At 60.7% G+C, this 230686-nt stretch carries 195 protein-coding genes, 9 tRNA genes, 3 rRNA genes and 7 pseudogenes (2 of these 214 cut by a window edge); 103 read left to right on the top strand and 111 right to left on the bottom strand.

The window, feature by feature from the left end:
• Nucleotides 1-1840, top strand: partial view of a pilus assembly protein TadG-related protein gene (locus C4J93_RS03225; RefSeq protein WP_124428572.1) — the 3' portion only. It extends 143 nt beyond the left edge of the window; only the last 1840 of its 1983 coding nucleotides appear in the window; its start codon lies off the left edge, out of view; it ends in the stop codon at nt 1838-1840.
• Here the strand turns inward: C4J93_RS03225 and C4J93_RS03230 are convergent.
• Together C4J93_RS03230 and C4J93_RS03235 are read right to left on the bottom strand one after the other, a co-directional pair.
• A complete protein-coding gene (locus C4J93_RS03230; protein WP_124428573.1) occupies nt 1837-4569 on the bottom strand; it encodes an ATP-binding protein in 2733 nt (910 codons plus the stop codon). The genes C4J93_RS03225 and C4J93_RS03230 overlap by 4 nt on opposite strands.
• Nucleotides 4566-5006, bottom strand: a complete 441-nt coding sequence (locus C4J93_RS03235) for a TadE/TadG family type IV pilus assembly protein (RefSeq protein ID WP_124428574.1) — start codon at nt 5004-5006, stop codon at nt 4566-4568. Before C4J93_RS03235 ends, C4J93_RS03230 begins: the two co-directional genes overlap by 4 nt.
• Nucleotides 5007-5081: 75 nt before the next feature.
• Between C4J93_RS03235 and C4J93_RS03240 the strand changes: the two genes are divergently transcribed.
• Together C4J93_RS03240 and C4J93_RS03245 are read left to right on the top strand one after the other, a co-directional pair.
• Entirely contained in the window at nt 5082-5552 is a 471-nt protein-coding gene (locus C4J93_RS03240; protein ID WP_177412765.1) for a prepilin peptidase, read from the top strand.
• Nucleotides 5553-5677: 125 nt separating this feature from the next.
• Nucleotides 5678-6451: a response regulator transcription factor gene (locus tag C4J93_RS03245; protein WP_124361114.1), complete on the top strand. Its 774-nt coding sequence runs from the start codon at nt 5678-5680 to the stop codon at nt 6449-6451.
• Between the two features lie 127 nt (nt 6452-6578).
• Here the strand turns inward: C4J93_RS03245 and C4J93_RS03250 are convergent, their stop codons facing one another.
• The 8 genes and pseudogenes from C4J93_RS03250 to cpaB all read right to left on the bottom strand — a co-directional run bounded on the left by C4J93_RS03250 (nt 6579) and on the right by cpaB (nt 13993).
• Nucleotides 6579-6848 carry a DUF3613 domain-containing protein gene (locus tag C4J93_RS03250; protein ID WP_124413746.1) on the bottom strand — a complete coding sequence of 90 codons (270 nt, stop codon included), beginning with the start codon at nt 6846-6848 and terminating at the stop codon, nt 6579-6581.
• Nucleotides 6849-6850: 2 nt separating this feature from the next.
• Nucleotides 6851-7573, bottom strand: a complete 723-nt coding sequence (locus tag C4J93_RS03255; protein WP_124428576.1) for a tetratricopeptide repeat protein — start codon at nt 7571-7573, stop codon at nt 6851-6853.
• A gap of 10 nt (nt 7574-7583) precedes the next feature.
• Nucleotides 7584-8476, bottom strand: a pseudogene (locus C4J93_RS03260) (type II secretion system F family protein).
• Nucleotide 8477: 1 nt separating this feature from the next.
• Complete coding sequence (locus C4J93_RS03265) at nt 8478-9359, bottom strand: type II secretion system F family protein (RefSeq protein WP_124428577.1); 882 nt, start codon at nt 9357-9359, stop codon at nt 8478-8480.
• A gap of 19 nt (nt 9360-9378) precedes the next feature.
• On the bottom strand, nt 9379-10641 hold the full coding sequence (locus C4J93_RS03270) for a CpaF family protein (RefSeq protein WP_124402969.1): 1263 nt from the start codon (nt 10639-10641) through the stop codon (nt 9379-9381).
• Nucleotides 10638-11834: a pilus assembly protein gene (locus C4J93_RS03275; RefSeq protein ID WP_124428578.1), complete on the bottom strand. Its 1197-nt coding sequence runs from the start codon at nt 11832-11834 to the stop codon at nt 10638-10640. The genes C4J93_RS03270 and C4J93_RS03275 overlap by 4 nt, the downstream gene beginning before the upstream one ends.
• Complete coding sequence (locus C4J93_RS03280; protein WP_124428579.1) at nt 11831-13051, bottom strand: type II and III secretion system protein family protein; 1221 nt, start codon at nt 13049-13051, stop codon at nt 11831-11833. Before C4J93_RS03280 ends, C4J93_RS03275 begins: the two co-directional genes overlap by 4 nt.
• Nucleotides 13052-13066: 15 nt before the next feature.
• Complete coding sequence (cpaB, locus tag C4J93_RS03285; protein ID WP_124428580.1) at nt 13067-13993, bottom strand: Flp pilus assembly protein CpaB; 927 nt, start codon at nt 13991-13993, stop codon at nt 13067-13069.
• Between the two features lie 325 nt (nt 13994-14318).
• Between cpaB and C4J93_RS03290 the strand changes: the two genes are divergently transcribed.
• On the top strand, nt 14319-14510 hold the full coding sequence (locus C4J93_RS03290) for a Flp family type IVb pilin (RefSeq protein ID WP_124361123.1): 192 nt from the start codon (nt 14319-14321) through the stop codon (nt 14508-14510).
• 31 nt (nt 14511-14541) lie between these two features.
• On the top strand, nt 14542-14946 hold the full coding sequence (locus C4J93_RS03295) for a response regulator (RefSeq protein WP_124428581.1): 405 nt from the start codon (nt 14542-14544) through the stop codon (nt 14944-14946).
• Between the two features lie 105 nt (nt 14947-15051).
• Here C4J93_RS03295 and C4J93_RS03300 read toward each other — a convergent pair whose 3' ends face one another.
• The 4 genes from C4J93_RS03300 to C4J93_RS03315 all read right to left on the bottom strand — a co-directional run bounded on the left by C4J93_RS03300 (nt 15052) and on the right by C4J93_RS03315 (nt 21203).
• Complete coding sequence (locus C4J93_RS03300) at nt 15052-16734, bottom strand: ShlB/FhaC/HecB family hemolysin secretion/activation protein (RefSeq protein ID WP_124428582.1); 1683 nt, start codon at nt 16732-16734, stop codon at nt 15052-15054.
• A 187-nt stretch (nt 16735-16921) separates the two neighbouring features.
• Nucleotides 16922-18700, bottom strand: coding sequence for a collagen-like triple helix repeat-containing protein (locus tag C4J93_RS03305; RefSeq protein WP_124428583.1), 1779 nt, complete (start codon nt 18698-18700; stop codon nt 16922-16924).
• A gap of 299 nt (nt 18701-18999) precedes the next feature.
• Nucleotides 19000-19848 carry a MaoC/PaaZ C-terminal domain-containing protein gene (locus C4J93_RS03310; RefSeq protein WP_124428584.1) on the bottom strand — a complete coding sequence of 283 codons (849 nt, stop codon included), beginning with the start codon at nt 19846-19848 and terminating at the stop codon, nt 19000-19002.
• Between the two features lie 2 nt (nt 19849-19850).
• Complete coding sequence (locus C4J93_RS03315; RefSeq protein ID WP_124428585.1) at nt 19851-21203, bottom strand: 3-oxoacyl-ACP reductase; 1353 nt, start codon at nt 21201-21203, stop codon at nt 19851-19853.
• Between the two features lie 105 nt (nt 21204-21308).
• Between C4J93_RS03315 and C4J93_RS03320 the strand changes: the two genes are divergently transcribed.
• Together C4J93_RS03320 and C4J93_RS03325 are read left to right on the top strand one after the other, a co-directional pair.
• Nucleotides 21309-22586 (top strand): acetyl-CoA C-acetyltransferase, encoded by a 1278-nt coding sequence (locus tag C4J93_RS03320; protein WP_124428586.1) that lies wholly within the window; start codon nt 21309-21311, stop codon nt 22584-22586.
• 135 nt (nt 22587-22721) lie between these two features.
• On the top strand, nt 22722-23618 hold the full coding sequence (locus C4J93_RS03325; RefSeq protein ID WP_124361130.1) for a PA4780 family RIO1-like protein kinase: 897 nt from the start codon (nt 22722-22724) through the stop codon (nt 23616-23618).
• Between the two features lie 505 nt (nt 23619-24123).
• On the opposite strand, the gene cueR is transcribed toward C4J93_RS03325, so the two are convergent.
• The 3 genes from cueR to C4J93_RS03345 form a co-directional block, all read right to left on the bottom strand.
• Entirely contained in the window at nt 24124-24525 is a 402-nt protein-coding gene (cueR, locus tag C4J93_RS03330) for a Cu(I)-responsive transcriptional regulator (protein WP_124428587.1), read from the bottom strand.
• Nucleotides 24522-26714: a cation-translocating P-type ATPase gene (locus C4J93_RS03335; RefSeq protein ID WP_124428588.1), complete on the bottom strand. Its 2193-nt coding sequence runs from the start codon at nt 26712-26714 to the stop codon at nt 24522-24524. Before C4J93_RS03335 ends, cueR begins: the two co-directional genes overlap by 4 nt.
• 202 nt (nt 26715-26916) lie before the next feature.
• A complete protein-coding gene (locus tag C4J93_RS03345; protein WP_124361134.1) occupies nt 26917-27288 on the bottom strand; it encodes a hypothetical protein in 372 nt (123 codons plus the stop codon).
• 147 nt (nt 27289-27435) lie between these two features.
• On the opposite strand from C4J93_RS03345, the gene C4J93_RS03350 reads away from it, so the two are divergent.
• Both C4J93_RS03350 and C4J93_RS03355 read left to right on the top strand, forming a co-directional pair.
• Nucleotides 27436-27627, top strand: coding sequence for a heavy-metal-associated domain-containing protein (locus tag C4J93_RS03350; RefSeq protein WP_124361135.1), 192 nt, complete (start codon nt 27436-27438; stop codon nt 27625-27627).
• An 85-nt stretch (nt 27628-27712) separates the two neighbouring features.
• Nucleotides 27713-28906, top strand: a complete 1194-nt coding sequence (locus tag C4J93_RS03355) for a multidrug effflux MFS transporter (RefSeq protein ID WP_124369472.1) — start codon at nt 27713-27715, stop codon at nt 28904-28906.
• 13 nt (nt 28907-28919) lie between these two features.
• Here the strand turns inward: C4J93_RS03355 and C4J93_RS27070 are convergent, their stop codons facing one another.
• The 3 genes from C4J93_RS27070 to C4J93_RS03365 all read right to left on the bottom strand — a co-directional run bounded on the left by C4J93_RS27070 (nt 28920) and on the right by C4J93_RS03365 (nt 30572).
• Complete coding sequence (locus C4J93_RS27070; protein ID WP_164484509.1) at nt 28920-29093, bottom strand: hypothetical protein; 174 nt, start codon at nt 29091-29093, stop codon at nt 28920-28922.
• Between the two features lie 145 nt (nt 29094-29238).
• Nucleotides 29239-30252, bottom strand: coding sequence for a zinc-binding alcohol dehydrogenase family protein (locus tag C4J93_RS03360; RefSeq protein WP_124428590.1), 1014 nt, complete (start codon nt 30250-30252; stop codon nt 29239-29241).
• A gap of 26 nt (nt 30253-30278) precedes the next feature.
• Nucleotides 30279-30572, bottom strand: coding sequence for a putative quinol monooxygenase (locus C4J93_RS03365; RefSeq protein ID WP_124365704.1), 294 nt, complete (start codon nt 30570-30572; stop codon nt 30279-30281).
• A 118-nt stretch (nt 30573-30690) separates the two neighbouring features.
• Here C4J93_RS03365 and C4J93_RS03370 point away from each other — a divergent pair, with 118 nt between their 5' ends.
• The 3 genes from C4J93_RS03370 to C4J93_RS03380 all read left to right on the top strand — a co-directional run bounded on the left by C4J93_RS03370 (nt 30691) and on the right by C4J93_RS03380 (nt 33911).
• The gene (locus tag C4J93_RS03370) at nt 30691-31617 is read left to right on the top strand and encodes a LysR family transcriptional regulator (protein ID WP_124428591.1); all 927 of its coding nucleotides are present in this window, start codon (nt 30691-30693) and stop codon (nt 31615-31617) included.
• Between the two features lie 137 nt (nt 31618-31754).
• Nucleotides 31755-32441 (top strand): helix-turn-helix transcriptional regulator, encoded by a 687-nt coding sequence (locus C4J93_RS03375; RefSeq protein ID WP_124428592.1) that lies wholly within the window; start codon nt 31755-31757, stop codon nt 32439-32441.
• Nucleotides 32442-32540: 99 nt separating this feature from the next.
• On the top strand, nt 32541-33911 hold the full coding sequence (locus C4J93_RS03380) for an MFS transporter (protein ID WP_124428593.1): 1371 nt from the start codon (nt 32541-32543) through the stop codon (nt 33909-33911).
• Between the two features lie 128 nt (nt 33912-34039).
• Here C4J93_RS03380 and C4J93_RS03385 read toward each other — a convergent pair whose 3' ends face one another.
• Entirely contained in the window at nt 34040-34993 is a 954-nt protein-coding gene (locus C4J93_RS03385; RefSeq protein ID WP_043051475.1) for an adenosine deaminase, read from the bottom strand.
• Nucleotides 34994-35187: 194 nt separating this feature from the next.
• Between C4J93_RS03385 and C4J93_RS03390 the strand changes: the two genes are divergently transcribed.
• Complete coding sequence (locus tag C4J93_RS03390) at nt 35188-36279, top strand: calcium:proton antiporter (protein ID WP_124361142.1); 1092 nt, start codon at nt 35188-35190, stop codon at nt 36277-36279.
• 135 nt (nt 36280-36414) lie between these two features.
• On the opposite strand, the gene C4J93_RS03395 is transcribed toward C4J93_RS03390, so the two are convergent.
• The 6 genes from C4J93_RS03395 to C4J93_RS03420 all read right to left on the bottom strand — a co-directional run bounded on the left by C4J93_RS03395 (nt 36415) and on the right by C4J93_RS03420 (nt 42496).
• On the bottom strand, nt 36415-37773 hold the full coding sequence (locus C4J93_RS03395; RefSeq protein WP_124428594.1) for an 8-oxoguanine deaminase: 1359 nt from the start codon (nt 37771-37773) through the stop codon (nt 36415-36417).
• A 238-nt stretch (nt 37774-38011) separates the two neighbouring features.
• The gene (locus C4J93_RS03400; protein ID WP_124428595.1) at nt 38012-38698 is read right to left on the bottom strand and encodes an SDR family oxidoreductase; all 687 of its coding nucleotides are present in this window, start codon (nt 38696-38698) and stop codon (nt 38012-38014) included.
• Between the two features lie 58 nt (nt 38699-38756).
• A complete protein-coding gene (locus tag C4J93_RS03405) occupies nt 38757-39338 on the bottom strand; it encodes a YigZ family protein (RefSeq protein ID WP_124428596.1) in 582 nt (193 codons plus the stop codon).
• Nucleotides 39339-39350: 12 nt separating this feature from the next.
• Nucleotides 39351-40010, bottom strand: coding sequence for a TetR/AcrR family transcriptional regulator (locus C4J93_RS03410; RefSeq protein WP_124361147.1), 660 nt, complete (start codon nt 40008-40010; stop codon nt 39351-39353).
• An 87-nt stretch (nt 40011-40097) separates the two neighbouring features.
• On the bottom strand, nt 40098-41492 hold the full coding sequence (locus C4J93_RS03415; RefSeq protein WP_124428597.1) for a uracil-xanthine permease family protein: 1395 nt from the start codon (nt 41490-41492) through the stop codon (nt 40098-40100).
• A gap of 86 nt (nt 41493-41578) precedes the next feature.
• Nucleotides 41579-42496 (bottom strand): LysR family transcriptional regulator, encoded by a 918-nt coding sequence (locus tag C4J93_RS03420; protein ID WP_124428598.1) that lies wholly within the window; start codon nt 42494-42496, stop codon nt 41579-41581.
• Between the two features lie 126 nt (nt 42497-42622).
• Between C4J93_RS03420 and C4J93_RS03425 the strand changes: the two genes are divergently transcribed.
• From C4J93_RS03425 to C4J93_RS03475, 10 genes are all read left to right on the top strand, one after another.
• Nucleotides 42623-43972, top strand: coding sequence for an aspartate aminotransferase family protein (locus tag C4J93_RS03425; RefSeq protein WP_124361150.1), 1350 nt, complete (start codon nt 42623-42625; stop codon nt 43970-43972).
• Nucleotides 43973-44011: 39 nt separating this feature from the next.
• Nucleotides 44012-45505, top strand: coding sequence for a CoA-acylating methylmalonate-semialdehyde dehydrogenase (locus C4J93_RS03430; RefSeq protein ID WP_124369482.1), 1494 nt, complete (start codon nt 44012-44014; stop codon nt 45503-45505).
• A gap of 571 nt (nt 45506-46076) precedes the next feature.
• Nucleotides 46077-47613: ribosomal RNA gene (locus C4J93_RS03440) — 16S ribosomal RNA — on the top strand.
• 82 nt (nt 47614-47695) lie between these two features.
• Nucleotides 47696-47772, top strand: a tRNA-Ile gene (locus C4J93_RS03445).
• Between the two features lie 30 nt (nt 47773-47802).
• A tRNA-Ala gene (locus C4J93_RS03450) sits at nt 47803-47878 on the top strand.
• A gap of 249 nt (nt 47879-48127) precedes the next feature.
• A 23S ribosomal RNA gene (locus C4J93_RS03455) occupies nt 48128-51019 on the top strand.
• 165 nt (nt 51020-51184) lie between these two features.
• Nucleotides 51185-51300 (top strand): 5S ribosomal RNA (gene rrf, locus C4J93_RS03460).
• The 16S, 23S and 5S rRNA genes sit together here with 2 tRNA genes alongside, the layout of an rRNA operon.
• Before the next feature lie 161 nt (nt 51301-51461).
• Nucleotides 51462-52121, top strand: coding sequence for a paraquat-inducible protein A (locus C4J93_RS03465; protein ID WP_124369483.1), 660 nt, complete (start codon nt 51462-51464; stop codon nt 52119-52121).
• Nucleotides 52108-52731, top strand: a complete 624-nt coding sequence (locus tag C4J93_RS03470; protein WP_124361153.1) for a paraquat-inducible protein A — start codon at nt 52108-52110, stop codon at nt 52729-52731. The genes C4J93_RS03465 and C4J93_RS03470 overlap by 14 nt, the downstream gene beginning before the upstream one ends.
• On the top strand, nt 52724-55027 hold the full coding sequence (locus C4J93_RS03475; RefSeq protein ID WP_124428599.1) for a PqiB family protein: 2304 nt from the start codon (nt 52724-52726) through the stop codon (nt 55025-55027). Before C4J93_RS03470 ends, C4J93_RS03475 begins: the two co-directional genes overlap by 8 nt.
• Before the next feature lie 169 nt (nt 55028-55196).
• On the opposite strand, the gene mksF is transcribed toward C4J93_RS03475, so the two are convergent.
• The 3 genes from mksF to mksB are packed head-to-tail and all read right to left on the bottom strand — an operon-like array spanning nt 55197 to nt 60008.
• Nucleotides 55197-58037 carry an Mks condensin complex protein MksF gene (gene mksF, locus C4J93_RS03480; RefSeq protein ID WP_124428600.1) on the bottom strand — a complete coding sequence of 947 codons (2841 nt, stop codon included), beginning with the start codon at nt 58035-58037 and terminating at the stop codon, nt 55197-55199.
• Entirely contained in the window at nt 58034-58741 is a 708-nt protein-coding gene (mksE, locus tag C4J93_RS03485) for an Mks condensin complex protein MksE (RefSeq protein WP_124365719.1), read from the bottom strand. The genes mksF and mksE overlap by 4 nt, the downstream gene beginning before the upstream one ends.
• Nucleotides 58731-60008 carry an Mks condensin complex protein MksB gene (gene mksB, locus C4J93_RS03490; RefSeq protein WP_124369486.1) on the bottom strand — a complete coding sequence of 426 codons (1278 nt, stop codon included), beginning with the start codon at nt 60006-60008 and terminating at the stop codon, nt 58731-58733. Before mksB ends, mksE begins: the two co-directional genes overlap by 11 nt.
• A gap of 187 nt (nt 60009-60195) precedes the next feature.
• Here mksB and C4J93_RS03495 point away from each other — a divergent pair, with 187 nt between their 5' ends.
• Together C4J93_RS03495 and rimI are read left to right on the top strand one after the other, a co-directional pair.
• Nucleotides 60196-60939, top strand: coding sequence for an energy transducer TonB (locus C4J93_RS03495; RefSeq protein WP_124430835.1), 744 nt, complete (start codon nt 60196-60198; stop codon nt 60937-60939).
• Nucleotides 60932-61384, top strand: coding sequence for a ribosomal protein S18-alanine N-acetyltransferase (gene rimI, locus C4J93_RS03500; RefSeq protein WP_003188286.1), 453 nt, complete (start codon nt 60932-60934; stop codon nt 61382-61384). The genes C4J93_RS03495 and rimI overlap by 8 nt, the downstream gene beginning before the upstream one ends.
• A 119-nt stretch (nt 61385-61503) precedes the next feature.
• Here rimI and C4J93_RS03505 read toward each other — a convergent pair whose 3' ends face one another.
• The gene (locus tag C4J93_RS03505; RefSeq protein ID WP_124428601.1) at nt 61504-61908 is read right to left on the bottom strand and encodes a serine kinase/phosphatase; all 405 of its coding nucleotides are present in this window, start codon (nt 61906-61908) and stop codon (nt 61504-61506) included.
• 139 nt (nt 61909-62047) lie between these two features.
• Between C4J93_RS03505 and can the strand changes: the two genes are divergently transcribed.
• Nucleotides 62048-62692, top strand: coding sequence for a carbonate dehydratase (gene can / locus C4J93_RS03510; RefSeq protein ID WP_124428602.1), 645 nt, complete (start codon nt 62048-62050; stop codon nt 62690-62692).
• 98 nt (nt 62693-62790) lie between these two features.
• On the opposite strand, the gene C4J93_RS03515 is transcribed toward can, so the two are convergent.
• Both C4J93_RS03515 and acpA read right to left on the bottom strand, forming a co-directional pair.
• Nucleotides 62791-63960, bottom strand: coding sequence for a hypothetical protein (locus C4J93_RS03515; protein WP_124428603.1), 1170 nt, complete (start codon nt 63958-63960; stop codon nt 62791-62793).
• A 122-nt stretch (nt 63961-64082) separates the two neighbouring features.
• Nucleotides 64083-65783: an acid phosphatase gene (gene acpA / locus C4J93_RS03520; protein WP_124428604.1), complete on the bottom strand. Its 1701-nt coding sequence runs from the start codon at nt 65781-65783 to the stop codon at nt 64083-64085.
• Between the two features lie 155 nt (nt 65784-65938).
• On the opposite strand from acpA, the gene C4J93_RS03525 reads away from it, so the two are divergent.
• Both C4J93_RS03525 and C4J93_RS03530 read left to right on the top strand, forming a co-directional pair.
• Nucleotides 65939-66229, top strand: a complete 291-nt coding sequence (locus C4J93_RS03525; protein WP_124361163.1) for a nucleotidyltransferase family protein — start codon at nt 65939-65941, stop codon at nt 66227-66229.
• Nucleotides 66226-66567, top strand: coding sequence for a DUF86 domain-containing protein (locus C4J93_RS03530; RefSeq protein WP_124369490.1), 342 nt, complete (start codon nt 66226-66228; stop codon nt 66565-66567). The genes C4J93_RS03525 and C4J93_RS03530 overlap by 4 nt, the downstream gene beginning before the upstream one ends.
• Nucleotides 66568-66605: 38 nt before the next feature.
• Here the strand turns inward: C4J93_RS03530 and C4J93_RS03535 are convergent, their stop codons facing one another.
• Complete coding sequence (locus tag C4J93_RS03535; protein WP_124361165.1) at nt 66606-68024, bottom strand: short-chain fatty acid transporter; 1419 nt, start codon at nt 68022-68024, stop codon at nt 66606-66608.
• 185 nt (nt 68025-68209) lie between these two features.
• Between C4J93_RS03535 and C4J93_RS03540 the strand changes: the two genes are divergently transcribed.
• A complete protein-coding gene (locus C4J93_RS03540; RefSeq protein ID WP_124428605.1) occupies nt 68210-69499 on the top strand; it encodes an MFS transporter in 1290 nt (429 codons plus the stop codon).
• Nucleotides 69500-69502: 3 nt separating this feature from the next.
• Here the strand turns inward: C4J93_RS03540 and C4J93_RS03545 are convergent.
• Nucleotides 69503-70872: pseudogene (locus tag C4J93_RS03545) on the bottom strand (gluconate:H+ symporter).
• A gap of 217 nt (nt 70873-71089) precedes the next feature.
• Here C4J93_RS03545 and C4J93_RS03550 point away from each other — a divergent pair.
• From C4J93_RS03550 to C4J93_RS03565, 4 genes and pseudogenes are all read left to right on the top strand, one after another.
• Nucleotides 71090-71995, top strand: a pseudogene (locus C4J93_RS03550) (cation diffusion facilitator family transporter).
• Between the two features lie 109 nt (nt 71996-72104).
• On the top strand, nt 72105-73331 hold the full coding sequence (locus C4J93_RS03555) for a TolC family protein (protein WP_124428606.1): 1227 nt from the start codon (nt 72105-72107) through the stop codon (nt 73329-73331).
• A gap of 19 nt (nt 73332-73350) precedes the next feature.
• Nucleotides 73351-74457 carry an efflux RND transporter periplasmic adaptor subunit gene (locus C4J93_RS03560; RefSeq protein ID WP_098949645.1) on the top strand — a complete coding sequence of 369 codons (1107 nt, stop codon included), beginning with the start codon at nt 73351-73353 and terminating at the stop codon, nt 74455-74457.
• A 17-nt stretch (nt 74458-74474) separates the two neighbouring features.
• Entirely contained in the window at nt 74475-77618 is a 3144-nt protein-coding gene (locus tag C4J93_RS03565; RefSeq protein ID WP_124428607.1) for a CusA/CzcA family heavy metal efflux RND transporter, read from the top strand.
• A 59-nt stretch (nt 77619-77677) separates the two neighbouring features.
• Here C4J93_RS03565 and C4J93_RS03570 read toward each other — a convergent pair whose 3' ends face one another.
• The 3 genes from C4J93_RS03570 to C4J93_RS03580 all read right to left on the bottom strand — a co-directional run bounded on the left by C4J93_RS03570 (nt 77678) and on the right by C4J93_RS03580 (nt 81466).
• Nucleotides 77678-79138, bottom strand: a complete 1461-nt coding sequence (locus C4J93_RS03570; RefSeq protein ID WP_124428608.1) for a heavy metal sensor histidine kinase — start codon at nt 79136-79138, stop codon at nt 77678-77680.
• Nucleotides 79135-79809 carry a heavy metal response regulator transcription factor gene (locus C4J93_RS03575; protein WP_124428609.1) on the bottom strand — a complete coding sequence of 225 codons (675 nt, stop codon included), beginning with the start codon at nt 79807-79809 and terminating at the stop codon, nt 79135-79137. The genes C4J93_RS03570 and C4J93_RS03575 overlap by 4 nt, the downstream gene beginning before the upstream one ends.
• A gap of 337 nt (nt 79810-80146) precedes the next feature.
• On the bottom strand, nt 80147-81466 hold the full coding sequence (locus C4J93_RS03580) for an OprD family porin (RefSeq protein ID WP_124428610.1): 1320 nt from the start codon (nt 81464-81466) through the stop codon (nt 80147-80149).
• 226 nt (nt 81467-81692) lie between these two features.
• Here C4J93_RS03580 and C4J93_RS03585 point away from each other — a divergent pair, with 226 nt between their 5' ends.
• Both C4J93_RS03585 and C4J93_RS03590 read left to right on the top strand, forming a co-directional pair.
• Entirely contained in the window at nt 81693-82025 is a 333-nt protein-coding gene (locus C4J93_RS03585) for a DUF2790 domain-containing protein (protein ID WP_124428611.1), read from the top strand.
• A 96-nt stretch (nt 82026-82121) separates the two neighbouring features.
• Nucleotides 82122-83438, top strand: coding sequence for a PAS domain-containing methyl-accepting chemotaxis protein (locus C4J93_RS03590; RefSeq protein ID WP_124369492.1), 1317 nt, complete (start codon nt 82122-82124; stop codon nt 83436-83438).
• Between the two features lie 182 nt (nt 83439-83620).
• Here C4J93_RS03590 and C4J93_RS03595 read toward each other — a convergent pair whose 3' ends face one another.
• Entirely contained in the window at nt 83621-84430 is an 810-nt protein-coding gene (locus C4J93_RS03595; RefSeq protein ID WP_124365728.1) for an AraC family transcriptional regulator, read from the bottom strand.
• 141 nt (nt 84431-84571) lie between these two features.
• A complete protein-coding gene (gene ggt, locus C4J93_RS03600) occupies nt 84572-86383 on the bottom strand; it encodes a gamma-glutamyltransferase (RefSeq protein ID WP_372238159.1) in 1812 nt (603 codons plus the stop codon).
• Between the two features lie 197 nt (nt 86384-86580).
• On the opposite strand from ggt, the gene C4J93_RS03605 reads away from it, so the two are divergent.
• A complete protein-coding gene (locus C4J93_RS03605; protein ID WP_124428613.1) occupies nt 86581-90897 on the top strand; it encodes an AvrE-family type 3 secretion system effector in 4317 nt (1438 codons plus the stop codon).
• Between the two features lie 58 nt (nt 90898-90955).
• Here the strand turns inward: C4J93_RS03605 and C4J93_RS03610 are convergent.
• Together C4J93_RS03610 and C4J93_RS03615 are read right to left on the bottom strand one after the other, a co-directional pair.
• A tRNA-Met gene (locus C4J93_RS03610) sits at nt 90956-91032 on the bottom strand.
• A gap of 212 nt (nt 91033-91244) precedes the next feature.
• Entirely contained in the window at nt 91245-91793 is a 549-nt protein-coding gene (locus C4J93_RS03615) for an RNA polymerase sigma factor (protein ID WP_124361172.1), read from the bottom strand.
• Between the two features lie 264 nt (nt 91794-92057).
• Between C4J93_RS03615 and C4J93_RS03620 the strand changes: the two genes are divergently transcribed.
• From C4J93_RS03620 to sctU, 11 genes are all read left to right on the top strand, one after another.
• The gene (locus C4J93_RS03620; protein WP_124428614.1) at nt 92058-93122 is read left to right on the top strand and encodes an HrpJ domain-containing protein; all 1065 of its coding nucleotides are present in this window, start codon (nt 92058-92060) and stop codon (nt 93120-93122) included.
• Complete coding sequence (sctV, locus tag C4J93_RS03625; protein WP_124428615.1) at nt 93119-95212, top strand: type III secretion system export apparatus subunit SctV; 2094 nt, start codon at nt 93119-93121, stop codon at nt 95210-95212. Before C4J93_RS03620 ends, sctV begins: the two co-directional genes overlap by 4 nt.
• A 37-nt stretch (nt 95213-95249) precedes the next feature.
• Complete coding sequence (locus C4J93_RS03630) at nt 95250-96149, top strand: FHA domain-containing protein (RefSeq protein WP_164485280.1); 900 nt, start codon at nt 95250-95252, stop codon at nt 96147-96149.
• A complete protein-coding gene (locus tag C4J93_RS03635; RefSeq protein ID WP_124428617.1) occupies nt 96146-97504 on the top strand; it encodes a FliI/YscN family ATPase in 1359 nt (452 codons plus the stop codon). The genes C4J93_RS03630 and C4J93_RS03635 overlap by 4 nt, the downstream gene beginning before the upstream one ends.
• On the top strand, nt 97491-97919 hold the full coding sequence (locus tag C4J93_RS03640) for a YscO family type III secretion system apparatus protein (protein ID WP_124428618.1): 429 nt from the start codon (nt 97491-97493) through the stop codon (nt 97917-97919). Before C4J93_RS03635 ends, C4J93_RS03640 begins: the two co-directional genes overlap by 14 nt.
• 188 nt (nt 97920-98107) lie before the next feature.
• Nucleotides 98108-98374 carry a type III secretion system HrpP C-terminal domain-containing protein gene (locus C4J93_RS27285; RefSeq protein WP_256660133.1) on the top strand — a complete coding sequence of 89 codons (267 nt, stop codon included), beginning with the start codon at nt 98108-98110 and terminating at the stop codon, nt 98372-98374.
• Entirely contained in the window at nt 98371-99384 is a 1014-nt protein-coding gene (locus C4J93_RS03650; protein WP_124428620.1) for a FliM/FliN family flagellar motor switch protein, read from the top strand. The genes C4J93_RS27285 and C4J93_RS03650 overlap by 4 nt, the downstream gene beginning before the upstream one ends.
• The gene (gene sctR, locus C4J93_RS03655) at nt 99381-100034 is read left to right on the top strand and encodes a type III secretion system export apparatus subunit SctR (protein ID WP_124428621.1); all 654 of its coding nucleotides are present in this window, start codon (nt 99381-99383) and stop codon (nt 100032-100034) included. Before C4J93_RS03650 ends, sctR begins: the two co-directional genes overlap by 4 nt.
• A 7-nt stretch (nt 100035-100041) precedes the next feature.
• Entirely contained in the window at nt 100042-100305 is a 264-nt protein-coding gene (gene sctS, locus C4J93_RS03660) for a type III secretion system export apparatus subunit SctS (protein ID WP_124428622.1), read from the top strand.
• A 10-nt stretch (nt 100306-100315) separates the two neighbouring features.
• Nucleotides 100316-101104, top strand: coding sequence for a type III secretion system export apparatus subunit SctT (gene sctT / locus C4J93_RS03665; RefSeq protein ID WP_124428623.1), 789 nt, complete (start codon nt 100316-100318; stop codon nt 101102-101104).
• Complete coding sequence (gene sctU, locus C4J93_RS03670; RefSeq protein WP_124369503.1) at nt 101101-102198, top strand: type III secretion system export apparatus subunit SctU; 1098 nt, start codon at nt 101101-101103, stop codon at nt 102196-102198. Before sctT ends, sctU begins: the two co-directional genes overlap by 4 nt.
• Here sctU and C4J93_RS03675 read toward each other — a convergent pair whose 3' ends face one another.
• From C4J93_RS03675 to C4J93_RS03760, 18 genes are all read right to left on the bottom strand, one after another.
• Nucleotides 102199-102528, bottom strand: a complete 330-nt coding sequence (locus C4J93_RS03675; RefSeq protein WP_256660134.1) for a transcriptional regulator — start codon at nt 102526-102528, stop codon at nt 102199-102201.
• Nucleotides 102529-102560: 32 nt separating this feature from the next.
• Nucleotides 102561-102764, bottom strand: coding sequence for an HrpT family type III secretion system protein (gene hrpT / locus C4J93_RS03680; RefSeq protein WP_124403016.1), 204 nt, complete (start codon nt 102762-102764; stop codon nt 102561-102563).
• Complete coding sequence (sctC, locus tag C4J93_RS03685; RefSeq protein ID WP_124428625.1) at nt 102761-104899, bottom strand: type III secretion system outer membrane ring subunit SctC; 2139 nt, start codon at nt 104897-104899, stop codon at nt 102761-102763. The genes hrpT and sctC overlap by 4 nt, the downstream gene beginning before the upstream one ends.
• A gap of 14 nt (nt 104900-104913) precedes the next feature.
• Nucleotides 104914-105306: a type III secretion protein gene (locus tag C4J93_RS03690; RefSeq protein ID WP_124428626.1), complete on the bottom strand. Its 393-nt coding sequence runs from the start codon at nt 105304-105306 to the stop codon at nt 104914-104916.
• Nucleotides 105307-105594: 288 nt separating this feature from the next.
• A complete protein-coding gene (sctL, locus tag C4J93_RS03695; RefSeq protein WP_124428627.1) occupies nt 105595-106212 on the bottom strand; it encodes a type III secretion system stator protein SctL in 618 nt (205 codons plus the stop codon).
• A gap of 2 nt (nt 106213-106214) precedes the next feature.
• Nucleotides 106215-106619, bottom strand: coding sequence for a type III secretion protein (locus C4J93_RS03700; protein ID WP_256660135.1), 405 nt, complete (start codon nt 106617-106619; stop codon nt 106215-106217).
• Nucleotides 106620-106770: 151 nt separating this feature from the next.
• Entirely contained in the window at nt 106771-107592 is an 822-nt protein-coding gene (gene sctJ, locus C4J93_RS03705) for a type III secretion system inner membrane ring lipoprotein SctJ (protein WP_124369510.1), read from the bottom strand.
• 6 nt (nt 107593-107598) lie between these two features.
• Nucleotides 107599-107961 (bottom strand): EscI/YscI/HrpB family type III secretion system inner rod protein, encoded by a 363-nt coding sequence (locus C4J93_RS03710; protein WP_256660136.1) that lies wholly within the window; start codon nt 107959-107961, stop codon nt 107599-107601.
• A gap of 113 nt (nt 107962-108074) precedes the next feature.
• On the bottom strand, nt 108075-108281 hold the full coding sequence (locus C4J93_RS03715; protein WP_124369511.1) for a hypothetical protein: 207 nt from the start codon (nt 108279-108281) through the stop codon (nt 108075-108077).
• 180 nt (nt 108282-108461) lie between these two features.
• A complete protein-coding gene (locus tag C4J93_RS03720) occupies nt 108462-109388 on the bottom strand; it encodes a sigma 54-interacting transcriptional regulator (protein ID WP_124428629.1) in 927 nt (308 codons plus the stop codon).
• A gap of 410 nt (nt 109389-109798) precedes the next feature.
• Nucleotides 109799-110899: a redox-regulated ATPase YchF gene (gene ychF, locus C4J93_RS03725; protein WP_057725888.1), complete on the bottom strand. Its 1101-nt coding sequence runs from the start codon at nt 110897-110899 to the stop codon at nt 109799-109801.
• A 21-nt stretch (nt 110900-110920) separates the two neighbouring features.
• On the bottom strand, nt 110921-111505 hold the full coding sequence (pth, locus tag C4J93_RS03730) for an aminoacyl-tRNA hydrolase (RefSeq protein WP_003188350.1): 585 nt from the start codon (nt 111503-111505) through the stop codon (nt 110921-110923).
• Between the two features lie 168 nt (nt 111506-111673).
• On the bottom strand, nt 111674-112279 hold the full coding sequence (locus tag C4J93_RS03735) for a 50S ribosomal protein L25/general stress protein Ctc (protein WP_124361194.1): 606 nt from the start codon (nt 112277-112279) through the stop codon (nt 111674-111676).
• A 138-nt stretch (nt 112280-112417) separates the two neighbouring features.
• The gene (locus C4J93_RS03740; protein WP_003208392.1) at nt 112418-113359 is read right to left on the bottom strand and encodes a ribose-phosphate pyrophosphokinase; all 942 of its coding nucleotides are present in this window, start codon (nt 113357-113359) and stop codon (nt 112418-112420) included.
• Nucleotides 113360-113405: 46 nt separating this feature from the next.
• A tRNA-Gln gene (locus C4J93_RS03745) sits at nt 113406-113480 on the bottom strand.
• Between the two features lie 37 nt (nt 113481-113517).
• A complete protein-coding gene (ispE, locus tag C4J93_RS03750; RefSeq protein WP_256660182.1) occupies nt 113518-114321 on the bottom strand; it encodes a 4-(cytidine 5'-diphospho)-2-C-methyl-D-erythritol kinase in 804 nt (267 codons plus the stop codon).
• Nucleotides 114322-114370: 49 nt separating this feature from the next.
• A complete protein-coding gene (gene lolB, locus C4J93_RS03755) occupies nt 114371-114988 on the bottom strand; it encodes a lipoprotein insertase outer membrane protein LolB (RefSeq protein ID WP_124428630.1) in 618 nt (205 codons plus the stop codon).
• Between the two features lie 4 nt (nt 114989-114992).
• On the bottom strand, nt 114993-116717 hold the full coding sequence (locus C4J93_RS03760) for a tetratricopeptide repeat protein (protein ID WP_124361197.1): 1725 nt from the start codon (nt 116715-116717) through the stop codon (nt 114993-114995).
• Between the two features lie 182 nt (nt 116718-116899).
• On the opposite strand from C4J93_RS03760, the gene hemA reads away from it, so the two are divergent.
• The 6 genes and pseudogenes from hemA to C4J93_RS03790 all read left to right on the top strand — a co-directional run bounded on the left by hemA (nt 116900) and on the right by C4J93_RS03790 (nt 122264).
• On the top strand, nt 116900-118189 hold the full coding sequence (hemA, locus tag C4J93_RS03765) for a glutamyl-tRNA reductase (protein ID WP_124361198.1): 1290 nt from the start codon (nt 116900-116902) through the stop codon (nt 118187-118189).
• Nucleotides 118186-119268: a peptide chain release factor 1 gene (gene prfA / locus C4J93_RS03770; RefSeq protein ID WP_124428631.1), complete on the top strand. Its 1083-nt coding sequence runs from the start codon at nt 118186-118188 to the stop codon at nt 119266-119268. The genes hemA and prfA overlap by 4 nt, the downstream gene beginning before the upstream one ends.
• The gene (gene prmC, locus C4J93_RS03775; protein ID WP_124428632.1) at nt 119269-120099 is read left to right on the top strand and encodes a peptide chain release factor N(5)-glutamine methyltransferase; all 831 of its coding nucleotides are present in this window, start codon (nt 119269-119271) and stop codon (nt 120097-120099) included.
• Nucleotides 120093-120848: a molybdopterin-synthase adenylyltransferase MoeB gene (locus C4J93_RS03780; protein ID WP_124403024.1), complete on the top strand. Its 756-nt coding sequence runs from the start codon at nt 120093-120095 to the stop codon at nt 120846-120848. Before prmC ends, C4J93_RS03780 begins: the two co-directional genes overlap by 7 nt.
• A pseudogene (gene murI, locus C4J93_RS03785) lies at nt 120841-121646 on the top strand (glutamate racemase). The gene C4J93_RS03780 and the pseudogene murI overlap by 8 nt, the downstream one beginning before the upstream one ends.
• Nucleotides 121647-121745: 99 nt before the next feature.
• Nucleotides 121746-122264 carry an acyloxyacyl hydrolase gene (locus C4J93_RS03790; RefSeq protein ID WP_065891717.1) on the top strand — a complete coding sequence of 173 codons (519 nt, stop codon included), beginning with the start codon at nt 121746-121748 and terminating at the stop codon, nt 122262-122264.
• A 129-nt stretch (nt 122265-122393) separates the two neighbouring features.
• Here the strand turns inward: C4J93_RS03790 and C4J93_RS03795 are convergent, their stop codons facing one another.
• From C4J93_RS03795 to C4J93_RS03845, 11 genes and pseudogenes are all read right to left on the bottom strand, one after another.
• Nucleotides 122394-122699: a YkgJ family cysteine cluster protein gene (locus C4J93_RS03795; RefSeq protein WP_124428633.1), complete on the bottom strand. Its 306-nt coding sequence runs from the start codon at nt 122697-122699 to the stop codon at nt 122394-122396.
• 53 nt (nt 122700-122752) lie between these two features.
• Nucleotides 122753-123232, bottom strand: coding sequence for a DUF2878 domain-containing protein (locus tag C4J93_RS03800; RefSeq protein WP_124361205.1), 480 nt, complete (start codon nt 123230-123232; stop codon nt 122753-122755).
• Nucleotides 123225-124496, bottom strand: coding sequence for a cyclopropane-fatty-acyl-phospholipid synthase family protein (locus C4J93_RS03805; RefSeq protein WP_124428634.1), 1272 nt, complete (start codon nt 124494-124496; stop codon nt 123225-123227). The genes C4J93_RS03800 and C4J93_RS03805 overlap by 8 nt, the downstream gene beginning before the upstream one ends.
• A pseudogene (locus C4J93_RS03810) lies at nt 124483-125291 on the bottom strand (DUF1365 domain-containing protein). The gene C4J93_RS03805 and the pseudogene C4J93_RS03810 overlap by 14 nt, the downstream one beginning before the upstream one ends.
• Nucleotides 125288-126535, bottom strand: coding sequence for an NAD(P)/FAD-dependent oxidoreductase (locus C4J93_RS03815; RefSeq protein ID WP_124428635.1), 1248 nt, complete (start codon nt 126533-126535; stop codon nt 125288-125290). Before C4J93_RS03815 ends, C4J93_RS03810 begins: the two are co-directional and overlap by 4 nt.
• Complete coding sequence (locus C4J93_RS03820; protein WP_124428636.1) at nt 126532-127314, bottom strand: SDR family oxidoreductase; 783 nt, start codon at nt 127312-127314, stop codon at nt 126532-126534. Before C4J93_RS03820 ends, C4J93_RS03815 begins: the two co-directional genes overlap by 4 nt.
• A complete protein-coding gene (gene phrB / locus C4J93_RS03825; protein ID WP_124428637.1) occupies nt 127311-128750 on the bottom strand; it encodes a deoxyribodipyrimidine photo-lyase in 1440 nt (479 codons plus the stop codon). Before phrB ends, C4J93_RS03820 begins: the two co-directional genes overlap by 4 nt.
• Nucleotides 128751-129680: a MerR family transcriptional regulator gene (locus C4J93_RS03830; protein ID WP_124428638.1), complete on the bottom strand. Its 930-nt coding sequence runs from the start codon at nt 129678-129680 to the stop codon at nt 128751-128753. It lies immediately after the preceding gene.
• Between the two features lie 3 nt (nt 129681-129683).
• Entirely contained in the window at nt 129684-130643 is a 960-nt protein-coding gene (locus C4J93_RS03835; RefSeq protein ID WP_124428639.1) for a DUF523 and DUF1722 domain-containing protein, read from the bottom strand.
• Between the two features lie 111 nt (nt 130644-130754).
• On the bottom strand, nt 130755-130970 hold the full coding sequence (locus tag C4J93_RS03840) for a TIGR02450 family Trp-rich protein (RefSeq protein ID WP_124428640.1): 216 nt from the start codon (nt 130968-130970) through the stop codon (nt 130755-130757).
• The gene (locus C4J93_RS03845; protein WP_124428641.1) at nt 130967-131953 is read right to left on the bottom strand and encodes an NAD(P)/FAD-dependent oxidoreductase; all 987 of its coding nucleotides are present in this window, start codon (nt 131951-131953) and stop codon (nt 130967-130969) included. Before C4J93_RS03845 ends, C4J93_RS03840 begins: the two co-directional genes overlap by 4 nt.
• A gap of 212 nt (nt 131954-132165) precedes the next feature.
• On the opposite strand from C4J93_RS03845, the gene C4J93_RS03850 reads away from it, so the two are divergent.
• Both C4J93_RS03850 and hemH read left to right on the top strand, forming a co-directional pair.
• Nucleotides 132166-133065, top strand: a complete 900-nt coding sequence (locus tag C4J93_RS03850; protein ID WP_124428642.1) for a TIGR01777 family oxidoreductase — start codon at nt 132166-132168, stop codon at nt 133063-133065.
• 14 nt (nt 133066-133079) lie between these two features.
• Nucleotides 133080-134105 carry a ferrochelatase gene (gene hemH / locus C4J93_RS03855; RefSeq protein WP_124428643.1) on the top strand — a complete coding sequence of 342 codons (1026 nt, stop codon included), beginning with the start codon at nt 133080-133082 and terminating at the stop codon, nt 134103-134105.
• A 127-nt stretch (nt 134106-134232) separates the two neighbouring features.
• On the opposite strand, the gene C4J93_RS03860 is transcribed toward hemH, so the two are convergent.
• Both C4J93_RS03860 and algW read right to left on the bottom strand, forming a co-directional pair.
• Nucleotides 134233-136326 (bottom strand): TonB-dependent siderophore receptor, encoded by a 2094-nt coding sequence (locus C4J93_RS03860; RefSeq protein ID WP_124428644.1) that lies wholly within the window; start codon nt 136324-136326, stop codon nt 134233-134235.
• Nucleotides 136327-136437: 111 nt separating this feature from the next.
• A complete protein-coding gene (gene algW, locus C4J93_RS03865) occupies nt 136438-137598 on the bottom strand; it encodes a Do family serine endopeptidase AlgW (RefSeq protein WP_124361218.1) in 1161 nt (386 codons plus the stop codon).
• A 101-nt stretch (nt 137599-137699) separates the two neighbouring features.
• Between algW and C4J93_RS03870 the strand changes: the two genes are divergently transcribed.
• From C4J93_RS03870 to cysN, 3 genes are all read left to right on the top strand, one after another.
• A complete protein-coding gene (locus C4J93_RS03870) occupies nt 137700-138458 on the top strand; it encodes a Nif3-like dinuclear metal center hexameric protein (RefSeq protein ID WP_124365767.1) in 759 nt (252 codons plus the stop codon).
• A 258-nt stretch (nt 138459-138716) separates the two neighbouring features.
• Nucleotides 138717-139634: a sulfate adenylyltransferase subunit CysD gene (gene cysD, locus C4J93_RS03875; protein ID WP_003171640.1), complete on the top strand. Its 918-nt coding sequence runs from the start codon at nt 138717-138719 to the stop codon at nt 139632-139634.
• A gap of 9 nt (nt 139635-139643) precedes the next feature.
• A complete protein-coding gene (gene cysN, locus C4J93_RS03880; protein ID WP_124428645.1) occupies nt 139644-141542 on the top strand; it encodes a sulfate adenylyltransferase subunit CysN in 1899 nt (632 codons plus the stop codon).
• Nucleotides 141543-141708: 166 nt separating this feature from the next.
• On the opposite strand, the gene C4J93_RS03885 is transcribed toward cysN, so the two are convergent.
• The 3 genes from C4J93_RS03885 to C4J93_RS03895 form a co-directional block, all read right to left on the bottom strand.
• A complete protein-coding gene (locus tag C4J93_RS03885) occupies nt 141709-142608 on the bottom strand; it encodes an acyltransferase (protein WP_124428646.1) in 900 nt (299 codons plus the stop codon).
• Nucleotides 142609-144708 carry a phosphate acetyltransferase gene (gene pta / locus C4J93_RS03890; RefSeq protein ID WP_124428647.1) on the bottom strand — a complete coding sequence of 700 codons (2100 nt, stop codon included), beginning with the start codon at nt 144706-144708 and terminating at the stop codon, nt 142609-142611.
• Between the two features lie 79 nt (nt 144709-144787).
• On the bottom strand, nt 144788-145078 hold the full coding sequence (locus C4J93_RS03895) for a DUF3565 domain-containing protein (protein WP_164485281.1): 291 nt from the start codon (nt 145076-145078) through the stop codon (nt 144788-144790).
• On the opposite strand from C4J93_RS03895, the gene C4J93_RS03900 reads away from it, so the two are divergent.
• A complete protein-coding gene (locus tag C4J93_RS03900; protein WP_003171645.1) occupies nt 145077-145562 on the top strand; it encodes a peptidylprolyl isomerase in 486 nt (161 codons plus the stop codon). The two genes, C4J93_RS03895 and C4J93_RS03900, sit on opposite strands and share 2 nt — an antisense overlap.
• 278 nt (nt 145563-145840) lie before the next feature.
• On the opposite strand, the gene rpsT is transcribed toward C4J93_RS03900, so the two are convergent.
• Complete coding sequence (rpsT, locus tag C4J93_RS03905) at nt 145841-146119, bottom strand: 30S ribosomal protein S20 (RefSeq protein WP_003188401.1); 279 nt, start codon at nt 146117-146119, stop codon at nt 145841-145843.
• Nucleotides 146120-146372: 253 nt separating this feature from the next.
• Here rpsT and murJ point away from each other — a divergent pair.
• From murJ to ispH, 6 genes and pseudogenes are all read left to right on the top strand, one after another.
• Nucleotides 146373-147910 (top strand): annotated as a pseudogene (gene murJ, locus C4J93_RS03910) (murein biosynthesis integral membrane protein MurJ).
• Nucleotides 147911-148029: 119 nt separating this feature from the next.
• A complete protein-coding gene (gene ribF, locus C4J93_RS03915; RefSeq protein WP_164485228.1) occupies nt 148030-148968 on the top strand; it encodes a bifunctional riboflavin kinase/FAD synthetase in 939 nt (312 codons plus the stop codon).
• 14 nt (nt 148969-148982) lie between these two features.
• On the top strand, nt 148983-151814 hold the full coding sequence (ileS, locus tag C4J93_RS03920) for an isoleucine--tRNA ligase (protein WP_124361225.1): 2832 nt from the start codon (nt 148983-148985) through the stop codon (nt 151812-151814).
• A 7-nt stretch (nt 151815-151821) separates the two neighbouring features.
• Nucleotides 151822-152331 (top strand): signal peptidase II, encoded by a 510-nt coding sequence (gene lspA / locus C4J93_RS03925; protein ID WP_124365100.1) that lies wholly within the window; start codon nt 151822-151824, stop codon nt 152329-152331.
• A 7-nt stretch (nt 152332-152338) separates the two neighbouring features.
• Nucleotides 152339-152779, top strand: a complete 441-nt coding sequence (locus C4J93_RS03930; protein WP_177412767.1) for a peptidylprolyl isomerase — start codon at nt 152339-152341, stop codon at nt 152777-152779.
• Nucleotides 152780-153044: 265 nt separating this feature from the next.
• Nucleotides 153045-153992, top strand: a complete 948-nt coding sequence (gene ispH / locus C4J93_RS03935; protein WP_124365777.1) for a 4-hydroxy-3-methylbut-2-enyl diphosphate reductase — start codon at nt 153045-153047, stop codon at nt 153990-153992.
• A gap of 19 nt (nt 153993-154011) precedes the next feature.
• Here ispH and C4J93_RS03940 read toward each other — a convergent pair.
• Nucleotides 154012-154527: pseudogene (locus C4J93_RS03940) on the bottom strand (GspH/FimT family pseudopilin); the annotation flags it as partial.
• A gap of 204 nt (nt 154528-154731) precedes the next feature.
• On the opposite strand from C4J93_RS03940, the gene pilV reads away from it, so the two are divergent.
• From pilV to thiO, 5 genes are all read left to right on the top strand, one after another.
• A complete protein-coding gene (gene pilV / locus C4J93_RS03945; RefSeq protein ID WP_124408586.1) occupies nt 154732-155199 on the top strand; it encodes a type IV pilus modification protein PilV in 468 nt (155 codons plus the stop codon).
• Complete coding sequence (locus C4J93_RS03950; protein WP_124428650.1) at nt 155196-155903, top strand: prepilin-type N-terminal cleavage/methylation domain-containing protein; 708 nt, start codon at nt 155196-155198, stop codon at nt 155901-155903. Before pilV ends, C4J93_RS03950 begins: the two co-directional genes overlap by 4 nt.
• 10 nt (nt 155904-155913) lie before the next feature.
• Complete coding sequence (locus C4J93_RS03955) at nt 155914-156438, top strand: PilX N-terminal domain-containing pilus assembly protein (RefSeq protein WP_372238160.1); 525 nt, start codon at nt 155914-155916, stop codon at nt 156436-156438.
• Between the two features lie 11 nt (nt 156439-156449).
• Nucleotides 156450-156851, top strand: a complete 402-nt coding sequence (locus C4J93_RS03960) for a type IV pilin protein (RefSeq protein WP_124365780.1) — start codon at nt 156450-156452, stop codon at nt 156849-156851.
• A 62-nt stretch (nt 156852-156913) separates the two neighbouring features.
• Nucleotides 156914-158023: a glycine oxidase ThiO gene (gene thiO / locus C4J93_RS03965; RefSeq protein WP_124428651.1), complete on the top strand. Its 1110-nt coding sequence runs from the start codon at nt 156914-156916 to the stop codon at nt 158021-158023.
• On the opposite strand, the gene C4J93_RS03970 is transcribed toward thiO, so the two are convergent.
• Both C4J93_RS03970 and C4J93_RS03975 read right to left on the bottom strand, forming a co-directional pair.
• A complete protein-coding gene (locus C4J93_RS03970; RefSeq protein WP_124428652.1) occupies nt 158010-158243 on the bottom strand; it encodes a PP0621 family protein in 234 nt (77 codons plus the stop codon). The genes thiO and C4J93_RS03970 overlap by 14 nt on opposite strands.
• A 126-nt stretch (nt 158244-158369) precedes the next feature.
• The gene (locus C4J93_RS03975) at nt 158370-159395 is read right to left on the bottom strand and encodes an outer membrane protein assembly factor BamD (protein WP_124369542.1); all 1026 of its coding nucleotides are present in this window, start codon (nt 159393-159395) and stop codon (nt 158370-158372) included.
• 149 nt (nt 159396-159544) lie between these two features.
• Here C4J93_RS03975 and rluD point away from each other — a divergent pair, with 149 nt between their 5' ends.
• From rluD to C4J93_RS04010, 7 genes are all read left to right on the top strand, one after another.
• Complete coding sequence (rluD, locus tag C4J93_RS03980) at nt 159545-160507, top strand: 23S rRNA pseudouridine(1911/1915/1917) synthase RluD (RefSeq protein WP_016976299.1); 963 nt, start codon at nt 159545-159547, stop codon at nt 160505-160507.
• A complete protein-coding gene (gene pgeF / locus C4J93_RS03985; RefSeq protein ID WP_124428653.1) occupies nt 160504-161229 on the top strand; it encodes a peptidoglycan editing factor PgeF in 726 nt (241 codons plus the stop codon). The genes rluD and pgeF overlap by 4 nt, the downstream gene beginning before the upstream one ends.
• Before the next feature lie 131 nt (nt 161230-161360).
• On the top strand, nt 161361-163925 hold the full coding sequence (gene clpB, locus C4J93_RS03990) for an ATP-dependent chaperone ClpB (RefSeq protein WP_124361235.1): 2565 nt from the start codon (nt 161361-161363) through the stop codon (nt 163923-163925).
• 303 nt (nt 163926-164228) lie between these two features.
• Nucleotides 164229-164304: transfer RNA gene (locus C4J93_RS03995), tRNA-Asn, on the top strand.
• A 9-nt stretch (nt 164305-164313) separates the two neighbouring features.
• Nucleotides 164314-164390 (top strand) — tRNA-Pro (locus tag C4J93_RS04000).
• A 5-nt stretch (nt 164391-164395) separates the two neighbouring features.
• Nucleotides 164396-164471 (top strand) — tRNA-Lys (locus C4J93_RS04005).
• A gap of 94 nt (nt 164472-164565) precedes the next feature.
• Nucleotides 164566-164642: transfer RNA gene (locus C4J93_RS04010), tRNA-Pro, on the top strand.
• A gap of 167 nt (nt 164643-164809) precedes the next feature.
• Here C4J93_RS04010 and C4J93_RS04015 read toward each other — a convergent pair.
• Genes C4J93_RS04015 through C4J93_RS04025 form a run of 3 tightly spaced genes read right to left on the bottom strand, consistent with a single transcriptional unit; the run spans nt 164810 to nt 167025 of the window.
• Nucleotides 164810-166108 (bottom strand): NAD(P)/FAD-dependent oxidoreductase, encoded by a 1299-nt coding sequence (locus tag C4J93_RS04015; RefSeq protein ID WP_124361239.1) that lies wholly within the window; start codon nt 166106-166108, stop codon nt 164810-164812.
• 60 nt (nt 166109-166168) lie between these two features.
• Nucleotides 166169-166342 (bottom strand): DUF3094 family protein, encoded by a 174-nt coding sequence (locus C4J93_RS04020; RefSeq protein WP_124361240.1) that lies wholly within the window; start codon nt 166340-166342, stop codon nt 166169-166171.
• A 53-nt stretch (nt 166343-166395) separates the two neighbouring features.
• Nucleotides 166396-167025: a DUF1780 domain-containing protein gene (locus C4J93_RS04025; protein ID WP_083360208.1), complete on the bottom strand. Its 630-nt coding sequence runs from the start codon at nt 167023-167025 to the stop codon at nt 166396-166398.
• 200 nt (nt 167026-167225) lie between these two features.
• On the opposite strand from C4J93_RS04025, the gene C4J93_RS04030 reads away from it, so the two are divergent.
• Both C4J93_RS04030 and C4J93_RS04035 read left to right on the top strand, forming a co-directional pair.
• Nucleotides 167226-167915 carry an energy-coupling factor ABC transporter permease gene (locus C4J93_RS04030; RefSeq protein WP_124428654.1) on the top strand — a complete coding sequence of 230 codons (690 nt, stop codon included), beginning with the start codon at nt 167226-167228 and terminating at the stop codon, nt 167913-167915.
• 63 nt (nt 167916-167978) lie between these two features.
• Nucleotides 167979-168194, top strand: coding sequence for a hypothetical protein (locus C4J93_RS04035; protein ID WP_124361242.1), 216 nt, complete (start codon nt 167979-167981; stop codon nt 168192-168194).
• Here the strand turns inward: C4J93_RS04035 and yacG are convergent.
• From yacG to C4J93_RS04055, 4 genes are read right to left on the bottom strand one after another with little or no spacing between them, the layout of a single operon-like run.
• Entirely contained in the window at nt 168191-168391 is a 201-nt protein-coding gene (gene yacG / locus C4J93_RS04040) for a DNA gyrase inhibitor YacG (RefSeq protein ID WP_065887991.1), read from the bottom strand. The genes C4J93_RS04035 and yacG overlap by 4 nt on opposite strands.
• Nucleotides 168388-169011: a dephospho-CoA kinase gene (gene coaE / locus C4J93_RS04045; RefSeq protein ID WP_124409022.1), complete on the bottom strand. Its 624-nt coding sequence runs from the start codon at nt 169009-169011 to the stop codon at nt 168388-168390. Before coaE ends, yacG begins: the two co-directional genes overlap by 4 nt.
• Nucleotides 169008-169874, bottom strand: coding sequence for an A24 family peptidase (locus tag C4J93_RS04050; RefSeq protein ID WP_124428655.1), 867 nt, complete (start codon nt 169872-169874; stop codon nt 169008-169010). Before C4J93_RS04050 ends, coaE begins: the two co-directional genes overlap by 4 nt.
• On the bottom strand, nt 169871-171079 hold the full coding sequence (locus C4J93_RS04055; RefSeq protein WP_124428656.1) for a type II secretion system F family protein: 1209 nt from the start codon (nt 171077-171079) through the stop codon (nt 169871-169873). Before C4J93_RS04055 ends, C4J93_RS04050 begins: the two co-directional genes overlap by 4 nt.
• Nucleotides 171080-171278: 199 nt before the next feature.
• On the opposite strand from C4J93_RS04055, the gene C4J93_RS04060 reads away from it, so the two are divergent.
• The 3 genes from C4J93_RS04060 to C4J93_RS04070 all read left to right on the top strand — a co-directional run bounded on the left by C4J93_RS04060 (nt 171279) and on the right by C4J93_RS04070 (nt 172285).
• Nucleotides 171279-171692 (top strand): pilin, encoded by a 414-nt coding sequence (locus C4J93_RS04060; RefSeq protein ID WP_124430837.1) that lies wholly within the window; start codon nt 171279-171281, stop codon nt 171690-171692.
• 64 nt (nt 171693-171756) lie between these two features.
• Nucleotides 171757-171832 (top strand) — tRNA-Thr (locus tag C4J93_RS04065).
• 147 nt (nt 171833-171979) lie between these two features.
• Nucleotides 171980-172285 carry a DUF6388 family protein gene (locus C4J93_RS04070; protein WP_124361246.1) on the top strand — a complete coding sequence of 102 codons (306 nt, stop codon included), beginning with the start codon at nt 171980-171982 and terminating at the stop codon, nt 172283-172285.
• A gap of 119 nt (nt 172286-172404) precedes the next feature.
• Here the strand turns inward: C4J93_RS04070 and nadC are convergent, their stop codons facing one another.
• Nucleotides 172405-173253 (bottom strand): carboxylating nicotinate-nucleotide diphosphorylase, encoded by an 849-nt coding sequence (gene nadC, locus C4J93_RS04075; RefSeq protein WP_124428657.1) that lies wholly within the window; start codon nt 173251-173253, stop codon nt 172405-172407.
• A 248-nt stretch (nt 173254-173501) separates the two neighbouring features.
• Between nadC and C4J93_RS04080 the strand changes: the two genes are divergently transcribed.
• From C4J93_RS04080 to C4J93_RS04100, 5 genes are all read left to right on the top strand, one after another.
• Nucleotides 173502-175658: a DUF1631 domain-containing protein gene (locus C4J93_RS04080; RefSeq protein WP_124428658.1), complete on the top strand. Its 2157-nt coding sequence runs from the start codon at nt 173502-173504 to the stop codon at nt 175656-175658.
• A gap of 61 nt (nt 175659-175719) precedes the next feature.
• On the top strand, nt 175720-176283 hold the full coding sequence (ampD, locus tag C4J93_RS04085; RefSeq protein WP_124428659.1) for a 1,6-anhydro-N-acetylmuramyl-L-alanine amidase AmpD: 564 nt from the start codon (nt 175720-175722) through the stop codon (nt 176281-176283).
• Nucleotides 176280-177116 (top strand): regulatory signaling modulator protein AmpE, encoded by an 837-nt coding sequence (gene ampE, locus C4J93_RS04090; protein WP_124428660.1) that lies wholly within the window; start codon nt 176280-176282, stop codon nt 177114-177116. Before ampD ends, ampE begins: the two co-directional genes overlap by 4 nt.
• Before the next feature lie 145 nt (nt 177117-177261).
• Nucleotides 177262-179292: a methyl-accepting chemotaxis protein gene (locus C4J93_RS04095; protein ID WP_124428661.1), complete on the top strand. Its 2031-nt coding sequence runs from the start codon at nt 177262-177264 to the stop codon at nt 179290-179292.
• Between the two features lie 22 nt (nt 179293-179314).
• Nucleotides 179315-179671, top strand: a complete 357-nt coding sequence (locus C4J93_RS04100; RefSeq protein WP_124428662.1) for a hypothetical protein — start codon at nt 179315-179317, stop codon at nt 179669-179671.
• Here the strand turns inward: C4J93_RS04100 and C4J93_RS04105 are convergent.
• Nucleotides 179618-180394: a TatD family hydrolase gene (locus C4J93_RS04105; protein ID WP_124428663.1), complete on the bottom strand. Its 777-nt coding sequence runs from the start codon at nt 180392-180394 to the stop codon at nt 179618-179620. The genes C4J93_RS04100 and C4J93_RS04105 overlap by 54 nt on opposite strands.
• Nucleotides 180395-180396: 2 nt before the next feature.
• Nucleotides 180397-181392, bottom strand: coding sequence for a catabolite repressor/activator (cra, locus tag C4J93_RS04110; RefSeq protein WP_124361254.1), 996 nt, complete (start codon nt 181390-181392; stop codon nt 180397-180399).
• Nucleotides 181393-181686: 294 nt separating this feature from the next.
• Between cra and ptsP the strand changes: the two genes are divergently transcribed.
• The 4 genes from ptsP to C4J93_RS04130 all read left to right on the top strand — a co-directional run bounded on the left by ptsP (nt 181687) and on the right by C4J93_RS04130 (nt 188924).
• The gene (ptsP, locus tag C4J93_RS04115) at nt 181687-184545 is read left to right on the top strand and encodes a phosphoenolpyruvate--protein phosphotransferase (RefSeq protein ID WP_124428664.1); all 2859 of its coding nucleotides are present in this window, start codon (nt 181687-181689) and stop codon (nt 184543-184545) included.
• Entirely contained in the window at nt 184546-185466 is a 921-nt protein-coding gene (gene pfkB / locus C4J93_RS04120) for a 1-phosphofructokinase (RefSeq protein ID WP_124428665.1), read from the top strand. It begins immediately after the preceding gene.
• Nucleotides 185467-185477: 11 nt separating this feature from the next.
• Nucleotides 185478-187190 (top strand): PTS fructose-like transporter subunit IIB, encoded by a 1713-nt coding sequence (locus tag C4J93_RS04125; RefSeq protein WP_124428666.1) that lies wholly within the window; start codon nt 185478-185480, stop codon nt 187188-187190.
• A gap of 192 nt (nt 187191-187382) precedes the next feature.
• A complete protein-coding gene (locus C4J93_RS04130; protein WP_124428667.1) occupies nt 187383-188924 on the top strand; it encodes an alkaline phosphatase in 1542 nt (513 codons plus the stop codon).
• Between the two features lie 180 nt (nt 188925-189104).
• Here the strand turns inward: C4J93_RS04130 and C4J93_RS04135 are convergent, their stop codons facing one another.
• Both C4J93_RS04135 and C4J93_RS04140 read right to left on the bottom strand, forming a co-directional pair.
• Complete coding sequence (locus C4J93_RS04135) at nt 189105-191642, bottom strand: sulfite reductase flavoprotein subunit alpha (protein ID WP_124428668.1); 2538 nt, start codon at nt 191640-191642, stop codon at nt 189105-189107.
• 135 nt (nt 191643-191777) lie between these two features.
• Nucleotides 191778-194063 carry a TonB-dependent siderophore receptor gene (locus C4J93_RS04140; protein WP_124428669.1) on the bottom strand — a complete coding sequence of 762 codons (2286 nt, stop codon included), beginning with the start codon at nt 194061-194063 and terminating at the stop codon, nt 191778-191780.
• A gap of 205 nt (nt 194064-194268) precedes the next feature.
• Between C4J93_RS04140 and C4J93_RS04145 the strand changes: the two genes are divergently transcribed.
• From C4J93_RS04145 to C4J93_RS04160, 3 genes are all read left to right on the top strand, one after another.
• On the top strand, nt 194269-194949 hold the full coding sequence (locus C4J93_RS04145) for a Fe2+-dependent dioxygenase (RefSeq protein ID WP_124369632.1): 681 nt from the start codon (nt 194269-194271) through the stop codon (nt 194947-194949).
• A gap of 1 nt (nt 194950) precedes the next feature.
• Nucleotides 194951-195700 (top strand): tetratricopeptide repeat protein, encoded by a 750-nt coding sequence (locus C4J93_RS04150; protein ID WP_124428670.1) that lies wholly within the window; start codon nt 194951-194953, stop codon nt 195698-195700.
• 129 nt (nt 195701-195829) lie between these two features.
• Entirely contained in the window at nt 195830-196231 is a 402-nt protein-coding gene (locus C4J93_RS04160) for a type II toxin-antitoxin system HicB family antitoxin (protein WP_124403066.1), read from the top strand.
• A 75-nt stretch (nt 196232-196306) separates the two neighbouring features.
• On the opposite strand, the gene C4J93_RS04165 is transcribed toward C4J93_RS04160, so the two are convergent.
• The 5 genes from C4J93_RS04165 to C4J93_RS04185 all read right to left on the bottom strand — a co-directional run bounded on the left by C4J93_RS04165 (nt 196307) and on the right by C4J93_RS04185 (nt 201390).
• A complete protein-coding gene (locus C4J93_RS04165; RefSeq protein ID WP_124361263.1) occupies nt 196307-197470 on the bottom strand; it encodes a type III PLP-dependent enzyme in 1164 nt (387 codons plus the stop codon).
• Nucleotides 197471-197937: 467 nt separating this feature from the next.
• A complete protein-coding gene (locus C4J93_RS04170; RefSeq protein WP_003171711.1) occupies nt 197938-199095 on the bottom strand; it encodes a betaine/proline/choline family ABC transporter ATP-binding protein in 1158 nt (385 codons plus the stop codon).
• Nucleotides 199092-199745, bottom strand: coding sequence for an ABC transporter permease (locus C4J93_RS04175; RefSeq protein WP_124361264.1), 654 nt, complete (start codon nt 199743-199745; stop codon nt 199092-199094). The genes C4J93_RS04170 and C4J93_RS04175 overlap by 4 nt, the downstream gene beginning before the upstream one ends.
• 11 nt (nt 199746-199756) lie before the next feature.
• The gene (locus tag C4J93_RS04180; protein ID WP_124428671.1) at nt 199757-200653 is read right to left on the bottom strand and encodes a glycine betaine ABC transporter substrate-binding protein; all 897 of its coding nucleotides are present in this window, start codon (nt 200651-200653) and stop codon (nt 199757-199759) included.
• Between the two features lie 20 nt (nt 200654-200673).
• Nucleotides 200674-201390 (bottom strand): ABC transporter permease, encoded by a 717-nt coding sequence (locus tag C4J93_RS04185; protein ID WP_124428672.1) that lies wholly within the window; start codon nt 201388-201390, stop codon nt 200674-200676.
• 332 nt (nt 201391-201722) lie between these two features.
• Here C4J93_RS04185 and C4J93_RS04190 point away from each other — a divergent pair, with 332 nt between their 5' ends.
• On the top strand, nt 201723-203306 hold the full coding sequence (locus C4J93_RS04190) for a peptide chain release factor 3 (protein ID WP_049710031.1): 1584 nt from the start codon (nt 201723-201725) through the stop codon (nt 203304-203306).
• Nucleotides 203307-203602: 296 nt separating this feature from the next.
• Nucleotides 203603-203848, top strand: coding sequence for a hypothetical protein (locus C4J93_RS04195; RefSeq protein WP_124369638.1), 246 nt, complete (start codon nt 203603-203605; stop codon nt 203846-203848).
• Between the two features lie 95 nt (nt 203849-203943).
• Here C4J93_RS04195 and C4J93_RS04200 read toward each other — a convergent pair whose 3' ends face one another.
• From C4J93_RS04200 to C4J93_RS04255, 12 genes are all read right to left on the bottom strand, one after another.
• Nucleotides 203944-204219 carry a hypothetical protein gene (locus C4J93_RS04200; RefSeq protein WP_256660140.1) on the bottom strand — a complete coding sequence of 92 codons (276 nt, stop codon included), beginning with the start codon at nt 204217-204219 and terminating at the stop codon, nt 203944-203946.
• A 405-nt stretch (nt 204220-204624) separates the two neighbouring features.
• A complete protein-coding gene (locus C4J93_RS04205; RefSeq protein WP_124361269.1) occupies nt 204625-205596 on the bottom strand; it encodes a peptide ABC transporter ATP-binding protein in 972 nt (323 codons plus the stop codon).
• Nucleotides 205596-206564, bottom strand: coding sequence for an ABC transporter ATP-binding protein (locus C4J93_RS04210; protein ID WP_124361270.1), 969 nt, complete (start codon nt 206562-206564; stop codon nt 205596-205598). The genes C4J93_RS04205 and C4J93_RS04210 overlap by 1 nt, the downstream gene beginning before the upstream one ends.
• Before the next feature lie 10 nt (nt 206565-206574).
• Nucleotides 206575-207486 carry an ABC transporter permease subunit gene (locus tag C4J93_RS04215; protein WP_057724524.1) on the bottom strand — a complete coding sequence of 304 codons (912 nt, stop codon included), beginning with the start codon at nt 207484-207486 and terminating at the stop codon, nt 206575-206577.
• A gap of 10 nt (nt 207487-207496) precedes the next feature.
• Nucleotides 207497-208507, bottom strand: coding sequence for an ABC transporter permease subunit (locus C4J93_RS04220; RefSeq protein ID WP_124361271.1), 1011 nt, complete (start codon nt 208505-208507; stop codon nt 207497-207499).
• A gap of 76 nt (nt 208508-208583) precedes the next feature.
• Complete coding sequence (locus C4J93_RS04225; protein ID WP_124403069.1) at nt 208584-210182, bottom strand: ABC transporter substrate-binding protein; 1599 nt, start codon at nt 210180-210182, stop codon at nt 208584-208586.
• An 80-nt stretch (nt 210183-210262) separates the two neighbouring features.
• Complete coding sequence (locus C4J93_RS04230; RefSeq protein ID WP_124428674.1) at nt 210263-211657, bottom strand: OprD family outer membrane porin; 1395 nt, start codon at nt 211655-211657, stop codon at nt 210263-210265.
• A gap of 170 nt (nt 211658-211827) precedes the next feature.
• Complete coding sequence (locus C4J93_RS04235; protein ID WP_124369641.1) at nt 211828-213432, bottom strand: ABC transporter substrate-binding protein; 1605 nt, start codon at nt 213430-213432, stop codon at nt 211828-211830.
• Between the two features lie 304 nt (nt 213433-213736).
• A complete protein-coding gene (locus tag C4J93_RS04240) occupies nt 213737-215365 on the bottom strand; it encodes an ABC transporter substrate-binding protein (RefSeq protein WP_124365814.1) in 1629 nt (542 codons plus the stop codon).
• 258 nt (nt 215366-215623) lie between these two features.
• On the bottom strand, nt 215624-217225 hold the full coding sequence (locus C4J93_RS04245) for an ABC transporter substrate-binding protein (protein ID WP_124428675.1): 1602 nt from the start codon (nt 217223-217225) through the stop codon (nt 215624-215626).
• Nucleotides 217226-217443: 218 nt separating this feature from the next.
• Nucleotides 217444-219369 (bottom strand): hypothetical protein, encoded by a 1926-nt coding sequence (locus tag C4J93_RS04250; protein WP_305955623.1) that lies wholly within the window; start codon nt 219367-219369, stop codon nt 217444-217446.
• 818 nt (nt 219370-220187) lie between these two features.
• Nucleotides 220188-220898, bottom strand: coding sequence for an SIMPL domain-containing protein (locus C4J93_RS04255; RefSeq protein WP_124428676.1), 711 nt, complete (start codon nt 220896-220898; stop codon nt 220188-220190).
• Between the two features lie 204 nt (nt 220899-221102).
• Here C4J93_RS04255 and C4J93_RS04260 point away from each other — a divergent pair, with 204 nt between their 5' ends.
• The 3 genes from C4J93_RS04260 to C4J93_RS04270 all read left to right on the top strand — a co-directional run bounded on the left by C4J93_RS04260 (nt 221103) and on the right by C4J93_RS04270 (nt 224742).
• Complete coding sequence (locus C4J93_RS04260) at nt 221103-222365, top strand: ATP-binding protein (protein WP_057724530.1); 1263 nt, start codon at nt 221103-221105, stop codon at nt 222363-222365.
• Entirely contained in the window at nt 222358-222918 is a 561-nt protein-coding gene (locus C4J93_RS04265; RefSeq protein WP_010565532.1) for a response regulator transcription factor, read from the top strand. Before C4J93_RS04260 ends, C4J93_RS04265 begins: the two co-directional genes overlap by 8 nt.
• 99 nt (nt 222919-223017) lie before the next feature.
• Entirely contained in the window at nt 223018-224742 is a 1725-nt protein-coding gene (locus tag C4J93_RS04270; protein ID WP_124428677.1) for an ABC transporter ATP-binding protein/permease, read from the top strand.
• A 193-nt stretch (nt 224743-224935) separates the two neighbouring features.
• On the opposite strand, the gene C4J93_RS04275 is transcribed toward C4J93_RS04270, so the two are convergent.
• Entirely contained in the window at nt 224936-225373 is a 438-nt protein-coding gene (locus C4J93_RS04275; protein ID WP_057724532.1) for a YhcB family protein, read from the bottom strand.
• A 146-nt stretch (nt 225374-225519) separates the two neighbouring features.
• Between C4J93_RS04275 and C4J93_RS04280 the strand changes: the two genes are divergently transcribed.
• From C4J93_RS04280 to zapE, 3 genes are all read left to right on the top strand, one after another.
• On the top strand, nt 225520-226149 hold the full coding sequence (locus C4J93_RS04280) for an alpha/beta hydrolase (protein WP_124428678.1): 630 nt from the start codon (nt 225520-225522) through the stop codon (nt 226147-226149).
• 24 nt (nt 226150-226173) lie between these two features.
• A complete protein-coding gene (locus C4J93_RS04285; RefSeq protein WP_124428679.1) occupies nt 226174-227529 on the top strand; it encodes a tryptophan--tRNA ligase in 1356 nt (451 codons plus the stop codon).
• Nucleotides 227530-227608: 79 nt separating this feature from the next.
• Complete coding sequence (zapE, locus tag C4J93_RS04290; RefSeq protein WP_124403074.1) at nt 227609-228703, top strand: cell division protein ZapE; 1095 nt, start codon at nt 227609-227611, stop codon at nt 228701-228703.
• 126 nt (nt 228704-228829) lie between these two features.
• Here zapE and C4J93_RS04295 read toward each other — a convergent pair whose 3' ends face one another.
• Nucleotides 228830-229750 (bottom strand): GlxA family transcriptional regulator, encoded by a 921-nt coding sequence (locus C4J93_RS04295; RefSeq protein WP_177412769.1) that lies wholly within the window; start codon nt 229748-229750, stop codon nt 228830-228832.
• A 220-nt stretch (nt 229751-229970) separates the two neighbouring features.
• Between C4J93_RS04295 and C4J93_RS04300 the strand changes: the two genes are divergently transcribed.
• Nucleotides 229971-230686, top strand: the 5' portion of a protein-coding gene (locus C4J93_RS04300) for an acyl-CoA dehydrogenase family protein (RefSeq protein ID WP_124428680.1). The gene runs 421 nt beyond the window's last position; the window shows 716 of its 1137 coding nt (coding positions 1-716); it begins with the start codon at nt 229971-229973; its stop codon lies beyond the right edge, outside the window.

The raw sequence follows: 230686 nt of genomic DNA on the forward strand, positions 1-230686 counted from the left end.
GGACACGGCAGCGCTGGAAGCTGTCAGCCGCGACGGCACTTGCGCGGCCGGCCTGAGCGCAGCGGCGTATGCGGCGCAAAGCGTGGCTCGTAATCAATTCGTGGTGGGTAACGGCAATACCTTGGTCACCCGTTGTGGCGCCGTGACCACCGGCGCGTCCGGCCAACGCGTGTTCGCGGCCAACCCCGCAGTGGCGGCGGCGATCGAAGTGGTGGTCAGCAAAACCGTCACCACCAGTGTTGCCGGTGGCGTGTGGTCGTTGTTCTCCGGTACCCCGGTCAGTCTCAATACCCAATTGACCGCGAAGGCCGTGGCGGCGAAGCCCACGCCACCGATGGCCCAGTTGAGCATCAAAAGCACCCTGACCAACGTCGATACCGCCAGCGCCAGCTGGTTGAACGCATTGTTCAGCGGGCTGCTTGGCGGCGCGGTCAATGTGTCGGTGCTGGGCTGGAATGGCTTGCTTAACAGCGACATCAATATGCTCAGCTACCTCGACCAGTTGGCCCTCGACCTGCACGTGACCGCCGGTGACTACACCCAGTTGCTCAACACCACGGTGACCGCCTCGCAGTTGCTCCAAGCCGCCATCAGCGTGCTGGGTAACAACCCGTTGACGGCAAATGCCGTGAGTGCGCTGGGCATTATCAAGGTCGCGGCGACCAACCCGGTGCCGCTGACCGTCGGCACAATCCTGCAGGTGCAGACCGGCACCACCGCTGCTGCGCTGAACGCCAACCTGCAGGTGTTCCAACTGGTCCAGGGCGTGGTGCAGCTGGCCGGCAGCCAGAGCGGGGCGGCGGCGACCTTGCCCATCAACGTGTTAGGGCTGGCCAATGTCACCACGCAGGTCAAAGTGATCGAGCCGCCGCAGCTGTCGGCCATTGGCAATCCGATGCTCGCGGCGGCCAACCCATTGGGCCCGAACAGGATTTTTGTGCGCACTGCGCAACTGCGCACGCAGATAACGGTGAGCTTGCCGGTGCTCAACAGCGTGGCCGGCTTGACCACGGCGGTGAATGACCTGGTGGGGCCGCTGACGCCGGTGCTCAACGGCCTGCTGAGCCTGAACCTGGTGACCACGATCAACTCGGCATTTTGCCTGCTGGGCGCCGGTTGCCAACAACTGGACATCATTGCGGTGCCGGGTAACGTGCCGCTCAAGATCGTGCTGGATGCCGGCGGCGCCAGCACTTATGTCACCGGCTACACCTGCCCGACGGGCAGCGCGGGCACCAAGAGCCTGACCGCCCACACCACCGGCTCGATCGCGTCGCTGAATGTCGGCAACATCAACAACGCATTTTCGTCCACCCAGCCGATGAGCGTGGCGCCGCTGCCGCTGGTCGATATCGGCATCAAGACCTGCCACAAGATCCTTGGCATCGGCAGTTGTGACCCGCGTGTGGCGTTTGCCGGCGGCGGCGTAGCGATCCATGTACAGAACACTGTGGCGGGGAGCAACAGTGAGCAGAACCTGGTGTTTTCCAGCACTACGCCGTTCGCCACACCGCCTGATATGGGGCTTGCGCCCAGTTATCAGTCGGCTGTGCCGGCTGCAAATTTGGTGAGTGGCCTTTCCGCCGCGCTCAATGGTGTCGGCATCACGGCTTATCGACCCGTGGGGAGCAACCCTTTGGGAAGCGTGATCGCAAGCACGGTGTCGCTGCTCAGCGGCGTCTCCACCCTTGTGACGCCCGTGTTGAATAACGCCCTGGGCCCATTGCTCAACCCAATCCTCAATAACCTGTTGAACAGCCTGGGCATCAGCCTGGCAAGCGTGACCGTGGGCGCCAACCTGAGCTGCGGCCAGGCCGGCGAAGCTTACCTGGTGATTTAAACGTCGCTGGCCCTGGGCAGTTCCACGCAAAACCGCGCGCCGTGCTCGCCGTTGCTGACGCTGAGGCGTCCGCCCATGTTTTCGACGATGCCGTAGCTCACCGACAAGCCCAGCCCGGTGCCCACGCCAATCGGCTTGGTGGTGAAGAACGGCTCGAAGATGCGTTCCAGCAAACGCGGGTCAATGCCACCGCCGTTATCTTCGACCCAGATGCGTACGTGGCGGCTGTCGTGTTCGGTGTGCACGGCGATCCAGGGGCGCAGGTCCGGGTGCTTTTGCTTCAGGCTCAACAGCGCATCGCGGGCATTGACCATCAGGTTGATCAGCACTTGTTCCAGCTGGTCGGCGTAACCTGTGACCTGCACCGAACTGTCCGCCTGGGTCAGTTTGACCTCCACGCCTTTGCCGCGCAGGCCTTCGCTGAGCAGCGACAGGGTGCCTTCCACCGCGTGCGCCGGGTCGAAGGGTTGCTGTTCGACTTCCGAGCGGCGGCCGAACACGCGCATATGGTCCACCACCCGCGCCGCGCGTTGTACCTGCGCGTCAATGCGCTGGAGTTTTTCCGTCAGGTAGTCGACCTGCACGTCGCCATTGCCCAGGCGCTTGAGCACGTTGACGACGGCCATGCGCATCACGTTCAGCGGCTGGTTGATCTCATGGGCCAGGCCGGTGGCCATTTCGCCGAGGGTGGCCATTTTCGCGCTTTGCGTCAGCTGCTGCTGGGAGCGTCGCACTTCGGTGTTGTCGCGGCCCACGGCCTGCACTTCGACCAGATGGCCGTGCTCATCGAACACGCCACGGTCCGACCACACCCACCAGGCATGCTCGCGCCCCGGCAGTTGCAGGCTGATTTCCGCCGTGCTCACGGGAAATTCCGGGGTCAGCTGCTGGATGCGCAGCACAAAGGCTGCGTGTTGCTCGGCCGACAGCCAGTGCCCCAGGTTCAGTCCCGGCAATTGCCCGGCTCGGCATTCCAGGTAATTGGCCAGGGGCGTGTTGCCAAAGGTCAGGGTCAGGTCCGGGCGGTAGCGGCAGATCATCGCCGGGGAGTCTTCCACCAGGATGCGGTAGCGCTCTTCGCTGGCCTTGACCTGTTGCGCGGCCAACGTGGCTTCGGTGACGTCCAGCCACAGCCCGACCGCCTCCACCGGCAGGCCGAGGTCGTCGCGCAGCAGCTTGGCCTCGTCGAGCAGCCAGTGGTAGTCGCCCTGTTTATCCTGGACCCGATAGCGACTGCGCACGCTGCCTTCGCGCAATAGTTGGCGCGTGCGCTTAAAATACAGGTCACGGTCTTGCGGGTGGACCCATTGCACCAGGCTGTCGTGGCTGCATTCGGCGAGGGTGCGGCCCAGCAGCGGCAGCAGGCTGTCGCTGAAAAACACCGGCTGCAAGGCACCGTTCACGTAGCGCTGCACGTAGATCACCGCCGGCGAACTGGCGATCAGGTTGTCCAGGCGCGCATGGGCGGCGTCGGCTTGCAGTTGCTGGTTTTTGATGTCGCTGATGTCGAGCATGAAGCCGATCCAGCGGCGCTGCTCACCCACGCCCAGCACCTGGCCCTGCACGCGGTACCAGGTGGGCGGCTGGTCGCTGTCGCCACGGTTGAGGCGTACGCTGGCGAGCAAGGGTTTGCCGAGGGCTTGCAGGTCACGCAGGCGGCTGTGCAATTCCTCGCGATCAGCGGGGTGGATGAGGTTGAGCCAGGTTTCCAGGGCTTGCCGGGTCGGGCCGTCTTCGGGGCCCAGGTTGCGCAACAATTTCGGCGCCAGCTGTATCTCGTCGCTGGCGGGCAGCAACTCCCACCAGCCGGTGCCCAGCAAGCCCTGCAGGGCTTCCTGGCGCTCCAGTTGCAGATGATGACGGTGTTCGCGCAGGCGGCTGAGCAGCGGGGCGGCGAGGGCGGCGGCGAGGTTCAGCCAGTCACGCTCGCGGGTGTCGGGTTCACCGCTGTAGGCCCCGCACAGCAACCACGCGGCGACGCCCTGGCTATCGCGGTAAGGCACGAGGAACCCATCGGCATTGCCAAACACGCTGTGCAAGCGTGGGTGTTCACCGCGCCCGTAAAGGGCCTGCAGGCTCAATGGGGTGGTGCCGTTGAGGCTGTCCAGGCAGGTCCCGAGGCGTTGGCCGGGGTGCCAGAACAGCGGCGCGTCATGCTGGGCGTATTGGCTGTAGATCATCCAGCCCTGGTCCTCTTGATCAAGCAGCGCCAGGGCGATACAGGGGATCTTCCAGCGCTGCGCCACACTGCACAGTTGTTCGTTGAACACATCGGGCAGGCGGCTGAGGCTGCACACGCGCAGTTGCTCGCTGACCTGGCTGGCCAATTGCTGATTCTGTTCGCGCTGCTCGGCCAGTTGCCGCCCGTCAAGCAAATCGCCGATATCCACCGCATGCAGGCGCCAGCCCTGGTCGTCAGGCTCAAGGGTGCCACGGGTGTGCAGCACCTGCCCGGCGCTGCCCTGGAAATCCAGGTCAAGGCTATGGCGCTGCCAGTCAGCGGGAACGCCCTCCACCGCCAGGGCGCTATGGGCCCACAGCAAGGCGTGCAACGGCGTCCCTGCGGCAAAGGGCGCCAGGTGTGAGCGCAGTGTGCCGCTGATATCGAGCACTCGACCTTGGGCATCCAACAGCACCTGCAAACCGGCCGAGGGCGCCGCCGCAGGCGCGATCGCCAGCGCGCCGCCCCGGCCGAGCAGGCGCCCGAACAGTTTGTCCCCGGAGGTCAAAATTGCAGGCTCGACTGGGCCTGCAGCGTCACCGGCAACTGCGGCACGCTGCCAATGCCGGGCAGCACAATGAACGGCATCACCGCCTGCAGATTGGCCGAGGGGTAGTTGATCTGCACCTTCAGCAGACCACCTACGAAGGTGGTGCTGACCTGCGTCGCCGCGTTGAAGTTATAGGCGTTGGGGATCCAGCGCAGGCGTTCGCTGATCGCGCTCTTGGCGGTGCTTTGTACCGCAGCGCTGTAGCCCGGCATGGCCGGGTCCAGCCCCACGCTCAGGCGCACGGCCTCAGCGGTGGCCTGGTTGAACGACTGCAATAACAACAGCGGCAGGCTGTAGCTGACCATGCCATAGAACACGGCGAAGAACATCACGAACACCGCGACGAACTCAATCGCGGCCGTGCCTTTCTGTTTGTTGGGGAGGCTAGTTTTCATCACCGCGTCTACCCTGACGGCTACTACTTGATATCAGCATAGAATCAATCGGCGAAAAGGGATGTTTTTTAGGTGATCCAGGGTGCGGTGGTGCTGTTGTGGTTGGGGCTTTGCGCGGTGCAGGACACGCGGCAGCGCTTGCTCGCCAATCGCCTGACGCTGGGCGTTGCGGCGTTGGCGGGGATCTACCTGTTCTGGACCGGCAGCACCTGGCTCGGTGCCCCCGTCGGCCAAGGTCTGTGGGCGTTTATTCTGGCGCTGCTGTTGACCTTGCCGGGGTACGCCTTGGGCCGTCTTGGCGCTGGGGATGTGAAGCTGCTCGCGGCCTTGGCCCTGGCGTCGGATGCCGAGTATTTGTTGGGCGCGTTTATCGGCGCAGCCGTGGCGAGCGGGCTGTGGCTGTTGCTGGCGCCAAGGCTCTGGCCGCTTATGAGTCAACGGCTTGCGGCTTGCCTGGGGCACCTTGCGCCCGCACCGTCAAAAAAACTGCCATTTGCGCCGTTTTTGCTGGTGGGATTTGCGCTTGTCTGGTTTTGGATCCATTGAACGTCGGAAGGGATTAACGCTATGTACATAGTTGGAAAGTACGTCTACGTTTAATCAAGCGTTGTATAGGAATATTCGTGGTTAAGGATGGGTCAATCTTTTGGCTGCCAGGCATGGAGTAGCGTGTGGACAAGCTTAATTCTGCGGTAAAAGTGCTTGTGGTCGACGATCAGCCGTTGATCGTGGAAGAGCTTTGCGAATTTCTTGAAAGCAGCGGGTTGCGTTGTGTGCCGTGTGAGTCCAGCCAGCAAGCCTTGACACGTTTCAGCGAAGACACCGAGATCGGCCTGGTGCTGTGTGACCTGCATATGCCGGAGATGGATGGCATCGAACTGGTCCAGGCCCTGCAAAAAGTGGCCGGCCGGCAGCGGGTCTTCGAGGCGATCATGCTGACCGGGCGCGCCGACAAACAGGACGTGATCAAGGCCCTGCGCGCCGGGATCGCGGACTACTATCAGAAGCCGATCAATCTGGACGAGTTGCTCGAAGGTTTGCAGCGCCAGCTAGCCGCTTTGCAAGAGCGCAAGAACGACCTGCAACTGGGGAACCTGAACCAGAAGCTGCAATTTCTATCCGAGTCGATCAACGACCTGTACCAGGACCTTGATAAAGTGCGCCGCAATCCTAAGGGTGAAGAGGCCACGACAGAAGAAACCGGGCCGGTGGAAATTCCGGCGATCTTCAACCAGCTGTCACCGCGTCAGCTGGATGTAGCCAGGCTGGTTGGCAAAGGGCAGACCAACTATCAGATAGCCTGCGAGCTGGGCATCACGGAGAACACCGTCAAGCTGTATGTGTCGCAGGTGCTGCGGCTGACCCATATGCATAACCGTACACAGTTGGCGTTGGCGTTATCGCCGAGTAATTCGACGCTGCGCCAGCGGGTGACGGCTCACTGAGTGACGGTTCCCATGCTCTGCGTGGGAATGCCTCCTGCGACGCTCCGCGTCGCGCCCACCGCGGTAATGCGCACAGCTGACGCAGAGCGTCACGGGCTACACGCGGGAGCGTGGGCACGCTCACCGCTCAGTTGTCCCCTTGGGTTTTGCCGCCGATCTTCTGCTCGAAAAACTCTGGAATCTCATGCTTGAAACTGTCCACCCAGCGCTGGGCGGCCACGTCGCGTTCGGTGGCGGATGCTGACTGTGGCGTCGCTGACGCGGCTGTCCCGCTGACCTGCAACGCCAGCCAGTTCTCCGTGGCGGCCTGCTGCGGCGAAGAGGGGCCGGGCTCGATGGCCATGACACCGAGCGGCAAGGCCAGCACGGCCAGGCTTGCGAGATAAGGCAGTTTCATCATCAATTCCTCGGGTTGCTGTTGGCGTCGCTGACTCTGGCGATCTGGTCCTTGGCCTTGGCGGCGGTCGCGCTTGAAGCCTTGAGTTTTTCGGCGCGGGCCTGGGCTTCGGTGACTTGTTCGGGCCCCAGGCCCATCTGGCTGACCACCTGCGCGGCCTGCTTCCAGTTGTCTTGATAGATCAGCAGCGTCACCAGGTTGATCGCGGCCAGTGGGTCGCTTTGCTTGAGTTCCATGGCGGTCATGAATTCAAACCGCGCGTCGTCCAGGCGCAGTTGGTTGAGGTACACCACGCCCAGGTCATTGCGGATTTTCTCGTCGGTGGGCGCCAGCCGCGCCGCGCGCTGCAAGTGGGCCATGGCCTGGGCGTTGTCGCCTTTGGCCGAAGCCAGTTGCCCCAGGCCGTGCTCACCTTCGGCAGCCATGCAGGTGCCGAGCAGGCTGCGGTACAGCGGCTCCGCCTCGTTGCGCCCGAGCAAGCGATAAGCCTTGGCCTGGCGCAGACGAACCTGGGGCAGACCGGCCGGCAAACTCTGCAGGTTGGCCAGGCTGGCGTGCAGTTTGCCGTCGTTGGCCATTTCATCGGCCAGGCTCAACGACAACTCGTGTTCGGCGCCAGGCTTGGGGCAACTGCCGGGGGCGGTCAGGGCGGCCCATGGGGTTTGGCCATTGGTGGCGCACCCTCCCAGTAGCAACAGGCTCAAAGCGGCTATCAAGGCTTTCATCGGGCGCTCCTCATAGGTTACTCAATGCCCGGGTGATACCGATGAAGGCCGGCCCCCGAGCACGATCAGCAAGGCGGGAAACAAAAACACCATCATCACCACCGACATTTTCGCCGACATCTTCGATACGAATTCCTGGATGCGTGTCAGGCGTCGGTCGTCGAGCAATTGCTTGAGCGCCAGCAATGACTTCATCGCACCGCCGCCTTGCTGGATCAGTTGCTGGAGGATGATGCAGGTGTCGGTGAACTCATCCACGGCCAGCAGCCTCGCGGTCGTGCCCAGTTCTTCACTGAGTTCCAGCCCGGAGTCGACCCGGTTCAGAATCAGCCGCAGTTCATGGGTCAGCGCCGGCAGCAGGTGCTGCGCTTCGAGGCTCAACACGCGCAACGCCTGTTCGACCGCCATGCCCGATTCGAACAGGATCCGCAGTAGCGGAATGAAGGTCGAGACTTCCTGGGAGATCCGCAGCTGACGCGCCTTGGCCACGCTGGCCAGGATGCGCTTGGGCAACAGGTAGCCGACGCCCAGCGCAATCAGGGGCAGCAGCCACGGCGAGCCAGTTTTAGGAAACAGCAACGGCTGAGCGATCAGGGCCACGACCAACAGCAGCACCGGCGTGCCGATCTGGAAGGCGGCGAACATCGAGCGCTGGCTGGCGGTGCGCCAACCTATACGGTTGAGCAGCGTCTGGGTTTCGTTGTCGAGGCTGACCGAACGTTGCGCGAGGGGGCTGTTGCCCAGCTGGCGCATCATCGCCCCGAGGCGGTGTTCGCGGCCCAACTGGCCCTGCAGGCGTTGCGCAACCAAACGCTGACCACGCCGATGTTTGACCAGATTGGCCAGGACCAGCGCCAGGGCGGCCAGCAATAACACGGCGCTGATCAGCAGCGAAATAGCCATCTCATACGCTCCGCAACATGCGCCACAGGGCGAAGCAGCCGAGCACCTGCATACCCAGGGCCACGAATAACAGCATGCGGCCGGTGCCGTCGTTCCACATGGTCATCAGGTAGGCTGGGTTGACCGCCAGGAAATAGCCCACCATGGAAATGGGCAGCGCGGTGAGCACGTAGGCGGTCACCCGGGTTTCGCCGGTCAGGGCGCGCAACTGGCGCGCGGCTTGCTCACGCTCGCGGATCATCTTGATCAGGTTTTCCAACAGCTCGCTGGCATTGCCGCCGTAACGGTGATTGACCTTCAAGCCCAGGGCGAACAAGCGCAACTCGTCGCGCTCATAGAATTCGGCGAAGTCGTGGGCGGACTCCGGCAGGCTGACCCCCAGTTGCACGTTGCGCTGGATCCGGCCCATGGCGTTTTTCAGCGGGTCTTCGGCCACGTCGATTCCGCCCAGCACCGCATCGGCCAGGGTGCGTCCGGCCTTGAGGCTGCGCACGGTGTGGTCGAGCAATTGCGGCAGCTGTTCGATCATGCGCGTGATGCGGCGTTGATAACGCCAGGCGATGTACAGGCGCAACAGCACCGGCGGCAGCACCAGCATCACCAGCAGGCCGACCCAGCTGACGACGATCAACCCGAGCACCGCGCCCAGGCCCCACACCGTCAGCCACAGCCCCAGGCTGTCGCTGGGTTTGCCCAGGCCTGCGCGCAGGAACATGCGTTCCACGCGATTCCACGAGTCGTTTTCTTCGGCGAGCTGCGGCTGGCCTTCGGCGAGGCGGCCCAGCACGCGTTCGGTCTGGGCACGGCGCAAGCCATGCTGGAACGAGCGGATCGACAGGCCGATCAGGATCAGGCAGATGAGTAGCAGGATGGCCCCGGTCATGCTTGATTCCCCCTCAAGGCTATACCGGTTCGCGGCGCAGTTTGTCGCCGGCCGGGTGGAGCGCTTCACGCACGAAGCCGAAGCCGGTGCGCCGGTCATGGCGAAACAGGGTGTTGGTCACGTACACGTCTTCGCGGATGCCCACCACCTCGACCACTTCGCTGACGCAACGACGTCCGTCCGGCAGGCGGGTCAGTTGGACCACCACATCCAGCGCCGCGCAGATCATTTGCCGCAGGGTCTTTTCTGCGATCATGCGGCCGGTCAGGCCCACCAGGGTTTCCAGGCGCAGTAGGGCGTCGGCGGCATTGTTGGCGTGCACGGTACTCATGGAACCGTCATGGCCGGTGTTCATGGCGGTTAGTACATCGAGCACTTCCACCCCGCGAATCTCGCCGAGAATGATGCGGTCGGGGCGCATCCGCAAGGCGTTGCGGATCAGGTCGCTGGCCTTGACCTCGCCGTGCCCTTCGGCATTCGGCGGGCGGGTTTCCAGGCGCACCACATGGGGATGGCCCAATTGCAATTCGGCTACGTCTTCGATGGTGACCAGGCGTTCATGGGGGTTGATCAACTGGCTGAGGATGTTCAGCAGTGTGGTTTTACCGGTGCCGGTCCCGCCGCTGATGAGAATATTGCAGCGCTTGCCTACCGCTTCCTGGAAGAAGTCGAAGATGTTCTGGTCGATGGTCTGCATGGCCACCAGATCGCTGCTTTTGAGCATATCCTTGCGAAACTTTCGGATCGACAGACACGGCCCGTCCAGGGCAATCGGCGGGATGATCGCATTGACCCGGCTGCCATCGGGCAAGCGCGCATCGACCATCGGCGACGACTCATCCAGGCGCCGCCCCAGCGGTGCGAGAATGCGTTGCATGACGCGCTCCACATGGTGGGCGTCGATAAAGCGCAGGTCGCTCTGATGCAGCAAGCCGTCACGTTCGATAAACACCCGGTGCGGGCCATTGACCAGGATTTCGGTGACGGACGCATCGCGCAGCAACACCTCCAGCGGGCCGAAGCCGGTCAGTTCGTCGACGATTTCTTCGGCCAGGCGCTCCATCTCGTAGCGTGAAATCGCCAGGTGCATGCGGTTGATGTACTCGGCCACTTTGTCGATGACAAATTGCGCCAGGGACTGGCGTGAGCCTTCCAGCAGGTTCAGCCCCGATTCTTCGATGGCATCGATGATGTAGCGATGCAGCACCAGCTTCAAACCGTCGTGATCGGTGTTGCCAGCCACGCCGCGTGCGGGTGCGCCGAAGAGTTTTTCACTGCTCATTTAGCGGCTCCCAGCAAACGCTCCAGCCAACGGCTGGGCGGTTTTCCGGTGGGGTCCTGCGAGCGTTTCGCCAGGCGCTCGCCGAGGGTTTTGAGCCCTTGCGTCAGGGCTTCGCGCGGCGCCAGCGCAAACAGGGTTTGCCCTTGGTTCTTGGCGTTCAGCCGTAGCTCCGCGCTCAGTGGCAACACCGCAATCACTTCCAGGCCGAAGCTTTTGCCGAGCGCTTCGGCGTCAGGCGCGCAGCCTTTGAGGTAGCCATCGATCAAGAGCTTGGCGTGTTCGAGCTTCATGCCTTTTTCGCGCCAATGGTTCAGCACCGCCAGGTTGCGCCGGCAGTCCAGCACGTTCTGGTCGGTGCACCACAGCAGCTTGTCGCAATGGCTGACAAAGGTGCGCAGGGCGTCGCTGTCCGGCTGGCCGACCAGGTTCACCACAATGTGCTGGAAGTGCTGGCGCAGTGCGCTGAGCAACATGTACAGCTCGGCGGCGCTGGTGTGCTCCAGCAACTCATCGTTGGGAGCGTAGGCAAGCATGCGCAGGCCGTCTTCGGCTGAGGTAAAGGCGCTGTTGATCAGGGTCGCGTCCAGCCGCCTCAGGTGGCGCAGGGCATCGCCGAAGTTGAACGAGCTTTCCAGGCCCAGCAGCGCCAGGCTGTCACCGCGTGGCAGGCCGAGGTCGAGCAACAGCGTCTGCTGGCCGCTCTTTTGCACCACCAGCGCCAGATGGCTGCTGAGCAGCGCGCCGTCGGAAGTGCCCTGGGTGCCGTACAGCACCGAGAGGCCGCCCAGATGGGTGTGAGTGGTGACCGCAGGCAGGCGCTTGCTCAGGCGGCGCACCAGCCCGGCGACTTCGCTGGAGCGCGAACCGTAGGCGACGAAGTCCCGCGCCCCGGCACGCATCGCATTGAGCACCAACTGGTTGTCCATGCCGTCGCCGAGGGCGACGATCGCCAGCATCGGCTTGGCTTCCAGTGCGCCTTCGATCAGCGCGCTCTGGGCCACCAGGTGCTCGCGGTTGAGGCCGATGAACACCAGGTTGGCGAAGGTCACATCGACCAGGGCCAGCAGCTCATCGAGGGTGCCGCTGCCGGCGCTGACCACTTGGCCGAGGGGCGCCAACGCGCCCTGCAACCATTCCAGGTCGGTGGTATTACGGGTGATTGCCAGGAAGGTCTGGCTCAGGTGATCGCTCATTGGGACAACCCGTTGAGGCGGTCAAAATTACCGTTTTCGAGGAAGAACAGGCGATACCAGTTCGGATCGTAGTTGCGCATTTTCTCACCGGGCAGCGCCGGCAGTCGGGCATTGGCCGCCAGCGGTTGCACCAGGTGCGGCGTGACGATCATCAGCAGTTCCTTGTCCTCGCGCTGGACCGACGAGTCGCGAAAGAACGCCCCCAGGATCGGGATGTCACCCAGGCCTGGGAACTTGGCGATGCTGGTGGTGGTGTTGCTGCTGATCAGGCCGCTGATCACAAAGCTTTCGCCATCGGCCAGGGACACGCTGGTATCGGTGCGGCGAATGGTCAGGGCCGGCACGCGGATGTTTTCGATGACCACCGCGTTGGTGTAATCCAGCTCACTGACCTCCGGCGCCACCTTGAGGGAAATGCGGTTGCGGTCGATCACGGTCGGGGTGAGGGTCAGGCGAATGCCGAATTCCTTGTATTCGATCGAGATGGTATCGCTCCCGCTGCTCGGCACCGGCACCGGTATTTCGCCGCCGGCGAGGAAGGTTGCGCTTTGCCCGCTCATGGCCACCAGGCTTGGCCGCGCGAGGGTGTAGGCAAAGCCGCTGCTTTCCAGGGCGTTGATCATCGCCGAGACGCGGCCGCCGCCAAAACCGATGTTGAAGTTGTCGGTGCTCACCGGCAGCTTGAACGTGCCGGGCGTGGGGGACAGCAAGTTGGGGCTGCCGAGGAAGAAATTGTTGCCGATGCCCAGGATCTTGGTGCTGGCCTCCTTGAGTTTGGTGCGGCTGACTTCGACGAAGCGGATATCGGTCTGTACCTGGCTGGGCAACAAAGGATCATCGGCGGGCGACAGCGAAAGACTGGTCAGGGCGGTATTGGCCTTGCCCTTGACGAACACCATGCTCTGGCGCGGGGTGGTCGAACAGGCGGTCCACACCATCAGGCTGGTGGTGCCGGGGCCGACCCCGGTCAGCAGGAAACCCCGGTCGCCATTGAGATGAACGTCGGCGATTTTCGGATCGCCAATGGCCAGGCGCGTGATCGCCACCGACGATTGCAGTTCCTGTTGCAGGCCCTCGCCCACCGACAACGCGGCGGGCAGTTGAGCCAGGTTCGCGCAATTGCTCGCAGCCGCCATGGCCAGCCCGATGGACAGGTGCGACAGCAGCAACGCACAGGTAATTCTCAGCGTGAACACCGGTATGAAACGTCGGTTCATGCACAGCATCCTTGTTCAGTCGGGGGTTTGTTGAGTTGCTTGATTGCCGCGTATCACCTCGACGCCAGCACGGCGCGGGACGCTGCTCTGGGCCACTTTCCTGGGGGCTTGGGCAAAGGCCAGCTGGGTGAACTGATAGAGGTCGCGGTTGGCGTTCTGCAGATTGCCCGGCGCGTCGCCTGCGCCGGCCCAGTAGTGGCTCAACAGGTGTTCGTCGGCGCTGCGCACGGCCAGGCGCAAGGTGCCGGCCTGGGTGGCGAGCATCAGCCGGCTCAGCAATTGCTCGGGCACGGCCAGCACCACCGTGCGCGAGGGCGCATGGCGTTGGGCTTTCTCTTCGGCGGTGAGCGCGGGAGGGGAGGCGGGATTGCCGTCGTTGGTCAGGCCCATCTGGTCGCCGACGCTGAGCAGGCGCATGGCGGGGACGACCACTTGGGCCGATTGTTCAAGGTTGGCTGCGTCCTGGCGCAGGTACAGCAGCACGTCCACATAGTCGCCAGGGCTCAACTGGCCGGCGGCGCCAATCACTTCATCGACGGCGACGGCCAGGGCGCGTTCATCGGCGCGGATCATCCGCGCCAGCGGCCCGCCAGGTGTGAAGCTTTCCTCGTTCAGCCAGGTGCCCGCGCCGAGCGCCCGCCACGGGGTACGGCCAACCGCCTGGTCGATACGGCTCATGCTGCCGGCCGGTGCCGTGTGCAGTTTTTCGACGCTCAGATCAGCGGCATTCAAGGCAACGAAGGGCGGCACATCGTGGGCCAGCACGACCACCGATTGGCGGGTCTGTTCTTCCACCACGGCAACGGCTTTTTCGACAGGAGCAGCCTGGGGTGGCGGTGGCGCTGGAGCCGGCTCACGGCTGAGGACCAACCCCCAATAACCGGCAAACAGCGCACCGACCAACAACACAGCGGCCAGTACCATGCTTAGACGCGTGTTCATGACGGCTCCCCTTTTCCCGTTGCACCACCGCCCGTCTGTCCAACAGGCTACTTCCGCAACCCGGCTGAACGGTGACTAACTATTTCGCTATTTGACGGTAGTTGAGCTAGGACAAAATGCCATTACTGAGAGAAAGTTTTCTTCAGGGAGCAGAACGTGTCCTTTAAAAACACACATTTACGGCGTCAGAAGTGCAACTACTACTTTAGGACTAATCAGTTCTTACAGTTGTAAGGCTGGGCTTTGTTGTCAATGCTTTGGATGGCACATCGCAATCACTGTGCGGTATTGGGATACGGCGCTTGGTCGCCTGAGGAGAAGTGTTATGGTCCTTGCTCTGCTGATGAAGCTTCACGTTCAACTCCAATTGCTGTTTCATCGTAAAGACGGTGCGACAGCCATCGAGTACCTCATACTGGTGGCGATTGTCGCGCTGGTGGTACTCGCCGCCGGAACGACGCTGGGGCCTCAGATTACGGCCTTCTTTACCCGGATCGGTACTGCCATTTCCCCATGAGTTGCCGTTGTTGATTGATCAGGTCGTGCTCATGAATGCTGCTGTCTCTCCCCGCCAACAAATCCTGTTGGTGGACGACGAAGAAGATGCCCTCGTTGAACTGGCGGAGTCGCTGGAGCACGAGGGCTTCGTTTGCTTTACCGCCACCTCCGTGACGTTCGCGCTGCAGGAACTCACCTTGCACCCCGATATTGCCCTGGTCATCACCGACCTGCGCATGCCTGAGGAAAGCGGTATCTCCTTGATCAAGCGTCTGCGCGAACACACCTCCCGCTCGCACCTGCCCGTGATCGTCATGTCGGGGCATGCGGAAATGGATGACGTCAGCGACATGCTGCGCCTGCAGGTGCTTGACCTGTTTCGCAAGCCCATCTACCTCGCGCGGCTGCTCGATACGTTGAACAGTTTGTTTCCCAAAACCATTCGCCAACTGTAGGAGCGAGCTTGCTCGCGAAGAACGTTAACGATGACGCGGGCATCCTGGCGCCCCGCGTCGCCTTGGCGTTCTTCGCGAGCAAGCTCGCTGCTACAGGGATGGGCTTCAGAGCTGATAACTGAAACTCAACGTATACCGCGGCCGCCGGTTGAAGCTGTCCAGGGCGATGTCCGACATCGGCTTGGCGGCTTCCAGGGCGATGTTGTAGTACTTGTTATCGCCAAAGCGCAGACCCACCGCCGCCGAGGACATGTCGCTGGCCTTGACCGGCAGTTCGTTGAACCAGGCCTTGGCGCGGTCCAGTACCACGTAGGGTTGCAGCACCTTCACCCAATCGCCGGCCCGGTTGAAACTGTAGTTGACCTCATACGCCACGCCCCAGCCCTTGTCGCCCGAGCCTTGGTCATCGGGGTAGCCACGGCCGAAGTTCTGCCCGCCAAACGTGGCCCGCTCGCTGTCGGGCAGGGTGTTGTTGCTCCAGTAGAGCGCGCTTGAGAGCACGCCTTGCCAGTTGTCGAAGAACTTGTCGCTCTGCACGCCGGACAGGCGCAGGCGGAAGAAATCGAGATCGGGTCTGGCCACGTCCAGGTCGCTGCGGGCCTTGGCGCCCAGACCGTCGATACCTTGATACAAGCCGCCGCTGAGGATGCGTAACTGCCTGGCGTCGGCCTTGCGCCAGTCACCCTCGAAGGCCAGGGCGCGCAGGTTGGATTCGATATCGAAGCGCAGCGGGTAGCCCACCAGTTTATAGCGGGTGGTCTGGTCCACCGCGTACAGACGCGTGCCCAGGGTGAGCGACTCGGTGGGTGAGGCAATGAAGGGGTGGCTCAGGCCGATGGAGTAGCGATCGATCGACTGGTGTGGCTTGAGTTCGAAGCCGCCGTCCAATTGCACGCTGCTGCTGGGGTCGGCGCGATAACGCTCGGCGGCGAGTGCCAGTTGGGTGCCCTCGGTATTGATGAACTGGTTGTAGTCCACGCGGTAGTAGTGCTCTTTGTCCTCGCCGGGTGGGAACAGGCCGCTGAGGCTGAGCTGTTCGCCCATTGAAGTTTGAGCGTTACTGGTTGCGCTGAGTAACGCCTGGGTGCCGCCACGGCTTTTCTGCGCCAGGCTCATGCTGGTGGTGAAGGGTTTGCGGCTGGCCTGGATCTGCATGTGCGTGGCGCCATCGGTGGTGCCCGGCGGCGGCACTTGTGCCTGTACGGTGAGGCCGGGGATGCGGCTCATCAGCGTGGTGTAGCGTTCGAAGGTCTTGCGCGTGAGCGGGCGTTCGGCCAGGAGTTTTTGCGCGAGTTTGTCGACGTAGGCCGACACCGAACCGATGTCGCCGGTTTGTTGATAGTCCTTGATGTAGCCTTCTACCAGCACCACGCGGACCAAGCCGTTTTCGAAGGTCTGCTGCGGCAGAAACGCGTAGGACAACAGGTAGCCGTCCTGCTGGTAGCGACGGGTGATGCCACGGGTGGCCTCGATCAGCTGCGCGAGGTTGGTCTCATGGCCAATCAACGGCGCGTAGACCTGGGCCGTCTCGGTGAGCGGGTAGACCGTGCCGCCTTCGATCTGCAGCTTGCCAATGGTGACCTTGGTGTCCATCAACAACGGCTGGCCCGCAGTGGGTGGCGTTTCTGGCACCTGGGTTTGCGGCGTGGCCGGTCGATAGGCGTCGGCGGGCAGGTTGGGGACCGGCAGGGTGCGGATGGTGTCGTTGCTGTTGAGGAAGCTGGGAAGGGCCTCGGCCTGGGCATAGGTGCTGAGGGTAAGCAATAACAACGGGGTCAACACGCGCATAGGACACTCCATGGTCAATTGCAGCAGCGTTTGGGGCCCGCCGCGCTCTGGGGCGCGGTTCGGGAGGGCGCTGAGTGTCTACATCCAGCAGCAGCCCATAAAAAAGACGAGAGACTTAGTCAGGGTCTCCCGTCTCAACCAAGCGTAGGCGCTGTAGGGGAGGCCGTCTAATCGGCCAGGTGCATTTCTATTTGCCGCTCAGGCCGTTCAGCAAGCCGCCCAGACCTCCCGTTGTTGCCGTGCCGCCAGTGGTGGGTGCGGTGCCTGTGGCGGGGGCTGTGGCGCCAATATTCAGACCGCCGAGCAGGCCACCGCTGGTACCGCCGGTGCCGCCTGTGACCAGCCCACCGACCGAGCTGACAGTATTGCCGACGGCGGTTACCGTAGTGCCCAGGGTCGTGGTGACCGGGTTGGCGTTGGCGGTGGTGAGGTTAGTGCCCAGGCTGCTGACGGCGCCGCCGACTTGGGTCACCAGGCCGTTGACCGGAGTACCGACGCCGGTGGTGGTGCCGATGTTTTGCGTCAGTGCGGTGACGCCCGATGTTACTGGGTTCAGCGCAGCGCCTACGTTGGCTGCAACCGTTGCGACCGGTGCACTGGCGGCCGTGTTGGCGACACCCGTGCCACCGAGCACGGTACCCACGGAGGCAACGGTGTTGCCCAATGCGCCGCCGGTCACACCGGCTGCACTGACCGTGCCGTTGGTGTTGCCGACGTTCAGGCCGGTCCCGACGTTGCTCACCAGGCCGCCGACCAGTTCCGGTATGCCGGGTGCTGCGGTACCGCCGGTTGGCGCGACGTAGCCGCCGGACTTGTCGAGTGTGCCGCCTACGCCTGTCAGCACGCTGCCGACAATCGTGGTCACAGGGTTGCCTGCGCCGCCGGTGCTGGCGACTTGAGTGCCGAGGCCGGTGACGGTGGCGCCCAGTTTATCCACCAGGCCGCTGACGGGCGCACCCAGGCCGGTTGCGTTGCCCAGGTTGCCGGTGGTGTTTTCTACCAGTGACACCACCGGCACCAGCACTTTGCCGCCCAGGGTGCCGGTCAGGGAACCCAATGGGCCGGTGGTGCTGGCCGTGCTGAGGGTATCGCCGAGCATGGTCACCGTGGTGCCCACTTTATCCACTACGCCACCGACTGCACCGCCCACGCCGCCGGTCAAGCCGCCGACGACGGGAACCCCGCCGAGCGTAGTCGACAGCGATCTGCCGGTGGTCGACAGGCCGCCGCCCAAGTCAGCGACGCCAGTGCCAACGCCCGCGACCGTGATGCCCAGGGAGTTGCTGTTGGTGCCCAGGGAGCCCAGGCCCGCCGTCACGCCAGTGCCGATGCTGGTCACGGCGGTGCCGGCCGAAGTGACCAGGCCGCCAGCGGTTGTGCCGACGATTGGGACACCGTTCAAGGTCGAACCGAGGTCACCCACCGCTGCGCCTACATTGCCCACGGTGGTGCCGAGGGTGCCGGCGATCTGGCCAGTGACGAGTGGGGTGGTTGTCGAACCGGTGCCGCCGCCGGTGCCTCCGCCGGTACCGCCGCCGGTTCCGCCACCAGTGCCCCCGCCGGTTCCGCCACCAGTGCCGCCACCAGTGCCGCCGCCGGTTCCGCCACCAGTGCCGCCGCCAGTGCCACCGCCGGTTCCGCCACCAGTGCCCCCACCGGTGCCATCGCCGGTACCGCCGCCAGTGCCGCCACCGGTGCCATCGCCGGTACCGCCGCCAGTGCCGCCACCAGTGCCCCCGCCAGTTCCACCGCCGGTTCCGCCACCGGTGCCATCGCCAGTGCCACCGCCAGTACCGCCACCCGTTCCACCACCCGTGCCGCCACCAGCACCTGCACCAGCATCCGGCGAAGACGCCGCCACGTTTGATTTATGCCCGCCACCACCGCTGCTGCAGCCGCCGAGGCTCATGGCCAGAATCAACGCCAGCGCGGTACTTGCTTTCCAAAACACTACTTGAGTTTTCATGATTGAGTTCCTTGCACCTGGTACAACCTTGGTTGTTTCAAACTTTCGCTATTTCTTTGGCTAGCGATACGTTTGTCCGTGTGGTTATCACAGACCCGGGCCGGTTTTCTCGCAATCTCAACTTGGTATTAACGATTTATATACATAAGGTCTTGTTCGTCTTAAGCACTAATACGAACGTTATAAATTCAGATAATGCTGGCTGCCTGTTGCTTGTAAATCAAAGGGTTGAATGCAGTAGCGGACCCGGTCGGGTCCGCTATAACTTAAGGTGTATATATACAATTAATCAGTGTCTCTCAGGCAATCGGTCGCCACGTCCCGAGCATATGCTGGATATCTCCCGCGCCGTTCAACACTAACTCGCCAGTTGAACCGGCTTCGCTGGTCATCACGATCACCTCGCTGGGCAGGCGTACGGGTTTCTTGAATTCAACGGCGATTTCGACATTGGCCACCGGCAGTTGCGCGCCCATGGCCGCCAATGTGCGGGCCTTGTTCCACAACCCGTGGGCAATCCCCTGGGGAAAGCCGAATAGCTTGGCCGTCACTGCGCTGAGATGAATCGGATTGTAATCGCCGGACACGCGGGCATAACGGCGACCGATATCGGCAGGGGCTTTCCAGCGCGTGAGCTCGGTGAGGGCAGGGTCAATCACCAACGTGCGTTCCTCGGCCTCGCCCTCAAGCTTTACGCCCCGGCATAGCATCGTGCTTTCAGCTTCCCAGAGCAGCCCAAGGGCATCCTCGACCACGGTCACCACATCGAAGGTCGCGCCTTTGGCATGGGGCTTGAGGTCGCACGCATACACCCCGACCGTCAGCTCACTCACACTGCCCAGGGGCCGATGCAGGCGGATACGGTTGCTCAGGTGGATCAACCCCAGCAACGGAAACGGGAACGCTTTGTCGGTCAACAGCTGCATCTGCAGGCCGAACGCGAGGATATGCGGATAGGTCGCCGGCAGCATCGGGCTGTCAGCGAAGCCGCAAACCTTGCGGTACGCCGCCACAGCCCTGGGGTCGACGCGAACCTGGCAGCGCAGGCCGTGCTCGGGCAGTGCGCTGCCGGTGATCTTGCGCTTGAGCGCCGCACGCCAGTACAGCGGCGGTAGATACGGCGTGCTGTCCAGTGTCTGCCATTGCATATTCACGCTCCCAGAAGACTTTGCCCACACACCCGCAGCGCCTGGCCGCTGACGGCGCCCGAACCCGGCTGGCTCAGCCAGGCGACGGCTTCGGCCACGTCCTGCGGCACACCGCCCTGGCCCAGGGAACTCATGCGTCGTCCGGCCTCACGCAGGGCAAACGGAATATGCGCGGTCATCTGGGTTTCGATAAAACCGGGAGCGACCGCATTGATGCTGATCCCGCGCGTTTGCAGCAGCGGTGCCCATGCCTGGGCCAAACCGATCAGCCCGGCCTTGCTCGCCGCATAGTTGGTTTGCCCGCGATTGCCGGCAATGCCGCTGATGGAAGCCAGCAGCACCACGCGGGCATTGTCGCGCAGGGTGCCGCTGTCGAGCAGCGCCTTGGTCAGCACCTGCGGCGCATTGAGATTGACCGCCAGCACCGCGTCCCAATATTCCGGGGTCATGTTGGCCAGGGTTTTGTCGCGGGTGATGCCGGCGTTGTGCACCAGAATATCGAGGCCATCGGGCAGGTGTTCGATCAACTGGCCGGCGGCGTCTTCGGCGCAGATATCCAGGGTGAGCGTGCGTGCGCTCAAGCGTGCGGCCAGGGCGTCGAGGTCGGCCTTGGCTTGGGGCACATCCAGCAGGATCACCTCGGCGCCATCGCGGGCCAGGGTTTCGGCGATAGATGCTCCAATACCACGCGCAGCGCCGGTCACCAGGGCTTTGCGCCCGGCCAACGGGCGTGTCCAGTCTTCGACCGGCGTGGCGCAGGCCTGCAGGCGAATCACCTGCCCGGAGATATAGGCGCTTTTGGGCGACAGGAAAAACCGTAGTGCGCCTTCCAACTGGTCTTCGGCACCCTCGTCCACCTGCAGCAACTGCAGCACGCCGCCGCTGCGCAGTTCCTTGGCCAGGGAACGGCTGAACCCTTCCAGGGCGCGCTGGGCGCTGGCGGCGAACGGGTCACTGAGGCTTTCCGGCGCGCGGCCAAGGATCACCAGGTGGGCGCTGTGAGCGAGGTTTTTCAGCAGTGGCTGGAAAAATTCACGTAGCTGCTTGAGTTGATCGGTGTGCTGCAAGGCGCTGGCGTCGAAGACCACGGCCTTGAGCTTGGGACCGTGGCCTGGAATCCACGCCGGCGCATCCAGCGCTTCGGCACCGTAGCTGTAGACGGCATCGGTGAGTTTGTTGGCAAACGGCAACACTTTAGTCACCAGCGCGCCACCGCCCAGCAGCAGTGCACCTTCCACCGGGCGCAGGCGCCCGGCTTGCCAGCGTTCCAGGCGTACCGGCGACGGCAGGCCAAGGGCGGCGACCAGGCGATGGCCGAGGCTGGAGTTGGCGAAGTCGATATAACGGTCTGACATGGAACGCTCTCCGAAGACTGGGGTTCAAAAGGTTGACCATCCCAGGGTAGCAGTCGTTCGACTAGGCTCACTGATCACGCCCATAGCAGACAGAGGGAGCTTTCCATGACTCAATTGCGCCGTGTGGCGATCATTGGCGGTAATCGCATTCCTTTCGCCCGCTCCAACGGCCCTTACGCCACGGCAAGTAACCAGGCGATGCTTACCGCTGCCCTGGAAGGCCTGATCGAACGTTTCAACCTGCACGGCCTGCGCCTCGGCGAGGTGGCCGCTGGCGCGGTGCTCAAGCATTCCCGCGATTTCAACCTCACCCGCGAATGCGTGCTCGGCTCGCGCCTGTCACCGCAAACCCCGGCCTACGACGTGCAGCAGGCCTGCGGCACCGGCTTGGAGGCGGCATTGCTGGTGGCCAACAAGATTGCCCTGGGCCAGATCGAATGCGGTATTGCCGGCGGGGTGGACACCACCTCCGATGCGCCGATCGGCGTCAATGAAGGCCTGCGCAAGATTTTGCTGCAGGCCAACCGCAGCAAGTCCATGGTGGATAAGCTAAAAGTTTTGTTACAACTTCGTCCGCAGCACCTCAAGCCGGAACTGCCGCGCAACGGTGAGCCGCGCACCGGCTTGTCCATGGGCCAGCACTGCGAGCTGATGGCGCAGACCTGGCAGATCCCCCGCGCCGAGCAGGACCAACTTGCCCTGGAGAGCCACCAGAAAATGGCCGCCGCCTACGCCGAGGGCTGGCACAACGATTTGCTGACGCCGTTTCTGGGGCTGACCCGCGACAACAACCTGCGTCCTGACCTGACCCTGGAAAAACTCGCCGCGCTCAAGCCTGCTTTCGAGCGCAGTGAAAAGGGCACGCTCACCGCCGGCAACTCGACGCCGCTGACAGACGGCGCCTCGCTGGTGCTGCTGGGCAGTGAAGCCTGGGCCAAGGAGCGCGGCTTGCCGATCCTTGCGTACCTGCGCGATGGCGAAGCGGCGGCGGTGGATTTCGTCCACGGTGCCGAAGGCCTGCTGATGGCGCCGGTATACGCCGTACCGCGTTTGTTGGCCAGGAACGGTCTGACGCTGCAGGACTTCGATTACTACGAGATCCACGAAGCATTCGCCGCCCAGGTGTTGTGCACGCTCAACGCCTGGGAAGATGCCGACTATTGCCGCACGTGCCTGGGCCTGGATGCGCCGCTGGGCGCCATCGACCGCAGCCGTCTGAACGTCAAGGGCAGCTCACTGGCCGCCGGGCACCCGTTTGCCGCGACCGGCGGGCGCATCGTCGCCAACCTGGCCAAGTTGTTGGATGCAGCAGGGAAAGGGCGTGGGCTGATTTCGATCTGTGCGGCGGGGGGGCAGGGTGTGACGGCGATTATCGAACGTTGATTGCCGGGCAAAATTGGCATATTGAATGCATTCTTCGTGGGCCAGAGGTCGGTAGCCTCTCCCACCGGCGCGCCGATTGCCGTATAACGAGTGCCACACGCGTGTTTGGTAATACAGGACCCACAATAAAAGCTGATGAAGACTCCTAAACGCATTGAACCCCTGATCGAAGACGGTCTGGTCGACGAAGTGCTGCGCCCACTGATGAGTGGTAAAGAAGCAGCTGTTTATGTGGTGCGCTGCGGCAACGAATTGCGTTGCGCCAAGGTTTACAAGGAGGCGAATAAACGAAGCTTTCGTCAGGCGTCCGAATACCAGGAAGGCCGTAAGGTCCGTAACAGCCGCCAGGCCCGGGCCATGGCCAAGGGCTCCAAGTTCGGTAAGAAAGAAACCGAAGATGCCTGGCAGAACGCCGAAGTAGCGGCGTTGTTCCGCCTGGCCGGTGCGGGCGTTCGCGTGCCCAAGCCGTACGACTTTCTTGAAGGCGTGCTGTTGATGGAACTGGTCGCCGACGAGTATGGCGATGCGGCGCCACGCCTGAACGACGTGACCTTGGAGCCGGACCAGGCGCGTGAATACCACGCCTTCCTGATTTCCCAGATCGTGCTGATGCTGTGTACCGGGCTGGTGCACGGTGACCTGTCCGAGTTCAACGTACTGCTCACGCCAACGGGCCCGGTGATCATCGACCTGCCCCAGGCGGTGGATGCGGCGGGCAACAACCACGCATTCAGCATGCTGGAGCGGGATGTGGGCAACATGGCTTCCTACTTCGGGCGCTTTGCCCCGGAGCTGAAGAAGACCAAGTACGCCAAGGAAATGTGGGCGCTGTATGAAGCCGGTATCCTGCACCCAGCCAGCATCTTGACCGGTGAGTTCGACGAGCCGGAAGAACTGGCGGACGTAGGTGGGGTGATCCGCGAGATCGAAGCGGCGCGGCTGGATGAAGAGCGCAAGCAAGCGAATCGCGCGGCAGATGATGCCCCACCCACCAAGACCGCCGAAGAACCGCCGCCGCCTTGGATGCAGTGATCTCCCGGCACATGGAGATCGAAGTGTGGGAGGGGGCTTGCTCCCGATAGCGGTGGTTCAGTCAATATTTACAGTGACTGATGCACCGCCATCGGGAGCAAGCCCCCTCCCACATTTGGTTGTGTGTTGAGTCAGTTGGAGCATCAGGTGCGGCGGCTTCCGGACGTCTTGGACGCGGTGATCTCCCGGCGCATGGAGATCGAAGTGTGGGAGGGGGCTTGCCCCCGATAGCGGTGGTTCAGTCAACATTTACAGTGACTGATGCACCGCCATCGGGAGCAAGCCCCCTCCCACATTTGGTTGTGTGTTGAGTCAGTTGGAGAATCAGGTGCGGCGGCTTCCGGACGTCTTGGGCGCGGTGATCTCCCGGCGCATGGAGATCTAAGTGTGGGAGGGGGCTTGCTCCCGATAGCGGTGGTTCAGTCAATATTTACAGTGACTGATACACCGCCATCGGGGGCAAGCCCCCTCCCACATTTGGTTGTGTGTTGAGTCAGTTGGAACATCAGTTGCAGCAACTGCCGGAGGCCAATTCCTTGAGGATCGGGCAATCCGGTCGGTGGTCGCCTTGGCAGTGCTCCACCAGGTCTTGCAACGTGTCGCGCAGTTGCGCCAACTCGCGGATTTTTTGATTCAGCTCATCGATATGCTGACGCGCCAGGGCTTTCACGTCGGCGCTGGCCCGTTGTCGGTCCTGCCACAAGGTCAGCAGTTTGCCGACCTCTTCCAGTGAAAACCCCAGGTCGCGCGAGCGTTTGATGAACGCCAGGGTGTGCAGGTCGTCGGCGCCATAGATGCGATAACCGCTGTCGGTGCGGTGGGCTGCCTTGAGCAGACCGATGGATTCGTAGTAGCGAATCATCTTCGCGCTCAGCCCGCTCTGGCGAGCGGCTTGGCCGATATTCATGGGCGTTGATCCTCCAAGTCCTTGGGTTTCCAGGTTTTCAACAGCAACGCATTGCTCACCACACTGACGCTGGACAACGCCATCGCCGCACCTGCCAGCACCGGGTTGAGCAGGCCGAAGGCGGCCAGGGGAATGCCGATCACGTTATACACAAAGGCCCAGAACAGGTTCTGGCGGATTTTCGCGTAGGTCTTGCGGATGATCTCCAGAGCGGCCGGCACCAGGCGCGGGTCGCCGCGCATCAGCGTGATGCCGGCGGCGTGCATGGCCACGTCGGTGCCGCCGCCCATGGCGATGCCGATATCGGCGGCGGCCAGGGCCGGTGCGTCGTTGATGCCGTCGCCGACCATGGCCACCACGCCGGTTTTTTTCAGTGCGGTCACGGTGGCGGCTTTGTCGGCGGGCAGCACTTCGGCGTGTACATCGTCGATACCCAGCGCCTCTGCAACCACCCGCGCGCTGCCGCGATTGTCGCCGGTAAGCAGGTGGCTGCTGATGTGCTGCGCCTTGAGTTGCTGCACGGCCTGCAGCGCGCCGGGCTTGAGCGTGTCGCCGAATGCGAACAGCCCCAGCACGCGAGGGCTTGCGCCTTGCTCGATCAGCCAGGACAAGGTACGCCCCTCGGCTTCCCATGCCGTCGCGCGCTGACTCAACTGGCCCGCGCTGAGGCCGGCCTCTTCCAACAGACGCCGATTGCCCAGGGCCAATGGCCGGCCATCAAGGGTTCCGGCGATGCCGCGCCCAGTCAGGGACTGGCTGGCGCTGACATCGGCCACGCTCAGCCGCCGTTCGTCACAAGCGTCCAGCACGGCCTTGGCCAGCGGGTGCTCGCTGCCGCGCTGCAAGGCCCCCGCCTGTTGCAGCAGTAACGATTCGTTGCCATCCAGCGCCGCCAAATGGGTGATTTTCGGCGTGCCCGAAGTGAGGGTGCCGGTTTTATCGAAGACTACGGCGCTCACCCCATGGGCATGCTCCAGGACTTCGGCATCCTTGATCAGAATGCCATGGCGCGCGGCGACGCCGGTGCCGGCCATGATCGCCGTCGGCGTCGCCAGGCCGAGGGCACAAGGGCAGGCGATCACCAGTACCGCCACCGCATTGATGATTGCGCTCTCCAGTGGGGCACCGTACAGCCACCAGCCCGCCAGGGTGAGCAATGCCAGTACCAGCACGGCCGGAACGAATACCTGGCTGACTTTATCCACCAGTTTCTGGATCGGTGCCTTGGCGGCCTGGGCGTCTTCGACCAGGCGGATGATCCGTGCCAGCACGCTTTCCGCGCCCAGGGCCCGGGTACGCACCAACAGGCGGCCTTCACCGTTGATCGCGCCGCCAGTAACCGTATCGCCGGGCCGCTTCGGCACCGGCAGGCTTTCGCCGCTGATCAGTGCTTCGTCGGCATGGCTTTGGCCGTTGACCACTTCGCCATCCACCGGAAAACGTTCGCCTGGCTTGACCAGCACCAGGTCACCGAGCGTAAGCGTGTTGATGGCGACCTCTTCCTCGCGCCCCTCCAGCACGCGGACCGCCCGCTCGGGGCGCAAGGCTTCGAGGGCGCGTATGGCGCTGGCGGTTTGGCGCTTGGCGCGGCTCTCCAGGTATTTGCCCAGCAGCACCAGGGCGATCACCACGGCCGAGGCTTCGAAGTACAAGTGCGGAGCGGGTTGGGTGAGCCATTGATAGACGCTCAAGCCGTAACCGGCGCTGGTGCCGATCGCCACCAACAGGTCCATATTGCCCGCACCGGCGCGCACGGCTTTCCACGCCGCACTGTAGAAACGCGCACCGAGGATCAATTGCACCGGCGTCGCCAGCGCGAACTGAACCCAGGCGGGGAGCATCCAGTGCAGGCCGAAGGGTTCCACCAGCATCGGCAGTATCAGGGGCAACGCCAGCACGATCGCGAGCATCAGCGACCAGCGTTCGCGTTGCAGGCGCTGGGCTTGACTGGCCTGGGTGGCGGTTGCGCTCTGGGGCAGGGTCGCGCCGTAGCCGGCTTTTTCCACCGCGGCGATCAGTACGTCGGGGGCCATCTGGCCGAGTACTTCAATGTGGGCGCGTTCGTTGGCCAGGTTGACGCTGACCCGTTGCACCCCCGGCACCTTGCCCAGCGCACGCTCCACACGGCCGGCGCAACTGGCGCAGGTCATACCGCTGATGGGCAGGTCAAACGTGGTGGGTCCATTCATGGGGCAGTCCTCCAGAAGACGATGCTCCTAGGATCAACCTTGACCTGTGGGGAAGGTCAAGCGCGATCGTTCCCACGCTCTGCGTGGGAATGCATCCCCATGACGCTCCGCGTCACCCTTGCGCCGAATCAAAGGCTTGTACGCGGGACGCGCAGCGTCCCATGAGGCGTTCCCACGCGGAGCGTGGGGACGATCTGCGGCTTCAGTATTCCAGCGTGGCGGCTTTGAGGTACATACCGTCCGGGCCTTGGGCGATACGCAGTTTGCGTACATCGCCGGCCTTGAGTGTGATGTTCTGTGCCGGCGGTGCCAGCATGCCCGGCAAGCAGCCCGGTGTCTGGCCCGGCAGCAGCTTGAGGCGCAATGACACATCGCCCGGCGGCAAATTGAAGGAGGTGGCTTGTTCCTGGAACAGGCGCCCGGCCAGTTGGTCCTGAATGTAGAGGCCGATCTCACAGTTGGTCGGCACTTCCAGGCGCTCGCGGGAAATGATCAGCACCGCATAGTCTTCAGCGGCGGGCGCAACGGCAGAAAAACTCATCAGGCCGGCAAGGGCAAAAATCGACCAGCGCATGGCGAATGCTCCGTGGTTCACTTCTATTGAAGGTGAAGCTTGGCCGACGTCGCCACCGAATACCAGCCCGGCCGAGTTTTCTGAAACTTGACCTTGCCATCATGGCAAGGTCGAGACTGCGTTCAACCTCATCAAAGGAGACATGTCATGCAAGTATTCAAGGTGCAAGGAATGACCTGCGGCCATTGCGTTCGTGCGGTGACCCAGGCGGTGCGCAGCCAGGATGCAGATGCCGAGGTCACGGTGGACCTTGCGGCCAAGCAAGTCAGTGTCCAAAGCAAACTGGACCGTGAAGCGATCGCGGGCCTGATCAAGGAAGAAGGCTACACAGTCGTCTGATTCTCGATAGTTAGCGAGCTATCTTAATGTTCAAGACGCCCAAGCGCGGCTAGACTGTCGGGCTGCCGACTCACTTGGGTGTCTGATGAACCTCCGCATAATTCTGATCCTGGGCGCCTTGAGCGCCTTCGCGCCGTTGGCGATCGATTTTTACCTGCCGGGTTTCCCGGCGATGGCAGCCGCTTTTGCAACCGATGAAAAACACATCCAGTTGACCCTGGCGGTGTATTTCGGTGGGCTGGCCATCGGCCAATTGATCTACGGCCCCTTGGCCGACCGCTTTGGCCGGCGCGTGCCGCTGCTCAGCGGCGTCACGCTGTTTACCCTTGCGTCCTTCGCCTGTGCGTACGCGCCCTCCCTGGAATGGCTGATCGGCGCGCGCTTCGTGCAGGCCCTCGGCGGTTGCGCGGGCATGGTGATCTCACGGGCGGTGGTGAGTGACAAATGCGATGCCGTGGGCTCGGCCAAGGTGTATTCGCAACTGATGTTGGTGACCGGCCTGGCGCCGATTCTCGCACCGCTGGCGGGCGGGATAATGGTAGGCGTGTGGGGCTGGCAGTCGATTTTCCTGGCGCTGTCGCTGTTCAGCGTGATGGCGGCGGTTGCGGTGGCGGTGGGCTTGCCGGAAACGTTTCCGGCGCATCAGCCGCGCCAGCCGTTGTCCGGCTCGCTGCGCCGCTACGGCGCGCTGTTGTCAGACCGGGTTTACCTCGGCTACGCCTTGACCGGCGGCATCTCGATTGCCGGGATGTTTGCCTACATTGCCGGTTCGCCGTTTGTGTTCATCAAGCTGTATGGCGTACCCGCCGAGCATTACGGCTGGCTGTTTGGCTCCAACGCCGCCGGGTTTATCCTGGTGGCGCAGTTGAATGCGCGGCTACTGGCCAAGCGCGGCCCGGCGTTTTTGCTCTCGCGTACGGTGTGGGTTTATGTAGCGGCGGCGTTGGCCCTGCTGGGCATTGCAGCGCTGCGCACCGAAGCCCTGTGGCCGTTGCTGGTGCCGCTGTTCATCTGCATCGCCAGCCTGGGCTGCATTTTGCCTAACACCTCGGCGTGCGCCATGAACGGGCAAGGCGCCCGTGCCGGCAGCGCGTCGGCATTGCTCGGTTGCATTCAGTTCGGCGTGGCGGCGGGGGCGGCATCGTTAGTTGGCGCGTTGCATGACGGCACGGCGATGCCGATGGCGATGGTGATCAGCCTGTGCGGTGTGCTGGCGGTGACGATAGCGATGTCGACCCAGCGCCTGCAACGGGCCAGGGCCGCGCAGGCGCAGGTCTGATCTGAAGAGCCGATCAGCCAGCGGCGGCGCGTTGCTGGCTGAGTGGGAAACGGTGGGGAGCCTGGATGCGGGCTTGCAAGGTGTCGGCGAAAGCACGGGCCTCGGCTTCGGTGTGGAAAATAATCGACTTCTGGTCCAGGCGGACCTCCCACTGCGATTTTGCTAACGCTTTTATCAGGATCTTCATTGCTGACTTCCTCACGTAAAAGAATCGTGGCAAAGGCGGCCAATATAAACCCGTATGCGCGCACAAATATGACAAACGTCAACTCTCGGACTAATGGTGTCGTCCATTACCTACATCAGTGACAGACGACACTGATAGCCGTTTTCTAGAACCCTTCTAAAACGATCTTGCCCTTGGCCTTGCCGCTTTCCAGCAGCGCGTGGGCGCGCCGCAGGTTCGCCGCATTGATCACGCCGAAGTGCTCGCCTACAGTGGTTTTCAGGGTGCCGGCGTCGATCAGCGTGGCCACGCGGTTGAGCAGGTGATGCTGCTCGATCATGTCCGGTGTCTCGAACATCGAGCGGGTGTACATGAACTCCCAATGCAGCGACAGGCTCTTGCGCTTGAGCTTGCTGACGTCCAGCGCCTTGGGGTCATCGATCAGCGCCAGCTTGCCTTGGGGCTGCAGGGCTTCCACCAGTTGGTCGAGGTGATGGTCGGTCTGGGTCAGGCTGGCGACGTGGGTCACGTGCGGGTGGCCGGCGTGTTTCAGCGCTTCGCTCAGCGGCTGGCTATGGTCGATCACCAGGTCGGCGCCGAGGGCCTTGGCCCATTCTTGAGTCTCCGGGCGCGAGGCGGTGCCGATGACCTTCAGTGCAGTGAGCTGTCTGGCCAACTGGGTCAGGATCGAACCCACGCCGCCCGCTGCGCCGACGATCAGCAGGCTCTGGCCCAGGTCCGCCTTGCCCTCGGGGACTTGCAGGCGTTCGAACAGCAGCTCCCAGGCCGTGATGGCGGTCAACGGCAGCGCGGCGGCTTCGGCAAAACCCAGGGTCTGTGGCATATGGCCGACGATGCGTTCATCCACGGTGTGCAATTGGCTGTTGCCGCCTGGGCGCACCAGGGAGCCGGCGTAGAACACCTTGTCACCGGCCTTGAACAACGTGACTTCGCTGCCGACCGCCTTGACCACACCGGCCACGTCCCAGCCGAGCACCTTGGCGGCGCCGTGTTCCGGGGCGACGTTCTGGCGCACCTTGGTGTCCACCGGGTTGACCGAGATGGCTTTGACTTCCACCAACAGTTCGCGCGGCCCGGCCACGGGTTCGGGCAGTTCGATGTCTTGCAGGGCGTTCGTGTCGCTGATGGGCAGGCAGCTGTAGTAGGCGATGGCTTTCATGTTTTCTCCGGGTAAAGGGTTGGTGGTCAGGCGAGAAACTTCAGGCGCTTGAGGTCGAAGTGTTCAATCACCTCGGCGGCCTGGGCCCGGAAGCTCTGGATATGCGCGCTCTGATCGTGGTCGGCCAGGGCCGCCTCATCGCTCCAGCGCTCGAGCATGTAGAACGTCTCGGGATGTTGCAGATCCTGATGCAGGTCGTACTGCTCACAGCCAGGTTCCAGGCGGGTCGGTTCGAGCAGGCCGCGTAGCAGGGTTTCCAGAGTGGCTTGTTGGCCAGGCTTGGCGATCAGCGTGGCGATGACGTTAAAAGCAGTGGACATACTCAACTCCTGGTCGAAAAGGAACGGCGTGTCCAGATGATTGGCTATTTCCAATGCAGATAAAAGCCGATAAAACAGCGTTCTGTTTCAATAAAAAATTGATAATTGGCGGGAATGCATGCTTCGCTTTGATGATTTGCAGTTGTTTGTGCGGGCGGCGGACCTGGGCAGTTTGTCCGCAGCCGCGCGGGTGATGGACCTGTCCCCGGCAGTGGCCAGCGCCGCGTTGAAGCGTATAGAGCAGCAACTGGGCACGCGCTTGCTGGCACGCTCCACTCGCAGCCTGCGCTTGACCGCCGAGGGCGAAGGTTTTCTCACCTACGCCCGCGCCGCGTTGAGTCCACTGGATGAAGGGCGGCGCTTGTTGGCCAGTGGGCAGGACCATGTGAGCGGCCTGCTGCAACTGTCGGCGCCTTCGGATTTCGGGCGCAATCAGCTGTTGCCCTGGCTGGATGATTTCCAGCGTGAATACCCGCAACTGAGCGTGCGCCTGTTGCTGGGTGATCGCATAGCCGACCTGTTCCGGCAACCGGTAGACATCGCTTTGCGCTATGGCGAACCCGAGGATTCAAGCCTGGTGGCGCTGCCCATCGCCCCGGAAAATGTGCGGGTGCTGTGCGCAGCACCCAGTTATCTGGCCCGCCATGGCGAGCCGCGACACCTTGAACAACTGGCCCAGCATAATTGCTTGCTCTATATGCTCGCCGGTCGTGTGCATGACCACTGGCGTTTTTTTGATGGCAAGCGCGAGGTCGGCCTGACCGTCTCAGGGGATCGGGTCAGTGACGACGCCGACGTGGTGCGCCGCTGGGCGGTGGCGGGTGTAGGCATTGCCTATAAATCCTGGCTGGATGTGAGTACCGACGTCGTGGCTGGGCGTTTGCGCTTGATCCTGCCGGAGCTGCGCGGTGAGCGCACGCCGCTTAACCTGCTGTGCGCGCATCGAGCGCAGTTGAGCAAACCCGTCAACCTGCTGCGGGAGATGCTCGTATCCCGTTGTGCGACATTGACGGCGCAACGGTCGGAGCGATTCGCGGCTAAGTAATGGCCGGCAGAAAAGCAGGAACTTTCGCTCAAGTGCTGTCCCTGTCCAGGCTGTAAGACGCCATGGAACCGGCTGTTTTGGCCCCTATACTTTGGCGCCAACCGCAGCAGAAAAACGCGTCAACAGGGAGTCGAGAGATGGAACAGGCACCATGCATCAGTCATATCGCCAGCTTGCTTGCCGAGCCCAAGCGCACCGCAATGCTGTGGGCATTGATGGACGGTTCGGCAAAATCTTCAGAGGAGTTGGCGACGTGCGCCGGTTTGTCGGCGGCGTCGGCCAATGCCCATTTGGCGCGGTTGACCGGCAGCGGCTTGCTGCGGGTCGAAGCGCGACGGGGCAAGCGTCTGTTTCGTGTGGCGGCTGCGGACGTCAGCGCCGCCATCGATGCCCTGGCGACGACCACCATGGCCAGCGTAGGGCGCAGCACGCCGGATACTCAGCCAGCGGCGTTGCGGGTACCGCCGCTGTTGCGTCGCGCCCGTGTGTGCCAGGACCACCTCGGCGGTGAACTGGCGGCCGGCCTGTACCAGCGGATGATGGAGGCAGGGTGGATCCAGCGCTACGAACAACGTACCGAAGTCACGGTCAAGGGCACCCAGCATTTGGCGAGCCTGGGTATTTTTGTCCAGGCCTTCTCGTCGCCGTTGGTGTGTGACTGTTTCGACTGGAGCCAACAGCAACCGCATGTGGGCGGTGCGCTCGGCGCGGGGTTGTTGCAACTGTTCCTGCAGTCGAACTGGGTCAGTGCGATCGATGAATCCCGGGCCTTGGCGGTCAGCGACGCCGGGCTTGCGGAGATCAACCGGCTGGCCACAGCGTAGGCGCGTCGCTCCTGGTTTCGGTCAGGTCGCATCCAGCAAACGCTAGGGCAGACGATGCCGCACACTCTTTGGGGGACTTTTCAGACAGGGGGCGGCGGCATGGGTACGCAAGGCTATAGCGCAGCAGAGCGGCTGGAACGGTTGCCCATCAGTGGTTACCACCGAATCATTTTCATCATCATTGCCCTGGCGTTTTTCTTCGACTCCATGGACCTGGCAATGATGACGTTTCTATTGGGCTCGATCAAAGCCGAGTTTGGCCTGAGTACGGCCCAAGCCGGGTTACTCGCCAGTTCGAGCTTTTTCGGCATGGTGATCGGTGCGTCGCTCTCGGGGATGCTCGCGGACCGCTTCGGGCGCAAGCCGGTGTTTCAGTGGAGCATCGTGTTGTGGGGCGTCGCCAGCTACCTGTGCTCCACGGCGCAGACGGTCGAGACGCTGACGCTGTTTCGCATCTTGCTGGGCATAGGCATGGGCATGGAATTTCCCATTGCACAATCGATGTTGTCGGAGCTGATTCCGGCAAAGCGACGCGGGCGGTATATCGCGTTGATGGATGGTTTCTGGCCGCTGGGGTTTGTCGCCGCCGGGGTGCTGTCATATTTCCTGCTGCCGGTGGTGGGCTGGCGCGACATCTTTCTGGTGTTGGCGGTGCCGGCGGTATTTGTGCTGGCCATCCGGTTTTTCATTCCGGAATCGCCGCGTTGGCTGGAACAGGCCGGGCGCCATGAGGCGGCGGACAAGGTATTGCTTGGCATCGAGCAAAAGGTGCGCGACTCCCTCGGGCGCGCCGACTTACCTGAGCCGGTGGCCCTGCCGCGAGTGGCGAGTACCCCAGGCACGTTCTTCTCGGCCTTCCAGCAATTGTGGTCGGCGCAGTACCGTCAACGCACTTTGATGATCTGGAGCGTGTGGTTCTTTGCCCTGCTCGGCTTCTACGGACTCACCTCGTGGTTGAGTGCGTTGTTGCAGCAGTCAGGCTTTGCCGTGACGCAATCGGTGTATTACACGGTGATCATTTCCCTGGGCGGAATTCCGGGCTTCCTCATGGCCGCGTGGCTGGTCGAGCGTTGGGGGCGTAAACCGGTGTGCGTGGTGACGTTGCTCGGTGGCGGGGTGATGGCATTTTTGTATGGGCAGAGTGCGGTGTTTGGCGGCAACGTCGGGCTGCTGATTACGTCCGGCTTGTTGATGCAGTTCTTTCTATTTGGCATGTGGGCGGTGTTGTACACCTATACGCCCGAGCTATATCCCACCTCGGCGCGTGCGACCGGGTCCGGCTTCGCTTCGGCGATTGGGCGGGTGGGGTCGTTGCTGGGGCCACTGGTGACCGGGCTGGTGTTTCCGATTACCGGGCAGGGCGGGGTATTCGCCTTGGGCGCGCTGTGTTTCGCGGTGGCGGCGCTGGTGGTGTGGGTGTTCGGGATGGAGACCAAGGGCAAGACGTTGGAAGAACTCACCGAAATCTAGGGTTACCGCAAAAACCATGTGGGAGGGGGCTTGCCCCCGATGGCGGTGGGTCAGCTACAAATAAGCTGGCTGACATACCGCAATCGGGGGCAAGCCCCCTCCCACATGTCTGGACTGCGTTTATTCAGTTATGGCTTTACCAGTCGCGCATCCAGGCTGTTCTGCGCCAGGCGCTTGGCCTGGTCCTGGGTCATGCCCAGGGAGGTGTACAGCGCGTGGAAGTTCTCGGTGACATAACCGCCGAAGTAGGCCGGATCGTCCGAGTTCACGGTGACCTTCACGCCACGCTCGAGCATGTCGAGGATGTTGTGCTGAGCCATGTCGTCGAATACGCACAGCTTGGTGTTGGACAGTGGGCACACGGTCAGCGGGATCTGCTCGTCGATGATGCGCTGCATCAGGCGCTCGTCTTCGATGGCGCGCACGCCATGGTCGATACGCTGGATTTTCAGCAGGTCGATGGCTTCCCAGATGTACTCGGGCGGGCCTTCTTCGCCGGCGTGGGCCACGGTGAGGAAGCCTTCGTGACGGGCGCGGTCGAACACACGCTGGAACTTGCTCGGCGGGTGACCCATTTCTGAACTGTCCAGGCCCACTGCGACGAACGCGTCACGGAAGGGCAGCGCCTGGTCGAGGGTTTTCTCGGCTTCGGCTTCGCTCAGGTGGCGCAGGAAGCTTAAGATCAGGCCGCTGGTGATACCCAGTTGCTGCTCGCCGTCTTTGAGGGCGGCAGCGATGCCGTTGAGCACCACTTCGAACGGCACGCCACGGTCGGTGTGGGTTTGCGGGTCGAAGAAGGGTTCGGTGTGGATCACGTTCTGGGCTTTGCAGCGCAGCAGGTAGGCCCAGGTCAGGTCGTAGAAATCCTGGGACGTGCGCAGCACATCGGCGCCTTTGTAGTACAGGTCGAGAAACTCTTGCAGGTTATTGAACGCGTAAGCCTTGCGCAGGGTTTCGACGTCGTTCCACGGCAGTGCAATCTTGTTGCGTTCGGCCAGGGCGAACAGCAGCTCGGGCTCCAGCGAGCCTTCCAGGTGCAGGTGCAGTTCAGCCTTGGGCAGGGCGTTGAGCCAATCGTACATGTCTAAAAATCTCATCAGGTGCAATGGCGGCATTCTACAGGCCATGGCCGAAATAATCGGCAAAACCTGACCAGCAGGAGAGTATTCGATTTTTTCGCGCAAGAGCGGCGTGAACTAAGGTGTAACGAAACGTTAGCGGCTGGGCGCAGTCTGTACCCCAACGATGACTGATCTGCTGCACATAAAGGCCTCCCATGCTCACTTCCCTCAAGCAAGAAAAATTCATGCTGCTGGCGCTGATTGCCGCCATTGCCGCCTACCCGCTGGAACACTGGATGCTCCACAGCGGGCAGATTGTGGCGTTGCTCGCGGGCCTCGGGTTGATCGCGTTTATCGTGATGGCATCGATGCGTGTGGCCCATCATGCCGAACAACTGGCGGAAAAGGTCGGCGACCCTTACGGCACCATGATCCTGACCTTGGCGGCCGTGCTGGTGGAGGTGGTGATCCTGGCCATCATGATGAGCAACGAGCCTTCACCCACACTGGTGCGCGACACCATCTATTCGGCGGTGATGCTCGATATCAACGGCATCCTCGGCCTGGCCGCGCTGATGGGCGGCATCAAGCATGGCGAGCAGTCCTACAACGATGATTCTGCGCGCACCTACAGCGTGATGATCCTCACCGCCATGGGCGTGTCGATGGTCGTGCCGGAATTTATCCCCGAGGCCGACTGGAAAATTTACTCGGCCTTCACCATCGGCGCGATGGTGGTGCTCTACACCTTGTTCCTGAGAATGCAGGTCGGCCCCCACAGTTATTTCTTCAGCTACAGCTACCCGGAAAAACGCCGCAAGAAATTGCCGGAAGACGAGCAAGCGCCGCCCGTGAACCTCGCGTTCTCGATCGGCACCCTGGTGTTTGGCGTGATTGTGATTGGCGCGTTGGCCGAGGTCATGTCCAAGACCCTCGACCTGGGCCTGGAAGGCACGGGCGCCCCACCGGTGATCACCGCGATTGTAGTGGCGGCTATTTCCGCCGCGCCGGAAATCCTCACCGCATTGCGCGCTGCCTTGGCCAACCGCATGCAGTCGGTGGTGAACATCGCACTGGGTGCCTCGTTGTCGACGGTGATTCTGACGGTGCCGGTCATGGAAGCGATGGCGCTCTACAGCGGCCAGCCGTTCCAGATGGCAATGACGCCGGTACAGACGGTGATGGTGTTTATTACGCTGATCGTCAGCGCGATCAACCTCAATGATGGTGAAACCAATGCCATTGAAGGGATGACGCATTTTGTGTTGTTTGCGACGTTTATCATGTTGTCGTTGCTGGGACTGTAGCCGGCTTCAAGAACACCATAGAGCCAAATGTGGGAGGGGGCTTGCCCCCGATGACGGAGTGTCGGTCAATACATGTATTGGCTGACCCACCGCTATCGGGGCAAGCCCCCTCCCACATGTTGAACTTCGTTTGGCTTAGTTTCCGGCGATCAGCTGGCGCGCCGCCTGGCTGTGATCGGCGATCAGGCCTTTCAGGTCCAGGCCTTCCACCTGCCCATCAATGACCCGCCACTTGCCGCCGATCATCACCCGGTCCGCCCGATCTGCGCCGCACAGCAGCAGTGCGGAAATCGGATCATGGCTGCCGGAGAAGCGCAGCTCATCGAGTTTGAACAGCGCCAAGTCAGCCTGTTTGCCTACGGCCAGTTCACCAATATCTGTACGCCCCAGTAGCTGCGCCGAGCCTTTGGTCGCCCAGCCCAATACACCTTCGGGCGTGATTTTTTCTGCCCCGTAACGCAGACGCTGGATGTACAAGGCCTGGCGGGTTTCGAGGATCATGTTCGAGGCGTCGTTGGAGGCGGAGCCGTCCACGCCCAGGCCGATGGGCGCACCGGCGGCGAGCAGGTCAAGGGTCGGGCAGATACCGGAGGCCAGGCGCATATTCGAGCTTGGGCAGTGGCAGATGCCCGTGCCGGCAGCGCCCAGGCGGGCGATTTCATCCGGATTGAAATGAATGCCATGGGCCAGCCAGGTGCGCGGGCCAAGCCAGCCGACGCTGTCCAGATAATCCACAGTACGCAGGCCGAAACGCTGCAGGCAGAAGTCTTCCTCGTCGAGGGTTTCCGCCAGGTGCGTGTGCAGGCGCACGTCGAGGCTGTGGGCCAGTTCGGCGCTGGCTTGCATGATCTCCGGGGTGACGGAAAACGGCGAGCAGGGTGCGAGGGCAATCTGGATCTGCGCACCGTCGCCGCGCTCGTGGTATTGGCGGATCAGGCGCTGGCTGTCGTCGAGGATCACTTGGCCTTGTTGCACGGTCTGCTGCGGCGGCAGGCCACCCTCGGCTTCGCCCAGGCTCATGGAACCGCGGGTGAGCATGGCGCGCATGCCCAGTTCACGCACGCTGTCGACCTGCACATCGATGGCGTTTTCCAAACCGTCGGGGAACAGGTAGTGGTGGTCTGCCGCTGTGGTGCAGCCGGAGAGCAGCAGTTCGGCGAGTGCCACCTTCGACGCCAGGGCGAGTTTTTCCGGCGTCAGTCGGGCCCAGACCGGATACAGGGTTTTCAGCCAGGGAAACAGCGGCTGGTTGACCACCGGCGCCCAGGCGCGGGTCAGGGTTTGATAGAAGTGATGGTGGGTGTTGATCAGCCCGGGCAGAACCACGTGCTCGCGGGCATCGAACACCTGCGCACAGGGTTGCGCGGGTTCTTGCCCCTGGGCCAGCACTTCGGTGATGACACCGTCTTGCAGCACCAGGCCGCCACGGGCATCGAGGCCATTGGCAGTGAAAATAGCGAGGGGGGTTTTTAACCAGATACGGGTCGCAGGCATTGGCCGGCTCCTCTGAATGATGGGTTCAGGTTTGCCAGCTCAGTGTTGCCCTGTCTGCTGATCCAGGGTCGCCGGGGAGGGCGAGGTGGCTAGATTACGTGTTGGTCCACATGCAGGCAAGCGGACGCGGTCAGTGTGGGAGGGGGCTTGCTCCCGATAGCGGTGGATCAGCCAACTTATATATGACTGAAATACCGCTATCGGGAGCAAGCCCCCTCCCACAGGTTAATCGGTGTATCTACCAGGCGATGGTATCGCCCTTGTAGTCCACGAAATGATGACCGCCTTTGCCGGTGTAGGCGTTCACCTGGTCCACCAGGCCGCGCACGCTGGTTTCGACGTCGATGTGTGCATTTTCGCCGCCCATGTCGGTTTTCACCCAGCCTGGGTGCAGCGATAACACCGTCGGCTTGTGTTCGCCCAGTTGGGTGACAAAGCTGTTGGTCATGGAGTTGAGCGCCGCCTTGCTGGCTTTGTACAACGCCATGTCCGAACCATCAGGAATGGTGACGCTGCCGAGCACCGAACTCATGAAGGCCAGCACGCCGGTGTCCTTGCGGATCTGCCCGATAAAACGCTGGGCCAGGTTGATCGGGGCCACGGCGTTAGTGAAAAACAGTTGGCCGACTTCCGCCAGGGTCGCGTGGCCAGGTTCCTGGTTCGCCGGGCCCTTGACGCCGGCGTTGACGAACAGCAGGTCGAAGGTGCGGTCTTTCAGGCGCTGGGCCAGGGCGATCACGGCTTGCTGATCGTCCATGTCGAGTTTCTCGATCTGCACCGGGCCCACGGCTTTCAGGGCGTCAGCCTTGTTCGGGTCGCGCACGGTGGCGGTCACGTCCCAGCCGTCCTGGAGCAGTTGCTTGACCAGGCCAAGGCCCAGCCCGCGCGAGGCGCCGATGATCAGTGCGGTTTTTGGCGTAGGCATGAAAAGCTTCCTTTTAGAGTCGCGGTTCAGGGAGTTCAGCAAATAACAGTAACAGCTTTCAGCGTTGCAGCAGGATACGTCCACGGCTCAGGTCGGCCAGTTGGGCCTGCAGGGTATCGACCTGCTCTTCGCCTAAGGCCAGTTGCAGTTCGACACCGTTGGCGGTGAAGGTTTCCTCCACCACCAATCCACCAAGGTCGGCAACGCGCAGTTTTACCAGGTTCAGCTCGGCGAATGCACAGGCGCAGCGCAAGGGTATGCGGCTGATCAGCTCGATGCGCTCGGCATTCTGCAGGCACTTGTTGGCGCCACCGCCATAGGCCCGGGCCAGCCCGCCGGTGCCTAGTTGAATGCCGCCGTACCAGCGAATCACCAGCACCGCGACCTGATCGAAACCCTGGGCTTCGATGGCCGCGAGGATTGGCCGCCCGGCGGTGCCACCGGGTTCGCCGTCGTCGTTGCTGCGGTATTGGTCGGCCAGTTTCCAGGCCCAGCAGTTGTGTGTTGCGTTTAGGTCGCTGTGCTGCTCGAAAAACGCCTGGGCGTCTTGCGGGCTGGTAATGGGCGCCGCCAGGGTGATAAAGCGGCTTTTGCGGATTTCTTCACGAAATTCGCTAAGGCCTGTCAGCGTGAATGGCATAAGTCGCTTCGTTTATTGGGCCGGCTTGATGCCACAGCCTTTGAGAATGATGTGGATCAGGTTGGTGCCGGCGTCTTCCATATCCTGCTTGGTCAGCTTGGTGCGCCCCGTGACGCGGCAGATCTGGGTGGCGAAGTCGGCGTAGTGCTGGGTGCTGCCCCACAGCAGGAAGATCAGGTGTACCGGGTCGATGGGGTCCATCTTGCCGGCATCGATCCAGGCCTGGAACACAGCCGCACGGCCACTGAACCAGGCGCGGTAGTCCTGGCTGAAATATTCGGTAAGGCATTCGCCGCCGCTGATGATCTCCATGGCGAAGATTCGCGAGGCCTGTGGCTGGCGTCGTGAGAATTCCATCTTGGTGCGGATGTAACGGGAAAGGGCTACGGCCGGGTCGTCCTCGGCGGTCAGCGCGTTGAACGTGCTGTCCCACAATTCGAGAATATTGCTGAGCACCGCAATGTACAGGCCAAGCTTGTTGGTGAAGTAATAATGCAAGTTGGCTTTGGGCAGCCCGGCACTGGCAGCGATGGTGTTCATGCTGGTGCCCTTGTAGCCGTGGCGCGCGAACTCATCTTCAGCAGCCTGGAGAATCGCTTGTTCGTTCTTTTGCCGAATGCGGCTGGCGGGTTTACCGGCGTGGTTGCTGTGGGCAGGAACTTCGAGGCTCATGGAGGTTTCCGTGCTGATCGATAGAGGCGACGTGTGCACAGATAACCCACCCTCAAGCCTCAGACAAGTGTTGATGCAATAAAACCGTCAAAGCGATTCCAGGGAGTCACTCTCGGGCGTGTGGTTTGCGACGGCACCGGTGGTTTTGGCCTCGGGCAATAGCAGGCACAACACAATGGCGGTCAGGCCGCCGCTGGTGATGGCGGAGTCGAACAGGTTCTGCACCAGGGTTGGCATCAAGTGCAGCAAGTTGGGTTGGGCGGCGATACCCAAGCCGACCCCGAACGAGGTGGCGATGATCAGCATGCTGCGTCTATCCAGCGGCGCCTGCGCAAGAATTCGCACACCGGCCGCAGCGACGCTGCCGAACATCACCAGGGTCGCGCCGCCCAGCACCGGTTTGGGGATTTGCTGCAATACCGCGCCGATCATGGGAAACAACCCGAGACAAATCAACACGGCGCCGATGTACAAGCCGACGTAACGGCTGGCCACGCCGGTGAGTTGGATCACCCCGTTGTTTTGCGCAAAGGTGGTATTGGGGAAGGCGCTGAACGTCGCGGCGATCATGCAACTGACCCCATCACCCAGCACGCCGCCTTTGAGTCGGCTTATATAAGATGCACCGCTGATGGGCTGGCGGGCGATCATGCAGTTGGCCGTAAGGTCACCAACGGTTTCGATACTGCTGATCAGATAAATCAGCGCGATTGGCAGGAAGGCGCTCCAGTCGAAGTTGAAACCAAAGCGAAACGGCGTAGGCAGGCTGATCAGAGGCAAGTCGGGCAAGGCGTGGGGCACCAGCTTGCCGCTGAACCAGGCGGCCAGGCTGCCGAGGGCCAGGCCGATGATGATGGCCGAGAGGCGTACCCAGGGCGTGTTCGAGCGGTTGAGCAGGATGATCGTCAATACCACGAACAGGCCCAGGGCCAGGTTGGTGGGGGCGCCGAAGTCGGGAGCGTTGAAGCCGCCGCCGAGATCGGTGATGCCGACTTTTATCAGGCTGATACCGATCAGTGTAATCACGATCCCGGTCACCAGGGGCGTGATGACCCGGCGCAGTTGGCCGATACAGCGGCTCAGCACGATTTGCACCAAGGCGCCGAAAAAGCACACGCCGAAGATCATCGCCAGGATGTCCTCAGGGCTGCCGCCGCGTTGCTTGACCAGAAAACCGGCGGACAACACCGCACCCAGGAAGGCAAAGCTGGTGCCTTGCAGGCAAATCATCCCGGCGCCGATACCGAACGGCCTGCGCGCCTGGATGAACGTGCCGACGCCGGAGACCATCAGCGCCATGCTGATCAAGTAGGGCAGGTGCGCGGTGAGGCCCAGGGTGGAACCGATGATCAGTGGCGGGGTGATGATGCCGACAAACGCGGCCAGCACATGTTGCAGGGCAGCCAGCAGGGCGGGCAGTGGTTTCGGACGGTCATCGAGGCCGTAGATCAGGTCGTTGGGGCTGGAGGATTCTGGTGGCATGGCGAGTCAACTCGGGCGGACGGTTCAAGGTCCTTGTGCCTTGCAAAAAACTGTCCACCTGCTCAGCTTTTTGGGTGGGGCCCGAATCAGCGCGTTGCGGCCAGGCTTTCCAGGAAGCTTTCCAGCACCAAATGGGGGCGACGGCCCTTGCGCGTGACCGATGCCAGGCTTAAATCGTAAAATCGTGTAGCCGATTTCAACGCGCGGAGTCGGCCTTGTTGTACCCACAGGCTGGCGTAGTGATCGGGCAGGTAGCCTATATAGCGGCCGGTGAGGATCAGGAATGCCATGCCTTCGCGATCCGAAGCACTGGCCGTGCAATTGAGCGCCTGGTAGTGGGCCTGGATCTCGGCGGGCAGGCGGAAGGTCGGGGCGATGGCGTCCTGGCCGTCGAGGCGCGCGTCGTCCAGTTGCTTGTCGTCGGCGTAAAACAGCGGATGGCCGACCGCGCAATAGAGCAGCGAGCGCTCGCTGTACAGCGGTTGGTACTCCAGGCCGGACAACGCGCTGGCCTGGGGCACCACGCCAACGTGCAGACGGCCGTCAAGCACACCTTGCTCCACCTCATTGGGGGCGATCATGCGGATCTGGATCTGCACGTCCGGGCCGCGCTCCTTCAACTGCGCCAAGGCGTGGGTAATGCGCATATGGGGCAGGGTGACGAGGTTGTCGGTGAGGCCGATGATCAGCTCCCCGCGCAAGTGCTGGTGCAGGCCGTTGACCTCGGTGCGAAAACTTTCCAGGGCACTCAACAGTTGCAGGGCCGACTGATAAACCTCACGGCCTTCTTCAGTCAATGAGAATCCGGCGCGGCCGCGTTGACAGAGCCTCAGCCCGAGGCGCTGTTCCAAGTCGCTCATTTGCTGGCTGATGGCCGAGCGACCAATCCCCAGTACGGTTTCCGCCGCCGAAAAGCCGCCGCATTCCACCACGCTGCGAAAGATGCGCAGCAGGCGGATATCAAAGTCGCTGACCTGGGCCAGGGGGTCGGGACGACGGCTCATAGTTTAGTGAAGTCCTGACTGAAGGTTAGAAGAGTTGAATTTCACCGACTTTATCCCCGTGTCAATTTAGCTGCAACAACGCTTTTTCAATCCCGACGCTGCCTTTTGCCTTGCGAGGTTTTGCTGATGAACATGCCGGAAAACGCCCCATCGTCCCTGGCCAGCCAACTCAAGCTGGATGCTCACTGGATGCCTTATACCGCCAACCGTAACTTTCAGCGCGATCCGCGCCTGATCGTGGCCGCCGAAGGCAGCTGGTTGACCGATGACAAGGGGCGCAAGGTCTACGACTCGCTGTCGGGCCTTTGGACGTGCGGCGCCGGGCATACGCGCAAGGAAATCCAGGAAGCGGTGGCCCGGCAGTTGGGCACCCTGGACTACTCTCCGGGCTTCCAATACGGTCATCCGCTGTCCTTTCAACTGGCGGAAAAGATTACCGACCTGACCCCTGGCAACCTCAACCATGTGTTCTTCACCGACTCCGGCTCCGAGTGCGCCGATACCGCCGTGAAGATGGTGCGTGCCTACTGGCGCCTGAAGGGCCAGGCCACCAAGACCAAAATGATCGGCCGCGCCCGTGGGTACCACGGGGTGAACATTGCCGGCACCAGCCTTGGCGGCGTCAACGGTAACCGTAAGCTGTTTGGCCAGGCGATGATGGACGTTGACCATCTGCCGCATACCTTGCTGGCGAGCAATGCGTTCTCCCGTGGCATGCCGGAGCTGGGCGGTATCGCGTTGGCCGATGAGTTGCTCAAGCTGATCGAGCTGCATGATGCTTCGAACATTGCTGCGGTGTTCGTCGAGCCAATGGCCGGTTCTGCAGGCGTGCTGGTGCCGCCACAGGGTTATCTCAAGCGCCTGCGTGAAATCTGCGATCAGCACAACATCCTGTTGGTGTTCGACGAAGTGATCACCGGTTTCGGCCGTACCGGTTCGATGTTCGGCGCCGACAGTTTTGGCGTGACCCCGGACCTGATGTGCATCGCCAAGCAAGTCACCAACGGCGCGATTCCCATGGGCGCGGTGATTGCCAGCAGCGAGATCTATCAGACCTTCATGAACCAGGCGACGCCCGAGTACGCGGTGGAATTCCCCCACGGCTACACCTATTCGGCGCACCCGGTGGCCTGCGCGGCCGGCCTCGCGGCACTCGACCTGCTGCAGAAGGAAAACCTCGTGCAGAGCGTAGCCGAAGTCGCACCGCATTTTGAGAATGCGCTGCATGGCTTGAAGGGCAGCAAGAATGTGGTTGATATCCGTAACTACGGCCTGGCCGGAGCCATCCAGATTGCCCCGCGTGACGGCGATGCGATCGTGCGCCCGTTCGAGGCCGGCATGGCGCTGTGGAAAGCCGGTTTCTATGTGCGCTTCGGTGGTGACACCCTGCAGTTCGGGCCAACCTTCAACAGCAAGCCGCAGGACTTGGATCGCCTGTTCGATGCGGTCGGTGAAGTGTTGAACAAGATCGACTGATTTCTCCTTCTATATAGAACAACTTTTCAGGAGCCCTGCATGAGCCTTATCCAGCATTTGATCAACGGTGAATTGGTCAACGACAGCGGTCGCAGTGCCGACGTGTACAACCCGTCTACTGGCCAGGTGATTCACCAAGTGCCGTTGGCCAGTCGCGAAACCATTCAACAGGCGATCGACGCGGCCAAGGCGGCGTTCCCGGCCTGGCGTAATACGCCGCCGGCCAAACGGGCGCAGGTGATGTTTCGTTTCAAGCAGTTGCTGGAGCAGAACGAAGCGCGTATTTCGCAGTTGATCAGCGAAGAGCACGGCAAGACGTTGGAGGATGCCGCCGGTGAGTTGAAGCGTGGCATCGAGAATGTGGAGTACGCGTGCTCGGCGCCGGAAATTCTCAAGGGTGAATACAGCCGCAACGTGGGGCCGAACATTGATGCCTGGTCGGATTTTCAGCCGCTGGGCGTGGTGGCGGGGATTACGCCGTTCAACTTCCCGGCGATGGTGCCGTTGTGGATGTATCCGCTGGCGATTGTGTGCGGTAACTGTTTCATTCTCAAACCGTCGGAGCGTGACCCGAGTTCAACGTTGTTGATCGCGCAATTGTTGCAGGAAGCGGGTCTGCCTAAAGGTGTGCTGAGCGTGGTGCACGGTGACAAGGGGGCAGTGGACGCTTTGATCGAAGCGCCCGAGGTAAAGGCGCTTAGCTTTGTAGGATCGACGCCGATTGCCGAATACATCTATGCCGAAGCGACCAAACGCGGTAAGCGCGTGCAGGCACTGGGCGGGGCGAAGAACCACGCGGTGCTGATGCCGGACGCGGATCTGGATAACGCCGTCAGCGCCTTGATGGGCGCGGCATATGGTTCCTGCGGCGAGCGTTGCATGGCGATCTCGGTGGCGGTGTGTGTGGGTGACCAGGTGGCGGATGCGTTGATCGCCAAGCTGGTGCCGCAGGTCAAGGCGTTGAAGATCGGCGCGGGCACCACCTGTGGCTTGGATATGGGGCCACTGGTGACGGGGCAGGCGCGGGACAAGGTCAGCGGCTATATAGAGGACGGTGTGTCGGCGGGGGCCGAGTTGGTCGTCGATGGTCGCGGCTTGAGCGTTGCCGGGCATGAACATGGGTTCTTCCTCGGTGGCAGCCTGTTTGATCGCGTGACCCCCGAGATGCGTATCTATAAAGAAGAGATCTTCGGGCCGGTGTTGTGCGTGGTGCGGGTGGACAGCCTGGAAGCGGCGATGCAATTGATCAACGATCATGAATACGGCAACGGCACCTGCATCTTCACCCGTGACGGTGAGGCGGCGCGTCTGTTCTGTGATGAAATTGAAGTGGGCATGGTGGGGGTTAACGTTCCGCTGCCGGTGCCGGTGGCTTATCACAGCTTCGGTGGCTGGAAGCGTTCGCTGTTTGGCGACTTGCACGCCTATGGGCCGGATGGGGTGCGGTTCTATACCCGCCGCAAGGCGATCACTCAGCGTTGGCCGCAGCGGGCCAGCCATGAGGCATCGCAGTTCGCTTTTCCGAGCCTGTAAGGTGGGTGAATAGAAGGCCGGCCCCTTGGGGCCGACCTTTGCGTTTTCTGGGCTTTTTGACCTATATGACAGAAATGTGAAAAAGAAGGTTGACGGCAGATTCTGTGCGCCTATAATTCGCCCCACTTCCGGCGCAGTCGAAACGGAAAACTCCTTGGTAAACAACTAGTTAAGTAGTTTTCGGCAGCAGGTTGCTTCAGTCCATCGAAGCCAAAAGGAAGTTGAAAAAGAGGTGTTGACAGCAGCGTGTAACGCTGTAGAATTCGCCTCCCGCTTACGAGAGATCGCAAGCGCAAGTGGTTGAAGTTGTTGAAGAAATCTTCGAAAACTTCTGAAAATAACCGCTTGACAGCAAATGAGGCTGCTGTAGAATGCGCGCCTCGGTTGAGACGAATAGCTCTTAACCAACCGCTCTTTAACAACTGAATCAAGCAATTCGTGTGGGTGCTTGTGGAGTCAGACTGATAGTCAACAAGATTATCAGCATCACAAGTTACTCCGCGAGAAATCAAAGATGTAACCAACGATTGCTGAGCCAAGTTTAGGGTTTCTTAAAAACCCAAAGATGTTTGAACTGAAGAGTTTGATCATGGCTCAGATTGAACGCTGGCGGCAGGCCTAACACATGCAAGTCGAGCGGTAGAGAGAAGCTTGCTTCTCTTGAGAGCGGCGGACGGGTGAGTAATGCCTAGGAATCTGCCTGGTAGTGGGGGATAACGTTCGGAAACGGACGCTAATACCGCATACGTCCTACGGGAGAAAGCAGGGGACCTTCGGGCCTTGCGCTATCAGATGAGCCTAGGTCGGATTAGCTAGTTGGTGAGGTAATGGCTCACCAAGGCGACGATCCGTAACTGGTCTGAGAGGATGATCAGTCACACTGGAACTGAGACACGGTCCAGACTCCTACGGGAGGCAGCAGTGGGGAATATTGGACAATGGGCGAAAGCCTGATCCAGCCATGCCGCGTGTGTGAAGAAGGTCTTCGGATTGTAAAGCACTTTAAGTTGGGAGGAAGGGCAGTTACCTAATACGTGATTGTTTTGACGTTACCGACAGAATAAGCACCGGCTAACTCTGTGCCAGCAGCCGCGGTAATACAGAGGGTGCAAGCGTTAATCGGAATTACTGGGCGTAAAGCGCGCGTAGGTGGTTTGTTAAGTTGGATGTGAAATCCCCGGGCTCAACCTGGGAACTGCATTCAAAACTGACTGACTAGAGTGTGGTAGAGGGTGGTGGAATTTCCTGTGTAGCGGTGAAATGCGTAGATATAGGAAGGAACACCAGTGGCGAAGGCGACCACCTGGACCAACACTGACACTGAGGTGCGAAAGCGTGGGGAGCAAACAGGATTAGATACCCTGGTAGTCCACGCCGTAAACGATGTCAACTAGCCGTTGGGAGCCTTGAGCTCTTAGTGGCGCAGCTAACGCATTAAGTTGACCGCCTGGGGAGTACGGCCGCAAGGTTAAAACTCAAATGAATTGACGGGGGCCCGCACAAGCGGTGGAGCATGTGGTTTAATTCGAAGCAACGCGAAGAACCTTACCAGGCCTTGACATCCAATGAACTTTCCAGAGATGGATTGGTGCCTTCGGGAACATTGAGACAGGTGCTGCATGGCTGTCGTCAGCTCGTGTCGTGAGATGTTGGGTTAAGTCCCGTAACGAGCGCAACCCTTGTCCTTAGTTACCAGCACGTTATGGTGGGCACTCTAAGGAGACTGCCGGTGACAAACCGGAGGAAGGTGGGGATGACGTCAAGTCATCATGGCCCTTACGGCCTGGGCTACACACGTGCTACAATGGTCGGTACAGAGGGTTGCCAAGCCGCGAGGTGGAGCTAATCCCAGAAAACCGATCGTAGTCCGGATCGCAGTCTGCAACTCGACTGCGTGAAGTCGGAATCGCTAGTAATCGCGAATCAGAATGTCGCGGTGAATACGTTCCCGGGCCTTGTACACACCGCCCGTCACACCATGGGAGTGGGTTGCACCAGAAGTAGCTAGTCTAACCTTCGGGAGGACGGTTACCACGGTGTGATTCATGACTGGGGTGAAGTCGTAACAAGGTAGCCGTAGGGGAACCTGCGGCTGGATCACCTCCTTAATCGACGACATCAGCTGCTCCATAAGTTCCCACACGAATTGCTTGATTCATTGAAGAAGACGAAAAGAAGCAGCCCGAAATTGGGTCTGTAGCTCAGTTGGTTAGAGCGCACCCCTGATAAGGGTGAGGTCGGCAGTTCGAATCTGCCCAGACCCACCAATTTTGTGTGGGAAACGCCTGTAGAAATACGGGGCCATAGCTCAGCTGGGAGAGCGCCTGCCTTGCACGCAGGAGGTCAACGGTTCGATCCCGTTTGGCTCCACCACTACTGCTTCTGTTTGTAGAAAGCTTAGAAATGAGCATTCCATTGTTGTGATGGTGAATGTTGATTTCTAGTCTTTGACTAGTTCGTTCTTTAAAAATTTGGGTATGTGATAGAAAGATAGACTGAACGTTACTTTCACTGGTAACGGCTCAGGCTAAGGTAAAATTTGTGAGTCGCTCTTAATTGAGTATGATCGAATTTTCGGCGAATGTTGTCTTCACAGTATAACCAGATTGCTTGGGGTTATATGGTCAAGTGAAGAAGCGCATACGGTGGATGCCTTGGCAGTCAGAGGCGATGAAAGACGTGGTAGCCTGCGAAAAGCTTCGGGGAGTCGGCAAACAGACTTTGATCCGGAGATGTCTGAATGGGGGAACCCAGCCATCATAAGATGGTTACCTTACACTGAATACATAGGTGTATGGAGCGAACCAGGGGAACTGAAACATCTAAGTACCCTGAGGAAAAGAAATCAACCGAGATTCCCTTAGTAGTGGCGAGCGAACGGGGACTAGCCCTTAAGTGGCTTTGAGATTAGCGGAACGCTCTGGAAAGTGCGGCCATAGTGGGTGATAGCCCTGTACGCGAAAATCTCTTAGTCATGAAATCGAGTAGGACGGAGCACGAGAAACTTTGTCTGAATATGGGGGGACCATCCTCCAAGGCTAAATACTACTGACTGACCGATAGTGAACTAGTACCGTGAGGGAAAGGCGAAAAGAACCCCGGAGAGGGGAGTGAAATAGATCCTGAAACCGTATGCGTACAAGCAGTGGGAGCCTACTTTGTTAGGTGACTGCGTACCTTTTGTATAATGGGTCAGCGACTTATTTTCAGTGGCGAGCTTAACCGAATAGGGGAGGCGTAGCGAAAGCGAGTCTTAATAGGGCGTCTAGTCGCTGGGAATAGACCCGAAACCGGGCGATCTATCCATGGGCAGGTTGAAGGTTGGGTAACACTAACTGGAGGACCGAACCGACTACCGTTGAAAAGTTAGCGGATGACCTGTGGATCGGAGTGAAAGGCTAATCAAGCTCGGAGATAGCTGGTTCTCCTCGAAAGCTATTTAGGTAGCGCCTCATGTATCACTGTAGGGGGTAGAGCACTGTTTCGGCTAGGGGGTCATCCCGACTTACCAAACCGATGCAAACTCCGAATACCTACAAGTGCCGAGCATGGGAGACACACGGCGGGTGCTAACGTCCGTCGTGAAAAGGGAAACAACCCAGACCGTCAGCTAAGGTCCCAAAGTTATGGTTAAGTGGGAAACGATGTGGGAAGGCTTAGACAGCTAGGAGGTTGGCTTAGAAGCAGCCACCCTTTAAAGAAAGCGTAATAGCTCACTAGTCGAGTCGGCCTGCGCGGAAGATGTAACGGGGCTCAAACCATACACCGAAGCTACGGGTATCACGTAAGTGATGCGGTAGAGGAGCGTTCTGTAAGCCTGTGAAGGTGAGTTGAGAAGCTTGCTGGAGGTATCAGAAGTGCGAATGCTGACATGAGTAACGACAATGGGTGTGAAAAACACCCACGCCGAAAGACCAAGGTTTCCTGCGCAACGTTAATCGACGCAGGGTTAGTCGGTCCCTAAGGCGAGGCTGAAAAGCGTAGTCGATGGAAAACAGGTTAATATTCCTGTACTTCTGGTTATTGCGATGGAGGGACGGAGAAGGCTAGGCCAGCTTGGCGTTGGTTGTCCAAGTTTAAGGTGGTAGGCTGAGATCTTAGGTAAATCCGGGATCTTAAGGCCGAGAGCTGATGACGAGTTGTCTTTTAGACGACGAAGTGGTTGATGCCATGCTTCCAAGAAAAGCTTCTAAGCTTCAGGTAACCAGGAACCGTACCCCAAACCGACACAGGTGGTTGGGTAGAGAATACCAAGGCGCTTGAGAGAACTCGGGTGAAGGAACTAGGCAAAATGGCACCGTAACTTCGGGAGAAGGTGCGCCGGTGAGGGTGAAGGACTTGCTCCGTAAGCTCATGCCGGTCGAAGATACCAGGCCGCTGCGACTGTTTATTAAAAACACAGCACTCTGCAAACACGAAAGTGGACGTATAGGGTGTGACGCCTGCCCGGTGCCGGAAGGTTAATTGATGGGGTTAGCTAACGCGAAGCTCTTGATCGAAGCCCCGGTAAACGGCGGCCGTAACTATAACGGTCCTAAGGTAGCGAAATTCCTTGTCGGGTAAGTTCCGACCTGCACGAATGGCGTAACGATGGCGGCGCTGTCTCCACCCGAGACTCAGTGAAATTGAAATCGCTGTGAAGATGCAGTGTATCCGCGGCTAGACGGAAAGACCCCGTGAACCTTTACTATAGCTTTGCACTGGACTTTGAATTTGCTTGTGTAGGATAGGTGGGAGGCTTTGAAGCGTGGACGCCAGTTCGCGTGGAGCCAACCTTGAAATACCACCCTGGCAACTTTGAGGTTCTAACTCAGGTCCGTTATCCGGATCGAGGACAGTGTATGGTGGGTAGTTTGACTGGGGCGGTCTCCTCCTAAAGAGTAACGGAGGAGTACGAAGGTGCGCTCAGACCGGTCGGAAATCGGTCGTAGAGTATAAAGGCAAAAGCGCGCTTGACTGCGAGACAGACACGTCGAGCAGGTACGAAAGTAGGTCTTAGTGATCCGGTGGTTCTGTATGGAAGGGCCATCGCTCAACGGATAAAAGGTACTCCGGGGATAACAGGCTGATACCGCCCAAGAGTTCATATCGACGGCGGTGTTTGGCACCTCGATGTCGGCTCATCACATCCTGGGGCTGAAGCCGGTCCCAAGGGTATGGCTGTTCGCCATTTAAAGTGGTACGCGAGCTGGGTTTAGAACGTCGTGAGACAGTTCGGTCCCTATCTGCCGTGGACGTTTGAGATTTGAGAGGGGCTGCTCCTAGTACGAGAGGACCGGAGTGGACGAACCTCTGGTGTTCCGGTTGTCACGCCAGTGGCATTGCCGGGTAGCTATGTTCGGAATAGATAACCGCTGAAAGCATCTAAGCGGGAAACTAGCCTCAAGATGAGATCTCACTGGGACCTTGAGTCCCCTGAAGGGCCGTCGAAGACTACGACGTTGATAGGTTGGGTGTGTAAGCGCTGTGAGGCGTTGAGCTAACCAATACTAATTGCCCGTGAGGCTTGACCATATAACACCCAAGCAATTTGCGTCGGCTCTTTAATCCAGAGCAACCAGATTGCGGTGTGTGAAGACGCAATGAACCGAAAGTTCGAGGCTCGCAAAACACCGAAACCTATCGCATACCCAATTTGCTGAAGCGAGGCCACATGGCCACGACTCAGTACCCGAATTTCTTGACGACCATAGAGCATTGGAACCACCTGATCCCATCCCGAACTCAGTAGTGAAACGATGCATCGCCGATGGTAGTGTGGGGTTTCCCCATGTGAGAGTAGGTCATCGTCAAGATTAAATTCCGAAACCCCATTTGCGAAAGCAGATGGGGTTTTGTTTTGGGCGGTCGAAAAGTGCCAACACTCCCTCACCACCTCCGACAAATTTGCACAGTTATTTCTGAACCAGACCACTAGAATAGGCACCTAACCTTTTTTAGAGCCCGAGCCCTATTTATGCCCGATCCGGTTGATGCCCTTGAGGTGTCGGACTTACCCCTGGACGACTTGGTGGCATGCCATGAGTGCGACCTGCTGATGCGCAAACCCTCGCTCGCCCTCGGTGAGAAGGCTGAATGCCCACGTTGCGGTTACGAGCTCTACGCTCACCGTCACAATGTCGTCGAGCGCAGCCTTGCCTTGGTGCTGGCAGCACTGCTGCTGTATATCCCCGCGAATTTTTTACCCATCATGCAGCTCAATCTACTCGGGCAGTCCTCGGAGGACACCGTGTGGACCGGCGTAGTCGGCCTGTTCAACACCGGAATGCAAGGCGTTGCCGTCGTGGTTTTCCTGTGCAGCATGGGCATCCCCCTGCTCAAGTTGGTGTGCCAGCTGGCTGTGCTGCTCAGCATCCGCTGGAACATCGGTCGCAGTTATGGACTGCTGTTCTACCGCATCTACCACCATATGAAAGATTGGGGAATGCTGGAGGTCTACTTGATGGGCGTGCTGGTGGCACTTGTGAAGCTGGCTGACATGGCCTCCATTACGCTTGGCTTGGGTCTGGTTTGCTTTGTAAGTCTGTTAATGGTTCAGATTCTGCTCGAGGTGGTGATGTCACCCCACCAGATCTGGCAAGCGCTGTCAGGAGAGGATGACCATGCGGGCAATTGATGCAGGCATTCTGATTTGTACCGAATGCCATGAGTTGAACAAGCAGCAAGCCGATGCCGATGAGCAACTCTGCACCCGTTGCGGTGCGCTGATCCACCCGCGTCGTCCCAATAGCCTCATACGCACCTGGGCACTGCTGGTGACTGCGGCGATCCTGTACATCCCGGCCAACCTGCTGCCGATCATGACCGTCAACTCTCTCGGCCAAGGCGACCCGAGCACCATCATGTCCGGCGTGATCCAGCTGGTACAGCACGGCATGTTTCCGATTGCCGCCGTGGTGTTCATCGCCAGTATCCTGGTGCCGACGTTCAAGCTTGTGGGTATCGGCCTGCTGCTGTTTTCGGTGCAGCGCCGGCAACCGCTGTCTGCGCAACAACGCATTATCATGTACCGCTTTATCGAATTCATCGGTCGCTGGTCCATGCTGGATATCTTCGTGATCGCCATTCTGGTGGCGGTCGTAAACTTTGGGCGACTTGCCAGTGTCGAAGCCAATCTCGGCGCTGCAGCGTTTGCCAGTGTGGTGATCTTGACGATGTTTGCCGCAGTAACCTTCGATCCCCGACTGATTTGGGATAACACGGAGTCGGATGACGACCATGAGTGATTTGCCTAAAGCTAAAACCCGCCCTGCGTCTAACTGGTCGGCCATCTGGGTGTTGCCCCTGATCGCCCTGATCATCGGTGGCTGGCTGGGGTGGCGTGCCTACTCCCAGCAAGGTATCGAGATTCAGGTCCGCTTTGAAAGCGGCGAAGGCATTCAAGTCAACAAGACCGAAGTGGTCTACAAAGGCATGACGGTGGGCAAGGTCAAGGCCTTGGCGCTGGATGACGAAGGCAGCAATCGCGGGGTGATTGCCACCATCGAGATGAACAAGGACGTCGAACAATACCTCAAGACCAACACCCGCTTCTGGCTGGTCAAGCCCAGCGTCAGCCTCGCCGGCATCACCGGCCTGGAAACCCTGGTCTCGGGCAACTACATCGCCGCAAGCCCGGGGGATGGTGAGCCCACCCGCAAATTCAAGGCGCTTTCCGAGGAGCCGCCGTTATCCGACGCCAAGCCCGGCCTGCACCTGACCCTCAAGGCTGATCGCTTGGGTTCGCTGAACCGTGGCAGCCCGGTGTTCTACAAGCAGATCCAGGTGGGTCAGGTCAAAAGTTACTTGTTGTCTGAAGACCAGAGCACTGTCGAGATCAAGGTTTATATCGAACCGACCTACGCCAACCTGGTGCGCAAACACACGCGTTTCTGGAATGCCAGCGGCATCAGCATCGACGCCAATCTGTCCGGTGTGAAGGTGCGCAGTGAATCCCTCTCCAGTATCGTCGCCGGTGGTATTGCCTTCGCCACCCCGGAAAACCGCAAAGACAGCCCGCCAACCGACCCGAGCCTGCCTTTTCGCTTGTACGAGGATTTCGACGCCGCCGCCGCGGGCATCAAGGTCAAGGTCAAACTCACCGATTTCGAAGGCCTGCAGGCTGGTCGCACTCCTGTGATGTACAAAGGTATCCAGGTCGGCAGCCTGAAAACCCTGAAGATCGACCCGGACCTGACCAGCGCCAGCGCTGAATTGACCCTTGACCCATTGGCCGAAGACTACCTGGTTCAGGACACGCAATTCTGGGTGGTCAAGCCGTCCATCTCCCTGGCCGGCATTACCGGGCTGGAGGCCTTGGTCAAAGGTAACTACATCGCCATCCGCCCCGGCGACAAAGGCACCCCGCCACAACGTGAATACGTGGCGCGCGCCAAGGCGCCACCGTTGGATCTGCGCTCCCCAGGCCTGCACATGGTGTTGCTCACCGACAACCTCGGCTCGCTGGATGTCGGCAGCCCGATTCTGTACAAGCAGGTCAAAGTCGGTTCGGTACAGAGCTACCAGTTTTCACACAAGAAAAAGCAATTGGTGATCGGCGTTCATATCGAGAAAGAGTATGAAAGCCTGGTCAACGGTTCGACACGTTTCTGGAATGCCAGCGGTGTCACCCTCACCGGCGGGCTTACCGGTGGTATCCAGGTGAAAAGTGAATCCCTGGCCAGTCTGATGGCCGGCGGCATCGCCTTCGAAACGCCGGAACCGAATGTGCCGCTGAAACGACGCATCCCCCGTTTCCGCTTGTTTGCCGATCGTGAGGCTGCCAATCAACATGGCACCCTGGTCACCATCAAGGTCGATCGCGCCGACGGCTTGAGCCCAGGCACGCCGGTGCGCTTCAAAGGCCTGGAAGTGGGCAAGCTCGAGAGCGTGGACCTGAGTGCCGACATGCAATCGGTGCTGCTCAAGGCGCGTATCACCCAGGTTGCGGACCGTATTGCGCGGGTTGGCAGCCAGTTCTGGGTGGTCAAGCCGGAGTTGGGCCTGATGAAGACAGCAAATCTGGAAACCCTGGTCACCGGTCAATACATCGAAGTGCAACCGGCCGCGAAAAACGCCGGCGCGCAGAAGAGCTTTGTCGCCCTTGCCCAACCGCCTGAAACCGCCCGTCAGCAGGCCGGCCTGAGCCTGACACTCAGCGCCGCACGCCGTGGTTCGCTCAAGGAAGGCGTGCCCGTCACCTACCGTGAAGTCACCGTGGGCAAAGTTACCGGCTATGAGCTGGGACAGACCGCCGACCGTGTCCTGGTGCACATCCTGATCGAGCCCAAATACGCGCCGTTGGTACGCAGTGGCAGTCGCTTCTGGAACGCCAGCGGCTTCGGGCTCGACTTCGGCTTGTTCAAGGGCGCGACGGTGCGTACCGAGTCCCTGGAGACGTTGGTTGCCGGCGGTATCGCCTTTGCCACGCCTGAAGGCGAACGCATGGGTAACCCGGCACGGCCGCAGCAGACCTTTGCACTGTTCGACAAGTTTGAGGATGAGTGGCTGACCTGGGCGCCGAAGATTCCACTCGGCAAGTAGACCGAGGCGCGGCTATCGGGAGCAAGCCCCCTCCCACGTTCCGATGTGTGAATACATTCAAGTGTGGGAGGGGGCTTGCCCCCGATGAGGCCTTAAAAATCACTGCAAAACCCACAAAAAAGGCCGCGATCCAAACGATCGCGGCCTTTTTGCCTTTCAGCGCTACACGTCAGACGGCATCCAGCTCCGGCTCGTCCGCCTGCACGTTCAGCGTGGCCTTCACCGCATCGTGACGACGGATATATTTCCAGTCCGCCTCATCAATGTAGATCCCGTTCGGCCCGCTGCCGCCTTCCAGGTCGATCGCTACCTGGGCAGACACCTGCGGCTTCACGCTGGCCAGGATCGGCACGAAGCCCAACTGCAGGCTGGTTTCCAGCAACGCTGCCTGGTTCTTCTCATCGATATCCGCCGCCTCGTCGAGGTAGTACGGCAGGCGCACGCGACCGGCCTGGTCGCGGTCCATCAAGTGCAGCAACAAGTACATGTTGGTCAGCGCCTTGATGGTCATGGTGGTGCCGTTGGACGCGGCGCCGTCGATGTCGGTATGAATTACCGGCTGGCCGTTTACCTTGGTGATCTCGAACGCCAGCTCGAACAGGTCCTTGAGGCCCAGTTGGTTATGGTTGGCCGCCACGAGGCGGGCCAGGTATTCCTTGGCTTCTTCGTTCTTGTTGTCCTGCTCGGCGCTCTGGCTGAGGTCGAACACCGACAACGTTTCGCCTTCCTCATACTGACCGGCACTGTGGATGATCTGGTCGATATGCTTGAGGGCTTCCTTGTTCGGCGCCAGCACGATGCGAAAGCTCTGCAGGTTGGAGACCTGGCGCTTGTTGATTTCGCGGTTGAACAACGCCAGTTGGTGCTCCAGGCTGTCGTAGTCGCTACGGATATTGCGCAAGGTCCGCGCAATATCGGTGACGGCCGCGCGGCGCGCCTTGCCCAGGGTCAACGCCTCATCGGTACGGTGCGCATAGGCGTTGATCAGCAGTTGCAGACGCCGCTCCATGTCGTCCTCGCTGTCGAACTTGGCCACGCCCTTGAGGCGCACCTGCGCATACAGCGCTTCGATCTGGCCATCGGCACGCAGCAAGCCTTGCCAGCTGTCCTGATAGTCGTTGAGCAGCGGCAGCAGGTTGTCCATGGAATCGTCGACCGGGTCCATGAACGGCGTGCCGAACGGCAGGTCCGCCGGCAATAACTGGCGCCGGCGCAACGCGTCGTCCAGCGTACGCTGCTTGGCTTCCATATCGCCGATCTGGCGACCGACCAATTGCAGCTTGGCCGACAGCTGCTGGACGCGCTCGGTGAACGCATCGCTGGAGCGCTTCAGTTCGTCCTGGGCCGCTTCCATCTGCGCGAGATTTTCCAGCTTCTCGCCTTCCTCCGCGCTCAGGGTCTGGGTGCGGCGGAAATCTTCCAGCGCCTTCTGCGCGTCCAATACCTGCTGGTACAGCGCTTCGGTCTGGGTCTTGCTCGCCGCTCGGTCGGAAGCGACCGCATGTTGGGTTTTCAGTTGCTTGAGTTCTTTTTCCAGGCGCTCTTTCTGGTCGCGCAACGCCGCGCGATCCGCCAGGGCCTGCAAAGCCGGTGGTTCGATGTGCGAGATGTCGATGGACAGCCCCGGCACTTCGAAACGCTCGCCCTTGAAACCATCGAGGATCTGTTCCAGGGATTTGACCCACTGGCCTTGCTCATCCAGCGTGATGCCATGTTCACCCAGAGGCAGGCTGAACAACGCGCTGTTGAACAGGCGCATCAAGCGCTCGACATCCTGCTGCGAGAATTCTTCGCGCAGCTTGGCGTAGCTGTTGTTGTCCGCGTGATCAAGCTGCTGCTTGACCGACTTCAAGCGTTTTTCCAGGTCGCGCAGACGCTCGTCCAGGTCCTCGGCGCTGAACTGACGCGACTGCGCCAGCGCACCCGCCAATTCGTCGTGGGCGTCCTTGGCCGCGAGCAGTTGCTGCTCCAGCACCCGCACATCATCGACCAGCGCGAAGCGATGCTTGAGCACCGACAACTCGCCCAACCAGCGTTGGATGCCACTGATCTCGCGCTCCAGGCGCATCAGCTCCTGGGTGCCGCCACGCTGGTCGTTCTGCAGCGCATCCTGCTCGTTGCGATAGTGTTCGGCCTGGATCGTCAGCTCTTCCTTGCGCGCACTGGCGTAATCCGACCAGGTGCCCAACAGCGAATCGAGCAACGGCGACAGGCGATGCAATTTGCCGCGCAAAATGTCGCGCTGTTTCACGCCATTGGCGAGTGCTTCGACCAACGGCCCGGCGGCCACCAGGGAGTTGTAGTCCTGCTCCATGCGCCGTACATCGCGGAAGGCTTCTTCGCACGCGGCGATGTAATCGACGCTGCCGGAGCGCAGGCTGTGTTCAAACGCATCCAGGAACAATTGCTTGAGCTTGGCCGCGGTGATTTCGCGCATGTGCAGCAGGTTGATGAACAACGCGCGGAACGTCTTGAGGCTCTGTTCGCTGGTGGAGCGCAGTGGGATCAGCGTCAGGTCCAGCGGGATCGAGGTGTGGCCGCCCACCAACAGGCGCCGCAGTTCGTCGGGCTTGAGTTCATAGGCCTTCAGGCCTTCGCGCTCAAGGTTGGTGAACAGCTCTTTCTGGCGCAGGCAGGTGTCGTTTTTCTGATAGTGGGCCAGGTCCAGCTTGCCGGCATAGGCGAAGAACTGATGACCGAAACCACCGCCCGGGCCGCGCCCGACCACGCCAATCACATGCGGGCCGTGGGGCAGCGAGACTTCCACGAGGATGTAGCTGGTGTCGGTGGCAAAGTAGAAGCGCCGCGATTGCTCCAGGGTGTACTTGCCGAAACTCATGTCCGACATGCGCGCCAGGATCGGGAACTGCAAGGCGTTGATCGACGCGGATTTACCCAGGTTGTTCGCGCCATACACCGACAACGGTTCTTCCAGCGGGAATAAACCCAGGCTGTAGCCGGCGGTATTCAACAGGGCGAAGCGGCGTATGCCGTAGCGTTCCTTACTCATGCGTCGGTCTCCTGTTCTTCGGCAATGGCGCGGGCGAGGGCGTCTTCTTCGCTGTCTTCGGCGAAGTCACTCAAGTCCAGCGGGTCATCGGTCTTCAGCAGTTTTTCATCGCTGTCTTCGTCGATGATCACCGGCGCCGGCAACGGCAAGACGCTGTGCACACTGGCGGCGAGGTCGCGGTCTTGCTGCACCGACAGGCACACATCAAGGAAACGATGCATCGGCGGCAGGAAGCGATAGATGCCGTTGTCTTCGCTTGCGAAACCCAGCTGAGTCATGCGGCGCATGATTTTTTCTTCGAGTTCTTCCTGGGTCTGCACTTCGGCCTGGATAAACAGGTCGCGGTATTTCTCCAGCAACGACGGCAGTTCATCGCGGCCCAGGCTGCCGCCGTCAAGCACGGCAACCGGGTCGCGGCCCTGGTCGGCCAGGTGTTCGACGAGAATGAAGGTGAACAACGCCAGGCGCTGGGCGGTCTTGTTTACCTGCGCGCTGGCAATCGCGGAGTCCGGCACGAAGTAGTAGAAGCCACGGGTATCGCAGACCAGCTCAAAGCCCAGGGCCTTGAACAGCGTGCGGTACTGGTCCTGGAAATTCGACAGTTGTGCGTACAGCTCCGGGTCGCGGCGGCTGACGTGGTAGCCCTTGAACAGCTCGCGAAAGATCGGCGCCAGCTGGGACAGTTCGGATAGATCAAGATGCATTTGGGATGCTCGCAGAGTGCTCGGCCGCGTCAGAGCTGGCCGGGAGCAGGGCGAAGGAGCGCAGGCTGACCTGGTGCTCGTGGGTGTGGTAATCGCGGCGTTCCAGGCGCTCGCGCTTGAAGCGTTTTTCCCGCGAGAGCCGCGAGAACCAGTACAACAATTCGTCGGTCGCGCCGTTCGGCTCCTGCTCCAGCAGCCAGGTCATCAGGTCCGGCATCGGCAGTGCGTCTTCGCAGCGCTCGAGCATTTCCTTGACCGTTCGCGGTGCGCGCGGGGCTTCGCCCTTGTGGGTTTTGTGCGCCTTGGGGAAACGCGCCGGTTTCGGCTCGAAATTCGCCAGGGCATACACATACGCCTCGACCTGGCTGGCACTGCCCAGGAAGGTGCTTTGCGGCCGGCTGAACATCGGCATTGCCGCTTGCGGCACCGCGTCCAGGCCTTTGCGGCGGATCGCCGACAGGGCCAGCGCCGCGCCACGGGTCACCGCGTTGTGCCGGCGTGCCTCTTCGCGCAGCGGCAGCAACAGCTCGCGCGCATGGCGCAGGGTCAGCTGGGCGCTGGTCTGCATCTCGAGGATGCGCGCGTGGGTGCGCAGCAGCATGTCGTCGTCCACCAGGTGGCCCAGACGCTGCTGCTCGGTGAGCATGCGCAGCAGCACATTCTCCACCTTGCGCACGCCTTGCTCGAACGCGCCGTCGGCGTTCACCAGTTGGATCATCGGCTCGACGTATTCGTCCCAGGTCGCCAATACTTCGGCGTAACGCTGACGCAACGGGATCTGCCGGTCGCTGGTCTTGGCGCGGTCGGCAACGGCAGCGAGGGCTTGTTCGTCGTTGGCGAGTTTTTTCAGCACGTCGCGCACGCGCATATCCAGCAGGCGCAGTTGGCGGGCCAGGTCGTGGCCGTCACGGATGTCGAAAGCGTCCTGGATATAACCGGCCAGGCGCTCGAGGTGACGCAGGTAGGCTTCGATTTCCAGGCACAGGCCAAGCCGGTGCTCCTTGCGAAGATACGCCAGGAAGTCGTGGATCTGCGCGTTGAGCTCGAAACGGTTCGGGCTCTTGGCCACAGGCACCAGGATATCCAGGCGAATCCACACGTCCAGCAGACTGGTGATGTCCTGGGGCGTGCTGTCCAATTGTTGGGCGGCCAGTTGCGCGCGCAGTTCGCCCAGGCTCAGGGTGCCTTGGTCGAAGTGTTCGCACAGTGGCTCAAGTAAGGCCCAGTGTTCGGCGAGGGCGCGCAGGACGCGCTTGGGTTCGATCATGGGAAAGGCCGGCTGGTTGGCGATTAAAAGTCGCGATTGTACTGCATCGGGCGCGGGATTTATCCACAGCCGGTCAGTGTGCAGTGGGCGATTGTTGCCGAACAGCGGTAGAATCCCCGCTCTTTAGTTATCCACAAGTGGCTGAGCTGTGCTTACCGAGTCCCGACGTCGCGCTTACTTGAGCGCCATGCAGGTGGTCAACTGGCTGCCCCGCACCGAACTGCCGTTTGCCGCGCCGTCGCGGCCCGAGCTGTTGCAGGCGCCGGAGCCCTATGAAGCGTTCGCGCCGTCAGGCGAGGAAGCCGCCGCGCCGGTGGCGGTCATCAAGCCTGTGCCCGAAACGCGGCCGACGGTGGAGCGCGCGAAGATCGAGGTGCCGCGCCCGTCACCGGTGGTCAAGGCAGTGGTCGCCGAAGACACTGCCCCGGTGGCCAAGGCCCCGGTCGTGCCGACGCCACGCTTTGCCCTGCAACTGCTGCGCGCCGGGCGTTGCCTGCTGCTGGTGGAATTGCCCACCGGCGAACGTTTCCAGTCGCGCGACCCGGCCTACCTGCTGCTCAAGGACATGCTGCGCGCCGCCGGCCTGCCCGACAGCCCGCAAATTGTCGGCGACCCGGTGCGCTGGCCACTGCTGGTGCGCGGCACCATGGACCAGGGCCCGGACGCCGCGCGGGATTTTGTACAGAGTTTTGTTGCGGCACGCCTGGAAGACGAACCGTGCGTCTGCCTGTGGCTGATCGGCTTGCCCGCCGTGCGCTTTGCCGGTGAGGCGGACGCCGAAGCCTGGTACCGCGAACTGCAGGTTGAAGGCTTGGGTTCGGTATGGGCCCTGCCGGGCCTGGAATTATTAATGGAAGAGCCACAGCGTAAGGCTGATATCTGGCAAGCCATGCGCCGGCTGATGGCGCGCTGGAAAACAACCGATGAGTGAGGCTTTATCCTTCCGCCCGATGACCGAGGCAGACCTCGATGCCGTGCTGAAGATCGAATACGCGGCGTTCAGCCACCCCTGGACCCGTGGCATCTTTCTCGACGGGCTGGGCAAGTACCAGATCTGGCTGATGTTCGAAGGTGAGCAACAGGTTGGCCATGGCGTGGTGCAGATCATCCTCGATGAGGCGCATCTGCTCAATATCACCGTGAAGCCGGAGAATCAGGGCCGAGGTTTGGGCTTGGCACTGCTGGAGCATCTGATGTCCCGCGCGTATGCGGCCAATGCTCGTGAGTGTTTCCTGGAAGTGCGTGATAGCAATACCGGGGCGTTCCGCCTGTATGAGCGCTACGGCTTCAACGAAATTGGCCGTCGTCGCGATTACTACCCAGCCGTGGGCGGCCGCGAAGACGCAGTCGTGATGGCCTGCACCCTGGTCGACTAAACACCGAAATCCATGTGGGAGGGGCTTGCCCCCGATGGCAGTGGTTCAGCCAATACATGAGTTGACTGACAAACCGCTATCGGGGGCAAGCCCCCTCCCACATTTTGACCCGAGTTGGGTCAGCGCTTGCCGTTGAGCGGGTCCAGATCGGCCAATTCGGCCTCATCCAACCCATTCCCACCGCCAATCTCATCTTCATCGACGACACTCAAGTCATAATCCGCCGGGCTATCTTCACCTTCCTCCCGTGCATCCCGCGCGCCATCCTCATGGATCAGCGTTTCGGGGCTCATGTCATCATCGGTCGACTCATGGTCATCCGTCGAAGCCCCCGTCAGCCCGGCCTCGCGTACCCGTTCGTCGGGCATCAGGTGCTCACGTTCGCCGCGGGGTATTTCGTCGCCGATTTCCGCTGTCTGGTCTTCTTCATCAAAATCCAGCTCGCGCATCGAACCCATGCGGTCTTCGTTATCATCAATGGGTTCGGGCTGCGTAGCGCCGTAGGGACGTCGTGATTCAGTCATGGCCAATCCTCATACTGTGGGGCTTATAGTGTGTGGACAGGCTTTGCGCCGCAAAGATTCAAGCTAATTTGCGCAAGGCGTGACCTGGACGAAGGCTTGTCAGTCACAAAACTGCGCATCATTCCTGAGGCTTTCCCTGATGAACGAACTACAAGACCTGCTAGACAACAACGAACGCTGGGCGGATGCGATCAAACAGGAAGATCCCGAATTCTTCGCCAAGCTCGCCCGCCAGCAAACCCCGGAATACCTGTGGATCGGCTGCTCCGATGCGCGTGTACCGGCCAACGAGATCGTCGGCATGTTGCCCGGTGATCTGTTCGTGCACCGCAACGTGGCCAACGTGGTGCTGCACACCGACCTCAATTGCCTGTCGGTGATCCAGTACGCAGTCGATGTGCTCAAGGTCAAACATATCCTCGTCACCGGCCACTATGGCTGCGGCGGCGTGCGCGCCGCGATGCAGGACCGTCAGTTCGGCTTGATCGACGGCTGGCTGCGCACCATTCGTGATCTCTACTACGAAAACCGCGACGTGTTGGCCCAGTTGTCTACCGAAGAAGAGCGCGTCGACCGCATGTGCGAGTTGAACGTGATTCAGCAGGTGGCCAACGTCGGCCATACCAGCATAGTGCAAAACGCCTGGCACCGCGGGCAGAGCCTGTCGATCCATGGCTGCATCTATGGCATCAAGGACGGCCGCTGGAAGAGCTTGAACACCACCATCAGTGGCTTCGAGCAACTGCCGCCGCAGTACCGCCTGCGGCCGTTGGGCGAAGTCTAAGTCCGTTTACGCTCGCGCAAATGGGCGCCGCGCAAGACTCACCGAAGTCAGAGCCGATTTCTACTGTCAAATCTGACAGTAGAAATCCTGGGTGCTCCTCATAGCGCGGGCGGCGCGAGGGTGGGGGCCGGGGCTGCACTGCGCAGCTGCTTCAGCTGGGCCTTGATGGTGGGCGTGGCGCATTTGGCGTTGGCCTGCTCCGGGCTCAGGTTGCGCACCGAGGTGTAAAACAGTTCACAGGTCTGCTCCTTGCGCGTGACCTGCCAGGTGTTCATGCATGCCTTGAGCAATACATTCGCGTCGCTGGCGGGTTTCTGGCCCATGCCGGCTTGCCAGCAGGCTGCGCTCAGATCCTGGCCCATCACTTTCAAGCCGGCCTCATCGGCCTTCTGCTCATTGCCGTCATACGTGTCCGGGCTGGCGGCGTACCAGATGTAGCTTGGGTGGTTGGCGCCGAGCACCGAGACCGGCCTGCCCGGCTCCGGGTTGATCTGCGCCAGGCCCAGCACTGCCACCGTTTGCCCGTATTGTTGCTTGATCCAACTGCGCACCGGCGCGCCGAAGGCCACCATCGGCAACGAATCGCTGGGGCGCAGGCTCAGCTCCTTGACCATGCGGGTCTGGTAGTCGGTGAAGTAGCCGTAGATGGCTTCCAGGTCTTTACCCGCATTGGACGGCGCGGCGATGGGAGCGATATCGATGATGGTCTGATAGGCCGGCGTTTCGCTGGCAGGAATGCCATTGCTGGTGAGCAAAGTCGCCCAGCGGTCGGTGGTGGCCGACTCCAGGTAATCCTGGGCCTGGGTTAGCGAATAATCTGGCGGAAAGTGCAGCAGCTCGATGCTTTTGCGGTTTTCCAGGGCCATGCCCAGCGGCAGGAACAAGTACCAGTTATAGGCCCACTTGCCGTCGCTGTTGAGCTGGCTGGCACCTTGGTAAGCCAGGTCTGCGGTATCGAGCAGCGTGGTCAGGGGCTGGCCGTAACCGTCCGGCACGCCGCTGAAGGTTGCCGCGACCTGGCCGTCATGCACCTTGACGCTGACCTTGGCGCGGCTGTAGCCGTCACGTTGCAGGCTCTGGTTCAAATAGTGCTCGGCGGTCTGTTCCAGCGTCCAGGGCCGAAAACAGATCACGTTGCAGTTATTGGGAAACGCGAACAACTGGGTGACACGCTGTGTACTGCCCAACGGCACTTCGATGTCGGCCTGTACGACCGCACTGGCCAGCAGCGCAGCCAGGGTCAAGCACAGCCTGGTCGGTTTGAACATAATTGGTTCCTTGTCAGCGAAAGCCCGTCTGCGCGGGATGAAAGCCCACCCTCACACAGTAGCGGCTGACCAGGAAAACCGCGTGCTAAATCGCCGCGTGTGTCGCGATTGGATAAGTGAACCTACACGCTGAACTGCAAGGTATTGCTCAAATCCCCCATGGGTTTCTGGCCGCGGGCGATCATTGCGGCATCCCTTTGCTTGAGGCCGTCCAGGGTCTCCAGCTGAAACACGCGGGTGATCAAGCGCAGGATCGACGCGGTGTCGTAGAGCGTGTGGTCAACCGTGCCTTTGCGTGCGAACGGCGACACCACCAGGGCCGGAACCCGTGTGCCCGGACCCCAGCGATCGCCCTTGGGCGGTGCCACGTGGTCCCACCAGCCGCCGTTCTCATCGACGGTCACGAGCACCACCATGTTGTTCCACTGCGGGCTTTCCTGCAGCAGCTTCAAGGCGCGGACGATATGGCGGTCGCCCGAGGCCACATCGGCATAGCCGGCGTGCATGTTCAGGTTGCCCTGGGGCTTGTAGAAGGTTACGGCGGGCAGCTTGCCCGCTTGGGCGTCGGCGAAGAACCTGTTGGTGCTCGACTCATCGCCCAACCCGCCGTCGCGCAGGCGTTTGTCGCGCTCGGCACGGTTCTCGGGGCCCTGCTGCTTGAAGTAATTGAACGGCTGATGGTGGTACTGGAAGTTCGGAATCTTGGGGATACCGCCCGAGTCCTTGAATTGCTCCAGGGTGGCTTGCCAGGCGCCGGCGTACCAGGCCCAGTCGATGTTCTTTTTCGAGAGCTTGTCGCCAATGTGTTCATGGGTTTGCGGCACCAGCACATTGGGCAGGTCCGGTTTGGCGTAGTCCGGGTTCTGCGGGTCGCGGATCCAGGTTGGCCAGTAGGGCGGAGCCAGCGTGTTGACGGCATAACCGTCCGGCGTCAAGGCGCTGGGGCCGAACTGCGGCGGACCGGCCATGGCGCTGGCCGGCGAGGTGTCCAGGGGCTTGAGGCGCGTGTCGGCGGGGTCATCGCTTTGCAGCGTGGCGATCTGCGCCTTGGCCACCGATTGCGCGGCATTCGGATAGATCGGTGCCGTGGCGCTGATCAGGTACTGATGGTTGAGGAACGAGCCACCAAACGCACCCTGGAAAAAGTTATCGCACAGCACAAACTCCTTGGCCACGTCCCACAGGCGCAGGGAATAGCGGCTCTGGGCGTAATGGCCCATCACCAGGCCACCGGAATCGCCCCAGGCAACGAAACCGTCATTCTTGCCGCCGTTGATCTGCATCTGGTTCTGGTAGAACACATGCCACAAGTCGCGGGTCACCAGGCTCAGCGGCAAGTCCTGCGCATCCGGGCCCTTGAGGGCGAACGGGGCGTTGGGCAGGTTCTCCTGGAATTGCACGGCGCTCGGGTAGGTCACGCCATCCACGCTTTGCGGGCCCACCTGCAACACGCCGCCCCAGGTCGGGGGGAGGGTGGTCAATACGCTGCCATCGCGATCGCGTTGTTGAACGTCAGCCACCGAAAGCGCCGAGAGAGGTTTCTCCAGCCCGGGGAAGTCTGCAAACAGATTGTTGAAGCTGCGGTTCTCGGCGTAGATCACCACGACGGTTTTCACATTGTCGCGCAAGGCTTTATCCAGCTCCTGCGAGGTGAGTGGGCGCGGCATCGGTTTTCCCGGTGCTTCGCCGGTATTACCGCACGCACTCAAGGTCGCGCCCACCCCCAGTACCGCCGCGCCCCCCAGGAAGCGCCGACGACTGGTGTCGACCGGCGGTTGGCTTACGGAATCGGTGGAGGGGCGGTCTACGTGCTCGTCACTCATTGCGCGGGAGTCCTTGGGGAGGTGTTGCAAGATGTTTCGCAGGACGGTAGCAATGGAATGTGACGGAACAAAGACAGGCCTATGATGAGTGGGCCGTGTCTACACCGCATAAGCGCTGCTAGACTGGCCTCTTGATGCAGGCCGCGAGGTGAACCGTGAAACCTTCAATTGCACTTGATCTACAACGAGCCGCTGTTAGAGAAGTGGTCGGGCGTTTTCGTATATCAAATCCGAGAGTGTTTGGGTCTGTATTACTGGGGACCGATCACGAAGGCAGTGACCTGGACTTGCTTGTCGACGCGCCGCCGGGAACGACGCTTTTTGACCTCGGTGGGTTGCAGGTAGAGCTTGAAAGCTTGCTGGGCGTCAATGTGGATCTGCTGACCCCTGGTGATTTGCCTTTGAAGTTTCGCGCGAAGGTGTTGGCTGAGGCTCGTCCGGTATGACGGAAAATCGCCTTGGGGATTATCTGGAACACATCAAGCAAGCTTGCACTGACGCGATTACCTTTGTTGAGGGGTTAAGCAAAGAAGAGTTCTTGGAGGACAGGCGAACGCAACAAGCAGTGGTCATGAGCCTGATCATCATTGGTGAGGCGTCGACGAAAATCATGGACCGGCACCCCGACTTCGCTACAGAACATTCATACATTCCCTGGCGCAATATGCGCGCGATGCGCAATCGAATTGCTCACGGTTACTTCGATATCAACTTCGATGTCGTTTGGGACACGATACAAAGCGCATTGCCCGATTTGCTGGAGCGCCTTCCCCCCACTGAATGACCGTACCTACTGTAATAGCAGGTACGGTCTGCCGCTATTTACGGCATCACCGGCGGCAAATACGTCAACGTCGTCCCCAACGCCCACAGCAAGAACAACACCAACGGCGTGTGCACCAGCAATTGCACGAACGAAAACCCGATCAAGTCCCGCGCCTTCAGCCCCAACACGCCCAGCAACGGCAGCATATAGAACGGGTTGATCAAGTTCGGCAGCGCTTCGGCCGCGTTGTAGATCTGTACCGCCCAGCCCAGGTGATATTGCAGGTCATTGGCCACTTGCATCACGTAAGGCGCTTCGATGATCCACTTGCCGCCGCCGGAGGGGATGAAGAAGCCCAGCACCGCCGAGTACACGCCCATCAGCAGGGCGTAGGTGTCGTGGGACGCGATGGAGGTGAAGAACAGCGAAATATGGTGCGCCAGGGTCTGGCCGTCGCCGCCTTTGACCACGGTCATCAGCGCCGCGATCGAGCCGTACAGCGGGAACTGGATCAGCACGCCCGTGGTGGTCGGCACGGCGCGGGCCACGGCATCGAGGAAGCTGCGCGGGCGCCAGTGCAGGAGCGCGCCGACCATGATGAACAGGAAGTTATAGGTGTTGAGCCCCGAGATGGCGCTGATCGCCGGTTTGGTCGAGAACTCGTGGAACAACCAACCGGCCGCCAGCAGCGCCAGCAGAATAGTCAGCAACGGGCTGTGCTCCAGCCATTCGCCGGGTCGGGTCGGCGCCTGCGGCTTGGGCAGGTTGAATGCCGGGTCGACACCGCAGGCCTTGGCATCCCGCGCACTGTTCGGGCCCGGCGCGGTGGCGTAGGCGATGATCAGCGACACGATGATCAGCGCCAGCAACAGCACGCCGGATTGCCACAGGAAGATGGTCTCGGTAAATGGGATCATCCCGGTGATCGCCAGGATCGACGGCGGCAAACTGGCCGGGTTGGCCTGCAACTGCGCGGCCGATGACGACAACCCCAGCGCCCATACGGCACCCAGGCCCAGGTAGGCCGCAGCGCCAGCGGCGCGGTAGTCCATGCGCAAGTCCGTGCGACGGGCCAGCGCACGCACCAGCAAACCGCCGAACACCAGGGACAGGCCCCAGTTGAGCAAGGAGGCCACCATGGAAATCAACGCGACCCAGGCCACTGCCGAGCGGCCGTTCTTCGGGATGCGCGCCAGGCGGTCAATCAGCTTTACCGCAGGCGGCGAACTGGCGACCACATAACCGCCAATCACTACAAAGGCCATCTGCATGGTGAACGGAATCAGGCTCCAGAACCCGTCACCAAAGGCTTTGGCGGCTTCGCTGGGCGCAGCGCCCATGCCCAGGGTCGCCACGGCAACGATGATCACGGCGAGGGCGGCGAACACCCAGGAGTCCGGGAACCAGCGCTCGGCGAAGTTGGAGCAACGCAAGGCAAATCGGGCATAGCGGCTTTCTTCGATAGCATCGGCCACGAGTCTTTCCTCTTGTATTTATTATGGGGATGGCAGTTTTTCGGCATGTTCCTCCAAGGTCATTGATTTGGGAATGTAGTTATCTTCATTGATCAATGAGTAAAACAAATATATCCGTCGCGATTGCCATCATCCGGTTCAACTCATAACCTGCACGCCATTTTGTTTGTCTGCCGAGCCCGTACATGACTGCCACCTTTTCGTCACAGGCGCAGCGTTTTTCCCGCTCCGACTACAAAACCCTGGGCCTGGCCGCCCTCGGTGGCGCCTTGGAAATCTACGACTTCATTATCTTCGTGTTCTTCGCGCTGACCCTCAGCCAACTGTTTTTCCCCCCGGAAATGCCCGAGTGGCTACGCCTGCTGCAAAGCTTTGGCATCTTCGTCACCGGCTACCTCGCCCGCCCGCTGGGTGGCATTCTGATGGCGCACTTTGCCGATCACCTGGGACGCAAGCGCGTGTTCAGCCTGAGCATCCTGATGATGGCCTTGCCCTGCCTGCTGATCGGCATCATGCCGACCTACGCGCAAATCGGCTATTTCGCACCGCTGATCCTGCTGGCGCTGCGTGTATTACAAGGCGCCGCGGTGGGCGGTGAAGTGCCCAGCGCCTGGACCTTCGTCGCTGAACACGCCCCGCGCAGCCATCGCGGTTATGCCCTGGGTTTTCTGCAAGCCGGCCTGACGTTCGGCTACTTGCTCGGCGCACTTACCGCCACGCTGCTTGCACAGGTCTTCACCCCGGCCGAGATTCTCGACTACGCCTGGCGCTTGCCCTTCCTGCTCGGCGGCGTATTCGGCGTGATTGGCGTATGGCTGCGCCGCTGGCTCAGCGAAACCCCGGTGTTCCTCGAAATGCAGGCCCGCCGCCAGGCCGCTGCCGAACTGCCGCTGCGCACCGTATTGCGCGACCACCGCGCGGTGTTGCTGCCGGCGATGATCCTCACCTGTGTGCTCACGTCGGCGGTGGTGGTCCTCGTTGTCATCACCCCGACCATGATGCAGAAAACCTTCGGCATGAGCCCCAGCCACACCTTCGCCTTGAGTGCGTTGGGGATTGTGTTCCTCAACATCGGCTGCGTGCTGGCGGGCCTGCTGGTCGACCGCATTGGCGCCTGGCGCGCAGTGCTGGTCTACAGCCTGCTGTTGCCGGTGGGGGTGTTTATCCTGTATGCCAGCCTGATCAACGGCGGTATCTGGCTGGGCGCGGCGTATGCCGTGGCCGGCTTGAGCTGCGGGGTGGTGGGCGCGGTGCCGTCGGTGATGGTCGGACTGTTTCCGGCGCATGTGCGCGTATCGGGAATTTCCTTCACCTACAACATCGCCTATGCGCTGTGGGCGAGTACTACGCCGCTGATATTGATTGCGTTGATGCCCTCTAGTCCGTGGATTTGCGTGGGCTATTGCGTGGTGATGGGGGCGGTGGGAGTGGGGAGCGTGGCGCTGTTCGGCAAGCGCCACACCTTGGCGGGCTGAGCTTCAGGTCAGGAAGTGCCAGAGCAGCAACGTGCCGACCAGCCCGACCACCGACACAATCGTCTGCAGCACCGACCACACCCAAATCGTCTGCTTGAGCTGCAAACCGAAGTACTCGCGCACCATCCAGAATCCGGCGTCATTGACGTGGCAGAAGAACACCGAGCCTGCGCCAATCGCCAGTGCCACCAATGAACTCTGGGTCGCTGCGAGCCCGGCCATCATCGGCGCGAGGATGCCCGCCGTGGTGGTAGTGGCGACGGTGGCCGAGCCGGTGGCCTGGCGCAGCGCCACGGCGATCAACCAGGCCAGCAACAGATACGGCATGTGCGCGCCTTCAGCGACCTTGCTGATGGTCTGGCTCACGCCGGCGTCGAGCAGCGTTTGCTTGAGGCCGCCCCCGCGCCGATGGTCAGCAGCAACACGGCGATGGGCGCGAGGGCTTTACGCAGGGTATTGCCGACGTCGGCGCGCGGCATGCCGGCGGCCCAGCCCAGGCAGATCACTGCGGCGATCACCGCCAGGCCGAGGGCGATCAGCGGTTCACCGAGAAATTTCAGCACCAGGCCGACGCTGCTTTCCGGGGGCAACGCGACTTTGGCCAGGGTGCTGCCGAGCATCAAAATCACCGGTAACAGGATGATCAGCAATGACACGCCAAAGCTCGGCTGGCGCGGCGCCTTGGGCGGTGCGCTGAACAGCGCGCCGATCTCGGCCGGTTCTTCCACATGCAGGCGCTTGGACAGCCAGTTACCGTAAAGCGGGCCGGCCAGGATCACCGCCGGCACCGCCAGGCATAAGCCGAGCAACATGGTCAGGCCCAGGTCGGCATGCAGCGCGCCCACGGCAATCAGCGGCCCCGGATGCGGTGGCATCAACGCGTGCAGGGTGGTCATGCCCGCCAGCGCGGGAATGGCGATTTTCAGCAGCGGCTGGTTCGAGCGCTTGGCCATCACGAAGATGATCGGCACCATCATCACCAGGCCCACTTCGAAAAACAGCGGCAGGCCGATCACCATGGCGACCAGGGCCATCACCCACGGCAACGACTTGCCCTTGCCCAACCCGAGCAAGGTCGTGGCGATTCGGTCGGCCGCGCCGGATTCGGCCATCAGCGCGCCGAGCATCGCGCCCAGGGCGATGATGATCCCGGCTTCACCCAGGATCGCCCCGGCGCCTTTGCTGAACGCCTTGGCCACTTCTTCCGGTGGCAACCCGGCGCCCACCCCGGCGATAAAAGTGCCAATCAGGATCGACAGAAACGGCGGCAATTTGGTCGCGCTGATCAGCACAATGATGCTGGCGATGGCCAGCAGCACGCAGCCGATCAGGCGGGTGTCGTGAACCATCCACGCGGCAGTCGATAACTCCAAAACGGGACTCCTTATCGAACAGGTTGGCTAATATGTTTCTTTTTGTTTCAGCCTGAAAAGCATACCTGATAGTGCTCCCCTAACGCGTGCATGAACGATTTTGGTGCTCCCGAAGCTAACGATGCTCTGGCGCTCAGATGACAATTTTGCAAACCATGCCAGTGGAACTGGCCTATAGCTCTATGATCCGCCCCATCCCAACCCACGAGGACATTTCATGAGTGCAGGACACAGCCACGCCCAAGTACGCGCCGGCCACGAACGCAAGTTATGGATCGCCCTGGGGCTGACCGGCAGCTTCATGCTGGCCGAGGTCATCGGCGCCTTTGTCACCGGCAGCCTGGCGCTGTTGTCCGATGCTGCGCACATGATGACCGACGCCCTGGCCCTGGCGATTTCCCTGGTGGCGATCCAGGTCGCCAAGCGCCCGGCAGACCGCAAGCGCACCTTCGGTTATGCGCGGTTCGAGATCCTGGCGGCCGCCTTCAATGCATTACTGCTGTTCGCCGTGGCGTTCTACATCTTGTACGAGGCTTACCAGCGGCTGCAGGCGCCCGCCGAAATCCAGTCCACCGGCATGCTGGTGATTGCGCTGCTGGGGCTGGTGGTCAACCTGATCTCCATGCGCCTGCTCAGCGCTGCCAGTGGCGAGAGCCTTAACGTCAAGGGCGCCTACCTGGAAGTCTGGAGCGACATGCTGGGCTCCGTCGGCGTGATCATTGCCGCGCTGGTGATCATGTTCACTGGCTGGGGTTGGGTTGACTCCGTGGTCGCGGCCGCCATCGGCTTTTGGGTATTGCCGCGCACCTGGACGTTGCTCAAGGCGAGCATGAATATCCTGCTGTAAGGTGTGCCGGAGGGTGTGGACATCGAGCAGGTGGAGCAGGCCATCCGCAGCGTGCCTGGGATCAGGGACGTGCACGACCTGCACATCTGGGCCCTCACCAGTGGCAAGAACGTGCTGAGTACGCATCTGGTCGCGGATGCGTCCCAGGGCACTGAGCAACAGATCCTCAGCCGAGTGACGGAGTTACTGCACGAACAATTCGATATTTCTCACGCCACGATCCAGGTCGAAGGCGAGGGTTTTCAACATGACGCTCACGACGAAGTGCATGCCTGAGCCTGGCTAACGGATTTGTAATCTTTCGCCCACGCCCCTGATAAGTACCGAAAGCTACATTGCCCCCGCTGGGAAACCTCAGCGACTTCATGGGCGTGGAACTCTCGTTATGGCAATTTTTGTTAGAACACTGTTGGGGGCGGCGGCATTGGCATTGTGGATATCCGCAAACGCCGCCCAGGCACAACCCCTCACCCTCGATGCAGCCTTGCAAACCGCCTTCGCCAACAACCCGGATCTGGCGGCCGCACAATGGGAAATTGACATCGCTGAAGGCGGCCGCCAACAGGCCGGCTTGATCCCCAATCCGGTGGCCTCCTGGGACGCCGAAGACACTCGCCGCAACAGCCGCATTACCAGCATCAAACTCAGCCAGACCCTGGAACTGGGCGGCAAGCGCGGTGCGCGTATCGAAGTGGCCACCCGCGCCCAGGATGCCGCCGCGCTGACCCTGGAGCAGCGTCGCAACCTGTTGCGCGCCGAGGTCATCGACAGCTATTACGGCGCCCTGCGTGCCCAGGAACGCCTCGACCTGGCGCAACGCTCCATGACGCTTGCCGAACGCGGCCTGGTGGTCGCCAACGGGCGCGTCACCGCTGGCAAGTCGTCACCAGTGGAAGCCACCCGCGCCCAGGTGCAGGTGTCGGAAATCCGCCTGGAATTGAACCGCGCACAGATCGGCCTCACTGACGCCCACCGTCGCCTGGCCACCAGCACCGGCAGCGCCGCCACCGACTTCCAGGCCGTCGCTACGCCAAGCACTTCCGTACCGGCGTTACCCGCCGCCGCGCCATTGTTGGCACGCCTTGAGCAGACCGCCGAACTGCGCCTGGCCGAACTCAACATTGTGCAGAACGAAGCCAGCGTGGGCCTGGAAAAAGCCCAGCGCATTCCGGACCTGGATGTGTCCATCGGCAGCCAATACGACGCCAGCGTGCGCGAGCGGGTGAACCTGGTGGGCGTGTCGATGCCGATCCCGTTGTTCAACCGCAACCAGGGCAACATCCTCGCGGCCACTCGACGCGCCGACCAGGCCCGCGACCTGCGCAATGCCGCCGAGCTGCGCCTGCGCACCGAAACCCGCCAGGCCCTGGACCTGTGGCAAACCGCGAATACCGAAGTGCGCGCGTTCAACCAGCAGATCCTGCCCGCCGCACAAAGTGCGGTAGACAGCGCCACTCGTGGCTTCGAGATGGGCAAGTTCAACTTCCTCGACGTGCTCGACGCCCAGCGCACCTTGATCGCGGCCCGTACCCAATACCTTGCTGCCACCGCCCAGGCCACCGAGGCCTGGGTACGCATCGAACGCATTTACGGCGACCTCGCCCGCTTTTGATTTTTCCTGGAGTCTCCTGATGAATAAAAAACATGGCATGGCGCTCGCCGTCGCCCTGGGCCTGATGCTGTCGGGCTTCGCCCACGCCGAGGAAGAAGAAGGCAAGCTCGAACTCACCGAGCAGCAGATTCAAGCCGCCGGCATCCAGTTGGCCCAGGCGCAACCGCGCGCCATCAGCACCGTGCTGACGCTGCCGGGCGAGGTGCGTTTTGATGAAGACCGTACCTCCCACATCGTGCCCCGCGCAGCGGGCGTGGTAGAGGCGGTGAAGGTCAACCTGGGCCAGTCGGTGAAGAAGGGTGAACTGTTGGCGGTGATCGCCAGCCAGCAGATTTCCGACCAGCGCAGCGAATTGGCTGCCAGCGAGCGCCGGGTCGAACTGGCGCGCACTACCTTCCAGCGCGAGCGTCAATTGTGGCAGGACAAAATCTCTGCCGAACAGGATTACTTGCTGGCGCGGCAAACCCTGCAAGAAGCTGAAATCGCCCTGAACAATGCGCGGCAAAAAATGACTGCCCTCAGCGGCAGCGCCGTATTGGCCGGCGGCAATCGTTATGAACTGCGTGCGCCCTTCGCCGGTGTGGTGGTGGAAAAACATCTGGGGGTGGGCGAGGTGGTCAGTGAAACCAGCAATGCCTTCACCCTCTCGGATCTGTCCCAGGTGTGGGTCACCTTCGGTGTATTTCCCAAAGACTTGAACAAGGTTCGCGTGGGCAAACCGGTAAAAGTCAGCTCGACGGAAATGGGCACCGAAGTGCTGGGTACCGTGGCCTATGTGGGCAACTTGCTCGGTGAGCAGACGCGCACCGCTACCGTGCGGGTGACGGTTCCCAACCCTGACGACGCCTGGCGCCCGGGCTTGTTCGTCGCCGTGCAAGTGGCCACCGATACCTACCAGGCTAAGGTGACCGTGCCGCAAACCGCTATCCAGACCGTCGAGGACAAACCCTCGGTGTTTGTGCGCACGGCGGACGGCTTTATCACCCGCCATCTTGAACTGGGCGTCAGTGAAAACGGCTACGTCGAAGTGCGTAAAGGCCTGGAGGCCGGCGCGCAGGTGGCGACGGCTGGCAGCTTCATCCTCAAGTCCGAACTGGGCAAAGGCTCGGCCGAACACGCCCATTGATCCTGCGAGTGATTCCCATGTTTGAGCGCCTTATCCAATTCGCCATCGAGCAGCGCATCATCGTGTTGCTGGCGGTGCTGTTGATGGCCGGTATCGGCATCGCCAGCTATCAGAAACTGCCCATCGACGCGGTGCCTGACATCACCAACGTACAGGTGCAGATCAACTCGGCGGCGGCCGGTTTTTCGCCGCTGGAAACCGAGCAACGTGTCACCTTTCCCATCGAAACCGCCATGGCCGGCCTGCCGGGCCTGCAGCAGACGCGTTCATTGTCGCGTTCCGGTTTGTCCCAGGTTACGGTGATTTTCAAGGACGGCACCGACCTGTTCTTTGCCCGCCAATTGGTCAACGAGCGTCTGCAAGTGGCGCGCGAGCAATTGCCCGACGGCATCGAAACCGCGATGGGGCCGATTTCCACTGGCCTTGGGGAAATTTTCCTATGGACCGTCGAAGCCAAGGACGGTGTGCGCAAAGAGGACGGTACGCCTTACACCCCCACCGACCTGCGGGTGATCCAGGACTGGATCATCAAACCGCAGCTGCGCAACGTGCCAGGCGTGGCCGAGATCAATACCATCGGCGGCTTCGCCAAGGAATACCAGATTGCGCCAGACCCCAAGCGCCTGGCCGCTTACAACCTGACCCTCAACGATCTGGTCACGGCGCTGGAGCGCAACAACGCCAACGTCGGCGCCGGTTACATCGAGCGCAGCGGCGAACAGTTGTTGATCCGCGCGCCGGGCCAGGTGGCGTCAATCGACGACATCGCCAACATTGTCATCACCACCTCGGACGGCACGCCGATCCGCGTGCGCAATGTGGCCCAGGTCGACATTGGTCGTGAGCTGCGTACCGGCGCCGCCACGGAGAATGGTCGTGAAGTGGTGCTGGGCACGGTGTTCATGTTGATCGGTGAGAACAGCCGCAGTGTGTCCCAGGCGGTGGCGAAAAAGCTTGAGGAGATCAACCGCTCGCTGCCCGAAGGCGTGGTGGCGGTCACTGTTTACGACCGCACCAACCTGGTGGAAAAAGCCATCGCCACCGTGAAGAAAAACCTCTTCGAAGGTGCATTGCTGGTGGTGGCGGTGTTGTTCCTGTTTTTGGGCAACATCCGTGCGGCGCTGATCACGGCGATGGTGATTCCGCTGGCGATGCTGTTCACCTTCACAGGCATGTTCACCAACAAAGTCAGCGCCAACCTGATGAGCCTGGGCGCGCTGGACTTCGGGATTATCGTTGACGGCGCGGTGGTGATCGTCGAGAACGCCATCCGCCGCCTGGCGCACGCGCAGCAGCGCCACGGCCGGTTGCTGACCCGCAGTGAACGCCTGCACGAAGTGTTCGCCGCCGCCAAGGAGGCGCGGCGCGCGCTGATCTTCGGGCAGTTGATCATCATGGTGGTGTACCTGCCGATCTTCGCTCTCACGGGCGTGGCCGGGAAGATGTTCCACCCCATGGCCTTCACGGTGGTGATTGCCTTGCTCGGCGCGATGATTTTGTCGGTGACCTTCGTACCGGCGGCGATTGCGTTGTTCGTCACCGGCAAGGTCAAGGAAGAAGAAAACTTCGTCATGCGCAGTGCGCGCCGGGTGTATGACCCGGTGCTCAACTGGGTGATGATGCGTCGGCCCCTGGTGTTCGGCCTGGCTGCACTGACCATCGTTGCCTCGGGCCTGGTCGCCAGCCGTATGGGCAGTGAATTTATCCCCAGCCTCAGCGAAGGCGACTTTGCCCAACAGGCACTACGTGTGCCCGGTACCAGCCTGACCCAGTCGGTGCAGATGCAGCAGCAACTGGAAAAAACCTTGCTGGCCCAAGTACCGGAAATCGAGCGGGTGTTTGCGCGTACCGGTACGGCGGAAATCGCCTCCGACCCAATGCCGCCGAATATCTCCGACAGCTACGTGATGCTCAAGCCCAAGGACCAATGGCCAGACCCGAAGAAGTCCCGCGAGGCCATCATCGCTGATATCCAGCGGGCCAGCGCGATTGTGCCAGGCAGCGTGTATGAGCTGTCACAGCCGATCCAGTTGCGTTTCAACGAGCTGATTTCCGGGGTGCGCAGCGACGTGGCAGTGAAGGTGTTTGGCGACGATATGGCGGTGCTCAACCAGACTGCCGGGGAAATCGCCGAGACCTTGCAGAAGCTCAATGGCGCCTCGGAAGTGAAGGTGGAACAGACCTCCGGCCTGCCGGTGCTGACCATCAATATTGACCGCGACAAAGCCGCCCGCTTTGGCCTGAATGTGGGCGATGTGCAGGACACCATCGCGGTCGCTGTCGGTGGGCGCCAGGCAGGTACGCTGTACGAGGGCGATCGGCGTTTTGATATGGTGGTGCGCTTGTCCGACACGTTGCGCACCGATATCGACGGCTTGTCACGCCTGTTGATCCCGGTGCCGGCGCTGGCGAGTAGTACCTCGGGGCAGTTGGGCTTCATCGCCTTGTCCCAGGTTGCCAGCCTCGACCTGGTGCTGGGCCCCAACCAGATCAGTCGCGAAAACGGCAAGCGCCTGGTGATCGTCAGCGCCAACGTACGTGGTCGCGATATCGGCTCGTTTGTCGAAGAGGCCGAAGCCGCCATCACCACCCAGGTGAAAGTCCCTGCCGGTTACTGGACCACTTGGGGCGGCCAGTTCGAACAGTTGAAGGAGGCTTCTGAACGCTTGCGCATCGTGGTGCCGGTGGCCTTGCTGTTGGTGTTCGGGTTGCTGTTCATGATGTTCAACAACCTCAAGGACGGCCTGCTGGTGTTTACCGGCATCCCCTTCGCGCTCACCGGCGGGATCATGGCCTTGTGGCTGCGCGATATTCCGTTGTCGATTTCAGCGGGGGTGGGCTTTATCGCCTTGTCGGGCGTGGCGGTGCTTAATGGCCTGGTGATGATCGCCTTCATCCGAAACCTGCGCGAGGAAGGTCGCTCATTATCGGTGGCGATCCACGAAGGCGCGTTGACCCGTCTGCGGCCGGTGTTGATGACCGCGCTGGTGGCATCCCTCGGATTTATCCCCATGGCACTCGCCACCGGCACCGGCGCCGAAGTGCAGCGCCCATTGGCGACGGTGGTGATTGGCGGGATTATTTCTTCGACCTTGCTGACCTTGCTGGTGCTGCCGGCGTTGTATCAGTGGGCTCATCGCCGCGATGAAGAGACCGCCTGACAACCGTGAAAACGCCGCAACCCCCCTGTGGGAGCGGGCTTGCTCGCGAATGCGCCGGGTCAGTCGATACCTGTACTGACTGATACACCGCCTTCGCGGGCAAGTCCGCTCCCACAGGGGGCCAACGGTGCTTCCAGAGTCTGGGGAAACACCAGGCTGAACCGCGTAAAACGCCCAGGCTGGCTGGTGACATGAGCGTGCCCCTGATGCAAATGCATGATCGATTTCACGATGGCCAGCCCCAGCCCGGTGCCGCCCTCGGCACGGGTACGGCTGCTGTCGGCGCGGTAGAAGCGTTCGAACAGGTGCGGCAGGTGGTGCGCTTCAATGCCTCGCCCCGGGTTGCCCACCGACAGCGATACGCTCTGCTCGTAGGTCTCCACCAACAGCAACACGGTAGAGGCCTCGGGTGTGTGGCGAATGGCATTGGACAACAAGTTGGAAATCGCCCGCTGGATCATCAGCCGATCGCCCGTCACCCAGGCATCGCCGCGCAGGCTCAGGGTGATGTGTTTGTCTTCGGCACTCAGGGCAAACAACTCCATCACGCGCTGGGCTTCCTGCGCCAGGGACACATCGGTGAATGAGGCCCGTGCCGCCGGGTGGCTGACCTGCGCTAGAAACAGCATGTCGCTGACAATCCGCGCCAGGCGTTCGAGTTCTTCGGTGTTGGATTCCAGCACCGCCTTGTATTCCTGCGGCGGGCGCTGGCGCGACAGGGTCAACTGGGCCTTGCCCATCAGGTTGGTCAAGGGCGCGCGCAGTTCGTGGGCCAGGTCATCGGAGAATTGCGAGAGTTGCTGCACCCCGGCATCCAGGCGGTCGAGCATCACGTTGATGCCGTGGGCCAGTTCACCGAGTTCGTGGGGCAGGTTGTCCACGGACAAGCGATGGGTGAGGTCTTCGGTGGTGACTTTCGCCGCCACCTGGCTGAACTGCTTCAACGGCGCCAGGCCCCGTTGCACCAGCCACCAGGCGCCCATGCCAATCAGTATCAGCAGTAGCGGCAGCGCGATCAGCGTGGCGCGCAGGTAGGCACTGAGCAATGCCTGGTCGTCCATGCGGTCCAGAGACAGCAGCACCCGCACACGTTCACCGCTGGCCAGGCGCATCAGGCTGGAAGCACTGAGTACCTGGTTGCCGTAGCTGTCGACCCAATTGAGGTAACCCAGGGTTTCCCGTGGTTTGAAGTCGGTGAGCAGCGGTTCCTGGGGCTTGCTGCCGACGTTCAGCAGCACGCTGTTGTCGGGCGCGGTGCCGACGATGGTCAGGTGGAAGTTGTCATGGCCGATCACCAGGTCCATCAGCGAGTGTGGGCGGCCGCGAATGGCATGGGCGTCCAGGCCCAGGGCCAGGCTGTGCTGGATCTGTTCCATTTTGCTTTCCAGGTTTTTGCGCGCGAGTTTTTCCAGCTCATGGGTGAGGGCCAGGTAGGCCAGAGTCGCCAGCAGCAACACCAGGCCCGCGCCCATCAGGCTGACCGTCAAGCCCAGGCGCATCGACAGGCTGCCGGTCTTCATGGGCGCGCTTCCAGCACGTAGCCCACGCCGCGAATGGTGTGGATCAGCTTGACCTCGCTCTGGTCATCCACCTTGGCGCGCAGGCGGCTGATGGAGACTTCGACCACGTTGGTGTCGCAGTCGAAATTCATGTCCCAGACCAGGGAAATAATCTGTGTGCGGGTCAGAACTTCGCCGGCCTGGCGCATCAGCACTTGCAACAGCGCGAACTCCTTGGTGGTCAGGTCGATGCGCCGCGTGCCGCGATAAGCGCGGTGGCGGCGCGGGTCCAGCTCCAGGTTCGAGACGCGGAACACTTCCGGCTGTGGAATGTGCTCGCTGCGGCGCATCAGGGTGCGCACCCGTGCCAGCAGTTCGGGAAACTCGAACGGCTTGACCAGGTAATCGTCGGCGCCCATGTCCAGGCCCTTTATCTTGTCAGCCAGCCGGCCACGGGCGGTGAGCATCATCACGCGCTGGGTGCCGTCGCGGCGCAGTTCTTCCAGTACTTGCCAGCCATCCTTGCCCGGCAGGTTGACGTCCAGAATCACCAGTTCATAGGCGTGTTGCCCGGCCAGGTGCAGGCCGTCGACGCCATTAGCGGCGCAGTCGACCACGTAGCCACTTTCGTTCAGGCCCTGTTGCAGGTAGTCGGCGGTTTTCTGCTCGTCTTCAACCACAAGAATACGCATGGGGGTTACCTCTTGAATTAGGGGAGAGAAGGCGCCCATGTCCCTATGGCGGCGGTTTGGGAAGTGGGAAAAGTCTGAAGGCTGAAGTAACTCTAGGGTCAACTGCGACCGTCGGTCGCACCGCGCCGCAGGCAAAAAAAACGCCCCAAGCGGGGCGTTAAAAATTCATCTCTTTCCAAAGGAGCTACACAAAAGCTTCAGAGATGAATGTGCTCGGGTGAATAAGTCGAAGCGAGTATAGAAAGTTCCACTTAACGAGAAGCTGAGGCCAATATTACAATTTTGATAACTGGCTATTTGTGAACAGATGTTAGTTAATCGCGAGCGAATGTAAGGGCTACAGCACGACCAATGGGTATTCGGCAATCAGACGAACTTCTTCCAGGTCTGACTCGAACGCACTGGAGCGCACGGTGGCCTGGCGCAAGCGCAAGGACAAATCCTTCAAACGCCCACTTTGCACCACGTACTTGGCCTCGATATCCCGTTCCCAACGGCGTTGATCGGTCAACGGGTTACCCGCTGCATCGCGGCGCATATACACGGCATTGGCGTTGCTATAGTCGGCGCCGGTGCCTTTGCCGTAGCGCGTCATGAATGACAGGCCGGGAATGCCGAACGCCTGCATGTCCAGGTCGTAGCGCACCATCCATGAGCGCTCCTTGGGCGCGTTGAAGTCGCTGTACTGGATCGAGTTATTGAGGAAGATCGAGTCTGACTGGCGCAGGTAATCAAAATCATCGTCGCCGTTGTTGCGCTGGTGCGACACGGCCAAGCTGTGGGCGCCGACCTTGACCCCGAGCCTGGCGCTCCAGATGTTGTTGTCGAACTCGCCGAGCCGTTTCTGGCCTTCGTCCACCGCCTTGTAATAGTTGAAGTCGCCGAACAGCGACACGTCGTCGGTCAGCGCGTAATTGGCGTTGCTGCCGAAGTAGTACTGGTCCCAGGCGTCCTTCAAGCGGCTGCTGTACAGGCTAAAGCCCAGATGGCTGTTGTGCTGGTAGTCACCGCCGAAATAGGCGATCCAGGGCGAGTCGACCCTGCCCGCATAGAAGGTGGCAAAGCCTTTGTTCATGCCGCTTTCACTGGGCTGGCTCATGCCGCTCAGGCGCCCGCCTTGCAGGCTCAAGCCTTCCAGGCTGGTGTTTTGCAGGGTGACGCCGCGAAAGCTTTCGGGCAACAGGCGAGAGTCGCCGTAGGCCACCACTGGGGTGAGTGGGAACACGTCGCCGGCCTTGATCACCGTGTCCAACACGCGCAGTTTCGCCGCGCCGCCGATTTTGCTGTAGCTGTTTTCCGGCTGGTTGTCGCTGTTCACCGGCAGCACGCCGAACGAGCCTTTGCCGCCGCTGCGGCCGCTACCCGAGTCAAGCGTCAGGCCGTACATGGCGAACGCGTCCAGGCCAAAACCCACGGTGCCCTGGGTAAAACCGGATTCGAATTTGCCAATAAAGCCCTGGGCCCAGGCTTCGGAGTAACCATTGCCAGTGGGGCTGGACTGGCCTTTGCGGTCATCGCGGTTGAAGTAGAAATTGCGTGCCAGCACGTTGATGCGGCTGCCCTCGATAAAACCCTCGGGCTTGTCCTCCACCGCCATGGCGGCCATGGGCAGTGCAGCCATCAGTGAAAAGGGAAGGGTGTAATGACGAATGCTCATGATGCGCTCCTCGGTGATGGCAGTTATCGGCTTCTTATAGAGGCGGGCGTTTTTATTGATCTGGCCCTGGCTGATAGTTGCAAATGGCGGATAACAACTGCATGGCTTGCACATTACAATTTTGGAAACTAACGGCCATCTAACAAATAAGTAATGTTCTGGTGAACCTGGCGTCAGGGTTCACTGGTTACTCTCGACACTGAACTTTCCAGTCGAGGAACCTGTGATGAACTTTTATAAATTAGGCTTGGGTGTGTTAACCGTAGTCTTATCATTTGGCGCACTGGCCGAAGGGGGTGGGGATCGCACCTTTGCCCTGATGATGGAGCGCAATGAAAAAGCCATGGCCGCCTACGCCGTCAAAAAAGGCAAGCCGGTGCCTGAGGTCCAGGCGTACCGCTATGGCATGGATCTGGACATTGCCAAGGTCGTCAACGTGACGCCGCCGATCCGCTCGTGCAACGCCGTGCCGTCGCGCATGACCTATGAAGACTCCAGCGGCAAGCTCAATACCCTGGAATATCAGGTCATGGGCGTATGCCGTAACAATGGCGGTTGAGAATATAGTTCGGCCCAGGGCTCAAGCGCTCTTCAGAAAACCCCGGCAGCGCCGATGCAGGTTAGGACGCCCACCTTATTTGCCTATCGGTGCCCCATGTTCAATACCCGCCTGAAGCAGGAGCTGTCGGCTCTTCGCGAAGAATTGTCGAGCTTGCTCCAGGTTAAAGAGAGCCTGGAAAACGAAATGCTGTGTCTGACGCTCGGTCCTGATGGGCGGGTGGAGTGGGCGAATGCCAACTTTCTGCGGGAACTGGCCTACCCGTTGGGCGAGATTGTGGGGCGGCCGATTGAAGACCTGACGCCGGCCCACATCCGCCAGAACGAGTTCCAGTTGCGCTTCAAGCATGCGCTGGCGCGTGGCGAACACTTCGCGGGAGCCGTGCGCTTGATGCGCGGTAGCGGCAAAGAGGCGTGGCTACGCTCGATCCTACAGCCGGTGCGCAGTTCGGACGGGCGTCTTCTGCATTTTGCGATGTATTCCAGCGACCTCACGCGCACCATCGAGAGTTCGCGTGAACATGAAAACCTGATCACCGCGCTGATGCGCTCCACCGCATTGATCGAGTTCGACCTGGACGGGCAGGTGCTCACCGCCAACGACCGCTTCCTCAACGCCATGGGTTACAGCCTGGCGCAGATCCAGGGTAAACATCACCGTATGTTCTGTGAGCCACAGGAATACAACAGCCCTGAGTATCAACAATTCTGGAAGCGCCTGAACGCCGGTGAGTTCGTCGCGGCGCGCTTCAAACGCGTGGACAGTCATGGCCGCCTGGTGTGGTTGGAAGCCACCTATAACCCGGTGGCTGACGCCAATGAGCGGCTGTACAAAGTGGTCAAGTTCGCCACGGTGATCACCGACCAGGTCAACCGCGAGCTTGCGGTGGCCGAGGCTGCCAACATTGCCTACAGCACCTCCCGGCAAACCGATGACAGCGCCCAGCGCGGCACCACCGTGGTGACTCAGGCGGTGGAGGTAATGCGTGATCTGGCCGAGCATATGCAGCGGGCCGGCGAAGGTATCGAGGCGTTGAACGCCCAGTCCCAGGTGATCGGCAGCATCGTCAAGACCATCAGCGGCATCGCCGAGCAGACCAACCTGCTGGCGCTCAACGCGGCCATTGAAGCTGCGCGGGCCGGTGAGCAGGGACGTGGCTTTGCGGTGGTGGCCGATGAGGTGCGGCAATTGGCTTCTCGGACCAGCAAAGCCACCGAAGAAATAGTTGGCGTCGTGCGTCAGAACCAGGACATGGCCCGCGACGCAGTAGCCTTGATGGTCGGCGGCCGCCAGCAAGCCGAGCAAGGCCTGGCGCTGGCGGCGGAAGCGGGCACGGTGATCGTGGAGATTCAGGATGGCGCGCAAAAAGTGGTGAGCGCCGTCGGGCAATTTGCCAACCAACTGACGAACTGACTGATTAGGTTTTCTCTCTCAAAGCCGGCGCCAACGCCGTACGCGGTTTTGAACACAACAGCACTCAAATGTGGGAGGGGGCTTGCTCCCGATAGCGGTGCGTCAGCCAGCCTATCTGTCGCTGATACACCGCCATCGGGAGCAAGCCCCCTTCCACATTTGAATGCATTCCAAGTCTTGGATCAGCGCCCTAGCATCTTCACCCACCGCGACGGCGGCATGCCGTAGGCGCTGCGAAATTGCCGGGTCATGTGGCTTTGGTCGGTGAAGCCGGCGGTCATTGCCGCATCCACCAGTGGCAGGCCCTGGGCCAACAATTGGCGCACCAGGTCCAAGCGACGCATGGTCAGGTAGCGGTAGGGGCTGGTGCCGAACAGCAAGCGGAAATCCCGCGACAATGCCCAGCGGTCGCGCTCGGCATGCTCGGCCATTTCATCCAGGGTGATGCTGCGGCCCAGGGCGCTGTGGATAAATTCCCGGGCGCGCTCAGCGGCGATGTAGTCAAAGGATTTGCGGTTGGCGATTGCGCCGCAAGCCTCGCTCAGCGCCTGGGCCAGGTCGAACATCGCGTCCTGCTCCTGCATCGGGTCGATCGGGCAATCCAGGCTTTGCAGCAACACCTCGCTGGCGCGATGCAGCCGAGGGTCGGTGGACACACCGCCGGGTATGAAGGGCAACGGCTTACCGCCGAGGATCTGCTGGATCAGCGCCGGCTGCACATAAATCATCCGGTATTTGAAGCCTTCCGTGCTGCCAGCGCGGCCGTCATGGACTTCATCGGGGTGAATGACCATGGTGGTGCCGGGCAAGCTGTGGGTCATGCCGCCGCGATAATGAAAACTCTGCACGCCGAACAACGTGCGGCCGATGGCGTAAGTGTCATGGCGATGGGGGTCGAACGCAAAACCGGCAAAGTACGCCTCGATACGGTCCAGGCCGCTGGCGTGCGGGGCGCGGTGCAGCCAGTCGAGGGTGTGGGTAGGGTTGCCCATGGTGACTTGTCACAAAAGGAGGTGGAAACACGTTAACCCAGTCTGTATGCCTTGTCTGCCGGGGTCTTGTACGATCGTGCAGAGGCTGGCGAGCCTTGGCAGGAAGCCTTGCTTTCAACTCGTCGCGCCACACAGGGCGGGTCAATCGCCCAGTGCTTCGCCTTCGCGCCGTGGGTCTGCACCACCGCTGAGTGACACCTTGCCCTGAGCATCCCGTGTGCGAACGATCGCCTGGACGCCGCTGGTCATATCGATCTCGCTCAGCGCATGGCCCTTGCTCTTCAATGCCTGCTTCACGCCCGGGCTGAACAACCCGGCTTCCAGTTCGGTGGCGCCGTTGCGGCTACCGAAATTGGGCAGGCTGATCGCAGCTTGCGGGTCGAGTTTCCAATCGAGCATGGCCACCAGTGATTTGCTCACGTACTCGATGATCTGCGAGCCGCCCGGCGAACCCACCGTGGCCAGCAATTCACCGCTCTGACGATCGAACACCAGCGTCGGCGCCATGGCCGAACGCGGACGCTTGCCGGGCTGCACGCGGTTGGCGACGGGCTGGCCGTTTTCTTGGGCAATGAACGAGAAGTCGGTCATCTGGTTATTGAGCAAAAAGCCCTGCACCATCACGTGGGAGCCGAACGCTGCTTCCACTGTGGTGGTCATCGAAACGGCGCCGCCCTGGTCATCCACGGCCACCACTTGTGAGGTGGAGATGCGCAGCGGCGAACGGTCTGGCGCGTAGGCTACCCGGATGCCCGCCGGTTGGCCTGGCTTGGCCACGCCCATGCTGCGTTCACCGATCAGTGCGGCGCGGTGGGCCAGGTAATCGGGGGCGATGAGACCTGCGACCGGCACCGGCGTAAAGTCCGCATCGGCCACGTAAAGTGCACGGTCAGCGAAGGCCAGGCGCCCGGCTTCAGCGATCAGGTGCACGGCCTCGGGCGTCGGTTCAAGCCCGGCGGGCGAGGTGCTCCGGATTGGCGTCATCGGCGCGATGGCCAGGCGTGGATCGCGGGTCTCCAACGCTTGCAACGTCCCGAGGATTTGCGCAACGGCGATCCCACCCGACGATGGCGGCGGCATGCCACACACCTTCCAGTGTTTGTAGTCGGTACACAGCGGTGTGCGTTGCTTGGCGGCGTAGCCCGTAAGGTCGGCCTGAGTCAGGCTGCCAGCATTGCGATTGCCTTGCACCTTGCGCGCGATCTCATCGGCAATCGGGCCGTGATACAGCGCATCCGGCCCTTCCTTGGCGATGCGTTTGAACACCTTCGCCAGCGCCGGATTCTTCAACAGCGTGCCGGTGGCTTTTGGCGACCCATCGGCGTTCAGAAAGTAAGCGGCCATGTCCGGCGATTGCGCGATAAAGCGGTCGGCCGCGATCAAGCTGTGCAAGCGCGGGGAAATCGCGAAACCCTGTTCGGACAAACGAATCGCCGGTTCGAACAGCTTGGCCCATTGCAGATGGCCGTGCTGCTTGTGCGCCATTTCCAGGGCCCGCAATACCCCAGGCGTGCCCACCGAGCGCCCGCCAATCTGCGCATCGGTGAATGCCATCGGCGTACCGTCGGCGTTCAGGAATAGCCGCTCTGTCGCCCCGGCCGGGGCGGTTTCACGGCCATCATAGGCGTGCACGTTTGCGCCGTCCCACAGCATGATAAAGGCGCCTCCGCCGATGCCGGAGGACTGCGGTTCCACCAGCGTCAGCACCGCTTGCATGGCGATCGCCGCATCGATTGCCGAGCCGCCCTGGCGCAACATTTCGCGCCCGGCTTGGGCGGCCAGCGGGTTGGCGGCGGCGGCCATATGACGTTCGGCGTGGCGGGGGGTGAGGTCGGTGCGATAGCCCGAACCCAGCTCCGGGGCGGGCGGTGATTCATTGATTGCGGTGTGGCAGCCGGCCAGGGCGAGGGTGGTGGCAACTATTGCCAGTTGACGGCGGGAAATAAAAAGCACGCGCTGAACTCCGTTCATCTTGAGAATGATCTGGTCTTCCTGTCGGCAGACTTTAACGCACTAAAGACGGGGAGGGACGGGCGGGCTGTTTTTTCTGGCTGAGTCCGTCGAGGCCTGGTTTTATTCCGCGACGCTGGAACCAAAGCCACGTAAACGCTCACAGCATTACTGGTATTAAGCTATTTCTGGAGCCAGTTATGCACAGAAGACTAGACAATTTTCTCCACGCGCAGCTCAGTGTTATCGACCACTCCTCCACACCCGGCAAGGCTGCGGTGCCCACCCAGCAGTCACCCCGCTATCAATCGTTGACCCCCGCCTCAATGCTGTTCGATATCCGCCTCAAGGACGGACAGCTGGAACCTGACACGACCGGGGTGGCACGCGATATCGCTCTTCATCTCAACGCGCCAACCAAACACTTTGTCGCCGATGGCGCCAGCGCCGCAGGCACCTTGCGTGTCAGGGATGGGCGAGATTACCTGTTTCATATTCAGTCTACGCCCGCTGTCGCGGCGGTATTCAAAAGCAGCGTGCCCGATCCTGTCGGCGGCGACGGGGGCGTTTCGTCATTTGACAGCCCTGGTCGCGGGCATTTGGCAAGCGTCAGCGGTGTACAGACGACGGTCGACGGCAAGCAGTTTCGTCTGGACGAACAGCGCTTGTATCGCTTCGAACCTCTCACCCTGGCGTGGTTGCCCGACCCCGACAACCAGGCCTACAGCCGTATTGGGCTGACCGGTGAGGGGCACTTGTCGAAAACACCCCAGGGGGCGCTGGACAGCAGCGCGCAAGGGCGCAGCTCGGTTGTATTGAGTCAGGTTCAGGGTGCGCCGGTGGTGCAGATTCAAGGTGCCGGGGCGGCGGATGTACGCCCGGTTGATGAAACCGGCGCGCCTGTACAACTTGTCCGAATCGGTTTGGCCGGCAGTACGCTGTATGGGGCCACGGTCGACGGCGAACTGCTGCGCGCGGATGTGCGCATGGCTCGGGACGGCGTGTTGCCGATGGCTGCGCAATCGCTCGAATCATTGGAGCAGGCGCTAAAGGGCGCTGTGCGTGTCGAAGGCTTCTTCCATGATGATGCCGGGCAGCTCAATGCCCAGGTTCGCGATGCCCGGCAGCAACTGCACAGCGTCCCCGTGGATAACGCAAGCGGGCTGCGCCCTCAGTGGAACCTGAGCGATGTGTGGGTCAAGGGCATCGAGAAAGGTCTGCCGTTGCCCAGTCAGCAGGCGCTGACGACCGCAGTCGACCTGGGCCCTCGCGGCAAGGTTGCGTTTGACGCAGGCGCGTTGTTGAGCTGGGACGCGGCTGCGCAACGTTGGGATCACTCGGGGCTGCAGGGCGTCACACAGCTGGAGCGAGGGCTGGACGGACGTGCCTATGTGCTGCAGGAAGGGCAGCTCAAAGCGGTGACCCTGCAAAAGGTGCGTGACCCTGTCTTCGAAGGGGCCAGCCATGAATTGAGCGCACTGCCCAAGCCGCGTCCTCAAGTGTCACTTGACGAGGTGCTGGCGGGGGATCCTCAGCGCCCTGTCACTGGATTCGCTATCGCTGACGGTCGCAACTTTGTAACCGTCGATAAAAACCATCAGCTCCAAGCCTGCGTGGATGGGGTGGTCAACCCGTTACGGCTTTCCCCCGCGCTCGCCATACAAACCCTGGCGCTCGATCATGAAGCAAGTCTTTATGCACACACCCAGTCAGGCGAATTGTTCAAGGCGGATTACCACGCCTGGCAGGGCCGCGACGGTGCCGCGCCAAGCTGGACCCAGATTGAATTACCACAGGGCCAATCGCTGGATTCCTTGCGGATGGGGGCTGATAAGCATCTGGTTGGCGGATGGGATAAACAGTTCCATCGACTCGATAAGGCGGCCTTGGGCGCAATGGCGTGGGGGCCGTTGGCAGTGGCGGTGCAGCGGCCCTCATTGGCCGATACGTTATCGGCCGCGCAGATGCGCAAGCCGATGGCAGGAGGCGGGCTGACGGCTACAAGCACGGTCGTGGGGCAAACCCGTGAAGGCGTGCCGCTCCAGCGCAATTTTTTCCAGGGACTCAATGCGCACTTTCATCCTCTGGAAGCCATCAGTGAGAAAGGCAAATCCATTCAACATCACGTAAACGGGCGCCGGGGGCTGGAGCACGTTTATGCTGACGATAAGCAACTGCACCAGCAGCTCGCATCGCTTTCCAAGAGCAAGCCGGTTGCCGCTGACCTGAATGCGCGTCTCGCCGCCCTGTGCGAGCCCGGGCCGCGCCAGGCATTGGCCATGCGAATCAGCCAGGCGTTGACGCAGGTAACAGAAAGCAGCCAGTCAAGCGCCCGCCTGTTAGGAGACGTGCACGGGCTGGCGTTTGACCCACGGCCCACGCTGAGCCGAGCGCTGACGAGCCCTGAGTCGACGCTGCACCAACTGCATGAGGCATTCAAACGGGTTGCGCCTTCATCGGAGCCTTCAACGGCAGGCCTGCTGGCCAACTTCGAAGGTCAAGGCTTGACGTTGCCCAAGTGGAAACCTGAGCGTAAACGCGATCTCGACCACCCTGCGGCCATCGTCGAGGGCGACCTTATTCACCATGCCAATACGCTCAAGCAACTAAACGACTTGGCCAAGGAACTCGACAGCACTACTGGCCACAGCCCCAGTGCCTTGAAAAGAATCGAAGCGTCTGTGGGCACTGTGATGAAAGGGTTTGATGACAGCCCTGTCCATAAACTGGCCAGCCAGAAAGTCGCCAGTTATAGCCAGGCGGAATCCCTGTATGACAATTTCAAGCTATTGGCCAAGGACCTTGGCACGCCGGGGTCTGCCTTGCATTGGCACCTTTCGCGCCTGCTGGGGTTGCCCGCCGATGCGTCCATTACGCAGGCAATGACACAGCAAGTGCAGCAGATGGAAAGTGGTCAAACCCTTAACCCCAGCCGAACCCAGGGCGAAAGCCTGGGGCTGATGGTGACCGGTATAAAACCTGCGCCAGCCGTAGAGTTTTTTCTGGGAGCCTCCAAGTCTCATACGCACGGTGTGAGTATCACCCGTACCGACAAGGGAGCCAGGGTCCAGATCAGCCGCGACGATATGCGGCGCCTGGCCGGCTCCGTGGCCACGGGGGCGACGTTAGGTCGCGGGGACGGTGCAGTGGGGCCCGGCCTGAGGGTTGCCGGTGAGTTGACGGCCGCTGTTGTGAAGAACACTGGATCGAACATCAGTTTCGATGTGAAGGAGTCGGACTTCGGCAAGATGATGTCGATACTGATGGGGCAGTCCGGGGGCTTCCACGACTTATTGGCGCTGGGAGAAAAAGGCGCAGTTGGCGAAAGCTCGAAACTCAGTGCTGACGTTAACCTGGATGGGCTCGCGCAATTGCGTTTGATGTACAGCCCGCAGGAAGACATCGCCGAGTTGGATTCAGTGATACGCGCCGGGATTGGAGTGATGGGTAACCTTAACCTTGCGCACACGGATAAAAGCCAAGCCACCACGCGCTCTGCGACGGGCACCAGCCGTGACCAGGCAAGCAGCGCGCAGTGGCTGAGGCAGGGCGGTGCTGGGGCCAACTTTGTGCCGATCAGTACGTTGGCGTTGGCGGGTAGTGCCGGGGCCAGCGGGCCGGCAACGGTGGTTGCGGCCTCGGCGGACGTATCGGTCATGGTGAAATTTGACCGTGGGCAGTCACAGGCCTTCAGCTTTTCTTTCAAGCCGCCGCAGCCAGTGACTCAATCTCAGGTCGACGATATTCACAGCAGCCTGTCACTGTATTCCCCCCAGTTCAAACGGGACTTGGCCGCCGCTGACCCGTTGGGCGCGCAGGGCTCCCCAAAAGAACAACTGGCCAAGTTGCAGCAGTTTCTTTCCACTCATCCGGCGTTGGCGACAAAGCCGGACGCTTATTACGCCATCAGTCAGTCGCTGGACACGTTGATGACCCAACAAGACTTGATGAACAAGGGGCTGCAGCAGTTGGCATCGGTCGAGTCCTCCATCACGCGCGTGGGGTTACGCGATAACGGGCGGCATGACTGGTTGGACGATGTCGCGCCGGCCAACAAGGCCGCCATCGAACAGTGGCTCAAGGATGACCCGCAGTTTGCCCAGGTGATCGGTCAACTGCAGCGTGGTGAAGGGACTTCAGTGAGGCTTGGCATGGAACTCAAGCCAGAGGTTCTACGCACCATCGAGCGCAGCCTGCTTGCGGGCGCGGATACCGAGCCGCTGATCAAGCGGGCACTGGGAGATCCGAACAACCTGCGCGTCAAAAGCATGAGCATGAGCTACACCGCGAGCCAGTCCCATGGCATGTCGGTGCCAGCCATGATGAATCTGAGTTTTTCCAGCAGCGCGGCCATCAGCTATACGCAAAAACAGGTCAACGTCGACTTCGAGTACGGGGTGGATGCGGATAAACCGCTGCGGATGAACTTGAACGATACGCTGAGCAGCCTGCCTGGCCATGACCTGACGATTGACCTGGGGGACCTGCGCATAAGGACGCCGGCTTCCACCGCCTGAAAGGTAAACAGCGGGCATAAAAAAACGGCCTACCTTTCGGTAAGCCGTTTTTAGTACTTGGTGGCTACACAGGGACTTGAACCCCGGACCCCAGCATTATGAATGCTATGCTCTAACCAACTGAGCTATGTAGCCAAGTGGCGCGCATTATTCGCGTAGAACGGGAATGCGTCAAGAGGTTTTGTTAAGTTTTTTCTACGCTTTCAACTGTTTAACGAAAAACAGGCTGATTGGCGACGAGCGGCGGGGGGCTCTTCAGGCTGCGATTCTCGTGCTGTCGCGCCCATCAAGCGTCAATCGCGTTGGGCAGATATCCTTTTCGCCCAACGGTGTTGCTGTGGCGAGACTTACGGCAACGGGTTGCGCGTCACGCGTTTGAGCTGTTCGCGCGCTCGCGACAAACGTGAGCGTACCGTGCCGATGGGGATGTCCAACGCATCGGCGGTGTCCTGATAGCTACCATCGGTCTCGAGCGAAGCGTAAAGCGTTTTGCGCATTTCTATCGGCAGGTGGTCGATGGCGTTCAGGGTCTTTTCAAGCCGTCGGTTGACTTCAAACTCCCAGTCCAGGCTGTTGTGTTCTTCCTGGCCATGCCACAACGATTCATCGAACTCGCAATGCACCGGTTTGGCATACATGCGCCTGAAGTGGTTGCGGATCAAATTCTGCGCAATTCCGCACATCCAGGTGCTGAGTGTGGCCTGCCCGCTGAAACGCTCTCTGTTGCGCCATGCTTCCAGGTAAGTCAATTGCAGCAGATCGTCAGCATCTTCAGGGTTGAGCACGCGTTTATGAATGAAGCGTCGCAGTTTTTTTTGCTGGTCGTCCGTCAGCTGGACCATGAACTGAGGCGAATTGCCGACGAGGTGAACTAGATCGCCAATAGGTATTTTCATGTTGTTTTTCCTCCGGGAAGGCTCGATCGAAATGGTTTCGATAGGGACCCCTTTTGCACCGGCTGTGCCAAATAGGAAAAACACACAAATTATTGATTTATATAGATATATATTTTTTGTTAGGGGTTTTTTGTGCCGTAACTTGCAAAGAAGACGATCTGGGTGTGCGGGTATTTTCATACCCCTCGCCGTGAAATGTTTTGATGGAACTGAACCGCAGCGGCTTGCCACATAGGGACACAAACTTCCCATTCTGGCCCGCCCATGAAAGTCGAATCCTTCAACGATGTGCAGCAGATCCAACCTGCGGACAAAACCAGTGTGAGCACTGTCGATGTGCCAATCCGTTCGCAGGGCTTAGATGACATCGCGCAGATTTTCAGCGAAGAAGTGGCACTCAACGCACAGGCCCTGGGCCGGCGATCCATTGGCACAAAAGTTTCGCCTGTCGCAGAATTCGTGCAGCTCTATGAACAACTGGGTCACCCCGGCCTGGCCACGCTGGAAACTGTTGTTCGTCGGCTTCGGTTCGAGTTGCTGCGCAAGCCCACTGTCGAAAAATTGGTAAGCCATGCCGGGGGTGACCCCGCGCGTGCCTTCGTGGTGCTTCAATTCATCGCCAACGAAGCGCAAACCAATGGGCTGACAGTAGAAGAGGGCCTGGCGCGCGGGGCCTTGAAAGCGCTGAGGCAGGATTTCGGTGGGCACATCCAGGCAGGCCTGAATATCGCCTTGGCATTGAAAGAGGCCAGCGCTGACCCGCAGGAGCGTCAGGACGTGCGTACGCTTTATTACGCTTCCGTGGTCGTTCGCCAATCCTTGGCGTTGATGCTGCAGACGCTGTTGAAGATGTACGGCTTAACGGCGTTTTCCAAAGGCGTCGACCTGATGACTCAGGCGCTGAATGGCGATATCGCGGCGCACACCCAGTCGGTGCCCACGGAAAAATTGCACCTGCTGCTTAAGGGGTTGGCGCAGTGTCGTCAATTGCGCTCGGTGCTGGGCAACTGTGATGCGTTGATCCGGCGCCTGAACGTCGATCTGGAGGCGGTGGATTTATTGCAGCGTTTTCTGGGTTATGCCAGTACCGGTATCGATGCGGCCGAGGTGCAAAGGCTGGCCAGTGAGTTTGGGGGGACGCTGCTTGCCGCTCGTCTGCGCTCGCTTAATGAATTGGCCACGGAAGTAAAAAGTCTGCCCAAGGCCTGGTGGCTTGATGCGCAATCCCAGGCTTCTGCCGTGAAAGCGTTCAAGGACGTCATGGTTGAGTGGGCGCGCGAAGAGCGCGGCCATCAGACGTTTTCCGGCGAAACGAGGACGTCCGGGTGACACTGCTGTCATCGGTCAATGGCGTGCTGCTCAAGGTGGCGCGGCGTGCCGAAGTGCTCGGCGCGGTGGTGGTCCTGGCCATTGTGTTTATCTTTATCGTGCCGCTGCCCACTTGGCTGGTGGACATCCTGATCGCGTTGAACATCTGTATTTCCTGCTTGTTGATCGTACTGGCGCTGTACTTGCCGGGGCCGTTGGCGTTCTCGTCGTTTCCATCGATCCTGCTGTTGACCACCATGTTTCGCCTGGCCCTGTCGATTGCCACCACACGCTTGATTCTGCTGGAGCAGGACGCGGGCGATATTGTGGAAGCGTTCGGTAATTTCGTGGTGGGCGGCAACCTGGCGGTGGGGCTGGTGATCTTCATGATCCTGACCATCGTCAACTTCCTGGTGATCACCAAAGGTTCGGAGCGGGTCGCCGAAGTGGCTGCCCGCTTCAGTCTGGATGCGATGCCGGGCAAGCAGATGTCGATCGACAGTGACCTGCGCGCCGGGTTGATCGACGGTATGCAGGCTCGGGACAAACGTGAGCAGTTATCCCGCGAAAGCCAGCTGTTCGGGGCGATGGACGGGGCCATGAAGTTCGTCAAGGGCGATGCCGTTGCCGGGCTGATCATCGTGGTCATTAACCTGCTGGGAGGCTTTTCTACCGGCATGTTCCAGCACGGGATGAGCGCGGGCGAGTCGATGGCGCTGTATTCGGTACTGACGATCGGCGACGGCCTGATCGCACAGATTCCCGCGCTGCTGATCTCCCTGACGGCAGGCATGATCATTACCCGGGTGGCGCCGGACGGGCGCAAGGGCGTCACGAACATGGGCGCCGAAATTGCCCGGCAGATGACCAGCGAACCCAAGAGCTGGATGATCGCGTCGGTGGGCATGTTGGCCTTCGCCACGCTTCCCGGCATGCCTACCGTGGTGTTCATTCTGATTTCGCTGATGACCGGCTCCCTGGGGTACTACCTCATGCGCCAGCGTCAGCGCGAGGACTCCCCGGCGGCGTCGGACGAAAAAGCGGTCCGTCCGGAAGAGAACGGCAGTGAAGACCTGCGCGGCTTCGACCCGTCACGGCCGTATCTGCTGCAATTCAACAGCCAGATGTACGGGGCCCCTGAGGTCATCGACATCGTGCAAAAAATTCGTCAGGCCCGAAATGCGCTGGTCGCCAATATCGGACTGACGCTACCCCCGTTCGAAGCCGAGTTCAGTGAGGCGCTGGCCGTCGACGAGATGCGCTTTTGCGTGCATGAAGTTCCGACCGTGACGGCGACCCTCAGCGACCGTGTTGCGGTTGAATACGCCTCCTTGGCGCAGCCCCCGGACAGCGGCGATAGAGGCCTGGCCGAGCGGGACGAAGCGGACTGGCTGTGGCTCGACCCTGATGATCCATTGCTCGATGACCCCCAGATTGAGCGTTTCAGCGCCCAGAGCCTGATCATCGAACGGATGAAGCGGGCGATGTTGCTGAGCGGACCGCGGTTTCTCGGCATCCAGGAATGCAAGTCGATCCTCAGTTGGCTTGAACACAACCAGCCGGAGCTGGTGCAGGAGCTGCAGCGCATCATGCCGCTTTCGCGCTTTTCGTCGGTGCTGCAGCGCCTGGCGAGTGAGGGTGTGCCATTGCGCGCCGTACGTTTGATCGTCGAGTCATTGATCGAGTACGGCCAGCATGAGCGTGAACCGGATGCCCTGGCCGATTACGCACGGATCGCCCTCAAGTCGCAGATTTTTCACCAGTACAGCGAAGCCGATGGCCTGCATGCGTGGCTCCTGTCGCCACAGACCGAGAACATCCTGCGCGAAGCGTTGCGCCAAACCCAGAGCGGGGTGTTTTTCGCCCTCGATAACGACAGCAGTGCAGCCTTGGTCGGGCTGCTCAACCAGGCCTTTGTGCTAAGGCCGAAAACCAAGAGCGTGCTGCTGGTTGCCCAGGATCTGCGCAGCCCGTTACGGGCGCTTTTGCTGGATGAGTTCAACCATGTGCCGGTGATGTCTTTTGCCGAGTTGGGGAGCAACTCCAAGGTCAAGGTATTGGGCCGTTTCGACCTGGGCCAGGACGAACCAATGCGTGGGGCGGCGGCATGAGCGCGTTATTTTTATCCGGATCGAGGGTGGCCCCATGATGTTCGAGCTGCGGGTGCTGGATGGTATGCATCAAGGCGCCGCGCTGCCGTTGTTTGGTGAGCAGTGGGGCGTGGGTGCCAATTCGGACGCTGATCTTCTGTTGAACGATCCCGGGGTTGCCGAGCATCACGCACGTTTGCGCTTGGCCGATGGCCGGTGGTCGGTGCAGGCCGAGGCGGGGCTGCTTAAAAACAGCGATGGGCAAGTGCTGGCGCAGATCGGCGAGCTTGCGCTGAACACGGTCTTTTTGATCGGCCCCGTTCGCTTGTGCGTCAGCCCTGCCGATCAGCCCTGGCCACAGGCACCCGCGCCTGCACCTGCGGCGCCTGAGCCTGCGGAGCAGGCGCCGCTCGCGTTGAAACTGTCATCAATTCCATCGTCCCAACAAAAGCGTTTGCTTAGCCTGGTACTTGCGTTCGCCGTGCTCATTGCGGCAGCCGGCATCATCTTTAGTGGCGAGCGCAAGGCCCAGGCATCGCTGATGCCGGTAGTGGTTCAGAAGCCCGAACTGGGCTCGCCCTTTGAGGTGCGCCAGCAATTGCTGAAGATGCTCGGCGAGCGGGAACTGACTTCACGGGTCAGCTTGCAAGTCATCAATGGGCAGATTTCCCTGAGCGGTGATGTTTCCCAGGAAGAGGCGGACTTGGTCGCGCGCATGCTCGACCGCTTTGCCGGGCAGTTCGAAACCGCTGTGCCGGTGATCAGCCGCGTACGCACGCGTGACGGAGCGCTGCCGTTCAAGATCGTGCAGATCATCAGCGGACCGAACGGCCACGTTGTGCTGGAAGAGGGCACTCGGTTGTTCGTGGGCGACGAAGTCAATGGCCTGCGCCTGGTGCTGATCGATAACAGCAAGGTGGTGTTCGACGGTGCGCAGCGCTATGAGGTGCGTTGGTGAGCGGCGCGTGGCAAGAGCGTCTCGAGGCTTGGCAACGCAGTCAGTCGGCGGCGTTGGACAGCTTTGCGCCGGTCACGATGCGCGGTCGCATACAGCGCGTCAACGGCATGCTGATGCAGTGCCGGCTGCCCCAGGCGCGCATCGGCGACCTGTGCCAGGTTGAAAAGCAACCGGGCGATTACATGCTCGCCGAAATCATTGGCTTCGATCAGCAGGATGCGGTGCTCAGTGCCCTGGGGAATCTGGAAGGCGTGAGCGTGGGCGCCAGCGTGGAGCGTCTTGGTGTGCCGCACAGGGTACGGGTGGGTGATGACCTGCTGGGCCAGGTGCTGGACGGTTTCGGCCGGCCGATTGCCGGCAACGGTCCCAGTGCGTTCGCCGAAGCGGATACGCCCGACGCAACCCCGGTGTTGTGCGAGGCGCCGTTACCCACGGAGCGGCCGCGCATCAACCGCGCATTGGCCACGGGGGTGCGTTCGATCGACGGCCTGATGACGCTGGGAGAAGGCCAGCGCGTCGGGCTGTTTGCGGGGGCAGGCTGTGGCAAGACCACTTTGTTGGCCGAGATCGCCCGTAACGTGGACTGCGATGTGATCGTGTTCGGTTTGATCGGTGAACGGGGCCGAGAGTTACGCGAGTTTCTTGACCATGAACTGGATGACCAACTGCGGGCCAAGGCGGTGCTGGTGTGCTCCACCTCTGACCGTTCCAGCATGGAGCGCGCCCGCGCCGCCTTCACCGCGACGGCGCTCGCCGAAGGTTTCCGGCGCAAGGGCAAACGCGTGCTTTTGTTGATCGACTCCTTGACGCGTTTTGCGCGAGCCCAGCGTGAAATCGGCCTGGCTGCCGGCGAGCCGCTGGGGCGGGGCGGTCTGCCGCCTTCGGTGTACAGCCTGTTGCCGCGCCTGGTGGAACGGGCGGGGTTGACGCGTGACGGCGTGATCACGGCCATCTACACGGTGTTGATCGAGCAGGACTCGATGAATGACCCGGTGGCCGACGAAGTTCGCTCGCTGCTGGACGGCCATATCGTGCTGTCACGCAAGTTGGCCGAGCGCGGCCATTATCCGGCCGTGGACGTGCTGGCCAGCCTGTCGCGGATTTTGACCAATGTCTGCGAGCCCAGGCATATCCAGGCCGGTACGGCATTGCGGCGCCTGTTGTCGGCCTACCAGCAGATCGAGCTGATGCTCAAGCTGGGTGAGTACCAGGCAGGCAATGATGCCCTGACCGACATGGCGGTAAGCAGCCGCCAGGCGGTGGATAGCTTCCTGCGCCAAGACTTGCGTGAGCCTTCTGCGATCGACACGACGATGGACCAACTGACGGAGCTGACTGCCTATGTCCCATTCTGAAACGTTACCCGGTGAGATCGAAACCCTGCGGCGGTTGCGTCGGTACCGGGCCGATCGTGCCGAACGTGCGCTGCGCGAGGCCAAACGATCGCAGCAGGCATTGGTGGCGCACATCCAGCAGGCCCAAGACCTGCTGGAGAAAACCCGTCAGGAAGAGCAACGCCAATGTGCACAACTGTTGAGCGAGCACCAGGGGCAGGTTGTGAGCGTTCAGGCGCTGAACTCGTGGAATCGCAAGGAACAAAGCCTGTCTGCCGGTACCCGGCGTGAAGAAGGCCAGGTGCAACAGCTGCAAGGGCAGCAGGAACAGCGTGAGGTGGAGGTAGGTATCGCGCAGAAGCACGTCACCCAGTGCCTTCGCCAAGTAGAAAAACTGCAGGAATTGGCCAATTTACTCACGCAGGAACCGCTATGAACGCTATTTCAGCCAACACGCCTGAACGCCAACGCCGACGCGACCTTCGCGAGGAGCGTGTCCACGAGGTAAGCGCCCCAGTGCCTTGGGAGCAACGGCAGCTCTTTAGCCAATTGTTCGGTGATGACGAACAGGATTCGGGCCGTAGCGCGTCACAGCCCGGAACCCGGGCCGGCGGCGATCTCGCCATGGTCGAGGCGTTGTCGGAGCAGTTGATACCTCGGCTGCAAAGCGGCTCGACGTGGCCGCTGACGGTGGCCATGTACTTGCCACGCCTGGGGCGGATCAATGCCCGTATTCGTCGAGAAGGGGCGGGGTGGAATATCGAGCTTGAGGCGCAGCAGGACGCAACAGCGCGCTGGCTCTACGGCGTACGGCACCAATGTGAGCACAGGCTCGCCGCGAGCCTGGCGTTACCGGTGGCGCTGTGCGTGGCGAATTCGGCGCCGGCATGATGTTGCCCTCTCTGGCCTTGCGCACTGTGAGGGCTGATGCAGTGGCTGCCCGGCGACGGCTGGGGCGTGGGTTGCACATGCCGTTCCAGGTGGCCGAACAGCGCGGTGAATTACGCCTGGAGCCTGGCACTGAGCCGGTTGGCGCTCAGTCGCTGTGCTTTGAAACCACCAGTGGGGTATTGGCGTTCAGCGAACCGGGGCCGCAATTGAGCTTGATGGGTGAGTGCCCGGTGACGTTGGCCCAGGCCGGCAACGATCCGGACTCCTGGTTCTGGGCATTGTTTCAGCACTACTTGAGCCCCCAGATACGTGATCTGTTCGGCTATATGCGGCTGCTGGAGACGGATCGGCCCGAGGGGTTCGGTTGCCGGCTCAGCGTGTCCCTGGGCGCCTCACGGGTCATGGGCTACCTGTGGCTGAGCGCTGGAAGCTTCCTCGCGTTGTGCGAGGCCGCCCCATGGCGCTCTGTCGCTGCACCGCTGCCGGGGCAGTTTCAACTGGCGATTGCCGTCACCCTGGGACGCATGCGCCTGACCATTGCACAGGTACGCGGCCTGCGCGCCGGTGATGTGCTGGTCCCCGAGCTCGCGCTGTTCCAGGCGCAGGGCAGCGGTTATATGCAGGTTGGCAGGCATCGGCTGCGGGGCAGTATTGACGATGAAAACGGGACTCTGTGCCTGACCCTTTCTTCTATCGAGGACATGTCTGTGGACGAGAATTTTGCGGCGCACGCCTACTCCGAGGATGCGCAGGATGAACCTGTGGTGGATATCTTTGGCCACGAGCCATTCGATGAGTTGAGCATGGCGCTGAATGTTCGCTGCGGCACGCTGAACCTCACGCTGGGCGAGTTGCGCAATCTGGGGCCCGGCTCGGTGCTGGGCATTACCGGTTACGCGCCTGGCCTGGCAGGCCTGTACTACGGCGACCGTCCCATTGGGCAGGGCCAACTGGTGGAAGTCGATGGCCGCTTGGGGTTGCAGCTGTCCCGCGTGCTTTTCGGTCGATGACAGTTCAGGGGCTGGACCCCCTCGTTCTCGCACTGTTTATTGCCACGCTGACGCTGATGCCGATGCTGTTGATTATCTGCACATCGTTTTTGAAAATCGTGATTGTGCTGATGATTACCCGCAATGCCATCGGCGTGCAGCAAGTGCCGCCGAGCATGGCTATCAACGGCATCGCATTGGCCGCGACACTGTTCATCATGGCGCCGGTGGGCTACCAGATCGCAGAAACCCTCAAGATTTCTCCGCTGGACACGAGCAGCGTGCAGGGGGTGCTGCAGACAGGCGCAGAGGCCATCAAGCCGTTGCGTGCATTCATGCTGCGCAATCTCGATCCCGACGTGCTCACCCATCTGTTGGAGAATACCCACCGCCTCTGGCCCGCGCAGATGGCGCAGGAGGTGCAGCGTGAAGACCTGATCCTGCTGATTCCCGCCTATGTATTGTCGCAACTGCAGGCGGGGTTCGAGATCGGGTTTCTGATCTACATCCCCTTTATCGTGATTGACCTGATTGTCTCCAACCTCTTATTGGCGCTGGGCATGCAAATGGTTTCACCCATGACCATTTCCCTGCCGCTCAAATTGCTGCTGTTTGTAATGGTGTCCGGCTGGTCGCGGCTGCTCGACAGCCTGTTCCTTTCTTATCTCTGAGCTGAATATGGAACCGATCGTATTGTTCAAGCAGGGCATGTTACTGGTCGTGGTATTGACCGCACCGCCGCTGATCGTGGCTGTGGTGGTGGGCGTGCTGACCTCGCTGGCTCAGGCGCTGATGCAGGTGCAGGATCAGACGCTGCCGTTTGGCATCAAGCTGGTGGCGGTGGGTGTCACCCTGATCATGACCGGACGCTGGATCGGCGTGGAGTTGATCCAACTGATCAACCTGACGTTCGACATGATCGGCCGTTCGGCCCTCCACTGAGGTTGCTTCTGTGCTGCTGTATCTTGAATACCTGCCAAGCCTGGTGATTGCCATGGCGCGCATTTATCCCTGTGCCTTTCTGGTCGCTGCATTCTGTTTTCAACATATTCGTGGCATGCCCCGGCACACGATTGTGATGGTCATGGCATTGATCCCCGCGCCGGGTATCCATGCAGCGTTGGAGGGGTTGGATTACTCGGGCCTCATGCTCGCCGCCTTGGCGTTCAAGGAGTTGGCCCTTGGGGTAGTGCTGGGCGTGTTGCTGTCGATGCCGTTCTGGATGTTCGAGTCGGTGGGCGCGCTGCTGGATAACCAGCGAGGCGCGTTGGCCGGGGGCCAGCTCAACCCGTCGCTGGGCCCGGACGCAACGCCCATCGGGCATATGCTCAAGCAGTTGGCGATTTTTCTGTTGATGGTCACCCTGGGGCTTGGCGCACTGACCCAGGTGATCTGGGACAGCTACGTGATCTGGCCGCCGACGGTGTGGTTCCCGCTGCCGGGGCCCAATGGGTTCAGCGTATTCATCGCGCTGCTCGGGGATACGTTCACCCATATGATGCTCTACGCGGCGCCCTTTATCGGCGTGCTGCTGTTGCTGGAGTTCGGCATCGCACTGCTGGGTGTTTACAGTCAGCAGTTGCAGGTGAGCACACTGGCTCCGCCACTCAAGAGCCTCGCGGGTATCGGTATCCTCTTGCTGTATTTTGCGTTATTGCAGGATCTGATCGTCGGGCGTATGAGTTTGCTGGGTGACCTCAAGCATTCCCTTGGGCTGCTGTTCAAGGTGGCGATGCCATGAGCGACTCGGGAGAGAAAAAACACCCCGCCTCCGCTAAAAAGCTGCGTGACCAGCGTAAGAAAGGCCAAGTCTCCCAGAGCCAGGATGTAGGCAAGTTGCTGGCGCTGACCGCCATCAGCGAAATCGCGCTGTATTCCGCCCAAAGCAGTTTGCAACGTTTCGAACAATTGATGGTGCTACCGATTTCACGCATGAATCAGCCCTTCGTGCGAGCGCTGGAAGAAGTGCTGTTCGATGGGGTGGTGGTGTTTCTATCGTTCGCCTTATTGATGGTTGGGGTGGCGATTGCCACGAAGCTGATCAGCAGTTGGTTGCAAGTCGGGTTTCTGTTCGCCCCGGAAGCACTCAAGCTCGATTTCAATCGGGTCAATCCCATGAGCCAACTCAAGCAAATGTTCTCCGCCCAGTCGGTGATGAACCTGCTGATGAGCGTGGCCAAAGCGTTTCTCCTGGGCCTGATTGTGTATCTGGTGGTCTGGCCCTCTTTGGGCACGCTGATTAATCTGGCCAACAGCGATCTGCAAAGCTACCTGCTGGCGCTGATTGCGCTGTTCCGCTATCTGCTCCATGCCTGTCTCGGATTGCTGTTGGTGTTGGCACTGACCGACCTGACCCTGCAAAAGTACTTCTTCGCCAAGCGCATGCGCATGACTCAGGTCGAAGTGGTCAAGGAATACAAGGACATGGAGGGTGACCCGCACGTCAAGGGGCAGCGCCGCTCGTTGGCGTATCAGTTGGCGCAGGAGGAACCCAAGGTCAAGTTGCCCAAGCTGGAAGAGTCGGACATGTTGGTCGTCAACCCGACCCACTTTGCCGTCGCCCTGTATTACCGTCGCGGCAAGACGCCGTTGCCGCAGTTGGTGGCCAAGGGCACGGATGCGCAGGCGCGCAAACTGATCGATCGCGCCAAGGCAGCTGATGTTCCGGTCATTCAATGCGTATGGCTGGCCCGCACGATTTACGAGAAAAAGCTCGGGGCGCCGATTCCTCGAGAGACGTTGCAGGCCGTGGCATTGATCTACCGTACCTTGCGTGAGCTTGACGATGAGGCCAAGCGTGAAACCCTTACATTGCCGGAGCTCGAGCAGCGCTGATCAGCGTATGACCGAAAGGTCCAGAGCGTGCAAGTTGGCCAGAGACAGCATCCGGCTGAGGATTTTGTCCAGCGCCTGGGGGTGTGCGGGCAGGGCGTGCCAGATAACCAGCGCGCCCTGTTTGTCCACATAGAGGTAACAGCCGTCAAACGCCAGCGCCTGTTGGAAACGACGCTCCAATACTTGTTCCAACTGCCCAGCTTGCAGGGCCATGCCTGCAATGTGTAAGGCTACGCCCTTGCGTGTGCCCGCATCGCACGAGCGCAATGTAATCCCCCTGCACAACTGCTGATGAGCGGGACGGCCGCTCACCAGGTCGTCAATGAGCATCTGGCGGTTCACAGGGGCGCCTGCCTCCACGCTCATCGCTCCAAGGACACGGTCTGATAGTCCGAGCGCTCCCCGGCCGGGCCAGGTTCGACGCGCATCTGCGGGGGCCACCAGACCACCATCTTGTCTTTGCTCGATTGCGGACGTGAGCAGGAGTCGCCTTTGCAGGTCGGTGTGCAACCGGTAACAAGCAGTACGGCAGCCATTAGCGCGGCATGCATCAGTTTGTGGTTCATGGTGTAGGTGTCCGGGTTGGGAGTGGGGCGATCAGGGAAGGGCGTGGCACACTCAGATGTTCATCCTTGATGACAGGGCGTATGGCGATAAACACTTCGGCTTCTTCACCAGGCTTGAGCCAGGCACGCGGCCAGACGGTGACCGCCAGCGTTTGCGAATTGCTGCATTCCTTCTCATCGATGCGCACATTGCGCTTGAACTGATTGCGCAGTACCACCACCGCCACGTTGTAGTGCGGGCCTGCATACCATTGGCTGCGCTCAGTATTCAGCGCCAGCAAGTCGCGGGTGCTGCACAACGTGTTCAGCCCCAGCGGCATAGGTTCGGCCTTGAACGCCTTGGGCACTTCGCCGCTGACCAGGTGCGCCAGGGTGCTGGTGATATCGCTGCGGTTAATCACCGGCTGATGGGGGGCGTAGCGCCGCGCCAATGGCTTGAGCGCAGCTTGCAGTTCGACCTGATCGTCCTGAGGCAAAAAGCGCGAAGGATCAGACTGATCGCCGATCACTCGCGGGGTCAGGATGAACAGCCGTTCACGCCGGTTATTCTGCCGTTCGGTCGAGGAGAACAGCGCCTTGCCCAGTAACGGTATGTTCCCCAGCACGGGGACCTTGTTTTGTTTATCGCTGCTTTCGGTAACGTGGAACCCGCCCACCACCAACGAGCGCTTTTCTGCCATCACGGCTTGGGTGCTGACCTTGCCTCGGCGTACATCCGGGCCGATGCGGTCTGGATTGGACTCGTCAAAATTACCGTCTTCGATGTCTATCGCCAGATGGATCTGATGACCGCCCCGGCTGGTGATCACCCGGGGAACCACCTGGAAGCTGGTGCCCACGGTGATGGGCAGGATCGTCGCGTTTCTGGTGCCGGCAGTCAGGTATTGAGTACGGTTGAAGTCAATGATCGCCGGTTGGTTTTCCAGGGTCAGCACCGAGGGATTGGAGACCATGGTTGCCAGCCCGCGGGATTCCAGCGCGCGGATATCGGCATAGAAGCGATCAAGGCGTCCGATCGATAGTTGGGAAGCGGTACCGGGCGCCATGTTGACGCCGCCACGGAAGCGACTGTTCTGAAAGCCCCACTTGATACCGAATTCATTTAATTGCGTGCGCTCGATGTCGAGGATGATTGCATCGATTTCCACCAGCTTGCGCGCGACATCCAGTTGGCTGATCAACTCGCGATACATCGCTTGTCGCTCCGGCAAGTCATAAATCAGGATGGCGTTGTTACGCACATCCGCCTCGACGCGGATCCGGCTGGTGCCCACTGGCGCCCGAGGCGTAATCGACATGCCGGCATCCGGGGAAGCAGGTGCACTGAGCATTTGCCCCAGCAGCGGGTTGCCCAGGCGCGCAAAGCTGGGCGTGACAGGTGCGGGCTGGGACTGGGACGGGGAACGTTGGGCCAGCCCGGAAAGCGTCGTGCCAGAGCGCGGCTCCAATAGCCCGCGCAGCATGCTGGCAACGCCAGGGATAACGATTTTTTCGCTGCGATACTCTATCTGGCGGTCTGCGGCATTGGCGAATTTCAGCGGGAACGTCAGCACGCTCTGTTTTTCATCCGCAGAGCGACGCTGGCTGCTGAATTGCTTGATCTGTTCGATGTAGCTTTTGGGGCCGGATACCAGAACGATGCCGTCTTCCGGCAACTCGCCCCAGCCGAAGCGACTGTCGAGCAGACCGATATCAGTTAGCGCCTGCTTGAGGTCGGACACCGTCTCGGAAGAGACTTCCAGGCGCGCGGACTCTTGTTGGTCCAGTGTGCTGATAAACAGTGTGTTGTTGTACATGTACCACTGGAAGCGGTGTTCGACGCCCAGTCTGTCCAGCAGCGACTGCGGTGTGTTCGCTCGGATCTTGCCATTGACGTCGCCCTCCAGCAGGCCCTCGATTTGCAGTTGCGTGCCGAAGGTCTGGGCGAAGTCCTCGAGCACTTCGCGCAGAGGCTTGTGTTCGGCCTCATAGGCGTAGGCGGTGTTTTTCCACTCGGGAGGGATGGCAGCAAAGGCGCTGAGCACCGGAGCGAGCAAACCGGCGAGCGCGATCAGGCACCTGAAGTGGGCACGTCTGGACGAAGTCTCAGGCGGGTTAACGCGCAAGCTGTTGCGCTTGAAGAGGTTCTTATACATAGGTGTTTCCCTGATTAGTGCGACAACGAACGTAGCGAGGTGGGGCTGAGCGGATGGGTCGGCTTGTTCAGGCGTGCAAAGGTTGCCCGCCAGGTATCGCGTTGGTTGAGCAGGGACTCTATACAGCGTTGCAGAGGCTGTTCGCCGTAGGGCTTATGCAGGCAATGAACCAGCCAGAGTTCACCGCTGGTTGGGTGTTGAGCGAGAGCACCCTGGAAGTGATGCAGGCTTATTGCGCCCAGTCGCATCCACATCATCAGCACTGATTTATTCGGGAGTTGTTGGGTCAGCTGGACACTTAGCAGAAGAGTGTCCGGACAGTGACGCAAGACGATTTCGTCGTCGTTTTCAAATAACCTCAACTCTGCGCCGTCACTTCTCAAACACTCGGCAAGTAGCTCTTTCATGTTACTGGGCACTGTCCAGAGCGGACTTCATTAGCATGAACTTTACGCGGGTTTGTTCATTGATGAGGTATTCAGACTTGCGATGTTTTACCACAAGGTCATAAAACAAGTCCGCGTCCTGCTCTGACCCGGAGTAATTGTTTACTGCAGAGTCGACCTCACGTTTAACGTGTTTTGCGTCTCTGACAAGTCTATCTCTAAGGCTGTCGAAAAAGTTCATGTGAGGTGCCTTTCTGGGTGTGTAACCCTTTATGGCTTTTATTTCGAAATGGTTCCATGTGTTGCGTCTTATATGTTAAGAAATATGTCCCCGTCGTCCGTTGGCGAAGGGCTTACATCGTTGCTCATGACGGCCTTGACCATAGAGATCCAGTCAATCCGGAAATCTCCCTCATCGGTATTCAATAACAGCGTTTGAGGCTCGAGCGAGTTTGCTGCGCGCAGCGACCAGTGATGGCTACCGCTGCTGTCTAGGCATCGCCTCACCGTTTCGAGATCATGTGGATTACAAAGTAATGTCGCCTTGATTGCAGGGATTTGGCACGCCAGCAACTGCTTGATCAGGGCTCCGATACGTTGAGGTGGGGACGTTTGCTCAAGCAAAAGGTGAATAGCCTGGTTGGCAATTGAAGTGGCGCATCGTTCGAGGTTTTCACAGAGGACCTGGCGCTCTGCTTCCCAGCGTTTGAGTTGGGCATCGGCACGCTGCCATATTTCAAACCCTGCTTGTTCAAGCAAGTGTTCCCGTTGTTCGTGTGCCTCCCTCAGCAATTGTTTGGCACCAGCCTTTGCCTGCTCTATCACATCACTGGCCTGGGTATAACTGGCCAGGGTTTCACCGGAAATCAGGCTTCCCGGGAGAGGCGGCGTAGCGCCAGGCGAGTTGATCGTACGTCGACATAGCATCGTTAATCTCCTTGCGGCTGCGGCCATGACTCGCAAGCGCTGCTATTAAGGTTCAGCGTGCCTATACGCCACACCACGGCGTGCCAGAGGGTATCGAGCCGACTGTACGATCCATTGAGCGCCAGTGGCATTTCTTCCAGATCAAGCACGCGTCGGCGTGCAAAGCGTAGCCTTAGCCGTTGCCAGGCCGCAGGTGGGATCCAGGCGCGCAACAACTGCAACGGATCCTTATCCGGTTGCACGATATCCAGGCATAGCGCCTTGGACAGGCTGTTACACCACAGAAGATGGTGCTCATCCAATGCTGCTGCGTAGCTGGGCCGGCAGATACCGTCGATCAGTGCCAGCCCCAGCTCAAGTTGCTCGCATGAGGCAATTGCCAATTGGAGTAAGGCGGGGTCAGGCATTGTCGGCAGGCAGGGAGTAATACCGTAATGTGTACCCGTTGCGACTAGCCCGCGGCGATGAATGTCTACAAGCGCCGCATGGGTATGCGTGCTTTTCCAGTCTGCGTGCGCATACAACCAGGGGGCTGCCCACCATCGGGCCCATGCGAGGTTACTCATTGTTTGAATGAGCGGGCATGTCAGGGGACCGCGCGTGCGTTTGAGCGTGCAAGACAGGTTCGGGCGTGGCTCGCTGTTTTCGCTTCTGCCAGAACAGGGTGGCCGACACCATAAGCGCCAGGACCAGTAGCGAGACCGTCACGCTGGCCCGCCAAAAACCGAGGTCGTCGCCTGGGACCAGAAACGGCCCGAAGTAAACCAGGCTTTGTTGTTCCGTATAAGCTGTCGCCGGCACGAATACCACGGTCAGTTTCTGCGGATTGTCGAGCGCCGTGGCCATGCCGGGTATGCTACTGGCAACCAGCCTGCGCACACGGGCCCTGATATTGTCGGGGTCAAGCCGCGGATCATGTTTGATAAACACCGATGCGGAGGCCGGTTGGACAGGCTCGCCCGGCGCCACTCGCTCAGGCAGTACCACATGGACCCTGGCCACGATGACCCCATCAATGTTCGATAAGGTGGTTTCCAACTCCTGGGACAGGGCGTAGATGTAGCGTGCTCGTTCTTCCAGCGGCGTCGAGATGACGCCTTCCTTACGAAAAGTGTCGCCCAACGTAGCGCGTGCTGCCCGAGGTAGTCCAACGGCCTCCAGCGTTCGTACGGCCCTTGCAATATCGATGGCATTGACTACCACGACAACGCCGTCTTTGGCGGGAACCTTACTCGCACGAATATGTTTGTCCGCCAGCTCTGCTACAACTTCGTTGGCCTCTTGTTCCGTTAATTGCCGGTGGAGTTCGACACGTTCACTGCAGCCACTTAGCATGAGTGTGAAAGACAGGGTTAATGCAGTAAACAACGTGCGCGTCATGTTGACCTACTGGAGGTTGCTGATTTTATCAATGCACTGCGCGGTTTTACCAACACACTTCGTCAACATTAGCTGAAGCAATAATGCGTCGGAGAGTTGGCTTGGGTATTTTCGGGCCTCGTCAAGTTTGTCTGTGCTGCCAAGTGCACGCAAACTTTTGGACATACGTTCAGTTACGCCGGTTAGCTTGCCTGCGGTGTCGGTCAACAGGTTTTTTGGCGTTGGCTGATCAACTGTCGGGCTCGTATAGGCAGATGGCGTCATGGCCGAATTGAAAAAGTTCACATCTGTGCTTGAGGCGAACACTTCTTCTGTTCTGTAGACGCCCGGCAGTCTGGCGTCAGCAGGCTTTATAACTTCTATCATCATGCAGCCCCGTGGTTGAGTAGTTGCCAATGCGGTGTTGATAGTCGGTAATGGAGTCTGCACTTAAATGGCCCTCCCGGCAGAGGCTGCCGGAAAGGCCAGATACGTTCAGGCGGTTACAAACGCAGGGCGTCGACAGCCGATTTGATACCACTGGTATTGGCGTTCTCTGCCGCTTTGAACGCGTTTTTTACACCGTCTGCGCGTTTCTTTCGTTCAGAGGCTTCCAAGCCAGCGTCGGCATCCTGCGCAGACATACCGCCACCGCCAGCGCCAAAACCGCCCGCATAAGGTGAATAGGAAGATCCACTAGGAATAGTCATATCATTTTCTCCGTAGATAACGTTATTTTTACTGGGGTCAGCAATACGCTAAAAAATGTTTGTATAACCGTAGTGCCTTTCCATCATTTAAGTGGTTCAAGAGATTTTTGCGTTCCATGGGGTACCGAGCGGAATGTTTCAAAAAATGTAAGTTGATAGCGGTATAGGTCGTGGCGATTCTCAGCTCAGCGAAACGCCCAGATGCTTCATCCGGTGGTAGAGCGTTCTTTTGGCTACTCCTAGTTCTATCGCCACCCTGTCGACACAGCGGTCGTTTTGACGAAGAGACTCCTCAATCAGCGATTTCTCCATCTGATGCAAGCGGGCCTTCAGGCTCATTTCCCGTTCCTGGCGCGTTATCACCGTTGCTGAGAGCGGTGGCAGACCCAGTACAAAACGCTTCGCCGTAGAACGTAACTCGCGCACATTGCCCTTCCAGGAATGACACAGCAACTGTTGTAACAACCACTTGCCGGGACGGGGCGGAGCAGGGAGTTTGAAGTGCTCAGCCTCATGCTCAATCATGTCGAGGAACATCGGTATAATTCGCTCTCGCCGCTCCCGTAAAGCCGGAAGATGAATGCTGACAACATTCAAGCGAAAGTACAGGTCTCGCCGGAAGGTACCTTGCTCGACCATGTCGTGCAGCGCGTGCTGAGCAGAGGCGATCACTCGCATGTCCACGGGTATGAATCGGGTCGAGCCTAAACGCTCCACCCCGCGAGACTCCAATACCCGTAGCAGCTTGGCTTGCAACGTCAGTGGCATGCTGTCGATTTCATCGAGGTATAAGGTGCCCAAGTGTGCCGCTTCAACGAATCCGGCTCGAGATTGCATGGCGCCCGTGTAGGCGCCGCTGTTGACGCCGAACAACTGGCTTTCGGCAAGGCTTTCCGGGATGGCCGCACAGTTGACCGCAACGAAGTTTCCTTTGCGGCGTGACAGGTGGTGAATACGTTGTGCCAATGTATCTTTACCGGTGCCTGTTTCTCCCATCAACAGAATATCTATATCGAGAGCGGCTGTGCTGTTAACAGTCGTTTCGATGTTCGGGCAATCAGAAAAAGTTATATCTGTTATAGGTTTATTCTGACTGAGCGTCGACATAAATGCTTTGGTCCATTGCGGTAGCCACTCGATAAGGGCTGTCTCCATTAGCGTTAGTTAAACAGGATTTTTTTGGCTTGTCATGATCCTGTTAAAGCAGCAGACAAAATGAAAAGTATGAATGCTCAAGCGATAAAGGATTTCAAGTGAAGATTGGAAGTGTCAGGCAAGTTGGGTGTAAGAGAAATCCTGTATTAATAGCGATTAATTTTAAATGGCGAGTTTTTTAACGAGGGATAACGGTTAATGTGCGGCGAGCGTTTGAAGTTAAAACGTATCAGCAGATGTCATGCTTGCAAAGTGTGTTTCTTCATAGGAGGTATTTTATTTGCGCGGCGCTCTAACGCCCACAAAAAAGCCGATGCAATGCATCGGCTCATTTTTGCGGCGTCAAAAACCGCAGGCAATTCTTACACGTTGAAACGGAAGTGCATCACATCACCATCCTTGACGATGTATTCCTTACCTTCCAGACGCCACTTACCGGCCTCCTTGGCACCGGCTTCGCCCTTGTACTGGATGAAGTCGTTGTAGGCGATCACTTCAGCGCGGATAAAGCCTTTTTCGAAGTCGGTGTGGATCACGCCGGCGGCCTGTGGCGCGGTAGCGCCAACCTTGACGGTCCAGGCACGGACTTCTTCGACACCGGCGGTGAAGTAGGTCTGCAGGTGCAGCATTTCGTAGCCGGCGCGGATCACGCGGTTCAGACCAGGCTCTTCCAGGCCGAGGGCCTCGAGGAACATGTCTTTTTCTTCGCCGTCATCCAGCTCTGCGATTTCCGCTTCGATCTTGTTGCACACGGGGACCACGATCGCGCCTTCTTCGTCGGCGATGGCCTTGACCACGTCCAGCAGCGGGTTGTTCTCAAAGCCGTCTTCAGCGACGTTGGCGATGTACATCACAGGCTTGGTGGTGAGCAGGTGGAAACCCTTGATCACGGCTTTTTCGTCGGTGCTCATGTTCTTCATGAGGCTGCGCGCCGGCTTGCCTTCGGTGAAGTGAGCGATCAACTGCTCCAGCAGGCCTTTCTGGACTACTGCGTCCTTGTCACCGCCCTTGGCGTTGCGCGCGACTTTCTGCAGTTGTTTCTCGCAGCTGTCGAGGTCGGCGAAGATCAGTTCCAGGTCGATGATCTCGATGTCACGCTTGGGGTCAACGCTGTTGGAGACGTGAATCACGTTCTCGTCTTCAAAGCAGCGGACCACGTGGGCGATGGCATCGGTCTCACGGATGTTGGCCAGGAACTTGTTGCCCAGGCCTTCACCTTTCGAGGCGCCCGCTACCAGGCCGGCGATGTCGACGAATTCCATGGTAGTCGGCAGGATGCGCTTGGGATTGACGATGGCCGCCAATGCAGCCAGGCGTGGGTCGGGCATGGCCACGATGCCGCTGTTGGGCTCGATGGTACAGAAGGGGAAGTTCTCCGCTGCAATACCGGACTTGGTCAGGGCGTTGAACAGGGTGGATTTGCCGACGTTGGGCAGGCCGACGATGCCGCAATTGAATCCCATGGTGTTTCCCCTCGGTAAAAGTCAGGCCTTCTGGCTGTGCAGGTTTTTCATCGCACGGTTCCATTCACCGGCGAAGATATCCGGCAGCACGCCGAGGGCAAAGTCGATGCTGGCATCGAGTTTTTCCTGTTCGGCGCGTGGCGCACGACCCAGGACGAAATTTGAAACCATACTGGCAACGCCTGGGTGGCCAATGCCGAGCCGCAGACGGTAGAAATTATTCTGATTACCCAACTGCGCGATGATGTCGCGCAAGCCATTGTGCCCGCCATGCCCGCCGCCCAGCTTGAGCTTGGCAACGCCGGGTGGCAGGTCCAGTTCGTCATGGGCCACTAGGATTTCCTCGGGTTTGATCCGGAAGAACCCCGCAAGCGCCGCGACAGCCTGGCCGCTGCGGTTCATGTAGGTGGTGGGAATCAGCAGACGAACATCCTGACCCTGGTGCGAGAAGCGCCCGGTCAGGCCAAAATATTTGCGATCGGCCACAAGGTTGATGCCTTGGGCGTGGGCGATGCGCTCAACAAAAAGGGCCCCCGCGTTATGCCGGGTCTGTTCGTATTCGGCGCCTGGATTTCCCAGGCCAACGATCAGTTTAATGGCGGTCACGACAGGGGCCCTTCCTTTGGAGTTGTGGATAACATCGCCGCAGCCAACGTGCGGCGAAAGTGGACGACAGGAGCTCACTTATCCAGAGATAAACTTCGCGTTATCGCCCGCTTTCTCGCTACGTTTCGGTCCGCGATGTTTCCTCAAGCTCCGACGCTGCACAGAGCATTACTCGGCAGCGGTTTCGCCTGCTTCATCTTCTGCTACAACACGTGGCGCGTGGACGTTGGCAACAGCCTTGTCGTCGTTGTGAGCCAGTGCAACGAACTCAACGCCTTTAGGGGCCTTGAGGTCGGACAGGTGAATGATGGTGCCGATTTCAGCAGCCGACAGGTCGACTTCGATGAACTCAGGCAGGTCTTTCGGCAGGCAGCTTACTTCCAGCTCGGTAGTAGTGTGGGAAACAACGCCACCTTTCTTGACCGGAGCTTCTTCACCAACAAAGTGCACTGGAACGATGGCGGTCAGTTTCTGGCCGGCAATAACGCGTACAAAGTCAGCATGCAGCACGTGGCCTTTGGCCGGGTGACGTTGCAGGGCTTTGATGATCACGTTCTGCTTGGTGCCACCAACGTTCAGTTCGATAACGTGGCTGTAGGCAGCATCGTTTTCGAGCAGTTTGGCAACTTCTTTAGCCAGCATGCTGATGGATTCAGGGGCTTTGTCGCCACCGTAAACTACAGCTGGAACCAGGCTTGCGAGACGACGCAGGCGGCGGCTCGCACCTTTCCCCAGGTCGGAACGCACTTCAGCATTCAGAGTAAAATCGTTCATGTTGTATCTCCAAAATAACCACATTCGCCCCAGCGTTTGCGACCAGCGCTAAAGGCGATATGGGCAAAAAAGCCCCGCCCCAGCGGAATGCTGGGGCGGGGCGCTTTTCGTCAGTGAAATGGTCCGCAGGTTTGACCCTTAGCGGAACATCGCGCTGATCGATTCTTCGTTGCTGATGCGGCGAACCGCTTCGGCAACTACCGGTGCGATATCCAGTTGACGGATACGCGAACAGGCTTGAGCTGCAGCGGACAACGGGATGGTGTTGGTCACCACCAGTTCGTCCAGCATGGAGTTCTCGATGTTCTCGATCGCTCGGCCCGACAGCACAGGGTGTGTGCAGTAGGCGAAGACTTTTGCGGCACCGTGCTCTTTCAAGGCTTTCGCCGCGTGGCACAGGGTGCCGGCGGTGTCGACCATGTCATCAACCAGAATACAGGTACGCCCTTCGACATCACCGATGATATGCATCACTTCAGAGTGATTGGCTTTCTCGCGGCGTTTGTCGATGATACCGAGGTCCACGCCCAGGGATTTGGCGACAGCCCGTGCACGCACGACGCCACCAATGTCCGGGGACACGATCATCAGGTTTTCAAAGCGTTGGTCTTCGATGTCATCCACCAGGACGGGGGAGCCGTAGATGTTATCTACTGGAATATCGAAGAACCCCTGGATTTGGTCAGCGTGCAGGTCAACCGTGAGAACACGGTCGATACCTACCACGGTCAGCATGTCAGCAACGACTTTCGCGCTGATGGCCACACGTGCGGAGCGCGGACGGCGATCCTGACGGGCATAACCAAAATAAGGGATTACAGCTGTGATTCGAGTCGCTGAGGAGCGGCGGAAGGCATCAGCCATCACGACGAGTTCCATCAGGTTATCGTTGGTCGGAGCGCAGGTCGGCTGAATAATGAAGACGTCTTTACCGCGAACGTTTTCATTGATCTCGGCAGTAATTTCGCCGTCGGAGAATTTACCGACAGAGATGTCACCGAGAGGGATATGCAGCTGACGTACGACACGTCGAGCCAGATCGGGGTTGGCATTCCCCGTAAAGACCATCATCTTGGACACGCGCAGTACCTAGAGGCTGAGGGTAACCTGGATGAGTATTAGAAAATGGCAGGGGCGGCTGGATTCGAACCAACGCATGGCAGGATCAAAACCTGCTGCCTTACCGCTTGGCGACGCCCCTGTATCTGTTGCAACGAGTGCCTAACACTCGATTCCTTTTAGAGCAGATTTTGCAGCTTGCGATGCAACATCGAAACGTTGCTTCCTTTTGCTACAAACCCTGTAAGGGTCTCTGTAAGAAGGGCCGAGACTTTATCAGCTTCAGCTTTGCTTGGGAAGCCCCCAAACACACAACTTCCAGTTCCGGTTAATTTTGCTTCGGTAAATTTACCTAACAAATTCAAAGCGTTACGTACTTCTGGATAACGCCTTGCTACAACCGGTAAGCAGTCATTTCGACTGTTTCCCTTGGGAACGGGGCGCACTTTAATGGGAGAAGAGTTACGTGTCAACAACGGATCTGAAAAAATTTCTGCTGTACTTACAGATACTTGCGGCACCAGCACAAGATACCACGGCTCTTCGGGCTCCACGGGGGTCAGTTTCTCCCCCACGCCCTCGGCAAATGCGGCATGCCCATGCACGAAAACCGGGACGTCGGCGCCGAGTGTGAGGCCTAGTACGGCCAGGCGATCAAGGCCCCAGCCCAGTTGCCACAAGTGGTTGAGGCCGAGCAGGGTGGTCGCGGCATTTGAACTGCCACCACCGATACCGCCGCCCATGGGCAGGATCTTATCGATCCAGATATCGATGCCGAGTGGGCAGCCGGATTGCTGCTGAAGTTTCTTCGCGGCCTTCACGATCAGGTTGCTGTCGTGGGGCACGCCTTCGAACGCGGTGTGCAGCTTGATCACGCCATCGTCACGCACGGCGAAGGTCAGCTCATCGCCGTAGTCGAGAAATTGAAACAGCGTCTGCAACTCGTGGTAGCCGTCTTCACGGCGGCCCAGGATGTGCAGCATCAGGTTGAGTTTGGCGGGAGAGGGCAGCGTGAGTTTTGCGACAGTCACGTTATTGCCCCAATTTACGCGGTTGCCAGTCCTTGATCACAAGCGTGACGTCAAGGTCGGTGCCGTGCAGTTTGATGCGCTCGGGCAGCCAGTAGCCGTTCTGCTGCACATAGCTCAGGTACTCGACCTGCCAGCCGTCCTGCTCAAGGGAGGCCAGGCGACTGTCGCCATTGAGGCTCAGTCGGCTTTTGCTTTCCGGTGCCGGCAAGCCGCGCACCCACCACACCAGGTGCGAGACGGGCAGCTTCCAGCCGATCTGCTGCTCCAGCAGTTCTTCCGGCGAGGTCGCTTCGTAGCGGCCCTGGTTGGCCACTTCAAGGCTGACTTGCCCCGGTCGACCGGTCAGGCGCGCGGCACCGCGACCCAGCGGGCCTGAAAGACGAATATCGTAGTAATCCTGGCGTTGCAGCCAGAACAAGGTGCCGCTGCCGGAATCTTTCGGTGCGCGCACCCCGACCTTGCCTTCGATCTGCCAGCCGTCAATGCTGCTGAGCTGGTCCTTGTGCTGTTGCCATTGTGCCGGGTTGCCCTGGCCTTCAACGGATTCGCGGTTGCCTACGCCCGCGCAACCGGCGAGCAGGGCGATGAAACTGAAAACGATAACGTGGCGCAAGAACATAAGCTTATAGGGTCTCGGATCCGGTCAGGCGCTTGATGGTGCCGCGCAGGATGGGGCTTTCGGGTTGTTCCTTGAGGAATTTTTCCCAGATTTGTCGCGCTTCGCGTTGCTTGCCGTTGGCCCACAGCACTTCGCCCAGGTGGGCGGCTACCTCCTGGTCGGGGAAGCGCTCCAGCGCCTGGCGCAGCAGGCGCTCGGCCTCGTCGAGGTTGCCCAGGCGATAGTTGACCCAGCCCAGGCTGTCGAGCACGGCCGGGTCTTCCGGGTTGAGCTTGTGGGCCTGTTCGATCAGCACCTTGGCTTCGGCGTAGCGCGTTGTGCGGTCGGACAAGGTGTAGCCCAGGGCGTTGAGGGCCATGGCGTTGTCCGGGTCGCGCTTGATGATCAGGCGCAGGTCTTTCTCCATCTGCGCCAGGTCGTTGCGTTTTTCTGCCTGCATGGCGCGGGTGTAGAGCAGGTTGAGGTCGTCGGGGTATTGCAGCAACGCTTGTTGCAACAACTTCCAGGCGCGTTCGCCCTGGTTATTGGCCGACAAAGTCTCGGCTTGGATCAGATACAACTGGATCGCGTAGTCCGGTTCGGCATCGCGAGCCGCGGCCAGGCGTTTCTCCGCTTCGTCGGTACGACCGTTGCTCATCAGAATATCGGCCTGGCGCAACTGGGCCGGCAGGTAATCATTGCCCGGGCCGACCTGGGCGTACTCAAGCAAGGCCGCTTGCGGGTCGTTGCGTTCTTCAGCGATGCGGCCCAGGTTCAGGTGCGCCGAGTCCACATGGCTTTCGCGCGCGACCAGCTCTTCAAGATAACCCTTGGCCTCATCCCAGGCCTTGGCTTCCAGGCACACCAGCGCGAGGGAATAACGCAGTTCGTCATCGTCCGGGTATTGCTGGACCAGATTGGCGAACTGCACCTTGGCGTCTTCCATGCGGTCCTGCTCAACCAGCATCCGCGCGTAAGTCAGGCGCAGGCGCTTGTCGTCCGGATATTTCTTGATGCTTTTTTCCAGCAGTGGAATCGCTTCCTTGCCGCGGTTGAGGTTCTGCAGCAGGCGGGCGCGTAGCAGGATCGGTGCAATCTCACCGTCTTCCGGCGGGTTCTGCTCCAGCAGCTTGAGGGCGGCGTCGGCTTCATCGTCCTGCTGCAGCAGCAAGGCTTTGCCAAAAATCAGCTGGCTGTTCTTCGGGTGTTTTTGCAGCAGGCGGTCGAAGCTCTTCATCAGGCCATTGCGCGTGTCCTGATCGGTATCGGCGGCTGACAGCGCAAGAAAGTCAAAATGCGTGTCGCCTTTGCCCTGCAGAACTTTTTCCATATAGACCATGGAATCGTCATAGCGCCCGGCGCGTGCCAGCTGCACAGCTGCCGCCCGTTGGGCTTCCAGGTCGTCCGGGGCGTTTTTTGCCCAGATCAGCGAGGCGTCCAGCGCAGCCTGGTCGGCGCCCAGGTACTCGGCGATGCGAAACGCGCGTTCCGAGATACCGGGGTCCTGGGTATTGATGGCCTGGGTCACGTAGTTATCCAGGGCAATATCGAAGCGATTACGCTGGCCGGCCAGTTCTGCGGTCAACAGGCTGTAGACCGTTTCTTCGCTGAACGAGGAATAAACCTTGGGCTTTTCAGGGGCGGGGGTGCTGTCTTCCACCGGCGCTGTAGCGTCCGGCGACACGGGTGCCATGGCCTGGCAGCCGCTGAGGAAGACAAAAGCAAGGAGCAACGCGGAAGATCTATTCATATAGGAAGAGGACGACTAACCTGCGGTCGGATCATCATGACACAAGCCTTCGGCCAAACATAACCGAGTCTCAATGGATGCCTTTATAGGCACAACGTATAGGGACAATAGACGACGGTGGTTGTTCTGGATCTTTCGAAGTAGGACAATTGTCGGCTTCCCGACATCATCAGCGATAGTGAATGGCCTTTCTCGCACTCGGTATTAACCACAAGACTGCCTCGGTAGACGTGCGCGAGCGCGTAGCGTTTACGCCAGAGCAGTTGGTTGAGGCCTTGCAGCAGCTCTGCCGGCTTACCGACAGCCGCGAAGCTGCAATCCTTTCGACCTGCAATCGCAGTGAGCTTTATATAGAGCAGGAACACCTGTCTGCCGATGTCGTGCTGCGCTGGCTGGCCGATTACCACCATTTGAGCCTCGATGACCTGCGCGCCAGTGCCTACGTGCACGAAGACGATGCGGCCGTTCGTCACATGATGCGCGTGGCGGCCGGTCTCGATTCGCTGGTGTTGGGCGAACCGCAGATTCTTGGCCAGATGAAGTCAGCCTATGCCGTGGCTCGCGAGGCCGGCACTGTCGGCCCGCTGCTGGGCCGCCTGTTCCAGGCCACCTTCAATTCCGCCAAGCAGGTGCGCACCGACACAGCCATTGGCGAGAACCCGGTTTCCGTGGCGTTTGCCGCCGTCAGCCTGGCCAAGCAGATTTTCAGCGACTTGCAGCGCAGCCAGGCGTTGCTGATCGGTGCCGGCGAAACCATTACCCTGGTCGCGCGTCACCTGCACGAACTGGGTGTGAAGCGCATTGTGGTGGCCAACCGCACCCTTGAGCGCGCCAGCATCCTCGCCGAGCAGTTCGGTGCGCATGCCGTGCTGCTGTCGGACATCCCGGCTGAGCTGGTGCGCAGCGACATCGTCATCAGCTCCACCGCCAGTCAGTTGCCGATCCTGGGCAAAGGCGCGGTCGAGAGCGCGTTGAAGCTGCGCAAGCACAAACCGATCTTTATGGTGGATATCGCCGTTCCCCGGGATATCGAACCAGAAGTCGGCGAGTTGGACGACGTTTACCTCTACAGCGTCGATGATCTGCACGAAGTGGTCGCCGAAAACCTCAAGAGTCGTCAGGGCGCCGCCCAGGCTGCCGAGGAAATGGTCAGCACCGGCGCTGAAGATTTCATGGTGCGCCTGCGCGAACTGGCGGCGGTGGATGTGCTCAAGGCGTATCGTCAGCAGGGCGAACGCCTGCGCGATGAGGAGCTGATCAAGGCCCAGCGTTTGTTGGCCAACGGCAGCAGCGCCGAAGACGTGTTGATGCAGCTGGCCCGTGGCCTGACCAACAAGCTGCTCCACGCCCCCAGCGTACAGCTTAAAAAATTGACTGCCGAAGGCCGCCTCGATGCGCTGGCCATGGCTCAGGAACTCTTTGCCCTCGGTGAGGGCGCGTCAGACAGCTCTTCGGATAAAAAACCGCAATGAAAGCGTCACTGCTCAATAAACTGGATGTGCTCCAGGACCGTTTCGAAGAACTGACCGCCTTGCTCGGCGATGGCGAGATCATTGCCGATCAAACCAAGTTCCGTGCCTATTCCAAGGAATACGCCGAAGTCGAGCCCATCGTGGCCACCTACAAAAACCTGCTCAAAGTGCAGGCCGACCTCGAGAGCGCCCAGGCGCTGCTCAAAGACAGCGACCCGGACATGCGCGAAATGGCCGTGGAAGAAGTGCGCGAGGCCAAGGAAAAGCTCGTCGAGCTGGAAGGCGACTTGCAACGCATGTTGCTGCCTAAAGACCCTAACGACGGGCGCAACGTGTTCCTCGAAATCCGCGCCGGCACCGGTGGCGACGAGGCGGCGATTTTCTCCGGCGACCTGTTCCGCATGTACTCGCGTTACGCCGAGCGCCGCGGCTGGCGCGTGGAAATCCTCTCCGAGAACGAAGGTGAGCACGGCGGCTATAAAGAAGTCATCGCGCGGGTCGAGGGCGATAACGTCTACGGCAAGCTGAAGTTCGAATCCGGCGTGCACCGTGTGCAGCGTGTTCCTGCCACTGAGTCCCAGGGCCGTATCCATACCTCGGCGTGCACTGTGGCCGTGTTGCCCGAGCCGGACGAGCAGGAAGCGATCGAGATCAACCCGGCGGACTTGCGCGTCGACACCTACCGCTCGTCGGGCGCGGGCGGCCAGCACGTCAACAAGACCGACTCGGCGATCCGCATCACTCACTTGCCGTCCGGCATTGTGGTGGAATGCCAGGAAGAACGTTCCCAGCACAAGAACCGTGCGCGGGCGATGTCCTGGCTGTCGGCCAAGCTTAATGACCAGCAGACCAGCGCCGCCGCCAACGCGATTGCCAGCGAGCGCAAGCTGCTGGTGGGGTCGGGCGACCGCTCCGAGCGCATCCGCACCTATAACTTTGCCCAGGGCCGGGTCACCGACCACCGGGTCAACCTCACCCTGTATTCCCTGGATGAAATTCTCGCCGGTGGCGTCGATGCCGTGATCGAGCCGCTGCTCGCCGAATACCAAGCCGATCAATTGGCGGCGATAGGTGAATAAATGACCATCATTGCCAGCCTGTTGCGCGCCGCCGACCTGCCCGACTCGCCCACCGCGCGCCTGGATGCCGAATTGCTGCTGGCCGCTGCGTTGGGCAAGTCCCGCAGCTACCTGCACACCTGGCCGGAAAAGATCGTCAGCAGCGAGCACGCCCTGGCCTTTGCCGGCTACCTGCAACGCCGTCGCGGCGGTGAGCCGGTGGCCTATATCCTCGGCCAGCAAGGCTTCTGGAAGCTGGACCTGGAGGTCGCCCCTCACACGCTGATTCCGCGTCCGGATACTGAACTGCTGGTGGAAACCGCCCTGGAATTGTTGCCGGCCACGCCCGCGCAGGTCCTGGATTTGGGCACCGGCAGCGGCGCCATCGCCCTGGCCCTGGCCAGCGAACGGCCGATGTGGCAGGTCACGGCCGTCGACCGCGTGCTTGAAGCGGTGGCTTTGGCCGAGCGCAATCGCCAGCGGTTGCACCTCAATAACGCCGTGGTGCTCACTAGCCATTGGTTCGGCGCGTTGCAAGGCCACACCTATGACCTGATCATCAGCAACCCGCCGTATATCGCCGCCAACGATCCACACCTGGCAGCCGGCGATGTGCGCTTTGAGCCGGCCAGTGCGCTGGTGGCCGGCGACGACGGGCTGGACGACCTGCGCCTGATCATCAAACAGGCCCCGGCTCACTTGAATGCCGGTGGCCGCCTGTTACTGGAGCATGGTTACGACCAGGCTTCGGCCGTGCGCGAGCTGTTGCTCAGTGAAGGCTTTGAAGAGGTGCACAGCCGCATTGACCTCGGCGGCCATGAACGCATCACCTTGGGACGTCGCCCGTGCTGAGCGACCAGGAGCTGTTGCGCTACAGCCGACAGATTCTGTTGCAGCATGTGGACATCGACGGCCAGTTGCGCTTGAAAAACAGCCGCGCCCTGATCGTCGGCCTGGGCGGGCTGGGTGCGCCGGTTGCACTGTACCTGGCCGCCGCTGGCGTAGGTGAGTTGCATCTGGCGGATTTCGACACGGTCGACCTGACCAACCTGCAGCGCCAGATCATCCACGACAGCGACAGCGTGGGGCAGACCAAGGTCGATTCGGCCATGGGGCGGCTGAGCGCCCTCAACCCCGAGGTCGCGCTGCTCGCCCATCGCGCCGCGCTGGATGCCGATTCATTGGCGGCAGCGGTCGGCGCCGTCGACGTGGTGCTCGATTGCAGCGACAACTTTTCCACCCGCGAAGCGGTCAACGCGGCCTGTGTCATGGCCGGCAAACCGTTGATCAGCGGCGCGGCGATTCGCCTTGAAGGGCAATTGTCGGTCTTCGACCCACGTCGCCCCGAAAGCCCGTGCTACCACTGCTTATACGGGCATGGCAGCGACACCGAACTGACCTGCAGCGAAGCCGGCGTGGTCGGCCCTCTGGTGGGGCTGGTCGGCAGCCTGCAAGCGTTGGAAGCGTTGAAGCTGCTGGCCGGGTTCGGCGAACCGTTGGTGGGGCGCTTGTTGCTGATCGACGCGTTGACCACGCGCTTTCGTGAGTTGCGCGTCAAACGCGACCCTGGTTGCAGCGTGTGCGGGACGCAACATGGTTAACGACGCGCCCATCGGTGTGTTCGATTCCGGGGTCGGCGGCTTGTCGGTACTGGAGGAAATCCAGCAGTTGTTACCCCAGGAGTCACTGTTGTACGTGGCCGATTGCGGGCACATCCCCTATGGCGAGAAAACCCCGGCCTTCATCCGCGAACGCTCGCGCCGGGTCGCCGAGTTCTTTCGCGGGCAGGGCGCCAAGGCGTTTGTGATCGCCTGTAACACCGCGACGGTCGCCGCTGTTGCCGATTTGCGCCAGGACTACCCCGAGTGGCCCTGGTGGGCATGGAACCTGCGGTAAAACCGGCGGCTGCCGCGACGCGCAGCGGGGTGGTCGGCGTGCTGGCCACCACCGGCACCCTGCAAAGCGCCAAGTTCGCCGCCTTGCTCGACCGCTTCGCCACCGACGTGCGGGTGATTACCCAACCCTGTCCGGGCCTGGTAGAGCTGATTGAAACCGGCGATCTGAACAGCCCGGCGCTGCGCCAGTTATTGCAGGGCTACCTCGAACCGCTGCTCAGCGCTGGCTGCGATACCATCATCCTCGGCTGTACCCACTACCCTTTCCTCAAGCCACTGCTGGCGCAGATGCTGCCCCCGAGCATCATCCTGATCGACACCGGCGCCGCCGTCGCGCGCCAGCTCAAGCGCTTACTGGGCGAACGCGGCTTGCTGGCCAGCGGCGCATCGGCCTCTTCACCGCTGCCTGCGCAGTTCTGGACCAGCGGCGATGTGTATCACCTAAGAAATATCCTACCGACACTTTGGAAACATCCTGGAGTTGTGCGAAGCTTCGCCTCGTGAAAATTTCGTGAAATCTCGCTGAACTTCTGGCTCTACGTCAGCTTCTATAGCGAGATGGCCTGTAAATAACCAACAACTTCGTTCGCAAAGGTAGTTTCTATGAAGCGCTTGTTCTGTATGGCTGCTATTGCGGCTGTGATGGTGGGACACTCTATTACCACCCAGGCCGCCGGCCTGGAGTTCGGGCTGGGCAGCACCAGCGATTCAACGCTGACCTACCGTCTGGGCCTGACCTCGGATTGGGACAAAAGCTGGATGCAGAGCAATGTCGGTCGCCTGACAGGCTACTGGAGCGGCGCTTACACGTATTGGGAAGGTGATGACCGTGCAGGCGCCAGCAGCCTGTCGTTCTCGCCGGTGTTTGTGTATGAGTTTGCCGGCGAGTCGGTCAAACCCTACATCGAGGCCGGGATCGGCGTGGCGTTGTTCTCCCGCACCCAACTGGAAGACAACAACATCGGCCAGTCCTTCCAGTTCGAAGACCGCCTGGGTTTCGGCCTGCGGTTTGCCGGCGGGCATGAAGTGGGCATTCGCGCCACGCATTATTCCAACGCCGGGATCAGCAGCAACAACGATGGGGTAGAGAGCTACGCGCTGCACTACACCATGCCGTTGTAAAGACACAGCAAATCCATGTGGGAGGGGGCTTGCTCCCGATAGCGTCATGTCAGTCACTCTTAATTTGACTGACAGGCCGCTATCGGGAGCAAGCCCCCTCTCACATTTGGATTCGCACTCATTTGAGTATCAGCGATAGACCGTAGCAATACCTGCACGCTCTTCCAGGCACTCCGGCGCCCCCATCTCGAATTCCCGGCATATCAACGGCCGAAGCTCATAGATCGTGCACATCATAGTGTTCCGGTCCAGCGCCGCACACCAGCCGTCATCCAGGCGCAGCATCACTTCGCCGCCCCAGTCGTCGGTATCGATATAGCGCTGCGGCACGCCGGTGTCGGTGATCAGCATGACCTCCAACTGGCAACAGCAGGCCGCACACGTCGAGCAGGTGACGGCGGGTTCGGTGATTTGAGTGTGAGGGATGTTGGTCATAGGCGCGCAGTGTAAGCCAAGCAGGCCATGGGTGTAGGAATGCGCGACGGACGTCAGTGAGCCAGCCGCTGCATGCCGACAAACACTGCGGCCCAAAGTACCGCCAGCCCGGCCATTGTCGGCCCCAGTCCATAGCCAAACTGCACGCCAGCCAATTGGCTGCCGGCGTAATACGACAACGGCCCACCCACCGCGCCCAACAGGGCGGCACGCCACCAGGGCCGGGCGCTCCAGGCCAGGCAATGGCGCAGGGTGGTGGCCAGTAATGCCCACAGCAGCATCAACCAGAACGGAATCAACGGCCCCGGTTCGCTGAAGTGGAATACCCCCAGGGTGCGCAACAGCGTGTCGAGCAGCGTGCCGGCGAGCGTCACGCCGATGATCAACACCCCGTCATCCGCCAGCGGGCTTATCCACAGCAGGTTGATCACCAGTACCGCCAACCCCACCAGCAACCACAGGCTGTCGCCGCCGAGCACACAGGCAAACCAGCCGCATTGGAACAACGCGGCATTCGCCAGGGATTTAAGCACTGAAGCGCCCGAGCAACGGCGGGTTGATTGCCGCTGGCTTGGCCAGCAGTAACTGCGCGGTGCCAATCGTGCGCTCCATGAAGCCGCCCTCGCAGTAGCACAGGTAGAACTCCCACAAGCGCAGGAAGTACTCGTCGTAGCCAAGCTCCGCGAGGCGGCCATGGGCACGGCGAAAGTTCTCATGCCACAGGCGCAGGGTTCGTGCGTAGTGCAGGCCGAAATCTTCCATGTGCAGCAGGTTCATGTCGGTGTCGCGGCAGACGATCTGCAGCATGTTCTGCACACTGGGCAGGGCGCCGCCGGGAAAGATGTAGCGTTGAATGAAGTCGACGCTGTGCTTGGCCTGCTCAAAGCGTTGTTCGCGGATGGTGATGGCTTGCAGCAGCATCAGGCCGTCGGGTTTGAGCAAATGCGCACACTGCTTGAAATACGTGGGCAGGAAGCGATGGCCTACCGCTTCGATCATTTCGATGGACACCAGCTTGTCGTACTCACCCGTGAGGTCGCGGTAGTCCTGCAGCAGCACCGTCACCTGACTGTGCAGGCCCGCCGCCGCGATGCGCTGCGCGGTGTAGGCAAACTGCTCTTTGGACAGGGTGGTCGTGGTGACCCTGCAACCGTAATGCTGCGCCGCGTACAGCGCCATGCTGCCCCAGCCGGTGCCGATTTCCAGCAGGTGATCAGTGGGCTTGAGCGACAGTTTCTGGCAGATGCGTTCCAGCTTGTTCAGTTGCGCTTGTTCCAGGGTGTCGTCGGCGCTGAGAAATTGCGCTGCCGAATACATCATGGTCGGGTCGAGAAACGCCTCGAACAGGTCGTTGCCCAGGTCGTAATGGGCCGCGATGTTTTTCTGCGAGCCCTTGCGTGTGTTGCGGTTGAGCCAGTGCAGGCCCTGGGTGAACGGCCGCGCCAGGCGGGCCAGGCCACCTTCCATCGCATCAAGCACGTCGAGGTTGCTGACCATCACCCGCACCACGGCGGTCAGGTCCGGGCTGCTCCAATAACCGTGGATAAATGCCTCGCCGGCGCCGATAGAGCCGTTGGCGGCCACCAGGCCCCACGCCGCCGAATCCAGGATCTGGATTTCCCCCAGCAGGTGCGCTTCCCGTGCGCCGAACACTTGTCGCTCGCCGTCCTCGACGATCACCAATTGCCCATGGCGCAATTGGCTGAGTTGGCGCAACACGCCTTTGCGCAATAGCGCAGCGCTGATGCCGTTGACGTTCAGGCGATTGGTCTTGACCGATAAGCTAGGGGATTTCATGGCGGCGGTCCTTGGTATACCCGACTGCGGTGCTGGAGACGCCATCGGCGGCTCGGTGGGGGAAAATCGGTGTGCGTTTGAGCAGCAGGCGCAGGGCCTGCCAGTAGATCGCGAGGCAAATTTTGGCGGTCATCCAGGGAAAGCGCCATAGATAGCGATGCAGGCTGGCGCGGTTCAAGGCCTCTTTTTGCAGGCTCAAGGTGGCGTCGAAGACTTTATGCGCGCCTTGCCAATCGGCCATGTGCACGCCGAGCCGGGCGGCCGGCGGGCTGAAGCTCATGCGGTATTCCAGGTCGCGCGGCAGGAAGGGCGACACATGGAACGCCTTGGCCACGGCGAAGTGCTGATGCTCATCGGCGCCCAGTGCCTGGGCCGGCAAAACGTAGTGATAGCGCTCGCGCCAGGGGGTGTTGGTGACTTCACACAGGATCGCCGCCAGTTGCCCGTCGGCCTCGAAGCAATAGAAGAAACTCACCGGGTTGAACGCCAGGCCCCAACTGCGGGCCTGGGTCAGAAGGCAGATAGCGCCCTGCGGGGTGCGCCCCAGGGCCTGGCCGACTTCCTGGCGCACCGCGTCGCTCAAGCTCATACCGTGGCGCGTGAATTGGCGCAGGTAATCCTGCTGGCGAAAGCCGAACGGCGCCAGGCGGCTCCCGCCGGCCAGGGGGACAGCGCGAGGACCGCGTCCTCTTCGCTGAGGTCCAGGTACAGCAGGCCGATGCGGTAGCGAAAGGCATGGGCCTTGGGCGTAAACCGACGATGGGCGATCCAGCCGCTGTACAGGGCGCTGTTCACAGGGTTTCCCCAAAGGCCTGGGCCACGCGCAGGGCGCTGACCACGCCGTCTTCGTGGAAACCGTTGGCCCAGTAGGCGCCGCAGTAGAACGTGTTGCGCGCGCCATGCAATTCTTCCCAGCGCGCCTGCGCGGCCACCGCTGCCAGGCTGTATTGCGGATGAGCATAGGTGTAGCGCGCCAGGATCTTCAGCGGATCGATCATCGACGTCTGGTTGAGGCTCACGCAAAAGGTGGTGGCGCTGTCGATGCCTTGCAGGATGTTCATGTCGTAGGTGACAGCGGCCTGATGCTGCTGACTGCCGCTCAGCCGGTAATTCCAACTGGCCCAGGCCAGCTTGCGGTCGGGCAGCAGTCGCGTGTCGGTGTGCAGCACCACGTCGTTGTCGGCATAGGGCAGGGCGCCAAGGATTTGCTGTTCGGCCAGGCTGGGGTCGGCGAGCAATGCCAGGGCCTGGTCGCTGTGGCAGGCGAAGACCACGCGATCGAACGTCTCGCTGCCGGCCGCGCTGTGGATAACCACGCCGTCGTCGGTGCGTTGCACGTTATGCACAGGGCAGTTGAGGCGCACGTGATCGCGGAAACTGCGGGCCAGCGGTTCGATATAACAGCTGGAGCCGCCTTCGATCACGCACCATTGCGGGCGATTGCTCACCGACAGCAAACCGTGGTTCTTGAAGAAACGCACGAAGAACTGCAAGGGGAACTTGAGCATGTCGGCCAGAGACATCGACCAGATCGCCGCGCCCATCGGCACGATGTAGTGGCGAATAAAGCGCGGGCCATAACCACCGGCGTCGAGATAATCACCCAGGGTCATGTCGGCGCTGATGCGCTGCGCTTGCAGGTCCTGCGGCGCCTGGCGATTGAAGCGCAGAATATCGCGCAGCATGCCCCAGAAGCCTGGCGACAGCATGTTGCTACGCTGGGCAAACAGGCTGTTGAGGTTATTGCCGTTGTATTCGAACCCCGCGCTCGGGTCGCACACCGAGAAACTCATCTCGGTGGGTTTGAACCTGACGCCGATCTGCCCCAGCAGGCGGATGAAATTGGGATAGGTCCAGTCGTTGAACACAATAAAGCCGGTGTCCACCGCATAGCATTGGCCTTCGACCGTCACGTTGGCCGTATGGGTATGCCCGCCGAGGCAGTCACCCGCCTCGAACAGCGTGATGTCGTGGCGCCGGCTGAGCAGGTAGGCGCTGGTCAGCCCGGCGATACCGCTGCCGATAATGGCGATCTTCACAGGTCGTCCTTGTGCGGCGGCGGGCTGCGCAACATGCGTTTGCCGATGATCAATTGGGCCCGGTTCGGCAGCTTCGACAGCGGCCACAAGGTGGCGATGAACATGGCCGGAAAGGCGATCTCCAGCGGGCGCTTTTCCAGTTTGGCGAAGATATGCTTCGCCGCCTTGTCGGCCGACCAGCTCAACGGCATGGGGAAATCATTGCGTTCGGTCAGTGGAGTGTCGACAAACCCCGGGCTGATCACCGTGACGTCGATGTTCTCGGGCGACAGGCTGATGCGCAGGGATTCGAACAAGTAGCGCAGCCCCGCTTTCGAGGCACCGTAGGCTTCGGCACGTGGCATGGGCAGGTAGGTCACGGCGCTGGCCACGCCCACCAGGTGTGGCGTACGCCCGGCACGCAACAGCGGCAGCGCGGCTTCGATGCAATAACTGCTGGCCAGCAGGTTGGTGCGCACCACGTGTTCGACAATCGACGCATCGAACTGCCGGGCGTCGACGTACTCACATGTGCCGGCGTTGAGGATCACCGTATCCAGCGAGCCCCAAACTTCGCCGATTCGTTCACCGATCTCGCGTACGGTCTGGCTGTTGGTCAAGTCGCCGGCCACCACCAGCACCTGCCCCGGATAACGCTGGGCGAGTGCTGCCAACGGGCCTTTGGTGCGCGAGCTGAGCGCCACATGGGCGCCGCTGTTGAGCAACTCCACGGCCAGCGCGGCGCCGATGCCACTGCTGGCGCCGGTCAACCAATAACGACGGGGCGGTGTCAGGCTCATCCCATTCTCCTCTCTGGACGCGTGGGCAGGCTGCGAAAGGCGGCAAGGGCGCGCTCGCGGGAGTGTTTCAGGTCGACAATGGCGCGCGGGTAATCGGCGATGCCGAACAAACCGCCGGCGGCTTGCGGGTTGTGCACGTCCTTCTTGTTCAGCGCGGCCAGCTCCGGCAGCCAGTGCTTGATGAACAGGCCTTCGCTGTCGAATTTTTCCGACTGGCTCAACGGGCTGAAAATCCGGAAATACGGCGCCGAATCGGTGCCCGTCGACGAACTCCACTGCCAGCCGCCGTTGTTGGCCGCCAAGTCGCCGTCGATCAGGTGCCGCATGAAGAAGCGCTCACCCTCGCGCCAGTCGATCAGCAGATTCTTGGTCAGGAACATCGCCACCACCATGCGCAGGCGGTTGTGCATCCAGCCGGTTTCCAGCAGTTGGCGCATGGCCGCGTCGATAATCGGCAAACCGGTGCGCGCTTGCTGCCAGGCGGCCAGGTCCTCGGGCGCGTTGCGCCAAGCCACGGCTTCGGTTTCGGGGCGGAACGCACGATGGCGCGAGACCCGTGGATAACCCACCAGGATGTGTTTGTAGAACTCACGCCACAGCAGTTCGTTGATCCAGGTAATCGTGCCGATGTCGCCGCTTTCGAACTCGCCCTGGTTGGACTGCAACGCCGCGTGCAGGCACTGGCGTGGCGACACGACTCCGGCGGCCAGGTAGGCGGACAGCTGGCTGGTGCCGGGCTTGGCGGGGAAGTCGCGCTCGTCTTTGTAATAGTTGATTTGCTCGTCTGCAAAAGCGTCGAGGCGGCGGCGCGCTTCGTCTTCACCGGCGGGCCACAGGGCGCGCAAGGTTTCACTGGGTGGCGCGAACCCTTCAACGCGGGTGGGGATGACGTCGCTTTTCACGTCGAGCCTGGCCTGGGCCTTGGGGCTTGCCACCAGGCGCGGCAAGGCGCTGTGCAGGCGGGTGTAACAGACTTTGCGGAACTGGCTGAACACCTGGAAGTAAGTGCCGGACTGGGTCAACACGCTGCCCGGCTGGAAAAACAGCTGGTCCAGGTAATGGTGGAAGGTCACGCCCTGGGCTTCCAACGCCTGGGCCACGGCGGCGTCGCGGCGGCTCTCGTGGATACCGTATTCGTCGTTGACGTGCACCGATTGCACCTTGAGCTCCCGACACAGCTGGCTCAATACGCCGGGCGCCTGGTCCCAGGTGTCGGCGTGACGGATCAACAGCGGGATGTTCAGGGCTGCCAGCGCCTGGCTCAGTGCCTGGAGGTTGCGCAGCCAGAAGTCGACCTTGCAGGGCGCGTCATCGTGGGCCAGCCATTGTTGCGGCGTGATCAGGTAAACCGCCGCGACCGGGCCTCTCTGGCTTGCGGCAGCCAGGGCGGTGTTGTCGTGAAGGCGCAGGTCGGTGCGCAGCCAGATCAAGTGCATTTAGACAATTCCACGCTGGAGCAATATCTGATGGGCCGACAACGGGTCTTCGGCGACGAACACGTCGGGGAGGTCATGGGTGAGTGCGGCCAACTCGGCGTGGTGGATGCACACCGTGGGGCCGGCAATCAGTATCGGGCAACCAACGCCGGCCAGCAGTTTGGTGAGTGCCGGGACCTGCAGCGCTTTGCTTGAATACAGCAGCACCGCGCGCGGTTGCAGGTGTTCTACCGCCAGGGCCAGTTCGCCGGCGGGCAGCGGCCAATCGAACACTTCCACCGGGCAGTCGGCGCTGCTGGCCAGCCAGGCGCTGAGCCACAAGTGCGGTTCCAGGGGCAAGTCGGAATGATTGACCAGCAGCAACGGAGTGCCGTGGAGTTGACGATTGTTGTGGTAGATCCGCGCGCCAAACTTGCTGCGCAGCCAGGACAGGAAAAACACCCGCTCCATCTGCGCGCCGAATTGACCCTGCCATTTTTGTTCAAGCTCGCTGAGCAGCGGCAGCATCAACTGCTCGCACAAGGTACGTGGTGGGTAGAGCGCCATGGCTTGGTTGAAGGCATCGTCGACCCGACGTTCAGCCAATTCGCCAATGGCATTGACCAAGGTTTGGCGCAGGGCGTGCCATTCGTTTTCCATCGGCTCGGGGTTGGCCTGGGCGGAGTCGATCAGGCCTTTTACCTGGCTGACCGGCACGCCCCGATTGAGCCAGGTGAGGATGGCGTGGATGCGCTGCACATGTTCGGCGCTGAACAACCGGTGCCCTTTGGGCGTGCGCTGGGGCACGATCAGGCCGTAGCGGCGTTCCCAGGCGCGCAGAGTCACGGCGTTGACGCCGGTCTGGCGCGCCACCTCGCGGATCGGTAACCAGCCATTTTTCAGGGCTTGGGCGATGTCTTCGCCGGTTTCGTCTTGCAGGGCAACGTTCATGGCTTAGATCGCATTACGCAGGCTGAGATTTTCCGGGTGCGGTTGCAGGTAGGCCTGCTGCGCAATGTAGCGGTCCGGGTGTTGACGAAAGTGATGCTTGAGCAGGGTAAGCGGTACCACCAGAGGCACGATGCCTTGGCGGTATTGGCCGATGACGGTTTGCATTTCCTGCTTGTCGTCGGCGCTGATCGACGCCTTGAGATAGCCGCTGATGTGTTGCAGCACATTGGTGTGGGTACCGCGGGTGGCGCACCTCTTAAGGCCCGTCATCAGTTCGCAGAAGTAGCAGGTGGCCAACTCGTCGAGGTTGTCATCCTTGCCCATGGTGCCGAGCAACTGGCCGAGGCTTTTGTAGTGCGCCGGGCTGTGGGCCATCAGCAAGTATTTGTAGCGCGAGTGAAAGGCCAGCAGGCGATGACGCGTCAGGCCATCAGCGAGCAGTTGCTGCCAGCTGGCGTAGACGAACACGCGGGTGAGGAAATTTTCTCGCAATACCGGGTCATTCAGACGACCGTCTTCTTCCACCGGCAAGTTGGGATGGCGCGCGCAGAATGCCTGGGCGTAGATACCGCGCGCGCCGCCATCCACCGGGGCGCCGTTCTCACGGTAAACCTTGACCCGCTCCAGGCCACAGGACGGCGATTTCTGCATAAAGATGTAGCCGCACAGGTCGGTATGTTCACGCGCCATCGCCTGCCCGTATTCATCCAGTGGCTGGGTCACGTTGAGTTCGCGGTGGACGGTGCCCACGGCCTGGGGATTGACTGCGTCGCCGACCAGGCGAATGGTTTCGCGGGGGATACCCAGGCCGATTGCGACTTCAGGGCACAGCGGCACGTAGTCGAAGTGGTCGGCCAGGGTCTGGCTGCACAATAGAGATTGTTTATGCCCGCCGTTGAAACGCACGTTCTCGCCCAGCAGGCAGGCACTGATGCCGATCTTGGGTTTCACGGAATGGGGCATGGGCAAACCTCTGTGAAATTCCTGTACAGGTGCGAATTACTGTACAACTAATTTCATCATAGATTTGATCTTGTACAAGTCAATTATTTTGTACAGGTTTTTTCGCAGGGCTTACTGCCATCCCATTTTCCAGCTATCCGTATTCTGCAATGTTTGCCAGCCAACGCGCTCGGTTCGTCGGGTCATCACCGCTTGCAGCTCGATCTCCAGCACGGTGCCTTCCTCGTCACGAAACAGTTCGGTGACGAGGAAGTGTTTTTCCTTGTTTTTCGGCAAGGCAGCTGTCCATTTTGACAATAGCAATTTGGCCGGGTTGATGCGATTCATTGCAGGTGCTCGATCAATCGTCGCGCCGCTTCCTGGCCGCTGAGCCAGGCGCCTTCGACACGCCCCGACAAACACCAGTCGCCGCAGACGAACAGGCCCAGGTCGGCATCGGCCAGCACGCCGAATTCATGACTGCTGGACGGTCGGGCGTAGAGCCAGCGGTGTGCCAGGCTGAATGAGGGCGCGGGCATAGTGCAATGCAGCAACTCGGCGAAGGCGCCGTGCAAGTGTTCGATCACGGCCTCTTTGGGCAGGTCCAGGTGCGCCTTGCTCCAGGTGCTGGTGGCATGCAGCACCCAGGTGTCGACGGTAACGTCACGCCCTGGTTTGCTGCGGTTGCGCGCCAGCCAGTCGAGGGCGCTGTCCTGCACGAAGCAGCCTTCCATCGGCGTATCCAGAGGCTTATCGAAGGCCAGGGCGATGGCCCAGGTCGGGTCCATTTTCACCCCGGCCACGACGCTCGCCAGTTTCGGTGCGGCGGCCAGCAGGGTGGTAGCCTGGGGCGCCGGCGTGGCGATGATCACATGGCTGAACGGGCCGTGATGGCCGCCATCGGCGTCGAGCAGGTTCCAGTGCTGGGTGCCCTGGAACACCTCGGTGATGCGGCAACCGAATTCCACCGGCAGATCATCGAGCAGGGCGCGGGTAATGGCGCTCATGCGCGGTGTACCGACCCAGCGGATCTGTTCATCGGGGGAGGGTGTCAGTTGGCCGGACTTGAAGTTGTACAGCTGGGGCTTCCACTGTTGCGCCCAGCCATGGCTTTGCCAGCGCTGCACTTCGTTGACGAAGCGCCGATCACGCGCGGTGAAGTACTGTGCGCCCATGTCCAGGGCACCGGCATCGCTGCGCTTGCTGGACATACGGCCGCCGCTGCCGCGGCTTTTATCGAAGAGTTGTACAACGTGCCCCGCGTCTCGTAACGCTCGGGCGGCGGAGAGACCGGCAATGCCGGTACCGATGATCGCAATGGGGACAGTCATGGGAGGCCTCGTTTTACCGTTGGGTACAGACTACGCCGACACCAATAGCTGTACAATATTGTTTTTTGGTATAAGTTTTGGCGTGCCTGATTGTGTGGCGTGACCTATGGTTAAGCTAAGGCCTGAATGGCCGCCACGCTCGATTATTAAATTGATCCCTGCTTATAAAATAGACCAGTGAGCGGCGGCGAACGTTACATGAGGAGCGTCCCATGCATATTTTGCTGACCGGCGGTACCGGTTTGATCGGCCGTCAACTGTGCCGGCACTGGCTTGCCCAGGGCCATCGCTTGACCGTGTTGAGCCGCAAACCCGATGCCGTTGCGCGGGTCTGCGGCGCGCAAGTGGCGGGTGTCGGGCGCTTGCAGGACGTGATCGGCGGCGTCGATGCGGTGGTCAACCTCGCCGGTGCGCCCATCGCCGACCGTCCCTGGACCCACAAACGCAAGGCTTTGCTGTGGAGCAGCCGCATCAGTCTGACCGAAAGCCTGCTGGCATGGCTGGAAGGCCTCGAGCAAAAACCGGCGGTGCTGATCTCCGGGTCTGCCGTGGGTTGGTATGGCGACGGCGGCGAGCGCGAACTGACTGAAGCGTGCGGCCCGGTGCAAGACGATTTCCCCAGCCAGTTGTGTATCGCCTGGGAAGAAACCGCCGTGCGGGCCGAGGCCCTGGGCATTCGTGTGGTGCTGGTGCGTACCGGCCTGGTGCTGGCGGCCGAGGGCGGCTTTTTGTCGCGCCTGCTGCTGCCGTTCAAACTGGCGCTGGGCGGGCCGATCGGCAATGGTCGGCAATGGATGCCGTGGGTGCATATCCAGGATCAAATCGCCCTGATTGATTTTCTTCTGCACAAGGCTGACGCCAGCGGTCCTTATAATGCCTGCGCGCCACACCCGGTGCGTAATCGCGAATTTGCCCAGACGTTGGGCCAGGTGCTGCACCGCCCGGCGTTCATGCCGATGCCGGCCTTTGCATTGAAGGTCGGCTTGGGCGAGTTGTCGGGCTTGTTGCTGGGCGGGCAAAAGGCCCTGCCTGAGCGGCTGCTGGCGGCGGGTTTCACTTTCCAGTTCACTGAGTTGCGTGCGGCCCTGGACGACTTGTCCAGCCGCCTCTAGAGATAGGATGTTGCATGACGGATCACGCGTTGTTACTGGTCAACCTGGGCTCACCGGCCTCCACTTCGGTGGCCGATGTGCGCAGCTACCTCAATCAGTTCCTGATGGACCCTTATGTGATCGACCTGCCGTGGCCGGTGCGCCGCCTGCTGGTGTCGCTGATCCTGATCAAGCGTCCCGAGCAGTCGGCGCATGCCTATGCGTCCATCTGGTGGGAGGAGGGCTCGCCGCTGGTGGTCCTCAGCCGTCGCCTGCAGCAGCAGATGACCACGCAATGGACCCAGGGCCCGGTGGAACTGGCGATGCGTTATGGCGAGCCTTCGCTTGAAACGGTGCTGACACGCCTGGCCGCCCAAGGCATCCAGAAAGTGACCCTGGCGCCGCTGTACCCGCAGTTTGCCGACAGCACCGTGACCACGGTGATCGAGGAAGCCAGGCGCGTGGTGCGCGACAAGAAACTCAAGGTGCAATTCTCGATCCTGCAGCCGTTCTACGATCAGCCTGAGTACCTCGATACCTTGGCGGCGAGTGTGCGCCCGTATGTAGAACAGGATTACGACCACCTGCTGTTGAGTTTCCACGGCTTGCCTGAGCGTCACCTGACCAAGCTCGACCCCACGGGCCAGCATTGCTTCAAAGACGCTGACTGCTGCAGGAACGCGTCTCCTGAGGTGCTTGCCACCTGCTATCGCGCGCAGTGTTTCAGCGTCGCCCGGGATGTGGCCACGCGGCTGGGGTTGCCGGACGGCAAGTGGTCGGTGGCGTTCCAATCCCGCCTGGGCCGCGCCAAGTGGATCGAACCCTATACCGAGGCGCGTCTCGAGGCGTTAGCGCAACAAGGCGTGAAAAAACTGCTGGTGATGTGCCCGGCGTTTGTCGCCGATTGCATCGAGACCCTGGAGGAAATCGGTGATCGCGGGCGGGAGCAATTCCGTGAGGCGGGGGGCGAGGAGTTGGTGTTGGTGCCCTGCCTGAATGATGACCCGCAATGGGCTGCGGCGCTTAATACCTTGTGTGAACGGGCGCCTGTTTCACTGTAATTAAGCCGTGCGAATAGCCAAATGTGGGAGGGGGCTTGCCCCGATAGCGGTGCATCAGTCAGGAAAGTTGAGACTGACACACTGCCATCGGGGGCAAGCCCCCTCCCACATTTAGTTCTGCGCCCGTTTAGAGATTAAGCGTCAGGCTGAGCGTGAGGTTGCGCGGCTCACCGGGGTTGACCCAGTAGCTGCTGTAGGACCGCTCGTAATAGTGCTCATCGAACAGGTTGTTGAGGTTCAGGCCCACGGTGACATTTTCCGTTGCCTTGTAATGCGCGAGCAGATCGACGGTGTGATAGGCGGGCAGTTCGAAACCTGTGCCCGCTTCACCGGAGCGATCACCGACATAGGTAAACGCCGCCCCCAGGTCCGAACCGCGTAACGCGCCGTCCTGGAACTCATACACCCCCAACAGACTGCCGCTGCGCTTGGCCACGCCGAGGATGCGGCTGCCCGCTGGAATGGTGTTATCACCCTTGGTCACTTCGGCGTCGATGTAGGCGAAAGCGCCGATCACGCGGATGGCGTCGGTGACTTGCCCGGTCAGTTGCAGATCGAACCCCTGGCTGCGCGCCTTGCCCATGGCGCGGTTGGTGTTGGTCGCCGGGTCCAGGGTCAGCACGTTTTCCTTTTCGATATGGAAGGCGGCGAGGGTGGCGCTGAGGCGGTCGTCGAACAGCTCGGTCTTGACTCCAACTTCATAACCCACGCCCTCTTCGGGTTTGAAGGTTTTGCCAGTGGCGTCCAGGCCACTGTTGGGTTTGAACGAGGTCGAGGCGTTGGCGAACACGCCGATTTCGGGCGTGAGCTGGTAAAGCAGGCCGGCGCGCTGGGTGAGTGCGTCGTGGGTTTGCCGGCTGGGTGGGGCGTTACGGGTGAAGTCGTCGACCGTTTGTTCGAAATGCTCAAAGCGCGTGCCAATCATGCCGCGCAGGCGGTCGGTGAAGATGATCTGGTCTTGCAGATTCAATGCGTGGCTTTTGGTTTGCTCGAAGAAGTCGGTGCCGGAGCGTTTGCCGTTGGGTTTGGGCTGGCCGTAGACCGGGTTGTAGAGGTCGATGGGGTAGCTGCCGTCGGTAGCGGTCACGCGTTCCTGCTTGCGATAATCCTCGTATTCGGTGCCCACCAGCAGTTCATGCTGCCAACTGCCCACGTCGAACAGGCCGCGCAGTTCCAGCTGGGTGATGCTGTCGTGCCAGCCGGTGGAGCGCTCGCGGTAGCGGCGATTGACGCTGTGGCCGTCTGAGTTCAGCGCACGGCTTTCCGACGCATCGCCCCACAGGCTGCCTTGTTTGTAGTGGCTGGCCAGGCGCAGTGTCCAGGCGCCGTTGAGGTGATGTTCCAGGGTGGCCTGGATGCGATTGTTGTGGTTGTCGATGTCGCCGTCGTTGGGTTCGCCGAGGAAGGTGGAGCGTGATACCCCAGGTGCGTCGACGATGCCGCGATCGAAGGTCGAGCTGTGGCGCACGAATTCGCTTTCCACCAACAGGCTGGTGTCCGGGTTCAGTTGCCAGCTGAACGAAGGCGCGACGAACACGCGCTTACTCTCGACGTGATCACGGAAGCTGTGGTTGTCTTCCACTGCCAGATTGACCCGTGACAGCACATTGCCCTCGGCGTCCAGCGGTGTGTTGACGTCGAGGGCGGTGCGATAGCGGTCCCAACTGCCGGCACTGGTTTGCAGGGTCGTGAAGGCTTCCGGCTGGGGCTTCTTGGTGACGATATTTACCGTGCCGCCCGGATCGCCACGCCCATACAAACTGGCGGCAGGCCCCTTGAGCACTTCGATGCGCTCGATATTCGCGGCGTCCGGGGTGCTCGGGTAGCCGCGGTTGGCACTGAAGCCATCCTGATAGAACTCCGAGGTGGTGAAGCCGCGTACGCTGTATTCGTAAAGGGTCAGGCCGCCGAAGTTGTTCTGTTTGGAGACGCCGCCCGCAAACTCTAAAGCGCGTTCCACGCTGGTACTGCCCAGGTCCTTGAGCACCGTGGCGGGAATCACGCTGATCGATTGCGGGATGTCGCGCAGGGCGGTGTCGGTCTTGGTGGCACTGGCGGAGCGGGTCGCGCGGTAGCCCTGCACCGGGCTGGTCGCCGACTCATAAGCGTCGGTGGTAACGCTGATGGTGTCCAATTCCAGGGTGTTTTCTTCGGCGTAGGCGGGGTCCAGCAGCAAGCCCAGGGCCAGGCCGGCCAGGGGCGCAAACTTTTGAGACGGCATGATAGAGCGTTCCAATGGCAATGTTGAAACAATATAACATGTCTAATGTGGTGAATTGTTATGTAATATCATCTTGCAGGTGCCCTCGAGCGGGCACCTGGGCGATGTCGCTTATTCCTCTTCTTTTACGGGCGCCGTGGCCGGTGGTGGGCGCAGGCCGATTTCCGCCGACAGCTTGATTTCCTTGCCGTTGCGCATCACCTGGATCGCCACCTTATCGGTCGGCTTGATCCGCGCCACCTGGTTCATCGACTTGCGGCCATCACCGGCCGGAGCGCCGTCGATGCTGAGGATCACATCGCCCAATTGCAGGCCGGCTTTCTGCGCCGGACCGTCGCGGAAGATCCCCGCGACCACGATGCCAGGGCGCCCGGTCAGGCCGAACGACTCGGCCAGTTCCTTGGTCAAGGGTTGCACTTCAATGCCCAGCCAGCCGCGAATCACCTGGCCGTGCTCGATGATCGACTTCATCACCTCCATCGCCAGTTTCACCGGGATCGCAAAACCGATGCCCTGGGAACCGCCGGACTTGGAGAAAATCGCCGTGTTGATACCCGTGAGGTTGCCATTGGCATCCACCAGCGCGCCGCCGGAGTTGCCGGGGTTGATCGCCGCGTCGGTCTGGATGAAGTCTTCGTAGCTGTTAAGGCCCAACTGGTTACGCCCGGTGGCGCTGATGATGCCCATGGTCACCGTCTGGCCGACGCCGAACGGGTTGCCGATGGCCAGCGCCACGTCACCTACGCGCAGGCCATCGGAGCGGCCGAGGGTGATCGAGGGCAGGTTCGTCAGGTCGATTTTCAGTACCGCAAGATCGGTTTCCGGATCGCTGCCCACCACGCGGGCCAGGGTCTCGCGGCCATCACGCAGGGCCACCACGATCTGGTCGGCGCCGGTGGTCACGTGATTGTTGGTGAGGATGTAGCCTTCGGGGCTCATGATCACCCCGGAACCGAGGCTCGATTCCATGCGGCGTTGCTTGGGCCCGTTGTCACCGAAGTAGCGGCGGAACTGCGGGTCTTCGAACAACGGATGCGCCGGCTTGTTGATGACCTTGGTGGTGTACAGGTTGACCACGGCAGGGGCGGCGATGGTCACGGCGTCCGCATAGGTCACCGGGCCTTGCACCACGGTGCTGGTTTGCGGGGCCTGTTGCAGGTTCACATCAAGGCTGGGAAGGCCAACCCACTGTGGATAACGCTGAATGATCAGCATCGCGATCAGCACGCCAGCCAGCAATGGCCATCCAAAAAAACGCAGCGCCTTGAGCATCAAGTAAGTCCTGACAGGTTGCAGGGGGCGCGGGAGCGCCCATAATGACGCGCATTATACGAGGCTGCGACGCCAGCGAACGGGATATTTAGGAGTCTTTTATGGCCGTCCCCCTTACCACCCTCGTCGAGGAAGCGGACCGCTACCTTGGCAGCTTGAAAATCGCCGATTATTGCCCCAACGGCCTGCAAGTGGAGGGCCGGCCGCAGGTGATGCGCATCGTCAGCGGCGTCACCGCCAGCCAAGCCCTGCTGGACGCCGCCGTCGAAGCGCGGGCCGACCTGATCCTGGTGCACCACGGGTATTTCTGGAAGGGCGAAAACCCCTGCATCACCGGCATGAAGCAGCGTCGCCTGAAAACCTTGCTCAAGCATGACATCAGCCTGCTGGCCTACCACCTGCCCCTGGACCTGCACCCTGACGTCGGCAACAACGTGCAGCTTGCCAAGCAACTGGACATCACCGTCGAAGGCCCGCTGGACCCAGGCAACCCCAAGGTCGTCGGCCTGGTCGGCTCGCTCGCCGAGCCGCTGTCGCCGCGTGACTTCGCCCGTCGTGTGCAGGACGTGATGGGCCGAGAGCCGCTGCTGATCGAAGGCAGTGAAATGATCCGCCGCGTCGGCTGGTGCACCGGGGGCGGCCAGGGGTATATCGACCAGGCAGTGGCTGCCGGTGTCGACTTGTACCTGAGCGGCGAAGCCTCGGAACAGACCTTCCACAGCGCGCGGGAAAACGACATCAGTTTCATCGCCGCCGGCCATCACGCCACCGAGCGCTATGGCGTGCAGGCGTTGGGGGATTACCTGGCACGACGCTTTGCCTTGGAGCATATCTTCATCGATTGCCCGAACCCGATCTAAGCCACACAGCCGAGGCAAATGTGGGAGGGGGCTTGCTCCCGATAGCGGTGGATCAGTAACAGATGGATTGCCTGACATACCGCTATCGGGAGCAAGCCCCCTCCCACACTTGACCGAATTTCAGGCCAAACTTGGGGGTATATTCATATACCGTTTCGATCTAGTTGGCGCCCTGAATAGAAGCAGGTGCTGTGCTAGCATGCCCCGCTCGAACACGGCCCGCTGGCCGTCCACACGATCGTTTTTCCGTGAGTAGCCATGGTCGACAAACTGACGCATCTGAAACAGCTGGAGGCGGAAAGCATCCACATTATCCGCGAGGTCGCCGCCGAGTTCGATAACCCGGTGATGCTCTACTCGATCGGTAAAGACTCCGCCGTGATGCTGCATCTGGCCCGCAAGGCCTTCTTCCCGGGCAAATTGCCGTTTCCGGTAATGCACGTCGACACCCGCTGGAAATTCCAGGAAATGTACAAGTTCCGCGACAAAATGGTCGAGGAACTGGGCCTGGACCTGATCACCCACATCAATCCCGATGGCGTGGCGCAGAACATCAACCCGTTTACCCACGGCAGCGCCAAGCACACCGACATCATGAAGACCGAAGGCCTCAAGCAGGCCCTGGACAAGCATGGTTTCGACGCAGCCTTCGGCGGCGCCCGTCGCGATGAAGAGAAATCCCGCGCCAAAGAGCGCGTGTACTCGTTCCGCGACAGCAAGCACCGCTGGGACCCGAAAAACCAGCGCCCGGAGCTGTGGAACGTCTATAACGGCAACGTCAACAAGGGCGAATCGATCCGCGTATTCCCGCTGTCCAACTGGACCGAGCTGGACATCTGGCAGTACATCTACTTGGAAGGCATCCCGATCGTGCCGCTTTACTTCGCCGCCGAGCGCGACGTGATCGAGAAGAACGGCACGTTGATCATGATCGACGACGACCGCATCCTCGAGCACCTGTCCGACGAAGACAAAGCCCGTATCGTCAAAAAGAAAGTCCGTTTCCGCACCCTTGGCTGCTACCCGTTGACGGGCGCGGTGGAGTCCGAAGCCGAAACGCTGACGGACATCATTCAGGAAATGCTCCTGACGCGAACTTCCGAGCGCCAGGGCCGGGTCATCGACCATGATGGCGCCGGCTCCATGGAAGATAAAAAACGTCAGGGTTATTTCTAAGGGGTTGTCATGTCGCACGTATCTGATTTGATCAGCGAGGACATCCTCGCCTACCTGGGCCAGCACGAGCGCAAGGAAATGTTGCGCTTCCTGACCTGCGGCAACGTCGATGACGGCAAGAGCACCCTGATCGGGCGCCTGCTGCACGACTCCAAGATGATCTACGAAGATCACCTGGAAGCCATCACCCGCGATTCGAAGAAGTCCGGCACCACCGGTGACGACATCGACCTGGCGCTGCTCGTTGACGGCCTGCAGGCCGAGCGTGAGCAGGGCATCACCATCGATGTCGCCTACCGCTACTTCTCCACCGCCAAGCGCAAATTCATCATTGCCGATACCCCAGGCCATGAGCAGTACACCCGCAACATGGCCACCGGTGCGTCCACCTGTGACCTGGCGATTATCCTGATCGACGCGCGCTACGGCGTGCAGACCCAGACCCGTCGCCACAGCTTCATCGCCTCGTTGCTGGGCATCAAACACATCGTGGTGGCCGTCAACAAGATGGACATCAATGGCTTTGACCAGAGCGTATTCGAGTCGATCAAGGCCGATTACCTGAAGTTCGCCGACGGTATCGCGTTCAAGCCGAGCACCCTGGCCTTCGTGCCGATGTCGGCGCTCAAGGGCGACAACGTGGTGAACAGGAGCGAGCGTTCGCCGTGGTACACCGGGCAGTCGCTGATGGAGATTCTCGAGACCGTCGAGATCGCCAACGACCGCAACTACACCGACCTGCGTTTCCCGGTGCAGTACGTCAACCGTCCGAACCTGAACTTCCGAGGTTTCGCGGGCACCCTGGCCAGCGGCATCGTGCACAAGGGCGACGACGTCGTGGTGCTGCCGTCTGGCAAGAGCAGCCGCGTCAAATCCATCGTCACCTTCGAGGGCGAGCTGGAACAGGCGGGCCCGGGCCAGGCCGTGACCCTGACCATGGAAGACGAGATCGACATCTCCCGTGGCGACCTGCTGGTGCATGCCGACAACGTGCCGCAAGTGACCGACGCCTTCGACGCCATGCTGGTTTGGATGGCCGAAGAACCGATGCTGCCGGGCAAGAAGTACGACATCAAGCGCGCCACCAGCTATGTGCCGGGCTCCATCACCAGCATTGTGCACCGCGTGGACGTGAACACCCTGGCCGAAGGCCCGGCGAGTTCGCTGCAGTTGAACGAGATTGGCCGGGTCAAGGTCAGCCTCGACGCGGCTATTGCGTTGGACGGTTACGACAGCAACCGCACCACTGGCGCGTTTATCGTCATCGACCGCTTGACCAATGGCACCGTCGCGGCGGGCATGATCATCGCCCCGCCAGTCACCCATGGCAGCGCGGCGCAGCACGGCAAGTTGGCCCATGTCGCCACCGAGGAACGCGCCTTGCGTTTCGGCCAGCAACCGGCCACCGTGCTGTTCAGCGGCCTGTCCGGCGCCGGTAAGAGCACCTTGGCGTATGCGGTCGAGCGCAGGCTGTTCGACATGGGGCGTGCGGTGTTTGTGCTGGATGGCCAGAACTTGCGTCACGACCTCAACAAAGGTCTGCCGCAGGACCGCGCCGGGCGTACCGAGAACTGGCGCCGTGCCGCTCACGTGGCGCGCCAGTTCAACGAAGCCGGCCTGCTGACCCTGGCCGCGTTCGTCGCCCCGGATGCCGAAGGCCGCGAACAGGCCAAGGTGCTGATCGGCAGCGATCGTTTGCTGACCGTGTACGTGCAGGCGTCGCCGCAGGTGTGTGCCGAGCGTGATCCCCAAGGGCTGTACGCGGCGGGTGGGGATAACATCCCCGGTGAATCCTTCCCGTATGACGTGCCGTTGAATGCTGATCTGGTGATCGACACCCAGGCGTTGTCGCTGGAAGACAGCGTCAAGCAAGTGCTGGAGTTGTTGCGTCAGCGCGGCGCGATCTAAGCGTCACGCGCACAAAAAAGCCCGCCATGTTGGCGGGTTTTTTATGGGGCTTTGAAAACAGCGCAGTCAAATGTGGGAGGGGGCTTGCTCCCGATAGCGGTGGATCAGTAACAGCTGTACTGACTGACACGCCGCCATCGGGAGCAAGCCCCCTCCCACAGGGTGATCACCTTTTGCCAGGAAATTCTGTGTGAAGCTTGTCCAGCAACACATCCTTCTCTTCCCACAACCGGTTGATCCAGCCCTGGAACGCCAACCGATACTCCCCATCCTGCTCATAATTCTTGCCGATAAACTCGACCGGAATCTGCACCTCTTCAAACTGCACCACCACATCCTTCACATTCCCGCACAGCAAATCCCAGTAACCAGGACGCCCGCCAGGGTAGTGAATGGTCACGTTGACCAGCGACTTCAACTGCTCACCCATGGCATCCAGCACGAACGCAATCCCTCCGGCCTTGGGTTTGAGCAAATAGCGAAACGGCGAGTTCTGCTGTGCATGCTTGCCCGGTGTAAATCGTGTGCCCTCGGCAAAGTTGAAAATCCCCACCGGGTTGTCGCGAAACTTCGCACAGGTCTTGCGGGTGGTTTCCAGGTCCTTGCCTTTCTTTTCCGGGTGTTTTTCCAGGTATGCCTTGCTATAGCGCTTCATGAACGGAAAGCCCAGCGCCCACCACGCCAAACCAATCACCGGCACCCAGATCAGCTCCTGCTTGAGGAAGAACTTCAGCGGGCGAATGCGTCGATTGAGCACGTATTGCAGCACCATGATGTCGACCCAGCTCTGGTGGTTGCTGGTGACCAGGTACGAGTGTTGATAGTCCAGGCCTTCAAGGCCGCTCAAGTGCCAGCGGGTGCGCCGTACCAGGTTCATCCAGCCCTTGTTGTTGCTGACCCAGGCTTCGTGCGTGTGGTTCATCAAGCCTTCGCTCATGCGCTTGGCGAACGGCAGGGCCTTGAACAGCGCCACGATAAACAGGAACGAGCACAGCAGGATTGTGTTCAGCGCCAACAGCAGGGACGCGATTACTCCGCGTACGGCGGCAGGTAGAAAATCCAGCATTTAGATATCCATAGGTCGGTTGGCGGCTTGGATCGCGGTCAGGGCGATGGTGTACACGATGTCGTCCACCTGGGCGCCGCGCGGCAGGTCGTTGACCGGTTTGCGCAGGCCCTGGAGCATCGGCCCCAGGCTTACGCAATCGGCGCTGCGTTGCACGGCTTTGTAGGTGGTGTTGCCGGTATTCAGGTCGGGAAACACGAACACCGTAGCCTTGCCGGCGACCTGGCTGTTGGGGGCCAGTTGCCGGGCCACGCTTTCGTTGGCGGCTGCATCGTATTGCAACGGGCCATCGATCAGCAACGAGCTCTGTTGCTCGTGGGCGAGCAGGGTGGCTTCGCGGACTTTTTCCACTTCCTCACCGCTGGCCGAGTCGCCGCTGGAATAACTGATCATCGCCACACGCGGGACGATGCCGAAAGCGGCGGCCGAATCGGCGCTTTGCAGGGCGATCTCCGCCAGCTCCGCAGCGCTTGGGTGCGGGTTCATCACGCAGTCGCCATACACCAGCACCTGCTCGGGGAACAGCATGAAGAACACCGACGACACCAGGGTGCAGCCCGGCGCCGTTTTAATCAGCTGCAGGGCCGGGCGGATGGTGTTGGCGGTGGAGTGGACCACCCCGGACACCAGGCCGTCCACCTCGTCCAGGGCCAGCATCATGGTGGCGATCACCACGGTGTCTTCCAGTTGCTGCTCGGCCATTGGCGCGTTCAGGCTCTTGCTCTTGCGCAGTGCAACCATCGGTTCGACGTAGCGCTGGCGGATCAGGTCCGGGTCAAGTATCTCCAGGCCTTCCGGCAGTTCGATGCCCTGAGCCCGCGCCACCGCTTCCACGTCCGCCGGCTTGGCCAGCAGCACACAGCGGGCGATGCCGCGGGCCTGGCAGATCGCGGCGGCCTGCACGGTCAGCGGCTCGCTGCCTTCGGGCAGCACGATGCGCTTGTTGGCGGCCTGGGCGCGCTGGATCAACTGGTAGCGAAAGACCGCCGGTGACAAGCGCATCTCCCGTGGGGTGCCGCAGCGTTGGTGCAGCCAGCGCGCATCGAGGTGGCTGGCGACGAAGTCGGTGATGATCTCCGCGCGCTCGCGGTCATCGATGGGGATTTCCTTGTTGAGGCTGTTGAGCTGGTTGGCGGTGTCGTAGGAACCGGTGCTCACCGACAGTACCGGCAACCCGGCCTGGAACGCGCCACGGCACAAATCCATGATGCGCGGGTCGGGCAGGGTGTCGCTGGTCAGCAACAGGCCGGCCAGCGGTACGCCGTTGATCGCGGCCAGGCTGACGGCGAGGATGATGTCGTCGCGATCGCCCGGCGTCACCACCAGCACGCCGGGCTTGAGCAGCTCCACGGTGTTGCGCATGGTGCGCGCGCAGATAATGATCTTGGTCATGCGCCGGGTTTCATAGTCGCCGGCATTGAGGATCTGCGCGCCCATCAGGTCGGCCACGTCGCGGGTACGCGGCGCGTTGAGTTCGGGCTGGTAGGGGATGCAACCGAGCAGGCGGAAATCACCGCTGCGCAATAACGGCGAGTGCTCTTTGAGGCGCGCCGAGAAGGCCTCCATGCTTTCGTCGGTGCGCACCTTGTTGAGGATCACGCCCAGCACTTTCGGGTCTTTCGGGCCGCCGAACAGTTGCGCCTGCAATTCCACGCGGCCGGACAGTTCGGTGAGCACTTCATTTTCCGGGGCCGAGACCAGGATCACTTCGGCATCCAGGCTCTTGGCCAGGTGCAGGTTGACCCGTGCCGCATAGCTGGCGCTGCGGGTCGGCACCATGCCTTCGACGATCAGCACGTCCTTGCCCACGGCGGCTTGCTGGTACAGCGTGATGATTTCTTCGAGCAACTCATCGAGCTGGCCGTCGCCGAGCATGCGCTCAACATGGGCCAGGCCCAGGGGTTGCGGCGGCTTCAGGCCGTGGGTGCGCGCCACCAGTTCGGTAGAACGCTCGGGGCCGGTATCGCCAGGGTGTGGCTGGGCAATCGGTTTGAAGAAACCGACTTTCAGCCCGGCCCGTTCCAGGGTACGCACCAGCCCAAGGCTGATGGAGGTCAGACCCACACCAAAATCGGTGGGCGCGATAAAAAAAGTCTGCATGCGAATTCTCTGGAGGTGCATGGCTGGGGTGGCACTCTATGCGTGAGTGCCTACCGCGAATCAGGCGCCAAGGTTATCGTTATTCGGGGTGTTGCGCACACCAGCCGCACGCAAAGGGCTGGCCAATTTTTTCAAGGCGCTGCGCGGGGTCGAGCACCCAGGCGCGCGACTGCCATGGCGGCTGGTGGCGCAGATGCTGGGTGTGGCCGCAGGACAGCTCGACGACCCAGTGCAGGTCGTCGTCCTGGTGGAATCCGCTGATCGTCGAGACCGTTGGTCGGCCCCGTCTGTCCGGGTTCTGTTCGCTTTCGGGCAAATCCTTGTTTAGACTTGTCCGTTCTTCATTCTTATGCAAAAGGTCTCGCCCCATGACGATCGCCGCTAACAAGGCTGTCTCCATCGACTATACCCTGACCAACGACGCTGGTGAGGTCATCGACAGCTCCGCCGGCGGCGCGCCGCTGGTCTACCTGCAAGGCGCGGGTAACATTATCCCAGGCCTGGAAAAGGCTCTGGAAGGCAAGGCAGTTGGTGATGAACTGACCGTTGCCGTAGAACCTGAGGATGCCTACGGCGAATACTCCGCAGAACTGGTCAGCACCTTGAGCCGCAGCATGTTCGAAGGTGTTGATGAGCTGGAAGTGGGCATGCAGTTCCACGCTTCCGCCCCGGACGGCCAAATGCAGATCGTGACCATCCGCGACCTGGACGGTGACGACGTGACCGTTGACGGCAACCACCCGCTGGCTGGCCAGCGCCTGAACTTCCAAGTGAAGATCGTTGCCATCCGCGACGCTTCCCAGGAAGAAGTGGCTCACGGTCACGTCCACGGTGAAGGCGGTCATCACCATTGATTGTGGTTTGATCAAGCGGTAGCAAAAACGCCCCGACTGGTTCGGGGCGTTTTTTTTGCGCGGTTGAAAATGCACCACTATTCAAATGTGGGAGGGGGCTTGCTCCCGATAGCGGTGGATCAGTCACTAGATGCAGTGGCAGACCCTCAGCCATCGGGAGCAAGCCCCCTCCCACATTTTGATTTATGCACTCCAGAAAACAAAAATGCCCCGCACCTTTCGGTACGGGGCATTTCTTAACTGATTCGCAACCTGGGCTGCGTAGCAGTTGTTACCACTTAGGCTGCAGCAGGAACGCTCAGAGCCTTGATGTGGCCATTCAGGCGGCTCTTATGACGAGCGGCCTTGTTCTTGTGGATGATGCCTTTATCGGCCATACGGTCGATAACTGGCACGGCCAGAACGTAAGCAGCTTGAGCTTTTTCAGCGTCTTTGGTGTCGATGGCTTTAACTACATTCTTGATGTAGGTACGAACCATGGAACGCAGGCTGGCGTTGTGGCTGCGACGCTTCTCAGCCTGTTTTGCACGTTTTTTGGCGGAAGGTGTGTTGGCCACCGTCGAGCTCCTCGAAAGACTTTTTAGGAAATAGCAAACAAAATAGGCCGCGAATCATGCCGATGACTTGATGGGTTGTCAAGGGCGGCTGATGCGAACTGCTGAGTGGTCGATCTGAAGAGGCGGGTGATTTATTTCCGGCGCTTGACCTGTAAACTCGCGAGCTTTGGCTCTGTGCTGTTGCAGGCGCGCAGTATCGCATAAGTAGGCGCTTTGTTCGCCTGCTCTTTATCTATAGGCGCAAACTCTTTCAATGAATCTGCTCAAATCGTTGGCTGCCGTCAGCTCTATCACGATGATCTCCCGGGTTTTGGGGTTTGTGCGTGACACCCTGCTGGCGCGCATTTTTGGCGCCAGTATGGCCACGGACGCCTTCTTTATTGCCTTTAAATTGCCCAACCTGCTGCGCAGAATTTTCGCCGAAGGCGCGTTCTCCCAGGCCTTTGTGCCGATCCTGGCCGAATACAAGACCCAGCAGGGCGAGGAGGCAACCCGCACGTTCATCGCCTACGTCTCTGGCCTGCTGACCCTGGTGCTGATGCTGGTGACCCTGGTCGGCATACTCGCCGCGCCCTGGGTGATCTGGGCCACGGCGCCGGGCTTTGCCAACACCCCGGAAAAGTTCGCGCTGACCACCGACCTGCTGCGCGTGACCTTTCCTTATATAGTGCTGATCTCGCTGTCATCCCTCGCCGGGGCGATCCTCAATACCTGGAATCGTTTCTCGGTGCCGGCCTTCGTGCCGACGCTGCTCAACGTCAGCATGATTATTTTCGCGCTGTTCCTCACACCGTACTTCGACCCACCGGTGATGGCCCTCGGCTGGGCAGTCCTGGCCGGCGGCCTGGCACAGTTGCTCTACCAACTGCCGCATCTGAAAAAAATCGGCATGCTCGTGCTGCCGCGCCTGAACCTCAAGGACACCGGCGTCTGGCGTGTGATGCGCAATATGTTGCCAGCAATCCTCGGGGTGTCGGTCAGTCAGATTTCCCTGATCATCAACACGGCGTTCGCTTCGCTGCTGGTATCCGGCTCGGTGTCGTGGATGTACTACGCCGACCGCCTGATGGAATTGCCGTCCGGCGTACTCGGGGTGGCCTTGGGGACAATTCTGCTGCCGACCCTGGCGCGCACCTACGCAAGCAAGGACCGTCAGGAGTATTCGCGCATTCTCGACTGGGGCCTGCGCCTGTGCTTCTTGCTGGTGTTGCCCTGCGCCCTGGCCTTGGGAATCCTGGCTGAGCCCTTGACGGTCTCGCTGTTTCAATACGGCCAGTTCGACGCCCATGACGCCTTGATGACCCAGCACGCGCTGGTGGCTTACTCCGTCGGCTTGCTCGGTATTATCGTGATCAAGGTGCTGGCGCCGGGCTTCTATGCCCAGCAAAACATCCGCACGCCGGTGAAGATCGCGATTTTCACGCTGATCGTCACGCAACTGCTCAACCTGGTATTTATCGGCCCGCTGGCCCATGCCGGCCTGGCGTTGGCGATCAGCGCCGGTGCGTGCATCAATGCCGGCCTGCTGTTTTATCAACTGCGCAAACAACAGATGTACCAGCCGCAGCCAGGCTGGGGGGGTTCACCCTCAAGCTGCTCGTGGCGGTCGCCGCGATGTCCGCCGTGTTGCTGGGCCTGATGCATGTCATGCCGGCCTGGGACCAGGGCCATATGCTGGAGCGCTTCATGCGCCTTGGCGTGCTGGTGGTGGCGGGCGTGATGGTGTACTTCGGGATGTTGCTGCTGCAGGGTTTCCGCCTGCGCGATTTCAATCGCAAGTCCCTGGGGTAGACAGTTTGCCCCGATAAAACGGCTGTTTTATCGAATCGATCCATTTGGCCTGTGCTGTTGCCTGTCGTCCGGGGCCGGGTGTGGTTATAATCGACCACTTTATGAGCAAGAAGCGCGTTATGCAGCTGGTTCGAGGTCTCCACAACCTGCGCCCCGAGCATCGGGGCTGCGTCGCCACTATTGGCAACTTTGACGGTGTTCACCGTGGCCACCAGGCTATCCTGGCCAGGCTGCGCGAGCGTGCGGTCGAGTTGGGCGTGCCCAGCTGCGTGGTGATTTTTGAGCCGCAGCCGCGGGAATATTTCACTCCCGAGACCGCGCCGGCCCGTCTGGCCCGCCTGCGGGACAAGCTGCAACTGCTGGCTGAAGAAGGCGTCGACCGCGTGCTCTGCCTGGCCTTCAACCAGCGTTTGCAAAGCCTGAGCGCCGCTGAGTTCGTCGACCGCATCCTCGTCGATGGCCTGGGCGTACAGCATTTGGAAGTCGGCGACGACTTCCGTTTTGGTTGCGACCGCGTCGGAGATTTCGATTTCCTGCAACACGCCGGCGTCAACCAGGGGTTTACCGTCGAAGCCGCGCAAACCGTCGAACTGGACGGCCTGCGCGTGAGCAGTACCCAGGTGCGTAACGCCCTGGCCGCTGCCGACTTCGCCTTGGCCGAGCGTTTGCTCGGTCGCCCGTTCCGCATCGCCGGGCGGGTATTGCACGGCCAGAAGCTGGCGCGCCAACTAGGCACGCCAACCGCCAACGTGCAACTCAAGCGCCGTCGTGTGCCACTCACCGGGGTTTACCTGGTGAGCGTCGACATCGATGGCCAATCGTGGCCGGGAGTCGCCAACATAGGCGTCAGGCCCACGGTTGCAGGTGATGGCAAGGCCCACCTGGAAGTTCATCTTCTGGATTTTGCCGTTGATTTATACGACCGGCGTTTAACGGTGGTTTTCCACCAGAAGCTGCGTGAAGAGCAGCGTTTCGCCTCCCTTGAGGCGTTGAAAACGGCGATCAATGCGGATGTCGCCGCCGCCCGTGCACTAGCCGCACCTAGCGCCCATCGCTAACCGAAGAGCCTTAAATGACCGACTATAAAGCCACGCTAAACCTTCCGGACACCGCCTTCCCAATGAAGGCCGGCCTGCCACAGCGCGAACCGCAGATCCTGCAGCGCTGGGACAGTATTGGCCTGTACGGAAAGTTGCGCGAAATTGGCAAGGATCGTCCGAAATTCGTCCTGCACGACGGCCCTCCTTATGCCAACGGCACGATTCACATCGGTCATGCGCTGAACAAGATTCTCAAGGACATGATCCTGCGTTCGAAAACCCTGTCGGGCTTCGACGCACCGTATGTCCCGGGTTGGGACTGCCACGGCCTGCCGATCGAGCACAAAGTCGAAGTGACCTACGGCAAGAACCTGGGCGCGGATAAAACCCGCGAACTGTGCCGTGCCTACGCCACCGAGCAGATCGAAGGGCAGAAGTCCGAGTTCATCCGTCTGGGTGTGCTGGCCGAGTGGGACAATCCGTACAAAACCATGAACTTCAAGAACGAGGCCGGTGAAATCCGCGCCTTGGCCGAAATCGTCAAGGGCGGCTTCGTGTTCAAGGGCCTCAAGCCCGTGAACTGGTGCTTCGACTGCGGCTCGGCGCTGGCCGAGGCGGAAGTCGAGTACGAGGAAAAGAAATCCTCGACCATCGACGTGGCCTTCCCGATCGCCGACGACGCCAAGCTGGCCGAGGCCTTTGGCCTGGCATCGCTGGCCAAGCCCGCTGCCATCGTGATCTGGACCACCACGCCATGGACCATCCCCGCCAACCAGGCACTGAACGTGCACCCGGAGTTCACCTACGCGCTGGTCGATGTTGGCGATCGCCTGTTGGTGCTGGCCGAAGAAATGGTCGAGTCGTGCCTGGCGCGCTACGAGCTGCAAGGTTCGGTGATCGCCACCACCACCGGCTCCGCGCTGGAACTGATCAACTTCCGTCATCCGTTCTATGACCGCCTGTCGCCGGTATATATGGCTGACTACGTCGAGCTGGGTTCGGGCACGGGCATCGTTCACTGCTCGCCTGCCTATGGCGTGGACGACTTCGTGACCTGCAAGAAGTACGGCATGGTCAACGACGACATCATCAACCCGGTACAGAGCAACGGCGTGTATGTGCCGTCGCTGGAGTTCTTCGGCGGGCAGTTCGTCTTCAAGGCCGACCAGCCGATCATCGACAAGCTGCGTGAAGTCGGCGCGCTGATGCAGGCCGACACCATCAAGCACAGCTACATGCACTGCTGGCGCCACAAGACCCCGTTGATCTACCGCGCCACCGCGCAGTGGTTTATCGGCATGGACAAAGAGCCGGCCAGCGGCGAAACCCTGCGCATACGCTCGCTCAAAGCCATCGAAGACACCCAGTTCGTCCCGGCCTGGGGCCAGGCGCGCCTGCACTCGATGATCGCCAACCGTCCGGACTGGTGCATCTCCCGCCAGCGTAACTGGGGCGTGCCGATCCCGTTCTTCCTGAACAAGGAAAGCGGCGAACTGCACCCGCGCACCGTCGAGCTGATGGAAGAAGTGGCCCAGCGCATTGAACAGGAAGGCATCGAAGCCTGGTTCAAGCTGGACGCCGCCGAGCTGCTGGGCGATGAAGCGCCGCAGTACGACAAGATCAGCGACACCCTCGACGTGTGGTTCGACTCCGGTACCACCCACTGGCACGTACTGCGAGGCTCGCACCCGATGGGCCACGACAGCGGCCCGCGTGCCGACCTGTACCTGGAAGGTTCCGACCAGCACCGTGGCTGGTTCCACTCTTCGCTGCTGACCGGCTGCGCCATCGACGGCCATGCGCCGTACCGCGAACTGCTGACCCACGGCTTCACCGTCGACGAAAACGGTCGCAAGATGTCCAAGTCGCTGAAGAACGTGATCGAGCCGAAAAAGATCAACGACACCCTGGGTGCCGACATCATGCGCCTGTGGGTAGCGTCGACCGATTACTCGGGCGAGATCGCCGTGTCGGACCAGATCCTGGCCCGCAGCGCCGATGCCTACCGTCGCATCCGCAATACCGCACGCTTCCTGCTGTCGAACCTGACCGGCTTCAACCCGGCCACCGACCTGCTGCCGGCCGAAGACATGCTCGCCCTCGACCGTTGGGCCGTGGACCGTACCCTGCTGTTGCAACGCGAGTTGCAGGAGCATTACGGCGAGTACCGCTTCTGGAACGTCTATTCGAAGATCCACAACTTCTGCGTGCAGGAGCTGGGTGGGTTCTACCTCGACATCATCAAGGACCGCCAGTACACCACCGGCGCCAACAGCAAGGCGCGCCGCTCGGCGCAGACCGCGCTCTACCACATCAGCGAAGCGCTGGTGCGCTGGATCGCACCGATCCTGGCGTTCACCGCCGACGAGCTGTGGGAATACCTGCCGGGCGAGCGTAACGAGTCCGTCATGCTCAATACCTGGTACGAAGGCCTGACCGAACTGCCGGCCGACTTCGAACTGGGTCGTGCGTACTGGGAAGGCGTGATGGCCGTGAAGGTTGCGGTGAACAAGGAGCTGGAAGTGCAGCGCGCGGCCAAGGCCGTGGGTGGCAACCTGCAAGCCGAAGTCACCCTGTTTGCCGAGGACGGCCTGACCGCCGACCTGGCCAAGCTGAGCAACGAACTGCGCTTTGTGTTGATCACCTCCACCGCCAGCCTGGCGCCATTCGCCCAGGCTCCGGCAGACGCCGTGGCGACTGATGTACCGGGCCTGAAGCTCAAAGTGGTCAAGTCGGCGTTCCCTAAATGCGCGCGTTGCTGGCACTGCCGTGAAGATGTCGGCGTGAACCCGGAGCATCCGGAAATCTGCGGTCGTTGCGTGGATAACATCAGCGGTGAAGGCGAGGTTCGCCACTATGCCTAGTAAAAACATGCCTGACGCCAGCCGTTTCGGACGTCTTGGCTGGCTCGTACTGAGCGTGCTGGTCCTGGTCATCGACCAGGTCAGCAAGGCTCATTTCGAAGGCACCCTGGAAATGTTCCAGCAAATCGTGGTGATTCCGGATTACTTCAGCTGGACCCTGGCCTACAACACCGGCGCGGCCTTCAGCTTCCTCGCCGATGGCGGCGGCTGGCAGCGCTGGTTGTTCGCACTGATCGCCGTGGTGGTCAGTGCGGTGCTGGTGGTCTGGCTCAAGCGCCTGGGCCGTGATGACACCTGGTTGGCCATCGCTCTCGCCCTGGTGCTGGGCGGCGCGCTGGGCAACCTGTACGACCGCATTGCCCTGGGCCATGTGATCGACTTCATCCTGGTGCACTGGCAGAACCGCCATTATTTCCCGGCGTTCAACTTCGCCGACAGCGCCATCACCGTTGGTGCAATCATGCTGGCGCTGGATATGTTCAAGAGCAAAAAAACCGGAGAGACCGTCAATGACTGATCAGGTATTGGCTGAGCAACGCATCGGCCAGAACACGGAAGTCACTTTGCACTTTGCATTGCGCCTGGAGAATGGCGACACGGTCGACAGCACTTTCGATAAAGCCCCGGCGACCTTCAAGGTCGGCGATGGCAACCTGTTGCCGGGTTTTGAAACGGCGCTGTTCGGATTCAAGGCTGGCGATAAGCGCAACCTGCAGATCCCGCCAGAAAATGCCTTTGGCCAGCCCAACCCGCAAAACGTGCAGATCATCCCGCGTTCGCAGTTCGAAGGCATGGACCTGTCGGAAGGCCTGCTGGTGATCTTCAATGATGCGGCGAATACGGAATTGCCCGGCGTGGTCAAAGCCTTCGATGACGCGCAAGTGACCATCGACTTCAACCACCCGTTGGCCGGCAAGACACTGACCTTCGACGTCGAGATCATCAACGTCAAGGCGCTGGTCTAAAATGTGGGAGGGGGCTTGCCCTAATGCCAGTCAGTTAAGGCTTTTTGTAGGAGCGAGCTTGCTCGCGAAAAACGTCAACGATAACGCGTGCTTCCTGAATAAACGCGGTGCCTGTGAGTTTTTCGCGAGCAAGCTCGCTCCTACAGACGGTGGTGTACGCTTAACTGACTGGCATTAGGGCTTACCCCCTCCCACCTTTGATCCCCATTGTCCTTTAGGTCAGCACAAACCTGGCCCAAAGTGGCTGCAAGACACGAGGCACAGCATGCAAATCAAACTCGCCAACCCCCGTGGCTTCTGCGCCGGCGTGGACCGGGCGATCGAAATCGTCAACCGCGCCCTGGAAGTCTTCGGCCCGCCGATTTATGTGCGGCATGAAGTCGTCCACAACAAGTTCGTGGTCGAAGACCTGCGTGCTCGCGGAGCCATCTTCGTCGAAGAGCTCGACCAGGTGCCCGATGATGTCATCGTTATCTTCAGTGCCCATGGCGTGTCCCAGGCCGTGCGCACCGAAGCGGCTGGCCGTGGCCTGAAAGTGTTCGACGCCACGTGCCCGCTGGTGACCAAGGTGCACATTGAGGTGGCGCGCTACAGCCGTGATGGCCGCGAATGCATCCTGATCGGCCACGCCGGCCATCCGGAGGTCGAAGGCACCATGGGCCAGTATGACTCCAGTAATGGCGGCGCGATCTACCTGGTAGAAGACGAAAAAGACGTTGCCAGCTTGCAGGTGCAAAACCCTGAACGCTTGGCCTTCGTCACCCAGACCACCTTGTCCATGGACGATACCAGCCGCGTTATCGACGCCCTGCGCACGCGATTCCCGGCCATCGGCGGCCCGCGCAAGGACGACATCTGCTACGCCACGCAAAACCGCCAGGATGCAGTCAAGCAGCTGGCCGATGAGTGTGATGTGGTGCTGGTGGTCGGCAGCCCCAACAGCTCCAACTCCAACCGTTTGCGCGAGTTGGCTGAGCGCATGGCGACGCCGGCGTACCTGATCGACGGCGCCGAGGACATGCAGCGTAGCTGGTTCGACGGCGTAGAGCGCATCGGCATTACGGCAGGCGCCTCGGCCCCGGAAGTTTTGGTGCGCGGCGTGATCCAGCAATTGCACGCCTGGGGTGCCACCGGCGCCGACGAATTGGCGGGCCGGGAAGAAAACATTACGTTTTCAATGCCCAAAGAATTACGGGTTCGCTCGCTGCTCTGAACCCCTGGCGGCTGGGTTAACCTCGGCATAGCGCCTGCTCGGTCTTGTCACTGCGCAGGCTGATACGCCCGCTGGGAGCGAGCACGACCTGATACAGGCTCTGGGCCTGTTGTGTGTCGCACACATGCACGGTGCCGGCACGAAATCCCCCGCCCGCAAACACCGGCTCCCCCAAACCGCTGAAACGCACCTGGCTGCTGACCGGGCCATTGCCGGCAACCGGTACTTGCCCGCTGTCCTGTCGCTCCAGTAGCACCGGATTATCGTCGTCCAGGTGGCCGCGCCCATTGATATCCAGTATCACCCGCCATCCTTGGCTCCAGTCTTCATCCCGCGCATGGATCACCACCGCACGATTGCGTGCAATCGCCTCGGTGCGCGCGTAACGCAGCCCGTCGGCCAGTGCCTGGGCCACGCTTTGTCGCTGCTGCGATTCCAGCAAACCTTTGAAGTTGGGTATGGCCAGTTGCGCCAGAACACCCGTCACGATCAATCCCAGCAGTAATTCGATCAGGGTGAAACCTCGTTGTGTCATGTGTGCTCCCTCCGTGGATGCGAGTGATCGTCAAGTGGCAGGCATAGGTATAGCGCTTGGTCCCTGGTGCTGAATGATGGCCTTTACGTCCAATGTATTTCCCTTTGTTCCGGTAGCGGCAGCGGCCGAAAACCGACGCTAGGCTTGGGGCACACAGCAGGTTTTTCCTGTTTTCCTAAGGCCTTCGACATGGATGACGACGGTATGCCTTTCTGCCGGAATACATTTTCTCTACGCGCTTTTTATCGGCACCAATCCGGCATGACGCTGATCGAGGTGCTGGTCGCGGTGCTGGTCCTGGCGCTCGGACTGCTGGGGGCCGCGGCGATCCAGCTCAACGCGCTCAAGACCACCGACAGCGCAAGGATGACCAGCCAAGCCAGTTTTATTGCCTACGACATGCTCGACCGTATTCGCGCCAACGCCGCTGTCGATTACTCCCAGGCTCGCACCGGCAGCACCTCGGCTACCAGCGTGCGTGACCTGGACCTGCGTGACTTCGAGGCCAATATCACTGGTTTTGCCGGCAAGGACGCCAAGGGTGCGATAGCGGCCAGCGGCGATGAGGTCACTGTCAGCATCAGTTGGGAGGATGTCAGGAGCAGACTGGGTGAGCGGCAAACCTTCACCCTGACCAGTCGGATCGCCAATGGGCAAGGGCGGTTGCAATGATCCGTCCTGCGCGAGGTTTCGGGCTGGTGGAGTTGCTGCTGGCGCTGGCCGTCGGGCTGGTGGTAGTGCTCGGGGCGAGCCAGGTGCTGATCGGTTCGCGGTTGACCCAGGCCAGCCAGCAGGCCGCCATGGTGCTGCAGGACGATGCGCGGTTCGTCCTGAGCAAGATGACTCAGGATATTCGCCAGACGGGCATGCTGGGGTGTCTGGCCACGGCTTTTATCGACAACGCCCCGGCGGCCTTTGATCGGCCGATTGGCTGGGAAGCTTCGGCAAGCGCAAAGTCACTGACTCTGGTGACCGCCAATGCCAGCAACAGTACAGGCAAGCCTGACTGGACGGTGGTATCCGACTGCAAAGAGGCCGCCCAGGCCTATACCGGGACGCCGTCTGGGATTGCGCCCGGGCAGATTCGTTTCGCTATACGCGAGCTCACCTACACCTATGAGACGGGTCAGTTGAAGATCAGTACCCCGTCAGCTCCGGCCAAAGCCGTACTGATGGATAACGTACGGGCCTTCGAGATCAGTTTTGGTGTGGCGGCCAGGCCTGAATCGACCGGCGTGGTGCGTTACGACAGCCACCCGGCCGACGCATCGTTGATACGCAGCGTGCGCATCCTCATGACCCTGCAAGACCCCACCGGGCGGGTGAAAGACCAGGCCTACGCCGTCGTGGCGGCACTGCGCAACCGGCTGGATTAGGGCGATGACAATGATGCGGTGTAGCCAGGTGCGGCAGGCGGGGATGGTATTGCTGATCAGCCTGGTATTTCTGCTGTTGTTGTCACTGGTGGGGTTGTCGTCGATGCAGGGCGCGCTCGCTCAGCAGAAGGCGGCTAATAGCCTGTGGCAGCGTAATCAATCGTTCCAGACGGCTGAAAGTGGCCTGCGGCTGGGGGAGTCGGCGGTGCGCAGGGGCGGGCAGGTGATGCCGGTTTGCCAGTCGATCATCAGTTGCGCGCCGCCCGATGAAGCTTCATCGGTGGTGGGCGCCGGACACAATCCGGTCTCGGCGGTGACGTGGGTGGCGTTCAAGGACGGGGTGTATGGCGTTCAATCCCTGGGCGTGGGTTCGGGCCAGACACATTTGCCGCCGTATGCCCCAGCCGCGCTCTTCCGCGTGACGGCCGTCGGGCTTGGTGGCCGATCGCGCACCGTGCTGGAGGCTGTGTATGCGCGGGTGGAGGAGGGCGACGGCGAACGGTTTCGGCGAGTCTTATGGCGGCAACTTCAATAAGGAGCAATCGAATGGGCATGGATAGCCAGGGCTTTACCCTGATCGAATTATTGATCGCCGTGGCGATCATTGCGTTGCTGGGCGGAATCGCTTACCCCGCATATACCGTCCAGGTGAAAAAGGTCCACCGGGTGCAGATCGTCGCGCTGCTGGCCGAGCAAGCTCAGTACCTGGAGCGTTTTTACACGCGCAACGGCACTTATATTGATGCAAGCGGCGTCAGTACAGGCAACGATCACTATAGAATCAGCTCAGTCTTGAACCCTCAGGACTTTGCCTTGCTGGCCACGCCTGCCACGGGCTCTGTCATGGCGGACGACGCCTGTGGCCGGTTCAGCTTGACCAGCACCGGCATGCGGAGCAATCCGGGAGCGGCGCCAGAGATGCCGCTCAAGGCATGCTGGGGGCAGTGATGAGAGTGCTGGATGAATGGGCGCCGGGCGCGCTTTTACCTTTTTATCGGCTGGATCAAATGATGGCTAAGCAACAGCGAGTAGTGATTGTCGGCGGCGGAGTGATTGGCTTGTTGACGGCATACAACCTGGCGAACAGGGGGCTGGCGGTCATATTGCTGGAGCGCGCCGGGCTTGGGCAGGAATCATCCTGGGCCGGCGGCGGAATTGTTTCGCCGTTGTATCCGTGGCGCTATAGTCCGGCGGTGACCGCTTTAGCCCACTGGTCCCAGGATTTCTACCCGCAACTGGCGCAACGGCTGTTCGCCGCGACCGGGCTTGATCCTGAGGTTCACACCACGGGCCTGTATTGGCTCGACCTGGATGACGAAGCCGAGGCTCTGGCCTGGGCTGCGCGTGAAGGCCGGCCCTTGAGCAAAGTGGACGTGTCGGCCGCCCATGACGCGGTCCCGGTGCTGGGCGGCGGTTATTCGCGGGCGATCTACATGGCCGACGTAGCCAATGTGCGCAATCCGCGCCTGGTCAAATCCCTCAAGGTGGCGTTGTCGGCGCTGCCCGGTGTGACGATTCACGAGCAGTGCGAGGTCGCTGGATTTATTGTGGAAGGCGGCACTGTGGTGGGCGTGAATACGTCTGCTGGCGTCATCACGGGTGATCAGGTGGTGCTTGCGGCCGGTGCCTGGAGCGGGGCGTTGCTGGGAAAACTGGGCTTGGCGCTGCCCGTGGAGCCGGTAAAGGGCCAGATGATCCTCTACAAATGCGCGCCTGATTTTTTATCGAGTATGGTCCTGGCCAAAGGACGCTATGCGATCCCGCGACGGGATGGGCACATTCTGATTGGCAGCACCCTGGAGCATGAGGGGTTCGATAAAACGCCGACCGAAACCGCACTGGAAAGTCTCAAGGCTTCTGCGGTGGAACTGCTTCCCGCCCTGGCGGACGCCGAGGTGGTGGGGCATTGGGCGGGGTTGCGGCCCGGCTCGCCGGAAGGCATCCCTTATATCGGCGAGGTGCCCGGCTTCAAAGGCCTGTGGCTCAATTGCGGGCACTACCGCAACGGCCTGGTGCTTGCCCCGGCGTCCTGCCAGTTGTTTGCCGACTTGTTGCTGGGGCATGCGCCGATCATCGACCCGGCACCTTACGCGCCCGCCGGTCGACTCAACGCTGGATAGACTTCGGCCCTTGCTGCAGGTGTGCCTGGGTGCAATACCATTGCTGGCCCGAGCTCAGCGCACGATCCTGCGGCACATGCACGCCGCAGTGGGCGCAACGCACCATCATTGAGGCATTGGGTTCGCCGGTACGGGATTGGCCGGCCGCTGGGCTTTTAAATTTGCGCCAGAGCCATACCGCAGCGGCAATGACGGCGATCCAGAACAATAGACGAAGCACGATGGGCAGTTTCTCAATGAGGAATGCGCCAGTTTAGCCAAGGTCGCCATGGGCGCACAGCGCAATAAATACTCGCCCATGAAAAAGGGAGCTCCTGAGAGCTCCCTTTTGCGTTGCGTCGAACGGTCAGTCGAACACACCGAAGGTCATGTAGCTGAACCACGAGCGGTCCTGGTTGTTGCCCAGGGCTTGCGGCTCTTCCTCTTCGATCACGTCGCCGTTCTCGTCGTGCGGCTTGAGATCCGAAGGAATCGCGTCCTTGGCGTCCTGGTACTGCTTGATCACGTCCTGGTTGGCGCGTGTTTCACCCGGTGGCAGCGGTGGACGGGACTCGATCAGGCCCAGGGTGTACTTGCTCAGCCACGAACGGTTGTCGGCTTCGTCAACCTGAGGCACGAACTGGCCGTCTTTCAGGCTTGGGTGGTCCGGGTAGTTGAGCTTGAGGGTTTCCAGGCTGGTGCCTGCCAGTTCGTCCAGGTGCAGGCGCTGGTAAGCCTCGGTCATCACGGCCAGGCCGTCGCCCACCGAAGGGGTTTCCTGGAAGTTCTCCACCACGTAGCGGCCACGGTTGGCGGCGGCCACGTACGCCTGACGGGTCAGGTAGTAGTGGGCCACGTGGATCTCGTAGGAAGCCAGCAGGTTGCGCAGGTAGATCATGCGCTGCTTGGCGTCCGGCGCGTAGCGGCTGTTCGGGTAGCGGCTGGTCAGCTGGGCGAACTCGTTGTAGGAGTCGCGGGCAGCGCCCGGGTCACGCTTGGTCATGTCCAGCGGCAGGAAGCGCGCCAGCAAGCCGACGTCCTGGTCGAACGAGGTCAGGCCCTTCATGTAGTAGGCGTAGTCAACGTTCGGATGCTGCGGGTGCAGGCGGATAAAACGCTCGGCAGCGGACTTGGCAGCTTCCGGCTCGGCGTTTTTATAGTTGGCGTAGATCAGCTCGAGCTGGGCCTGGTCGGCATAGCGTCCGAACGGATAGCGCGACTCCAGGGCCTTCAGCTTCGCTGTGGCGCTGGTGTAGCTATTATTGTCCAGGTCTGTCTGAGCTTGCTGGTACAGCTCGACTTCGCTCAGGTTTTCGTCGACGACCTCCTTGGTTGACGAGCAAGCAGCAGTCATGGCGAGGATGGCGATCAGCAGCAGGTGTTTCACTTGCATGGCGGCTTGCGTCCCTATGACGGCCGCTGTCTTGGGCGGGGCCGTCCTGTTATGATGAGCGCCCCGTTGAAAGCCTCGGGGCAAAAGACGCCGTATTTAACCACAAGCGCGCAGCCGAAACCAAAGGCTGTGCCACGCCTAGTCTGAGCATGTCCGATAAAATTGAACTTCGCGCAGAGGTGCCGTCCGAATTGGGCGGCCAACGCCTCGATCAAGTCGCCGCACAATTATTCGCTGAGCACTCGCGCTCGCGCCTTTCCGCCTGGATCAAAGACGGCCGCCTGACTGTGGATGGAGCGGTTATCCGCCCGCGAGACATAGTGCATGGCGGTGCGATTCTTGAGCTAACTGCCGAGCAGGAAGCCCAGGGAGAATGGGTCGCCCAGGACATCGAGCTGGATATCGTCTATGAAGACGACGACATCCTGGTCATCAACAAACCCGCAGGCCTGGTGGTTCACCCGGCTGCCGGGCACGCTGATGGCACCTTGCTCAATGCCCTGTTGCACCACGTACCGGACATCATCAATGTGCCGCGCTGCGGCATCGTGCACCGTCTGGACAAGGACACCACCGGCCTGATGGTGGTGGCCAAGACCATTCAGGCGCAGACGCAACTGGTTACTCAATTGCAGAGTCGCAGCGTCAGCCGGATCTACGAGTGCATCGTGATCGGCGTCGTGGTGGCCGGGGGCAAGATCAACGCCCCAATCGGTCGTCACGGCCAGCAGCGCCAGCGCATGGCGGTGATGGAGGGCGGCAAGCAGGCCGTCAGCCACTATCGCGTGCTGGAGCGTTTCCGTTCCCACACGCACGTGCGGGTCAAGCTGGAAACCGGTCGTACCCACCAGATCCGCGTGCACATGGCCCACATCAACTTCCCGTTGGTCGGTGATCCGGCCTACGGTGGTCGCTTCCGCATTCCGCCGGCGGCCAGCCAGACCATGGTTGAATCGCTCAAGACGTTCCCGCGCCAGGCGCTGCATGCACGCTTCCTGGAACTGGATCATCCGACGAGCGGTAAGCGCATGAGCTGGGAATCGCCGCTTCCAGACGATCTGGTCTGGTTGTTGTCGCTGCTCAAGCAGGATCGCGAGGCGTTTATCGGATGAGTGACTGGCTGATACCTGACTGGCCCGCGCCGTCTCAGGTCAAAGCCTGCGTCACTACCTGTGCGGGCGGCGTCAGTGTGGCGCCGTTCGACAGCCTCAACCTGGGCGATCATGTCGAGGACAGCCTTGAGGCCGTCCTGGAAAATCGTCGCCGTCTTACCGATGCCTTCGGTATCCAGCCGGCCTGGTTGCGTCAAGTCCACGGCACCACTGTGGTCGAGGCCGATCCGGGCCGTATCGCCGAAGCGGATGGCAGTTGGACCAGCACCCCTGGTATCGCCTGCACCGCGATGACGGCCGATTGCCTGCCTGCATTGTTCTGCAATCGAGCGGGCACCCGTGTGGCGGCGGCGCATGCCGGTTGGCGTGGGCTCGCGGCCGGGGTGCTGGAGGCTACCTTCGACAGCCTGGGTTGCGACCCCGCCGACGTGCTGGTCTGGCTCGGCCCGGCCATTGGTCCGCAGGCCTTTGAGGTCGGCCCCGAGGTGCGTGAAGCCTTCATGCAACAACTGCCCGCGACTGCCCAAGCCTTCGTGCCCAGCCGTAATCCCGGCAAGTTTATGGCCGATATCTATCAGCTTGCTCGTCTGCGCCTGGCAGCACGGGGCGTTACCGCTGTGTATGGTGGCGGTTTGTGCACCGTGACCGACCCGCGCTTCTTTTCCTATCGCCGCAGCCCACGCACGGGCCGATTCGCCTCCCTTATCTGGCTCGAACGCTAGACTGTCCTGATCTGTATCAACCATCCGCTGCTTGAATCCCCCAGAATCCACCCCATCTATAGGGGTATCTGGCAGGTTTCTTCATTTAGGATGTTTCTACAGCTCCGGCCTGCTCAAAAGGAAGGTGACTTATGCGTATTGATCGTTTAACCAGCAAATTGCAGTTGGCCTTATCGGACTCCCAATCCCTGGCGGTCGGTCTCGACCACCCGGCAATTGAACCTGCGCACTTGATGCAGGCGCTCCTGGAGCAACAAGGTGGTTCTATCAAGCCCTTGTTGATGCAGGTGGGCTTTGACATTAACAGCCTGCGCAAGGAACTGAGCAAAGAGCTCGACCAACTGCCGAAAATCCAGAATCCTACCGGCGACGTGAATATGTCGCAGGATTTGGCGCGCCTGCTGAACCAGGCTGACCGCTTGGCCCAACAGAAAGGTGACCAGTTCATCTCCAGCGAGCTCGTGCTGCTCGCCGCCATGGACGACAACAGCAAGCTCGGCAAATTGTTGCTGGGCCAGGGTGTGAGCAAGAAAGCCCTGGAAAACGCCATCAACAATCTGCGCGGCGGCGAGGCGGTGAATGACCCCAACCACGAGGAGTCGCGCCAAGCCCTGGATAAATACACCGTTGACCTGACCAAGCGCGCCGAAGAGGGCAAGCTTGACCCGGTCATCGGCCGTGACGACGAAATTCGGCGCACCATCCAGGTGCTGCAACGCCGTACCAAGAACAACCCCGTACTGATCGGTGAGCCTGGCGTGGGTAAAACCGCCATCGCCGAAGGCCTGGCCCAGCGCATCATCAATGGCGAAGTGCCGGACGGCCTGAAAGGCAAGCGCCTGCTGTCCCTGGACATGGGCTCGCTGATCGCCGGCGCCAAGTTCCGTGGCGAGTTCGAAGAGCGCCTCAAATCCCTGCTCAATGAATTGTCCAAGCAGGAAGGGCAGATCATTCTATTTATCGACGAACTGCACACCATGGTCGGCGCCGGTAAAGGCGAGGGCTCCATGGATGCCGGCAATATGCTCAAGCCTGCCCTGGCGCGAGGCGAGTTGCATTGCGTCGGTGCCACCACGCTCAACGAATACCGTCAGTACATTGAAAAGGACGCGGCTCTGGAGCGGCGTTTCCAGAAAGTGCTTGTGGAAGAACCCAGTGAAGAGGACACCATCGCCATCCTGCGTGGCCTGAAAGAGCGCTATGAAGTCCACCATAAAGTCGCGATCACTGACGGCGCGATCATTGCGGCGGCCAAGTTGAGCCATCGCTATATCACCGATCGTCAATTGCCCGACAAGGCCATCGATTTGATCGACGAAGCGGCCAGCCGGATTCGCATGGAAATCGACTCCAAGCCGGAAGTGCTCGACCGCCTGGATCGCCGCCTGATTCAACTGAAAGTCGAATCCCAGGCGCTGAAGAAAGAAGAGGATGAGGCGGCGAAGAAACGTCTGGAAAAACTCCAGGAAGAAATTGTCCGCCTGGAGCGGGAGTATTCGGACCTCGAAGAAATCTGGACCTCGGAAAAAGCCGAAGTGCAGGGTTCGGCGCAGATCCAGCAGAAGATCGAGCAGTCGCGCCAGGAGCTGGAAGCCGCGCGCCGCAAGGGCGACCTGAACCGCATGGCCGAGCTGCAGTATGGGGTGATCCCGGACTTGGAACGCAGCCTGCAGATGGTCGACCAGCACGGGCACAGTGAGAACCAGTTGCTGCGCAGCAAGGTGACCGAGGAAGAAATAGCCGAGGTGGTCTCCAAGTGGACCGGCATTCCTGTGTCGAAGATGCTTGAGGGCGAACGCGACAAGCTGCTGAAGATGGAAAGCCTGTTGCACCAGCGCGTTATTGGCCAGGAAGAGGCCGTGGTGGCGGTGTCCAATGCGGTGCGGCGTACCCGCGCCGGGTTGTCCGACCCGAATCGCCCAAGTGGTTCGTTCATGTTCCTCGGCCCGACCGGCGTGGGTAAGACCGAGCTGTGCAAGGCCTTGGCCGAATTCCTCTTCGATACTGAAGAGGCGATGGTGCGCATCGACATGTCCGAGTTCATGGAGAAACACTCGGTGGCGCGCCTGATCGGCGCCCCACCAGGCTATGTGGGCTACGAGGAGGGCGGTTACCTGACCGAGGCCGTGCGGCGTAAGCCTTACTCGGTGATCTTGCTGGACGAGGTCGAGAAGGCGCACCCGGATGTGTTCAACATCCTGTTGCAAGTGCTCGAGGACGGCCGCCTGACCGACAGCCACGGCCGTACAGTGGATTTCCGCAACACGGTGATTGTGATGACCTCTAACCTGGGCTCGGCGCAGATCCAGGAGTTGGTGGGCGATCGCGAGGCCCAGCGGGCAGCGGTGATGGATGCGCTGACCTCGCACTTCCGCCCGGAATTTATCAACCGGGTGGATGAAGTGGTGATCTTCGAGCCTTTGGCCCGGGATCAGATTGCCGGTATCACCGAGATCCAGTTGGGACGCCTGCGGGCACGCCTGGCCGAGCGCGAACTGGCGCTGGAGCTGAGCAGTGAGGCGTTGGACAAGCTGATCGCGGTGGGTTACGACCCGGTGTATGGCGCACGGCCGTTGAAGCGTGCGATCCAGCGCTGGATTGAAAACCCGCTGGCGCAGCTGATCCTGTCGGGCAGCTTTATGCCCGGCACCCCCGTCAAGGCGACGGTGGAGAACGACGAAATCGTCTTCCATTAAGCCCGGCAGCCAGTGCTGTAAGAGGAGGCCCCGCATTGCGGGGCCTTTTTTTTCGATAGGGCGTTGAACTGTAAGGCAAAGGCTTGTAAAGTGCGCCCCGCAGCAACGTCAGCCCACGGGTTTCTTCTCCCCAAGAAGAAATCAGAAAGAAGCGCAAATCATTGTCTTAAAAGCAATTTAAAGGGTTGACAGGGGTTTTTAAGATTGTAGAATAGCGCGCCTCAGAGACGCTAACGTAGCGATACGGACAGGGTCGAAGAGAAGGTTTTACCGTAGTAAAAGTTGCACTTTGAAATATGTAGTTCCGTGATAGCTCAGTCGGTAGAGCAAATGACTGTTAATCATTGGGTCCCAGGTTCGAGTCCTGGTCACGGAGCCAATTTCAAACCGGGGTATAGCGCAGTCCGGTAGCGCGCCTGCTTTGGGAGCAGGATGTCGGGAGTTCGAATCCCCCTACCCCGACCATATTTGGGTCGTTAGCTCAGTTGGTAGAGCAGTTGGCTTTTAACCAATTGGTCGTAGGTTCGAATCCCACACGACCCACCATTTTTGAGACCAGTTAACGCTGGAATCAGATCTTAAGATCAGAGGCCAAAAGCACTGATCGAAGAAGGCGACTGAAAGGTCGCCTTTTTATTACCGGGGTATAGCGCAGTCCGGTAGCGCGCCTGCTTTGGGAGCAGGATGTCGGGAGTTCGAATCCCCCTACCCCGACCATATTAAAAATCCTCGTATCGAAAGATACGGGGATTTTTTTTGTCTGAAAATTATCTCAAGTTCAACACAGCACCAATGTGGGAGGGGGCTTGCTCCCGATAGCGGTGGTCAGTTAAGTATTTTTACCTGACCCACCGCTATCGGGAGCAAGCCCCCTCCCACATGTCTCAGTGCAGTTTCAGACGCGGCTCAGTCCCCCGACCGATCTTGCTGCCCAGCATCAGCATCGCCGTGCGGAAAAAGCCATACAGCGCCATCTGGTGCATACGGTACAGCGACACGTAGAACATCCGCGCCAGCCAGCCCTCCAGCATCACACTGCCGGTCAGGTTGCCCATCAAGTTGCCCACGGCGGAGAATCGCGACAGCGAGATCAGCGAGCCGTAGTCGGTGTACTTGTAGGTCGGCAGCTCCTTGCCTTCAATCCGCAGCTTCAGCGATTTGGCGAGCAATGAGGCCTGCTGGTGAGCGGCCTGCGCGCGCGGCGGCACATTACGGTCGGTGCCGGGCTGTGGGCAGGCGGCGCAATCGCCAAAGGCAAAGATGTTTTCGTCGCGGGTGGTCTGTAGCGTCGGCAGCACCTGCAGTTGGTTGATGCGGTTGGTCTCCAGGCCATCGAGGTCCTTGAGAAAACCCGGTGCGCGAATCCCGGCGGCCCACACTTTGAGGCTGGCCGGGATCACTTGGCCGCTGCTGGTGATCAGCGCGTCGGCGGTCACTTCGCTGACGGCCGAGTTGGTCAGCACGGTCACCCCAAGTTTTTCCAGGGTTTTATGCACAGGCCCGCCAATCCGCTCCGGCAGCGCGGGCAATACCCGAGGGCCTGCTTCGATCAGGGTGATGTGCATGTTTTCCGGCTTGATACGGTCCAGGCCGTACGCTGCCAGCTCATGGGCTGCGTTATGCAGTTCGGCGGCCAGTTCGACGCCGGTGGCGCCGGCGCCGACGATGGCGACGCTGATCTGTTCAATGGTGTCAGTTTGCCCGGCGTGGGCACGCAGGTAATGGTTGAGCAACCGCTGATGGAAGCGCTCGGCCTGCTTGCGGGTGTCGAGGAACAGGCAATGCTGCGCCGCGCCCTCGGTGCCGAAATCGTTAGTGGTGCTGCCCACTGCAATCACCAGGCTGTCGTAGCTCAGTACGCGCGCAGGTACCAGCTCCCGGCCTTCTTCGTCGAGGGTGGCGGCCAGTTGGATTTTCTTCTGTTCACGGTCAAGCCCGCTCATACGCCCCAGCTGGAACTCGAAGTGGTTCCATTTCGCCTGGGCGACGTAATTGAGTTCATCTTCCGAAGAGTTCAGCGAGCCGGCCGCGACTTCGTGCAGCAGCGGTTTCCAGATATGCGTCAGGTTGGCGTCCACCAGCGTGATGCTGGCTTTGCCGCGTTTGCCCAGAGTCTTACCCAGGCGGGTCGCTAGCTCCAGGCCGCCGGCACCGCCGCCGACGACAATAATACGATGGGTCATGGGGATATCTCGCAAGGCTAAAAGAAATCGGAGCAGTTACCCCCGCGAGCGCCAGGCAGCTCATAGCGTCAGGTAACTCAAAAGGCGGCTCAGCAAGCCGAGCCCGATCACCACCACCAGCACCACACCAAGGAGCAGCCACGGCCTGAAAGGCTTGCGCTCGACTCTGTGCTGGGAGAGTTGCAGGTACTCTTCGACATGCTGTTGGTCATCGGGTTTCAGGCGGCTGGTCATAAAGGCCTCGTCAGGTAGACGTTGCAAAAGGGCGCCACGTTACAGCCGGGGCATCAGAGGCTGATGCCCACATCGAACACTATGCTGCGGCCCAGGTTGTTGCGCAAGAAATCCGGCGCGTCCGGATGTGCGAACAGTACCCGCGCAAAGGTTGGCCCCACCAGCGACAGCGAGCGCCAGCCCTGGCGCAGATATTCGGTAGGCGGTGGGAAGTGGCTGTTAAGGTCCAGCACTTCGCGCTTGAGGCTGGTGAAGGCGATGAGGTCCAGTTCCCCCAGGTCCATTCCGCGTTCCTTGTAGTTGTGCGCTTTTTTGCGCAGGGTCGGGGCCAGGCGCAGCAGGAACTCATGGGCAGGGATGCGCCTTGGCTTGGCTTCGCGGCGCACCAGCTGGCTCAAGGAAAAGGCGCTGCGTCGGCGCAGCAATTCGTCGCGCCATTCGTCGTTCAGGCGGCGGCCTTCGTCCAATACAAAGAACACCTCGAAACTGGCGTCGCGAAACAGCACGTCCGGCGGCTCCTGGCCGGCGGCGTGGAACTCCTCGGCGCGATAGGGCACGTTCAAGCCTTGCAGCAGGCGCTGGCAGACCCAACGCTCACGCTCCCATTTGCGGGCATTGGACAGGAACGCGTTGGCTTGTTCGGCTGCTACGGTGAGCAGGCGCAAATAATCTGAGTCATCCATAGGCGTAGCTTAGCGTTCAAATGATGACCGCAGGAAGACTCGTTGCGGGCCCAGCGTTGCTCAGCCTTACAGCTGGCTACCCTGTAACCTGGCGATGTAATCTGACCATCCGGCAGCGACTCTGGAAACGAGGCGTTCATGTTTACGATCAACGCGGCCAGGCCCATGACGGGCCATGAGGCGGCTAGGCAGGTGAAACGGTGATCGGCGCGGCGGTACTGACGCCGCAGACCCTTGGCATCGGCTGGCTGTTGTATGCCCCGCTGGTGGTCTGGGCGATCTTGCGTGCGCCTTGGGTTGAGTTGTTTGCCGACCGACGGCGCCAGCATTTGCTGTTCGGCACGGTGTTCGCGCTGTTCATGTTATGGCTGGTGCGGCGGGATTTCGATACGGGGGTGTCTTACCATTTTATCGGCATGACCGCCGTGACCTTGTTGCTGGACTGGCCGTTGGCGATCGTGGGTGGGTGTGCCGCGCAGTTGGGTTTGGTATGGCTGGGGCGTCAGGATTTCGCCGCAGTCGGTGTGAACGGCCTGCTGTTGATTGGGCTGCCGGTGCTGGTGACCGAAACCTGTGCGGCGCTGGTAGAGCGGGCGCAACCGCGAAACCCTTTCGTGTACATCTTCTGTTCCGGTTTTTTGGCTGCCGCCTTGTCGGCGTTGCTCTGCCTGTTGGCCGGCTTGGGGCTGCTATGGTTCGATGGACGATTTGCGATGCCGGAATGGCTGGAAGACTTTGTAGGCTACCTGTGGCTGATCATCTTTCCCGAAGCGTTTATCAACGGCATGGTGATCAGTGCCCTGGTGGTGTTCTGCCCTGAATGGCTGGAGACGTTCAACCGCACCCGCTATCTCTCGGCTCCGTGGAAGGATGACGATTCGCGGGGTTGATCCAGATCAAACACCGGATGGCCGCACGGGCCCATGCTCGTCGAAATTTCAGGAGCACGAATCATGAGTGTGTACGAATGGGCACGGCAGGAGTTGCGCAGGAGCCAGGATGCCGCACAGGAAATCGGGTTTGATCCGGGCCTGACCCTGCGCGCCATGCTCAGCGCGGTGGTGGAGCAGAGCAAGGGCGTGCGCAGCTTTGAAGACCTGGCCGACGAGTTGCAATACCTTGCGGAAAACCTCGACGACCAGCAGGAATACGCCTTTATGCGGCCTTAGTGGCGCGGCGGCAGGTCTTCGGAAAACAACTCGTCTTCGGCGTCAGGGGCCACCGGGATCTTATGTTCTTCAGCAGCCCAGGCGCCCAAGTCGATGAGTTTGCAACGGTCCGAGCAGAACGGCCGGTTGAGGTTGTCGGGTTTCCATTCCACGGGGGCGCCGCAGGTTGGGCAATCGACGGTCAAGGGTTGGCTCATGATCGGCCTCCACGCAAAGTGAGATAAAAGTGGTGCAGTCGCTCGACCTCGCCGTGCAGCCAGGCAAGGTCCTGGTCATTGACCAATACGTCATCGGCATGGTTCAGGCGGTCTTCGCGGCTCGACTGAGCCTTGAGAATGGCCTGCACCTGTTGCTCGCTGATGCCGTCGCGCTGCAGGGTACGCTGAATCTGCAGGGATTGCGGCACGTCGATCACCAGGATCCGTTGGGTCATGCTGTACTGGCCGGATTCGATCAGCAGCGGTGAGACCAGAATCGCGTAGGGTGATCGGGCGCGCGCCAGGTGGTCGCGAATCTCTTCGGCGATCAGCGGATGCAACAAGGCTTCCAGCCAGAGACGTTCGGCGGGTACGTCGAAAATCAATTTTCGCAACGTGGCGCGGTCCAGCTGGCCGTCCGGCTGCAGCACGCCGCTGCCGAAATGTTCGGCAATGCGCGCCAGCGCCGGCCGGCCGGGCTCAACCACCCAGCGGGCGGCATGATCGGCGTCGATCAGGTCGACACCCAACTTGGTGAAGTGTTCGGCCGCAGCGCTTTTACCGCTGCCGATCCCGCCCGTAAGGCCGAGAATCCAGGGTGTTGCAACAGGAGTGGTCATCTGAAACCGACAGACTGCAAATAGAAGTCGGTTATTTGACCACCCCAGAGCAATGCAATCCAGCCGGCAATTGCCAGGCAGGGGCCAAATGGCATCGGCACCGACGCTCCGGTCTTGCGCCAGCGCATCAGCAGCACGCCGACGAACACGCCGAGCAGTGATGCCATCAACAGCGTCATCGGCAGGATCTGCCAGCCACCCCAGGCTCCCAACAATGCGAGTAGCTTGAAGTCACCATGGCCCATGCCATCCTTGCCGGTGACCAGCTTGAACAGCCAGAACACGCTCCACAGGCTCATGTACCCAAACACCGCGCCCCATAACGCATCGGGCAGTGTCGCCAGCAGGCCCGCACTGTTGACCATAAGCCCCAGCCATAGCAGTGGCAGCACCAATGCATCCGGCAGCAACTGGTGATCCACGTCGATCAGGCTCATGCCCAGCAACCCCCAACTCAGCAGCAGCACCGCGCCCGCCTGCCAGCTGAAACCGAAGTGCCAGGCAACAGTGGCGCTGATCAGCGCGCATGCCAGTTCGGTGAAGGGGTAACGTGCGCCGATGGTTGCATGGCAATGGCTGCAACGCCCCTTGAGCATCAGGTAGCTGAGCAGGGGGATGTTTTCCCAGGGGCGAATCCGCTGGTCGCAGCGCGGGCAGCACGAGCCGGGGTGCATGAGGTTATAGACCGGCCCCGCCGGTACGACGGGCAGGCCGAGAATTTCATGGGCTTGGGCGCGCCATTCCCGCTCGAGCATTTTGGGCAGGCGCCAGACCAGCACATTGAGGAAACTGCCAACGATCAGGCCCAGCAGCAGCGCCACGCCCACAAACACCCAGGGCTGCTCGCCCAGCAACGCACTCAAAATGCCGACCCTAATTGAAACACCGGCAGGTACATCGCAATCACCAATGCACCGACAATGCTCCCCAGCACGACCATAATCAGTGGTTCCATCAGGCTGGTAAGGTTATCGACGAGGGTTTCTACGTCGGCCTCGTAATGGCTCGCGACCTTGTCCAGCATGCGGTCCAGCGTGCCGGACTCTTCGCCGATTGCTGTCATCTGGATCGCCATGCCGGGAAACAGCCCGCTGGCGGCCATGGATTGATTCAACTGCATACCCGTTGATACATCGTGGCGCATATGTTCGATTGCCTGTTTGAAAGGGCCGTTACCGACGGCGCCGGCCACTGAGCCCAGTGCCTGCACCAGGGGAACACCTGCCGCAAAGGTGGTTGAAAGCGTGCGGGCGTAGCGGGCGACGGCCGCTTTGTTCAACAGTTTGCCTGCCAGGGGGATTTTCAACAAACCCGCCTCCAGCCCGTGGCGAAAACCCGGCGAAACACGGTAGGCGTGGCGCCAGGCGCCTATTGCCACGCCCAGGCTCAGCGCCAGCATCCACCAGGCCTGTCGCAGAAAGTCGGAGAGGGCGATGACCCCCAGGGTAAAACCGGGCAGCGGGCTGTCGACCCCGGCGAACAGGTTCTGGAATTGCGGCACTACCTGCATCAGCAACACTGCGCTGACCAGGCTGGCCACCACCAGTACGGCGAGAGGGTAGGTCATGGCTTTCTTGATTCTGGTCTTGAGCCGTTGGCTTTTTTCCAGATGAATGGCCACTCGCTCCAGCAGCGTTTCCAGGGCACCTGCCTGTTCACCGGCGGCAATCAGGTGGCAGTACAGCTCATCGAAATAACGGGGGTATTGGCGCAGCGTGCTGGCCAGGCTGTTACCGGCGGCGACGTGTTGTTTCAAACCCTCGACCAACTCGCGCAGCGCTCGGTTCTCGACGCCCTCGCGGATGATGTCGAAGGCTTGCAACAAGGGGATGCCAGCCTTCAATAGCGTCGCCAACTGGCGGGTGAACAAGGCAATGTCTGCGGGTTGAATCGGCGGAGCCAGGCTTGGCAGGCCCGACGATTTCCTGCGCACACGCTCGGGGCAGATGCCTTGCTGGCGCAGTTGCGCCTTGATCAGCGCCAGGTCATGCCCCGTGGTTTGTCCGCTCACCCGGCGGCCTTTGCGGTTGATGCCTTGCCAGGTGTAGACCGTTGAGGTGTCGTTCATGTCGCCTTCGCACATGCAGGTTGAGAATTTACAGCTTAGTCAGAGGGCGGATGCAGGCCAGGCTGGCGTTGGCCGATAAAATGTCAGATTGTGCGTCTGGTACGCGATGGGCCACGCAGGGATGAGTACACTGGCGCCGCTGCACAATACGGGGCGCAGGACGCGCCTTGTCATGGTTCTATTCTGGAGAGTGAAAGTGATGCGTCAGAAAGGCTTTACCTTGATCGAATTGTTGATCGTCGTGGCGATCATCGGCATTTTGGCCACGATTGGCTTGCCCATGTACACCAAGCACCAGGCCAAGGCCAAGTTCACGGCGGGGTTGGCGGAAATCAGCGCGTTGAAGGCCGGCTACGAGGATGTCATCAACCAAGGCACGGTGCCCAAGCTTGATCTGATCGGCGGCAACAGTCCCACCGCCAATTGCAAGATCGACGTGACAGGCGATGTTGCGACGGGTAGCGGCTCCATCAGCTGTGAAATCCTTGATGCGCCTGCGCCCGTGCAGGGCAAGACCATCACCTTGACGCGCAGCGCCAGCACCGGCTGGACCTGTGTAACCACGGCCGATGCGCAATACGTCGCCAAGGGCTGTGGCGCCAACGGAGCATGACGGCGACCGGGCGGTGAGCGAGCCGGTTGCCGCATGTTCAATGCGGTGCTAGCTTTAGCCCACCGCCCGTGTAGCTCAGCCGGTAGAGCAGCGCACTCGTAACGCGAAGGTCGCAGGTTCGATTCCTGTCTCGGGCACCAAGGCAGCACTGTTTCAAAGGCAATGTTTTCAGATGATCCCAGAATGGTTCTGAAGGCCAGACGAGCGGGTATTCGCGCCCACTCTTTTGTATCTGCGCAACCTTGATGACCCAGATGCATCCCCATTCCTCGATCTAAGAGAACGACATGACCACGACTGAGATGACCCAGGAAGTTCGGCACCAAGCAGCCCTCGACAAATACCTCGAGGCAACGCCGCAGCTTAAAGAAGAGATCAAGGACCTGAGCGCGGATGACCAGCGTGATCAGGTCCAGTGGGCATTCGAGGACGAGGCAGAAAGCCAGGGCCTCCAGCCCTGGGAACTGACCCTCAAATACACCTCTACACCGGAAGAGTTCGAAGCCACACGCCTTGTATTGCACAAGGAGGCCGCCGAAGTGCTGGGCGTCGAATGGGAAGAGTACTGCGAGATGAACAATCTCGTAGTTTGAAGGCAGCCTGTAGGAGCGAGCTTGCTCGCTAAAAACGTTAACGATACCGCGTGAACTCTGAATGCACGCGGTGCCTTTGAGTTTTTCGCGAGCAAGCTCGCTCCTACAGTCAGGGCGCTTTAGATACTCAACCGCATCGACAAATCCACCGCCTTCACATCCTTGGTCATCGCACCAATGGAAATGTAGTCCACGCCGGTCTCGGCGATGGGCAGCAGGGTGCTTTCATTGATCCCGCCGCTGGCTTCCAGCTTGGCCTTGCCCGCGTTCAGCCGCACGGCTTCGCGCATGTCGTCCAGGCTCAGCTCATCCAGCATGATGATGTCGGCGCCCGCCGCCAAGGCTTCGCGCAACTCCTCAAGACTCTCCACTTCGATTTCCACCGGTTTGCCCGGCGCAATCCTGTGGGCGGCGCCAATTGCCTGGGCAATGCCTCCGCAGGCGGCGATATGGTTTTCCTTGATCAGGAAAGCGTCATACAACCCGATGCGATGATTGTGGCAACCGCCGCAGGTGACCGCGTATTTCTGTGCCAGGCGCAGGCCCGGCAGGGTCTTGCGGGTGTCCAGCAGCTTGACCTGGGTGCTGGCGACGAAATCCGCCAGGTATCGGGCGCGGGTGGCGACGCCGGACAGCATCTGCAGGAAGTTCAGCGCACTGCGTTCGCCGGTGAGCAGCGAACGCGCCGGGCCTTCAAGGTGAAACAGCGGCTGGTTGGGGCTGACACGCTCACCATCGGCGACCTGCCAATGCACCGCGACGCGCGGGTCCAGTTGGCGGAATACCGTATCCACCCAGGCGGTACCGGCGATAACGGCGGCATCGCGGGTAATGATCGTGGCCTTGGCCAGCCGTTCGGCCGGGATCAGCTGTGCGGTGATATCGCCACTGCCGATGTCTTCCAGCAGTGCGCGACGCACGTTGGCTTCGATTTCGGCGGTGAGGTCAGCAAGACGCAGATTCGGCATAACAGGCTCCACAAACAAAGTGTCGCGATTATAGGGGTTGTGTGGATTGGAACCCAGGCTGGTCAGTCATTTAGCGCACAGGGGCAGAGTTTGCTGGCGCAACCGCCCTCATTTGCCAGATAATCTCGCGCCTTGCAATTGGCGTCATAGCTTTGACGTCCTGATGGTGACCAGGTATTGGCAGCGCCCCCAGAGGGCTTGCCTGCGTTCCTTGCCCATCTCAACACCCGCCGTTTCAGGAGGCCAGGATGCACAATGACGGGAAGGTGGTGCCGATCAAGCAGGCTCAAGCCACGCCATCGCCGCTCGCACGCCTGCCGGTGGTGGTGTTGCAGGTGCGTGACAAAGCCGCGCAACACCTGCAGCAGGGGTTGCAGGAACTGTTCGATAACGCCGACGACACATTGTTCGAAATGGCCGACAAGGCCCGTAGCACCGTCGACCAGCATATTTTCTTCGAGGCCATGCGCGACCTGCGCCTCAAGCGCAAGAACTTCGAGCGCGTGTTCATGGAGCAGCTGTTTGCGGCCTTCGCCAACCTGGGCCAGGCCGATAGCGTCGGGTTGCATCCGGTGCCGGTGGTGTCCTACGAGGTGACCAGCGGTACGCGGGCGGATGCGCGGGAAAAAGCCGTGGCGCTGGAGGCGATGCTCGGTCGCGTGCAACACCGTGACGGCTTGGCGCTCGGGCAATTGAGCGCGCGGTTGAGTGAGGTGTTGGGCAGGTGCATGAGCGATCAGGAGAACCCCCTGGGCCCGGCACGGCTTTGTCAGTTTTTTCTGCAGGCGGGCCGCAGCCTGGGGGTGGAGATCCGGGTCAAGCTGATCATGCTCAAGCTGTTCGAGAAATATGTACTCAGCGATGCCGACCAACTCTATGGCGACGCCAATCAATTGCTGGTCGCCACCGGGGTGCTGCCTGAACTCAAGAGCGTGCCGTCCCGTCGTGCCGGTGGGCGTGCGGCGCGTGAGCTTCAATACCAGGCCCGTGTGCCGGCTGCCGAACCGCCGTGCGACGAAAGCGGCCAACAAGCCTTTGCCGCGCTGCAAGCCCTGCTGGTTGGGGTGCGCGGTAGCGTAGCGCCAACGCTTGAAGCCACTGCGCAACCGCAACCCATCGCCACCCGCGACCTGCTGCGCCTGCTTTCGCATTTGCAACAATATGTACCGGAGCCTGCGGCGGAGGACGACTTCGACCTGCGCAACCAGCTCGAACAGTTGCTGACCCGAGTCAGCGTCAAGAGCGGCAAGTCGCGGGTGGTGGAGACGGCGGACGAGGATGTGATCAACCTCGTCGCCCTGCTGTTTGAGTTCATCCTCAATGACCGCAGCCTGCCCCACGCCTTCAAGGCCCTGATCGCGCGCCTGCAGATCCCGATATTGAAAGTCGCCGTGCTGGACAAGAGCCTGTTCAGCTGCGCCGGGCATCCGGCTCGCTGCTTGCTCAACGAGATCGCCAGTGCCGCCCTGGGCTACAGCCCGCAGAATGGCGATCAGAACGACAGCCTGTACCTGCGTATCGAACAGGTCATCCAGCGCCTGTTGACTGAGTTCGTTGACGACCCGGCGATTTTTTCGCAGTTGTTGACGCAATTGAGCACATTCATTGAAGAAGAGCGCCAGCGCAGCGAGTTGCTCGAACAGCACACCCGTGACGTCGAGCAAGGGCGCCTGCGTACCGAGGTGGCCCGCCAGCGTGTGGCCCAGGCGCTCAACCGGCGATTGTTGGGCAAGGCCTTGCCGCCGTTCGTGGTGCAATTCCTACAGCAAACCTGGAGCCAGGTGCTGTTGCTGGCCACTCTCAAACATGGCGAACAATCGGTGCAATGGCAGACCGAACTACGCACCATGGACGACTTGATCTGGAGCGTCGGCCTGCGCGAAGACACCGAGGCCGGCCGGCATTTGCTCGAGCAATTGCCAGGGTTGCTCAAGGCATTACGCGACGGGTTGGCCGGTGCGGCGTTCGATCCTTTCAGTACGCGTGAATTCTTTTTGCGCTTGCAGGCCTTTCACGTTCAGGCCTGCGAAGGCGAGGGCGACAACAGGCTGATTGAAGTCCGCGAGCCCTTGGTTCTCGGCAGCCAGTTGTCGGACGCCTTGGAAGACCTGCCCGACGATGACCCGGACCTGCTCAAGGTTCACCAGTTACGGATCGGCGGTTGGGTGGAGTTCCAGCAGGGCCCGGACACCGCGTTGCGGTGCAAGCTCACCGCGATCATGGCGCCAACTAATCGTTACATTTTCGTCAGTCGTACGGGGCTCAAAGTGCTGGAGCAAACCGCCGGCCAATTGGCCATGGCGTTCAAGCAGGGCGCCCTGCGCAGCCTGGACGAGGGTTTGCTGTTCGAGCGCGCGCTGGCTGCGGTGGTAGGCAGCCTGCGTCAACTCAATCGCGGCAAGTGATCGCAACGGCAGGGCGGAACGCGGCATACTGGTAACACTTCGTCTCATTCAAGGAGCCTGTATGCAGTTGGACCCCGTCAGCGGTTGGTTCGAGGGCATTCGCCATTGCCCTTCGCCCAACTTCAACGAGCGCCCGGCAGGCGAGATATCGCTGTTGGTGATACATAACATCAGCCTGCCCCCGGCGCAGTTCGCCACGGGCAAAGTGCAGGAGTTTTTCCAGAATCGCCTGGATGTCTCGGAACACCCCTACTTTGAAGGCATTGCCAGCCTACGGGTGTCTGCACATTTTCTGATTGAGCGTGACGGCACGGTCACGCAATTTGTCGCATGCCGCGACCGGGCCTGGCATGCAGGCGTGTCCAGCTTTGACGGGCGTGAGGTGTGTAATGATTTCTCCCTGGGGGTCGAGCTGGAAGGCACCGACGAGCTGCCGTTCACCGATGCCCAGTACGCGGCGCTGATTGACCTGACGCGCCAGTTGCTCGCAGCCTACCCTGGGATCACTGCCCAACGTATCTGCGGTCACAGCGACATCGCCCCCGGCCGCAAAACCGACCCGGGCCCGGCTTTTGATTGGATGCGCTTTCGCGGCGCGCTGCAGGATGGAGGACATAAACAATGAGTTTTCTGGTGCTGGTGCTGGCGGTGTGGATCGAGAAGTTCTCGGCCTTGCGCCAGCGGTTGCAGCGCGACGGCGGCTGGCTGCGTGAGCTGGCCAAGCTTGAGTCGAGCCCGCGCATGGGGACGCGGCCCTGGCTGATCCTGCTGGTGTTGGTGGTGCTGCCCGTAGCGTTGCTGGGCTTGTTGCTGCTGGTGCTGGAACCTGTGGCCTATGGCTTGTTGGCGTTGCCGGTGCACGTCCTGGTGGTGATCTATAGCCTGGGCCGTGGCGATCTGCTGGCCGCTTTGGGGCCGTTTCGTGATGCCTGGCGGCGGGGCGATCTGCAAGCCGCCGAGCATGTGGCCGAACGTGACCTGACGCTGGGTGCCGACAACGGCGCGCAGTTGCTCGAGCGGGTTCAGGGCTATTTGCTGTGGCAGGCCTACCAAAGCTTTTTCGCAGTGATTTTCTGGTATTTCCTGCTGGGCCCGGTGGCCGCTCTGGCCTACCGCCTGCTGGCGCTGGCTAGTGAGTACAGCCGGAACCCGCTGGTGGCCGAGCGCGCCACGCAATTGCGTCATGCCTTCGACTGGCTGCCGGTGCGCCTGCTGGCGGCGAGCTTTGCCCTGGTGGGCAATTTCGTCGGGGTCAGTCGGGTGATGCTCCACGAACTGCTGAACTGGGATATCAGCGCAGCACAGTTGGTGGAAAAAGTCGGCCTGGCCGCCGCAGAAATACCGCCGCCAGCGGTGGGCGCCGAGGGCATCAACAGCCTTGATCGCCTGTGGGAACTGCTGCTGCGTGCGGCGGTGCTTTGGTATGCCGGGTTTGCCATCTGGACCGTGTTGCCCTGAGCCACTCGGCAGGGGTTAACCCCCTGCCGTTAACCTTACGTTACAAAACTCCCTTTCAAATTGAGCTATACAGACAGAGCGCCAAATAGTGGCTATCTGCCGCCGCCCTGCGCCTCAATAAAAATAAAAGAAAGGGGGATCACCCGTGAAGCGCTTGCTCTATCCCGCCGTCGCATTGATGAATCGCCTGAGTTTCGGCATGAAATTCAGTCTGATCAGCGTGCTGTTCCTGCTGCCGATGCTGGCGACCAATTACTTTCTGGTGCGTGACGCCTGGGCTGAATTCCAGGGCACCCGCATCGAACTGCAAAGCCTCGATCTACTCGGCAGCAGCCTGATGGTGCGTCGCGAGCTGGAAGCGCTCAATAACCAGGTGCAGATCAATACGACCCTCGGTCAGTCCGGCAAGGCCGGCGACCTGGAAGCCAGGATCGCTGCCGTGGAGCAGAGCGTGCTCAGCCGTGTGCAGGGGCTCAGCGCGATGGCTACCCAGCCTGAGCAGGTTGCGGCCTTCGACACCAAGCGTGACGAACTGATTGCCGCGTTCAAGGCTCAGCAACAGGAAACCTCACTGCTCAACAAAAGTGCGTTGATCGGCAAATTGCTCAACCAGGCCCAGATACTCAGCCAGATCATCGCCAGTCAATCCGGCTTGAGCCGTGATCCCCAGAGCGATCTGCGCCAGCTCAGCGACCTGATCACCGCCGTCACTCCACAAGTCACTCAGCTGCTGGGGGAGGGCCGGGCGATGGGCGCGTATTCCCTCGGCCAGGGCTTTATCAATTCATCCTCCAGCACACGCTTCGACGAACTGCTGCAGCAGCTGGAAAAACTCCAGGGCGAATATGCCTTGAAGCTGCAGGATGCGCTCGGCGCCAGCCATGCCGCGCAGGCGGCACTCGACACTGCGGCGCAGGCCAGCCGGGCCAGCCTCAAGCAGGGCGCGGAGTTGTTCGAAGAACAGGTGGTGGTGGCTGAAACCCTCGACACACCGTGGCAGGGCTTTTACGACGGCGTCAGCCAACTGATGGCCAAGACCTATCAACTGAATGACGCCACCCTGGCATTCCTCCAGCAGCAACTGGAGCAACGCCTGGCACAAAAGCGTGTGCACATGGCGCTGCTGGTCACGGCGCTGGCGGCGGTGTTTGCGCTGATTTTCTATTTATATGCGGGCTTCTATGCTTCCACGCGCATGACCTTGCACAGCCTCGGGGCGATGATGGACAAGGTGGCGGCGGGCGATATGACGGTCACCTTCGTTGCCGACAGTCGCGATGAGCTGGGGGACCTGGGCCAGGTATTCAATGGCACCGTGGCCAAGATCCACGATTTGATCGAACGCGTCGGGCACACAGTCGCCCAGGTCGAGTTGCAAGCCGGGCAGGTACAAACGGTGTCGGCGCAGAGCAACCAGGCAGTGGCCGGCCAGCGCAGCCAGATCGAGCAAGTGGCAACCGCGATGAACCAGATGTCATCCACCGCGCAGGAGGTCGCGCGCAGCGCCGCAGCCGCCGTCGGCAGCGCCCGCAGTGTCAACGATGAAACCGTCAGCGGCCGTGGGCTGGTGCAATCCCAGCAAGGCAGCATCGCGCGCCTAGCCACGGAGATCGATGAGTCGGTGCGGGTGATCAACCAGTTGGCGGCCGACAGCCAGGCCATCAGCAGCGTCCTGGAAGTCATCAAAAGCATCGCCGCGCAAACCAACTTGCTGGCGCTCAACGCGGCTATCGAGGCCGCGCGCGCGGGTGAGCAGGGGCGTGGTTTTGCGGTGGTGGCCGATGAGGTGCGCACGCTGGCCCAGCGTACCCAGCAGTCCACCGAAGAAATCGAGCAGATGATCGGGCGCCTGCACAGCGGCGTCGGCGCAGCGGTCAAGGCCATGGGCGCCAGCCATGACACGGCCAGTGGCACGGTGGGGCAGTCGGAAAAAGTCCAGCAGGCTTTGGAAAACATCCTTGGTGCGGTAGGAATGATCGTCGATCAGAACCAGCAGATCGCCGCCGCCGTGGAGCAGCAAACGGCCGTCGCCCATGATATCGATCAGAATATCGTCGCCATTCATCGCGCGGGCGAACACGCGGCGCAGGGCGCCGACCAGACCGAAGCGGCCAGCCGCCAGTTGTCGCTGCAGGTGACGCAATTGAAGCAATTGATTGGCGCGTTTCGCGTGTAGGAATTGATGCTGTCTGGCGTGACTGAACGCCATTGCCATCGACGAACCCTTTGTCTGTACGTATTGCCACGCGTGCCTGCAGCGGTGTTGCCAGAAACAGCTGAGTCAATTCCGCGCCCTGGACCAATGGGCGCTGGTGCGGCCGAGCATGATCATGCTGACGTGCGCGACCCTGCTGGCGGCGCTGTTTGCCGAATGGCTGGGGCTACTCACGGTGATCGGGCAGTTCAATATTTCCCTGACGACGCTGTTGATCCATTGCCTGGTGCTGCGCTACGCCCGTCATCGACAAATGATGACCTTGAACCTGCAAGCCGTCAGCCCGCTACCAATTGAACACTTCGCGCGCGTTGCGTGTGCTCGCCTCAGCCAGCCGTGAAGCGCTGATACCCATCCGTTCGGCCAGGGCGTGGCAGATAGCCGGCAAGTGCTCCGGGCTGTTGCGCTGGCCCGGATACATGGCCGGGGCCATATCCGGGGCGTCGGTCTCCAGCACCACGGCTTCCAGGGGCAATTGGGCCAGCACCCGGTGCATGCGCAGGGCCTGCGGCCAGGTGGCGGCGCCGCCCAAGCCGAGCTTGAAGCCGAGCTTGATGTACTCGCGGGCTTCTTCCTGGCTGCCGGCGAACGCATGAATGATGCCGCCACGCGGTAGGCGGATGCGCTTGAGCGTGGCGATCACTGCCGCGTGACTGCGGCGTACATGCAGCAAGGCCGGCAGTTGAACGTCCACCGCCAATTGCAGCTGGGCCTCAAACAGCGCTTGCTGGCGCTCGCGGTCCAGGTGCTCCAGAAAATAATCCAGGCCGATTTCACCCACGGCACAGAGCTGCCGATGGCCCTGCAGTCGCGTCAGCCAGTCGCCCAACTCCAAAAGGTCGGCGGGGCGATGCTCATCGAGATACACCGGGTGCAGGCCGAAGGCGGCGAACAAGCCTTCATCCTCCAGCACCAGATCCCACAACCTTTGCCAATTTTTCTGATAAACACCGAGCAGCACCATGCGCCTCACACCCTGATCGCGGCTGCGGGCGAGGACTTCGTGACGATCGCCATCGAAGTCCGCAAAATCCAGGTGGGTGTGGGTGTCGATCAGCTCCACGCTCAGGCCTCGTGAATGCGCTGCTTGAAGGTGCGGCTGATCCCGTGCACGCCGGGCTGGTAGTGTTCTTCTTCAATGGCGGCCAGAGCCAGGCGCAGGGCGGTGTCGGCGATCAGTTGATGCTGCTGGGCCATGGCATTGACCGGCAGCGGCAGGAAGTCCAGCAACTGAGTATCGCCGAAGGTGCCCAGGCGCAGTGGCCGCGATTTGAGTGGAACGTCGTGCAGCGCATCGAACACGCCTTGCAGCAGTACGTAGGACGTGGTCACCAGGGCGTCAGGCAAGTGCCCCAGGCGTTGCAGTAATTGCTCCATCAGCTGTCGCCCGCAGTCTCGGCTGAAGGCTTCGCCCTGTTCGATGATCACCTCACCAGTAAAACCGTGCAGGGCTTCACGGAAGCCTGCGGCACGTTCCTGGCTGATGCTCAGCTCCGGGCGCGCGCCGATCAGCGCGATTTGCTTGGGCAACGGTTGCAGCAGGCTGCTGGTGAGTTGCTGGCAGGCTTGGCGGTCATCGCTGACCACCGAGCAAAACTCGCTGGGCTCCATGACCCGGTCGATGGCGATCACCGGCAAGCCTTTGGCTTGCAGTTCGCGGTAGCTATCATCGCTGGCTGGCAAGCAGCTGGCGACGAACAACGCATCGCAACGCCGCGCGCGGAACAGTTGCAGCAGTTGGCGCTCGCTGTCGGCTTCGTCATCGGAGCTGGCGATCAGCAATTGATAGCCCCGCGCCCGCGCCCCCTGTTCAAGCAACTTGGCAATACGTGCGTAACTGGGGTTTTCCAGATCCGGCAGGATAAAGCCCAAGGTGCGTGTGTGCCGGCTGCGCAATCCGGCGGCTTGTGGGTTAGGCGTAAAACCATGGGCCTGGACCACGGCCCGCACTCGCTCGACAGTCGCGTGACTGATGCGCTGTTGTTCGGCCTTGCCATTGATGACATAGCTGGCTGTGGTCACGGACACACCGGCCAGACGTGCGATATCACTGAGTTTCAAACCGGGATTTCCTTGTTTTTTAGAGCGTGCCCCGACATTTTGTTCAATCCTAACCGATTCCAGCCTGCGACCAATGTCCCACAGCAGGCGCCGAGTGGCCCTTCAAGCTTGCGCAATTAACGCGTAATCTGCCATAAATTCTAGATTAAACGTTTCAGCAAGCGTATTTTTACGATGTTCGCCACTGAGTAGCTACTGCCAATTGACTGCTCAGTCAGTTGTTTCCGAACACCGCTAAGCTGATTTATTCAAAACAATACCTAGTGCGCACCTCGCACTAACTAGGAGAACGGCATGCTCGAGCTCACTGTAGAGCAGATATCCATGGGCCGGGTGGCGGTGGATAAATCTGCTGCCTTGCACCTGCTCGCTGAAAAACTGGTGGCCGATGGCTTGGTCGCCGAAGGTTATCTCAGTGGCTTACAAGCCCGTGAAGCCCAAGGCTCGACCTTTCTCGGCCAAGGCATTGCCATTCCCCACGGCACCCCGGAAACCCGCGATCAGGTGTTTTCCACCGGCGTGCGTCTGTTGCAGTTTCCCGAAGGCGTGGACTGGGGCGATGGCCAGGTCGTCTACCTGGCCATCGGCATCGCCGCCAAATCCGATGAACACTTGCGCCTGCTGCAACTGCTCACTCGCGCCCTGGGTGAAACCGACCTCGGCCAAGCGTTGCGCCGTGCCGGTTCCGCCGAGGCCTTGCTGAAGTTGTTGCAAGGCGCGCCGCAGGAACTGGCGCTGGATGCACAGATGATCAGCCTGGGCGTATCGGCCGATGATTTCGAGGAATTGGTGTGGCGCGGCGCGCGCCTGTTGCGCCAGGCCGATTGCGTGAGCAACGGCTTTGCCGCCGTGTTGCAGCAAGTCGATGCGCTGCCCCTGGGGGATGGCCTGTGGTGGCTGCACAGCGAACAGACGGTCAAGCGCCCAGGCCTGGCATTCGTCACGCCGGATAAACCCATGCGCTACCTGGGCCAGCCGCTTAATGGCCTATTCTGCCTGGCCAGCCTGGGCGAAGCGCATCAGGCGCTGCTCGAGCGCTTGTGCGCCTTGCTGATCGAAGGGCGCGGCCAGGAATTGGGCCGCGCCACCAGCAGTCGTGCCGTGCTTGAAGTGCTGGGTGGCGAGCTGCCGCCCGACTGGCCCAGCGCCCGCGTCACCCTGGCCAACGCCCACGGCCTGCACGCGCGTCCGGCGAAGATCCTCGCCCAACTGGCCAAACAGTTTGACGGCGATATCCGCGTGCGCATTGTCGACGGCCCGGTCGGCGCCGTATCGGTAAAAAGCCTGAGCAAATTGTTGAGCCTCGGCGCGCGGCGTGGCCAGGTGCTGGAATTTGTCGCCGAGCCGACGATCGCGGGCGATGCGCTGCCGGCGCTGTTGGCTGCCATTGAAGAAGGCCTGGGCGAAGAAGTCGAGCCGTTGCCGACGGTCAGCGCCCAGCCCGTCACTGCCGATATCGAACCGGTCATCAGCGCGCCGCTGCCCGGCAGCCAGATCCAGGCAATTGCCGCCGCGCCCGGTATCGCCATCGGGCCCGCGCATATCCAGGTGCAACAGGTGTTCGACTACCCGTTGCGCGGTGAAACCTGCGCCGTTGAGCGCCAGCGTCTGCACAGCGCGCTGAGTGATGTGCGCCGCGATATCGAAGGCCTGATCGAGCGCAGCCAATCCAAGGCCATCCGCGAGATCTTCATCACCCACCAGGAAATGCTCGACGACCCGGAACTCACCGACGAAGTCGACACCCGTCTCAAGCAAGGCGAAAGCGCCGAAGCCGCGTGGATGAGCGTGATTGAAGCCGCCGCCAAGCAGCAGGAATCGTTGCAGGACGCCTTGCTCGCCGAACGCGCCGCTGACCTGCGCGATATCGGTCGTCGCGTATTGGCGCAGCTGTGCGGCGTCGATACCGCTCAGGAACCCAATGAACCCTACATTCTGGTAATGGACGAAGTCGGCCCTTCGGACGTCGCGCGCCTGGACCCGGCCCGTGTCGCCGGCATCCTCACCGCCCGTGGTGGTGCCACGGCCCACAGCGCCATCGTCGCCCGTGCTCTGGGCATTCCTGCGCTGGTCGGCGCCGGGGCGGCGGTGTTGCTGCTCAACGCCGGCACGCCTTTATTGCTCGACGGCCAGCGCGGCCGCCTGCACGTCGACCCCGACACCGCCACCCTGCAGCGCGCGACAGTCGAGCGCGACACCCGCGAACAACGCCTGCAAGCCGCCTCGGCGCAACGCCATGAACCGGCGCTGACCCGCGACGGCCACGCGGTGGAAGTGTTCGCCAATATCGGCGAAAGCGCCGGGGTTGCCGCTGCGGTGGAACAGGGCGCCGAGGGCATCGGGCTGTTGCGCACTGAGCTGATTTTCATGGCCCACCCGCAAGCGCCGGACGAGGCCACCCAGGAAGCCGAATACCGTCGCGTGCTCGACGGCCTCGACGGGCGTCCGCTGGTGGTGCGGACCCTCGACGTGGGCGGCGATAAACCGCTGCCGTACTGGCCGATTGCCGAAGAAGAAAACCCCTTCCTCGGTGTGCGCGGTATTCGCTTGACCTTGCAGCGCCCGCAGATCATGGAAGCGCAATTACGTGCATTGTTACGCTCGGCGGACAACCGGCCGTTGCGCATCATGTTTCCCATGGTCGGCAGCGTGGACGAATGGCGCGCCGCCCGGGATATGACCGAGCGCCTGCGCCTGGAAATCCCGGTGGCCGACCTGCAACTGGGGATCATGATCGAAGTGCCGTCGGCCGCGCTGCTGGCGCCGGTACTCGCCAAGGAAGTCGACTTTTTCAGCGTCGGCACCAACGACCTGACCCAATACACCCTGGCCATCGACCGTGGCCACCCGACCTTGTCGGCCCAGGCCGATGGCCTGCACCCGGCTGTCCTGCAATTGATCGACATCACCGTGCGCGCCGCCCATGCCCATGGCAAGTGGGTCGGTGTGTGCGGCGAGTTGGCGGCCGACCCGCTGGCGGTGCCGGTGTTGGTCGGCTTGGGGGTGGATGAGTTGAGCGTGTCGGCGCGCAGCATTCCCGAAGTGAAGGCGCGCGTGCGCGAATTCAGCTTGAGCGAGGCCCAGGGCCTGGCGCAAAAAGCACTGGCGGTGGGTTCGCCCGCCGAAGTGCGTGCCCTTGTGGAGGCCGTGTAGATGGCAAAGATTCTGACCCTGACGCTGAACCCGGCGTTGGACCTGACGGTGCGCTTGGCGCACCTGGCGCCCGGCGCAGTCAATCGCAGTGAAACCCTGCTCACCCATGCCGCCGGCAAGGGCGTGAACGTGGCGCAGGTGCTGGCCGATCTGGGCCATGAGCTGACCGTGAGCGGCTTCCTGGGTGAGGGCAACCCGCAGGCCTTCGAGGCGCTGATTGCACAACGTGGCTTTACCGACGCGTTTGTTCGCGTGCCCGGTGACACCCGCAGCAACATCAAGATTGCCGAGCACGATGGCCGCGTCACCGATATCAACGCACCGGGGCCTGAGGTGTCAGTGCAGGCGCAGAACGCGCTGCTCGAAAAACTGGCTCGGATCGCGCCAGGCTTCGACGCGGTGGTAGTGGCCGGCAGCTTGCCGCGTGGCGTTACCGCCCATTGGTTTCAGCACATGCTCGAGCAATTGAAAGGCCTCGGTTTGAAAGTAGCCCTGGACACCAGCGGCGAAGCCTTGCGCGCCGGGTTGAAGGCAGGCCCATGGATGGTCAAACCCAATACTGAAGAGCTCGCCGAAGCGCTGGACAACGCCACCGATGCCATCCGCCAGCTGCATCAGCAGGGTGTGGAGCATGTGGTGGTCTCGGACGGTGCTGCCGGCGTGAACTGGTACAGCGCGGGCGCGGCCCTGCATGCCACGCCGCCCAAGGTGACGGTCGCCAGCACCGTAGGCGCCGGCGATTCGCTGCTGGCGGGCATGCTCCACGGCCTGCTGCGCGACGAAGCGCCCGAGCAGACCCTGCGCCGCGCCACGGCGATTGCCGCGATGGCGGTGACGCAAATCGGTTTCGGCATCAGCGATGACGCGCAGTTGGCGCGCCTTGAAAGCGGTGTCGATGTACACGCGCTGACAGAACAATAAGAGGGTTTGTGATGAAGTTAGCCATTGTTACCGCCTGCCCGAACGGCATGGTCACCAGTGTGCTGTGCGCCCGCTTGCTGGACGCCGCCGCACAGCGCCAGGGCTGGAGCACCAGTGTCGAAGTGGTGGACGTGCAACGCCCGGACAGCCAGCTGTCCCAGGCGACCCTCGATGACGCCGAGTGGGTGTTGCTGGTCAGCAGCACCCCGGTGGATATGCAGCGCTTTGTCGGCAAGCGCGTGTTCCAGAGCACGCCGGCCCAGGCGTTGGCGGATGTCGACGCGGTGCTGCGCCGGGGCGCCGAGGAGGCGCAGGTGTATGTGGCGACCGAGGCGCCGGTCGGGAATGTCCCGCGCATTGTCGCGATTACCGCCTGCCCCACCGGTGTGGCCCATACGTTCATGGCTGCCGAGGCCTTGCAGCAGACCGCCAAGCGCCTGGGCTACGAGTTGCAGGTCGAGACCCAGGGCTCGGTGGGTGCGCGCACGCCATTGACGCCTGAGGCCATCGCCAACGCCGACGTGGTGCTGCTGGCGGCGGATATCGAAGTCGCCACCGAGCGCTTCGCCGGCAAGAAGATCTACCGCTGCGGCACCGGCATTGCCCTCAAGCAATCGGAAGCCACGCTCAACAAGGCGCTGGCCGAGGGCGCGGTGGAAAGCGCGGCCAGCGGTGCGGTGGCCAAGTCGGAAAAAACCGGCGTGTACAAACACCTGCTCACCGGTGTGTCGTTCATGTTGCCGATGGTGGTGGCGGGCGGCCTGTTGATCGCCTTGTCCTTCGTGTTCGGCATCCACGCCTTTGAGGAGAAGGGCACCCTGGCGGCGGCACTCAAAACCGTCGGCGACCAGGCGTTCATGCTGATGGTGCCGTTGCTGGCGGGCTACATCGCCTACTCGATCGCCGATCGCCCCGGCCTGGCGCCGGGCATGATCGGCGGGTTGCTCGCGGGCACCCTGGGCGCTGGCTTCATTGGCGGGATCTTCGCCGGTTTCCTCGCCGGCTACAGCGTCAAGCTGATCTCACGCGCGGTGCGCTTGCCGCAAAGCCTGGAGGCCCTCAAGCCGATCCTGATCATCCCGTTGCTGGCAAGCCTGTTCACTGGCCTTGCGATGATCTATCTGGTCGGCCCTCCGGTGGCACGCTTGCTGACCGGGCTGACGGATTTTCTCAGCACCATGGGCACCACCAACGCGGTGCTGTTGGGCATCCTGTTGGGCGGCATGATGTGTGTCGATCTGGGCGGGCCGATCAACAAGGCGGCGTATGCGTTTTCCGTCGGCCTGCTGGCGGCGTCGAGCGGCGCGCCGATGGCCGCGACCATGGCGGCCGGCATGGTGCCACCGATTGGCATGGGCATCGCGACCTTCCTGGCCCGGCGCAAGTTCGCCCAGACTGAGCGCGAAGCCGGCAAGGCCGCGATGATTCTCGGCCTGTGCTTTATCTCGGAAGGGGCCATCCCGTTTGCGGCCAAAGACCCGTTGCGGGTGATCCCGGCCAGCATTGCCGGCGGCGCGCTGACAGGGGCGCTGTCGATGTACTTCGGTTGCAAACTGGCTGCGCCCCACGGCGGCTTGTTTGTGCTGGTGATTCCGAACGCGATGAATCATGCGTTGCTATACCTGCTGGCGATTGTGGCCGGCAGTGTGCTGACCGGGTTGGTGTATGCGCTGATCAAGCGGCCGGAAGCGGCGGAACTGACGGTCACTGCTGCCAAGGGCTGATGAGGTTTGAAAATGTGGGAGGGGGCTTGCCCCCGATAGCGGTGTGTCAGCCAGTCTATTGGTAGCTGACACACTGCCATCGGGGGCAAGCCCCCTCCCACATTTGATCTTCAGTGTCTGTGAGGGCGGTGTCATATCTGCTTCATCCGCCCATGCTTAAGTTGGCCTTTTGATACTCAAGAGGGCACCTGCATGAGCCACTTCGATCTCGGCCGTCGCCGCGTGATGCAAGCTGTCGGGGCCGGCCTGTTGTTGCCGGGACTGGCGCCGGCGGTGATTGCGTCGGTAAAGGACCGTCCGCTGCTCACCGATGGCGTGCAGTCCGGTGACCTGCTGGGCGACCGCGCGATGATCTGGAGCCGCAGCGACCGCCCGGCGCGGATGGTGGTGGAGTGGGACACCCGCAGTGTGTTCAGCAACCCACGCCGGTTCGTCTCGCCCCTGGCCGATAACCGCAGCGATTTTACGGCCCGCGTTGAACTCACCGGGCTGCCCGCCGACCAGGCGATTTTCTACCGCGTGCATTTCGAAGACGCCCAGACCGGCATCGCCAGCGAGCCGTGGTTCGGCCACTTGCGCAGCGTGCCGCAACAGCGTCGCGACATCCGCTTTGTGTGGAGCGGCGACACCGTCGGCCAGGGTTTCGGTATCAACCCGGACATCGGCGGCATGCGCATCTACGAAGCCATGCGCCTGCGCCTGCCGGACTTCTTTATCCACAGCGGCGACACCATCTACGCCGACGGCCCGGTGCCGGCGCAACTGGCCACTGAGGGCGGGCGCATCTGGCGCAATATCACCACCGAAGCCAAGAGCAAGGTCGCCGAAACCCTCGAAGAATATCGCGGCAATTACCGCTACAACCTGCTGGATGAAAACGTGCGGCGCTTCAATGCCGAGGTGCCGCAGATCTGGCAGTGGGACGACCACGAGGTGATCAACAACTGGTCATCAAGCAAACAGTTGGACGAGCGCTACCAGACCCGCGACATCAATACCCTGGTCGGCCGTGCGCGCCAGGCCTGGCTGGAATATTCACCGATGCGCCGGCAAAGCGCCGACGGCGGCGGGCGGATTTATCGCAAGCTCAGCTATGGGCCACTGCTGGATGTGTTCGTGCTGGACATGCGCAGCTATCGCGGCCCCAACGACGACAACCTGGGCGGCGCAAAGCCCTTCCTGGGGCGCGAACAGTTGGACTGGCTCAAGCGCGAACTCAAGGCCTCCCAGGCGCAGTGGAAAGTGGTCGCGGCCGACATGCCCATCGGCCTCGGTGTGCCGGACGGTGAGGTCAGCCCTGGCGTGCCGCGCTGGGAAGCGATCGCCAACGGTGACCCCGGCCCGGCCCAGGGGCGTGAGCTGGAAATTGCCGAGCTGCTGGGATTCCTGCGCGCACACCAAGTGCGCAACCACGTGTGGCTGACCGCTGATGTGCACTATTGCGCCGCGCATCACTACCACCCGGATCGGGCGGCGTTCCAGGATTTCGAACCGTTCTGGGAGTTTGTCGCAGGGCCGTTGAATGCAGGCAGCTTCGGGCCGAATCCGTTGGATAAGACCTTTGGGCCAGAGGTGGTGTTCGAGAAGGTACCGCCTGCGCAAAACACCTCGCCGTTTGCCGGGTTTCAGTTTTTTGGCGAGGTGCAGATTGATGGGCAGACGGCGGAGTTGACGGTGATTTTGCGCGATCTCGATGGCGTCTCGGTGTTTGAGCAAAAACTGCAACCCGTCTGAAAACTATGGGAGGGGGCTTGCCCTAATGCCAATCTGTAGGAGCGAGCTTGCTCGCGAAAAACGTCAACGATAACGCGTGTTTTCTGAATGAACACGGTGCCTGTGAGTTTTTCGCGAGCAAGCTCGCTCCTACAAAAAGCCTTCCCCCTCCCACATTTGATCTTCAGTGTCTGTGAGGGATCAGTACACATCCCGGCGATAGCGGCCTTGCTCGATCAAGCGCTCCACCGTTTCACTGCCGAGGATATCCACCAGCGCCTGATCCACCCCCGTCGCCATCCCCTGCAAGCTGCCGCACACATAAATCGCTGCGCCCTCGGCCAGCCATTTGCGCAACACGTCCGCCGATTCACGCAGGCGATCCTGCACGTAGATTTTCTCCTCCTGGTCCCGCGAAAACGCCAGGTCCAGCAGGGTCAGGTCACCACTGGCCAGCCAGCCTTGCAGTTCTGCCTGGCACATGTAGTCGTGGGCGATATGGCGTTCGCCGAACAGCAGCCAGTTACGCTGCTGACCGTCGGCAATGCGCGCCTTGAGCAAGCTGCGCAGGCCGGCCAGGCCCGTGCCGTTGCCCAGCAGGATCAGCGGCACCGGCGCTTCGGGCGGGTGGAAACCGCTGTTGCGGCGCAGGCGCAGGCTGATGCCCGCGCCAATGGCGGCGTGTTCAGTCAGCCAGCCGGAACCCAGGCCCAGGCTGCCGTCCGGGTGGCGTTCCTGGCGCACGATCAGCTCCAGCACTCCGTCGCTGGCAATCGAGGCGATCGAGTATTCACGCAGGCCCAGCGGTATCAGCGCATCGACCAGTGCCTGGGCATGCAGGCCGACCAGATGGGTGCGGTTATCCGGCAGTTGGCGCGTGGCCAGGGCCTGGTTGAGCGTTTGCGCCAGGCCTTCAATCAGCACGCCATCGCTGCCGGCCAGGCCCAGCCCTTCCAGGAAGTGCTCAACGGCTCGCGGGCTATTGCGCGGCAGGATTTCCACCAGGTCACCGGCCTGCCAACTGAGGGGCGAGGGCGGTGTGAGGCCGAGCAGGTAGACGGGCGCGCCGACGCTGCCAGGGTTGAGCAGGGTGCGTTGGCGCAGGGTCCAGTGTTCGAACTGGGCGGTCTGCCAGGCCGCTGCCGGCGTGTGGCCGGTGAGCTGGCCGAGCTGCTGTTGCCAGGTCAGCAAGGCCTCGGTATCGCCGCTGTCGACTTCCACCGGCGCAAACAGCGGGTTGCCGCCCTGGTGGGTCAACCAGAAATGCAGGCGCCGGGCAAAGCCGCAGAAGTGTTCATATTGCCGGTCACCCAGGGCCAGCACCGAGTAGTTCAAGCCCTTGAGGGACACGTCCTGGCCGAGCACGCTGCGTTCGAAGCCACGGGCGCTGTCGGGGGCTTCGCCGTCGCCGAACGTGCTGACCACGAACAAGGCATTTTCCGACTGGCTCAGGTCGTGCTGGCTAAGCGTGCCCAAGGGCTGCACCTTCACCGGCAGACCTGCCGCCTGCAATTGCCCGGCCGTCTGCCAGGCCAATTGTTCGGCGAAACCGCTCTGGCTGGCGAAGCCGATCAACCAGGCCGGGGCATCGCTGGAGTGGGCGTCAAGACCCTTGCGTGCGTCCCTTACCTGGCGTTTTTTTCGGCGCCGGTCTAGGTACAGCAACCAGCCGGTAACGAAGAACAGCGGCATGCACAACGCGCTCAGGGTGAGCACGATCCGTCCTGCCAGCCCCCAATAGCTGCCGGTGTGCAAGGCATAAACGCTGGTCAACAACTGCGACTTATAACTTTTGCTGGCGTAGCGCTCATGGGATTTGACCTCGCCGGTGGCCGGGTCCAGGTTGATCTGGTTCAGCGCACGGTCGTGGGGCGAGTCTTCCAGCAGGTAATACACGGTGGCCGGTTGCCCGGCGACGGCCGGCAGACGGATGTTGTAGGCGCTCAAGCCAGGCCCCGCGTTGCTGTAGATGCTGCTCCAGATGGCTTCATAGTTGGTCACGTAGCTGGCCACGGGCGCAGGGCCAGCCGGCGGCGGGCCGCGCTTGAGCGTGCGCTCGTTCTGCGGCGCGTCGGACAGCAGTTGGGTCACGCCACGGTTGTACCAGTCGTACGACCAATACAGCCCGGTCAGTGCCGCCAGCAGATAAAACAGCAGGCACCAGGTGCCGAACACCGAGTGCAGGTCCCAATTGAAGCTGCGGCCCTTTTTACGCCAGTCCAGGGTCAACCACACGCGCCAGTTCTTCACCTGGCGCGGCCAGCGCAGGTACAGGCCGGAGAGGCAGAAGAACAGCAGGATCAGGGTGCAGGCGCCAGTGATCGTGCGCCCGATGTCGCCTATCGCCAGGAAGCGGTGCAACTGCAGGATGAAGCCGAATACATCCTGGCCGACGGCGTCGCCCAGGTAGTCGCCGGTATATGGGTCGAAGTAGCGTAGCGGGCCCCGGCGCTCGCCCGGTGGCGGGGTGAAGGACACGCGCCCGGCATTGCCGCTGTCGCGCTCCACCCAGAGCATCGCCACGGCCTTGCCTTCGGTGGCTTCCAGCTTGCGCACCAGTTCGGCGGGCGGCAGCACCCCGGCTTCGCGTTTTTCAACATGCAAGACCTGCGGGTTCAGCGCCCGCAGTATTTCATCCTGGAAGGAGTACGCAGCCCCGGTGATCCCCATCAAGGCCAGCACCAGCCCGGCAGTGATGCCGAAGAACCAGTGCAACTGGAACAGGGTTTTCTTCAACACGTCGGACCGCCTCGCTCAACTGGTTATGAATGTCACGGCGCGCATTATGCCGTGGCTTATCGAGAAATATTCTGTTTAGCATGCAAAAGCCCCACGCATCCGATGCGTGGGGCTCAAGTCCTGGCGCGCTTGCGCTTAGAAGTGGAAGCTGGTGGTCAGCAACGCCGTACGACCGGCCGCCTGGTTGGCGAAGTGCGAGGCGTAAGCCTTGTCGTAATAAGTTTTGTCGGTCAGGTTCTGCACGTTCAATTGCAGGTCGACGTTTTTAGTCAACTTGTAGCTGGCCATGGCGTCGTAGCGGGTGTAGGACGGCACGTACACGGTGTTGCCTGCATCGCCGTAAACCTCGTCGACATAGAAGGCGCCGCCGCCGACGGTCAGCTTGGGCGTGATGTCGTAGGTGGTCCACAGACTGAACGAGTTCTTCGGCGTGTTGGGCATCTGGTTGCCGGTGTTGGAACCGGCGCTCACCACGCCGTTACGCCCGTTGAGGCCGGACTTGACCAGTTCGCTGTCCAGGTAGGTGTACCCGGCGAACACTTGCCAGTGCTCGGTCAGCTTGCCGCTGGCGGACAACTCGACGCCGTCGACCCGTGATTCGCCGGCGTTCTCGTAGGTGAGGGCATCGACCAGGACGCGGGTGTTTTTCTTCTCGGTACGGAACACGGCGGCGGTCAGGGAGAGGCGGTCGTGGAACAGGTCCCACTTGGTGCCCAGCTCGTAGTTGACCGTCTCTTCCGGCTGCAGGTCGCTGATGGCGGCACCGGCTGACAGCGGGTTGCCATCGGCGCCTTCACCCACCAGGCCACCGGCCGGCGTGGCCGACGTCGCGTAGGAAGCGTAGATACTGCCATTGTCCAGCGGCTTCCATACCAGGCCCGCCTGCCAGTTGAAGAACTGGCTGTCATCCTTGATTTTGCTGCGCCCGGTGGTGGCGTTGGTGTTGGCTTCGGTATCGAACGTATCGTAGCGCAGGCCCACGTTCAGCAGCCATTTCGGATCCAGCTCGATGGTGTCGAACACGTAGGCCGCGCGGCTGGTGGCCTTGGTGTTGGTGCCGTTGTAGTTGCGCGCGACGCTGCCGTTCCAGGCATCGTCCGGGTTCGGGTTGCTCAGCGAGGTGCACTGGCCACCCAGGCTGCCCTTGGCCACGGTGCACACCGGGTTGGCGTTGGGGCTGACGGTGTAGCCGCTGACACGGGTTTCTTCACCGGTGAATTCCAGGCCGGTGGAGTAGGTGTTCTTGAAGCCCAGCGCCTGGAAGCTGCCGAACAGGTCGGTCTGGTTGGTGGTCGTGGTGGTGGTGGACACGCGGCTGTTGGCCCGGCGCCAGACAGTGCCGAACTTGTTGACGTTGAGCTTGCTGTCATCCGGCTGGGTGAGCACATAGTCCTGGCCGGTGCTGCCGTGGCGCAGGGTGTTCTTCAGCGTCATGTTGTCGTTCAGGTCATGCTCGATGGAGAACGTGCTGATGTCGGCGCGGGTCTTGCGGAAGTCACGGCTCTTCAAACCATAGAAGTTGTTGCTGTCGCCGCCGTCGTTGGGCTTGTCATGCACGTGGGCGGTGGCGGTCGACGAACCGTAGCCATACGGCATTCCCGAATCCGGCAGGTCGTCGCTTTCCATGTGGTAGTAGCTGAGGTTGACGCGGGTCGGTGTGCCCAGGCCAAAGGTCAGCGAAGGCGCCACACCCCAGCGGTCGTAATTGATCGCATCGCGGCCGGCCACGTTTTGTTCGTGGCTCATCAGGTTCAGGCGAAATGCCGCGCTGTCGTCGAGGAACTGGCGGTTCACGTCGAGCACGTAGCGGCGGGTCTGGTCGGAACCGTAGGTGAAGCCGCCGTTAGTGAAGTCCCGCGCTTGTGGGGTTTTGCTCACAAGGTTGAGGCTGCCCCCGGCTGAGCCGCGACCGCCGAAGGACGAGTTCGGGCCCTTGCTGACTTCGATGGATTCAATGTCGAAGATCTCCCGGCTCTGGCCGCCGGTATCGCGCACGCCGTCCAGGTAGGTGTCGCCTTGGGCGTCGAAACCACGGATGAACGGACGGTCGCCCTGGGGGTTGCCGCCTTCACCGGCGCCAAAAGTAATCCCCGGTACGGTGCGCAGGGCATCCTGCAGCGAGGTGGCGGCAGTGTCTTTGAGCACTTGCTGCGGGACCACGGTGACCGAGCGCGGTGTGTCTACCAGCGGTGCGGTGTATTTCTGTGAAGCGGCTTTTTCTACCTGATAGGAAGGGGTGACCTGCTCCTGACCGGTAATGTTGGTGGCGCCGAGGGAGATAGGGTTGCGCTCGCCTTGTTGTTCGGTGTTCTCAGCCGCCTGCGCCAAGTGGGCGGCAGAGCTGGCGCTGAGGGCTACGCCGATGGCCGAAGCCAGCATGCGTGGTGAACTGGCGGTGGTTGTTGGTGTGATGCGCGACATGACGTGTCCTTTCCCCAAGGATGTGAGGTCGCGGAATATAGGGCTAACAAGACTTTCTATCAATTGCGATACATTGCTATTCGCATCGAATTTACATTCTTTACACTTTTTGCTTACGGTTTTTACTGACTCGTTCGTCTCGACGTTTTACACAGAGGATAAGAATCAATACCATTGGCACCCCTCTGATCGCAGGTATTGCCCCATGTTGCTGCATATTCCCGGCTTGTTCTCGCGCGAGGAAGTGCAGCGCATTCGCCAAGCCCTGGAGGAGGCCGAATGGGCCGACGGCAAAGTCACCGCCGGCCATCAATCCGCCAAGGCCAAGCACAACCTGCAATTGCCCGAAGGCCACCCGTTGGCCAAGGAAATCGGCGCGGCGATGCTGGAGCGCTTATGGAGCAACCCGCTGTTTATGTCGGCGGCGTTACCGCACAAGGTGTTTCCGCCGTTGCTCAACTGTTACACCGCCGGTGGCAGTTTCGACTTCCATATCGACAACGCCGTGCGCCAACCCAAAGGCAGTCACGAACGCGTGCGCACTGACCTGTCGTCCACGCTGTTCTTCAGCGACCCCGACGACTACGACGGCGGCGAGCTGGAAATCCAGGACACCTTCGGCCTGCAGCGCGTCAAGCTTCCCGCCGGCGATATGGTGCTGTACCCCGGCTCCAGCCTGCACAAGGTCAACGCGGTGACACGCGGCGCGCGCTACGCCTCGTTTTTCTGGACCCAGAGCCTGGTGCGCGAAGACAGCCAGCGCACCCTGCTGTTCGAAATGGACGGCGCCATCCAGCAACTGAGCCGCGACGTGCCCGATCACCCGGCGCTGATCCAGCTCACCGGCACCTATCACAACCTGCTGCGTCGTTGGGTCGAGGTCTGAGATGGGCTTTTTATTGCGTCGCCAGGAAGTGCTCAACGTCGAGCAGCTGCAATCGATGCTTGATGATTCCCCGGTGCGCGCGGCCCAGGCGATCCTGATCGCGGCCAGGGAAGGCGTGGTCGATGCCCAGGCCTTGCTCGGGCAGATCCTGCTGGAAGGACGCGGCATCGCACGCGATGAAACACTGGCGTTGCGCTGGTTCCGGATTGCCGCCCAGGGCGGGCATTTGATGGCGCGCAATATGATTGGGCGGTGTCTGGAGCATGGTTGGGGTTGCACGGTGGATGAGGCGGCGGCTGCGCGTGAATACCGGTTGGCAGCAGAGGCCGGGCTGGATTGGGGGCAGTACAACTATGCCAACCTATTGGCGACCGGTCGTGGCGTTGTGCAAGATCAGGCCCAAGCGCTGATGCTTTATCGCCAGGCGGCAGAGCAGGGCCATGCCAAGTCGATGAACCTGGTGGGGCGTTATCTGGAAGACGGGCAGTATTGCCCGAGGGATTTTGAAGCGGCCGTTGAGTGGTACCGGCGTTCAGCCGAAGCCGGGGATTTTCGTGGGCAGTTCAGTTATGCGGCGGTGTTGGCGGATAGTGGCCGAATCGAAGCGGCACTGGAGTGGTTGTACAAGGCGCTGGCAGGCGGGAATCTCAAGTTCTTACGGATAGCACACCAGACGCTGGCAGCGGCCAACCATCCACAGATTCGCGCGATGGCTGAAGCCTTTCGACAACGCGCTGCCAATCTCTCTTAGCTCACCCTCATCCCAAGTCAGAACTTGCAAAGGGCACTCTGCATAGTATTTTCAGATCGGCAGGCCTGAAATGATGGCCCCGATTGATGAGTTGAATGAGTTCCGAGACGCTCATTCAGAGGAGGAACAATGAAATTTCCCGTGGTAGTCCATAAAGATGCTGATTCGGATTACAGCGTGACGGTTCCGGATATTCCGGGATGTTTCTCGGCCGGAGGATCTTTTTCCGAAGCGCTGGACAATGTGCGTGAGGCAATCGCGCTGCATCTGGAAGGATTGGTTGCCGATCAGGAAGCGCTCCCCCAGGCGCTGGAGGTCGATGCACATTTGGATAATCCGGATTTTGTCGGCGGTGTATGGGCGATAGTCGACTTTGATCTCACGCCTTATCTGGGCAAGTCAGTCCGTTTCAACGCTTCCTTGCCGGAACAGTTGCTGTTGCGCATTGACGAGCGGGTGCTGAAGGATCATCGGTATGCGTCGCGGTCAGGTTTTCTGGCGACGGCAGCGCTGCGTGAGCTATCTGCCTGACGCAATGCGCGACATTCCACCTGACAGCCATAAAAAAACCCATGACACGTCATGGGTTTTTTATACGCAGCGTGCTTACACGTAAAACGACTTCAACGGCGGAAACCCATTGAACTCAACTGCGCTGTAGCTGGTGGTATAGGCACCGGTCGACAGCCAGTACATGCGGTCACCAATGGCCAGGTTCAGCGGCAGGCCGTACTTGTAGTTTTCGTACATGATGTCGGCGCTGTCGCAGGTGGGGCCGGCGATGACCACTTCTTCCATCTCGCCTTTTTTCTCGGTCCAGATCGGGAACTTGATGGCTTCGTCCATGGTTTCGATCAGGCCGGAGAATTTGCCCACGTCCGTGTACACCCAACGCTCGACGGCGGTGCGCGATTTACGCGCCACCAGCACCACTTCACTGACCAGGATGCCGGCGTTGGCGATCAACGAGCGGCCGGGTTCGAGGATGATTTCCGGCAGCTCATCACCAAAGTCTTCCTTGAGGAAACGGATGATTTCCTCGGCGTAGGTTTCCAGGCTGTTGGTGCGGGTGATGTAGTTGGCCGGGAAGCCGCCGCCCATGTTGATCAGCTTCAGATGAATGCCGTCTTCTTCCTTCAAGCGTTCGAAGATCACTTTGACCTTGGCGATCGCCGCATCCCATACGCTGATGTCGCGCTGCTGCGAGCCGACGTGGAACGAGATGCCGTAAGGCACCAAGCCCAGGTCGCGGGCTAGGATCAGCAGGTCCATGGCCATGTCGGTCTGGCAGCCGAACTTGCGCGACAACGGCCAGTCAGCCGTGGTGGAGCCTTCGGTGAGGATACGCACATAGACTTTCGAGCCCGGCGCGGCCTTGGCGATGTTGCGCAGGTCGGCTTCGGAGTCGGTGGAGAACAGGCGCACGCCTTTCTCATAGAAGTAGCGAATGTCCTTGGATTTCTTGATGGTGTTGCCGTAGCTGATACGGTCGGCGCTGACGCCGCGGTCCATGACCTTGTCCAGCTCGTAGATCGACGCGATATCGAAGCTCGAACCCTTGTCTTTCAACAGGTCGATGATCTCGACGGCCGGGTTGGCCTTGACCGCGTAGTACACCTTGGCGAATTCGAAACCGGCGCGCAGGTCATCGTAGGCCTGGCTGATCATCGCGGTGTCGATCACCACGAACGGGGTTTCTTGCTTGTCGGCGAACGCCTTCATTTTGTCAAACGTGGCGCGCGCGAAATAGTCTTCGACGTTGATCGACATGCTGGGAACTCCTAAGGGCAAACTGTAGTAATCAATGGGTGCAACTGAACGTCCTCCGTATCCCCACTTTGGTTCGCCTACTTCCCAAGGCATGTCGCCGAAAGCAAAAAGGCCATGGGATACGCTTCCCTTGGCCTTGCTGTCTCGTCGTCAGTACTTGAGCCGGATGGATCGTTTCCAGCATGGACGTTCGGCGCGAACTTTAGGGCGTGAGGGGCTTGAGATCAACTAAAAATGTCGCGTTTTTGCACGCGTTCGTCGCGCGACCCCGTGCAGCTACTATGTAACCGACCGGTGTGACGGATTGATGTTCCCCGGATGGGCGAATTGAGTGCATTTCCCTGACACCCTGCAGAGCCAATGTGGGAGGGGGCTTGCTCCCGATGGCGGTGTGTCAGTTACACATTTATCAACTGACCCACCCTCATCGGGAGCAAGCCCCCTCCCACATTTTTTACCGCGTTGTGTCAGGCCAGTGCGGTCTCTGCAGGCGAAACGATACTGGTCTTGCCCCCACGCGACTTACCGGAACTCAGGTACTCGGCAATCGACTCCTGCGTCACCTCACCCAAAAACACCCGCTCCGCATCCATCACCGGCAACCACGAACGGTTGAACTCGTACATCCGCGACAGCAGGATGCGCAAGTGCTCGTCATACGCGGCGGTGGCGTTGAATTCGCGCAGGTACTGGCCGCAGGTACCGGTCTGACGGTGCAAGTCGCGACGGCGTACATAGCCCAGCGCCTTATTCTCGGCGCAGGTGACCACCACATAGCGGCGGTCGTGCTCGTCCATCAGCTCCAGTGCATCGGCCACCGGCGTTTCCGGGCTCACCGACGGCGCGTTGTCCGCGGCATCTTCGGCCTTCACCAGCAGCAGGCGCTTGAGGGTACTGTCCTGGCCGACGAAATTGCTCACGAACTCGTCCGCCGGGTGCGCCAGCAGCGTATCGGGATGGTCGATCTGCAGCAGCTTGCCGGCGCGGAAGATCGCAATCTTATCCCCCAGCTTGATGGCCTCGTCGATGTCGTGGCTGACCATGATCACGGTCTTGTTCAGCGCACGCTGCATCTCGAAGAACTCATTCTGGATCATCTCGCGGTTGATCGGGTCGACCGCGCCGAACGGTTCATCCATCAGCAGCAACGGTGCATCCGCCGCCAGGGCGCGGATCACGCCGATGCGCTGTTGCTGCCCGCCCGACAATTCACGCGGATAGCGATGCAGGTACTGCTTGGGCTCCAGCTTGATCATGCTCATCAACTCGCGGGCGCGGTCGTGGCATTTCTGTTTGTCCCAGCCGAGCAGCTTGGGCACCACCACGATGTTTTCTTCGATGGTCATGTTCGGGAACAGGCCGATCTGCTGGATCACGTAGCCGATATTGCGCCGCAGGGTCACTTCATCGAGGTCGGTGGTGTCTTCGCCGTTGATCAGGATCTTGCCCGAGGTGGGCTTGATCAGGCGGTTGATCATTTTCAGCGTGGTGCTCTTGCCACAGCCCGACGGGCCGAGGAACACACAAATTTCGCCTTCGTTGACGGTCAGGCTGACATCGTTGACGGCGGTGACAGTCTTGCCGTTGCTTTGAAAAGTCTTGGACAGATTTTGAAGTTCGATCATTTGAGCAATCCTTTTGGAGTCAGCGAGCGTTGCAGCCATTGCAAGAGCAGGTCGGCGAAGATGGCCAGGAGACTGACCAGCACGGCGCCGACGATCAGCATCGACATGTCGCTGCGGCTGATGGAAGCCAGAATAAGTACACCCAGGCCGCCGGCACCGATGGTGGCGGCGATGGTCATCACGCCGATGTTCATCACCACGGCGGTGCGCACACCGGCGAGGATCACCGGCACGGCAATCGGCAGCTCGACCATGCGCAGGCGCTGGGCGAAGGTCATGCCGATGCCTTTGGCGGCCTCGCGAATGCCCGGTTCGACACCGGTGAGCGCCAGGTAGGTGTTACGCATAATTGGCAACAGGGAGTAGAGGAACACGGCGGTGATCGCCGGCATCGGCCCCAGGCCCTGGCCGAACTTGGAGTAGAACGGCAGCAGCAGGCCGAACAGCGCGATGGACGGTACGGTCAGCAGCACCGTGGCGCTGGCCTGCAGCGGGCCGGCCAGGGTCGGGAAGCGCGTCATCAGGATGCCCAGGGGCACGCCGATCAAGATCGCGAGGACAACCGCGACGCCGACCAGGGTGATGTGCTGCCAGGTCAGTTGCAGGACTTGGGCCCAATCAAGGTGGGAAAAGGCGTTGAGAAATTCCATGTCTTTTCCTCTTATTGATTGATCGGATGCTGGCGCAGGAAATCTGCGGCAACAGCGGACGGGCTTTCATGGTCGACGTCGACCCGCGCATTCAGCTGGCGCATGGTTGCGTCGTCGAACAGCGCGGCCAGTGGCTTGAGCTCGGCCGCCAGTTGCGGGTGCTGGTCGAGATATTCCTGGCGGATCACCGGGGCGGCGGTGTAGTCCGGGAAGTAGTGCTTGTCGTCTTCGAGCAGCTTCAGTTTGAAGGCATTCAGGCGACCGTCGGTGGTGTAGACCAGGCCGGCAAACACCTGGCCATTGCGCAGCGCGGTGTAGACCAGCCCGGCGTCCATCTGCCGGGTGTTTTTGCGCGTGAGGTTCATGTCGTACAGCTTGACCATGCCGGCCAGGCCGTCGGAGCGGTTGGCGAACTCGGTGTCCAGGGCGACCAGGCGGTGTTCCCGGGTGTCTGCGGCCATGGCGTGGGTGAGGTCACTGATGCTGTTGATTTCGGGATGTTCCTTGGCGACTTTCTCCGGCAACGCCAGGGCGTAGGTGTTGCTGAAGCGCGACGGCGAGAGCCAGACCAGGCCTTTTTTTGCGTCGAGTTCCTTCACGCGAGCGTAGGACTGAGCGCTGTCGAGTTTCTCGTCGATGTGGTTGTACGCCACCAGCGACACGCCGGTGTATTCCCAGATCAGGTCCAGTTGCCCGCTTTCCTGGGCGCTGCGCGCCAGGTTACTGCCCAGGCCACCGGTCACGCGGGCGTCGTAGCCCTTGATGCGCAGGTACTGGGAGGTGATTTCGGCGAGCAGGGTCTGTTCGGTGAACACCCGTGCGCCGATGCGGATTACCGGTTTTTCAGCGGCTTGCGCAAAACCTGCAAACAGCAGGACGCAGCTCAATATCAAGGTCAGTTTTTTCATGTGATTTCCTTTGCCAAGCCTTAAGACGGACGCAACCCGCGTTCCAGCCAGAGGCGGCTGGCCATGGTCACCAGGCCGTCGAGCAGCAATGCCAGCAGTGCGGTGCATGCGGCACCGAGCAGCAGTTGCGGCTGGTTGTTCAGGGCGATGCCGGGGAAGATCAGGCTGCCCAGGCTGTTGGCGCCGATCAGGAACGCCAGCGGTGCGGTGCCGACGTTGATCGCCAGGGCCACACGCACGCCACCGATGATGATCGGCACGGCGTTGGGCAACTCCACGCGAAACAGCACCTGGCGTGGCGTCATGCCGATACCGGTGGCGGCTTCTTTCAGCGAGTCTTGAACGTTTTTCAGGCCTTCGTACGTGTTGCGCACGATGGGCAGGAGGGAGGCGAGGAACAGCGCGAAAATGGCCGGGCCGCTGCCGATGCCGAGGACGCCGAGGGCGATGGCCAGTACGGCCAGGGGAGGGACGGTGTTGCCGATGTTGAAGATCTGCATGAAGCGTTCTGCACGCCCGACCATGTTCGGTCGACTGAGCAGGATGCCGGCGGGGAGGCCCACAATCAGGGCGGCCAGCATGGAAACTAAAACCAGAATCAGATGAGCTTGCAGGTAAAACAACAAATCGTCGCGGTACAGTTCGATCGTGTTGATGCCGATCCAGTGGACCAGCAGGGCCAGGAGCGCGACGACAACCGCACCTCCTATCAGCCCTTTGCCATAGCGAATAGCCACAGGCGGACTCCTTTTTTTCTTTTGTCGGCGAACACATTCTCCGGTGGCAATGCCATGGCTGGCTGCCTCTGAATGAGTTCGCGAAAAGCAGCTCGCCGATACTGGCAACGCAGTATGCGATCGAGCCATGAGCGCAGCCTCGTCAGGCTAACTTGCTGATTTTTCAGCCCCTGTTCCGAGTGCGATAGCAGGGGAGTGGACGTCTCTACCTTTTAAAAGGTTCCACACTTGGGAGCATTTAGCCACCCCCAATGGGCTCAACGGTGGTCTGTAACCCTGGGTTTGCGCTATACTCGCCGCCCTTTTTTGACTCACCTGCCAGGCGATTTCCCATGACCCACCAGGCCGCCGAAGTCGCGAAACGCCGCACTTTCGCTATTATTTCCCACCCCGATGCCGGTAAAACCACCATCACCGAAAAGCTCCTGCTGATGGGCAAGGCAATCGCGGTGGCCGGCACGGTGAAATCCCGCAAATCCGACCGCCATGCGACATCCGACTGGATGGAGATGGAGAAGCAACGGGGTATTTCCATTACCACGTCGGTCATGCAGTTCCCGTATCGCGACCACATGGTCAACCTGCTCGACACCCCGGGCCACGAAGACTTTTCCGAAGACACCTACCGCACCCTCACTGCGGTGGACTCGGCGCTGATGGTCCTCGACGGCGGTAAAGGCGTCGAGCCACGCACCATCGCGTTGATGGATGTGTGCCGTTTGCGCGACACGCCGATTGTCAGCTTCATCAACAAACTCGACCGCGATATTCGTGACCCCATCGAGCTGCTGGATGAAATCGAAGCCGTCCTGAAGATCAAGGCTGCGCCGATCACCTGGCCGATTGGTTGCTACCGCGACTTCAAGGGCGTGTACCACCTGGCCGACGACTACATCATTGTCTACACCGCCGGCCATGGTCATGAGCGCACCGATGTGAAAATCATCGAAAAGCTCGACTCCGACGAAGCCCGCGCCCACCTGGGCGACGAGTACGACCGCTTTGTCGACCAGCTCGAATTGGTGCAGGGCGCGTGCCATGAGTTCAACCAGCAGGAGTTCCTCGACGGCCAACTGACCCCGGTGTTCTTCGGTACCGCCTTGGGCAACTTCGGTGTCGACCACGTACTCGACGCCGTGGTGGATTGGGCACCGAAGCCCCTCGCCCGTGTCGCCAACGAGCGCACCGTGGAACCGGTGGAAGAAAAATTCACCGGCTTCGTGTTCAAGATCCAGGCGAACATGGACCCCAAACACCGCGACCGCATCGCCTTCATGCGTATCTGCTCCGGCCGCTACGAAAAAGGCATGAAGATGCGCCACGTGCGCACCGGCAAGGACGTGCGCATCGGCGACGCCCTGACGTTCTTCTCCTCCGAGCGTGAACAACTCGAAGAAGCCTACGCCGGCGACATCATCGGCTTGCACAACCACGGCACCATCCAGATTGGCGACACCTTCACTGAAGGCGAAGCACTGGGCTTTACCGGTATCCCGCACTTCGCCCCGGAACTGTTCCGCCGCGTACGCCTGCGCGATCCGCTGAAATCCAAGCAGCTGCGCCAAGGTTTGCAGCAACTCGCCGAAGAAGGCGCCACCCAGGTGTTCTTCCCCGAGCGCAGCAACGACATCATCCTCGGCGCCGTGGGTGTGCTGCAGTTCGACGTGGTCGCCAGCCGCCTGAAAGAGGAATACAAGGTCGAGTGCTCCTACGAGCCGATCACCGTGTACTCCGCGCGCTGGATCGATTGCAGCGATAAGAAGAAGTTGGAAGAGTTTTCCAACAAAGCGGTGGAAAACCTGGCGATCGACGGCGGTGGTCACCTGACTTACCTGGCGCCGACCCGGGTCAACCTGGCGCTGATGGAAGAGCGCTGGCCGGATGTGAAATTCCGGGCGACTCGCGAGCATCATTAAGGGCTGAGCGGTAAAGAACAGGGCGAAGCTGTGATGGCTTCGCCCTTTTTTATGCCTGCTGCAAAGCCAAAATATGGGAGGGGGCACACTGTAGGAGCGAGCTTGCTCGCGAAAAACGTCCAGGCAACGCGTTCATTCTGGATAAACGCGGGGGCCCTGAGTTCTTCGCGAGCAAGCTCGCTCCTACAGTATTGAGGGCTTGCCCCCTCCCGCATTTGGATCTTCATAACGCCATGAATTGGCGAGAACCCGGCTTCGGGTCTAGCGTTTACCCACCGACTGTAAAGGAGACTACCGTGCGAAATGCTCAACGTGTCATCCCTTTGGTGTTGCTGGCCATCCTGGGAGTGACGGCCCTTCCGGCGTTGGCCGACGCCGGGGCGCCCCAGTGGAAAGACACCGGCCCGGTCACCAAGAAAAAGCAGAACGAGGTCAACTCGGGCAGTTGGAAACCGCAGCCCCAGCCCACAGACGTCAGGGATCCGGAAAACCCCATCAATGAAGGGGAAGACAGTGTGACCTTCGACGACGGCGAAACCTGATGCCCCTGAGGGTGACCGCAATTCCTGATGAGGCATACAAAAGGGCGAAGCTGTCATGGCTTCGCCCTTTTTTGTATTTAGGAAATGACGGTTAGTTACGGGTGGTTTTGCCCCACTCGCAACAGTTTCAATGCCAGTTGGGTGCCCGCCTGGATGTATTCAACTTGTGCATACATCGCATCTTTTACATAGGCTTCCCCCAGGTCTGTAACTTCCTGCGATGCAGCATACTCTGCGCTCAGGTACAGCAAATGCATGGAGATATCCATCGAGTTCTGAAACGATTTAAGCGTGTTGTTTGGCCCTAATTCGTCAATGACCTTCTGCCAGCGAAGGTCGGCTTCGGCTTGGAGGGTCTTGTATTCGGCCATTGAAACCTCATCATCGGCATAGATGTCGTTAAGAAGGGTTTCCAAGGATTTGGAGATAGAGCATTTTTCGCGGATGACAGTGATGAGATAGCCCGTTTGTTAATGATGAGAGTCGGGCATTCTTAATCAGGCTTTATGGAATTAGAAGCGCATTATCTTTGTTTTTTAGTTGCTGTTACATATTTAAGAAGTTTTCTTTTTGGCTTGAAGTTAGAGCGTGGAAGTCGTGTGGGAAGTTTGTAATTGTTTGGGTGGAAACTACCGCGACGATTCGGACGAAGGCGACAGCCAGACATAGGCCGTGCGCAAAAAGAAGCCCCTCCCGCCCGGCTGATGCGCAACCTGGCGGGAAGGGCTGTAGAACTCAGACTTTGATCGTTCCCACGCGGAGCGTGGGAACGATCGTCAGGCCACGAATTGCTCCGCATAGTGGCAAGCCACCTGGCGGTTATCCAACGGCCGCAACAGCGGCTCCTCGGTGCTGCACCGCGCTGTCGCGTACGGGCAGCGCTTGTGAAAGGCGCAGCCGGAAGGCGGGTTCAGCGGGTTGGGTAGCTCGCCGACGATCTTGATCTTGGGCTTGTTCGGGTCCGGGTGGATGGTCGGCGTGGCCGACAGCAGCGCCTGGGTGTACGGGTGCAGGGGGCGGGCGTAGATGTCTTCCTTGGGCCCCACTTCCACCGGGCGGCCGAGGTACATCACCATCACGTCATCGGCAACGTGCTGCACCACCGCGAGGTTGTGGGAGATGAACACGTAGGCCGTGTTGAATTCCTGCTGCAGGTCCATGAACAGGTTGAGCACCTGGGCCTGGATCGACACGTCCAGTGCCGAGGTCGGTTCATCCGCCACCAGCACTTTTGGTTGCAGCATCATCGCCCGGGCCAGGGCGATCCGCTGGCGCTGGCCACCGGAGAACATGTGCGGGTAGCGCTGATAATGCTCAGGGCGCAGGCCCACTTGCTTCATCATCGCCTGCACTTTCTCGCGGCGTTCGGCGGCGGACAGGTTAGTGTTGATCAGCAGCGGCTCGCCGAGCTGATCACCGACTTTCTGCCGTGGGTTCAACGACGCGTACGGGCTCTGGAACACCATCTGTACGTCTTTGCGCAACTGCTTGCGCTGGGCCTTGTCGGCGCCGGCCACTTCCTGGCCGGCGATTTTAAGGGAGCCGGATGACGGCTCTTCGATCAGCGTGAGGGCGCGGGCCAGGGTGGACTTGCCGCAACCCGACTCGCCCACGACCGCGAGGGTCTTGCCGGCTTCCAGTTCGAAAGACACACCATTGAGGGCACGCACCGTAGCGTGGCCCTTGAACAGGCCACGGGACACTTCGTAGTGACGGGTCAGGTCGCGGGCGGTAAGAACGACGGCCATTACGCCACCTCCTGGTTCAAGGGGTAGAAGCAGCGCGCAAGGCTGTTGGTTTTCGGGTCAAGCGCAGGGCGCTCGGTACGGCAGTTCTCACGCACATACGGGCAGCGCGGCGACAGCAGGCAACCTTGCGGGCGGTCGTAACGGCCGGGCACGATACCCGGCAACGTGGCCAGGCGTGTGGCGCCGAGGCTGTGCTCCGGGATTGCCTTGAGCAGCGCTTCGCTGTACGGATGCGCCGGGATGTCGAACAGTTGCGGGACCTGGCCGACTTCAACGGCCTGGCCGGCATACATCACGCACACGCGCTGGGCGGTTTCAGCTACCACCGCGAGGTCGTGAGTGATCAGCACCAGGCCCATGTTCTGCTCTTTCTGCAGGGCCAGCAGCAGGTCCATGATCTGCGCTTGAATCGTGACGTCCAACGCGGTGGTCGGTTCGTCGGCGATCAGCAGTTTCGGCTCGCCGGCAATCGCCATGGCGATGGCCACGCGCTGGCTCATACCGCCGGACAGCTGGTGCGGGTAGGCATCCATACGGCTGGAAGCGCCAGGGATTTCCACTTTTTCCAACAGTTCGATGGCGCGCTTGCGCGCTTGCTTGCCAGACATTTTCAGGTGCAGGCGCAGCACTTCTTCAATCTGGAAGCCCACGGTGTAGCTGGGGTTCAGCGCAGTCATCGGGTCCTGGAACACCATCGCCAGGTCTTTGCCGACGATCTGGCGACGCTGACGGTTGCTCAGCTTGAGCATGTCTTTGCCGTCGAAGTTCAGGGCATCGGCGGTGACGATGCCGGGGTGCTCGATCAGGCCCATCAGCGCCATCATGGTCACGGATTTACCCGAGCCCGACTCGCCAACGATGGCCAGGACTTCGCCTTTGTCGACGGTAATGTCGAGGCCATCGACCACTGGCACGGCGGTCTCGTCGCCGAAGCGAACGTTGAGATTCTTGATTTCTAACAGTGACATGGGAATCTCCTCAGGCGGCGTTCTTGAGTTTCGGGTCCAGCGCGTCGCGCAGGCCGTCACCCATCAAGTTGATTGCCAGCACGCTGAGCAAAATGGTCAAGCCCGGCAAGCTCACGACCCACCAGGCGCGTTCGATATAGTCGCGGGCCGATGCCAGCATGGTGCCCCACTCCGGAGTTGGCGGTTGTACGCCAAGGCCGAGGAAGCCCAGGGCGGCGGCATCGAGGATCGCCGACGAGAAACTCAAGGTGGCCTGCACGATCAGCGGCGCCATGCAGTTGGGCAGCACGGTGATAAACATCAGGCGGGGCAGGCCGGCACCGGCCAGGCGCGCGGCGGTCACGTAGTCGCGGTTCAGTTCGCCCATCACTGCGGCGCGGGTCAGACGCACGTAGGACGGCAGCGACACAATGGCGATGGCGATCACGGTGTTGATCAGGCCAGGGCCGAGGATGGCGACAATCGCCACGGCCAGCAGCAGCGACGGCAGGGCCAGCATGATGTCCATCAAGCGCATGATGGTCGGGCCCAGCAGGCGCGGGAAGAACCCGGCGAACAGGCCGAGCAGGATGCCCGGGATCAGCGACATCACCACGGAGGACAAGCCGATCAACAGCGACAGGCGCGAACCCTGGATCAGGCGCGAGAGCAAATCCCGGCCCAGTTCATCGGTGCCCAGCAGGAACTGGATCTGCCCGCCTTCCAGCCATGATGGCGGGGTGAGCAGGAAGTCGCGGTATTGCTCGCTCGGGTTATGCGGTGCAACCCAAGGGGCGAAGATCGCGCAGAACACGATCAGCAACATGAACAGCAGGCCGGCAACTGCGCCTTTGTTCTTGGAGAAGGCTTGCCAGAATTCTTTGTACGGAGACGGGTACAGCAGGCTCTGATCGACTGCTGACACTGGAGTAGAGGTAGTCATGGTCATGATCTCAGCGCTGGTGACGGATGCGTGGGTTGGCGAAGCCGTAGAGGATGTCCACCACGAAGTTCACCAGGATCACCAGGCAGGCGATCAACAGAATGCCGTTTTGCACCACCGGGTAGTCCCGCGCGCCAATGGCTTCGATCAGCCATTTGCCGATGCCGGGCCACGAGAAGATGGTTTCGGTCAGTACCGCACCGGCCAGCAACGTGCCGACTTGCAGGCCGACCACGGTCAATACCGGGATCAGCGCATTGCGCAGGCCGTGCACGAACACCACGCGCGCCGGCGACAGGCCCTTGGCCTTGGCGGTACGGATGTAGTCTTCGCGCAGCACTTCGAGCATCGACGAGCGGGTCATCCGCGCAATCACCGCCAGCGGGATGGTGCCCAGCACGATGGCCGGCAGGATCAGGTGGTGCAGTGCGTCCCAGAACGCGTCCGGCTCGTCGGCCAGCAGGGTGTCGATGAGCATGAAGCCGGTGCGCGGCTCGATGTCGTAGAGCAGGTCGATACGCCCGGAAACCGGGGTCCAGCCCAGGCTCACCGAGAAGAACATGATCAGGATCAGGCCCCACCAGAAGATCGGCATCGAATATCCCGCCAGGGAGATGCCCATCACCCCATGGTCGAACAGGGATCCTCGTTTCAAGGCCGCGATCACCCCGGCCAACAGGCCCAGGATACCGGCGAACAACAGGGCGGCGATGGACAGTTCCAGGGTCGCCGGAAAGAGTGCGGTGAACTCGGTCCACACGCTGGTGCGGGTACGCAGCGATTCGCCAAGGTCGCCCTGGGCGAGCTTGCCGACGTAATCCAGATATTGCGCATACAGCGGCTTGTTAAGGCCAAGGCGCTCCATTGCCTGGGCATGCATTTCGGGGTCAACCCGCCGCTCGCCCATCATGACTTCTACGGGGTCGCCTGGAATCATGCGAATCAACGCAAAGGTCAGCAACGTGATGCCGAAGAACGTGGGGATCAATAACCCCAGTCGGCGGGCAATAAAACTAAACATCTTGGTGTGTACCTCAATCAGCCGGTTAGGCAGGTTCGGCGCCGTCAGGGTCGACGGCGCCGAGCGTTTTTCTTATTTACTTCACCTGGGTGGTGGCGAAGTTATTAGTCCCCAGAGGGCTTTGGGTGAAGCCTTCTACGTTCTTGCGCATGGCGGTGAACAGTTTCGGATAAGCCATGGGAAGCCATGGTTGGTCCTTGTCGAAAACGTCCTGGGCTTGTTCATAGAGTGCGGCGCGCTGGGCGGGTTCAGCGGTGGCGCGCGCTTTGTCGATCAAGTCCTGAAACTCTTTGTTACACCAGCGCGCGTAGTTTTCGCCGTTTTTCGCTGCATCGCAACTCAGGTTTGGCGTCAGGAAGTTGTCAGGGTCGCCGTTATCACCGACCCAGCCAGCCGAAACCATATCGTGCTCGCCGTTTTTAGCGCGCTTGAGCATCTCGCCCCATTCCATGACTTTGATATTCACCTTCAGGCCGATCTGCGCCAGATCCGCCTGCATGCGCTGGGCACCAAGCATCGGGTTGGGGTTGGTCGGGCCGCCGCCGTTACGGGTGAACAGGGTGAATTCGGTGCCTTCCGGCACGCCGGCTTCCTTGAGCAGGGCGCGGGCCTTGTCCAGATCGCGAGGCGGATTCTTCAGTTTGTCGCTGAAACCCAGCAAGGTCGGCGGATAAGGACCAGTCCCCACCACCGCATTGCCTTTGCCGAACAGCGCTTCGGTGTAGCCGGCCTTATCGAACGCGATGTTGATCGCGTGACGCACCCGCGCATCGCTCATGTATTTGTGGGTCGTGTTCAACGCGGTGTAACTGGTGGTCATCGCCGCCAGTTCATCGACTTTCAGGTTTGGGTCTTTCTTGATGCTTGGAATGTCATCCGGCTTGGGGAACAGCGCGATCTGGCATTCATTGGCCTTGAGCTTCTGCAGGCGCACGTTGTTATCGGTGCTGATCGCCAGGATCAGCGGGTCGACTGCCGGTTTGCCACGGAAGTAGTCGGGGTTGGCCTTGAAGCGCGCCTGGGCGTCTTTCTGATACCGGGTGAAGATGAACGGGCCAGTGCCGATGGGCTTGGCGTTGAGGTCTTCGGTCTTGCCGGACTTGAGCAACTGGTCGGCGTATTCCTTCGAATGGATTGAAGAGAATGCCATGCCCAGGTCGGCCAGGAAGGGTGCTTCAGGACGGGTCAGGGTAAAGACGACGGTGTGGTCATCGGTCTTCTCTACGCTCTTGAGCAGTTCCTTGAAGCCCATGCTTTCGAAATACGGGTAGCCCACGAGGGACTTTTTATGCCAAGGGTGATTCGGGTCCAGCTGACGCTGGAAACTCCAAAGCACGTCGTCGGCGTTCAGGTTGCGCGTGGGTTTGAAATAGTCGGTGGTGTGGAACTTGATGTCGTCACGCAGGTGAAAGGTGTAGGTCAGGCCATCGGCGCTGATCTCGGGCAGGTCTTTGGCCAGCGCGGGAACGACTTCGGTGGTGCCGGGCTTGAAGTCCACCAGGCGGTTGAACATGGTTTCCGCAGCGGCGTCAGCGGTCACGGCGGTGGTATACAGGACCGGGTCAAAACCTTCCGGGCTGGCTTCGGTGCAGACCACCAGCGGTTTGGCCGATACGCCGATCGCCACGCTCAGCAGCGCAGCGGCCATGGCAGCTTGTAACGGGAGCATTTTCATTCAGAGCCCTCTGCAATCGATGGAGCCAGAAACGCGTAGGCGGCGGGCTCGTCCTGAGCCCACCGCCTGCCTGGCGCTAATTAAAGAATGTTGAACGGAATGGTGGTGACCAGACGGAACTCTTTGATGCTGCCGTCGGACTGGAACTCGCTGCCACGGTGCTCAACATAGGTTGCGCGCACGGTAGTGGCTTTGAGTGGGCCGCTTTGCAGGGCATAAGAAGCGCCTACACCGTATTCCTGGTGCTTCTCGCCGTCCTGGGACTGGATGCCGTCGTAGGCGAACTTGGCCCGGCCGTTGTTGCCGGTGTAGTGGGTGCCGTCGATGCCCCAGCCGCGCGCCGAGTAGGCGTTGAACTTCAGGCCTGGCACGCCGTATTCGGCCATGTTGATGGCGTAGGCGATCTGGAAGGACTTCTCGTTCGGGCCGTTGAAGTCCGAGGTCAGGGAGTTGGCCAAGTAAATGCCGTTGGTTTCGTGCAGGTAGTCGAAGTACTCGTTACCGTTCACTTGCTGGTAGCCGAAGGTCAGGCTGTGTGCCTGGTGAGTCAGGCCCAGGGACAGGGAGAAGGTATCGTTGTCGATTTCCCCCATCTCTTTTTTGCCTTCATCGACAGTCTTGTAGTAGTTGAAGCCGGTGGTCAGGCCCAGTTGCTTGGCGTCGCCCAATTCGTGGGTAGCACCGAAGTAGTACTGGTTCCAGAAGTCCTTCACGTTGGCGGCGAAGAAGCTGGTCTTCAGGCTTTTCAGCGGCTGGTAGTTCACACCCAGGGTCGACACTTTGTCGGTTTCTGCGCCATTGCCGTATTCACTGCGGAATTTCGACAGGCTCTGTTCGGTACGCGGCGAAACGCGGTCGAAGATACCGCCCTGGAACGACAGGTTGCTGAACTCTTCGCTGTTGAAGCTCACACCCTGGAAGCTCGAAGGCAGCGCACGGTTGCCGATGGTGTCGACGATGCCGCTGCTGAAGTTCTGGCGACCGGCGGTCAAGGTGGTGTTGGACACGCGGAACTGCACGTTGGCCAGACCCAGTTTGCTCCACTGGTCGACGGCATCACCGTTGGAATCGGCCAGGGTGCGGTTGGAGCCGCCTTTGATGTCACGCTTGCTGCGGTCCAGGACCAGCGCGTTGTACACCGCCACTTCGGTCTTCACGCCTACAGTGCCCTGGGTGAAACCCGAGCTGGCGTTGAGGATGGTGCCCTGTACCCAGTTGGTACGGTTGCGGTCGGTACGGGTTTCGCCGTGCTTCTGGTAAGAGAAGGTGCCCCCACGGTATTTGCTTTCATGGGAGTACCAGTTACGCGTGGTACCGCCCAGGCTGAAATCTTCGATAAAGCCTTTGGCCTCGCTTTGCGCGCTGGTGCCGGCCAGGGTGGTAGGAACGAAGTCCTGGCTCTGCGTTTCAGCGTAGGCGGTGGCCGTGATACTGCTGATGGCCAAGGCCAGAAGCGCTTTGCTGCTCAGTTTCATGGGTGAAGCTCCTTTGGTTCTCTTTTTATGCCGGTCTTTTTAGGTGAACCGGCTATTGGGTGTGTAACTCGTTCAAGCTATTGCAAACGTTTGGCGTAGGAAAAATCCCAACAAAAGGCTGCACGTTTGCCGAAGGGCCGCTTGGCCCTTCGCCATCCGGTTATTTTTTCTTATGGGGTGATACTGACGCCCGAGAACACGTTGCGGCCGAAGGGGCTCACCTTGAAGCCTTCGACTTTGGCGCTTAACGGCTGGTTGACCGTCGAGTGGGCGATTGGCGTGATCGGCACCTGCTGCTTGAGCAGTTGCTGCGCCTGTTTGTACAGAACAGTCCTTTGTTCGCGGTCGGTCACGACCTTGGCTTGCTTGACCAGCTTGTCGTACGCCGGGTCACACCACATCGAGTAGTTGTTCCCGCCGATGGCGTCGCAGCTGTAGAGGGTACCCAGCCAGTTGTCCGGGTCACCGTTGTCACCGGTCCAGCCGATCAGGCTGACATCGTGCTCACCGTTCTTGGTGCGCTTGATGTATTCGCCCCATTCGTAGCTGACGATTTTCACTTTCAGGCCGATCTTGGCCCAATCGTTCTGCAACATTTCCGCCATCAGCTTGGCGTTGGGGTTGTACGGCCGTTGCACCGGCATCGCCCACAGGGTGATCTCAGTGCCTTCCTTCACGCCGGCGGCCTTGAGCAGTTCCTTGGCTTTTTCCGGGTTGTAGGCGGCGTCCTTGATGCTGTCGTCGTAGGACCACTGGGTCGGCGGCATGGCGTTGACCGCCAGTTGCCCGGCGCCCTGGTACACCGCGTTGAGGATGCTCTGCTTGTTCACCGCCATGTCCAGCGCCTGGCGCACTTCGAGCTGGTCGAAGGGTTTGTGGCGCACGTTGTAGGCGATGTAGCCAAGGTTGAAGCCGGGCTTGGTCAGCAGTTGCAGGTTCGGGTCGGCCTTGAGCGCGTCGACGTCAGCGGGACGCGGGTGCAGGGTGACCTGGCATTCGCCGGCCTTGAGCTTCTGCACGCGCACCGAGGCGTCGGTATTGATGGCGAAGATCAACTGGTCGAGCTTGACCTTGCTGGGGTCCCAATACTGTTTGTTGGCCACATAGCGAATCTGCGAGTCTTTCTGGTAACGCTGGAACACGAACGGGCCAGTGCCGATGGGCTTCTGGTTGATATCGCTGGGTTTGCCTTCCTTGAGCAATTGCTCGGCATACTCGGCCGAGAGGATTGCGGCGAAGCTCATGGCGATGTTTTGCACGAACGCGGCATCCACCGTATTCAGGGTGATCACCACGGTGTGCGGGTCGGTTTTTTCAACCTTGGCAATGTTCTTGTTCAGGCTCATGCCGTTGAAGTACGGAAACTCGGTAGGGTAGGCCTTGCGGAACGGGTGGTCAGGGTCAAGCATGCGGTTGAACGTGAACAGCACGTCGTCGGCATTGAAGTCGCGCGTCGGCTTGAACTCCTTGTTGCTGTGGAACTTCACGCCTTCGCGCAGATGAAAGGTGTAGGTCAGCCCGTCTTCGGAAATATCCCACTTGGTTGCCAGCCCAGGCACTACGTCAGTTGCACCTTTTTCGAACTCGACCAGGCGGTTGTATAACGGCTCAGCGGCATCGTTGTCGGTGGCGGTGGTGTATTGCGCCGTGTCAAAGCCCGCCGGGCTGCCCTCGGAGCAGAACACCAGGCTCTTCTTTTCGGCGGCCTGAGCCGTGGTGGCCACAGCCAGCAGGCTGGCGGCAAACATTGCGGATAGAACGGTGGTATGGCGCATGACGATTCCGATCCTTGTGTGTAGTTATCAACAGCGAGCAATCCCTCAGGCCTGTAGCCAAGGGGACATCACTGGTCCCACATGCGGTAAGTGCCTTTCCCAAATTGGTACCTCTGTAGTCCTACGACGTTATGGGTCGCGGACTTCACAGTAAATGCGCCAAATCGGATTGACCCTGTAGGCAACGGAGGCACGAAGCGCAGTTCATTGCTGTAAGGCGGCAACGCTTGCGGGTGTGGTCTGTTTCCTACGGGCCTGGCAGATGTAATAACGGCGACGTTATGAGCGTCGCCGCTATCGATCCTTACTTGCCGCTTACGCTGACGCCATAGAAGGAGTTCAAGCCAAACGGGCTGATCTTGAAGTCCTGCACGGTGTTGCGCATGGGTTGATACACCGTCGAGTGCGCGATAGGTGTGTAAGGCAGTTCACGTTTAAGCAGTTGTTGCGCCTGTTTGTACAGTTCGGTGCGCTTGGCAACGTCTGTGGTCGCCTTGGCCTGGCTGATCAGGGCGTCGTAGTCTTTGTTGACGAACTTGGAGAAGTTGTTGCCGTTCAATGCCGGGGATGAAAACAGCGTGCCCAGCCAGTTGTCCGGATCACCATTGTCGCCGCTCCAGCCAATGATCATGGCCTGGTTCTCACCACCTTTGGAACGCTTGATGTACTCGCCCCACTCGTAGCTGACGATGTTGACCTTCAGGCCGATCTGTTTCCAGTCGCTCTGCAGCATCTCGGCCATCAGCTTGGCGTTCGGGTTGTACGGACGCTGTACTGGCATGGCCCACAGGGTGATCTCGGTGCCTTCCTTGATGCCGGCTTCCTTGAGCAGTTCCCTGGCTTTTGCCGGGTCGTACTTGGCATCCTTGATAGTGGTGTCATACGACCACTGGGTTGGCGGCATGGCGTTGACGGCCAGTTGGCCAGCGCCCTGGTACACGGAGTCGATGATCTGCTGCTTGTTCACCGCCATGTCCAGCGCCTGGCGAACCCGCAGGTCAGCCAATGGGTTCGGCGTGGTCTGGCCTTTAAGCACAGGCATCACGTTGTAGGCGATGTAACCCAGGTTGAAACCGGCCTGGTGCGGCATTTTCATGTCCTTGTCCGCTTCCAGTGGCTTGATGTCCGCCGGGCGAGGATAGGCCGTGATCTGGCACTCGTTCTTCTTCAGTTTCTGGATGCGGACCGATGGGTCCGTGGAGATTGCGAAGATCAGGTTGTCGATCTTGACGTCTTCAGGCTTCCAGTATTCCTTGTTGCCGGTGAAGCGAATATTGGAGTCTTTCTGGTAGCTCTTGAACACGAACGGGCCAGTGCCGATTGGCTTCTGGTTGATGTCGCTGGCCTTGCCTTCCTTCAACAGCTGGGCGGCGTATTCGGCCGACTGGATCGAGGCGAAGCTCATCGCCAGGTTCTGGATGAAGGCGGCGTCCACGGTGCCAAGGGTGAACTTGACGGTGTGGTCATCGACTTTTTCGATGTTCTTGATGTTCTTGTCCATCTCCATGTCGGAGAAGTACGGGAACTCAGTGGGGTAGGCTTTGCGGAACGGGTCGTCCTTGTTGATCATGCGGTTGAACGTGAAGAGCACGTCATCGGCATTGAATTCACGCGTCGGCTTGAAATACGGGGTGGTGTGGAACTTGACGCCTTCCCGAAGGTGGAAGGTATACGTCAGGCCGTCCGGGGACACGTCCCAGCTGGTAGCAAGGCCAGGAATCACGGCGGTGCCGCCACGTTCGAACTGGCTCAGGCGGTTGAACATGGTTTCGGCCGAGGCATCGAAGTCTGTTCCGGTGGTGTACTGGCCTGGGTCAAAACCGGCCGGGCTCCCTTCGGAGCAGAACACCAGGTTAGTTGCCGCTTGGGCAAACGGGGCTGCGGCCATAAGGCCAGCGCTCACTAAGAACGGAAGGACTGCGTGTTTAAGCATGTTGGCCTCATGATTTGTTGTCATTTTTGGTGGTGAGGGCGACCTCGTGAGTCGGCCTGCGGATACTTATGCAGGCGCCATACCCATTGCAAGATGTTGAACGGTTGCAAGCGCCAAACAGTGGGACGGGCGTACAAGAATGTCGCATTTATGAAAGTTTCGACATAAATGCATCTATTTGGCGGGTTTTTTCGGTGCGCCGCGCGCACCGAAAAGGCCCAACCGACGTGTCTAGTGCACTCGGTTGGGGCGTTGTTGTTACTTATCTAGACTCACGCCATAGAAGGGTGTCAGCCCAAAGGGGCTGATCTTGAAATCGCGAACTTCCTTGCGCAGCGGCTGGAAAACTGTCGAGTTCGCAATAGGCGTTATAGGTACTTGTTCCTTAAGGATTTGTTGAGCCTGCTGATACCACTTGATGCGCTGCTCGCGGTCGTTGCTGACCTTGGCCTGCTGCACCAGCTTGTCATAGGCCGGGTTACACCATTTGGCGTAATTGCTGCCCTTGACCGCGGCACAACTGTAGAGCACGCCGAGCCAGTTATCCGGGTCGCCGTTATCGCCGGTCCAGCCGTAGATCATGGCGTCATGCTCGCCATTTTTGGCGCGCTTGATGTATTCGCCCCACTCATAGCTGACGATGTTGGCCTTGATGCCGACCTTGGCCCAATCCTGCTGGATCATTTGTGCCGACATGCGCGCGTTCGGGTTGGAAGCGCGTTGCACGGTCATTGCCCACAGGTTGATGGTGGTACCTGGTGCAACCCCTGCTTCTTTTAGTAGCGCCCGGGCCTTGGCCGGGTCGTAGGGGGCGTCCTTGATCGTCGGGTCATAAGACCACTGCGCGGGAGGGAGAGCGTTCTGCGCCAATTGCCCGGCGCTTTGGTAAACGGCCTTGATGATGGCCGGTTTGTCGATGGCCATATCCAGCGCCTGGCGCACCTTGAGTTGGTCCAGCGGCGGGTGGGTGACGTTGTACGCCAGGAAACCCAAATTGAAGCCGGCCTGCTGCTGCACGCGCAGGTTTGGGTCCTGCTTGATCACCTCGATGTCGGACGGGCGCGGGTAGCCGCTGACCTGACATTCACCCGCCTTGAGTTTCTGCACGCGCGCGGCGGCGTCAGGGGTGATGGCGAATACCAGGTTGTCGAGCTTCACGTCCTCGGGTTTCCAGTAGTGCTTATTGGCAGCGTAGCGGATCTGCGAGTCTTTCTGATAGCGCTTGAACACGAACGGGCCGGTGCCGACCGGTTTCTGATTGATGTCCTCGGCCTTGCCCTGTTTCAAGAGCTGGGCGGCATATTCGGCCGATTGCACCGAAGCGAAACTCATCGCCAGGTTCTGCACGAACGATGCATCAACGTTGTTCAGGTTGAAGCGCACGGTGTGTTCGTCGAGTTTGTCGAGACTCTTGATCGTGGTGTTCAAGCCCATGTCGGTGAAGTAGGGCGATTCTGAGGGGTAGGCCTTGCGAAACGGGCTCTCGGCATCCAGCAGGCGGTTGAAGGTAAACACCACGTCATCGGCGTTGAAGTCGCGGGTGGGGCTGAAGAAGTCGGTGGTGTGGAACTTGACGCCGTCCCGCAGGTGGAAGGTATAGGTGAGACCGTCTGCGGACACCTCCCAGCGGGTGGCGAGGCCGGGCTCGACTTCGGTACCGCCGCGCTTGAACTGGGTGAGGCGGTTGAACACGGTTTCGGCGGAGGCGTCGAACTCGGTGCCGCTGGTGTATTGGCTGGGGTCGAAGCCGGCGGGGCTGGCTTCGGAGCAGTAGACCAGGGTGGTGGCCGCCTGGGCCAGTGGCGTGAAGGCCAGAACGCCTACGGCGAGAAGTAGCGGTTTGAAGATGACTCTTTCCATGATGCCCCCTGAAGTGACAGACATAAAGCGCTGCCCGAATTCAAACGAAGATAACCGAGGTTGTCGTCAATGTGGGAGTGACGATAGATTAAATTGCCGTCTGCACGGTTCAGACAGCGCACTTGTATTAGTCAGGCGCTTAGGGTCAGCTTATGAAAAATTGCACGGAAAGCGAAAGTTTGACGATGTAAGGGTATACATGGAAAGAGGCACGACCATCATCGTGATGCGCTACGTTGGTCGAAGCGAACGGGCTTGTATTCAAAGGTCCACCACTTCCAAGGGTTCCAGTATGGGTTTTTCTTCAAGGTTCTGAAGTGCTTCATTACATCTTCATTAACATCGCGTTCGGCGAGAAGTCTGATGTCATTTCTGAGGCTGTCCGTCATCGTGATGTTTTTTTGATTGGCTTGGTTTACGTAGTGGTTTTCAATTGTGTCGGTGAAGCGCTTTATTGCTTCCGGCGTCACGCCCACCGTTACCGTGCCTTTATAACCTTTTACGGGGCGATCTATGAGTCGCTGGAACTCGGCGGCAAACGAAGCGGTGCCGCCATCTGCAGAGCCGCATGATAGAAGGCGAATGTTTCCATAGTCTTGTGGGTTAATGCCTTGAAAACGTAAGGTGTCGAGTAAATCTTGTGGCGTATTAAGTTCCCCGTCATATATAACTTTAGCGATACCTGTGGTGGGGTCGGATAGGCCATGCACCAGTATGTTCAAACGAGTGTCCTTGCCCAGCTTGGTGCTATCTACAAAGGTGTAGAGTTGCTCATCGATTTCCTTGAGTTGGCTTATTTTCCCATCCAGGGTACTGAAATTGTTTTTATCGGCGAATAACTCATCAATGCTCGACGAATCCTGGCGTGGAATCAATTTTCTGAGTGTGGCGATTTTTTCGTCGGTCAAGTGGGGTGTGGACAGGGTGTCGTTGTCTGGCGACGGCATTAGCCCCGCATCGACGGGGTCTGCCTGATTTGAAGCTTTGCTCACCCGCACTAATTCCAACTGATGTGTTTGCTCATCAGACTGCCACCTGTAATGCGCGCCATTAGAGAAGTTCGCCGGCGGTGCTTCTGCCCCGTGCACTCCAATGGGTGCAAGTTCGTGCGCCAGTTGCAGGCCGGATATGACTGCCGCGGCATTGCCGCCAACCCGATCCTCTGCGGTCTGGCCATAGAGGCCATCGTGCACGCCGAAAACGATATTGCCTGCATTGCCAACGATAGGTAAGTAACCGAAGGTGTTGCCCCAAAACTCTTTTGCTTCTTTCCAGTGTTGCTGAGAGGCGCCAAATACCTCGGTTTGGTCTGCCCACAATGCATTTTTCGCATTCATCGCCTGATAGTGAGGGGCAATGCCGTTTTTGAGGTCACCGAATTTCAGGTAGTAATCGCTGTCGCGCGATTGTGCGTAATTGAATAATTCTCGGACCGGCACGGCCTTATCCGAGAGGGGCCCCTTTCTCCCCGGAAACGTGGAATGCTTGTCTAGAATCAAAGCGTTGAGTACGTAACCGGCGCTTACCCAGTGAGCGTCGTGACCGCCTTGCCTATCGCGGGCGTTGAAACGGTTGAGTAATTGGGCATGGTTATGTTTAGCCCAGTTGGCGAAGTTGTCATCTCCGTCTATTTCACTGACGGTGCCGTTCTTCAAATCGATCATCAGGCCTTTGTTGGGGCGGTGATCGTAATCACCGTGGTAATTGATGTAGGGAATAAAGGCATACCCGGCCAATGGATAGCCGTATAGGTTCGGAATGACGGCGTTCCCATGGTTTTCCAGTGTGCGAGTAATGGCAGCCTGAGCGGCAGGGGTCAAACGTTCATAACTGTGTTTGTCGTTACGTAGACTTTGCAATGTTCCCTGCAACACATAGGCGTCTGCTTCGCCCGAGCGTTTTGCAAGTGCTCCCGAGGCGTCGCGCAGGGGGGCGGCGACATCATGTTCCCAATGATCTTGCAAATGGCTGCCCAGCACTTCCAGTTCGTCGATTTTGTTTTTGTCTTGCGCACTGATTTGCATACCCTGGAAGTTCAGCGGGCCACCCCTTGGCACCTTGTCATGGGCAAATGCTCCGGCGGCAATCTCCCAGGCAAAGTAGGTGCGTACGTCCCTACCGGTTTCCTCCTGGGGTGTGCCCATTCCTACATAGGAGTAGAAGGTGATCGTGACTTTCTCGTGGGGTCGTAGCCAACTGCCAACAACCCACCGCTGAAGTAACCGGCAGGTTCGAGGAACGGGCGAGTTTGCTGGAACCTGGTATTGCGCTCACCGTCGCTGCCGCTTTCGATGTGCTTGATTTGCGTGGCGACACGATCGGCGTAGGCTTGGATACGCTGCTCGCGTTCGTGCTGCGTATAGTTCGCCGTTGGCGGAATAACGTTGACTGAACCGTAGATGACGGTCTTGGAAGTATCAAGCTCATGCTCGGGTGTCGGTGCTGGAACTGCATACAGTCCGAGCGAATTCTTAGGAGGGGGTGAGTCTACCCTTTCTTCCAGTGCCCTTTTTTGCGCTGTGTGGGAGTCATCTATCCCCCGTCGCTGACGATTGTTCGTGGGCGGTGTGGGGAAGGGGGTAGGCGTGGGAACGAGAGACGCCGCTATATTCATGATCAACTCACATTAATGATTGGATTAATAATCGCCGTTGACCGAAAAACAAAAGAATCGATCTGCGCAATGTTCTGTGGTTGGGATGTGTGTTAGTTGGATGGTTGTTCGATGCTCTGTTTCAAGGTAGTCGTGGACGCTACAGTGGGTGGGTAATGAGGGGGCTTAAGTTCCGAGCTTATATCGAGGGTTTTTAACGAGAAGTCTCTAGGGTGTAACGGGGGAGTTGGAGGAAAGTAACTGTAGTCTAAAGCCTTTGAGTTTGTCGTAACGGTTCTGGTGTTCCGTAGGCGGCAATAAAAAAGGCGTAACCCTTAAAGGATTACGCCCTGTTGGTATGTCGAAAACTTATTGCAAAACTTCAATGACACCGTCTGCGCTCATGTTGACTTGACTGGTGCCGGCCTCCACTTCAGGCGTGGGTGCTGAATCGGCCATGGCCGCTTTCATCATCATGCCACCGCGCGCGTAAGGCATCGGATAGCCGTTGGTGTTGAAGTTCAGGTTGACGATCTTGTAACCCTTGCCGCCCAGCGCATCGGTGGCCAGTTGCGCGCGGGCCTTGAATGCGGCAACCGCGTCCTTGAGCAGTGCGTCTTCGCTGGCCTTGCGCGTGTTGTCAGCGATGGCGAAGTCCATGTTGTCCATTTTCAGGGTGTTCAACAGCTCGCCGGTGAGCTTGGACAGCGCCGGGAAGTCCGCGCTTTCCAGGCGCAGTTCGGCGCGTTCGCGCCAGCCGGTGATTTTCTGGTTCTTGCTGTCGTAGATCGGGTAGCTGTTGCGGCTGCCCTGGCGCAGGGTCACGGCCTTGACTTCGCGAGCCTGGCCCAGCGCCTGGTTCATGGTGGTGGTGATTTCAGCGGCAAGCTTGGCCGGGTCGGCGTTTTGCGCTTCGGTGTAGAGGGTGACGATCATCTTGTCGCGTGCCACTTCCTGGCTGACTTCGGCGCGCAGCGAGATCTGGTTGTAATGCAGTTCATCGGCGGCCATGGCCGGCAGGCTGGCCAGGGCGCTGGCGCCGAGGGTGAGAACCGCTGCACTGCGAGTGAAACGAGACATGAAAGCTCCTTGGGATTGTCGTGTTCGGTATGACTGTAGACGGTGGCATCGGGTTCTTCGGGTTTACATATTCCCTACATCTTGCAGTAGCCCCGACGAGCGGTCATCTGCGCGCCTGCGTCAAAGAGCCACACGCGCCGTGCCAGGCGGTCTGCTTCGTTTATACTCGTGCCGATCCGCCTGCAGCGCTCATCGGGAGAGCTCATGCTCGCCGCCGTAAAACTGACTTCCGCCACCCGCCAGAACCTCTGGCGCCTGACGTTCATTCGCACCCTGGTCTTGGCCGCACAGGCGGGTTCCGTCGGGCTCGCCTATTGGTTCGACCTGTTGCCGCTGCCCTGGCTGCAACTGGCGGTGACCCTCGGCTTCTCCACCGTGTTGTGTGCGTTTACCGCGATTCGGTTGCGCACCACATGGCCGGTCACCGAATTGGAATATGCCCTGCAGTTGGCGTGCGACCTGTTTATCCACAGTGTGTTGCTGTATTTCTCCGGCGGTTCCACCAACCCGTTCGTTTCTTATTACCTGGTGCCACTGACCATTGCCGCCGTGACGTTGCCGTGGCGCTATTCGGTGGTGCTGTCGGGCATCGCGTTGACGCTGTACACCTTGCTGCTGGCGCAGTTCTATCCTTTGCAGACGTTTCCCATCGCCCGGGAAAACCTGCAGATCTACGGGATGTGGCTGAGCTTCGCGCTGTCCGCCGCCGTGATCACCTTTTTTGCCGCGCGCATGGCCGAAGAGTTGCGCCGCCAGGAAGAACTGCGCGCAATTCGCCGTGAAGAAGGCCTGCGCGACCAGCAATTGCTGGCCGTCGCCACGCAGGCCGCGGGTGCCGCCCACGAGTTGGGCACGCCGCTGGCGACCATGAGCGTGCTGCTCAAGGAGATGACCCAGGACCATCACGACCCGGCGTTGCAGGATGACCTCAGCGTGCTGCAGGAACAGGTCAAGCAGTGCAAATTGACCCTGCAGCAACTGGTACGCGCCGCCGAAGCCAATCGACGCCTGGCGGTAGAAATGCAGGATGTCACCCAGTGGCTCGACGAAGCGCTGAACCGTTGGCACCTGATGCGTCCCGAAGCCAGTTACCGGTTCAGCCTGTTGGGCCAGGGCAGCGTGCCACGCATGGCGCCGCCGCCGGACCTCACCCAGGCCTTGCTCAACCTGCTGAACAATGCGGCCGACGCCTGCCCCGAAGGCCTGGGCGTGCAGTTGGACTGGGACGCGGAAAACGTCACCATCAGCATTCGTGACCACGGCGCGGGTGTGCCGCTGGCCATTGCCGAGCAAATCGGCAAACCGTTCTTTACCACCAAGGGCAAAGGCTTCGGCCTCGGCCTGTTTTTGAGCAAGGCCAGCGTGACCCGCGCGGGCGGCTCAGTGAAGCTCTATAGTCATGAGGAAGGTGGCACGCTCACCGAGCTGCGCCTGCCCCGTGTCGCACGAGGAGATATCGATGAGTGACGAGATCCAAGTCGAAGGCGAAGAACTGCCGCATCTGTTGCTGGTAGATGATGACGCCACCTTTACCCGCGTGATGGCCCGCGCCATGAGCCGTCGCGGTTTTCGCGTCAGCACTGCGGGCTCAGCCGAAGAAGGCCTGGCCATCGCTCAGGCGGACCTACCGGACTACGCCGCGCTCGACCTGAAGATGGACGGCGACTCAGGCCTGGTGCTGTTGCCCAAGCTGCTCGAACTCGACCCGGAAATGCGCGTGGTGATCCTCACCGGTTATTCCAGCATCGCCACTGCCGTCGAAGCGATCAAGCGTGGCGCGTGCAATTACCTGTGCAAGCCGGCGGATGCCGATGACGTGCTCGCCGCGCTGCTTTCCGAGCACGCCGACCTCGACACCCTGGTGCCGGAAAACCCCATGTCGGTCGACCGCCTGCAGTGGGAACACATCCAGCGCGTACTGACCGAGCACGAAGGCAACATCTCCGCCACTGCTCGCGCCCTGGGCATGCACCGTCGTACGTTGCAGCGCAAACTGCAGAAACGCCCGGTACGGCGCTGAACGAAGACTGAACAATCTGCCTCAGGCTGCACGGAGCCGTGAACCGATCGCCTATGATCGGTTCAAACGCCTGTCATAATTTCCTACCGAGCCTGAACGATGAATCAGAACGCTGAATACTCCGCGGTCAATGATGCGGTGCGTGGGCAATTCTTCCGCCGAACCTGGGCGATGATCACGCCGTATTGGCGCAGTGAAGAGAAGGGCCGGGCCTGGTTGCTGCTGGCTGCCGTGATTGGTTTGTCGCTGTTCAGCGTGGCGATCTCGGTGTGGATCAACCACTGGTACAAGGATTTCTACAACGCCCTGGAAAAGAAGGACACGGCCGCCTTCTGGCAATTGATCGGTTACTTCGGCGGCATCGCGGCCGTGGCGATCCTCGGCGCGGTGTATCGCTTGTACCTGACCCAGATGCTCACCATCCGCTGGCGTGCCTGGCTGACCGAAAAGCACTTCGCGCGCTGGCTTGCCCACAAGAACTACTACCAGCTGGAGCAGGGCGGCTACACCGATAACCCGGACCAGCGGATCTCCGAAGACCTCAATACCTTTACCACCAGCACCTTGAGCCTGGGCCTGGGACTGCTGCGCAACGTGGTCAGCCTGGTGTCGTTCTCGATCATCCTGTGGGGCGTGTCGGGCAGCATCGAAGTGTTTGGCATCACCATTCCCGGCTACATGTTCTGGTGTGCGCTGCTGTATGCCGCCTTGGGCAGTTGGCTGACGCACCTGATCGGGCGACGCTTGATCGGCTTGAACAACCAGCAACAGCGCTTCGAAGCGGACCTGCGTTTCTCCATGGTGCGGGTGCGTGAAAATGCCGAAAGCATCGCCCTCTATAACGGCGAGCCGAATGAAAAGCAGCGCCTGAGCTCGCGCTTCGGCAAGGTCTGGCACAACTTCTGGGACATCATGAAAGTGTCCAAGCGCCTGACCTTCTTCACCGCCGGCTACAGCCAGATAGCGATTATCTTTCCATTTATCGTCGCCGCGCCGCGCTACTTCACCGGCAAGATCGAACTGGGCGAGCTGATGCAAATCAACTCGGCGTTTGGCAATGTGCAGGAAAACTTCAGTTGGTTCATCAACGCCTACTCGGAACTGGCGGCGTGGCGTGCCACCAGCGACCGTCTGCTGAGTTTCCAGCAGGCCATGAGCGACAACGAGGAGCGCGCCCCGGCCATCGATGTGCGCCCTGAAGGCGAACACCTGGTGATCAAGAATCTGGGCATGGACCTGGCCGATGGTCGTCACTTGCTTACCGACGCCGACATGATCGTGGAGCCGGGTCAGCGCGTGATGCTCAGTGGGCGTTCCGGCAGCGGTAAAAGTACGCTGCTGCGCGCAATGGGCCATTTGTGGCCAGCAGGGCATGGCAGCATTCGCCTGCCGGCGACGCGTTATCTGTTTTTGCCGCAGAAGCCTTATTTACCGATTGGCACGTTGAAGGCAGTGTTGAGTTATCCACAAGAGGACAGCGCCTACCCTGCGCAACGTTATGCACAGGTACTGGAAACCTGCCGCCTGCCGCATCTGGTCAGCCGTCTGGATGAAGCCAACCACTGGCAGCGCATGCTCTCGCCGGGCGAGCAGCAGCGCCTGGCCTTTGCCCGCGCCTTGTTGTTCGCGCCGCAATGGCTGTACATGGACGAAGCCACCTCGGCCATGGACGAAGAGGATGAAGCGACGCTGTATCAGGCGTTGATCGATGAACTGCCGGGGTTGAGCATCGTCAGCGTTGGTCATCGCAGCAGCCTCAAGCGCTTCCATGGGCGGCATGTGCGGATCGAGGGCGGGCGGTTGCAGGAACAGACAGTGTCCTGAGGCGGGGCTCGGTCAATGTGGGAGGGGGCTTGCCCCCGATGGCGGTCTGTCAGTCACAGATGCATTGGCTGATCCACCGGAATCGGGGGCAAGCCCCCTCCCACATTGGATCTGCATTGTCAGGAAAATTGAGGCCCAATAAAAAGCCCGGCTGATCATCGATCAGCCGGGCTTTGTGTTGCAGGAAGCTAACTTACTTCTTCAAGCCGTAATGCTCATCCAGCATGCCTGGGGCGTCCGGCGTTTTTGGCGCGTAGTCCCGTGGCGGTTCCTGATTTTCCCGGGGCGGGGTCAGGCGTTCCCGTGGGGTCTGCGGTGCATCGGAATGCAACGCGGCCAGCAGGCGCTGGCGGGTGATGTCGTCGAGGGCCAGGCGGTTAGCGCCATCGGCGAGATGATCCTGTACTTCCTGGTAGCTCTGGGTGAGCTTCTTGACCAGGGTCGCGGTGCTGTTGAAGTGGGTAACAACCTCGTTCTGATAACTGTCAAAACGTTCCTGAATGTCATCCAGCTGACGCTGCGTGCGGTTAGGCGCGGCATTCGGCAGCAGGCGAGCAACCAGGAATCCAATGGCGACACCGGCAACCAGGGCAAGAGTCGGCAACAACCAAACTAAGAGCGAGTGTTCCACGAGTCCTTCCTCTATAAACGGCTTTGCTTTACGTTAACGGCTCAAACCTGCGCTGTATACCGCGATTAAGCTCGCAATGATGCCATGCACAGACTTTTAGCTAGACGAGTCGACCCCTTGAGAGGTCACGGAGTTCATCCTTGCTCATGCGTGAAACCCCCGTTTTGATCGATGGCCCGGTGGGTCAATTGGAAGCCCTGTACCTGGATCACCCCGCCCCACGCGGCCTGGCGCTGATCTGCCACCCTAACCCGGTGCAGGGTGGGACCATGCTCAATAAAGTTGTCTCGACCCTGCAACGCACCGCCCGCGACGCCGGCTTGATTACGTTGCGTTTCAATTATCGTGGCGTCGGCGCGAGTGCCGGTAGTCATGACATGGCCAGCGGTGAAGTTGACGATGCCGAAGCGGCCGCCACGTGGCTGCGGGAAAAACACCCTGATCTACCGCTCACCCTGCTGGGCTTTTCCTTCGGTGGCTATGTGGCCGCCAGCCTCGGCGGGCGCCTGGAAGCCAAGGGCGAGAAGCTGGCGCACCTGTTCATGGTGGCTGCCGCAGTGATGCGCCTGCGTGACACGGATGTGCTGCCACATGATTGCCCGTTGACGCTAATCCAGCCGGAAACCGACGAAGTGGTCGACCCGCAAGTCGTCTACGACTGGTCTAGCGCCCTGAAACGCCCCCATGAGCTGCTGAAAGTGGCAGAATGCGGACACTTTTTTCACGGCAAGCTCACCGATCTGAAGGATCTGGTGCTGCCGCGCCTCTCGAATTGATAGCAGTCTGATAAGCGATTACCCATGACGACGCGTACCCGTATCCTCACCGGCATCACCACCACCGGCACGCCGCACCTGGGCAACTACGCCGGTGCGATCCGCCCGGCGATCCTTGCCAGCCAGGACGCCAATGCCGATTCCTTCTACTTCCTGGCCGACTACCACGCCCTGATCAAATGCGATGACCCGCAGCGCATCCAGCGCTCGCGTATGGAAATCGCCGCGACCTGGCTGGCCGGTGGCCTGGATGTGAACCGGGTGACGTTCTATCGCCAGTCCGACATCCCCGAGATTCCCGAGCTGACCTGGCTGCTGACCTGCGTGGCCGCCAAGGGCCTGCTCAACCGTGCCCATGCCTACAAGGCCTCGGTGGACAAAAACGTAGAGGGCGGCGAAGACCCGGATGCGGGCATCACTATGGGTCTGTACAGCTATCCGGTGCTAATGGCAGCGGACATCCTGATGTTCAACGCGCACAAGGTGCCGGTGGGTCGTGACCAGATCCAGCACGTGGAAATGGCCCGTGATATCGGCCAGCGTTTCAACCACCTGTTCGGCAACGGTAAAGAATTCTTCACCATGCCCGAGGCGTTGATCGAAGAAAGCGTCGCCACCTTGCCGGGCCTGGATGGCCGCAAGATGTCCAAGAGCTATGACAACACCATCCCGTTGTTCACCAGCGCCAAGGACATGAAGGAGGCGATCTCGCGGATCGTCACCGACTCGCGCGCGCCCGGCGAGGCGAAGGACCCGGACACTTCCCACCTGTTCACCCTGTACCAGGCATTTGCGAGCAAGGCCCAGGAGCAAGAGCTGCGCAGTGAACTGCTGCAAGGCCTGGGCTGGGGTGAGGCGAAGAATCGTCTGTTCCAGTTGCTGGATGGGCAATTGGGTGAAGCGCGTGAGCGTTACCACCAACTGATGTTGCGCCCGTCAGACATGGAAGATCTGCTGCTGGTCGGCGCCAAGAAGGCCCGTGCCGTGGCGGCACCATTCCTCGCCGAGCTGCGCGAAGCGGTGGGCTTGCGTTCGTTCGTCAACCAGACTGCGGCGCCGGTTGCCCCCAAGAAAAAGGCGGTGAAGGCCGCGCGCTTCGTGAGCTTTCGTGAAGACGACGGCAGCTTCCGCTTCCGCCTGTTGGCCGCCGACGGCGAGCAACTGCTGCTGTCGCGCACCTTCGCCGACGGCAAGGCGGCGGGCGCGGTGACCAAGCAATTGCAAAGCGGCGGTACCTTGGACATACGCACCCAAGCTCTGGGCTTCAGCGTATGGCTGGGCGACGCGGCCGTGGCCGACAGCGCCGAGTTCGCCGACAGCGCGTCCCGTGACGCCGCCATCGCCGCCTTGCGCGTCGCGCTGACCCCCTCCGAGGATTAACCCGACCAAGGGTTGATTGCCATTATCCAGGGCCGTCGTTACAGTGACGGCCCGTTTTTGTTGCCTTGCTAACGAAATTATGACGCCCCTAGAACGATATCAAGCTGATCTGAAACGCCCTGACTTCTTCCATGACGCGGCCCAGGAAAATGCGGTGCGTCATTTGCAGCGCCTGTACGAAGACCTGGTCGCGGCTTCGCAAAGCAAGCAGGGCATGCTCAGCAAGCTGTTTGGCAAGAAAGACCGCACGCCGGTCAAGGGCCTGTACTTCTGGGGTGGCGTCGGCCGGGGCAAGACCTACCTGGTGGACACCTTCTTCGAAGCGCTGCCGTTCAAGGAAAAGGTCCGCACCCACTTCCACCGCTTCATGAAGCGCGTGCACGAAGAGATGAAGACCCTGCCGGGGGAGAAGAACCCGCTGACGATCATCGCCAAGCGTTTCTCCGACGAAGCGCGGGTGATCTGCTTCGATGAGTTCTTCGTCTCCGACATCACCGATGCCATGATCCTCGGCACCTTGATGGAAGAGCTGTTCAAGAACGGCGTGACCCTGGTCGCCACCTCAAACATCGTGCCCGATGGCCTCTACAAGGATGGCCTGCAGCGCGCACGCTTCCTGCCGGCCATTGCGTTGATCAAGCAGCACACCGATATCGTCAACGTCGACAGCGGCGTCGACTATCGTTTGCGTCACCTCGAGCAAGCGGAGCTGTTCCACTTCCCGCTCAATGAGGCGGCCCACGAAAGCCTGAAGAAAAGCTTCCGCGCGTTGACGCCGGAATGCACCCAGGCCGTGGAAAACGACAAGTTGATGATCGAAAACCGCGAAATCATCGCCTTGCGTACCTGCGATGACGTGGCCTGGTTCGAATTCCGCCAACTGTGCGACGGCCCGCGTAGCCAGAACGACTACATCGAATTGGGCAAGATCTTCCATGCGGTGATCTTGAGCGGTGTGGAACAGATGGGCGTGACCACCGACGACATCGCGCGGCGTTTTATCAACATGGTCGACGAGTTCTACGACCGTAACGTCAAGCTGATCATCTCGGCGGAAGTCGAGCTCAAGGACCTCTACACGGGGGGGCGCTTGAACTTCGAATTCCAACGCACCTTGAGTCGTTTGCTGGAAATGCAGTCCCACGAATTCCTGTCGCGCGGCCACAAGCCCTAAGACCTACACAGTAAATGTGGGAGGGGGCTTGCCCCCGATAGCAGTGTGTCAGTCAGTAAATCTGGCACTGATACACCGCAATCGGGGGCAAGCCCCCTCCCACATTTGTCCTGTATGAATCCCTGCTTACGCGGCCTGCTGGAATTGTTGGCGATATTGGTTCGGTGACAACTCAGTGTGCTGCCTGAAAAGTCTCGCAAAGAAACTCGCATCGTCATAACCCACCTCATAGCTGATGGTCTTGATGCTCTTGCGGCTGCCCGACAGCAGGCCCTTGGCCGTCTCGATGCGCAGGCGTTGCAGATAATGCAGCGGCTTGTCGCCGGTGGCGGTCTGGAAGCGTCGCATGAAGTTGCGGATGCTCATGCCGTGCTCCCGGGCGACGTCTTCAAAGCGGAACTTGTCGGCGAAGTGTTCTTCGAGCCAATGCTGGATCTGCAGGATGATCACATCCTGGTGCAGCTTCTGCCCGCCAAAACCGATACGCCCTGGCGAGTAGCTGCGCTGCACTTCATACAGGATGTCGCGGGCCACGGCCTGGGCGATGTTGGCGCCGCAGAAGCGTTCGATCAAATAAATGTAGAGGTCGCAGGCGGAGGTGGTGCCGCCGGCGCAATACAGGTTATCGGCGTCGGTCAGGTGCTTGTCCTGGTTGAGCTGCACCTTGGGGAAGCGTTCGCTGAAGGCGGTGAAGAAGCGCCAATAGGTGGTCGCTTCCTTGCCATCGAGCAGGCCTGCTTCGGCCAGCCAGAACACACCGGTAGCTTCCCCGCACAGCACGGCGCCGCGTGCGTGCTGTTCGCGCAGCCAGGGCAGTACCTGTGGGTAGCGGGTGCACAAGGCCTCGAAGTCGTCCCAGAAGGCGGGCAGCACGATGATGTCGGCATCTTCCAGGCCGCCGTCCACCGGCATGATCACATTGCTGAAGCTGCGTACCGATTGCCCGTCGGGGCTGACCAGGCGCGTCTCGAATGCGGGCGTCAGGCCCAGGCCCTGTTGCTTGCCATACCGCAGGCTGGCGAGATGGAAGAAATCCTTGGCTTGCATGAGGGTTGAAGCGAAGACCCGATCGACGGCCAGGATGCTGACGCGCCGCAAGGGCGTGGAGATTTGGTTAGACATAATTTCATTTATTCTTATAGGGGAAAGTGGTCACCAGACGGCTGGATCGTCTTATTTTTTGTCGCATGTGTCCAGTGTCCCGTGACGCATTCGCGGCATAGGCTCTGTGAGCCCGTCCTTGTCCGACAATCCTCACAGGTGAGCCATGATTCCCAGAACCTTATTTAGCCCGGAGCACGAACTTTTCCGCGAAAGCGTGCGTACCTTCCTCGAAAAAGACGCCGCGCCATTCCATGGGCAATGGGAGAAACAGGGTTACATCGACCGCAACCTCTGGAACAAGGCGGGGGAGGCGGGGATGCTGTGTTCGCACGTGCCGGAAGCATACGGTGGGCTGGGCGCGGATTTCCTTTACAGCGCGGTCGTGATCGAAGAGATCAGCCGCCTGGGCTTGACCGGCATTGGCTTTTCCCTGCATTCGGACATTGTTGCGCCGTACATCCTGCATTACGGCAGTGAGGCGTTGAAGCACAAGTACCTGCCCAAGTTGATCTCCGGCGAGATGGTCACGGCCATTGCCATGACCGAGCCTGGGGCCGGTTCCGACCTGCAAGGGGTGAAGACAACGGCTGTGTTGGACGGTGATGACTATGTGATCAACGGCTCCAAGACGTTCATCACCAACGGCTACCTGGCCGAGCTGGTAATCGTGGTGGCCAAGACCGACCCCAAGGCCGGCGCCAAGGGCACCAGCCTGTTCCTGGTCGAGGCCGACACGCCGGGCTTCGATAAGGGCAAGCGCCTGGAGAAGGTCGGCATGAAGGCCCAGGACACCTCGGAGTTGTTCTTCCAGGACGTGCGTGTGCCCAAGGAAAACCTGCTGGGCCAGGCCGGCATGGGCTTCGCATATTTGATGCAGGA

This window comes from Pseudomonas sp. R2-37-08W (assembly GCF_003851705.1).
Taxonomy (GTDB): Bacteria; Pseudomonadota; Gammaproteobacteria; order Pseudomonadales; family Pseudomonadaceae; genus Aquipseudomonas.

What these genes read in the sequence shown, in the direction of transcription:
- C4J93_RS03235 (WP_124428574.1), bottom strand. Translation starts at nt 5,006, where the DNA reads ATGAAAACTAGCCTCCCCAACAAACAGAAAGGCACGGCCGCGATTGAG.
- C4J93_RS03250 (WP_124413746.1), bottom strand. Translation starts at nt 6,848, where the DNA reads ATGAAACTGCCTTATCTCGCAAGCCTGGCCGTGCTGGCCTTGCCGCTC.
- C4J93_RS03255 (WP_124428576.1), bottom strand. Translation starts at nt 7,573, where the DNA reads ATGAAAGCCTTGATAGCCGCTTTGAGCCTGTTGCTACTGGGAGGGTGC.
- C4J93_RS03265 (WP_124428577.1), bottom strand. Translation starts at nt 9,359, where the DNA reads ATGACCGGGGCCATCCTGCTACTCATCTGCCTGATCCTGATCGGCCTG.
- C4J93_RS03270 (WP_124402969.1), bottom strand. Translation starts at nt 10,641, where the DNA reads ATGAGCAGTGAAAAACTCTTCGGCGCACCCGCACGCGGCGTGGCTGGC.
- C4J93_RS03275 (WP_124428578.1), bottom strand. Translation starts at nt 11,834, where the DNA reads ATGAGCGATCACCTGAGCCAGACCTTCCTGGCAATCACCCGTAATACC.
- C4J93_RS03280 (WP_124428579.1), bottom strand. Translation starts at nt 13,051, where the DNA reads ATGAACCGACGTTTCATACCGGTGTTCACGCTGAGAATTACCTGTGCG.
- cpaB (WP_124428580.1), bottom strand. Translation starts at nt 13,993, where the DNA reads ATGAACACGCGTCTAAGCATGGTACTGGCCGCTGTGTTGTTGGTCGGT.
- C4J93_RS03290 (WP_124361123.1), top strand. Translation starts at nt 14,319, where the DNA reads ATGGTCCTTGCTCTGCTGATGAAGCTTCACGTTCAACTCCAATTGCTG.
- C4J93_RS03295 (WP_124428581.1), top strand. Translation starts at nt 14,542, where the DNA reads ATGAATGCTGCTGTCTCTCCCCGCCAACAAATCCTGTTGGTGGACGAC.
- C4J93_RS03300 (WP_124428582.1), bottom strand. Translation starts at nt 16,734, where the DNA reads ATGCGCGTGTTGACCCCGTTGTTATTGCTTACCCTCAGCACCTATGCC.
- C4J93_RS03305 (WP_124428583.1), bottom strand. Translation starts at nt 18,700, where the DNA reads ATGAAAACTCAAGTAGTGTTTTGGAAAGCAAGTACCGCGCTGGCGTTG.
- C4J93_RS03310 (WP_124428584.1), bottom strand. Translation starts at nt 19,848, where the DNA reads ATGCAATGGCAGACACTGGACAGCACGCCGTATCTACCGCCGCTGTAC.
- C4J93_RS03315 (WP_124428585.1), bottom strand. Translation starts at nt 21,203, where the DNA reads ATGTCAGACCGTTATATCGACTTCGCCAACTCCAGCCTCGGCCATCGC.
- C4J93_RS03320 (WP_124428586.1), top strand. Translation starts at nt 21,309, where the DNA reads ATGACTCAATTGCGCCGTGTGGCGATCATTGGCGGTAATCGCATTCCT.
- C4J93_RS03325 (WP_124361130.1), top strand. Translation starts at nt 22,722, where the DNA reads ATGAAGACTCCTAAACGCATTGAACCCCTGATCGAAGACGGTCTGGTC.
- cueR (WP_124428587.1), bottom strand. Translation starts at nt 24,525, where the DNA reads ATGAATATCGGCCAAGCCGCTCGCCAGAGCGGGCTGAGCGCGAAGATG.
- C4J93_RS03335 (WP_124428588.1), bottom strand. Translation starts at nt 26,714, where the DNA reads ATGAATGGACCCACCACGTTTGACCTGCCCATCAGCGGTATGACCTGC.
- C4J93_RS03345 (WP_124361134.1), bottom strand. Translation starts at nt 27,288, where the DNA reads ATGCGCTGGTCGATTTTTGCCCTTGCCGGCCTGATGAGTTTTTCTGCC.
- C4J93_RS03350 (WP_124361135.1), top strand. Translation starts at nt 27,436, where the DNA reads ATGCAAGTATTCAAGGTGCAAGGAATGACCTGCGGCCATTGCGTTCGT.
- C4J93_RS03355 (WP_124369472.1), top strand. Translation starts at nt 27,713, where the DNA reads ATGAACCTCCGCATAATTCTGATCCTGGGCGCCTTGAGCGCCTTCGCG.
- C4J93_RS27070 (WP_164484509.1), bottom strand. Translation starts at nt 29,093, where the DNA reads ATGAAGATCCTGATAAAAGCGTTAGCAAAATCGCAGTGGGAGGTCCGC.
- C4J93_RS03360 (WP_124428590.1), bottom strand. Translation starts at nt 30,252, where the DNA reads ATGAAAGCCATCGCCTACTACAGCTGCCTGCCCATCAGCGACACGAAC.
- C4J93_RS03365 (WP_124365704.1), bottom strand. Translation starts at nt 30,572, where the DNA reads ATGTCCACTGCTTTTAACGTCATCGCCACGCTGATCGCCAAGCCTGGC.
- C4J93_RS03370 (WP_124428591.1), top strand. Translation starts at nt 30,691, where the DNA reads ATGCTTCGCTTTGATGATTTGCAGTTGTTTGTGCGGGCGGCGGACCTG.
- C4J93_RS03375 (WP_124428592.1), top strand. Translation starts at nt 31,755, where the DNA reads ATGGAACAGGCACCATGCATCAGTCATATCGCCAGCTTGCTTGCCGAG.
- C4J93_RS03380 (WP_124428593.1), top strand. Translation starts at nt 32,541, where the DNA reads ATGGGTACGCAAGGCTATAGCGCAGCAGAGCGGCTGGAACGGTTGCCC.
- C4J93_RS03385 (WP_043051475.1), bottom strand. Translation starts at nt 34,993, where the DNA reads ATGTACGATTGGCTCAACGCCCTGCCCAAGGCTGAACTGCACCTGCAC.
- C4J93_RS03390 (WP_124361142.1), top strand. Translation starts at nt 35,188, where the DNA reads ATGCTCACTTCCCTCAAGCAAGAAAAATTCATGCTGCTGGCGCTGATT.
- C4J93_RS03395 (WP_124428594.1), bottom strand. Translation starts at nt 37,773, where the DNA reads ATGCCTGCGACCCGTATCTGGTTAAAAACCCCCCTCGCTATTTTCACT.
- C4J93_RS03400 (WP_124428595.1), bottom strand. Translation starts at nt 38,698, where the DNA reads ATGCCTACGCCAAAAACCGCACTGATCATCGGCGCCTCGCGCGGGCTG.
- C4J93_RS03405 (WP_124428596.1), bottom strand. Translation starts at nt 39,338, where the DNA reads ATGCCATTCACGCTGACAGGCCTTAGCGAATTTCGTGAAGAAATCCGC.
- C4J93_RS03410 (WP_124361147.1), bottom strand. Translation starts at nt 40,010, where the DNA reads ATGAGCCTCGAAGTTCCTGCCCACAGCAACCACGCCGGTAAACCCGCC.
- C4J93_RS03415 (WP_124428597.1), bottom strand. Translation starts at nt 41,492, where the DNA reads ATGCCACCAGAATCCTCCAGCCCCAACGACCTGATCTACGGCCTCGAT.
- C4J93_RS03420 (WP_124428598.1), bottom strand. Translation starts at nt 42,496, where the DNA reads ATGAGCCGTCGTCCCGACCCCCTGGCCCAGGTCAGCGACTTTGATATC.
- C4J93_RS03425 (WP_124361150.1), top strand. Translation starts at nt 42,623, where the DNA reads ATGAACATGCCGGAAAACGCCCCATCGTCCCTGGCCAGCCAACTCAAG.
- C4J93_RS03430 (WP_124369482.1), top strand. Translation starts at nt 44,012, where the DNA reads ATGAGCCTTATCCAGCATTTGATCAACGGTGAATTGGTCAACGACAGC.
- C4J93_RS03465 (WP_124369483.1), top strand. Translation starts at nt 51,462, where the DNA reads ATGCCCGATCCGGTTGATGCCCTTGAGGTGTCGGACTTACCCCTGGAC.
- C4J93_RS03470 (WP_124361153.1), top strand. Translation starts at nt 52,108, where the DNA reads ATGCGGGCAATTGATGCAGGCATTCTGATTTGTACCGAATGCCATGAG.
- C4J93_RS03475 (WP_124428599.1), top strand. Translation starts at nt 52,724, where the DNA reads ATGAGTGATTTGCCTAAAGCTAAAACCCGCCCTGCGTCTAACTGGTCG.
- mksF (WP_124428600.1), bottom strand. Translation starts at nt 58,037, where the DNA reads ATGAGTAAGGAACGCTACGGCATACGCCGCTTCGCCCTGTTGAATACC.
- mksE (WP_124365719.1), bottom strand. Translation starts at nt 58,741, where the DNA reads ATGCATCTTGATCTATCCGAACTGTCCCAGCTGGCGCCGATCTTTCGC.
- mksB (WP_124369486.1), bottom strand. Translation starts at nt 60,008, where the DNA reads ATGATCGAACCCAAGCGCGTCCTGCGCGCCCTCGCCGAACACTGGGCC.
- C4J93_RS03495 (WP_124430835.1), top strand. Translation starts at nt 60,196, where the DNA reads ATGCAGGTGGTCAACTGGCTGCCCCGCACCGAACTGCCGTTTGCCGCG.
- rimI (WP_003188286.1), top strand. Translation starts at nt 60,932, where the DNA reads ATGAGTGAGGCTTTATCCTTCCGCCCGATGACCGAGGCAGACCTCGAT.
- C4J93_RS03505 (WP_124428601.1), bottom strand. Translation starts at nt 61,908, where the DNA reads ATGACTGAATCACGACGTCCCTACGGCGCTACGCAGCCCGAACCCATT.
- can (WP_124428602.1), top strand. Translation starts at nt 62,048, where the DNA reads ATGAACGAACTACAAGACCTGCTAGACAACAACGAACGCTGGGCGGAT.
- C4J93_RS03515 (WP_124428603.1), bottom strand. Translation starts at nt 63,960, where the DNA reads ATGTTCAAACCGACCAGGCTGTGCTTGACCCTGGCTGCGCTGCTGGCC.
- acpA (WP_124428604.1), bottom strand. Translation starts at nt 65,783, where the DNA reads ATGAGTGACGAGCACGTAGACCGCCCCTCCACCGATTCCGTAAGCCAA.
- C4J93_RS03530 (WP_124369490.1), top strand. Translation starts at nt 66,226, where the DNA reads ATGACGGAAAATCGCCTTGGGGATTATCTGGAACACATCAAGCAAGCT.
- C4J93_RS03540 (WP_124428605.1), top strand. Translation starts at nt 68,210, where the DNA reads ATGACTGCCACCTTTTCGTCACAGGCGCAGCGTTTTTCCCGCTCCGAC.
- C4J93_RS03555 (WP_124428606.1), top strand. Translation starts at nt 72,105, where the DNA reads ATGGCAATTTTTGTTAGAACACTGTTGGGGGCGGCGGCATTGGCATTG.
- C4J93_RS03560 (WP_098949645.1), top strand. Translation starts at nt 73,351, where the DNA reads ATGAATAAAAAACATGGCATGGCGCTCGCCGTCGCCCTGGGCCTGATG.
- C4J93_RS03565 (WP_124428607.1), top strand. Translation starts at nt 74,475, where the DNA reads ATGTTTGAGCGCCTTATCCAATTCGCCATCGAGCAGCGCATCATCGTG.
- C4J93_RS03570 (WP_124428608.1), bottom strand. Translation starts at nt 79,138, where the DNA reads ATGAAGACCGGCAGCCTGTCGATGCGCCTGGGCTTGACGGTCAGCCTG.
- C4J93_RS03575 (WP_124428609.1), bottom strand. Translation starts at nt 79,809, where the DNA reads ATGCGTATTCTTGTGGTTGAAGACGAGCAGAAAACCGCCGACTACCTG.
- C4J93_RS03580 (WP_124428610.1), bottom strand. Translation starts at nt 81,466, where the DNA reads ATGAGCATTCGTCATTACACCCTTCCCTTTTCACTGATGGCTGCACTG.
- C4J93_RS03585 (WP_124428611.1), top strand. Translation starts at nt 81,693, where the DNA reads ATGAACTTTTATAAATTAGGCTTGGGTGTGTTAACCGTAGTCTTATCA.
- C4J93_RS03590 (WP_124369492.1), top strand. Translation starts at nt 82,122, where the DNA reads ATGTTCAATACCCGCCTGAAGCAGGAGCTGTCGGCTCTTCGCGAAGAA.
- C4J93_RS03595 (WP_124365728.1), bottom strand. Translation starts at nt 84,430, where the DNA reads ATGGGCAACCCTACCCACACCCTCGACTGGCTGCACCGCGCCCCGCAC.
- C4J93_RS03605 (WP_124428613.1), top strand. Translation starts at nt 86,581, where the DNA reads ATGCACAGAAGACTAGACAATTTTCTCCACGCGCAGCTCAGTGTTATC.
- C4J93_RS03615 (WP_124361172.1), bottom strand. Translation starts at nt 91,793, where the DNA reads ATGAAAATACCTATTGGCGATCTAGTTCACCTCGTCGGCAATTCGCCT.
- C4J93_RS03620 (WP_124428614.1), top strand. Translation starts at nt 92,058, where the DNA reads ATGAAAGTCGAATCCTTCAACGATGTGCAGCAGATCCAACCTGCGGAC.
- C4J93_RS03630 (WP_164485280.1), top strand. Translation starts at nt 95,250, where the DNA reads ATGTTCGAGCTGCGGGTGCTGGATGGTATGCATCAAGGCGCCGCGCTG.
- C4J93_RS03640 (WP_124428618.1), top strand. Translation starts at nt 97,491, where the DNA reads ATGTCCCATTCTGAAACGTTACCCGGTGAGATCGAAACCCTGCGGCGG.
- C4J93_RS27285 (WP_256660133.1), top strand. Translation starts at nt 98,108, where the DNA reads ATGGTCGAGGCGTTGTCGGAGCAGTTGATACCTCGGCTGCAAAGCGGC.
- C4J93_RS03650 (WP_124428620.1), top strand. Translation starts at nt 98,371, where the DNA reads ATGATGTTGCCCTCTCTGGCCTTGCGCACTGTGAGGGCTGATGCAGTG.
- sctR (WP_124428621.1), top strand. Translation starts at nt 99,381, where the DNA reads ATGACAGTTCAGGGGCTGGACCCCCTCGTTCTCGCACTGTTTATTGCC.
- sctS (WP_124428622.1), top strand. Translation starts at nt 100,042, where the DNA reads ATGGAACCGATCGTATTGTTCAAGCAGGGCATGTTACTGGTCGTGGTA.
- sctU (WP_124369503.1), top strand. Translation starts at nt 101,101, where the DNA reads ATGAGCGACTCGGGAGAGAAAAAACACCCCGCCTCCGCTAAAAAGCTG.
- C4J93_RS03675 (WP_256660134.1), bottom strand. Translation starts at nt 102,528, where the DNA reads ATGCTCATTGACGACCTGGTGAGCGGCCGTCCCGCTCATCAGCAGTTG.
- hrpT (WP_124403016.1), bottom strand. Translation starts at nt 102,764, where the DNA reads ATGAACCACAAACTGATGCATGCCGCGCTAATGGCTGCCGTACTGCTT.
- sctC (WP_124428625.1), bottom strand. Translation starts at nt 104,899, where the DNA reads ATGTATAAGAACCTCTTCAAGCGCAACAGCTTGCGCGTTAACCCGCCT.
- C4J93_RS03690 (WP_124428626.1), bottom strand. Translation starts at nt 105,306, where the DNA reads ATGAAAGAGCTACTTGCCGAGTGTTTGAGAAGTGACGGCGCAGAGTTG.
- sctL (WP_124428627.1), bottom strand. Translation starts at nt 106,212, where the DNA reads ATGCTATGTCGACGTACGATCAACTCGCCTGGCGCTACGCCGCCTCTC.
- C4J93_RS03700 (WP_256660135.1), bottom strand. Translation starts at nt 106,619, where the DNA reads ATGCCTGACCCCGCCTTACTCCAATTGGCAATTGCCTCATGCGAGCAA.
- sctJ (WP_124369510.1), bottom strand. Translation starts at nt 107,592, where the DNA reads ATGACGCGCACGTTGTTTACTGCATTAACCCTGTCTTTCACACTCATG.
- C4J93_RS03710 (WP_256660136.1), bottom strand. Translation starts at nt 107,961, where the DNA reads ATGATGATAGAAGTTATAAAGCCTGCTGACGCCAGACTGCCGGGCGTC.
- C4J93_RS03715 (WP_124369511.1), bottom strand. Translation starts at nt 108,281, where the DNA reads ATGACTATTCCTAGTGGATCTTCCTATTCACCTTATGCGGGCGGTTTT.
- C4J93_RS03720 (WP_124428629.1), bottom strand. Translation starts at nt 109,388, where the DNA reads ATGTCGACGCTCAGTCAGAATAAACCTATAACAGATATAACTTTTTCT.
- ychF (WP_057725888.1), bottom strand. Translation starts at nt 110,899, where the DNA reads ATGGGATTCAATTGCGGCATCGTCGGCCTGCCCAACGTCGGCAAATCC.
- C4J93_RS03735 (WP_124361194.1), bottom strand. Translation starts at nt 112,279, where the DNA reads ATGAACGATTTTACTCTGAATGCTGAAGTGCGTTCCGACCTGGGGAAA.
- ispE (WP_256660182.1), bottom strand. Translation starts at nt 114,321, where the DNA reads ATGCTGCACATCCTGGGCCGCCGTGAAGACGGCTACCACGAGTTGCAG.
- lolB (WP_124428630.1), bottom strand. Translation starts at nt 114,988, where the DNA reads ATGTTCTTGCGCCACGTTATCGTTTTCAGTTTCATCGCCCTGCTCGCC.
- C4J93_RS03760 (WP_124361197.1), bottom strand. Translation starts at nt 116,717, where the DNA reads ATGAATAGATCTTCCGCGTTGCTCCTTGCTTTTGTCTTCCTCAGCGGC.
- hemA (WP_124361198.1), top strand. Translation starts at nt 116,900, where the DNA reads ATGGCCTTTCTCGCACTCGGTATTAACCACAAGACTGCCTCGGTAGAC.
- prfA (WP_124428631.1), top strand. Translation starts at nt 118,186, where the DNA reads ATGAAAGCGTCACTGCTCAATAAACTGGATGTGCTCCAGGACCGTTTC.
- prmC (WP_124428632.1), top strand. Translation starts at nt 119,269, where the DNA reads ATGACCATCATTGCCAGCCTGTTGCGCGCCGCCGACCTGCCCGACTCG.
- C4J93_RS03790 (WP_065891717.1), top strand. Translation starts at nt 121,746, where the DNA reads ATGAAGCGCTTGTTCTGTATGGCTGCTATTGCGGCTGTGATGGTGGGA.
- C4J93_RS03795 (WP_124428633.1), bottom strand. Translation starts at nt 122,699, where the DNA reads ATGACCAACATCCCTCACACTCAAATCACCGAACCCGCCGTCACCTGC.
- C4J93_RS03805 (WP_124428634.1), bottom strand. Translation starts at nt 124,496, where the DNA reads ATGAAATCCCCTAGCTTATCGGTCAAGACCAATCGCCTGAACGTCAAC.
- C4J93_RS03820 (WP_124428636.1), bottom strand. Translation starts at nt 127,314, where the DNA reads ATGAGCCTGACACCGCCCCGTCGTTATTGGTTGACCGGCGCCAGCAGT.
- phrB (WP_124428637.1), bottom strand. Translation starts at nt 128,750, where the DNA reads ATGCACTTGATCTGGCTGCGCACCGACCTGCGCCTTCACGACAACACC.
- C4J93_RS03830 (WP_124428638.1), bottom strand. Translation starts at nt 129,680, where the DNA reads ATGAACGTTGCCCTGCAAGACGAAACCGGCGAAGACATCGCCCAAGCC.
- C4J93_RS03835 (WP_124428639.1), bottom strand. Translation starts at nt 130,643, where the DNA reads ATGCCCCATTCCGTGAAACCCAAGATCGGCATCAGTGCCTGCCTGCTG.
- C4J93_RS03840 (WP_124428640.1), bottom strand. Translation starts at nt 130,970, where the DNA reads ATGAATCGCATCAACCCGGCCAAATTGCTATTGTCAAAATGGACAGCT.
- C4J93_RS03845 (WP_124428641.1), bottom strand. Translation starts at nt 131,953, where the DNA reads ATGACTGTCCCCATTGCGATCATCGGTACCGGCATTGCCGGTCTCTCC.
- C4J93_RS03850 (WP_124428642.1), top strand. Translation starts at nt 132,166, where the DNA reads ATGCATATTTTGCTGACCGGCGGTACCGGTTTGATCGGCCGTCAACTG.
- hemH (WP_124428643.1), top strand. Translation starts at nt 133,080, where the DNA reads ATGACGGATCACGCGTTGTTACTGGTCAACCTGGGCTCACCGGCCTCC.
- C4J93_RS03860 (WP_124428644.1), bottom strand. Translation starts at nt 136,326, where the DNA reads ATGCCGTCTCAAAAGTTTGCGCCCCTGGCCGGCCTGGCCCTGGGCTTG.
- algW (WP_124361218.1), bottom strand. Translation starts at nt 137,598, where the DNA reads ATGCTCAAGGCGCTGCGTTTTTTTGGATGGCCATTGCTGGCTGGCGTG.
- C4J93_RS03870 (WP_124365767.1), top strand. Translation starts at nt 137,700, where the DNA reads ATGGCCGTCCCCCTTACCACCCTCGTCGAGGAAGCGGACCGCTACCTT.
- cysD (WP_003171640.1), top strand. Translation starts at nt 138,717, where the DNA reads ATGGTCGACAAACTGACGCATCTGAAACAGCTGGAGGCGGAAAGCATC.
- cysN (WP_124428645.1), top strand. Translation starts at nt 139,644, where the DNA reads ATGTCGCACGTATCTGATTTGATCAGCGAGGACATCCTCGCCTACCTG.
- C4J93_RS03885 (WP_124428646.1), bottom strand. Translation starts at nt 142,608, where the DNA reads ATGCTGGATTTTCTACCTGCCGCCGTACGCGGAGTAATCGCGTCCCTG.
- pta (WP_124428647.1), bottom strand. Translation starts at nt 144,708, where the DNA reads ATGCAGACTTTTTTTATCGCGCCCACCGATTTTGGTGTGGGTCTGACC.
- C4J93_RS03900 (WP_003171645.1), top strand. Translation starts at nt 145,077, where the DNA reads ATGACGATCGCCGCTAACAAGGCTGTCTCCATCGACTATACCCTGACC.
- C4J93_RS03895 (WP_164485281.1), bottom strand. Translation starts at nt 145,078, where the DNA reads ATGGGGCGAGACCTTTTGCATAAGAATGAAGAACGGACAAGTCTAAAC.
- ribF (WP_164485228.1), top strand. Translation starts at nt 148,030, where the DNA reads ATGCAGCTGGTTCGAGGTCTCCACAACCTGCGCCCCGAGCATCGGGGC.
- ileS (WP_124361225.1), top strand. Translation starts at nt 148,983, where the DNA reads ATGACCGACTATAAAGCCACGCTAAACCTTCCGGACACCGCCTTCCCA.
- lspA (WP_124365100.1), top strand. Translation starts at nt 151,822, where the DNA reads ATGCCTGACGCCAGCCGTTTCGGACGTCTTGGCTGGCTCGTACTGAGC.
- ispH (WP_124365777.1), top strand. Translation starts at nt 153,045, where the DNA reads ATGCAAATCAAACTCGCCAACCCCCGTGGCTTCTGCGCCGGCGTGGAC.
- pilV (WP_124408586.1), top strand. Translation starts at nt 154,732, where the DNA reads ATGCCTTTCTGCCGGAATACATTTTCTCTACGCGCTTTTTATCGGCAC.
- C4J93_RS03950 (WP_124428650.1), top strand. Translation starts at nt 155,196, where the DNA reads ATGATCCGTCCTGCGCGAGGTTTCGGGCTGGTGGAGTTGCTGCTGGCG.
- C4J93_RS03955 (WP_372238160.1), top strand. Translation starts at nt 155,914, where the DNA reads ATGATGCGGTGTAGCCAGGTGCGGCAGGCGGGGATGGTATTGCTGATC.
- C4J93_RS03960 (WP_124365780.1), top strand. Translation starts at nt 156,450, where the DNA reads ATGGGCATGGATAGCCAGGGCTTTACCCTGATCGAATTATTGATCGCC.
- thiO (WP_124428651.1), top strand. Translation starts at nt 156,914, where the DNA reads ATGGCTAAGCAACAGCGAGTAGTGATTGTCGGCGGCGGAGTGATTGGC.
- C4J93_RS03975 (WP_124369542.1), bottom strand. Translation starts at nt 159,395, where the DNA reads ATGCAAGTGAAACACCTGCTGCTGATCGCCATCCTCGCCATGACTGCT.
- rluD (WP_016976299.1), top strand. Translation starts at nt 159,545, where the DNA reads ATGTCCGATAAAATTGAACTTCGCGCAGAGGTGCCGTCCGAATTGGGC.
- pgeF (WP_124428653.1), top strand. Translation starts at nt 160,504, where the DNA reads ATGAGTGACTGGCTGATACCTGACTGGCCCGCGCCGTCTCAGGTCAAA.
- clpB (WP_124361235.1), top strand. Translation starts at nt 161,361, where the DNA reads ATGCGTATTGATCGTTTAACCAGCAAATTGCAGTTGGCCTTATCGGAC.
- C4J93_RS04015 (WP_124361239.1), bottom strand. Translation starts at nt 166,108, where the DNA reads ATGACCCATCGTATTATTGTCGTCGGCGGCGGTGCCGGCGGCCTGGAG.
- C4J93_RS04020 (WP_124361240.1), bottom strand. Translation starts at nt 166,342, where the DNA reads ATGACCAGCCGCCTGAAACCCGATGACCAACAGCATGTCGAAGAGTAC.
- C4J93_RS04025 (WP_083360208.1), bottom strand. Translation starts at nt 167,025, where the DNA reads ATGGATGACTCAGATTATTTGCGCCTGCTCACCGTAGCAGCCGAACAA.
- C4J93_RS04035 (WP_124361242.1), top strand. Translation starts at nt 167,979, where the DNA reads ATGAGTGTGTACGAATGGGCACGGCAGGAGTTGCGCAGGAGCCAGGAT.
- yacG (WP_065887991.1), bottom strand. Translation starts at nt 168,391, where the DNA reads ATGAGCCAACCCTTGACCGTCGATTGCCCAACCTGCGGCGCCCCCGTG.
- coaE (WP_124409022.1), bottom strand. Translation starts at nt 169,011, where the DNA reads ATGACCACTCCTGTTGCAACACCCTGGATTCTCGGCCTTACGGGCGGG.
- C4J93_RS04055 (WP_124428656.1), bottom strand. Translation starts at nt 171,079, where the DNA reads ATGAACGACACCTCAACGGTCTACACCTGGCAAGGCATCAACCGCAAA.
- C4J93_RS04060 (WP_124430837.1), top strand. Translation starts at nt 171,279, where the DNA reads ATGCGTCAGAAAGGCTTTACCTTGATCGAATTGTTGATCGTCGTGGCG.
- C4J93_RS04070 (WP_124361246.1), top strand. Translation starts at nt 171,980, where the DNA reads ATGACCACGACTGAGATGACCCAGGAAGTTCGGCACCAAGCAGCCCTC.
- nadC (WP_124428657.1), bottom strand. Translation starts at nt 173,253, where the DNA reads ATGCCGAATCTGCGTCTTGCTGACCTCACCGCCGAAATCGAAGCCAAC.
- C4J93_RS04080 (WP_124428658.1), top strand. Translation starts at nt 173,502, where the DNA reads ATGCACAATGACGGGAAGGTGGTGCCGATCAAGCAGGCTCAAGCCACG.
- ampD (WP_124428659.1), top strand. Translation starts at nt 175,720, where the DNA reads ATGCAGTTGGACCCCGTCAGCGGTTGGTTCGAGGGCATTCGCCATTGC.
- ampE (WP_124428660.1), top strand. Translation starts at nt 176,280, where the DNA reads ATGAGTTTTCTGGTGCTGGTGCTGGCGGTGTGGATCGAGAAGTTCTCG.
- ptsP (WP_124428664.1), top strand. Translation starts at nt 181,687, where the DNA reads ATGCTCGAGCTCACTGTAGAGCAGATATCCATGGGCCGGGTGGCGGTG.
- pfkB (WP_124428665.1), top strand. Translation starts at nt 184,546, where the DNA reads ATGGCAAAGATTCTGACCCTGACGCTGAACCCGGCGTTGGACCTGACG.
- C4J93_RS04125 (WP_124428666.1), top strand. Translation starts at nt 185,478, where the DNA reads ATGAAGTTAGCCATTGTTACCGCCTGCCCGAACGGCATGGTCACCAGT.
- C4J93_RS04130 (WP_124428667.1), top strand. Translation starts at nt 187,383, where the DNA reads ATGAGCCACTTCGATCTCGGCCGTCGCCGCGTGATGCAAGCTGTCGGG.
- C4J93_RS04140 (WP_124428669.1), bottom strand. Translation starts at nt 194,063, where the DNA reads ATGTCGCGCATCACACCAACAACCACCGCCAGTTCACCACGCATGCTG.
- C4J93_RS04145 (WP_124369632.1), top strand. Translation starts at nt 194,269, where the DNA reads ATGTTGCTGCATATTCCCGGCTTGTTCTCGCGCGAGGAAGTGCAGCGC.
- C4J93_RS04150 (WP_124428670.1), top strand. Translation starts at nt 194,951, where the DNA reads ATGGGCTTTTTATTGCGTCGCCAGGAAGTGCTCAACGTCGAGCAGCTG.
- C4J93_RS04160 (WP_124403066.1), top strand. Translation starts at nt 195,830, where the DNA reads ATGAAATTTCCCGTGGTAGTCCATAAAGATGCTGATTCGGATTACAGC.
- C4J93_RS04165 (WP_124361263.1), bottom strand. Translation starts at nt 197,470, where the DNA reads ATGTCGATCAACGTCGAAGACTATTTCGCGCGCGCCACGTTTGACAAA.
- C4J93_RS04170 (WP_003171711.1), bottom strand. Translation starts at nt 199,095, where the DNA reads ATGATCGAACTTCAAAATCTGTCCAAGACTTTTCAAAGCAACGGCAAG.
- C4J93_RS04175 (WP_124361264.1), bottom strand. Translation starts at nt 199,745, where the DNA reads ATGGAATTTCTCAACGCCTTTTCCCACCTTGATTGGGCCCAAGTCCTG.
- C4J93_RS04180 (WP_124428671.1), bottom strand. Translation starts at nt 200,653, where the DNA reads ATGAAAAAACTGACCTTGATATTGAGCTGCGTCCTGCTGTTTGCAGGT.
- C4J93_RS04190 (WP_049710031.1), top strand. Translation starts at nt 201,723, where the DNA reads ATGACCCACCAGGCCGCCGAAGTCGCGAAACGCCGCACTTTCGCTATT.
- C4J93_RS04200 (WP_256660140.1), bottom strand. Translation starts at nt 204,219, where the DNA reads ATGGCCGAATACAAGACCCTCCAAGCCGAAGCCGACCTTCGCTGGCAG.
- C4J93_RS04205 (WP_124361269.1), bottom strand. Translation starts at nt 205,596, where the DNA reads ATGGCCGTCGTTCTTACCGCCCGCGACCTGACCCGTCACTACGAAGTG.
- C4J93_RS04210 (WP_124361270.1), bottom strand. Translation starts at nt 206,564, where the DNA reads ATGTCACTGTTAGAAATCAAGAATCTCAACGTTCGCTTCGGCGACGAG.
- C4J93_RS04215 (WP_057724524.1), bottom strand. Translation starts at nt 207,486, where the DNA reads ATGACTACCTCTACTCCAGTGTCAGCAGTCGATCAGAGCCTGCTGTAC.
- C4J93_RS04220 (WP_124361271.1), bottom strand. Translation starts at nt 208,507, where the DNA reads ATGTTTAGTTTTATTGCCCGCCGACTGGGGTTATTGATCCCCACGTTC.
- C4J93_RS04225 (WP_124403069.1), bottom strand. Translation starts at nt 210,182, where the DNA reads ATGAAAATGCTCCCGTTACAAGCTGCCATGGCCGCTGCGCTGCTGAGC.
- C4J93_RS04230 (WP_124428674.1), bottom strand. Translation starts at nt 211,657, where the DNA reads ATGAAACTGAGCAGCAAAGCGCTTCTGGCCTTGGCCATCAGCAGTATC.
- C4J93_RS04235 (WP_124369641.1), bottom strand. Translation starts at nt 213,432, where the DNA reads ATGCGCCATACCACCGTTCTATCCGCAATGTTTGCCGCCAGCCTGCTG.
- C4J93_RS04240 (WP_124365814.1), bottom strand. Translation starts at nt 215,365, where the DNA reads ATGCTTAAACACGCAGTCCTTCCGTTCTTAGTGAGCGCTGGCCTTATG.
- C4J93_RS04245 (WP_124428675.1), bottom strand. Translation starts at nt 217,225, where the DNA reads ATGGAAAGAGTCATCTTCAAACCGCTACTTCTCGCCGTAGGCGTTCTG.
- C4J93_RS04250 (WP_305955623.1), bottom strand. Translation starts at nt 219,369, where the DNA reads ATGGGCACACCCCAGGAGGAAACCGGTAGGGACGTACGCACCTACTTT.
- C4J93_RS04255 (WP_124428676.1), bottom strand. Translation starts at nt 220,898, where the DNA reads ATGTCTCGTTTCACTCGCAGTGCAGCGGTTCTCACCCTCGGCGCCAGC.
- C4J93_RS04260 (WP_057724530.1), top strand. Translation starts at nt 221,103, where the DNA reads ATGCTCGCCGCCGTAAAACTGACTTCCGCCACCCGCCAGAACCTCTGG.
- C4J93_RS04265 (WP_010565532.1), top strand. Translation starts at nt 222,358, where the DNA reads ATGAGTGACGAGATCCAAGTCGAAGGCGAAGAACTGCCGCATCTGTTG.
- C4J93_RS04270 (WP_124428677.1), top strand. Translation starts at nt 223,018, where the DNA reads ATGAATCAGAACGCTGAATACTCCGCGGTCAATGATGCGGTGCGTGGG.
- C4J93_RS04280 (WP_124428678.1), top strand. Translation starts at nt 225,520, where the DNA reads ATGCGTGAAACCCCCGTTTTGATCGATGGCCCGGTGGGTCAATTGGAA.
- C4J93_RS04285 (WP_124428679.1), top strand. Translation starts at nt 226,174, where the DNA reads ATGACGACGCGTACCCGTATCCTCACCGGCATCACCACCACCGGCACG.
- zapE (WP_124403074.1), top strand. Translation starts at nt 227,609, where the DNA reads ATGACGCCCCTAGAACGATATCAAGCTGATCTGAAACGCCCTGACTTC.
- C4J93_RS04295 (WP_177412769.1), bottom strand. Translation starts at nt 229,750, where the DNA reads ATGCAAGCCAAGGATTTCTTCCATCTCGCCAGCCTGCGGTATGGCAAG.